Below are 196,371 nucleotides of genomic sequence, written 5' to 3' on the forward strand. Positions count from 1 at the left end.
TTCAAAGACCCTACACATTTGATTCGTCGAAACGTTGTTCAGTTTTCAAAGATCTAACTCGTTGCCTCAAGACAACTTAATTACTATATCACTTGGCTTTGAAATCGTCAAGCTTTTTTATCAGGAAATATTCGATCAATCGCTTGTCGCTCAAGCACTCCCTGACAACATAAGCTATCTTATCAAAGCACCCTAGACCGGTCAAGCACCAATTTGCAAAAAAGCGGCCTTAAAACGAGATTCACATCCGGGATATCCAACAATAATCCGGTTCCAATTGTAAATTTGTTCGCTTTTAAAGTAACTCCACTTCACCGAAGTCGTTATTTCCCGGTAAAATCCCGACCAACCTCATCCACCCACAAAGGATTTCCGAACAAAAAAAAGATTCCACAAATTGTGGAATCTTTTTTTGTTACTTAGTTTTAGCGACTTCAGGTGCATCCGTACTGTAGTCGTTCGTTGTTGTTTTACCGCCATTCTTGGCCTTTGCGCTAGTTGGATTTTCCTTTTGTTCCTTCTTCAGTCGTGCCTTTGTTGCACTTACTGAATAGTCGTAATCGGCCTTATCCACCTTTTTATAGCCCGTTGGCGTGTAAAAACGAAGGAGATCCCCTGTAATGATCTTATCCGACAAGCCCAAAACCTTATTAACGTGAGCCTGATCTGCCGCAACTTCCTTCTTCTGCGCGTCAGTCAACGATAACAGTTTTCCGGTACTTGTATCATAGACCTTGTTTCCGACCTTGGTATACTTCGGCGTTACGAAGTTACCATCTCTAAACGGTACGATTTGGTTCCGCTGTGTCGACAGCATGTCTTGTCCCATCATGATGTAATTGCCAGTCGTCTTAATGCCGAGTAAGTCCATCATGGTTGGCAATGCATCGATCTCACCACCATACGTATGGTTCACGCCGCCCTGCACACCAGGTGCATGAATCATAAATGGCACCTTTTGGAACTGGGCAAGGTCGTAATCCGTAACGGTTTTCTTCCCAAGGAGCTTTGCAATTGCAGGACGGTGGTTATTTGAAATCCCGTAGTGATCACCATACACGACAATCATTGAATTATCGTACATCCCCGCCTTCTTCAGGTAATTAATAAACTCACCAAACGCCTGATCCAGATAATGGGCTGTGACAACGTACCCATCCACAGTGTCATCCCCAGTATTGGTCTTTGGGAAGGAAGCGTCCTTTTTGCCCAACAAATAAGGATAATGGTTCGTGACCGTAATCACCTTAGCATAGAACGGTTGTGGGAGCTGTTCAATATATTTAGAAGAATCATCAAGGAAGATCTTGTCTTTTAACCCATACCCAACGTTATTACTTGGTTTATCCGCATTAGGATAGAAGGCTTTACTAAAGAAGTTCTCGTAGCCCCATGCCTTATATGTGTTTCCACGATTCCAGAAACTTGGGACATCCCCGTGCATTGCGGCCGTTGTATACCCATGCTGGGCCAATATTGATGGTGCAGCTTGGAACGTGTTTGATGACCCATATGTCACCATGGCAGACCCAGTTGGCAGACCATAAAGGGAGTTTTCCATCATCATTTCTGCATCAGAGGTCTTCCCTTGACCAACCTGGTTATAGAAGTTATCAAACGCTGTTGTGTTCTGATCGTGATAGAACGCGTTAATGTTTGGCGTTACTTCCTGGTTCTTCCACTTATAATCAATTAGGAATTGTTGGAAACTTTCCAAATGGAAGACAAACACGTTCTTCCCTTGTTCTTTCCCGAAGTATTGGAAGTTTTCCCCCGCCGGATTTTCCTTCAGGTACGTCTTGACCGCCTGGAGATCGTCCTTTGAGGCTCTTTCCCGGCTGGTCTCTTGTTGGTGCGTTTGATAAATATTAAAGACTGCGTACTCGTTTAACCCTAAGTACTTCACAATGTAGTTATTATCAAATGTCCGGGTCAATAACCCTGACCGGTCGTTTACAGACAATCCGTAATCCGTCATCATCAAGGCCATTGCAAAAACCGTCATGGTCACGGCGAACCGCTTCTTTAAGGGCCGCTTATCTACCTTGATCAGTTTGGTCAATAACATGACAATTAAGAATGCCACATCAAGGAACACAAGGAAGTCCGTCGCGTGAAGAATTCCCGCCAACGACTTCCCAAGGTTATTATCAACCGCACCGGAACCTTTCATGATCCCCATTGACAGGAAATCCGAAAATTCACGGTAGTACAAAATGTTGGAAAATAACCACAAACTTTGAAGGAAGTCGATGATCATCATCAACCAGTAGGCAAGTTTTCCCCGAAAATACAGTGCGATCCCGAACAACAGCAGCGCCGTTGGAATTGGATTCAGCATCAAAATGAACTGCTGAATCGGCGTCGTTGCACCTAATGTAAACTTTGTCCGGTACGCAAGGTATGTTTTCAACCAAAACAACACCGTTGTCAGGATAAAAAAGCCGAGGGTCGTATTTAATTTGGCATACAGGCCCTTGAAGAATTTCGCCATGTGTTAGTCCTCCACGCCCCTCACATAACACCATGTCTAGGGGCTCGTTATCAATTTGATCGCTAAAATTGCTAAAGCGAAGCTTTAATCAAGCTTAAACTCAACAAATCCATATTATAGACAAACCCCGCACAATTTCAAACATTGGCGGGGTTCTTCATAAATTCTTAGTTGTCAGCCGAAATTTAAAAGACGGCTTCAAATTCGTTGAGTGCATCATAGATCGCAACAGCCACCATATCGACATTGTCGTAACTAAAGGCTGGTGTTGTTCGCGCATCCTGAACCTGCCACTCTCCCGTTAGGTGATCCAATGAGACTTTGCAAACGGGAACGCCAAATTGCTCAAAGTATCGTGTTTGAATCGTTTGATGACGATCAAACTGCATGGCCCGAAGCCGTCCTATAATCGTTTCTAGCGGTGTTTTTTCTTCATCATTCATTTGTTTCCCTCTTGTTGTTTCATTAGTTCTTTGCGGTTCGTCGGTCGCTCAGTCACACGATCCGGTTTTAAAGCCATTGCCCACATCCCGGAGAACATTCCCAGGTAATACGTAATGATCCGCCATAAAATCATTGCCAACACCAACTTTGAGCGGCTAGTCACGTAACTTGCAAAGAGTGCTTCGAAACTGAATTCGGCGCCCCCTGCCCCACCAGGAATTGGAAACAGTGAAATCACCATGACAATGAGCACGTGTAGCGCCGTTACCATCAGAATATTAACGTGGCTATACCCCAGCGCCAACATGATGAAGTATGGAATGAGGTAGTAAATTGCCAGCTGAGCCATTGTCAATAACGCCACGTGAACCATGAGGCGCCATTGTGACTTAATGCGGAGACTTTCTAAATAAAAAGAATCAATCTTCTCATCCAGTGTTACCCGCCAACGCTCATATCGTTCTGGCTTAACAAACCACGCCAATGGTTTCATGCAAAGATTCACTAAGCGTTTGGTCATCGAATGCCAGAACATAATCATCAGCAGTCCGAGGATCACAACCAGGTGAATTAAGAAGCCAAAAACCACGAAAAGCGCCAAGTAATGCAGCTTTTCTGCAAGGTATTGAAAGCCAATTGCGAGTGCGATCAAAAAGTTGATCACGATCATGCCCTGATAAACGACAAACTTCATTAACAAGACAGAACTCGCCCGGCCACCATCCACCCCCGTTTGAATCATGGCAATCAGTTGTGCTGGTTGGCCCCCACTAGAAAACGGTGTGATCCCATTAAAGAGTTGTTCGATAAGCGGAATGCGAAGTGCGTCTTTAAACGTAAACCCACTAATTCTGTCATTAACAAACACCTGCATAATTCGCGCTTCAATCAGCAGGTACCCGACCATGCAGAGCACCGCGACCAGGAGCCACCACCCGTTGATGTTCAAAAAATCATGAATAACTTGCGCCAACGCGACGTTGCGAAGTGAATACGCAAAAATCCCAATCCCAATCAACAACATGATCACTAAAACAATGCGATTTCGTCGTGACATTCCTACTTTTCTCCTGCCTGTTCGCGGTAGAACCGGTGCCAGATCTGAGCCAAATGGCTAGCAGAATATTCATCCGCCCCCAATAAGGCCTGATCGTGCAAATGCTTCATCCCCGCTGGATTTGTTTGTAACGCGGTCAGCTTCTGCTGCATCCCGCTCACGTCACTCGCGCTTTCGTAATAGCCATCAATAATGGCACGGTAAAGATCCAGATCACGCAGTAACACTGGTGTTCCACAGCTAAATGCTTCTAACACCGACATTGGAAACAGTTCATTATACGACGGTAATAAAAATAAGTCAGCCATGTTGTAATAATCCACTAGGGCTTCCCGATCCACAATCCCAGGGAATGACAAGTTTGCAGGTGGATTATCCACCACCCGTTTTAAATCAGCATACCCATCTGTGATCCGGCCAAACGAAAATCCGCCAGCCCAGATAAACTGCACATCAGGATTGTTCTTTGCCAACGTAATGAAGTCACGAACACCTTTTCGTTCCTGAATTTGGCCGATTCCCAGCACCGTAAAGCGCTTTTGATCATAGTGATAGCGTTCCCGGGTGGCCACCTTTTCTTCTGGTGTCATTTCATAGAATTCACTCTTGGCCACAAAATTCGGAATGTACGTAATTTTTCCGCGGGGAATATCGTAAGCTTCCAGTTTAGGAATAAACGTGGGGTTCACCACCACAATGTGATCCATCCGCTTATAAAACGAAATCAGGTAGTGATAAAAGATTTGCTTAGCGACCGGTGGCAGTTTAAGACTCCCCTCCATGGTCTCCGGTAAAAAATGCACGTACCCAATTTTTCGTCCGCGACCGGGTAAAAAAGTCGATAAATAGTAGGGAAAATTCACTGTGTGATAGTGTGTGATGTCAGCGCGCCCCCACTTATTGATCCGCACATCAAACTCACCATCAAAATTATCTCTCAATAATTTGACCAGCTCCATGTAAGCACTGCCGACCCCCTGGCCAGGGACAGACGTTGCCGCTGAAAACATGTTAATTCTTAACATTACTGACTCCTCAAACATTCCTTTAGTTTAAAAAACACGTGTTCCCAACTGACTAACCGCCAGCCGGCAACACGTGTTTGACAAAGTTAATCACTCAACTTGGCTGATTTTTCACTATCTTCCTGATAGATTAACTGCGCATCGGCATAGAACTGAATAATTCGTTTTCCAAAGGCATCTGCAGAAATCTCGTACAGGATTCGTTGACGCACCGACCGATCTGACAAATCAACCCGGTTAGCTAGGTAGTCGCACACCGCGTGCACCAATTCATCCTGTTGATGAAAGGTCTGCCCGACTGCTGGAACCGTTAATAGGTCATCCGCGTACGGACTACTCATCACCACAATTGGCGTGTGCGCAGCAATCGCCTCGATGTACGTAAGCCCCTGTGACTCTGAATCACTGGCCGAAACAAAGACGTTTGCCATCTGATAGTATTGGTAAACTTCATCATTAGCAACTTCACCAGTAAACGTGACGTGATCCGCTAACTTCATGGTCTTAACCTGTTCTTCCAGATCTTCACGCGCCGGACCGTCACCAACAATTAACAATTGTGCCGTTGGTTGTTCAGCCAGCACATCTGGTAACGCCATAATGATTTCATGAATATTCTTTTCAAACGCAAGCCGTGATAAGGAAAGCAATACCGGCGTTGTCGCTGAAAAACCGAACTGCTCACGGAGATGATTTTCCTTAACTTGTTCATACTGCGGCAAATTCACACCGGTCGGAATAACCCGGATGGGCGTTTTAACGCCGTAAGCCGTCAAGGTTGTTAGCACCCGTTCAGACGGTGCCACAACCCCCTCAACTCCGCGCAGGTACCCACGTGTCATGGTTTTAACCTGCCGTGGCCGTAATAATTTTCCGTTTGCAATGTAGTGTAGATAATCTTCATACATTGTGTGGTACGTATGGATAACGGGAATTTTTAACGTATGGGCAATGAATTTCCCCATTAAGCCCATCGAAAACTCGGTCTGCGTATGAATAATGTCAAGGTGGAGATCCTTAGCGATTTGCAACGCATGAAACATCCCCCGGACGGCAATGCGCCGATCAGTGAATGAAACGAACGGAACTGATGGAAACCGAAAAATATTCCGTTCATACACGTCCTTATCAACCTTCGGGTCTGTTGACGTAAAGATGTACACTGAGTGACCATTTTGTTCTAATTGGTCACGAAGCGTTTTTATGGAAGTGGCCACACCACTTACCTGCGGAAAATATGTATCAGTAAATATCCCGATATTCACGCTGGTGCCCCCTTCCTCTTCGTCAGTCGTCAAGTTCATTGTTTCATCCATTAAAATAATCAAGTTACATTATACGGATTGGCTGCAAAGATAGCAAATCCGAATGATGTTTATTCCTAATCATTCTAAACTAGTCCACCATGCGATGCCAATCACAACGTTGCCAATCATCCATTTAATGCTAAAAATTAACTTTTCCACAAAAAAGAACCAGCCCATAAATGGACTGGTTCCCCCTAATCGTTCAACTAATCAACAATTTGTTTCATGTAGTCATTAACAAGAGCGGTCACTTCATCGTTTGTTTCCGCATCAAGAGCCTTTTCGACCAAGGATGCTGTTGAAACAGTGTCTAACCGCTTCATTAATGAACGAGTTTGAAGCATTGACGTTGCACTCATTGAGTACTCGTCCAAGCCCATGCCCATTAACAATGGAACGGCAACCTGGTCGCCGGCCATTTCACCACACATCCCTGCCCACTTACCTTCAGCATGAGCCGCGTCAATCACTTGTTTAATTAACCGTAACAACGATGGGTTGAGTGGTTGATACAAGTAAGACACGTGTTCATTACCACGGTCAGCAGCAAAGGTGTATTGAATCAAATCATTGGTTCCAATACTGAAGAAGTCTGCATACTTAGCCAACTTGTCCGCAATTAGGACCGCCGCCGGCACTTCCATCATCATTCCGACGTCCATGTGGTCAGCCACTTTGACGCCATCGTTAATGAGGTTTTGACGTTCTTCATCATAGATTGCTCGTGCACGTTTGAATTCGTCAACCGTTCCGATCATTGGGAACATAATTGCAATGTTCCCAAAGGCAGAGGCACGCAATAATGCCCGCAACTGTGGCCGGAATAAGTCTGGTTGGTTCAAACTGATCCGAATGGCCCGGTAACCCAAGAACGGATTCATTTCTTCAGGCAATGGTAAGTAGTCAAGGTGTTTGTCCCCACCAATATCCATGGTCCGAACAACCACTTGCTTACCGTGCATGTCTTCGGCGGCCTTTTTGTAGGCCTTGAACTGAGTCTCTTCATCGGGTAATTCAGAGCTATCCATGTACAGGAACTCTGAACGGAATAAACCAACTGCTTCCCCACCGTTATCATTAACAGCAGTGATGTCATCGGGAGTCCCAATGTTTGCAGCAATTGTGAATGACTTGCCATCTTTAGAAACAGATGGTTGGTCACGCAATTTATCCCATTCAGCCTTTTGCTTAGTGAAATCATCACCCTTTTTGGTGAAGGTCGCAATGTCATCAGCTGATGGATCAATAACGCCGACACCATCAAGACCATCAACAATCACCTGGTCACCTTGCTTAATGGCCGTTGTGGCAATTTCAGTCCCAACGACAGCAGGAATTTCCAGGGTCCGACTCATAATTGCCGAATGTGATGTCCGCCCACCAAGATCCGTAATGAAGCCCTTAACGTACTTCCGGTCCAGTTGTGCGGTATCACTAGGCGTCAAATCATGAGCCACGATGATTACTTCAGAGTTAATCAAAGCAGGATTGGGTAAATTCTTACCCAGCAAGTGACTCATAACCCGTTTGGTTACGTCACGTACGTCAGCTGCCCGTTCCTGCATATAAGCATTATCGGTCATGCCTTCAAAGATCATGATAAATGAATCCGTGATCTCCTTCAGTGCTTGTTCGGCATTAACCTTATCAGAATCGATCTTACTTTCCATCTGCCCAATCATTTCTGGATCGGTCAGAATCGTGATGTGCGCTTCAAAAACTTCAGCTTCTTCAGCACCCAAATTCTTTTCAGCAACAGCTTTAATCTGTTGCAGTTCTTCAATTGAAGCATCTAAAGCACTGTGCAACCGTGCCTTTTCAGCATCAACATCGGAAATCGTCTTCTTTTCAAACGTTAAGTCCGGATCAACTAACATGTAGGCCGAAGCAACGGCAACACCATTACTTGCGGCAATCCCACTAAGCTTCTGAGTCATTAGTCAGACAAACCTTCTTTTGTCATGGTTTCTGAAATTGCGTTGATGGCGTCTTTTTCGTCAGCACCTTCAGCTGAGATCGTTACATCAGCATCTTTACCAACACCAAGTGACATAACACCCATGATTGACTTCAAGTTAACTGACTTGCCATCGTAAGCCAAGTTAATTTCTGAAGAAAACTTGGAAGCAGTCTGAACCAACAAAGTGGCTGGACGTGCGTGTAAACCTGTGTCTGCAATAACGTGAAAGTCTTTAGATTCCATAATAATTAATCTCCTTAGTTCTCTTAAATTTGTAAGGGATTTCTTTGCCGTGAAAACGGCGATTTACCAATCACCTTCTGTATCATAGTAGCATATGTTTTTTACAAAATACAAGCTTTCGCAAATGAATTTATTTGCACAAAGTAAGCGTTACCATTGTTAACCTTATCACATCAATGGTCTAGACCCTAAAACTTTTTTTAGTCGCAGTGAGCGTCCTTATCATCGCGCTTAAAGACGACCGCAACAGTGTTCCCCCATGACAAGTTAACCCCGTCAAACTGATTACCAACCAGCTTAACGGGGTTAACTTTACTTCACAAACATTTTATTTAGTTGAGGAATCGCCTTTAGTCCATCACTTAATCCGTTTGGTAATGGTACGTTACTTCCCCGCCGCGCGTTGCAGCACCCACAATTCGTTGCCGATACTCCACGTTCATTAACGCCTGTTGAAACGCCATGAACTGATCAGGCGTAACCGTCAATTCATCCAACGTGCCGTCGTGCAATTGTTCCAATTTTGCTGCATAGTCTTCATTCATCTCATTCATTTCCTTTCGATCGACGGTCAATGAGCCGGCTAACAGCCAACCCGCTCGCAAGAAGCCCCAGAAGCACAACCATTACGCCGGTGATCAGTGCGCCCACCGTTAGTCCTGGTGTGTGGTAGGTTAACACCACCTGCTGATGACCGGCTTTTAACAGTTTGATTCCGACAAAGGCTCGGTCTGTTTTGATAATTTTTGCGGGCCGGCCGTTAATCGTTGCAGACCAGCCCTTCGCATACGGAATGGAGGAGGTCAGGACGCCGGCCTGTGTCGTTGTCACATGTCCAGTTACCCGGTTATGACCCACTTTTAATTGTTGCAAGCCGTTTCGTTGAATTTGTTGAACTTGCTTATCATAGGCACTCGCCATTGGTAAGCCCACGAGTTGCAGTTTAAACGTGTATTGGCCTACCTGCCCCAGTTGTAGCTTCATCCCGTTCGTTAGTTGATGTTTACCAACCCAGCCAAGGTTTAAAACCCCGGCCGTTGTTGGTTCAAACTCACTCAAATTGGTTTCAGGAATTTGGGCCAATGAGTTCGTTACATCACCATTATTAATGGTGATCCGCCACGCCTTGTTCGGTGAACCAACGGCAACATCCCGTTTGAAGGCATCCCACGTCCCGTGAACATCCGTTTGATTACTGCCGGAGGACAACACCCCATTTAAGCCACTCGAAGAGAGCTTATCAATGGCAATTCGATCACGCAAACTGGGTTCATTATACGTCACATCCGTGATTAGTGCGCGAACTTCCATTCCCGCGTACTGCTTTGCATGCGGGATATACAGTGTATAGGCATCATTCTTGTTCGTATGTGCCAATCCGCTGGTGCTGACAAGATTTTCCTGACTATCATACAGTTGGTACGGAATGACAACACTCTGTGGCGTCAGTGTCGTTTGCTTCAGTCCACTTGGATCTGCAATCGCCGTCGCTGCCGATAAACTGGCTTCCTTCTCATTGGCGTCCATTGCTGTGTAAGTTTGATTACTAATGACATGCGGTTGAAAATAGACCAGCGGAAAATTAGCCGTCGTTTGATAAACCTGAACATCCCCATTCTGCCCATAGAAACCTTCATTTAAACGAGTTGTTTCGCCGTACGCCGGTTCATAATTCGCCGGAAGGTTTGTTTCAGATGATAACGGTGAATTTGCGTAAAGATCGCGTACGCCCAAGAAGTTTAGGACCCGGGTTCGATCATCAAACTGTTGAATCGGTAAGTTCAATTCCCGCTGGTTGTTCAATAAATCGTGACTAAACTGGGTTAAGGCCCCATTTTGTAACGAATAAAACGAGCTTGTGTTTGGTTGGGTCGTTAAAAAATTGTTCGCGATAATGTTATCTTCGGCCGCCGTGGAATCCCCCGCCGTCACAAAGTTGCTCACATTGCTGGAGCGGTAAAAACTTGGTGCGTTTGGCGTTGTTTCCCCAGCCTGCGCCGCTAACGTTGGTTGTGAAGCAAGCGCACTCGGCGCCGTTCCGTACGGCTCATTAATTAGGGTCGCTGCTTCCCCACGGGGGAGGAATTGATGAATGTCGTACGCCGTATTTTCAAAGTTAAACGCAACAAAGATGTTCACCACCACTAATGACAACAAGACACGCGGTTTCAGTAACGCCGGCCGAACCGTCCCAGCGACAAAAATTCCTGCGTAGACCACCAGAAATAATAATTGTGGTAACAAGGTTGTTGAAGTGCCCTGCATGATGACCGCACTGATCAACACCAGAATCAAGACAACACCCGTCCATTTCAAAATCGGGAGCCAGTCTTCCAGGGTCATTTCCCCTAATTGTTCGCTAAAGGTCGCAATCATTAATGCCATCGGTAATGACATTAAGAACAGCCACCGATTTGAGGGCGACGTCGCCCCGTTTAACGTTGCGGCAAACATTGGCAATAATGCCATGACCGCAGCAAGGATCATCGTGCGACTGACCAATGGAAACTGGCGATGGTGCAGCAACGTCCAAATAACGACCAACAGCAGCATGTTAACGGAAAGTGTGTTTAACCAAAACGGGTCGACATTAACGTTACCCACTAGCGCACTCGGCAAACTCAAATAGTACTGTAAGGAATAAAACTTCATGCCACTGGCAAACGGAACGTCAAAGCGTGGTGATGCTTGCAACGCAGCCAATTCAGGAACAGTAATCCAGGCGGTGGTTACTGCGCCAAGTAATCCGCTCACCGCTAATCGGCCCAAATTTCGCCAATTTCGTTTACTAAAGGGTTGTGGTAGTTCGCACCAGCGAAGCACCAGATACACGATCCCGCCAACGGCTAAAAGTGCGGCCAAATAAAAGTTAACCGCAATCGCAAAGTACACGACAATCCCAAAGCCCCACGCTGACCGTCCTTGAAGCACAGCTTCAATTGCAACAATGAGTAACGGTAGTAAAATCAACGAATTAATAAAGAACGGTTGAAACAGACTGGCGTAGATGGCAAAGCCACTGCTCAGGTACACCAACGCACCCAGCCAAATACTCCAATTTTTCAGACGTAAATGGCTAGCACAATATGTGAAACTTAGTCCCGCACAAAAAACGCGCAGGATGGAAATGATCTGGAACCCCAAGATCAATGAGGATTTTTTTAAAAGGAGACTCAAATAAGCAAACGGATCGCCAATAACATAGTAGGAAAACGTTTGAACGGTATCTGCACCAAGGCCAATGTGCCAGGACCACTGGGTCGGCCCTGCCGCCAAATGATGCAACCAGTCAACCAGTAATTGCCGGTACGACAACATAATCGGGACATGCTGATGAAGGACATCGTGTGTCGAGATTAATGAGTACCCAAACATGAGGTCAACACCGTACGTCACTGCAAAAAAAAGACAGAAAAAGAGCACGTACCCACCATAAAGTTTTCCCTTCGAACGTTGTGCAAATGAAAACTTCATCATGAGTCGTGCTCCTTTAATTATCCACTAGGTTAATGATGGCAACCCATCAATTCTTTCATTATGAACAATCTTAAATCAAGGTGCAACTGAAAGTCTGCGATTAAATTAGCGGGGACTCTCAATCCAGCCCAACGATCAATCAGACCTCTAATCTACTTCATAAAATGCGTCTTTAACGCGTATTGCTTACCAGCCACAATATCGTATTGAATCAACCGGTAGTCATGCAACAACTGCCGCTGATGTTTCGTCAGTGATTCTTCTGAAACGATTCGGCCGCGGTGGTTTACAAACTGTGCACTTCCATTCAAGAAGGAACCTGTATTGTCGACAGAAGTGTTCACCGTTAACGCTGGCAATTGCTGATGAACACGCGTTAATAATGCATAATATGGTGAAACTTTGGTGTTTGCTTGTTCCATGGTCATCGCTGAAAAATCATTTGGGCTAACATATGCATCATTAGATTGTTTATAACCATGTGTTCGCGAGTACTTGTTGGCATAAATAAAATAATCTGTTTCATGCAACCGAAGCCCGTATTTGGTCATTGAATCACCATCGTAAAGGCTAGCCAAGTGATCACCATACCAAACCCAGATAATCGGCTTTTTTATCTTATCGAGCTTCTGCTTAAACGCTTTAACAGCCGTATCAGTATAGGATAACCCCTGTGCGTAAGTCTCGATTTGCTGCTGCCCTTGGTCAGAGGTGAACGCCGTTCCGGAAGCTGTATAATCATGATCCGGATACTTGTCAGTAAACGGATAATGATTTTGCATCGTCACTAGGTTGATAAATTGGCCACCTTTACGTGCATTGATTTGCTTAAGCGTATTTGCATAGGCCGTTTTATCAGACAAATAGTCGCTTGTCCCAATTTTATATTGGTTTTTAATTGGATATTTACTGCCCACGTAAGCAAATTTATTAAAATTAAACTTTTTATAAACAGCAACCCGATTATAGTAAACGCCAATGTAAGGATGAATTGCAGATGAATAGTCAAATTGATTCGTAAGCGCTGGTGCTTGCTTCAAAGTCGTCACTAATTGCGTATATGGTGTTGGTAATGTTGGTGAAAAGTTACTAATTGCCATCCCCGTTAACGCCTGATACTCCATATTAGCCGTTCCACCACCATAACCGGAACTCAACATCAATCCTGAAGTTGTTTGTTTTTTTAACTTTGTAATGTACGGGATTGGGTTCGGCGTCACTGTCAAATTAGGCACTCGATTTGGATTAGAAAAACTTTCGCTGAGGTTCATGATTACCGTTTGGTTTTTCAATGTGCCCGTTCGAGTCCGGTTAATTGTTGTTGCTTCATGCTGATACCGCCGCACAATTCGATCAATCTCAGTCTTAGAATAACCATCTGGTTCAGGCATCACAGATACGTCAACATTATTTAAAAACTGAATAATTGGTCCGTTTTTTTGCGCACCCTCTTCTTGGTTAAAAAATTCTCGCGAATCATCAACAACGTTGGTAACACCCATAAAAACTGAATGATTATGATTCCAAAAAAATGTTGATCCAAAAGTAACAAATGCAACCAACACCAATACCCCACGAGAGCGTAATGATAAGTTTAATTGTTGAGGAACGCGCAACTCCAGCCAGATCATCACAACAGCAAGAACGACGATTAAAACCACACTACTTATAACAACGTCTAGTCCAACCATCTTTAGCAGGCTTCCCAATGCCTTAGCTTCTGCCATATCAGATGGTAAGATTGGTTCTTCCCGCGTCTTGATTTTAAGCACGTTAGCGATGATCACAATGACAACCGCTGTAATCGTGGTCAACAGTGAAACCCAGTATCGCTTCGTTAATGCCAGCAATAACCAAAAGAAAGAAGCAATAAATAAGATGTTAAACCAGAGAACCGGCTCTCTGAATAGCACTGTGTAGAAAAAAAGATTAACGTAACTTCCCGTTGTATTCATTAATGTGATGGACGCTAATGCCAATCCGTAAAATGCCCCTGTTGTCCACAAGCCACGACGGTGTTTAAGGATCCATTCTTTAATTCTTCCGGTCGTAACAGCGCTTGGTTTTGTCCAAACATCATTAATCACCATCACTATTTGATTAACAAGTTGTTGCCACCACTTTGTTTTAACTATCAGTTTCATCATGATTGAAACAACATACGTCACAACCAGGATGCCAACGCACAGTCCTAAAAACAACAATAACTTCTTTCGATAAAGACTCGGAACGGTAAAACCAAACGTCTTATTCAAAAGATCATTAAAGGTCGGGTTCCCTAATAAAACAATCGTTATCACCACTAATAACGAACCGGTCGGCTGCCACACACTTTGGCGATTTTTTTTAACCGATGGATTCAGCTTAATTAAATAAAGAAATGTAGCAACTGATAGCCCTATCGTTAACAATGAATTTTGTGTAACGAACCGATTAACGGTTGAAATGTTTTGGTGTGCAGTGTCTGAGATAGGAATCATCATCAGCATTAATCCACCCGCCAAAATGGTAAAACAACCACTTATCCATAACCACTTTCTGTGCGCTAATTTAATCGGTCTGACCTTTACTAATACCCCAATCATGGTCAATAAAACTGAGTTAATGACGTTAACGCCATTATTAAAACCCCAAAGATCTTGATTCAAAATCATCGGCAATCCAAATGCTAACGCTACGATGAGCCATAGTAATCGTACATAGTGACCGCTGATTTTCGTCAATAATGGTGCTACTAACACACTAATTCCTGCTGCTGTTAGCAACGGATATGAATTTCGCATTATCGGTAAAAATATTTGCCATAATGTTCCAGAACCCATTGACTGGCCAGCAGTCATCCACCCCAAAAGCCCCAAAAAGCCGACAAAAATGGTTGTTAACCAACTGGTCACAACCACTTTTAGCGCCCGCTTTTGGCTGCCTGCTGAGTAGCCAATCCAAATAAATAACATTGCTTGCCCAGCATTTAGCAAATACTTCACCAAGTTGGCTACTAGCCACCGTTTAGAAATTACATTGTTAGCTGGATTCGAAATGTCATTAAGGATCCCTGCTGCCCCGAAAAAAAGTTGATTCAAAATAATTGTCATCCACAAAGCGACAATGAAAATTGCGAAATTATCTACCTTATTTCGTGTTCCCTTGTTCATCCTAAGCTTATCCTACTTCCATTAATTCATTTGTGTAAAGTGATTTTTTAACTCCGTAAAGTTGAAACTAAAAGAAACCGTTTAGCAAATATCTTACCAGTTTTTTAATGACACACTTCTTAAAAAACGGTGACAAATATTAATTCATGAGTGATATACCATGCTGTCAGTTTTCTGATTCCACCAAAGGTTTTGCTCGTATTAGCACTCATTTAGATAAAGTGCTAAAAAAAGAAGCAAACGACTTGCACACTTTTAGTTAGCGTGTATAATACTGGTAAAAGGTCAAGGTTGGTCAAACACGAGTTTGATGTAAACCAACCACCTCAGCACCGTGCGACCACTTGACGTGCCAGCACGTGTCATCTTAAAGGAGTGATTGAATGCTTTGTCAAAATTGTCAACAAAATGAAGCGACCATCCACTTGGGTCTCAATATGAATGGTCAAGAGATGCAAGTTAACCTTTGTCAAGATTGCTATCAAAAACTACAAGACTATCAAAATAATTTAATGAATGGAAACGGAGGAGCAAACATGGCTCAAGATCCATTTGGTTTCGGTAACTTAGACGATTTATTCTCTGCCATGCAAAGTGGCAACGGCGCCCAAAACAATTTCCAACAGGCCCAACAGGGACCTAAAACGCAATCCGGCCGTGGCGGTAATAACGGCGGGCGAAATAAAAACAGTAAACACCCCCTTCTTGATCAATATGGTTTAAACCTAACGGATCAAGCAAAGGCCGGAAAGATTGACCCCGTGATCGGCCGTGATGGCGAAATTGACCGGGTCATCGAAATTCTTAACCGCCGGACGAAAAACAACCCCGTTTTAATTGGTGAAGCTGGGGTTGGGAAGACAGCTGTTGTTGAAGGCTTAGCACAAGCCATTGTTAACGGTAATGTTCCTGAAAAGCTGTTAAACAAGCAAATCATCCGTTTAGACGTTGTTTCACTGGTTCAAGGAACCGGAATCCGCGGTCAATTTGAACAACGGATGCAACAATTGATGAGTGAAGTTTCAAAAAATGACGACATTATCCTCTTCATTGATGAAATTCATGAAGTCGTTGGCGCCGGAAACGCTGAGGGTGGCATGGACGCCGGAAACGTGTTGAAACCTGCCCTTGCTCGTGGTGAGTTCCAACTGGTTGGTGCAACCACCCAAAAGGAATATCGTGACATCGAAAAGGATGCTGCGCTTGCCCGGCGGTTCCAACCAATCGAAGTGGAAGAACCTTCCGTTGAAGACACCATTGCCATTTTAAAGGGAATTCAAAAGCGGTACGAAGACTACCATCACGTTCACTACACGGATGAAGCCATTGATGCAGCTGCTAAGCTTTCCGCACGTTATATTCAAGACCGGTTCCTGCCTGATAAGGCCATTGATTTAATGGATGAAGCCGGTTCAAAGAAGAACTTAACGTTACGTAACGTGGACCCAACGTCATTTGAGGACAAGATTCACACCGCGGAAGCTCACAAGCAGTCTGCCCTAGATAAGGAAGACTACGAAAAGGCCGCCTACTACCGTGATCAAGTTAACCAACTTGAAAAGGCCAAAAAGGAAGCAGACGAAAATCCTCAACCTGATGATGCTGCTACGGTCACCAATCGTGACATTGAACACATCATTGAAGAAAAGACCGACATCCCAGTTAGCGACCTTCAGGCACAAGAAAAGACCCAGCTTAAGGATCTTGATAAACGCCTAGAGGCTCACGTCATTGGTCAGGATCAAGCCGTCAACAAGGTTGCCCGGGCCATTCGCCGGAACCGAATTGGGTTAAACCAAACGGGTCGTCCAATTGGTTCCTTCCTCTTTGTTGGTCCCACTGGTGTCGGAAAGACTGAAACTGCTAAGCAGTTGGCGAATGAACTCTTTGGTTCACGTGACGCCATGATTCGGTTTGACATGAGTGAGTACATGGAACAATACAGTGTTTCTAAATTGATTGGTTCTGCCCCTGGTTACGTGGGGTACGAAGAAGCCGGTCAGTTGACTGAACAAGTTCGTCGGCACCCCTACTCATTGATTCTCCTTGATGAAATTGAAAAGGCGCACCCTGATGTTATGCACATGTTCCTGCAAATTCTGGATGACGGTCGTCTGACAGATTCTCAAGGGCGGACCGTTTCATTCAAAGATACCATTATCATCATGACGTCTAACGCCGGTTCTGGTGATACGGGCGAAAGTAGTGTTGGTTTTGGTGCATCAACGGATTCTCATGCCAGCATGATGGCTAAACTAAGCAATTACTTTAAGCCAGAGTTCTTAAACCGGTTTGATGACATTGTTGAGTTCAATCCACTGAATAAGGAAGCACTGGGCCAGATCATTGAACTTATGTTAAACGACATGAACGATCAGTTAGCCAACCGTGACTTGCACATTCGTGTGACAAAGCCAGTTGAAACAAAGTTAGTTGAACTGGGCTACAATCCAGCAATGGGGGCCCGCCCACTTCGCCGTGTGATTCAGGAACAACTTGAAGATCGGATCGCCGACTTCTTCCTTGATCACCCAGCAGACCATAACTTACTGGCCGTTATGGATGGCGATGACATCAGTGTTCAAGCGGATGACCAAGCTTCTCCTGCACCAGTTGAACAAAGCGAACCTGCTAAAAACAACGATTAACACAACAAAAAAACTGGTCGGCTTCACCATGATGGTGAAGCCGACCAGTTTTTTTGTACTGTTATTTTAAGTTTGCTAAAAGATTTTCCAAGCCTCGAGGATCCAGTCACCTTTCCCAGCTCGATTGCGCTATACTAAAACTATTAATCAAAAAGCGATGGGGTTATTGACTTATGAATGAACAAGTAGTTGAAGGGATTCCAGTATGGGTCTATTACACGGATGTTGATTCCGGTGATACACTGTTAGATCCAAAATTAGTTCGTGGTAATATCGGTGATCATTACACAATTGACATCCCAGAATTTGCTAACTATCGACTATTCCGGCATTCTGGGGATCTAGACGGCGTTTTTTCAACTGATCAACAAGAAGTTCGCCTATTTTTCCGAACGGCTGATTGGGCTGAAGTTGAAAAGGTCCATATGTATGCAACCATTCAAGAAGACCTCCCCACTTACGATCAACCAGATGGTGAACTTCAGGCGCTTGAAATGCCAATTGGTTCCGTTTGGCGGGTCTTTTCACGGATTGCCACAGATAACGGGGAATTTTGGTACAACATGGGGATCAATCAATGGGTGATGTATAAACCAAATGCGTTTACCCTGAGCTCTAAATCAGCCCAGACAGTTGCCCGCGAAGAAGCCCCACTTCCAGAACACGATTGGGACGTTCAACCCATTGCTGCTCGTGGTGCCATCGATTTTGTTGACGGACAGTCAGTCTCCTATTATTCAGAACCATATGGCCGGCCTGCTGGCACCGTTCCAAACCGGAGCGCCGTCATCATCGAAGGTGAAATTAGTGATCCTTCTGGTGTCGTCTGGTTTCAATTACAGGGTCTTGGTTTTATCAATTCAATGTACGTTAAACTAACGGGACCCATTAACATCAGCAATTCATAATCTAACTTAAACCAGCGTGTTTGCTAGAGTTTTTCTAACAAACACGCTGGTTTTTACATTGACTAATTAAGCCGTCTCAACAAAAAAGGGTTCAAGGCCAGCATTATGACCTTGAACCCTTAACTTATTTAGCACAGATTGCTTGCTCAGTGATTAGACACGGACTGATTCTCTGCTTGCGCTGGACCGTTGCATATGGGCATACCAATGATCCCCAATCTGCGTCGTCCCCACGGTTTCAAACCCGTGACGGTGATATAGCGCTTTAGCCCCAGGATTATCGAAATCAACGTTTAATCCAATGACCCGCTTATTATCTGCACGCGCACATGCTGGGATAGCATCCAGTAATTGGCCACCAATCCCCATGCCCTGGTACTCAGGATCAACCACAATGGAATCTAAGTACCACTCATTTTCGAACGCCTCATAATCAGATCCAAATGGATCATCGGCGAATTCATCACTAAACTTGGTTGCGGCTTCCAACACATGGTCCACAACGTCCTCATTTTCATCGGGATAACCAAAGGCAACCCCTACTACTTGACCATCGGCCTCGGCCACTACCGTTGTTGCCACACCAGAGAGATAAGCTTCACTCTGATAGGCAGCGGTAATGGCCTTTAGGACGGCAGGGTCCGAAACGTCTTCTAGTTCTTCTAGTTCCATTTCTTTGAAGATAATGTTGATGAGGGGGGCTATCTGACCGGCGTCATCTTTTTGTGCTTCTCGGATTGTTATGATAAATATTCTCCTCCATTTCGTATGTTGTTATCATAACGAATTTCCGGTCGAAAGGCAAAGTCCTTGCTTAATCCTAAAACGAGCTTAACAATTCGCCCGGACGCCGTTATGTTTGGTAAAATAGACGTTAACAACAAACTTATTTGAAAAGAGGATTTTTAGCCCATGATTACGACATTGATCATTGTTGCTGTCATCGTTATTCTGGTGATTGCGTACATTAGCATCTACAACGGTTTAATTCGCGCGCGTACCTATACAGAAGAATCTTGGAGTCAAATTGACGTTCAACTCAAACGGCGGAATGACTTAATTCCAAACTTAGTTGAAACAGTGAAGGGCTACAGTAATTATGAACAAAGCACGTTAGAAAAAGTGATTGGCTTACGAAACCAGCTGGTAAACACTCCTGCTGATGACCACGCACAAACAATGGCCGTTTCGGATCAATTGAGCAACAGTTTGAAGAGTATTTTTGCCTTATCTGAAGCCTATCCTGATTTAAAGGCGAACGAAGAGTACACAAAATTGATGGAAGAACTCACCAATACGGAAAACAAATTGGCTTATTCCCGTCAACTCTATAATACCAGTGCAGCCAGCCTAAACATGAAACTTCAAACGTTCCCAAGCAACCTTGTTGCCGGGATGCACCATTTCCAAAAAGCGGACTACTTGCAGGTTCCCGAGGAAGAAAAAGCGGCGCCCAAAGTGTCGTTTGATAAGTAAATAAAGGAGTAACCACGTTGTTATACGAACAGATTCGTCAAAACAAACGCCGGACGGTGTATGTCCTAATTGGTTTCATCTTATTAACACTGGCTGTTGGCGCCGCACTTGGTTACGCCATCATCGGGAGTACCATTGCCGGACTATTAATGGCCGCAGTGATTACCGCCTTTTACTGTTTCTTGATGATCAGTAACTCCACGAACGTTGTCATGAGAATGAACCACGCCCGTGAAATTACCAGCGCAGACCAAGCACCTGAACTATGGCACATTGTGGAAGACATGGCGCTTGTCGCCCGGGTGCCAATGCCCAAGGTTTTCATCATTGATGACGACAGTCCCAACGCCTTTGCAACCGGGAATGATCCGGAACATGCTGCTGTCGCTGCAACAACAGGGATTCTGGCCGTCCTTAACCGTGAAGAACTTGAAGGCGTTATTGGCCATGAAATGAGTCACGTTCGCAACTACGACATTCGTTTACAAACCATTGCGCTTGCCCTAGCAGCTGCCATCAGTATGCTCGCCAGCATCGGGGCGCGCTCATTATTTTGGGGTGGTGGCCGGCGTCGTAGCAATGATAACAACAGTAATAATGATTACCTGCAAATCATTTTGTTGGTCGTCTCACTCGTCCTCATTGTGCTCGCCCCCATCGCTGCTTCCATCGCCCAAATGGCACTTTCACGGAACCGTGAGTACCTAGCGGACGCTGGTGCTGTCGAGCTCACCCGTAATCCACATGGGCTCATCTCCGCCTTACAAAAGATTTCAGCGGGCGAACCCATGACGGAGGCAGACCCCAGCAGTGCCGCCCTCTACATTAGTGACCCGCTGAAAAAACGGTCCATGGCACACCTCTTCGATACGCATCCGCCCATGGCTGATCGAATTGCCAGACTGGAAAAGATGTAACCGCTTCTTGACGAACCCGGTTGAAAGGACCCGGATTCGTTTTTTTTATTCATTTGAAGTACGCTATTATGAAACAGATTGTATTACATTCATTAAAGAGGTCTAAACATGCCAACTTTGACAATCGTTCTCCCCTGTTACAATGAGGAAGAAACGTTACCAGACACATTACCAAAACTACAAAAAATTCTTAATGACCTTAAAGACCAGCAAAAAATTGACAACGCTAGTTCCCTTCTATGTGTTGACGACGGCAGTCAGGATAAAACCTGGGCCATCATCACTGACTTTCATGAACGGTATAACGACGTTGCCGGTGTGAAATTCAGTCGGAACTATGGTCATCAAAACGCCCTCATTGCAGGGTTAACCGTTGCTCAGCCCCAATCCGATCTGATGATTACGATCGATGCTGATTTACAGGACGATGAATCCACGATTCCAGAAATGGTTGAAAAAAGTTTAACTGCTGATATTGTCTATGGTGTCCGTAATGACCGGACAACCGACAATGGCTTCAAACGGTTTACTGCCAACAGTTTCTATTGGTTTATGAAACGCCTTGGCGTTGATATGATCCCAAATTCAGCCGACTATCGGTTAATGAGCAAACGGGCCGTTACTGAATTTTTAAAGTATGACGAACGGAACATGTTCATTCGCGGGGTTGTCCCCTTGATCGGTTTCAACCATGATGAGGTCTTTTACGCCCGCAAGGAACGCCAAGCTGGTGAAACAAAGTATCCGCTATCGAAGATGCTTCACTTTGCTTTAGACGGCATTACTTCCTTCTCCATCGCACCAATTCACATCATTATGAACACCGGCTTTTTAGTCGCACTCATCAGCCTCATTAGCATGATTTACTCCTTTGTCCAGCACGGCCTTGGTCACACAACCACCGGCTGGTCATCACTCATTACCTCCATTTGGTTCTTGGGTGGCCTCCAGTTGATTGCCATTAGTGTGATTGGTGAGTACATTGGGAAAATTTTCACTGAGGTCAAACATCGGCCTCGGTTCACCATTGACGTTGATCAATTCTCCACACCAAATTCACAGCGCAATCATTAAATCAACAACGTAAAAGCCCTAACAACATCATGTTGTTAGGGCTTTTACGTTTACCAGAAATTACAAGCGTTTTGATAACGTTACATCTGGATATTTTGAAACGAACCAATTTTCAGCGAATTGGTTTTCAAATAAGAACAACGGCCGCCCCTCACGGTCACGAACCAGTAAGTTCCGACTGGAGGCCATCGATTCATCAAACGTCTCATCTTCGATCCACCGGGCAATTTTATGACCCATGGGTTCCATAATGACGTCCGAATTATATTCATGTTGCATCCGGTATTGGAAAACTTCAAACTGCAATTGGCCAACAGCACCAAGAATGTAGTCATTACTGGTTCCGGCCCGGAACAACTGAATGGCCCCTTCCTGAACCAGTTGCTCAATCCCTTTAGTAAAGGATTTTTGTTTCATAACGTTTTTCGGCGTTACATGAACAAACAACTCAGGGGTAAACGTTGGCAGTGCCTCAAAGACTTCTTCTTGGCTTCCAGCGTAGATCGAATCCCCAATCTGAAAGTTTCCAGTGTCATACAGTCCAACAATGTCACCAGCAACGGCCGTGTTCACGTTCTCACGCTCCTCTGCCATAAACTGGGTGGAATTATTCAACCGCAGCTTTTTGCCTGTCCGCGCCAACGTAACGTCCATCCCCCGTTCAAACATTCCTGAACAGATTCGAACAAATGCAATCCGGTCCCGGTGATTCGGGTTCATATTTGCCTGAATCTTGAAAATAAATCCGGCAAATTGGTCTGTTGTGGCCGACAAGACATCACCATTTTGAAGCTTGTGATCTTCTGGTTGCGGGGCGTACTTCAAAAAGCCCTTCAGTAAATCAGTCACCCCAAAGTTTGTTAACGCTGATCCAAAGAAGACCGGCGTTAACGCCCCAGTTGCAACCTTTTCAGGTGTTAATTCATTCCCAGCGAGTTCAAGTAATTCAATTTGATCCTGCGTATCTTTCCAAATTGAGTCTTGGCCTAAAGCGACGTCAGCAGCTAAGTTGTTATCGTCACTTAACGCCACAACCTGCTCTTCACGGTTTTTTTCAAGCAACGTTGCGTGGTGTGACCGGAAATCAACCAACCCCTTTAGTTCCCGACCCATCCCAACTGGCCAGTTCATTGGATACGTTTCGATTGCCAGTGTATCTTCAATCTCTGACAATAAATCAAGTGGTTCCCGACCATCACGGTCAATCTTATTCATAAAAGTAAAAATCGGAATCCCACGCATCTTACAAATTTGGAATAGCTTTCGCGTTTGTGGTTCGATCCCCTTGGCTGAGTCAATGACCATGATTACTGAGTCAACGGCCATCAGCGTTCGGTACGTATCTTCAGAGAAATCCTCATGTCCTGGGGTATCCAGAATGTTAATCCGACAATCTTCAAAATCAAATTGTAAAACGGAACTGGTTACAGAAATACCACGTTCCTTTTCAATTTCCATCCAGTCAGATGTTGCAAACTTCCCCGTTTTTCTTCCCTTAACGGAACCAGCCTCACGAACAACGCCACCTAACAGTAACATTTGCTCCGTTAACGTTGTTTTCCCGGCATCGGGGTGAGAAATAATGGCAAATGTTCGTCGTTTTGCGATTTCTTTCGTTAATTGATTAACTTCAACCACAACATGACCTCCTTTTAATCTAACTCAAAATTCGTTTTTTTAAGCAAATTGCAAAACTTGCCTAAGCCTTTTTTAATTACGTCCAAACCGTTATTCTAACAGTTTACACCTAATTTTCAATGTTTTGCTCTAAAACGCGAATCCCAACGATATAAAAGAATAATGGCAACAAAATATAGTATTGTGACCACGAAAAAATCAGCGCAGCTAACACCGCAAACATGACCAAGTAAACTTCAAATGCATCAATAATGTATTTTAACAAGTGCTCGTTATCAGTTAACTCGTTTTGGCGCTTTAACGACCGGAGCCGTAAAACAGCGGGCTTCACTTTCCGCCACAGATAAACACCAACAGGCACCGTTCCCAACAAACCAAACTGTGCCAGCCAGCCGCCCCAAACACTTAAAATGGGGTAACCACCTTGTGAATACACGTAAATGTACTCCCAGTTATGCTTGGACCACGCTGGTGAATTTTCCACCAAGTAAGGACTCACCCAACTGTTTCCGACCCCGATAAACGGATGTTGAAAGAACGTCACAAATAAGGCAATCGTCCCCCCAGCACGGTTATCAGTTCCAGACTTGCGGAAGATGTATTGGTTCAGCATGTTCCGAATTGGCCCAACAAAAACGTACGCAAGGATCAAGACAACTAATCCCCCGGCGGCTAGGCCCAGTAAAAAGTGCTTATCGTGTTTGGGTGCTTTCCAGAACAGCAGGCATAACGATAACCCCATCACTAAGAAACCGGTGGATGTTTTGGCAAAGAACAATGTTCCAAGGACAACCACGAACAGCGCAACAAGCCACCAGTAGTGCTGACGGTGTTTTTCTGCGGTCTTACCACTGAACACATCAAAATGATTCGCCAACCCGGCAATCATCAGTGGCATAAACGTCAGTCCAATTTGCCCAGCTAAATACCCGGCTTCGGGTTCAAACCCATTAATCCGGTGGAGTGTCGTTGCATAGCTCCCGTTCGTATAAAAATCACGTCCGTGCCACCGGCTTTCAAACAGCGTGCCCATTAAATTGACCCACCCATGAAAGAAGGACGATGAACTGGCAACAATCTGTGGCATCAATACCACAACTTCCAGAACAATAATTGACCAGATGGTTGCTTTAATGAAGCCCCTAATTTGCGCTTCATTTGTTACCGTCAAAACAACTGCATAATAAGCCAAAACGACAGTCGCAATTATTCCAATAATATTAACAAACGACGTTCCCATTCCAATTGCTTGAACAGAATTGTTAAACTGCATCGATGACCGGGCAATCGCAAAAAATTGCGCTCCCATGAGCGCAAGAACATAAACAACCACCCGGCTTGAAATATGTGGAATGGTTAAGACATCTGTTCGCTGGCTTGCAACAAACAAAATCATGATAAAAAAGAAGATAAATGGTAATTCTGCAATGCTCCCCGGCATCCCGTAAGAAAATACCTTAGTGAATAATGAAACGGGAATTAACAAACTCGACATGATAACCCCTTACTATTTTCGGTTCTTTTTCAAAATGTCAGCTCCAAAAACAACTAATGCTGCCAGGACCAGGCTCCCAGCCGTTGCATAAACTGCCATTTTTTTGGCATTGCTTGTCGTTATTTTATCAACAGGCCGTTCATTAGCATTAGCCAATAAACGAACCTTTGCTGAGGCGCCAATGTATTGTGGCAGCTTTTCCTTTGCAACGACGGCTGATACATTTGCTAATTTAATGGCAACTGCTTTATTCGCTGCTGTCGCATTAACCGTCATAATTGTTGAATTTGGTGCTGCCGTGGCAATCGTCATTCGGTTTACATCGGCTTTTGTTCCAGTAAAGTTTTTAGTTCCCTTCATCTGTTGGTAAATCACGTCACTAATACTAGGATCGTTCATCACTTGTGTGTACGTTCCCATGCCCAACATATCAGATTTCATGATGTCCGTTCGTGAGTAATCTGTTTTCCCATGATAAATGAGCATTGACCGACGGGCCGTGTATTGTGTTGTGACGTGCCGGCGCATAATGGCAAACACACTACCACCAACGACAATGGCAACCACTAAAATAATAAGGATGTTCTTGATGAAAATTTTCCATAAGTCTTGAATTGAATATTCTTGTTGCATGATTATTTTCCCTACTTTCGCTGTGAAAATTGAATTTGTGGTCTAAACGTAAAGCCTGCTAGCATTCCCTTATTAATGCTATGAATTCGCCGCCATTTGTGGTCGGCACTTCGATGTAGAACTTTATGGATCGCGTAAAGGTCCTTTGCAATTTGCGTTAATGCACCCTTCGCGCCATGGTGCTTCCGTTCTGTATAGTAGGCATTACGATAATTATAGAAATACCGACCGATTCGGCCCGGATCATCCGTCACAATATCGACACCATGGTTCGCTGCCATCTTATGAATGGCAATGCTGTCCCCGACACAGTAGCTTTCGTACCGTTCAGAAATCCGCAACGTATATTCATGATCATCGCCCCAGACGAAAAATTCCTTAATCGGCAACCCAATTTCTGCGATGGTGGCGGTTGGCACAAGTAATGAAACAAAGGAGGCCGCGTCAACCTGGACAAGTCCATCTTGGGCAACGCCATTCCAATTCTGGCTCACATACGGAATGTTCATAATGGCAACCGAGTTATCTGTCCACCGAACATTGCTGCAAACAAACCCCTTATTTGAGATCTTTCCTGTTGCGATTGGATCAAGAAGCTTGCTTAAACAATCTTCCGTTGGAATGGTATCATCATCCATGATCCAAACGTAGTCGTAGTCACCCGCTTGCATTGCTTGATCAATCCCCAATTGGAATCCGCCAGCGCCACCAAGGTTAGTCGAAGCTGTTACAACGGTAACACGTGCATCGTCTGCAAACTGGGTTAAGTAGTCCCCTGTTCCATCCGTGCTTTGATTATCAATAATCAGTAACTGCTTAACCGGGACATTTTGTTGCAAGATTGCAGCAATGCTTTCCTTTAATAAGGCTAACCGATTGTAGGTCACTAAGACCGCACATACCTCACTCATCTAAAATCCTCACTTTTACTTGTTTCTAAACCAACTAATTAATGTCGTTTTATTCTCGGTACTTAGCCAATTGAACCATAAACACCATACGCAATTACCGGCCTTGAAACAAGCGTTCCGGTATTAATTACCCAAAATGTAATCTTTCATTAAATCACGTTCCCTTAACGAACTACGCTTAGCCACATTTAAACGCAGACGCCGCAAACTTACCCTTATGAGTAAAGCCACCCATAAATGATCCGTTTACGGCAATCTACTTAACTATCAGTGTGAACGCATTCCGAGAATAAACCTAAACTATTATACCTGACTAGTCAGTGTTCAACCATCAATCATCATTACTAATCTGGGCGTCATTAGTCGCTTCCTGCTGGTCATCCAAGTGGGCAATGCTCCAAACGTATTGAACCACCGTCCGAATAACGGCATAAAACGGAATACATAAGATCATGCCGGGAATACCGGCCAAGTGCCCGGCAGCTAACAACAAGATAATAATGGTCAACGGGTGAATTTTTAATGACCGGCCAATGATGTTTGGGTAGATAATGTTTCCATCCACCTGTTGGACGATGATGACAACAACGACAACCCAGATCAATTTTTGTGGCGCCAAAATGAGTGACACAATGATGGCTGGGGTGATGCCAATGTACGGTCCCACGTAAGGAATAATGTTACAAAAACCAGCAACAATTCCTAATAACAGCCCAACAGGCAGTCCGAGAATCATGTACCCAATACTGGTAAAGACCCCAACGAACAAACATTCAATAACCTGGCCACCAATATATTGAGAAATTGTGTCGCTCATCTTAAACAACAATTCTGTGATCCGTGTTTCCCGTTTTGCCGGTAAGATTCTCATCACGGCTGGAACAAACTTTTCACTGTCCCGAAGCATGTAGAATAAGATAACGGGCACTGTGATTGCGGTGATGGTCACATCCGTTAACGTCCCAACGATTGAACCAAGACTGTTGGTCAGGTTCTTAATGAAGCCCTGAGCCCACGTGGTTAACGACTTTTCTAAGCCCTTAACATAGTGCTGAACATTGCTGTCCTGCATGAAGCGTGAATGACCCATGTACTTCGTGATTTCTTTTTGCGACTGCACAGCGATGTGCGGCACATTTGAAATCAATTGACCAACCTGGTTGGATAATAGCGGAATTAATGATAAAACCCCAATAACAATCAGCAAAACCAGCGTCAGGACAACAATGAACGTCGCCCCGGTCCGGTTGATGTGCACCCGTCCCAGTCGAACCTTCATTAGCAGTTTAACCAGCGGGTTCAACATGTAAAATAAAAATCCTGAAATAATGAGTGGGACAAAGACGACCGAAATGAACGTCCCAATGGGTTGAAAGACAAATCCCAATTGACTACAAATCCAGATAAAGATCGTAATTAACGTGGCAACCGCCGCCCAATATAAGATGTTGGCATGCCTTAGCTTTTCAAGCACTTTAATTTCCTCTTTCCTTACTCGTGACTTTCATGATTACGATTGCCGGTTGTTCTTCAGCAAATTTTGATAGCGTTGCGACCACAAATCAATGTATTCCTTGGAGAACGGTCCCTTGCCTTCATTGATCCAATCAACCAAAACGCGGACATTTGCCTTCAAGATCTGATCCAGTTCGTTTGAATAATGCCATTGATTCCCATGCGCTTGATACTCATCCGCATCTAGCAGCCGTTTTTCCCCGTTTGGAAAAACCTTGACGTCTAAATCATAATCGATGTACTTCAGTGCTTCTTTATCCATTGTGTACGGTGATGCTAAGTTGCAATAATAAGACACGCCGTTATCGCGAATCATGGCCACAATGTTGAACCAAAAATGTTTATGAAAATAAACAATTGCGGGTTCACGAGTCACCCACCGTCGACCGTCATCTTCGGTGACTAGTGTGTGATCGTTTACGCCAATAAATTCATTTTCACTATCCTTCAGGACCATTGTGTCACGCCATGTTCGGTGTAAACTGCCATCGTGCTTATAACTTTTAATTGCTAAATATTCACCTTCGCGTGGCTTACCCATGTTATCCTCCCTTCATTTTTATCAGTCTCTCCCAGTATACCAAACATCTGCTTTTAAAAAGCACAAAAAAACAGCTCTTCGTGCTCTTTGTACATCACAAAAAACCGACTGATGAATTTTCATCAGTCGGTTTTTTGTGTTATTTAAATTCCTGATTCACGGCTGTCAAAGCTGCGTGGATCACCTGGTGCATATCAAAGTACCGGTACATCCCTAAGCGACCGCCAAAGAGAACTTTGGGTTCAGTCTTCGCTAATTCTCGGTACTTCGTGTACAGTTCATTGTTCGTTGCATTGTTCACTGGATAATACGGTTCGTCACCGCGTTTCCAAGTCGCTGGATATTCCCGCGTCACAATGGTCTTGTCTTTATCGCCCTTCCCAAATTCAAAGTGCTTGTGCTCGATGACCCGGGTGTAAGGCGTTTCAGCATCCGTATAGTTAATAACGGCGTTCCCCTGGAAGTTATCCACAGGCAACTCTTCCGTTTCAAACCGCAATGACCGGTACTGCAATTCTCCAAGTTGATAATCGAAAAATTGATCGATCATCCCAGTAAAGATCACCCGTGGGTAATCACGCAGGTAGGCGTCCTTGTTGTCAAAGAAGTTGACCCCTGTTTCAACATCAATTAAGTCGCTAGCCAACATTTTTTCAACAATTTGTGTGTACCCGCCAATGGGAATGCCTTGGTAAGTATCATTGAAGTAGTTGTTATCAAATGTGTACCGGACTGGTAACCGACGGATAATGAACGCTGGCAAATCCGTGGCCTTTTGGCCCCACTGCTTTTCTGTGTAGCCCTTGATCAACTTTGTGTAAATGTCCGTTCCAATCAATGAAATGGCTTGTTCTTCAAGGTTCCGTGGTTCGCCATCACCGAGGTTAGCCGCTGCTTTTTGTTCATCAATTTTGGCTTTTGCCTCAGCTGGCGTCGTGACACCCCAGAGCTTATTAAACGTGTTCATGTTAAACGGCAAGTTATACAACTCACCCTTATAATTGGCTACTGGTGAGTTCGTGTACCGGTTGAACTCAGCAAATTGATTAACGTAATCCCAAATATCCCGATCAGACGTATGGAAGATGTGGGCGCCATATTGATGAACCTGGATGCCATCTTGTTCCTTCGTGTAAATGTTTCCGGCAATGTGATCACGCTGTTCAATGACCTTAACGCGCTTTCCACGTTTTGCGGCCTCATAAGCAAATGTGGCTCCGAACAAACCGGAACCAACAATTAAGTAGTCGTAGTCCATAATGATGTTCCTCCGTTATTTCATTGATGATAATGCGTTCAAAACGTGGGTCATGTAGGCCGGCAAGTAAAACTGGCTCACTGACTGCTGTAATGCATGTTGATCCGGCAATTCAAGGGTGCCGCTGATGACACCAGTCAGTAAGGACGTTAACGTCGCCACGTCACCAAGCTGGTACAGACGGCCATTTTCGCCGTTAATAATGTCACGTGGTCCCGTTGGACAGTCAGACGAAATGACGTAGACCCCTTGTGAAAGTGCCTCAACCAACACCATTGGAAAGCCTTCGTACCGTGAGGTCAATAACAGCGTGTCTGCCTGTTTAATTTGTGCCCACGGTGCTTCTGTAAACCCATGCCAATGGATGTGATCGTTAATGCCTAACTCGGTCGCAAATTCTGGTGCCCGTTCGCGATCAGCACCATCACCGTAAACATCTAGTTGCCACTCGCCACTGACATCAGCAAACGCAAGAAGGAGTTCACGCAGGTTTTTTTGACCATCCAGTAGCGTTCGCCCCATGTACACAAAGCGGCGGGGCGCTTCGCTGGTTCGCGGAATGACCGTTGGTTGCGCCTTAATGGGATTATAGATCAGTTTGACCCGGTCTGGTTGAATCCCAGCATCAATCAACTCTTGCTGGATCCCACTACTAATTGCAAAATACCAGTCAGCACGGCTTAGTAAGGCTGGTCGCACTGGTTTTCTACTTAGTGAATAGTGATACCACGCAACGACCTGGGCCTTTAAATGCCGGTGCGTTGCAACCGTTTTTGCCATGCTCCACATTAACGGATTGGTACTAATCACAAAATCATAGTCATCCGCTTTAATGAGCTTACTAATCCGGCTGTACAACGTTAACGCATACTGGATCGTCCGAACACGTTTGTTCTGAGCCATCGTTACAATTTCAATCGGTCGCCCTGCTGCCCAGTCACCGTTCTCCGTACCACCAAGATCCACTACCTTCAGGTGCATGTCCGCGGTTGCGACCAGTTTAAACGCGTCACAAAAATTGGCGATCACCTGTTCAGTGCCGCCAAAGCCATTCATATAAGGTGTTAAAACCAAAATATTCATGAGTAATCCTATTCCCTAACCTGTGGATGAAGCTTCCGCTGGAGAAAAGCCGTTCCCTTCTTGAGCCAGTGTTCATTTTCCATGTGGACGTAATTCACTTCCACCGTTGTTGGTTTTACTGTATCAAGCCAAACATCCAGTAATAATTCACTCACAAAGCCATAGATCCGTGCTTCGTAGCTGTCATAATCACTAACGTCGACCCGTGATTCAAGCTTCTTCAAAACATCAAATAAAAATGTACAGTATTCGTCCAACTGTTGGCGTTTCATCACAAACATGTTGAACATATGAGCACTCCGCCGCTTCATGACAGCATCAAACGCTGGCAGATACGTTGGGTAATCTTCTTCGATGATTTTTCTTGTTTCGTCTAACGGTGCCTGATGGTGCGCATGGATGTAGTGTGAATAGTTCGATTCAATGACATAATTACGTTTTTTCGGCAAGATGACATCGGCGTTAGTCAGTAACTGATCCACTTGCGCTTGGTTTAAGATCGTCTCGAGTGATTTTTCTTTGTGCTCACTTAGATAGCGCCGGTAGTGAACCAGCCCAATAGCGTCTGCCGAAACGTTCTTCCACGCCCAGTAAACGGCCGTCAGCTCATTATAGCTACTGTTTTTTTCGGACATGTTATCCCCAGTGTTATCCCCCTGGAACGTTTGGTTAACATCTGGGTGCAACGCCTTCCCCACAAAAACAGGCAGATAAAGCTGCTTATCGGCTGGCATTTGATAGTTTTTATGTGTTGCGACAATTATTTTAGTTTCCACACGAATTCTCCAAATTAATGTTAGTAAGCACCATCTGACGTTGCAATGTGCAAAATGTTACGAAAGAAGATTTTAATGTCAAAGCCCAATGACGCGTGATCGACATAGCTTAACTCGATTTCACACCGCTCTGGGTATCCGATGTTACTTCGGCCACTTGCCTGCCAAAGGCCCATTGCGCCTGGCGTAACAGACAACAACTTATCCACTTGATCGCCGTACTCAACCAATTCTTCACGAACAACTGGCCGTGGTCCAACGATGCTCATTTCACCGCGCAAAATGTTGACGAATTGTGGTAATTCATCAACTGATGTTTTCCGCAGCCACTTACCAAACCGAGTAATTCGTGGATCAAGTTCAGGTGGTAGTTTGTAATTATTATCTAAGTACTGTTGATAAAGCTGTGGATCGGCTTTTAACTTTTTATCTGCGTCCACAACCATGGAGCGAAATTTAAAGATATAAAAATCGCGGTTGTTTTTCCCGACCCGCTGCTGTTTATAAATAACGGGTCCACGATTTGAGGCACTAAATTTATAGGTCAACCAAACGGTTAAAAACACCGGACTCAATAAAATTAGCGCAACTAAGGACAGCACAATGTCTAACGTTCGTTTGGAAAAGCGGTAGCCCGCAGATTGTGCTTTACTATGGCTTTCGATGATCAATAATCCCCTTTACACTAAAAAATCACTCATAACAAAGTCAGAGTAGCATGCTCTAAACAAGATGACAATATTGTCCCCCAGAACTTAATGAAATCTAGTCCGAATGAGGCGCCGAACTTCCTCAACAATGTACGCGCGGGTCAACATCACCCCAACAACATACACGACAACCCCAATCGCGACTTCAATACCAAGGTGAATAAACGACATTGAAATCCGTTGGTTAATAAATGAAACGACTGCAAACATCAGCACCCCACTCAGCAGATACTTCCACAAGCCCACAAACATCCGCCGTAGCTCAACAGCGCCACGAATGGCAAACACTTGGTAAGCCGTCACTAACGCTTCTGAAATCACGGTTGCAATCGCTGCCCCACTGGCCCCAATGGTTAAAATCAACGGGACGTTAATGATAATGTTTGCGACCGCACCCAGCGTTACTGAAATCGTGTATGCCCGGATCTGCTTTGTCGGCATTAGATACTGCCGCCCGACAACCGTACTCCACGCAATTAGCAAGATAATTGGTGATTCGAAAAAGATCAGCTCACCAACCGAGGCGTATTGTTGGCCAAAGAACCATGGTGCCAATTTGGTACTTAATGCGGCCAAACCAAATGTCATGGGCACAGAAATGGCGGACACGAAGTTCATGTTCCGGTACAAACTGTTATTAACGGCCCGCATGTCTCCCTGGGCAAACTTATTGGCGATGTGTGGCAACATGACCGTCCCGGTAGCTGTAACTACGGACAGAACCGTTTTGACCAGCGAATCGGAGAAGTTAAAGTACCCTGCTGAGACGGTTGAATCAAACTGTTTCAACATGGTCCGGTTAACCACCGCGTACACTTGAATGGCGATGTTTGGAATGAAGAGAACAAATGCCGGGTATAAATGGGACAACACCGCGTTTAACGATACAGAAACCCGCTCCACAGAGCCCTTTAAGTACGGCCACAAGGAGACACCCCCGATTAACTGGGCGCCCCCTTGAATAACGATGTACTTCCATAAATCGCCTGGTGTATGGATCAGCATGAAAATCAACAGTACGGACACAGCTTTAACCAAGGTGTTTCTTAAAACCGTTTTCTTGAAATCTTCAAGCCCCATAAAGTACCAGGAAATATCGATTCCCTGCGCGATGAGCCAAATGATCTGGAGCAGTTGGAAAAGGTAGTATTGATGGTCAAAATGGAGAAATACAAAGAAAATGACAATGGAAATTGCGGTCGTGCATAACTGTAAAATTTCAATTTCCCAAAAAATCTGTGACCGTTTGTGCTTGTCATTGCGATGATACGCAATCTCCCGATTCCCATAAAGGGTAATCCCCAAATCACCAACCAGAACGAAATACTGGATGATTGACCATGTATACGTATAAATCCCGTTTCCTTCTGGTTGCAAAACCCGTGAAATGTACGGCTGGGTCAGCAACGGAATTAACGTGATTAATAACTGATATGATGCATTATAAAACAAATTACGGATCGTCTTCATGTTATCCTCATTGAAACATTGTGATCACAATGTTGTAATTAATTATCTGACACGCTGTTAACCGCGCCACAGTGATTATCTCCCTTTCACCACGGTCACGATTTAATCGTTATCGATAAGAACATTACGCTAATTTTAGCAGTTCTCTGCGGTTTAACCAAGTTTTGCAGGAATTATCTCCGGTTCAAGGCCGCAACAGTGTGTTATGCTATGGCGTATTGAGCGTTTTTAAACCACTTCGCGACACTTAAATTATTTTATGGAGGTTCATTGACCCATGAACGCAATCGTTATCTATGCCACAATTACGGGTAACAACGAAGATGTTGCTGACATTCTAACTGAAGCATTTGAAGATCAGGACATTGCCGTCAAGGAAGTCGAGATTTCTCAAGTCGATTCAGATACCTTAACGGATTACAACATCATTGTTGTCGTTCCCTACACCTACGATGAAGGGGCCCTTCCTGAAGAGGGCCTTGATTTCTACGACGACTTACAGGATGTTGACTTAACTGGTCATGTCTTTGCCGTTGCTGGTTCCGGCGACGTCTTCTATGGTGATGACTACGGGGTTGCCGTTGATAAGTTTGATACTCGCTTGGCAGCAACCAATGCACAGCGTGGTGCTGACAAACTTAAGATCAACTTGGCCCCAGATGAAACAGACATTGATCGGCTAGATGATATGGCAGCAGCCCTCATCAAAGCGGCTAAATAACACAATAGGGCGGTCGGAGCTGATGGTTATCAGTCCGACCGCCCTATTAACTTAATTGAAACCCATCATTAACGCTATTTGGTTGCCTTAAAGATGTACCATTTACTGAAGAAATAGTTGATGATAATGACAAGCACATTATCGATCACCTTAACCAACATCTCGTTACCGTGCATCACGGTGACCCCGACGTACATGATTAATACATCCAAAATTAGTGTTAACGCCCGGAAGAAGAAGAACGAACTCATTTCTTTCATCAAAGCTTGGAAGCCGTGCGTCTTTGACGAAAAGACCCATAGCTTATTGGTAATGTAAGCAAACAGCACGGATAAGAACCAGGCCATAACGTTTGCAATTTGATAATTCCACGGAATAATTGCCGTAAACAACCAGAACACAACCAGGTTAACAACCGTCGTTAACCCACCAAAAATCATGTATGAAATGATCGACCAGTATTTTTTAACGAGCGTAACACCCGTGTTCCATAAATTCATTAATTATCCACCCTACCTGTTTAGAATACTCATGTATAATACTGCACCAACCTTAAAAAACCTAGTGTTCACTTAAATCAGAGCAAAATTTAATTAATCTAACGGTCAAAACATGCTATATTTAATGTCATCACAATTCAACAGAAAGGCGGTTTCCTCTCCTCATGCGTGACTGGATCAAAACACACCAATCTTTAATTGAATACAGCGTGTGGGGAACCTGTGCCTTTTTAATCAACCTCTCTGTCTTTACGGTTTTAGACGTTTGGACCCCCATGAACTACCAAATTGCAAACGCAATTGGCTGGTTTTTGGCCACTGGGTTTGCCTTTCTAACCAATAAGATGTGGGTTTTCGCCACCCATGCTGAAACGCCACGGGCCTTGATCCGGGAACTTTGGTCGTTCTACTTTTTCCGGGCCTTAACGCTGGGGATGGACATCGTCATTTTGTTTATTGGCATCACCCTTCTGCGTGGTAACGATATTTTTGTTAAGTTAATTGACCAGTGCCTGACTAACATTGCCAACTACTTTTTCTCCAGATGGTACATTTTTAAGGCTGTTAAATAAGCATCCAGAACACCATAAAATTAAAACGCCTAACTTCCCGTAAGAGAAGTTAGGCGTTTTTGTCGTGGCGGCGCCATAAGTGGGCAACCCAGCGTAAAGACTGCCGTTTTTCAATAATCTCACCGTCAAAAAATTCTTGGAGTGTCGCATTCAAGACAGAGCCTGTTAAAATAACGATCCCGGAAAAGTCCAGCCACATCATGATCACAATGACAGACCCAACGGTTTTATACGTCGTGATGGAGCGCGCAAAATACGCAACATACAATGAAAATAATTGCGATAACAATAACCAACTGATGGTCGCCACTACAGCCCCACCACAAACATAACGCCACTTGATCTTAGCGTTCGGCAAAAAGTAATACAGTAACAGCAAAAGAAGAAATAACACCCCCGCAGTTACCGGCCACTTTAAGGAACTAACTAGATCTAAAACGTTTTTGCCAAGGTGAAAGACCGGCGTCAATTGCTTAACGACCACCTGACCAACCGTAAAGAAAATGATGATAATGGCCATGATCAAAATTGTTAAAATCATCCAGAGAAACGAAAAGATCCGGTTTGTGATGGCATTTTGGTTCTCTGCCACCCCGTACACTTGATTCACTGTGCGTTGAAAGGCGGCTACCACTTGACTTGTGGACCACAACGCAACAACGGCTCCGATTGAAATCAAGCCCCCGTTTCCCTGCCGTAAAAACGATGAAATAGTGGGCGCTAACGTTTTATAGACATCAGGCGGCACTGCCCCCTGCAAGTACGTTAAGACCGTGTTTGCATCGATTCCCAAAAAGGGCAACATGTTCCCAACCACAATGACCGCTGGAAAGATCGATAATAATGAGTACCACGCCAGAATCACCGCTGAATTGCTGACCTGCGCACGATTGAACCGTTCAATAAAGATTTTGATAAATGCTTTCACATCACACCACCTACACGCTTCTACTTAGTTATTTCTATTATCCCCGTCTTCGAAAGCTTCTGCAATTCTTACAATTACTTGTGCTATCATGAAAGCATTCTAATAAAACAATGAGGAAGTGTTCGTGATGACCCTTACCAATTTTGAACCACAACTTGATCAATATGCAGATCTCATCATCAAGACCGGGGCCAATGTTCAGCCCGGTCAAACAATCATCATTTACATTAGTGTCGACCAAGCACCCCTTGCCCGTCGTTTGACGGAACGTGCTTACGCTCAGGGTGCCGCCGAGGTCGTCATTGAATGGAACGATCAATTCGTCCAACGGGCTTTTTTACAGCATGCTAGTACGGAGCGCCTTCAACAGCGCCCTGATTACCTGCTTGAGAAAAACACATCGTTAATGGCCCAGCATGCAACCAGAATTAGCGTTATTTCGGAAGACCCAAACGGCTTAGCCGCCGTGCCGTCAGATCGGTTGGCCCTTGCTAACCAAGGAACTGCCCGCATTAGCGCACCCATTCGAACGGCCACAATGAATAACGACATTTCGTGGGTGGTTGTCGCCGCAGCCAGTGTTCCATGGGCAACGCAAGTCTTCCCGGATAAATCTGCCACTGCCGCGCTTGACGCATTGTGGACCGAAATTTTCAAAACGACCCGTGTGGATCAACCAGATCCCGTTTTAGCCTGGCATCACCACGTTGACCTACTAAACGCTAAGGCTGCTTGGCTAAATGAGCACCAGTTTACCGCACTTGAATACAGATCCCCATTAACGCATCTAACCGTTGGTCTCCCAGAACACCATGTGTGGGAAGCCGCTGGTGCGACAGACGCTACGGGTAACTTTTTCGTTCCAAACATGCCCACGGAGGAAGTCTTTACCGCTCCGGATAATCAGCGAATTGACGGCACCGTTGTTTCCACAAAGCCACTGAGTTATGCTGGCACGCTCCTAACGGACATTCACGTAACGTTTTCTCACGGCCGCATCGTCGCGGCAACTGCTGCCACCGGAAATGACGTCCTTCAACAGTTGATCAACACGGATGCCGGCGCACGTTCACTGGGTGAGGTTTCTCTAGTTCCAGATTCATCCCCCATTTCACAATCTGGCATCATTTTTTACAACACCCTTTTTGATGAAAATGCTTCCGATCACCTTGCAATTGGTGCTGCCTATCCGTTTAACGTCGCAGGGGGAACCTCAATGAATACTGACCAGTTAGCCGCCGCTCACCTCAATCAAAGTGACGTTCACGTTGACTTCATGGTTGGTTCTGCTGATCTGGACATTGACGGAGTCACCGCAGATGGAACAGCAATCCCGGTCTTTCGTCAGGGCAACTGGGCCTAACTTGACCAAACACAATCCTTAACCGAAAACGACTGACCACCCAAAGTTTGGGTGGTCAGTCGTTTTATACTTGTTTTAACGCGCTAATATCACACGGTTACCGGTCTATTTGCTTGCCTTAGCACCTTTATTAACGTAACTCAACGTGCCGATCGGGCCAGAAACATGCAGTTTACCATTTTTATAGGTCAGCTTTGTCACCGCAGCATTTTTCAACGGTGTCCCCTTGTAGTCCTTACTCATCGTTGATAGGTATTCATTAATGGACATGCCCGAACTAACCACCAGAACGTTCCCACCACCATCTTTTTCAGTGGTTTTCGCAATGTGATTTAATTCAGATGTCATCCGCTTTTGAACCTGTGCAGAATCTTCCGCCCGGTCACTCTTTGCTAACTTCGTGTCTTGACTATTTTGTTGATCTAATTTGTAATAGGCGTCTTGAAGCTTATTCCAGTAGTCTTTCCCCGTCTTTTGCATGAATTCATCGCCACTTTGGTAGCCATAAACACCAGCAATCTTGTTATTATCAGCAGCAATGTTGTCCCCTTCAAAACTGCCGTAACCACCTTCACGGAGGTCCTTACTCTGCGTCACTTTCACAGACTTATTGTCAGAGTGTTTTAGTACTTCCTGAGCAGTGACCTCTTGCCGGGTCAAGTCCCCCGAATAAGCGGCTTTAAACTTAGTCCCCTTTAACCCAGTTCCCAAATCATCCGCAACCTTGACCCCGTTCTTTGTGAGTGGGAAATTACTCCACCCCTGAACCCGTGTCATGACGTTCCCTGTCGTTTCACCATGACGGGTCAAATAAATCGTCACCGTCTTGTTGCTAGCAGCCTGAACGGGTTGTGACGTTGCGCCCATGCCAAGTGTTAAAGCAACCACCGTTGCCGAACAAAATAGGCCGAGCTTCTTCGTTAGTTTCATGATCAAAATTCCCCCAAGATAGTTTTATGAATCCGCTTACATAAAAATCATATCACTCTCGAAGGGTTCCGCCAATATTTTTCTTAGATACCAGTAGTCCAGCCACCCGTTTGTTCATCCATATCACGTTTACGCATTGCCGAAACGTACGGATTACCAGAAACATAAAATCGGAGCGGCTCATTTTGCCAGTCCCCCGCGCTAACACCGATCCGTGGTGAGGCGATCACCTGCTGCGGGGTGCGCACGGCTTCGTGAAATTCAAAGGGGCTCTCAGCAAACGCAATGTCATTCCACCGCCGATCCGTGATTCCTAAGGCAGCGGTGAGCTTCGCTGGTCCGTTGGTCACCCCATACCCACGCTGAGACCGATTCTGTTGCATGTGGTCTTCACCGACCGTTGGCTGTAAGCCACGAATGAGAATCCCTTGGGGTGTGCCAGCCGGCTGGCACACAAAGTTCATCAAAATCAGCCCACGCATCGTGTAAAAATAAAGGGTTCCCGGTTCATTATAGAGTGCCCGATTGGCTTGGCTTCTGCGGTGTTTAAACGCATGAGCGGCTGAATCTGCATCGCCGAGGTACGCTTCTGTTTCCACGATCAGGCCACCAACTGGCCCCTGACGCCCATGATAAATCACTTCGCACCCTAATAGGGCCCGGGCGTTGACCGTTGTTGCCCGCTTCCCTAAAAATGACGCTAATTCCACGTTGTCCACCTCCAGCAATTCATGTCATTTAGCATACTGCTCTTTCACCAAAAAAGCAGTGCAAAAAACGGGGTGCTGACACCCAGTTGCGTTCAACTGAATCTCATCACCCCGTTACTTTGCCATAATTTAGTTCCACATGCTGTTATGGAACCCGTGACCATCTGGTCTGAAACCGCGCCGATCAAAACCGGCTCCGTCTGGATGGTTAAACCGCCCATGGCCAAAATGACTACGTGCCCCACCAAACTTTGTAAAATCTGGTTCCTCGGGAGCGTCCATGTCCGCTAACCGATCCTTTAGTGACCCATTAACCTTCCCCAGCAGCTGGGTTAGTTGCACTGTTTCTTCATCACTTAACCCGGCGAAAATGGTTGCTAAATAGTCATCAGCAGCGTCCTGGCGTTCTGCAAGAACTGCTTTCCCCTTATCCGTCAAGACAACGTGGGTCACCCGTTTATCATTCTCATCCGTTTGCCGCTCGATCAATTCACGCTCTGCTAACTTACTCAACATCTCGGACAATGAGGAGGGCCGAACATCCATTAACTCTGCCAGTTCACTTTGCGTCACATTGTCGTGATCGGCAATCAGCTTTAGCAACCGGGCCCGACCATAGCTGTGACGGTGCCCATTTTCCGGCTGTTGTGCCCGACTGGCAAAGCCATACCGTTGAACCTGCTTCACAACGTCCATCAGTGTCCGAAATAATTCGTTATTGTCTTTTTCTGTCATCATAAATCTCCTCTTAATTTTAGTTAGGTACCTAATATGTCTCCTATTATATAGGCACCTAAGCTTTTGTCAATCTTTTTGTTTCATCATTTTTTCTGAACAAAAAAAGAGAAATTCAGAAAGACATTTCGTTCAGCAGGCGAATGTGATACGCTTACATCATTGTTAGAGCACACTTTCGTGAAACGGGGTTGATTTCTTTATGGCAAATGAATTTCCTCAAGTCGTTACCATCGCAGGTTCTGATTCTGATGGTAGCGCTGGTTTACAAGCAGATTTAAATACATTCTTCACACGTGATGTTTATGGTATGTCAATTGTAACTGCGTGCGTTGCCGGTAACTCTTACGGAATTCAAGCAGCAACGGCCATGCCAGCAGATTTCGTTGATCAACAATTTACATCACTCAACGATGACTTTAATCTTCGGGCTGCTAAGACCGGAATGTTATCGGATGCTGCCTTAATTAAAAACGTGGTTGCTAACTATAAACGTGTTGATTTTGGACCACTAGTCGTCGACCCCGTTATTGTCACAAAGCACGGAGCCATGCTCTTAGAAACTGACGCGTTCGAAACATTGCGTGAAGAGCTGGTACCGTTAGCGGCCGTGATTACACCGAACTTCTACGAAGCTGAAAAACTGGTTGAAATGAGCATCAATTCGCCAGAAGACATGTTGACGGCAGCAAACAAGCTCCAAGCATTGGGCGCTAAAAACGTCATGATCAAGGGGCAACACAATGATGAAAATCAAACCGAAGTTCGTGATTTAGTTCTGCTCGAATCTGGCGAACACTTCTGGCTTAGCGCACCTTATGTGCACACAGACCGGGTCAACGGAACGGGTGACTCATTGTCTGCCTGCATCACCGCAGAACTTGCCAAGGGTCAGTCTGTTAAGGATGCCATCACCATTGCTAAGCACTACGTTAACACCGCCATTGCAAATGAAATCGCGGTTGGCCATAAATTTGGCCCCATTAACCACTGGGCTTATCAAGACTAAACAAACGAAAAATAGCGACCACGGATTGTTTCAAATCCGTGATCGCTATTTATTTTGAATCAGTTCATTCACTTAATTTAGTATCATCCAACAATTCATGGGCCCGTGGCACCGTCGTCACTAGAACCGGATAGTCTGATTCGTTCCATTCCAACCGTGGTTCAGACCGAACCAACTGAATGACGTTCCCTTGAACTGCCTTCAACACGAGACTGATTACTTGCTGACTGGTAAACGCTGGCGCTGCCATCTTGGCGATGTAGCCAAGTGAACGCGCCTTATTGTTTTTCAAAACACGTTTTGCCCGGCCGTTTTGTGCCGCTGCGTTAATTAAATAGTCAATAATCGTTTCGTTGTTTTCCACAGCAGTTTTCTCCGACCTAATTAGATTTCGTGCCCATTTCATTATCTTATTAAAGCACATTGGTCCCTGAAAGCCCATCAAAAATCGTCGTTCATTCAGCTACCACCACGCCAATAGCTGGTGGATAATTAAGATAATCCCGCCCCACAATAAAATTGCTGGGATGATGGCATTACGCAAACCAACAAAAAAGCGCATTATCTTTGGCCCCCTTTAGATGACACACCATCTCATTCATCATGATTACGCATCCGCAATCCGTTTTAAAAAAATTACTTAGTTAATGATTTTTATTTTATCATTTAATTTAATAAAGTCGACCGCTTTGGCCTTAATCTTAGGGATTTTTATAGATCAATTGATTGTTACACGGGTGACCAAACAAAAAGACCGCCATAACGGCGATCTCGTTGTTTTGCTTTACTTGGATAGGAATGGCCCCACCCAGACTCGAACTGGGAGCAGCCGCTTAGGAGGCGGCGGTTTTATCCAGTTAAACTATAAGGCCAACACAACAGCGCCATTAAGCGCTGTTTTTATCGTGCATTACTTCAAAAACTGGGCAACACCATTGCCAAAGGACCAATCAGGGCTGGCGTTTTCAACCATTGACACCATGACATCATTTGGTTCAATTCCCGCAGTGGCCTGTAATTCAGCCACTAAATCACGATAGAACGCTTGCTTTTGTTCTTCTGTCCGACCACCACGAATGGTGATTTGAATCATGACAAACTTATCGCTGCGTTCGATCCCAAAGCCAGTGTCTTCGATGATCATTTCTTCTGGATCATGTTGGGTCACAATTTGATAGCGATCACGTTCAGGAACCCCAAACGATTGAACAAGAATCTTGTGTTCAGCATCCAGCATTGCTTTAATCTCAGCTTTACTGCGTCCTTTTTGTAAATCAAAACGTACTAATGGCATGTGTCACTAATCCTTTCCTTGTTGCACTTGGCGTTTGTGCCGCATGCCCTTGTTCTTTGAATGTTTTTTATGCGTTCGGACCTTTTTACTTGTCGAAGCCTCTGTTACTGGCCGCGAACGGTCACCATGGGATTGTCGCTTCTCCTGACGATCCTCGTGCGCCGCATGGCTCGTAGCCGGTGTCGCTTTACGCTGAGGCGTGGCAGACTTAGCCGCCGGAATTTTCGGCCCAGTCACATGTTGCTCGCGGGCAGGTCGTTCATCCACAAACGCGTTATGCGCAAAGTACAGCGGTTGAAGCTGATAATCACTTCCCCGCAACGTTTGTTTTAACCGCCGAAGGTCGTGATCATTCCCGAAGTTAACCACTAACCCGGTTGCACCCATCCGGCCGGTCCGACCCACACGGTGCGTATAGGTAATCAAGGAACCAGGTAAGTCATAGTTGATTACCGCTGGTAGGTTCGGGATGTCCAACCCGCGGGCGGCAACGTCCGTGGTCAGTAAGAACTTAACCTTCCCCTTCCGAAAATCACGCATGGCGTCAGCCCGTTGGACTTGGCGTTGCTTCCCAGCAAGTGAAACGGCGTCCACGTGTTCATGACGCATCGCCGCCGCAGCTCGCTCCAGTTCACCAAGCTGGTTGAAAAAGACCAACGCTTGAAACCCTGGCACCCGTGAAAAGCGCCGTAACATTGACGCCCGTTGGTTTGCCGGCAATTCCATCAAACCGTGCTTAACAACCCCTTGTGTTTGGTCCACGTCGCGGACATCAACCGTCGTAACGTCAATGCCGAACTCAGCCGTGACCTGTTCTAACGCTGCTGTCTTTGTGGCCGAGAAGAAACTCAGTTGAACATCGCCCGGTGCTTCACGGATGATGTCTTCCACGTCCTGACGGGTTTCACCAGCTAAAAGTTCATCCGCCTCGTCAATCACGACGCTCACCAGCAAGTGTGGCTTTAGCCGGTGCTCATTCAGCAAGTTTAGGACCCGTCCTGGTGTCCCCACCACGATTTCAGGGTTTTGCTTCAACTTTTCAATCTGACGCTTAACGTTAGCGCCACCCGTCAAGGCTGCCACTTTAAGGCCAACTAACGCGGCCCAATCACGCATGACCGTGGTCGTTTGTTGTGCAAGCTCCTGACTTGGTGCCAATACAAGTAATTGGGTCCCATCACCAGGGAGCACCTTGGCTAAGAGTGGCAGCGTAAACGCGACCGTTTTCCCAGAACCAGTGGGTGCCAACCCAATGACGTTTTCATCAGCCGCTAAGGGTTGATAAACGCCAGTTTGGATGGCAGTTTGTTCTGAATAGCCAAGTTCCTTAAAGTGTGTTTCAAATCGTTTGTCCATTTAAACGCTCATTTCTTATTAATTATCCGCTGGAAAGACAATGCTTGCCTTCCGCCGGAGGTCATACAAAACACCATTAACAATTTCACTCAGATGAAGCCAGGTTTGGTAATGCCGGACGTTATCCGGATTCTCAGGATTGTTTAAAACCTCTGCAAATTCTGTTGCTTCCGCCACCATTGGGTTGTCAGCTGGTGTTTCAGACAACTGGGTCACCGTCCCATCCGCTGCATGGTAAACCACGGATTTCAGTTCTGCGGCGTTGTCCATAACGATGGTGTCCTTGACCCCATAAATTTCTGAAGGCAGGTAGGAATTCGTGTTCTTTCCGATGTTCAACGTGACGTCAAACCCATCGTAACCGAGCACGGCGATTCCCTTTCCATCAGCACCTGTCCGCAGTGGGGTTGCATAGTAATGCACCCGGTTGGGTTTTCCAAACCATGTCACCGCGTCATACACAACGTACACGCCAAGATCCTGTAATGCGCCACCACTATAAGTGGTCGTGAACACATTTGGATCCTTGCCTGCCAAGTAATCGTCATAACGCGACGAATACTTCATGTAGGTCAGTGTGGCCCCACTGATTGTCTCCATTTCTGCCAGTTGTTTCCGAATTGCACGGAAATTTGGTTCATGAATATGCCGTGCTGCTTCAAACACATGACTCTCAGGGTGAGCAGCTAAGGCCGCCTTCACCTGAGCAAATTCCGTTGGGTTCGATGCAAGTGGCTTTTCCACAATGACCTGTTTTCCCGCCTCAAGTGCTTGCAAGGTCTGGGTGACGTGCAAACTGTTTGGCGACGCAATGTAAACCACCGTAAAGTCACCTTCAGCAAAGAAAGTGGTTAAATCAGTATACACCTGACCACCATTCTTAGCCGTAAAATCTTTTCCTGTGTCTTCGTGCCGTGAGTAAACGCTCGTCAATTCGTAAGCCCCACTTGTTGCTGCGGCTTCCACGAATTGTTGCGTAATCCAGTTCGTACCAATGATCCCTAGTTTTAACATGCTATAGAACCTCCGTCGGAAATGAATTTTTTGTGCGTTACCAGGATCCCGATAATGATTTTCATTATCGCCAAACGATTCTGTTAATACCTTTATTTTACCAATTTTAACGTTAAGTTGCAGTATTCAGGTCAGATTGTGTCAAGAATATGTTAATTCGATTACGGCAAGTCTTCCACTATCGAAATTCCCTAAAAACATGCTATATTTATATTTGTAAGAAATTTACACTAGGGGAAGAAAGCGAGGATGATCCAGTGCCTTTAAGACGGAATATTTTATTATTTGGTGTCTCAGTTGTCGCCGGTTTAACAAGTACCTTTACACGCTCTAACAAAAAGCAATCTCATAATCAGACGGCGTTACCAATGTTATATTCTGGCACCTGGAAATATGCCAATCACGATGATCACCGTGTCCATCACTTGCAGATCAACCCGGACCTATCACTTCATATTGATGGGCGGCTTGAAAACGCCACGGTTGAAAGCATTAACGCGCAGGAACTCGTTTACCTTGATAGCTTTGGCTATCACCTGCGCGTTCAAACAACCGAGCAACTCCCGGTTGCCCTCTATGATGAAGCAGACAACGCTACGTATGCATTGGTAAGCGTTCAGACGGGGAAAACACCTGTTGATGGTAACGCCCTTCCGGATTAATCGTTACTTTAATTAATAATTCAAAACGTCCACTTCGATGTCACCATCGTCGTGGACGTTTTTTGTTCGTTGATTACTTTGTTAAATTAAACTTTTCCCGCTGCTCCGGAGTTAACCGCCACGTCAGGTAGTGTTCTAACAACTTCATGTCGGTGGCAAGGTTCTCTGGTGTGCACTCACGTTTATACGCCGCACGTTCCGCCGTTTCTAACAGTGAGTTCAGCGGAACCAGCCGTGGCCCAATTGCCACAAAAATTTTCAAGCGGTTTTTATCCCGTGAATTTTCTGGTGTGACGCCCACCTTTACCGCAACGTCAAAACTCCGAAACGCAATGAAATCAGCACATGCCCAGCCAGCCGTTACCGAGAAATCTGGTAAGGCCGTCTGTGAATCACCAAACTGACGGGTAATGGCGTCTAACATTAACGTCTGTGCCTCATTGATACTTAAATGTTTCTGCTTTGACTTTGCTTTTTCAGGTGTTGCCTTTTTCTTCTTTTTCTTATCAAACATGATTATTTTTTCACCCTATCTTCATTCATTTTCGAACGATTGCTTGGTTCCATTATAGACCATTAATGACAGTGACTGGCGTTTACCCGCCACGACGATGGTTCCAGCATCGTTATACATCATGAACTGAACCTGTTTTGGCGACCGCTTATTAAGCTGATCATCGTCTAACGCAACGTTAGGAAGTACCAAATGGTCCTTTAACGCGGTGTACCCCGCCGGGAAGGTCCAAATGCCGACATCCTGCTGATAATCATCTTCTAACATTTTCATCATCAGTTTGAGCCGCCCGGCCGTTCGTTTAACCGCCTGGTCGGAATCAAAACTTGCGCCTGTATTTGGGACTGCAATCATAATGGGCAAGCTTCCCGTTGATGACCCAACCTGCCGCTCAAAGTAGTCGACCTGGCTCTGAACGCTACTGCTTGGACTATAAATCAGGTAAACGCCAATTTTCAGTGTGCTACCCAGGCTCCGATTGTAGTTGCCGCTGAACGCATCATCTAGGTACCGGTTCCCCACTGTTGTCTTTAGGTAGGCAAACTTTAGGCCTGTTTTGGCAAGCGCCTGAAAATCCAGAAAACCGGCCTCCTGATCAATCGCTGCGCCAGTTATCGGGTAGCGCGCCAGTGTCGCTTGGTGCCGCATTTGCCACGCGTGAACCAGTGCATAGCCGCCACCGCACAATCCGACAACAATGAGGCTCCCAATCAACCAATGTAAAAAACGGTGACCTCGTTGCTGACGGCGGCGTTTCTCATGCAGTTGTCGTCGATCCATCAACCTTTCACCACTCCCCCTGTTTGCGTGCTCGTACACTTTATTTTAGCACGTTAACTGGAAAAGCCAATGTGCCACCACGTTTACAACGAAACTGGCGGCAAAGTGATCCCTGATTATTCGCGTGAAACTTCCATGGCGTGACGCACATCCTTTAACAGCATCTCGCCAGCCGTGGTCTTCGCCCCTTGGGCCCCCACCAATGTAAACAAACTATCCATGATGGTTAGCTGAGCGATCAGCGAGCTCATGGATTCACTCCGATAATTAACTTCTTCGGCAACGGACTGAAAGACAATGTCACTCTTCTTGGCCAGCGGTGAGGCTGGATAACTTGTGATTGCGATCATGGGTACTTGATTAGCGCGTAATTGATCCGCCATCATTAAAGTGTCATGATTCCGCCCTGAATGTGACACTAAGATTGCCACGTCATCCGGTGTCATGTTAACTGCTTGCATCAGTTGAATGTCCACATCTGGATGAAACTGCGCGCGAACCGTGGTCCGTAAAAATTTATGATAGCCGTCCAGCGCCACGATTGAGGAACCGCCGAACCCAAAAAAACTTAATAAATGTGCATTTTTGATCAACTTAATGGCCGCAGCCAAATCATCATCTTTTAGCAGGGCCCGGGTTGCATCCAGCGCATTATCAGCCCCCTGGAAGACCTTATCAACCACAACCGTTGGTGCATCATCCTCTTCAATTTCGCTGAAGAAGCTGTCCGTTTGATTTGCAATTCCGCCAAAGCCCAAGCTAAATTCTCTAAATGAGCGCCACCCAATTCGCTTAACAAACCGGCTTACCGTTGCCGTTGAAACCTTGACGTTCTCAGCCAAGTCCTGAATGGTCATTTCACTGGCTTTCGCTGGATTTCCCAAAATAAAATCCGCAATTTTTTTATCAGCCCCCGTCAGGTGTTGATAGTTTGCCTTGATAGTACTAACGCTGGTGCGTGCGATAATGGTCGCCATCCCTTCTGTGAATGAAAATTATCATTCTAATTTATGTAAAAAATTTTCTAGTTTTATTATGCCGCAAACGCTTTCAGATTGCATCAACTTTCACAAAATATGTATGACTTACTGTTGTTAACGCCGGTGATTTCGCCTATACTAGCATGCGTAGATTTAACTAACGACGCTACTAAAGGAGTTTACAAATATGGACTACATGGTCGGAATGGACATTGGTACAACCAGTACCAAAGCTGTTTTATACGACTTGGACGGGAACGTGTTGGCTTACACCAACAAACTGTATCCGCTCTATCGTGATGCCACTGGGATGGCAGAAGAAGATCCTGAAGAAATCTTAGAAGCCGTTGTAAACGGTTTGCAAGAAATTCTCCGGAAAGCTGATTTAAAGAACGGTAAATTGCACGGTGTTTCCTTCTCAAGTGCGAACCAAAGTTTGATCGCACTGGACAAGAACCACAAGCCACTGACCCGGGTTATTACATGGGCTGATACCCGTGCAACCAAGTACGCGGATCAATTAAAGGCTGATGGCACTGGTAAGACGCTCTATGAGCACACCGGAACGCCAATTCACCCTATGTCCCTTCTATGTAAATTGTTATGGCTGAAAAATGAACAAACTGACGTTTACAACCAGGCCGCTTACTACTGTGGGATTAAGGAATACGTCTTCTACCGCCTGCTTGGCGTTTGGCAAATGGACATTTCCGTTGCTAGTGGAACCGGAATCTTTAACATCTTTGACCTCGATTGGGACAAGGATGCTTTGGCCCTAACTGGTGTGACCACCGACCAACTGCCAGCTATTGTTGATGGTTACGCACAGTCAACCGGCATGCGCGAAGAATACGCAAAGGTCATCGGTTACCCAACTGACGTCCCATTCATTCAGGGTGCTTTTGATGGTGCCCTCTCTAACCTTGGAGTGGATGCCATTGAAAAGGGTGTCGTTGCGGTTACGATCGGAACTTCTGGTGCCGTTCGTGTCGTGACTGACCATCCCGTTATCGATCCTAAGGGCCGGGTCTTCTGTTACGCCTTGACCAAGGACCTCTGGGTTGTTGGTGGTCCCGTGAATAACGGTGGGGTCGTCTTCCGGTGGGCCCGTGACAGTCTCTTTGATGCCGAAAAGAGTACTGCTGCGCTGTTAAATAAAGACTCTTATGACTTACTGACTGACATCGCTAAGGGTGTTCCAGCCGGATCTGACGGGCTCTTATTCCACCCATTCTTAGGTGGCGAACGGGCCCCAATCTGGGACGCTGATGCACGTGGTTCATTCTTTGGTTTGACCCAAATGCACACCCGCGCCCACATGATTCGTGCCGTTCTTGAAGGGATCGTTTACAACCTTTACACGGTGCTGTTAGCCCTTGAAGAAGTTGTTGGTGAACCTAAGTCCATCATGGCGACTGGTGGGTTTGCCCGTTCTGAACTATGGCGTCAAATGTTATCTGATGTCTTCGAACAACCCGTTACCATTCCTGAATCCTTCGAATCCTCATGCTTGGGTGCCGCTGTGATTGGAATGAAGTCACTTGGTTTGATCGATGACTTGAGCGACGTTAAACGCTTCGTTGGTGAAACACACACCTACCAACCAAATTCTGATAACTTTGACGTGTACCGCGAATTGGTTCCCATTTACATTCGCCTAAGCCGTCAGTTACAAACGGAATACACCAACATTGCCAACTTCCAAAAGGAACATGCGCAACATGGTGAAACAACCGAATAAGGTTAAAAAACACGTCGCACCCGCGGCGTGTTTTTTTCGTCTCATCATGAATCGATCCTAAACAGCTGGTTAACCACGTATGCCACTAGCCACACAAGAATTCACTTTTTTTGAAATAAATCTTCACCCACGACTATAATCGCAGACCCTTGTGGTTCTAAGAAAACGGTCTCATTCGCGGTATACCACATTGAAATAAATTTACACGTTGTAAGTGGAAACGCTTTCCAAACGACTAATTTTCTGGTATTGTCTTCCAAGTAAGTCATTATTAAACATTTTTCGTCATTCGAAAGGAGCCATCCATTATGTCTGGAGCTATGCCTTTTGTGGTGTTATTCTTAGGAATCGCATTACTATTAGTTCTTATTATTCGTTTTAAAATCAACACATTTTTAGCCCTTGTCATTACAGCTGTTCTTGTTGCCCTTGGTCTTGGAATGCCAATGGACAAAATTGCTCTATCAGTCCAAACGGGGATCGGAAGCCAACTTGGTGAACTATCCATCGTCTTTGGTTTTGGTGCCATGCTGGGTCGGTTAGTTGCCGACGCCGGTGGTGCATTCCGAATTGCGACAACGTTAATTCACCGGTTTGGTAAAAAACGGCTGCAATTAGCCATTGTGCTTGCTTCGTTCATCATCGGGATCGCCCTTTTCTTCGAAGTTGGGATGGTTCTGTTGATTCCAATCGTCTTCGCCATTGCGGTTGAAGCTGAAGTGCCAATTTTATATCTGGGGATTTCCATGGCAACAGCATTATCTGTTACCCACGGATTCTTACCACCTCATCCAGCGCCAGTTGCCATTTCAGCAGCCTTACATGCTAACGTTGGGAAAGTCCTGTTATTCGGGATCATCATCGCGATTCCAGCCGTTTACATCGCTGGTCCCCTATTTACCCGATTAGCACAACGGTTTGCCCCATCTGCCTTTGAACAAAAAGGAAACTTATCTTCTTTTGGTGAAATCAAACAATTTAAGTTAGAAGAAACACCTAGCTTTGGTCTTGCTGTCCTGACGTCACTGTTCCCAGTGATCTTCATGGCCATCACTACGTTATACCAACTGATCTTCACGAATGGTGAATTACCAAAGAACCCGTCAACCCTTGACCGGTTCATTGCCTTCATCGGAAGTCCAAGTATCGCCATGATCATGTCCCTTTGCTTTGCAATGTGGGCCATGGGTTGGCACCGGAACCGTTCCACGAAGGCCATCATGACCTCCATGGAAAACGCCGTGAAGTCCATTGCAATGCTGCTTCTTGTTATTGGTGGTGGTGGTGCCTTCAAGCAAGTTCTGATTGATGGTGGTGTTGGGAAAGCTGTTGCGAACCTGTTTATCAACACCAACTTCAGTCCCCTTCTCTTGGGCTGGCTGATTGCCGTTATTCTACGGATTGCGCTTGGTTCCGCAACAGTCGCTGCCTTGACTGCTGCCGGGATCGTTGCCCCATTGATGACACAAGCCGGTGTGGATCCATCACTGATGGTCATTGCCATCGGTTCCGGTTCACTGGCTGCTTCACACGTTAACGATGCCGGGTTCTGGATGTTCCGCGAATACTTCGACTTAACGGTCAAGCAAACGTTAAGCATCTGGACCGTTCTTGAAACAGTTATTTCTGTTGTTGGGATTTGTGGCGTTCTGATTCTTAACGTCATCTTCCATTAAAAATTATCTTTGATTAACCTCTACTTGCTGAGCGCAAATAGAGGTTTTTTTATTGCTAAATAACCATTTTCATAACTTGAAAAAAGTTTTCAGAAAATCAAGAAAAACGGTTTCATACTAATTGTAAGTCGAGTACAATGGTGGAGTTGGTTTTCCAAATTGACAACAGGATTTTGCATTCGAGAGGAAAGTTTAGATTATGACGCCATTTATTGTTTTGATTCTTGGAATCGCGTTACTACTGGTACTGATCATTCAGTTCAAGCTGAATACCTTCGTTTCTTTGATCGTGACGTCCATCCTGGTCGCCTTAGGTCTAGGAATGAACCCAGCAGCTATCGCCACATCCATCAAAACCGGGATCGGTGGCTCACTTGGTGAGTTAGCCATTGTCTTCGGTTTTGGTGCCATGATTGGCCGGTTAGTTTCCGATTCTGGTGGTTCTTACCGAATCGCCAAGACACTGATCAACGCCTTTGGTAAAAAGCACCTTCAAGTCGCCATCGTTGTTGCTTCATTTATCATCGGAATGTCCCTCTTCTTCGAAGTTGGATTAGTTCTTTTGACACCAATCGTCTTTGCCGTTGCCCTAGAAGCTGACGTTCCCTTTGTTTATCTGGGAATTTCCATGGCGACCGCACTGTCTGCCACTCAAGGGTTCCTGCCCCCACAGCCTGCACCAACGGCTGTTTCAACCGTTCTCCACGCCAACACGGGAACGGTGCTTCTGTTCGGGATCATTGTGGCCATTCCGTGTGTGATCATCGCCGGACCAATCTTCACAAAGATCGTGCAACGCTTTGAACCAGACGTTTTTGTCGTTAAAAAAGAATTGCCTGCCTTTGGTGAAGTTAAGCAGTACAACCTAGACGACACCCCAAGTTTTGGGATCGCCGCTTTAACCTCACTGTTCCCCGTTATTTTCATGGCCATTTCAACGATCTACACCATGACTGCCTTGCATGGAGTTAAACCCACTCATCCACATGGTTTAGCGTCCGTCATGATTATGCTGGGTGACCCTGTCATTGCCATGGTCATTTCCCTGCTCTTTGCCATCTGGTCCATGGGCTTTAACCGTGGCCGGACGATGAAGGAAATCAGTGGCACGATTGAAGACGCCATCAAGTCCATCGCCATGTTGCTGATGGTTATCGGTGGTGGTGCTGCCTTTAAGCAAGTTCTGATCGATGGTGGTGTTGGGAAAGCCGTTCAACAGTTAATGTCCGGTTCGAGCCTGTCACCGTTCATCCTAGGTTGGTTGATTGCCGTAATTCTCCGTGTTTCACTGGGATCTGCGACTGTTGCCGGGATGACTGCTTCTGGGTTGGTTGTGCCATTGATGCACGCAACTGGTGCTGACCCAGCCTTAATGGTTCTGGCTATTGGCGCCGGTTCATTGGCTGCTTCACACGTTAATGATGCCGGCTTCTGGATGTTCTCAGAATACTTCGACCTGACCGTTAAGCAAACGTTGAGTATTTGGACCGTCCTTGAAACCATTATCTCCGTCGTTGGATTACTGATGGTTCTGCTATTAAACACGGTTATTCATTAATTAACATCAAACGGGCTGCTACGGCAGACCCGTTTTTTGTCGCATAAGACGAGTAATTAACTGTCGACGCTAGTCTAATCCCCTCATTTTGGCTATACTGGTACTATTATTATCTAACCGCCACCAACACGTTTACCGATAGGAGCGACCGCATTCCCATGGAAGAAGCATCAGTCACACAGTCAATTGTCAGCGTTATTGTTCCCTGTTATAACGAGCAGGAGATGGTGCCACTTTTTTACGAAGCCGTAACCGCCGTTGAACCCCAATTAAACGGGGCACGCCTCGAGTTTATCTTTGTTAATGATGGTTCCACAGATAAAACACTGCTTGAATTACAACAGCTTAATCATACGCACCCAGATCAGGTCCATTACATCTCTTTTTCAAGAAACTTTGGGAAAGAGTCAGCCTTGTATGCTGGTCTTGAACATGCAACTGGAGACTATGTGGCCGTTATGGACGTTGATCTTCAGGATCCGCCCGAACAGCTTCCTGAGATGCTCCGGGGCATTCAGGACGAGGGTTACGACGTTGTGGGGACCCGCCGTGTGAACCGCGATGGTGAACCCGTCATTCGGTCGTTTTTTTCCAACCTCTTCTACAAATTGATCAATAAAATTTCGAGTACCGAAATGCTTGACGGCGTCCGTGATTACCGATTGATGACGCGCCAGGTCGTTAATGCCATCTTGTCCATGCCCGAATATAACCGGTTTTCAAAGGGCCTCTTTAGTTGGGTTGGCTTCGAGACGAAATATTTAGCCTACGAAAACCGCGATCGGGTGGCCGGCTCCACCTCGTGGTCCTTCTGGAAACTTTTTCAATACTCACTGGACGGGATCATCAATTTCTCCGATGTCCCCCTCTCCTTTGCGGCTTTTGTCGGGACCTTTTCGTTTATCCTATCGATTATCGGGATGATTTTCATTGTGGTTCGTAAACTGATCTGGAACAGCAGTGTTAACGGCTGGAGCTCATTGGTCATGCTTATCCTGCTCATCGGTGGCCTCCAATTACTGTGCCTTGGTATCGTTGGTAAGTACATTGGAAACCTCTACTTAGAGGCAAAGCACCGCCCTGTTTACATCGTTAAAGAGAAAAAATAAGTCGTAAAAAGGCGCCTCAATTTAAAAATTGAGGCGCCTTTTTGTAAGCTCATTAATCTTTCACTAACGTCAGAACACATTCAACATGCGTTGTTTGTGGGAACTGATCAACAGGTTGCACGTTACCTTCAATGTGGTAACCACGTTCCATAAACAGTTGCACATCACGAACCAACGTTGCTGGATTACAGCTGACGTACACGACCCGTTTTGGTGCAACATCCGCAGCAGCGGTAATGAATTCAGGTGCCAGTCCTTTACGTGGTGGATCAACCATGATGACGTCTGGCTTTAAGCCATCTTCATGCCACTTAGCCATCTGGGTTTCTGCCTTCCCGACCACAAAGTCGACATTGTCGATGTGGTTCAGGTTCGCATTCGTCTTTGCGTCACTAATGGCTGTTTGGACCATTTCAACTCCGTAAACGTGCTTCGCATGGCTTGCGACAGCTAACGAAATGGTTCCGATCCCACAGTAAGCGTCGATAACCGTTTCTTGTCCTGTGAGGGCCGCCTTTTCAATGGCTAACTGGTACAACCGTTCCGTTTGTTGCGGATTGACCTGGTAGAAGGAGTGTGCGGAAATTTCAAACGTTAGGCCCATCAATTGATCATGGATCACTGGACTACCAAAGTGAACCCGATCTGTTTCACCCAGTAACACGTTGGTTGGTTTAGGGTTCACATTTTGAATGATGCTCTTCACTTCTGGCAGTGCCTTCGTGATTTCAGCAACCAGTTCGTTGACCATCGACAACTTATGGGACTTCGTAACGATGACAATCATCATCTCGTGACTGTAGTACCCACGACGAACCATGACCGTCTTGACAACTCCGGTATTGTTTTCTTCATTGTACGCGTCAATGTGGAAGCGCCGTAATAGATCCCGAACGACCACAATGGCTTCATCAATTTTAGGATCCTGAATGTAGTAATCTTCAATTGGCACCACTTGGTGTGAACCACGCTTATAAAAACCCGTTTGAAGCACGCCGTTAATGTTTCTAACCGGCACTTGTGCCTTATTCCGGTAATGGTAAGGTGTGTCCATTCCCAGCGTCTCAGCGACGTCAACGTCCGTTAAGTGGGCCTTTTTAAATAACTGGCTAACTTGATGTTGCTTAAAGGTCAATTGGCCCTCGTAACTCAAGTGTTGTAAGGGGGCAATGCCCGTTTGGGTGTACGCAGCATCCACGTTTTTCACCCGGTCTGGACTTTCTTCAATAAACGTAACGACCCGACCAAAGGCGTATGATTTCGCCACTTTAGTCACAGCCATCACGACCTTTTCCCCAGGTAATGCATTAGCAACAAAGATTGGAAAATCGTCAATCTTTGCGACACCCATCCCCTGGTACGTCAAATCAATAATGTCAGCAGTGTACTGCTCATTTTTTGTTACTGGTGCTGTAAACTTCATTTAAATTTCCTTTCGACAGTTGCAACAGTCACAATGTTTAAAAAACTAACCCGCCTAGTATAGCATGTCCACCTGGATAACAAAAGAAGCGATCACATCGTCCACCACTCGCTAGACAAATGCGCTCGCTTCCTTAATTATTTTTCGGTCTGCTGATCTTCAGGAAGTTTATCCACTTCCTCCACAAATTTTCTGGCATCGGCTTCAATGGCCAGGTCCTCACCGGTGATTTGTTCATCCGGAATGGCATCTAAATCTGCGAACATTTCGATGTGTTGTTTATGGTCGATAAACGTCATCGGTGCGTCACCACCGTATTCACCGTCTAAATTAATCATCAGCCGGTCATCATTTAGTGGCTTTGCAATGACCTTACTGGTCTTTTTATAGATGATATGGGGATCATTGATGTGCCGACCACCGTTTAATACCAGCGTCATCAAACGAAGTAATTGTGCCATGCTGGCCGTCTTCACGATCAACAGGCTAAACTTACCGTCATCAAGTGAGGCATCCGGGACAATCTGTTCGAACCCACCGATCGAGTTGGTTAGCCCTAGTAAAAACATCGAGGCTTCCCCTTCAAACTTGCCGTCGTCGTATTCAATCGACATCTGGATGGGCTTAATTTGTGGCAACAGCTCTGCTCCCCGAACAAGGTACGCCAGGTAACCAAAGATGGTCTTCATGTCAGACGGCACGTCATACGTCAATTCCGTCAGTAAGCCCCCGCCAGCAATGTTGATGAAGTAAGTTTCACCGGCCTGCCCAATGTCCATCTTGATGGTCTGATTTTTCAAAACCACCTTGGCCGCCTCTAACGGTGACTCACGGGGAATCCGCAGCGCCCGGGCGTAATCGTTGGTGGTTCCAGCAGGAATGATTGCCATTTTCGGTCGCTTTTTTAACCCAGCGATTCCGTTAACGACTTCATTGATCGTGCCATCACCACCAGCAGCAACAACTAAATCGAACCCTTCTTCGGCTACTCGCCGTGCTTCGTTCTTAGCAGAATCTGGTTCCGGCGTCGTTGCGTACGCACTGGTCTCATACCCCGCCTGCTCAAAGACGTTTAAAATATCAATTAAATCTCGCTTTAACGCTTCCCGTCCTGAGGTCGGGTTATAAATGACCCGTGCGCGTTGTCCCATGGTCTATCCTCCACACATTCAAATAAATTTAGTTCTATGTATTGAAACGCTCACCGTGTGTGAACGTTTCCTGTAACTGATCTTAACGGGCGTTTAACGAAGCCATCAACAGTTGATTAACCACCTTAGGGTTCGCCTGGCCGTGTGTTTGTTTCATGATTTGACCAACCAAGAAGCCAACCGCACGATCCTTCCCATTTTTAAAGTCTTCAATTGATTGTTCATTGGCGTCCAAAATGCCGTCAATGATTGGTTGTAACTGCGCTGGATCTGATAACTGAACCAACCCATGTTCCTTCACGTAACTTGCTGGATCTTCACCATCAGTAACGGCCTTAAAGACCTTCTTCGCCATCTTCGACGAAATGGCCCCGTCCATCTGTAACTTGATCATTGTTGCCAAGTTTGCTGGGGTCAACTTCGTATTCTGCAAATCAACCTTGTTGTCGTTCAGGTAGGCGTTAACATCCCCTTGCAGGTAGTTAGACGTCAACTTAGCGTCAGCACCAGCAGCCACTGTCGCTTCAAAGAAGTCTGACATTTCCTTGGTCTGAGTCAGCACCATGGCATCATAATCCGTTAAGCCAAGTTCATCAACGTAATGTTCCCGCCGCTTTTCTGGCATTTCTGGCATGGTCTTTTGAATGTCAGCAATCCAATCATCCGCAATTTCAACGTTAGGAATATCTGGTTCTGGGAAGTAACGGTAATCATCCGCCCCTTCCTTAACCCGCATCAAGATCGTTTCATTGGTTGTTTCATCGAAACGCCGCGTTTCTTGCTCGATTTTACCACCAGCAAGTAACACCTGTTGCTGACGTTTCTCTTCAAATTCCAACCCCTTACGGACGTAGTTAAAGGAGTTTAAGTTCTTTAATTCCGTTTTGGTCCCAAACTGATCAGAACCGTAAGGCCGAATTGAGATGTTAACGTCGACCCGCATGGACCCTTCTTCCATCTTCACATCGGAAACACCGGTAAACTGAATCCGTTGCCGTAACGTTTCCAGGTATGCGTAAGCTTCGTCAGGTGACGCAATGTCAGGTTTTGAGACGATTTCAATCAGCGGTGTGCCCTGCCGGTTTAAATCGACGTATGAATACCCATCAGGATTATGCGTGTTCTTCCCCGCATCTTCTTCGATGTGCATTTCTTCGATCCCAATTTTCTTCTTGTTTCCGTCAACCTCAATTTCAATCCAACCGTTTTGCGCCAATGGCACATCAGATTGTGAAACTTGGTAAGCTTTCGGATTATCAGGGTAGAAGTAATTCTTCCGATCAAAGTGAGTGTGCTGGTTGATCTTAGCATGGAGCGCTAAGGCTGCCCGCATCCCGTATTCCACAACCCCTTTGTTTGGCGTTGGCAGAACCCCAGGATACCCCCAGTCGATCACGTTTGTGTTGGCATTAGCTGCATCCCCGAATTCAACGGGCGAAGGACTAAAGATTTTTGAATTTGTTTTTAGTTCAACGTGGACTTCCAGCCCAATTGTCGTTTCAAAGTTCATTAGGCCTGTCCTCCTTTAAACATGGTTGGTTTTGCTTCATGGAAGTTTGTGTGTTGTTCGAACGCATAGGCAGTGTTCAGGACACGTGCTTCATCAAACCGTTGTCCAATAATCTGTAACCCAACGGGCAACCCATCAACGAGCCCTGCTGGTAATGAAACGGCTGGTAACCCGGCTAAGTTTGCGGGGACCGTAAGCATGTCGTTCATGTACATGGTCATGGGATCCTTCGTTTCAGCACCAATGTTAAACGCTGGTGTTGGCGCTGTTGGTCCAACGATCACGTCATAATCTGCAAAGACCCGGTTAAAGTCTTCGATGATCAGCGTGCGAATCTTGGCTGCCTTCATGAAGAACGCATCAAAGGCACCGGCTGACAGGGCAAACGTCCCCAACATGATCCGCCGTTTAACTTCATCACCAAAGCCTTCAGAACGCGTCTTTACGTAGAGTTCTTCAAGGTTCTTGGCGTTTGGCGTCCGGTAACCATACCGAATTCCGTCAAAACGTTGGAGGTTCGATGAGGCTTCAGAAGGTCCTAAAATGTAGTAGGCCTGAATCCCGTGCGTACTGTGTGGCAAGCTCACTTCATCAACCGTTGCGCCCAGTGCTTCCAGCTGCTTTACGGCAGCCTTAATTTGATCACGAACACCAGCATCGATCCCTTCGCCGAAGAATTCCTTTGGCACACCAATTTTTAGGCCCTTAATGTCGCCGGTTAACCCAGCAACATAATCAGGAACCGGCGTAATTGATGACGTTGCGTCACGTTCATCACGACCAGCGATCACGTTCATCATTGCGGCTGCATCCGTTACGTTACTCGTCATTGGCCCAATCTGGTCCAAGGATGACGCAAAGGCAATTAAGCCCCAGCGACTCACCCGCCCGTACGTTGGCTTTAACCCAACGATACCGTTAAAGGCGGCTGGTTGACGAATGGACCCCCCAGTGTCAGAGCCTAAAGCTGCCAAAACGTCGCCTGCAGCTACGGTTGCAGCTGAACCACCGGATGACCCACCAGGAACTTTGGTCGTATCCCACGGGTTATGTGTCGTTCCGTAGTAGGACGTCTCCGTTGAGGCCCCCATGGCAAATTCGTCAAGGTTCGTCTTACCAATGGTAATCGCCCCGTTCGCCTTTAACCGTTCCACAACATCGGCATCGTAAATGGGTGTAAAGTTAGCCAGCATCTTTGATGACGCCGTTGTCAGTAACCCGTTGGTCGTCAAGTTATCTTTATAGGCCACAGGAATTCCAGAGAAGGCGTTGTTTTCGTCAATGCCATCCGCGTCAATGGCGGCTGCTTGTGCCAACGCTTCATCATCGTTTACCGTGACGTACGCGTTCAGCGCGTCTTCGTGATCATGAATGTTCGTTAATGTTTGTTTCGTCAGTTCGGTTGCCGATAACTCTTTGTTGACCAATGCTTGGTGCAAATCAGCAATGTTCTTGTATTGCTCAGTCATTAGGCGTCCTCACTTTCGTCAAGAATTGCTGGGACCCGAATGTAACCGTCCGCAGTATCTGGTGCTTCGTTTAATAAAGCGTCTTTTTGGTGAGCGTTAACCGCTACGTCATCACGCAAGATGGCGGCTGCGTCAACCATGTTCGTTGTCGGTTGAACATCATCGGTATCAACCTCGTTCAAACCATCAATCATGGTAATGATTTCATCTAATTGATTGGTAAACTTAGCGGCCTGTTCGTCGGTCAATGAAAGTTTTGCCAATGCGGCAACGTGCTCAACTTCTGCACGTGAAATTGGTTCTTCTGCCATGCTCATCCCTCTTTCTAAAAAAACTTGTCACTATCTGGTCTATTATACGACAAAGCACCCAGTGTGTGGACGCTTCCGGTAAAAAAATGCGTGAATAAAACGACCGAACACCGCCTTTTCGATGAAAAAGCGAACATTAACACAAATGGTCGGCTCCCATTACGCAGGAAGCCGACCATTTATCTACATTAATCGCTTATCCGTTTACTTGTCTGATTCTGGTCTTTCCGGCCGTTCTGATCGCTTACGGTTATGCTTAACGCGCCGCAAAACCGGCCGACGTTGATGGCCCAAAACAAGCGGAACATTTTCAACAATCACGTCCGCAAACTCCAAACCAAACCACGATGCCGGGGAACTTGTCAAGTTTTGTAAGCCCACCCGTAGTTGAATCATCAACCGGTCAAACGGTTTTAACCGTGATTCCGGCGAAAGTTCTTCCTGCATCAGGACAAAACTAAAGTCACCAACGTTGCGCCCCTTCATCATCGTGTACCGCTGTGGTTGTGCAGGTAAGTCGCCGCTTTTAATCAGCTCCTGAACGATCGCCCGTAGATACACGTTGACCCGTTGCTCCCGCCGAAACCCGAGGTACAGTTGAACGTTAATAACGTTATCTGTCCCCAACATGTCGACGTCGTAATTAGCCGTGTACGGTTCATCCGTTACGTTAACCGTCACAAACCAATACGCCTGGGCCCGTTTTGGCCGTTTATCCAAAATCGAATAAATCATTTCTCGTTTGATGAGGTGCCCTGGCTTAACCTTTGCCATGTACACCAAATTTGTTGCAAACGTAGGGTAATCCGCATCATGACTCAACGCCACCAATTGATCGGTATAGTCATCCAAATCAACGTACGCTGAGCCAAATTCATCACGGTCACGAATCTTATTCCCGTAATACCAAATGTACATGACTAAGAGGATCAGGCCCGCTAAAATGGCCGTCACATACCCACCATGAACAAACTTAACCATCGATGAAACAAAGAACATTGTTTCTAACGTCCCAAAGAAAAGCACCATGAGGCGACTCAAATGGACGTTGATGTGCTGCAACTGCAAGTATTGGAACAGTAGGATCGTGGTCATCAACATTGTGACGGTAATGGCTAATCCGTAAGCTGCTTCCATGTGCGCAGACGTCCGGAAGTACAGAACGATGCCGATACAAGCAACCCACAAAATGCCGTTTACTAGTGGCACGTAGATTTGACCATGTTTAATGGTTGGGTACACGATTTTCAGCCGTGGTAACAGCTTTAATCGAACCGCTTCAGCAACCAACGTATACGATCCCGTAATCAATGCTTGTGACGCAATGATGGCAGCCAAGGTGGCTAAAACGATCCCAATCAAACGCCAATCTCCCGGTAACAACTGGAAGAACGGGTTGAAATCTGCGCCCGCCCCGAGCTTGGCATCATTAGCGTGTTGAATGATCCACACACCCTGACCAAAGTAGTTCAACATGAGGCAGATAAACACGTAGGGCCAACTACAATCAATGTTCCGTTTACCCACGTGACCAATGTCAGAGTACAAGGCTTCCGCACCGGTTGTGGCCAGGAAGACACTCCCGAGGATAAAGATCCCCACGTGGTTATCCGGGCTGAACAGTACGCTGATCGCGTAGTAGGGATTCAGTGCCTTTAAGATGCTAAGATCAGGCAACATGTTCAGTAAACCCACCACACCAATAAACGTAAACCAGAGTGTCATGATCGGACCAAACGCGCGCCCAATGGCCCGGGTCCCAAACCGTTGAATGACAAAGAGGAACGAGAGGATGGCTAGGGTAATGATAATAACGTCCGTTTGATCATGAACGGGCATCCACTGATGAAACGACACACCCTTTAGCCCTTCGATGGAGGTCGTTACGGTCACTGCTGGTGTTAACATCCCATCAGCAAGTAACGCGGCGCCCCCAATCAATGCGGGGAAAATTAACCACTTGGCACGGTGGCGAACCAACGTGTACAGTGCGAAGATTCCTCCTTCACCATGGTTGGTTGCATGAAGCGCAATCAGCACGTACTTCACGGTTGTTAATAACATAACCGTCCAAAAAATTAATGAAATGCTCCCGGTGATCAACTCACGGCTAGCCGTTGTTAGGCCACCGTTATCACCAAGAATCGTTTTCATAACGTATAGTGGTGACGTCCCAATATCACCATACACAATTCCTAGTGTTACCAGTAATCCGGCAGCACTGAGACGGTTGCGTTCCGTTGGCTTCATCCTTCATATCCTCCAATAAATCCCATTTCGTAATGCCCCTATTTTAACGACTTAATCGTTAAAACGCACCCTTTTCCAACTTATTTATTGCTTAAAAAAATTGGTACCCCTGTTGGGCACCAATTTGAGTAATTTAAATGATCAGATTGTTAATAAGAACCAAAAACATGACTCGTAAACTTCGTTGATCCCGAGTCACGACTCAAGAACGCTTGGGTCCCGTTTGTCGACTGAACCGTAATGTCGATTGGCACCCCTGACGGTAGGTACTTCGGTGCGACCTGCGCCAAGTACTGGGTGAAACTAATAATCTCTGTTTCGCTATAAAACTGGGTGGTGATCGTGACATTCATCCCCGTAAGGCTGCCATTTTCGTATTGTCCTTGACCCGTCACACTACTAAGGTTAGGGAAGAAATTTTGAACCTGCGTTTTAAAGTTTTCAAAGTTAGTTTCATCGTTGCTTGTGCTGGATGAACTGGAGCCACCGGCCGTTGGGAAGACAACGTTCTTTTGGCTGATCCCCTTCCACGATCCCAATGAACTACCGTTATTAACACTGTAGGAGAAGAACGTTCCCCCGACCAGACTGTCATCTGGTGCTTGCTTATACAACGCAATCACAATGGGAATGTCCTTACCAACACCTTTTTCGGCACGAACCCGCTTCAGAACTTGGGCCGCAATGGCCTTTCCTTGCGCTTCCATGTCGGCATCAGAAATCTTTGTTGAATACTGGGCACCATATTGTTCCTTAGTGTAGTAGTCAACTGCGTTAAGACCGATCCCAATCGTCATCCCTGACAGTTTCAAGTTACTGCCATCCTGTGTCATGTAATCCTGTTCTTCAATCGCTTGCAGATACATCGGGTTCCGCTTGTCAGGGTCTTTTTTACCATTATCTTCTGGATTCAGCCCCGTCGGATTGCTCTTTGACTTCCGGTCAACCCAATTTTGCACCGTTCCAGTGGATAAATACTGTCCCTCTTGGAAGATGTACTTACTGGTCGAAAATTGCTTTTTAGACACATTCAACAAGCCATTTTCAAAGCTCTTTAAATTCAAAGTGTTGTCGTCTTGGTCATTTGTGACCCCACGTGACTTACTGGTCTGATAATGACCATCTTTGATGACACCCTGGTAACTGCCGCTATTGGCTTCACCCGTCGTCTGTGTCTTTTTTGAGTTCGACGTTGTGGTTGTTCCACTCTGTGTTTTACTAATGTTGCCACATGCGGCTAACATCACCATGGATGACAGCAGGGCCACCCCAATCCAAAACTTCTTCACCTTGATTTAGCTCCTTCTTGGTTAACTGACCGACGTTAACCGTTCATTAGTCAGCGGCCATTGTCTCCGCAAACCGCGTTTCATCCCAAACTTCAATTCCTAATTCCGTTGCCTTTGTTAGTTTGCTACCCGCTGCTTCACCAGCAATCAACAGATCGGTACTCTTTGACACGCTCCCGGTCACCTTGGCACCGTGCGCTGTCAACCAAGTGGTGGCAGCCGACCGTGTCATCTGGGTTAGCTTTCCAGTCAGCACAACCCGTTTGCCACCAAAGAACGGGTCATCCGCGCCTTGGGCAATATCTGGTCCATTATAGCGCATGTTCACGCCGGCCGCTGTTAATTCTTCAACAAGTTGCTGGGCTGCTTCGGTGCCAAAATACTGCGCTACCGCATCCCCGATGACCATACCCATGCCATCAATTGCCGCGATGTCTTCTGCCGTCGCCGTCATCACCGCTTGCATGGTTTGAAAATGAGCAGCAACTTGGCGAGCCGCCTTTGAACCTAGGTGGCGAATCCCCAAGCCGAATAACAAACGTTCCAAAGAATTATTACGGCTATTATCAATCGCTGTCAATAAATTGGCAGCAGATTTCTCACCAAATTTAGTTAAAGTTAACAATTCATCTTTTTTTAGTGAGTACAACCCAGCCACATCTTCTAATAGGTGCCGGTCGTAGAGTTGGTTGACCAACGCCGGGCCCAGTCCGTCGATGTTCATTGCATCTCGTGACGCAAAGTGGGCCAACCCCACCGTTATCTGTGCGGGACACTTCGGATTAATGCACCGTAATGCCACCTCGTCATCCAGATGAACTAACGGGCTCTCACACGATGGACACGACGTTGGAATGACGTAGGCCTCACTGTCGGCGGGCCGTTTACTCAAAACCACTTCACCGATTTCAGGGATGATATCTCCCGCCTTGTGGAGCGTGACAACATCGTTAATCCGAACGCCCTTTTCCATTAAGTAATCAGGATTGTGCAGTGACGCGCGGGCAACTGTCGTGCCGGCAAGTTGAACCGGATCCATCACTGCCGTTGGTGTTACGATCCCCGTCCGGCCGACCGTCCATTCGATCTCACGAACCACTGTTTGCTGTTCATCCGGTGGAAATTTGTACGCAATTTCCCACCGTGGCACTTTAACCGTGTTGCCCAACTCGTCTTGTTGATCAACAGGGTTGACCTTGACCACAATACCGTCAATACCGTAACTTAACGTGTCCCGTTGCGCGGTATATTCATCAATGTACGCCTGAATTTCAGCCATGTTCGTGCAGACACGGCTGTGTGGATTGACCGTAAAGCCAAGTTCTTCATACCGGGCTAAGGCCTCGTGTTGGGTGCTAACCCCAAGCGCGGCAAAGTCTGTGGTGTAATAAATAAACGTTGCTAACTGCCGCTCCGCAGTGACCTGTTTATCTAACTGTCGCAAAGATCCCGCCGCGGCGTTTCTTGGGTTGGCAAACGGTGTCTTTCCGTCTGCTTCCTGACGTTCGTTTAATGCAGCAAACGCCGCCTTAGGCATGTAACACTCCCCGCGAACTTCAATGGAGAGCGGTTCTGTTAACTGCTTAGGGATGGACGCCACGGTTCGAAGATTCTCGGTAATGTCCTCACCAATGTTTCCGTCACCACGGGTTGACCCTTGAACAAAGACCCCATCTTCATAAACGAGCGAAATCGCTAACCCATCAATTTTTAGTTCGCAATTGTAGGCAAGTTCTTCCTGTCCCAAATTTTGCTTAGTTCGAGCGTCAAACTCAGCCAGCTCTTCAACAGAAAATACATCGCCCATTGATAACATTGGCACAGCATGATCGATCTTACTGAACCCCGGCAACGTCACGTCACCAACCTGTTGACTGGGAGAATCTGCCGTTACGAGTGCGGGGAACGCTGCTTCTAACGCAAGTAACCGCTGATACCGTTCGTCATAGACGTGATCCTCCACGGTGGGCGCATCCTGAACATAGTACGCATTCCGCCACTGATTCAACTGATTCCGTAGTGCTGCCAGTTCTGTTTCTGCAGCGTCGTTTGTCATCTCTGTAACTGGTTGATCTGCCATCATCAGGGCCTCCTCTTTAAAATGACTTATACTTTGGTGATTGGTGCAAAGGCCGCCAGCAACCGCTTGATTCCTTGTTCTGGAAAGGCAATGTCGAGTTCGGCGTCTTCACCGCTCCCATTAACCTTCACAACGGTTCCTTCGCCCCACTTTTTGTGCGTGACCTTGTCGCCGGCTGCCCAACCAACCTGTTCGGCACCGGTGCCCTTTGCCCGTTCCACAGTGGATTTTGTTCCCTGCGGTTTAGCTTTATAGGTTGTGGATAACGCTGAGGCAGTGCGCCGATCAAACGGTGTCTTCACGCTACCAGCACTGGCCATTCCACCTGCACTTTGGTTTTCAGAGTGAAGAAGGTCTGGATTAATTTCTTCGACAAATCGTGACGCTGGGTTGTTTTGAACCCGACCGTACAGCAAGCGAGAAAAGGCGTTTGTTAAAAACAGCTTTTCCTTCGCCCGGGTGATTCCAACGTAGGCTAACCGCCGTTCTTCTTCCAGCTCGTCTTCTTCCATAAGGGCCCGTGAAAGTGGGAAAATGCCCTCTTCCATCCCCATTAAAAAGACAACTGGGAATTCTAGTCCCTTGGCCGCATGAAGCGTCATCAACGTCACAGCCTGCCCGTTTTCTTCGTCCACATCATCTAAGTCTGAAACTAATGCTAAATCAGCCAAGAAGTCGACGAATTTATCACCGGACCCATCGGGCACCACCTCGCCGGCTGCTTCTGCATCCGTTGGTAACGGCGTTGATGGCTCATAGTGATCATCAAACTGCTTGGTAACGGACAGAAATTCCTCCAAGTTTTCGATGCGGGTATCGTCTTCCAGTGAATGGGTCGCCTTTAGCGCTGCTAAATAACCAGACTTATCCAGTAATTCTTCCGTTAACTCGGTCACCGTTGCGCTTGAACGGTGGGCACTGATGGTGGCCATCATGTGACCAAAATCATCAAACGAATTCCGTGCCCGTCCAGAAACGTCGTTTGCCATGGCGACGTTTTGGGCCGCCTCCAACAGACTGAAATTATTATAGTTGGCAAATGCCCGGAGCTTTTCCACAGAGCCACTCCCCAACCCACGTTTAGGTTCGTTAATGATCCGTTCAAAACTCATGTCATCTTGCGGGTTCACCAGCAACGTTAAGTAAGCCAACACATCCCGGATTTCTTTACGGTCGTAGAACTTATGACCCCCGACCATGTTATATGGCACATTACTCTTAACCAATGCGTCTTCAATCGATCGTGATTGCGCGTTGGTCCGGTACAAAATGGCGAAGTCGCCGTAATTACGGTGGCCACTTTGCATCTGCTTTTCAATTTGGGCAATCACAAACAACGCTTCGTCACGTTCACTTTGCGCACGGTAATAAGAGATCGGTTCACCAGAACCATTCTCTGTCCATAACTCCTTTTTCCGACGTAAAACGTTATTTTCAATGACCTGGTTGGCCGCAGTCAAAATCGTCTGCGTGGACCGATAGTTTTGGGCCAGCATAACCGTTTGTGCTTCGGGATAATCCTTTTCAAAATCAAGAATGTTGTTCATGTTGGCACCACGCCAACCGTAAATACTCTGATCAGCATCCCCAACAACACACAGGTTGTGCGTCCGGGCAGCTAACAGTGACACCAGCTTATACTGCGCATTATTCGTGTCTTGGTATTCATCCACATGAATGTATTCAAACTTTTTCTGGTAAAACGCTAAGACATCTGGCGCCTTTTCAAATAATTCAATCGTTAACATGATCAAATCATCAAAATCCAACGCCTGGTTCGCCTTTAATTCACGTTGGTACGCTTCATAAACGGTTGCCGTAATTTGTTCAAACGGCGTGTTTGCGTTCGCCGCGTAATCTTCTGCCGTTTGCAGGTCGTTCTTGGCGTTCGAAATCGCACCTAGTAACGACCGGGGATCGTACTTCTTCGGATCGATGTTTTGTTCACGCAAAATCCGCTTCACTAACGTCCGTTGTTCCCCGGTATCCGTGATCGTAAATGCCTTGTTGTACGCCAACCGGTCGATATCGCGCCGCAAAATCCGCACACACAGTGCGTGGAACGTTGATACCCAGACATCTTCACCACTTGTGCCAAGCAGAGCCACTACCCGTTCACGCATTTCGCGGGCCGCTTTATTCGTAAACGTAATTGCTAAAATATGCCATGGCTTTACGTCCTGCTCTTCAATTAAATAGGCCACCCGGTGCGTTAAAACCCGGGTCTTCCCGGAGCCAGCACCAGCCATGATCAATAATGGCCCGGCAGTCGTCTGAACTGCCTCTTGTTGTTTATCGTTTAATCCCTCTAATAATGTGGTCGCACTCACGGAATTATGCCCGCCTCTCGTTAAAATTCAGTAGTTAAAGTATACCAAAATCTGCCCTGACAAACCATCATAGCGAACGTATGTTTTCGTTAAATTTTCCCCAGTCATTTTTCGGGCCGCGACACTGGTTTCTCCCCTAAATGAGGGTGCTCTAAACACAAAATAGCCATGGCGAACAAAAAGGCATCCGTCATGACTATCATCTAAGTGGGCATCATTACAGTCCACGTTTTTCTTGATTTAAAGCGCGCCATTTCGTTCTGACCGACTTGGCGTTGGCTGCACTGGGCGGCGTGGATCCCAAATCGTGGTTGCCGACAGTTGGTTCAACCCATCCTGAACGGTTGGGGCCTGGATCAACACGTGCCCGGCCGCTGGTGAAATTTTTCGGCCGCTTCGGTGATAAAAAACAAACTCCCAGTTTGATTTAATGATCCATTGTGTGCGAATTGCTTCCAATTGGTCATCGTCAAAAGAAGCCAGCACCGTCGCCGTATATTGCACTGGTTCCGCAATCGGTAGACCTGCCACCGCATGCAAATGGGCCTCAAACATGTTGATGTTGGCCGCTTTATCAAAGACCAGCCCGGAGCGATCCATGGCGGGCACAAGGTCCCGTAAGAACAAATTCCCGGTCTCCGTGATCAGGAAACTCACTTGAAAAACACCGCAGTAGTTCAAATGTTGGGCGATTCCTTCTGTGATCCGTTTAATCTCGGTCTCCACCTCGTCCGCCAATCGCGCTGGGGCCACCGCGCGCATTAACCGCCCCCGCTGATAACTGGTCTCAATGATTGGAAATAACCGAATGTGCGCGCCAGAGCCCTGTTCTTTCGAGTCGCCCTTGACCACGAGCACAGAAACTTCCTGTGTATGTGGCACCATCGCCTCTAAAATGTGGGGCCCATTTTGCAACATATCCGCCGCTAACGGTACTTCAGCCTGCGACCGAATCGTGAGCTGCTGTTCGCGTTCGATCCCCTTTTGAAGGGGCTTCAATACCGCGGGGTACCCAATTGACGCTGCGGACGCGTAGATGTCGTCCAATTCAACGATTGTTGCATAGGGGGGAATATTGATGTTCAGTTCTTCAAAAAATGCCCGTTCCAAAGAGCGGTCCTGCATCATCGCCAACGTTTCATAGTTTTGGGGGACCCGGGTAAACTGACTGATAAATTCGATCATGTCACTTGGAACGTGCTCTGATTCATACGTCACCACGTCACAATTTTCAGCAAAGGCCTGCAAGCGTTGTTGATCGGTAAAGGACCCAACAAACACCACGTCAGCCAAACTTGCAATTTCGCTGTCGCCTTCTGATGTGTACGCAGCAACGGTCAGCCCAACTCGCCGGGCCGCGTTAACCAGTAACGGGCCGTTGGAACTATTACCAATAATGCCAATTGTATTTCCAGGGTAAAGTACATTTCCTGCCACGGGGTCAGCCTCCAATAATTAATCGCTTTTCATAATCGTAAGTAAAATATACCGCAATTCACGGCAAAATGTACACTGTGACGGCTTTACGCCCGCCAGTTAGTTGGTCTGATCATACTTGTTGAGGTGGTACTTTTCAACAACTTCGATGATTTTATTCGTGTACGCGGGGTCCGTTGCGTACCCGTCTTTCTGGAGCGCGGCGGCGCCCGCTTTATAATCCGTCGCGGCCAACACATCCGCATACTTATTTGCGTTCCAATCCACGCCGTTCACAAACAACTGCGCATGCGCCGTAAATGATTCCTGCCAATTTGCGTACGTTCGAAACCGCGCGTTCACCGTTTCGTAATGGTCGTTGACATATTCTTGGGTACTTAGAGTCACCCCGGGTTCTGCCGAGCCGGCCTTCACCCCAAAGTAATTATGGTACTTGCTTGCTAACGTTGAGCTCCCCCAGTCTGATTCCAAAATCGCCTGCGCAATTTGGATGCTGGCTAAAACGTGGGTCCGCTGCTGCAATTGTTGCGCATATGGGGCAACCCGTTTAATGAAAGCTTGGTGTTCTTGAGTGACCGAATCGACTTGCGGCGTGGCCTTTTGGGGGGTCAACATTGTCACCCCCACACCACTAATTGCTAGCGCTAAGACAAGGACCGTCGCCATGACAAGTCCAGTATTAAACCATCGTAGTCGACCATGATCGATAAAAAAGTTTTTAATTTGTCGACGAAATCGTTTTAGTCCCGTCCCACGTCGTTTTTTCTTCGCCACACTGTGCCGTCCTTTTTTGTTTGTTAAGGTCATTTAAACACAGATTACACCCGTTCATCCGCTTCTCACGAACGCGCTAACAAAAAATTAAGGATTCAATCATCCATTGGCTAAAGCCCCGTCGTTGACAACGTCCCGGCGCTTTTGTAGCATTAAGGACAACCGAAAGTTTTACTTTAATAAGACCAGCCGTTTTTCATAATGGGTTGTGTCAATCATGGCCGGCATAAACGACAAGCCACCCATTTTTAATTAAGAGAGGATTTCAAAAGACATGGTACACCCACTGTGGCGTCAATTTCCAACCGTTAACCACCAGTTAACGCAACTTACAGCTTACTTACCAACATGTGTCAACACATCAAATGATGCCATCAACGCGCAGGTCACCGCACTCCTAACAAACGGTGGTAAATTTTTACGGCCCGGCTTTTTTTACCTCTTGGCTGGCTTAGGACCTGACCAAAAGCCTTCACGGCTTCAGTCTGGTGCCGCAGCCATTGAACTACTGCATGTTGCAACGCTGATTCATGATGACGTCTTGGACGTTGCCGAAATTCGCCATGGTCAACCAACGCTTCAGGTTCAAAACAGCAATAAAATCGCCATTTACACCGGTGACTTGTTGTTCACTAGTTACTTTGCCGAGATTCTCAAAGCGGCCGAGACGCCCGCCCAAATTCAGGCAGCAAACACCGTCATGCAGGCAATTCTTGGTGGCGAATTAGATCAACTAACGGTCAATTTTGACCCACACGTGACGACTACGGCCTACCTCAACGAAATTCAAGGAAAAACCGCCCGCTTATTTGAATTCGCGGCAACGTTTGCCGTCGAACTCAGTCATGGTCGTGCTGACCTTGCCGCTACTGCCGGTCAGATCGGGTTAGCCATCGGGACGGCCTACCAAATTCGTGACGATATTTTGGACTACGTGGCAGATGCCACTACCGCTACCAAACCCGTGCAACATGATCTCCGGCAGGGTGTTTACACGCTTCCTTTGCTCCTCGCCAGTCAACAAGACCCAGACTGGTTCAAAGCGGCACTTGCTGATCAAAAGCACCTGACAGACGAAGCGGTTGCGACCATTAATAACCGGGTCCAGGCGCTTCATGGTCCTGAACTAGCAGAAACCGTTGCCCGTGAGTACACGGACCACGCCTTGGCCCTGATTGCAACGCTTCCAGCACCCGTTAGTGACCAATTAACGCAGCTGACGACACAATTATTACAACGAAACGCCTAATAAAATAACTGCCCTTATTCTCGGTGCGATGGTAAAAGTCAGTTGTCCACAAACGACTTCAATCATCGCACCGTTTTTTAGTAGCATTCAGTTCACATGATGAGTAGAATGGAATCAATTGGTTCACCCATTATTAATGTTTAAAAGGAGGGGATTCTCATTCAACTTGCATTGCGTCGGACGGTAGCAGCCGTTACTGCCATTATTTTCGGGGTGATTTTTTTCACCGCTCTTGCTCGTCAAACAAGTAGTTTCAGTGATTCCTTATGGCTCCAACCCTCCAGCCTCTTTTTTATGGCGCTGACGGTCGGAGTGTTCATGGTGGTTATCAACATGTGGCTTGGGCGCCTCCCGGATAAGTGGTCGAACTGGGTTAGCGCCGTTGTTTTAGGCCTCGCCATTATTGTCCAACTGTACATTGCTTTCCAGTTCGTTGGGATCGGTAATACGGGCCCTGCGTTAGTTCGCCTTCAGGCCCTAAACCTGGTCCATGGTTCTCACCACTGGTTTAGCTACTTTGCGTGGTACCAGCATGATGTCAACCTCGCAATCATCCTTTCATGGATCATCAAACTGTTTCACGTTCATTCTGCCATCACGACTGGTTATGCCCTTAACCTGCTAAACTTCATTTTGATCGACTTTACGTTGATCATGAGTTGGCGACTGGTGCGCCGGTATGTTGCCGCAAGTTCTTCGGCCATGTTTGCCATTTTAACGGCGATTTTTGCTCCCTTTTATTGGTTTGCCCTGAACTTTTACGTCGACACACTGGCCGTTGTTATTCCCTTGATGCTCGTTGTGTTATTAAACCGCTATTTTTCCCGGCAACAACGCTTAAATAAAGTTGGCTATGCCGCATTACTGGCCGTTGTCTTTACACTCGGTTACCTCATCAAGCCAAACTTGATCATCGTGCCCATCGCCATTTTGATTTACTGGCTTTTGGCGGCGAAAATCAACCGGACGTCCATCATTCGTGGTTTACTGGGGCTCGGCGTCTTTCTTCTCGTTTGGCTCGCCGGGGTTGGCGTCAGCCATGCCATCCAAGGGCACTACGGTTATCGCGTCAATCAAAGTAAGCAACTGCCAACGTCTGCATGGGCCGTTATGGGACTTAACTCAGATAGTAATGGGCGCTTTAATGACGCGGATGCCCGTAAAATGAGTGGTCACGACCAGCATCAAAATAACGTCACCACCCGCCGCTTGCTTAAACAACGGTTCTCAGACCGTGGCATCTGGGGTGTTCTGGGCCAAGGCTATCAAAAGACCATGACCATGTGGTCCACTGGGAGTCTTGACATGTTTGAATCACCGAACCAGTTCTTCAAGCAGCCCACCTTCTATCAAGTTCATAAAAACAAGCTACAATTCTTAATGATCAACCTGACGCAGGTCGTTTATCTGACGGTGCTCGGTGCCATGTTTATTGGCTCTTTATTTGAAATGCTGGCACCACGGCGAAACCAAGTTCTGTTTTATGAATTAATCGTGCTTGGGATTTACGGGATGCACACGTTGCTATGGACGGTAGACGCACACTACGCATACGTCACCTTCCCCATCCTCTTCATGATGGCTGCGACAGGGCTTCACGACATTAGTACCGCCCTTAAAAACTTCTTTGCACATCCTTCTTACGGTGAACGTGGTCGGACATGGACCGGGATCGTTACCCTCCTCGTGTTTGCCATTGGGCTTGGTTACGCAGATCATCATGATCGCCAACCGTTAGTGCAAACTGCGGTCACTCAAACCCAAGTCGTTAGCTCGCAAATGGTTGCTAATTACGCACAGCGTGATTCCCTCACACTAAAGCCGAACCAATCATTGACACAAAAAGTCGTTACGACCCGGCCGTTTAGTCAATTAGAGTTGCCAGATGTGACCACCCGATCGGCAGATCTCCACGTCGACCTTCAGTTGAACAACCAGACCCTCTACAAGTGGTCAGCTGACGACATCAATCATGGAACCGCGGTGACCCTGCAGGATCCTGGCACCTATACGTTTAAAATCACGAACCATACATCGCATAATGTCACGGTTCCGACCACCGCAAGTCCGTACTTAACCTTAGCGGACCATGCGATTGCCGGTCACCCGAACCACTATTTGCGGTATCGGATCCTAAACGTCTTTTCAACACCAATCATTTCTAACAAACAGTACCAATTGCTCTTCATTAGTTTTGCTGTCCTTGCCATTATTAGTGCGCTCGGCCTTGAATACTGGCCAAACCCCAACTGGCACGAACCAGAACTTGATTAAACCAATAAACGCCATTACTGATAACGATTATCAGTAATGGCGTTTATTTTAGTTTCATTCATTGTTGTGAACGGTTCAACCACGTAACGGCATCCGCCGTCAGGTAAGTACTGTAATGACGCCGAACGGTTTGTCGTTGGGCATACGTTGCTAAGGGAAGGCGCACCGGCTCAACAAGGTTATTTGTAACCAGTTGATCCGCATACTTAAGGTCCCCCGCCGTTATCTGGGTAATAAATAGTGGATTATCCATAACAACGTCCTGCCACTGATCCTGAACAATTCCCAACGCCCGGACGGCCCGTGGCGTCCGGTTTAAATAGTCCTGCCAGTCAGTCTCTGTTAATGCCGTCATTAAATTACCTCCATGTCCGTTAACCGCACCACAACACCCGGCGGTGACGTAACGCTCAATGCTTGCGTCCCCGTAAGGACCCAGGCCACCTGATGAAAGCCGTGATCATTGAGCCGACGCTCCCCGGCACCGTCCGTTAAAATGATCACCAGGTCATTTTGCGTTCGCCGCGGGTCATGAACTAAGGTATCAAAAATGGCTTGATAGCGTGTCCCCCCACCCGCTCGCCGGGTTTTCATCACCGCTTGTGCAGCGAGTTTTCCCGCAACAACTCGTACCATGGACCCAACCGCCGCGTCAAAGGTCGTGACAAAAACTGGTTTAGCACTGGCACTCACAATGGCGACCAGTTCATCCAATAGCCGCGCTAGCGTTGACGCATCGATGGACGCCGATTCATCCACAAACACGACCACTTGGCTTGTCAACCGGGTCAGCGTGCCGGGCAGTTCCATTCGCTGTGGCTGGCGGCGGTTAAACCGCGACTGACTGACCTGTTTGCCTTCCGGTAATCGCCCCACTAACCGAGCGAATAACGCGGCCCACGGCAAACTCGTGTGGGGCGACGTCCTCTGCTCCAGCGCCGTTTGAACGGCACTTGGTAACTGCCCACGTTGACGGGCGGTCGTGTGGGCCACGGTTTCTTGAACAAGCTGCGCCAGCTGCCCTTCTGCTTGGTTTGAATCCGTCGCAAGCGTTGCCCAGCTATCATGATTATCCACTAATTGTGGGCGCTTGGTTGGCGACGCCCTCTGCGCCTTCTCATTTTGAGTGGCATGCTCATGACGGTGAAGTGATGGCGCGCCGGCCGTGTTTTGTGCGGCCAGTGCATCCCCACGCTGGGTCTGCTCGTTTAGTGCGTGCAGGTAAACGCTCGAATCCGCGTTTTCCGGGAGTGAATGCCCCACCTGCTGTTCTAACGCAGCAAGCGTCCACGTCCCGGGGAACGCATTTGGTAATGCTTGGTTAACCGTGACGTCGGTCGCAATCGTAACGTTTATGGCAGCCGCCTCGTCTGCGTACCGGATGGGGTGCCCCCACAACAGGTGCAAACTAATGTGGATCAGTTGCTGCATCAAGGCCGTCGCATTCACACTCTGGTCCCAGTTGGCGTCGTTCACGATCAGTCCCAACTGATGATCACGCCACGCAATGGCAAACAGGGTTGAAATCGTCGCCTCGTGCCACCGGGGGAGTTGCACCAACAACTGCCCGTAGACCGGAAATTGCCGGGTCAGGTCCATCAGTGCGGTGCTTAAAACGGATTCGCTATCCGCCGGTGAAACCACCGCCGTTTGGTGAAGGCGGGTTAACGCCTGATCAATATTTATCATTCACTCACCTAACAATTTGTCCGTTTAAAATCTGGACGACATACTGAGCAAGGTCAGGAACACCTGCCGTTTGAATCCCAGCAAGCCAGCCCGGTTGATTACCAAGCGCATGAATCACCGCGTACTGGCCATCTGCCGGAAGCTGTTGTAACAACGTTTGCCACCGCTGGGCATTGGCCGTGACCGTTAACGGATAATCCGCCGCGTTGCCTGCCGCAATCACCAACGCCTGCTGGTCCCCCAACGTCAGCGCCGTAAATTGTTCCGCAATGGCCGGTGGCAGCGCTGGTTCCGACAACTCTGTGTACACCGCCGCCACGGTCAGGCTGTTGTTAAGGAACGCCGTAAACTTTGCGCCAACCGTCAAGCCTAAGTCCCCTGTAAGCAGGTCAAAGCGGAGCGCGGCTTGCTGCGTTTCAGGTAACCTTGCCAACTGCCGCAGGTTATCGGAAACCCGTTGCCATGCCCGCGGCGTTGGGTACAAGTCGGCGTCGTGTTCGGTTGGTCGCAACTCCTCGGGGTGATCCGTCAGGTAGGCCTGCACCTGGGGGACAATGTTCATTAACTCCTGTGCATTAGTCTTCTTCGCCCACGTTAACCAATCCGCCACGGACACCCGCATTTCTAGCCGCGTTGTTCGATCCTTAATGGCGTCATCGCCAGCAGTCACACCGTAAAACGTCTGTTCAAACCCGGCCATTTGGGCGTCCGGATTTTCCGCAAGGATTAGTTGCACCTCATCGGGTAACGTCAGGTCGTTAATTTGCCGTTGGAGCACCAAATTCATTAGCTCACTTTGAACGGCTTGTGTCCCCCGGTTAAATTCGTCCAACAACCAAATGATCGGTTGGCCTGGGTGGGCCTCCGCAAACTTAATGATGGCGATCAACGTGTGCGCATAGCCAAACTGAACATCCGCCAACTGCCCGTACTGCTTGGTCTGGACGTAACTCGCGCTGGTTAACGGCGGGATGGGAATTGCCAAGTCACCCTTTTCCGATAAACTAACAACGGTTGTAAAGAGTTTCGCGTGCAACGTTTCGGCGACCTCAGCCACCACGGCGGATTTTCCGATCCCGGCCTCCCCCACAATGTTTGGGACATGCCCTGCCCGTAACACAACCGGAATGGCGGTCAGTAATTCTTGATATGAAAGCGCCATGTCGTCACCCCTTTCCTTTTTAATCGTTACGTTTAATATACGCCCTTCCCCGGGTAACACAAATCCGGTACCACTTGCCATCAAAATGACAAATCGTACCGGATTATAATCATACTTCAGTTCGACCTTTATCAAGGTTGTACAGTCGTTTAAACCGGGCACTGGTTTTATACAGTTCGTGCGGATCGCCCGCTAGTTCAAACTGACCAGCCTCCACAAACCGAACATCATTGACGTGGGTAATTCCCTCCAAATGGTGGGTCACCCAGATGATCGTTTTGTCATGTAACACCTTAAAAACAGTGTCCAATAACTCGTGTTCAGTAATGGGATCAAGACTCACGGTTGGTTCGTCGAGGATAATGATCGGTGCATCCTGCAAAAGAATCCGAGCGAGTGCAAACCGTTGGCGCTCACCACCCGAGAAGCGGGCCCCGGCTTCATCCACCACCGTATTGTATCCACGGGGGAGACTCGTTACTAGATCAGTCAATTCAACGGCATCGATCGCCGCCTTAACGGCCTCATCCGTTGCCGCCAGGTTCCCTAACCGCACGTTATTCATGATTGTCGTATTAAACAGGTAGGGTTGCTGATCAAGTACACCAAACAGTTGGCCCCGCTCATCTTGTAACTGACTAATGTCGATTCCATTAACCGTGACTGTCCCGCTGGTCGGCGTTTCATCCCCTAAAATCAGCTTCAATAACGTGGACTTCCCGGTTCCTGATGGCCCAAGTAACGCCACCTTGTCACCACGATGAATTGTCCAATCAATGTCCGTTAACACCGGTCGATCCGCGGTGTAGCCAAAGTTCACGTGGCTCAACGCAATGGTTGTGACCGCTTCGGGCGCCAATGATTGCTGAGAAATGACTGGCCCAGTCGTTTGATCGAGCTGATTGACCCGCTTGATGGAGTCTTGGTACACCGGCCATTCTGACACGCCTTGCGGAATCGAGGCAAACGCATCCGTGGATGGGAAGATGGCCAAAACAAACGCTGCGATCCAATCCAACGCCAAGTGCGACGTGTTAAAGTACGCGCCGGCCCAGTAGATCATGCAAATCGCAATCACTAAAACGACCAGTTGAACGCCTAGATCACGCCACCACTGAAAATGATTGTCCTCATCTTGTAGCGTCATCATTTCTTTTAGCGGTGCCGTTTGCCGGTCCATGAAATCATCCTCACGCCCAGAAATCACCCAGTCACTAACACCCAACACGGCATCCGTCATTGATGTATACAGTTTTTGTTGCGTTTGTTTCTGTTTGAACTCCCGCGCCCCGTTTAAGGACACGGAAAGTAACGGCATGATGATGACAATAACACCCAGGAGCAGCGCCATTAAGCCAGCAAATGGCCAACTAAACGTCCCGATGGCAATCACAACAAATAGATACAAGATCCAGCCGACGATCAGTGGAAATACCGTCCGCAAGTAGAGGTTTTCAATGTGGTCAATATCTTCTGCAAGTAACCCGAGGATGTCCCCCGTTTGGTGCCGCTGCCGAATCGCAACCGCGTCACGTTCAACGGATTGATACAGTTTCTTTCGGAAATCAGACACGATCCGCAGCACCCAGTTATGGCTCGTCAGCCGTTCTGCATACTTCAGCGTTGGCCGTGCGATCCCAAACGCCCGCACTAAAACCGTCGTGGCGTAAATGAGCATGATGTTAAACGGGTGCTGAGCGGCCCGACTAATCAAGTAGCCGGAGGTAAACATGAGCGCAGATCCCGTAATGGACGTCAGCGCACCAAGAATGAGGACCAATAAAAGGAGTGGCCGGTACTTTTTCAAGTATGGCATGACCCATGAATCGCTTTGAAATGTGTTGAAGAAGCCCTTCATAGTTCGTCGCCCCCCATCTCGTGGCGCAGTGCCGTATAGGCCCCGTCTAGTCGGGCTGCCAATTCATCCGGCGTCCCCTGCTCCACAATCTTTCCGTGCTCGATCACCAAGAGATAATCCATCTCATTCAACCAATGTAGCCGGTGGGTCGCAAAGAAAACCAAATGGTTGTTAAAGACCGGCTTGATGGTCTCCTTCAGGCCCACTTCCGTTTCGATATCAAGGTGAGCGGTTGGTTCATCAAACAGTAAGATCCGGCGCTCGTCGTCAAGAAAGGCCCGGGCCAGCGCAATTCGTTGTGCCTGACCACCAGAGACACCACGAGCCCCTTCACCAATCTGCGTCGCAAGACCATCGGGCAAACTGGCAACCCAGTCGCTCAATCCCGCTTGGCTCACAGCGCGCTTCACCGCGTCATCATCCGCAGTTGGTGTGTAAAACTTAATGTTTTCCGCCAGACTGGCATGGAACAAATACGGTGCTTGCGGAATGTAAAGGAACCGGTTTTGCCAGTTCTTTTGACTCAAGTGAGGCACTGTCAGGCCGTTCACCTGAATCATGCCATCATCTTCGGTTGGTCGTAAGAACCCACCAAGCAGGTTAATCAGTGTTGATTTTCCTGACCCGGATGGGCCAATGATCCCAATCTTTTGAAACCCGGTTGCCGTGACGTTAATGTCAGTTAGTGACGGCGCATTATCATACGCAAAGTTCACGTGACTGAGCGTCAGTTGACTGTCAGCCGTCCATGTTGGTTGTGCTGTGGGTAAGACTTCTTGATCCGTTGGTTCAGGATAGTCCAGCACCGCTAACACCGCGGTCAACGCATTCTTCCCGTTTAACGTTGCGTGGTAATCATTAGCAAAGTTCCGGATCGGTAAGAAATATTCCGGGGCCAAGATCAATAGCGTTAGTGCCGGAAAAAGTTCAATCTTCCCGGCCACCAAGCCTAAACCCAAGAAGACAGCCACAACCGCAATGGATAACGTGGTGAAGAAATCGAGTGCAAACGTCGATAAAATGGCAATCGTCAGCGTTCCCATTGTTTTCTTACGGTGATCTTCAGACACACTGTAAATGTTATTGGCGTACTTCTTGCTCAACCCCAACTGTTTTAACGTTGGTAACCCACGGAGAGCGTCCACGAAGTTGTTCGATAACTGGGTGTAGCTTTCATATTCCCGATCCGCCTTATCCTGCGCCGCATAACCCAAAATGATCATAAATAAGATAATCAGAGGAAAAATGCAGAGCAAAAACAAAGCTTCCTGCCACCGTAACGTGAACATGTAGACCAGTAAAACAAACGGAATGATCATCATGTCAAACACCTTGATGATGACAAGCATCAGGTACGTGTTGACCTGATTCATCCCCTCAAGTGCCATGGTCACGACGTTTCCTGTTCCTTGTTTTGCGACAATGGCCGGCCCAACGTCGATCAATTTTTGCAATAATTGCTGGCGTAATGCCGCCACCGTTTTATCGACCCACGGTTCCATGACCCGGTTCTTAACCATCACTAATAGTTGTCGTAACGCAAAAGCACCCGCGAATAACACCACGGGTAGCCAAATTTTTGCTTCAGCAACACGGTTCCATAGGTCCGTCAACGTGTGTGACAAGTAGACCCCTTGAAACAGGATACTAAAAGCTTGCAGGACCACAAGCCCTGCAAGCACGATCAGCATTTTAGTGATGCCTGGTAATTTAAAAACACGCTGATCAATCATGTTTTTGACACTCCTCGTTGTTCAGATTTAACTTGCTTTGATCCGCTTGTAAAAGACCCAGTAACTCCAGATCTGGTAGGCCAAAACAAATGGCAAGATGCACAGCGCGATCCACGTCATTAGGTTAAGCGTGTACGGCGAACTGGAAGCATTCTTGATCAGAATACTGTGGGTTGCGTCGTTTGCCACCATAACCCGTGGAAAGAGCCCTACAAATAATAATAGAACAACCGAGGCTAATGTTAAACCACCGCTAATGAAGGCGGTCACTTCATGGCCACGTAAGAGGCCGATGTAGGCCACCAAACTTAATGCAACAATCAGAGCCAAAATCAGTGTTGTGAGCACTGGCTTCTTGTCGAAGAAATCCGTGTACACGTAAACTAAAATTGCAAAAACAACTTCACCGGCAAAGAGCACTGGGTAAAGCACCTTAGCCCACGTTTGCGCCCGGTCATGGAGCGTTCCAAACGTCTTCAACCGAATGAAGTTTAACCCGTGCAGGTAGCACAATAAGGCAACGGCAACCCCACCGACGATGGAGAACCAGTTAACGTAGTCCGTGAAGTGACCAATGACATCACCCTGGGCGTCAATTGGCATCCCTTTAACCATGTCAGTAAAGATCATCCCCAGAAGGAACGGTGCAGCAAATGACGCAATGGTTAACGCCCAATCCCAGAACCGGCGCCAGAAGTTTGTCCGCATTTCCTTTCGAAATTCAAACGAGACCCCACGCATGATCAGGGCAACTAACACCAGTAAGAACATGATGTAGAATCCTGAAAACAGTGATGCATACCACGCACCAAATGACGCAAACATCGCCCCACCAGCCGTGATCAAGTACACTTCGTTACCGTCCCAGTGGGGCCCAATGGTCCGCACCAGTGCGTCGCGTTCATGGTCATTGGCAGCCAAGGTGTGCGCGCTCATGCCGACCCCAAAGTCGAACCCTTCCAAAAAGAAGAAGATGGCAAATAATAATCCGATTAAGATAAACCACAAAATTTGTAGACTAGTCATGGTTGAATGCCCCCTTCGCGTATGGATCAACGGTTGAATCACCGTCATCATCGTCCTTGTTGACCCCGTAACCACTTTGCAGGTCAGCGTCCGGTCCGTCCACTAACACCCGGTGACTTAACACGATCATCACGGCGCCCATGCCGGCAAACAACAGGAAGTAGATGATGTTACTGAACAGCAGTGACCCCGCCGTAACGTGTGGTGACACGGCGTCCGCAATCGTCAGTAACCCGTAAACGACCCATGGATAACGCCCTAATTCTGTAATCAACCATCCACAAGTGTTGGCAATGAATGGTAACCATAATGACAGTCCCAAGATGTACAGGAACCACCGGTACCGCACAATTTGGTCAGAGCCCTTCCGGTTCCAGTACAACCCTAGAATAGCCAACAATCCGAACACCCCAGCAGACATCGCCATGATCCGGAAGCTGTAGAACAAGGTGTGGGTTGGGACGTAGTAGTTCATGTCCTTCCCAAACTTTTTATCGTACTTCTGGTGCAATTCTTTGTTCAACGGGTTGGCCCCGGTCACTGCCCCACTTGTCTTGTGGTAGGATAATAAACTCAGAACGTACGGAATTTCAATGCTCCACGTCGTCTTGTGGTTCTTCGTGTCCATGCCTTCGATCACAGACCACGCCGCGTGCTTATCCGTTGTTTTGTAAATCCCTTCGGTTGCAGCAAATTTCATCGGTTGGTTTTTGATGATGTATTGTGTTTGCAAGTCACCAACGGCAGTCACACCGATGGCAGCAACCAGGCCAACAATCAAGCTGACCTTGATGCTCTTCCGCCAAAAGTCAACGTTCTTCCCCTTCAGTAACCGCCAAGCAGATGAGCCGGCAATTACAAAAGCAGCCGTGATAAAGGCTCCGAACAGAACATGTGGTAATTCTAACCATAATTGCGGATTCTTCACGACGTCCATGAAATTAACCATGACCGCTTTGGTATTCCCGTTGACCGTCTTTAAGGCGTAACCAACGGGATCCTGCATGAATGAGTTGGCCGCTAAGATCCACACAGCTGAAAGCATGGAGCCAAACGCCGTCAACCAAATGAACAAACAGTGCCATGCTGGCTTAAACCGGTCCCAAGTAAACATCCACAGTCCGATGAATGTTGACTCCAGGAAAAAGGCAGCCAGTGCTTCGATGGCTAAGGGAGCCCCGAAAATATCCCCCATAAACCGTGAATATTGTGACCAGTTCATCCCGAATTGGAATTCCTGAATGATCCCGGTCACTACCCCCACTGCGAAGGACAACAGGAAGATTTTTCCCCAAAACTGGGTCATCTTCTTGTAGATTTCCTTCTTTTGGATCACGTAGTTTGTCTCCATGATCGCCACTACTAGGCCCATTCCGATTGAGAACGGGACGAAGAAGAAGTGGAAGATTGTCGTCATCGCGAATTGAAATCGCGCTAATGAAAGAATGCTAAACCCTAAAATTGACATCACACTTCGCTCCTTTGGCATATTGATGTAATGAGTAACGCTGCACAAAGCGATCGGTGCGCCGCCCCCTCACGGACTAATGAGTGACCGAACCCCTCTTCTCATCTGCTTCGTTACCGTTTTAAATTGTGGACAACTTATCACACAAGAAAGTTCGTCCGCTATGTAACCGCTCTCCACAACTTAAATTATATCGAGTGATAAATGAGTTTTCAAATATAATGTCAAATTAATGGCCAATTCTCACAATTCTTTCCTTGATTCAGTCGCCGTAATATAAAGTGAATTAACTATTCGGCCTTTAGAAACCGGACAGCCGCGCCTGTTGAGCCAGATGAGCATTACATTAAATTGCACTTTATTACGAAACTCATCATAATGAACAGTAATCCCACCATCCCATTATTTAACGAAAGAAGGATTGCTTTATGGAACAACTTCTTAGCTTTATGCCACTCACGGACGATGAACGCGCCGTGATTGCCAACAATGATACGAACATCGTCTTACCAGATGACATTACGGCAGGGCGCGTTGACCCAGCCACCATCACCATGATCTACGGTTGGCAACCAGACTTAGGCCGCCAGGTTGTCACCGCCGCTGGCACTAACCTCAAGTGGGTTCAAACAATGTCTGCCGGGGTCGACTACTTGCCACTGACGGAATTAACGAAAAATAACGTCGCGGTAACGAACGCTAGTGGCATCCATGCAGCCGCCATCGCGCAATCCATTTTGGGCTACATCTTCCACTTTACCCGCGGGATTTGGACGGCCGAGCAACGCCGGAGCGCCCACCACTGGGAACAGTCTGCCCCTGACTTACTGGTTGCTGACGAAACATCCGTCCTGATTTTCAGTACCGGCCACATTGCCACTGAAACAGCCCGGCTATTAAAGGAAATGGGCGTTCACGTTGCTGGAATCAACCATACAGGTCATCCAGCGGACCACTTTGACGAAACATTCCCCATCACTGACTACGCGACGGCATTGAAAACGGCTGACGTGATCGTGAACATCATGCCTGGAACGCCAGAAACAGAGGGCTACTTTAATAAGGCCTTCTTTGATCAGCTAACTGACAAATTGTTGTTCATCAACGTTGGCCGAGGCAGTTCTGTTGTTAATGACGACCTCATCGCCGCAATTGATAACGGCAACGTGAAGTACGCAGCCCTGGATGTTGTTGCACCAGAACCACTCCCAACGACTTCACCACTCTGGGATCATGAACGAATCTTACTCACACCGCATATCTCTGGTGTTATGGACCACTTGGGGACCCGTCTGTTCCCAATCTTCTCCACTAACCTAGCAAGTCTTGTGGCTGACGGCCACGTTAGTCGCAATGAAGTCGACTTGAACGCCGGTTATTAATCACATACGTAAAATGAGCCGCCACGATTTTATCGTGACGGCTCATTTTTTGTCTAATTAACAATTCCTAATCGTTCTTGGGTGCGCTCTCGTTATTCAAAGCCTGTCGTGCCCGACTGTGATGGTAGCCGTATGCAGCGTACAGCACCAGCCCAACCGCCTGCCACACTAGAAAGGCAAGCCACGTGAAGCCCTGGAGCATGACCATTAAGCCCACACAGCAGACAAATGATAATAAGGGTAACCACGGAAAGAATGGGACGTGGAACGCCGCCTTCGCGTTTGCAAACTGTGGGTTTCGTCGAAGGAAAACGACCCCAAGTGAGACCAGCGCAAACGCAAACAGCGTACCGATGTTGACCAGTTCAGAAACTAAACTGATCGGAATCAGGGCCGCAAACACGGCGGCCACAAAGCCGAAGATCAGTGTGTTGGCAACCGGGACATGTGTCTTGGGGTGCAATTTGTGCAGCCGTTGTGGCAACAGGCCATCCCGTGAGATCGCAAAGATCAACCGCGTGCCACCATAGGACATTACCAAAAGAACCGTGGTCATCCCCACGATGGCCCCTAGTGAAATAATGCCAGAGAGTGCGTTTAAATGTAATGCTTCTAGCGCATACGCAACTGGATCCGCCACGTTGAGGTGGGTGTACTTCACGACCCCAACCAGCACCGTTGCTAACGCAATGTACAGAATTGACGCAATCAGTAAGGAAAGACTAATTCCGATCGGCATGTCACGCTGTGGGCGTTTAACTTCTTCAGCGGCCGAGGACACAGCGTCAAACCCAACGTACGCATAAAAGGCCAGTGCGGCTCCCTTGAACACCCCACCCACACCAAATGGCATAAACGGATGGTAGTTAGCCGGTTTAACGTAAAAAACGGCGACCCCAATGAAGAGCACGATCACGGCAATCTTCAAGATGACCATCGCTGTGTTGACCTTTGCTGATTCATGCACCCCACCCAGGAGGAGAACCGCAATCAACATGACGATCACAAACGCAATCAGATCAAACCGTCCGCCAGGAACACTCGCCGTCCCTGGTGCCGCACGCAACGCGACCGGAAGTTTAACACCAAAGCCTGCGAGGATGTTTTGAAAGTACGCTGACCAGCTGGTGGCCACTGACGACACGGAGAACATGTACTCAGACACAAGCGACCAGCCCAGAACCCACGCAATCAGCTCACCAAACACCGTATAAACGTATGTATACGCGCTCCCGGCTAACGGGATGGTGGATGAGAACTCGGAGTAACAGAGCGCCGCTAACGCGCACACAATGGCTGCCAGCACAAACGACAGCATGCCGGCTGGTCCTGCATGCAGTGACGCAATCACACCAGGCGTGATAAAAATCCCAGCACCGACGATGGCCCCAACCCCCATTGTGGTTAAGTTTCCCGCCGTTAATGTCTTGGCTAGACCGGACTGTTTAAGAATGTCGCTGGTCGTATCTTTCTTAACAAAAAGCTGTGTGAATGCTGACATCGCGTTTCCTCCTTCATCGTTTTCTAACGATTTTCTTATCTAATTTTCAATCCACTTAGTGTAACAAAGATTGTGACAGATTGAAAATAGAAATAAGGATAAACGTCCACCACATGAATTTTCCAGTTGGCGGTTAAAAATTAATCTCAATGGTCAGTCCCAGCCAACCCGCAATTTTTTGAATTGTCTTGCTAACACCCTTTTTACTCAAGTTAACGTATAAAAAGATGTCAGGTTCAATTTCAAAGGCTGCCTCTTGCCCACTTGGGAATACATTTTGTTGGCGACCAAGGATATTTTTCGATGTTGCTTTATCATCAACAAGAAATTCCAATAGTTGTTCTCGATACTTGGACGATTTTAGTAATCGCCGCACAAATTTAATAAGAACCTGCCGGGAAACTCCGTCGCTAATAGTCTGGTGGTCAAACTGAACAAATAAATGTCCGTTTAACGTTTCATCCACTAGGCCATTATTAACAGATAATAAATCAATGTTAGCAACGTCTTCCAAGATATCAAAGAATGAATTCCACAGCTCATCTGCCTGGATCGTTGATAATCGATCAATATATCCCGAATTCCCCACCGTTCCATTCATTAGTTGAAGATGGTCGTCATCACTATAGTATTGAACAAATCTCTTCTCTAAATATTCCGCCTGAGTTTTGGTCAGATGATTATCCGTTCGTCCAAAAAAGATAATTTTTTTTAACCACGCTTTATCACTATTCTGATTATGCTGAGCCAACCGGCGATTAATGGTTTGTCCTGCTGTTTGACCAACATACCGCATGTTATTACCGATCAGAATATAAACGCCCGAATTATTCGCATATGGCAAACTTTTCAAATATGGTAAGTCAGCCCGGTCACATGTCACAACTACCGCTGGTTCTTGTTCATAAACCGAAACATTGTCTTTTTCTCGGTTTCGTGTAACAAAAATACTTCTCATTTCTGCATACTCCTATTTTCATGAATTAATTTTCCTGTGTAAACATCTCAAAATCTTCATTTGAGGTGGTGGATCAGGTGCACGCTGGTTGACAGCTATTAGGTTATCGAGGTTCTTGAATAGGTCACCAACTTTATCCTGTTCATCCATATTTTTTGGTAAATCAACAATAGTTTGAAAAAAATCATTCGGTGCTATGTTTAATAAACCATGATTCCTTGCACCTTCTGCTGCATTTTTGCTAACTTCCCTGTACCATGCAGACGTATCATAATAACTAACTAAGAATTGTGAATTCACCTGCACTGGTTCAAATACAATATACAATGTCGATAAGACTCCCATGGGATAACGGTCCAAGCGTTTAATTGCTCCCCATGGATAACCATTTGAATAGCTTTTGTTGTATGCAAATTCTCCGTTCTTAACAAGAAAATAATTACTTATATTCTTACTTGCAATTTGTTTATCAAAAAAATCGTTTTGATCCACTAATCCATCCTGAGCAGAGATGGTTAAAGGCAACGTCGATTCCAAATTTTTGTTTTTTCGGGTAACTCGATTTACAAGTGAGGACAACTTTCGCTTTTCCCAGACGAGCTATTTTTACATCAACGTAGTCAAGTAACGCATAATTTTATCCGTATCTTGGTTTTCAAGTTCTTGGATCACATGTAAATAGGTTCGTTGGGTCGTATCCATATTTGAATGCCCTAGCCTTCTGGCGACTGAACCAATGGAAACGCCAGCGTAAAGTAGTAACGAGGCGTGCGTATGCCGTAATCCGTGCACACTAATGGCCGGAATCCCCGCGCTTTTGCAGTAGCGTTCAAGCTTATCATTTACCGTTGTGTTATAAATTTTCTTTCCTTCGGATACAAAGATGGGTTGATCACTTGGCAAATCTTTAACTAATTGTGCAAATTGCATAGCAGTCTGCCAATCTAAAGGTAATTTTCGAATTGAAGCTGTATTTTTAGTTGGCGCAAAACTTCCAGGAAAATCCTTATAGGACCAGGTTTTGCTAACATTTAAGGTTAACCGTGTTAAGTCAAAATCTGCTGGCGTTAGGCCAAGGGCTTCACTAAATCGCAAGCCTGTTTTAGAAATTAGTAAGATGAAATAATCCCACGAAATTGAATCGCCCAACTGTAGCTGTGCCAACAATTTTGTTAGTTGCTGCTGATTAAGGAACTTTATCTTATGATGATGTGTTACTGTTCCTTTAATCACAACGCGCCGTGTCGGGTCCACCTGAATGAGACCCTCTTCAAGTGCGTCTAAAATGGCCGCTTTTACTTGATGGTGGAAGTCCAACGTCGTCTGTTTCTCATGATTTTCGGCATATGAATTAAGCATTTCCTGATATTCACGACGCGTTAAATCGCACAAACGTAACTGTGGCTTTAACATGAGAATATGTTTATACGTCTGAATGTATTTTAAGTATGTAATGTCACGGACCGCATTCTTCTTATACAACTTTACCCATTGCTTGTAATACATATAAAACAACATCTCGCTGCGATCTGACATAATCAATTCCCCCATAAAAAATAGCATCTACATTACTGTAGATACTATCAGTTATAGTTATTAAGCGGTCGCAAAAAATTCCAATAAATCTTTTTCAAAACTGGCCATCTCAAAGAAGTTCATTTCAGCGTTCTTCTCAATGTTGCTCATCTTATCAGATAATTTTGGATTATCATTCAAGTCAACGCCTGGCATATATAGGTCGTAGGCTTCTACAATCTCATTTCCGTTATAGTCATTATCTGCTGACCAGCGCCGCAATTTTAATTCTCGTCGTTCACTACGAATTGATTTTCGTGCTGTTTTCAATGTTTCAGTATCTGTTAAATCATTACCTAATAATTTGGTCTTGTTATTCCGGTTAGGAATTTTGAACCGGCCACAATAAAACTTATCATACTTCACATTTGACAAATCTTTTCTTCAAGCTCAACCCTCATACTTTATTATTTTAATGACAATTTTCCACACACCATTTTCTGCCATTTTATTCTCTTTTCATGATATTGAACCCTTTTATCACCAAAAGTCACACGAACATTGTCTGTAATAATACTTTTTTGGCTCTTTTCAAAACTTCTCCCTTGCGCTGGTTGACAGCTATTAGGTTATCGATTTTCCTAAAAAAAACGCCGATTCGAATTTGCTCATCACTATGCGGTAAATTAACTGTGATATTTGAAAAATCGTTGTAATTTATATTAAGTAGGCCATCCATACGTGCCCCAGAAGAGACTAGCTTACCAAGTTCACGATCTGGCAACTTTGTAGTAAAAAGATAATCAACAAATGCAGCGCCACCCTTTGCAACTTTGAAACTATGGTAAACACGCGGCACTAATGCTTCTTGATATTCTTGAAGTTCGAACACGGCGCCGTACTTTGCTAGTTTGGAGTTTCCATGGTTGTACGAAAGTTCTCCCTTTTTTAACAAAGTATAATTTTTTTGCTCTTTACCTGCGATATTCCCTGAAAACCGATCTTTTTGATTCATCCATCCATTTCCAGCAGAAATCGTTAGAGTCGGCAAATTCATTCTACCGTCATTTCCCTGAACTCGTTCAATAGCTGAACTCAGCTTTCGTTTTTCCCAAACGTCAGTGTAATCCTTGAATCGAATTTCTGGTTTTGCTTCATCGCCAGATACGAACATTTTTTGTAAAAGAGCTTTTTTTAAATTTTGTAGGGCATCATCCTCACGTTGGTTGACAGCTATTAGGTGATCGATATTTCCGAATAAAGAACCGATTTCATCCTGCTCTTTAGTATTCAAAGGTAACACCACAGATATGTTAAGTAAGTCAGACTTTGTTATCCCCTTAATCGATGTTCCTTGACCTTTTTGACCTCTCCCGTTTAATTTTTTATAAAGTAAATAAAGCATAAAATGTGGTGCGCCTATTAAAGAGGCCAGTGAAAGAAAATCTTGACTAGTTGTGAATTGTCTTTCTATCAAAGCTAATTTTCCAACTCCAACACGAGTGACAATAGCAATCGAATCTTTGGGTATTAGCTTAGTTGCAGATTCTTCAATGGCTCTTTCATTAATAAATTTGTCAAATTTAACTATCGAAACATCATCCTGAGTAAGATTGGAACTTTGAATCCAAGGAATATTTCCATTCCAATATTCCTTTATATTTGTTTTAGGAGTTCCTCCACCGTATGTTTCATTGGATAGATCTGAGACCTTTCGCTTTTCCCAAACGTCGGTAAAACCTTTAAAACGAATACGTGGAATTTGCTCTGTTGAATCACGAACGTTCATCATTTTAAAATTCCTCTCAGCAATCCCAAATATTTATTGTTTTCATCGTCACTTCCAACGAGTTCATTTAACTGCGTATTCAATTTTCTTTTTAAATCGGCTTCTTCAGCATTCAATTCTTTCATTTCATCGAAAAGTTTTTGAACATCAACCGGTTCTTCTTCTTCGAACGTGTCTACATATCGTGGAATATTTAAGTTATATTCATTATCACGTACTTCTTCAATCGAAGCTAAGTGTGCATATTTATCTACATCCACACGGTCACGATAAGCCTTCATAATTTTATTAATGTTTTCATTGGTCAATCGGTTCTGGTTTTTGCCCTTTTCAAACTCTTTAGAAGCATCAATGAAAAGAATATCTTTTGTCGTTCGTTTCTTTTTAAATACAATAATGACGGTCGGAATTCCCACACCATAGAACAAGTTTGCAGGTAACCCGATAATGGCATAAATTCGATTGCCACTTGCATGTTCAATTAAATTCTTGCGAATGGTTCCTTCTGCAGCGCCACGGAAAAGAACCCCATGCGGCAACACGATTGCCATAGTTCCCTCTTCGTTTAAATGATAGAGACCATGTAAAACAAACGCGTAATCTGCTTTTGTTCTCGGAGCCAATTTTCCGTAATCTTTAAACCGTGGATCTTTTAATTTTGTTTCATTATTATCCCAATGCGCAGAATATGGTGGGTTTGCTACAACAGCGTCAAAGGAACGCGGTTGATCGATTCCTTTAGCGTCTAAACCATCTGGCCAATCGTTACCTAGAGTGTCTGCATTAGATAAATCCATGTTAGAATACGATACCCCATGCATCATCATGTTCATTCGTGCAAGGTTATAAGTTGTCGTGTTTAACTCTTGACCATAAAATTTAACACCACCTTGTTTATTCCCATTAGTAAGTTCATCTTGAACTGTTAATAAAAGTGATCCAGAGCCACAGGTTGGATCATATACATAAAACGGTTCGCTTGATTCTTTTACATCATTTGTAACAATCTGCGCCAAAACTTTTGATACTTCATGAGGCGTGTAAAACTCACCACCCTTTTTACCGGCTGAGGCTGCAAATTGCCCAATTAGATATTCATAAATTTGTCCCAGAATATCTTTTCCATCTTCTCCTTTATAATTAATGTCATCGACTAATTTCACAATTCGGTTTAATGATTTGGCACGATCATTTGTTGATGAACCAAGCCGTGAATCCCCTAAGTTAATATCATTAAAAACTCCATGAAAATCTTTGACGGCTTCTTCATTTAATTGGGCATTTTTATTAAAATCATCAAAAATGGTTTGATAGTCACTAGGAACAATCTTACCATCCTGAATTTTATTAATTAAAGATTCCCATGTATTAGTCGGCGTAATTGCATAACCGAGGTTAGAAGAAATATCTTCAAGATAATCACTTAATTCTTCATTGTCTGCCTGCATTAGATAGGCTTCATTAACTGATTGCCCTGGTTGAACTTCAATAAGGTTAGTCCGAACCAAGTATTGTTCTTGATGCTCTGACAAATAACGGTAAAACATAAAGGCTAGAATATAATTTTTATATTCTGAAGCGTCCATATTTCCTCGCAATTCATTGGCCATTGCCCATAGTTGTGATGTAATTGCATTTAAATCATTCATTTTATTTCTCCTTTATATACATTAACTTTTAACTAATTTATCAGCTAGTTCATAAACCGCTTCGCGCAACTCATTTCGATACTTAATTTTAGAAAGCTTTTGAACATCCACACTGTGAGCCAAAGTTTTATACTCAACACTTGCGGCTGTAATAACATCTTGAAGTTTTCCAGTATCATTTAAGTCTTGTTTCCCATAGCGATGCGTTTCAAATAGATTCTTCATTTGTGAGCCACTAATAAAATCTGTGATCCCCCAGTTAATTCGAAAATCCAGCAACGTTCGATCGAGACTAACATTATTCGCATCCCGAATAACAGCTTCACTATTTTCCAGTCTTGCCGGATAGGGAAAGTTCATTTCAACTGGCGGAAATTGACCTGTAATAATCATATCAGCAGCATTAATAATTTTCGTTGCATAGCTACGATCATCCAGTCCATTCGCAAACTGATTAATCTTGCCTTGTGTATCTCTAGCTTCAGCTAATTTACCTTCATGTGTTTCATTCAACAACTGCTCAACTAACTCAGTTAAATAATCATAATCGATCTTAACATCCTTAATGTGTGTCATTTGAAGTTCAATTTGCTGAATTGGAACATTTTTTGTCTTAGCCATTTGTGATTTTAATTCATTTGTCAAGACCGTCGTTAACATACTTTCCTGATCAACCGTCATCCCCAAAGCAGCAATTAAATCATCGGGTTTATCATAATTAAAGCCACCTTCTGATTTATCAGAGCCAGGTTTAGGATCATACTGCTTTAGTTTTGCCATTCCAGCATTATATTCATGCATCAGACCTAACATGTTACCCTTTTGTTTTTCAGATGACGGTAGCTGAGTAAATTCATCTGTCAAGTTTGATAAGTCTTTAACCGTTTTTTTAACGTTCTTCAGGGTATCTTTAAACTCTGGTGCCGTAATCCCATCTTGAACATTTTGACGATAGCGTTCTTCATCTGTAAGCACAGCAGAATCTTTATTAGCATAAATTGCCAAGGCTTTGTTCATTAGTTTTTCATTTTGCGTTGGCCAACGGTAGTTCACCACACGCCCCCAGGGTTTTTCTTGCATGTTCGCAATTCTGTTAGTCCTTGAATATGCCTGAATTAGCCCTGCACCTTTTAACGTCCGATCTACATACAATGTATTAAGCTCAGGAGCATCAAAACCTGTTAATAGCTGATCAACAACAATAACCAAATCTAAGAAGTTGTCGTCATCTGTCGATTTAGTTAGTCGTGCCGTAACGTCTTGGGTATAGCCCGAAACGTCATCCATTCCGAATTGAGTACCAAACTCTGCATTATATGCGGAAATTGCTGAAAACAATCCTTCATTCGTTGCCAACATGCTGTCACTGTTAGAGGAATTTTGACTAAAAGTAACTGCTACTTTTAGTGTTTGCTCCCCTGATGCCCTTTGCAACTCATTTACCCGTTGAAATTCATTAAAGTACATCATTGCCATTGGTGTGCTAGGACCACCACCAACATGCGTCGTCAATAATGCATTGTATTTTCCATCATTAGAACGATTTCGCCAATTATTAAAAATATCCTTAACGACTTCTCGCACATGGTCTGGATTTTCATCATAAAAGCTTGGCGCAACTGCATCATCCATATCATCTTGGCTAAGATTAGCAATTCGATCCTGAATTTTTTCATCCGACCACTTTGGATAACGTTGATGATAAAAATTTGGAAGGTATTTTTCCTTCATTGAATCTTCATTAATTGTCGTTTCAAAATCAACTTTAAACCCTAAAACATTGCGATCAACAATTGCTTCACGAATTGTATACGCATGAAGTAACGGTCCAAAAATGTCCTCAGTTCTCAATCCAGATGTCGTTTGGTCAAACATTGGAGTCCCGGTGTATCCCACCCATGCGGCATGTTTAAACGCATGTTGAATACTTTCAAATGATTCACCGCCTGTTGAACGGTGTGCCTCATCCACAATAAAAACAATATGTTTCTTAGGTGCTTTAAACGATTTACGTTTGATCAGTGTGGACAACTTCTGAACCGAGGTAACAACAATATTGTTGTCCTTCGATCTTAACTTACGACTTAGATCTGTTGTATTATCAGTATCTTGAACGCTTCCATCTTCATCATCAGTAGCCTCCGGGTCATAAGCTTTATAATTATCGCTTGTTTGTTTTGTCAACGCAATCCGATCGACCACAAAAACCACTTTATTAATATTCGGCATTCGACTAGCTAACCAAGCAGTTTTAAAGCTTGTAATCGTCTTACCAGACCCTGTCGTATGCCACACGTATCCAATTTTATTTATATTAAGCTCAAAATCTGCCTTCTTTAACCCTTCAATAACCTTCTGTGTGGCGTATACCTGATAAGGACGCATAACTTTTAACATTTGCTTGTTCTTTGTTCCATCCAAAATCATATAATTAGTCGCCATTTGATGAGCCATTGGAATTGATAGCATTGAATCTGCAAATTCTCTCCAATTTCGCACAATCTTATTATCGTCCTGACGTTGCCAATTAAATGCAAAGTCCTTATTAAATTGTCCGATTGTTGTATTTGCCATATACTTAACATTATTAGGCGTAATCGCAACTAGAATTTGTAGCGTTGAATAAATATCGTGGTATTGACCTTCACTAATGTATTGCTTCATTTGGTTTAACGCTTCATTCACATCAATACCATCGCGTTTTTCCTCTATTTGAATAATGGGCAATCCATTAATTAATAAGGTTGTATCAAAACGACGATCCTGTTTTCCCGTGATGATGGCTGGCCGTTCAATTTGGTTTACCACCTGATACACTGTATCCCCTGCACCAATTTGACTTTGATCAAACACTGTTAGAAATACATGTCGACCATCATCTAAATCAATTTCAATCTGTGAAACACCGTTCAGACCGTACAAAAATTGTCCAGCTTGATATGGGGTTTGAAGCTCAGAAATGATTTTTTTAACTTGATTAAATTCTACTGGACTAAGAGGATAATCAAGTGTGTTTTGGTTATGTTGCTCAAGAATCTTTTTAAAGTTCTCCCATAATCCTTCCGTTGTTTTAATAGTCGGCTCATATTTCCATCCTCGCCCTTTAATCACATATTCTGAAGGATCATCATCAATCACACTCCCCTCGTTAATGTGTGTAATATCACCTGACATATAGTCGATCAATTTCTTTTCAAATTTAGATTCATTCATCGATTCTTTCATCATTTTTTACTCCTTTTAGAATTTCAAGCATAGCAGCGTTTTCGATCGTAATTCGTCGTTTCCTTATCGCCTGTAAATGTAAATAATTAAAATAAACTTCTCCGATTAACTCTTGAACTTTTAGTGTCGGCAAATTTGTAAACCTAAGTTCTTTTATTTGTTTAACTGTGTATTTAAATATTATCGACCCTTGCATGCTATCTTGAAACTGGTGCTTAATACTGTTATCCTCGTTAAGTAGATAAGTTAAGTATTTGGCATCAAGCTTCTTACTTGGTTTCAATTTTATATAATTTTGGGTCAACAAATAATCTTGATGCTTTTTTCTAGCTATCGAGGCTCTTCCAGATATGAGGCTAAAAATAGCATCTCCCGAGTGAACAGTTTTAACAGTATTCGCGGTTCGGATTTGCTTCGCGTCACTAGGTGTCAAGTCAATCCCTATCAGATCATTTTCTAGTTCTGCCTGACCATAGTAGAAATAAAGTGGGGCAGTCTTATCTAATGTTTCTTCAATTCTAAATTGTGGGGAACCACTAATCGTTTGCACTAAAGGTTGTGTTTTATCCATTATTTTTATCGTGCCTTTCTTAAATTACATTTTTTATATCACCTATCAGCACGACTAACTATAGCACAAAGATTGCAAAGTGCAGCATGCCTATTTTTGCAATTTCAAAAAGGCACATCTTGATAACAACAAAACACGGACTCTCGTTCTATTTTTTATTGTTATCGTTAGCTTTTTTTATCAAAAACTACTTTTTTCGATGTAATCCTTATGTAGGATTCGTAAAAAAACTTTTTGTTATTTTTCAACATTTTTTATCTACCATAATTAATATGCTAATTATGAGCTTACGCAGTAAAGAAATAGCGTTGCCATTATCGAATCTAAAATTCGATAATGGCAACGCTATTTCTTTACTTCACTTCATTAACCCTGTACTTCGCTTCTTCCCCACTCAGCACCCGCACAATGTCATTCGCAGCGTCAATGGCCATCCGCCGCTTAGTTTCCACTGTATTCGAGGCAATGTGTGGCGTTAACAACGCATTGTCCAATCCAACTAACGGGTTGGTTACAGGTAGTGGTTCCTCCTCAAAGACATCCAGCGCTGCACCAGCGATGTCATGGTTCTTCAATGCAGCGACCAGGTCAGCCTCCACGAGGATGCTCCCCCGCGCCATGTTGATCAGGTATGCATCGTCCTTCATCAACTTAAACTCGGCGGCCCCAATTGAGTGCTCCGTTGTCGGAATTGCTGGCAGGTGGACCATCACGAAGTCAGCTTCCTTAAACAGAGTCTCCCGGTCGACAATCGTTACGGTGTCAGTACTCTTTGCAAACGGATCAACCGCAATGAGCGTAACGCCAAAGCCCTGCAACTTTTCTGCAACGGCCCGACCAATTCGACCAAAGCCCAGAATCCCAACGGTCTTCCCGTAGATATCGTGACCAAGATGGGTCTTCCGATAGTTCCAATTGTCATCATGCAGTGCCTTTGAATCCTGATACAGGTTCTTACTGATGGCAAGTAGTTCTGTCACCGCAGTCTCTGCAACGGCTCCTGACAGCGCTGTAGGGGTGTTAACCACCTGAATTCCACGCTTTGTGGCTGCGTCCACATCCACGGAGTCATAGCCAACTCCGTTACGCGCGATCACCTTTAAGTTTGGCATGCCGGCCATCACTTCGTCGTCGAACGGTTGCGTGCCGATCAACACGGCACTTGCGTCCTTTCCTTCAGTCATCATGACCTGCTTATCACGGCCGGTTCCGACAACAACGTCCAACCCTGCGTTTTCTAAAATTTCTTTTCCTGCTGCTGGAACATCATCTGGTAAAAAGACCATCTGTTTTGTCATGTTATTCTCCTTTACTTGTCGCTAAAAACGTTGCTAATGCTTCCCGAGTTGGGTATCCATCGTTATCCCCTGGTGTTTGAACCTGGAGTGCGCCAACCGCGTTACCACGTTCAACAGCACTTTGAATATCGAGGCCCTCAAGTAACGCGGTAATGACGCCAAGTGCAAAGCCATCGCCGGCTCCAACGGTATCAACCACGTGATCCACATTGAAACCAGGAATTTGAACACCAGTCTCATCGCCACGGTTTTTAATGTAGGCCCCAGCGGCCCCAATCTTAACGATAACGGTCTCTGTGACATCCCCATTGTTTAGGTAGAAGTCGGCAATCTTTTCTGGATCACGTGATCCCATTAAGATCTCCCCTTCATCCACACCAGGTAAAACGATGTTCCCGTACTTGGCCAGCTCATTAATGGTGGTGACCATTTGTTCCGTTGACGCCCATAAAGCAGGCCGCAAGTTTGGATCAAACGTGGTTTGGATGTGGTTGGCCAGCATTCGTTTTGCAAAATAGGTAAACGTTTCCCGGGCCGTCTCCGAAATTGCGGGGAAGATCCCTGAGAGGTGGGCCATCTTGACGCCATTCAAATCAATGGTATCAATAACTGCCTTATCTAAATGAGCAGCTGCTGAATTCCGGCGAAAATTAAACGTCTTCGGATCGCCCTTTGATACCCGTTCTTTCAACTGAAAGGCCGTCCAGTTATTCGCATCTGAGCTGATGTAGTTTGCGCCAACGCCGAATGCCTTAACCCCATTAATGGCGAACGCACCCAAGGGGTCTTCACCAACTTGGGAAATGTACTCCGTTGAGTGTCCCAAACGGGTTGCCCCAATCATGACATTCAGTTCGGCACCGCCAAGTAGTTTGTAATAGTTAATGCTTTCGACCAGGTTCTTATCAACATCCGTCGATGCAAATGTGACAATTGGTTCACCTAGAGTTAATAGTTCAGTCATCATCTTTCTCCCTTAACAATTTAATTAACGACCAAAGAACAGGTAGACAAGCGCAGTATTAACAATACTGATCACCCACATAACGGGAACGCCCATCTTCAGGTACGTCTTTGCCTCTAACTTTGAGTAGGTCAGCGCCCATGTGTTCCATGACTGCGTCAAATCAATGGACACGGCCATAATGCTGACGGTGTAAAACAGTGGTAGCAAAAACATTGGGCTAAACGTATGTGTTGCCGCCAATACGGACGCAGTGGCCGCACCAGCACCCCAAACATGCAACGGTCCACGGAACAACGCTAGTGGTGCTAAAACCCCAAATGCTATCGCAATAACTAACGCGTTGTGCGGTAAAATCACTTCGATCAGGCCCTTAAACCGTGGGACATTAATGGTGGCTGCCCCAACGAACATGATCAATGCCATTAAGAACATGATTAAACCGGAGATATCATTAATGGCCTGGCTGGTGGTTTTATTGACAAACGCCACGAGCTCGGAAAACTTCTTCATTCTGCCCGTCAAGAGTAAAGCAATCAGTGTGGATAGTAATAGTGACGGAATGGCATCCCACTTGAACAACAGGTTAAAGACGACCGGTAGTAACGGAATGATGTACGTTACTGGGTTGACCTGTGTGATATCCTCAGGGGCCTGTTCGCCTTCGATGAAATCGACATGCCCATCCTTAATTTGGCGACTGTTTAAAAGAACGAAGATAATGACACCCACCAATTGGACCGCCATCGCTGTGATCCCAAAGACGAGGTAGCGACCGGAGTAGTTAACTGATGGGAAGAACGCCTTGATTTGGTTAAACAGCACGACATTAATGTACATTGCCGCACCAATGGCCATTGTAAATGCCGGAATGGCCACCCGTTTAGGCACCCCAATCGACAGAAGGATCGGAATGAGAATGACCCCAATGGCCATTACGGACCCCACACCATAAGCTGACGAGAAGATCAACGCCGTTACCAGCACGATCACAATTGTTGCCAGAACCGGTGCCTTTTTCCCCAGCTTTTGTGTTTTGGAAGAAATGGAGCCCGCAATTCCAGTGTCCACCAGAACCCGGCCAAACCACGATCCAAAAACAATGTAAATAATTGTCGGCCCGTACTTTAGCGCTGGCTCAGCAATCACCTTTTGCATTGCCACGTTCACTGGCACAAGGCCAATAACTGCCCATAACACTGCCATCACGAAGAACCCAATCGTGAGGTTCCCGCCCTTCACAATGTAATAAATGAACGCCAAGAACGTTAATAATAGCAGTGAGCTAATCACAATGTTTTCCATGGTTATACCTCACTTAATAAGTGTTCGATCCCGTCGCCAATCTCTTGTTCACTGGTCACCGGATATTCCAACGCAACCGGAACGTCCGTCGGGAGGATGGCTAAAATTGATTGCCACTTAATGTCACCACGCCCCAGTGGAACGGTCTTCGTTTGACTACCAGTTCCAAGATCATCCTTAACGTGAATGTACCGAACATATTTGGTCAGTGCCTTGGCTGCTTCAACTTCATCGTCGTCAACGTAGCGCCAGTTGCCCATGTCGTAGACATAGCCAATGGGTAACTGATACTTTTCCATGACCTTCATAAAGGCCAAAATTGCTTCAATGCTCCCAGTGCTTTTAATTTGATTGTTTTCAACGTTAATCTGATCCACGCGTGCTGCATAGTCAGCCAGTTGTGCGGCTTGTTCCTCAGTCAGTGTCGGATTTTCATTCACGTTAAACTTAATCACTGACACGCCCATCTTTTCGGCTTCGTCAAAGTACATGGCCAGTTTCGGATTCAGTCCCCCATCAACTAACAAGACATCTGGAACCGAGTAAAAGAGTTTTAGATCATGCGCTTCAGCAAACGATTTGATCCCCGCCATTTCAGCATTCAGATCGAAAAAGTATTCCCGGCGAATTTCAGCGTTCGTAATGTTTAAGTCCACCACGCGCTGTAACATTGCCAATTGGGGTTCCCCCGCTTGATGATCTGCATCAAACAATAGATTATTAAGTACGATTTGATTTCGTTTCATTTTCTTTCACCCTAATAGCGATTAAGTTCGCTGACTTTACTGAGTAATTCACCAAACGGCAATTGGTGCCAATCCTGATCTGATTCTGCGTTAAAGTTTTGCGCATCCAACTTATTGAACTTTTCAATTAAGAAATAAGCCGTTAAGTATGCAGCAAGCTCATGCTTGGCCAACCGTTCAATGTCCTTGTCCGAATCATCCGCATGTAAAGTGCTCATAAACGTCATTGCGAAGCGCTCTGGATCAATCTTGACACTGTTGTCTTCCATCAGTTTTTACCCCTTTTATTGGCTTGATTCACCAACTTGCAAGTTTGGTGAACCGTTTTCCGAAACCGGTTTACTAAGACAGTGTAATCGCTTCCAGTTTGCCTGTCAACTTTTTTAATCTTGTTTTTTTGATGTATACTTAATCCACTATGAAAAAAACGACTATTAATGATATAGCCGAGGCCGCTCAGGTTTCAAAAACGACCGTCTCGCGCTTTTTAAACCAGAAGTATGACAACATGTCTGCCGACACTAAAAAGAAGATTGCGCAGACGATTAAAGACCTCAACTACAGTCCAAACCGCCGGGCGCAATCTTTAAAGAACCACCGCTCCCATTTGATCGGGATCTCAGTTGCTGACATTTCGAATCCTTACACATCACGCCTCTTGAAGGGGGTCAACAGCGCCCTGGCCGACACCCCCTATCAGATCATGATTATGGACGCCGATAATTCAATCGAACTGGAAGCCCTCAACATTCAAAAATTGATTGCTGATGAAGTGGACGCCATTATTCTTCAACCACTCACCAACGACTTGCACCAGTATCAAAATCTGATTGACGCCGACATTCCCACGATTCAGGTCGACCGTTATGTTAACCAGGCCATCTGGCCGTCCGTCGTTTCGGATAACTTTGCAAAGTCCTTTGAAGTGGGCGAATTGATCAAGGTGAAGGGCTATCAACACGTTGTTTTGTTGACCAATAGTGCTCAGACCATCAGTAGCCGGAAGAACCGGCTTGATGGCTTAACGGAAAGCATTGCTGGTTCACCCATCTCAACCAAAATTATTGATCTCGACCACACATCAGCTTGGGACAAACTTGCCGTTGACGAATTAACCACCCACCCCGAAACTGTCCTTTACGCTCTTAACGGGGAAATCCTGTGGAAAGTTATCCGGGCCCTCCGAAACCACGGGGTGTCGTTTCCAGAGACCGTGGGGCTCATTGGTTATGATGACGATGGTCTTGCCGATTTAGTGACCCCTGCTGTTTCCGCAATCATCCAAGATCCCCTCGCAATCGGTCAAACCGCCGCAGACAAATTATTGGCAGCATTAACCACCGGCGATAAACTAACGGTGGAAAAAATTCAGATTCCGGCGCTGATTGAACAGCGAGCATCACTGTAGAAGTTTCGTTTTAACATTTACGTTATGCGGGATGACTCCATCGATCTAACAGCTTTATCGACCGGCTGGTTACAGGTCCTGGAGAAATATCATAACGACTATGCGTTGGATAGTGACAAAGCGTTACCTTGGTTCCCTGAGGTAACTGAGTAGTTTTGCTAAAGTGCGGGACAATACAAATAAACCGCGGTGTCGATCCTCTTAATGGGAGAATCGACACCGCGGTTTATTTTCATTTTGCTATCCCCAAACCATTTAATGTCGCACACAAAAACCCCTCGCCATAACAGCGAGGGGTTTTGCATATCCACCAAATCGAAAATCGAAAGATTAACGCTTTGAGAATTGTGAAGCTTTACGGGCCTTTTTAAGACCTGGCTTCTTCCGTTCCTTCATCCGGGCGTCACGAGTTAATAACCCGGCGCTCTTCAATGCGGGACGGAAATCAGGGTCAACCGTCAGTAAAGCACGGGCGATCCCATGACGAGTGGCACCGGCTTGACCGGAGAAGCCACCACCATTGACGTTAACTAAAACATCATAGTTACCAGTCGTTTCTGTTGCAGCAAATGGTTGAACAACCACTTCACGCAAGTTAGCGAAAGGAATGTATTCAGTAATATCCTTACCATTCATGGTAATTTTACCAGTCCCAGGAACTAAACGTACCCGAGCAACTGAGTTTTTCCGACGACCTGTGCCGGCATATTGAACAGTAGCCAATGTGATTTCCTCCTTAGATTAAATTAGTAATATCCAGAACTTCTGGTTGTTGTGCAGCTTGATCGTGTTGATCACCTGCATAAACGTGCAGCTTAAGCAGTTGCTTGTGACCAAGCGTTCCTGCTGGCAACATGCCCTTAACGGAAGTTTCAATCAACCGAATTGGGTTTTCGTCACGTAAGTTTCCTGCAGTACGTGACTTCAAGCCACCTGGGTGGTTTGAGTGATGGTAGTAGATCTTATCAGTTGCTTTGTGACCAGTTAAGGCAACCTTTGACGCGTTCAGAACAATGACAAAGTCACCCGTATCCACATTAGGGGTAAACGTTGGCTTGTTCTTTCCACGAAGGATTGAAGCAACGACGGTGCTTAAACGTCCCAAAGGAACGTCTGTGGCATCAACCACATACCATTTACGGTCTACTTCACCTGGTTTTGCTAAATATGTTGTACGCACGGTATTTTCCTCCAATTTCTTGTCTGTTTGACACTCGATAAAACTTTCCGGGGCTTATCGTGGGGCAAACAATACCAAGTAACAGTGTACTGTCCACACCCCAATAAGTCAATTACAAATTTATGTCAATGGCGGCTTTTCATACACAACTTCCTCAAGGTACAGGCCACTCGCCGGTGCCGTTTCACGGGCTAACTCGCGATCCTTTCCTGCTAGAACAGCCGGTAATGAGTCCACGGCCCGCCGCCCATTCCCCACTTCAAGGAGAACGGCGACCATGATCCGCACCTGATTGTATAGAAACCCACTCCCGTAAAAGTCGAACGTCACTTCATGTTGTGCTTCATCCGCATGAATCGTAATCGCGTAAATTGTCCGGACATTTGACTGAGCCTGACTCCCTGACGCCACGAAACTCGTGAAATCATGCTCTCCAACCAACGCAGGAGCCGCCTGTTGCATTTTGCTAACGTCCAGGGGGTATTTGTAATGTCCGGTGAAATTACGCTTAAACGGGTCCACAAACGCTGTGTTCGACACAATGTACCGATACCGCTTGCCGTGGGTCGAAAACCGGGAATGAAAGTCATCATCCACCAGCTCAACGGACTTCACGGTCATATCCAGTGGAAACATGCTGTTTAACGCCAACTGTAAATTTCTGGCTGGCAGTGGCTTGGGCAGATCAAAGTGGATCACCTGGCCGTGGGCATGCACGCCGGCATCCGTTCGGCCAGAACCGAAAACTTCAATCGCCGGTGTCGGGTTCTTTGCAATCTGATTGACCACCTTGGTCAGCACAGACTCCACGGTGCGACGGTGTGGCTGCCGCTGAAACCCGGAAAAATTGGTGCCGTCATACGCAATGACAACCTTGTAACGTTGGGACATAGATTACTTCTCCATTCTCTACACGTGGCGTAACACGATCAACGCAACGTTAACCATGAGCATCACAACCACAGCAAGCGTATCCGCACCATGCCATTGGAGGACCCGGTATTTGGTTCGGTTGGCGCCGCCCTGATACCCGCGCGCCTCCATGGCTGTTGCCAGATCATCCGCCCGCCCAATTGCTCCCACAAACAGTGGAATCAATAAGGGAACAATGGCGTGCAGTCGTTTTACTAAACCGCCGTTATTAAATTCCACCCCACGGGCCCGTTGCGCATTCATGATCGTTTGCGCCTCATCCAACAATGTTGGAACAAACCGAAGGGCCACGGAGAGCATTAACGCCGTTTGGGCCACAGGAAAGTGAACCACCCGTAGTGGCTGCAACATGGCCTCAACCCCCTCAGCTAACGCGAGTGGCGCCGTCGTTAAGGTCAAGATTGTGGCCATCGTGATGATCAGTAAGAACCGCAAGAAGACAGCAACGGCGAGTTGGATCCCGGTGGACGTCACCATCAAGATCCCCCAGTGCCAGTACACGGTTCCCCCCGGTGTGAATAGCAGCTGTAAAACAGCGGTCAACACAATGAGCCAAATCAGTGGGCCAATGCCCCGAATAAAGTACCCCACGCTCAAACCAGTGAGCATAATCGTCGCACCAACAATCACAAACAATAAAACATAGGTCATCCAGTTACTAGTTAAAAAGGCCAAAATAATGAAGTATAGCGATAAAAGCAGCTTCGCCCGGGGGTCCAAGCGGTGAAGCCACGAATGTCCGGGAATGTACCGGCCAAGTGTCATTTGTTCTAACATCTACTGGCCCCCCTTTGTTGCGGGTAACTGTGGTGCCAACTGAGCCGCTAACTCATCCGCTGTCAGTGGTAATTGATCAAACGTAAAGCCACGGCTCATTAATTGTGTTGCGTACGCTGCCGCTGTTGGTAGCGCCAGTTCCTGATCGGCCAGCCACTGCTGGTCACTGAACACGTCTAGCGGCGTTCCCACCTTCATTAGGTGACTATGAGCCATCACAAGTGCCTGGTCTGCATAATCCGCCACATCGTCCATCTGGTGAGTCACTAAGACCACCGTTAGATGTTGATCCGCCTGTAGTTGCGCAAACATATGCATCATTTCCTGACGGCCCCGCGGATCGAGTCCTGCTGTGGGTTCATCTAAAACGAGCACCTGCGGCTGACTGGCAAGTACGCCAGCAATGGCGACCCGACGCATTTGCCCACCGGATAGTTCAAACGGTGACCGCTCCAATAGGTTATCTGCTAGTCCCACCGCTTTAGCAGCTTCACGCGCCCGGTCAGCCGCTTCATCCTCAGCAGCACCAAAGTTTAGCGGACCAAACGCGATGTCTTTGATCACCGTTTGGTCAAACAACTGACTTTCAGGAAACTGAAACACCATGCCGACATGCTGGTGGAGTGCCTTCAAATGTTTGTTGGTCGTCTCATGGGTCAACGTGAAGTCATCCACCGTTACCTGCCCACTCGTCGGCTTTAACAGACCATTCAGGTGCTGAATCAGGGTGCTTTTTCCACTACCTGTATGACCAATAATGGCCGTTAATGATTCATCTGGAACGGTAAAGTTAATGTCCGTTAAACCAACCGTTTCAAACGGTGTGTTTGGCTGGTACGTGTAGTTTACATGGTCGAATGTGATTGCCATAACCAGTCCTCCATTTCCGCCGCTGATTGATACTGCGTTGGTGCCACCGCACCGTGGGCTGTCAATGCCGCCGCCAGTTTGGTTGTGAACGGTTCGTCTAGTCCCGTCTTTTCCAAGAGTGCCTGGTCGCTAAAAATTGTTGCTGGCTCCCCCGTCGTAACGAGCTGCCCATTATCCATCACAATTAAGCGGTCAGCCTGGGCTGCTTCCGCAAGGTCATGGGTAATCGAGATGACCGTTGGCATGGTCCCCGCTAGCCCCTGGCGTAACTTGGCCATAACGGCAAGAACGGTTTGGCGGCCGAGTGGGTCCAGCATACTTGTTGCTTCGTCCAAAATGATAATTTGTGGATTCATCGCAATTACACCGGCCAACGCAACCCGCTGTTTTTGCCCACCAGATAACCGGCTGGGTTCGCGGTTAGCAAATGACCACATGTCAACGGCCTCAAGGGCCGCCTGAACCCGTTCCTGCATTTCTGCCCGGGGAACGCCGGCGTTTTCTAAACCAAACGCCACGTCATCAGCAACGGTCGCCCCCACAAATTGATTATCGGGGTTCTGAAAAACCATCCCAATTTGACGACGAACATCCCACACAGTGTCGGGGGTTAAGTGAATCCCGCCCACGGTGACGTCCCCCTGTTTAAAGTCTAGCAGGCCGTCAACCGCACGAACCAGGGTGCTTTTGCCACTACCATTATGCCCAACAATGGCAACCCACTCACCCGCATTAACCGTTAACGAAACCTTATTTAGTGCTTGGCCCTCAGCATCTGGGTACTGGTAAGCCAGTTCGTTTACTTCAATAATCGCACTCATCTAGCCAGCTCCTTTTCCCTTCATCACGTAGTTTGTCACGGTGAGGTCGTGTTCTTCACCGGTATGAGCCGCGTGGATCAGCTGACTCATGTACGTTTTATAGGTCATGAACAATGTTTTGTCTGCCGAGCCCTGGGTCAACTTTCCAGTGTTCGGATCCTTCAATAGCGCCGCGTTCCACGTACTAATCGCCGGACCGGTCGCCGGGTCATACAACCCGAAATGGTCCAACCGATTATACTCAACGTGCGTCAGCGTTCCGTTGCTATCAACAACAGCTTGCGCAGTAACCCGGTAACCGTCAACGTAATGCTTTTCCGTTAACGTATATGTCCCTGGTTTAAACGCTTCTTTTGGCAGGACTTTTGCAGCCTTTTCACTCAGACGCCGAAGCTGAGACTCATGGGCCTCATGCTCCCGTTGCGCATTAAGCGTTGTAATGGCTGTTGCGCCAAGTGCCAAGATGGCAAAAAAGACAACTACCAGCCCGGTCATTAACTTTGCATGGCGTTGTTGCACCACTTGTCACCTCACTTTAAAATCACCAATCCCGCATTATTTTAGCGGAGTCTTTGGCCCGGTGCAAGCGTCATTAAACGACGGTTACCCAGCACTGGGCTTATTTCTATGTACAAAAAAATCACTTAGCACCACGGCTCGAGCAAAAGCTCATTCAAGCTAGACTGGGCGAACGCGATCGCCATCATCATAACGCTTTATACCATTGGCACTAGTGATTAATTTGAATATTCAAATACTAAGTCGATCCGTCGATAAACTTAGGGTAGCTATTCAGACTACAGGTGAAGCGAACGTTGATTAGTCAACGAATTCCAAGATAACCATTTGTGCGGCATCGCCACGACGAGGCATCGTCTTGTACATCCGTGTGTAACCACCATTACGTTCAGCAAAACGTGGTGCTAATTCTTCAAACAACTTTTGTAAAGCAGTTTGTGCAGTCACGTTATCGCCATCTTCTTTAACATCAGCAATGACGTTACGTAAGAAAGCTGCTGCTTCACGACGAGCATGCAAGTCGCCTTGCTTACCCCAGGTGATCATTTGATCAGCGGTCTTACGAACTTCCTTGGCGCGTGCTTCAGTCGTTTCGATCCGACCGTTAACGATCAAATTTGTCGTTAAGTCGCGTAACAAGGCTTTACGTTGTGAACTGGTACGTTGTAATTTGCGGTAGCTCATGCTTAACCCTCCTTTTGACGGTAAGTCTGACTAGTCTTCCTGTTTTAAGGACAGACCTAAGCCAGCTAATTTTGCCTTAACTTCTTCAAGTGACTTACGACCAAGGTTGCGAACCTTCATCATGTCGGCTTCAGTCCGATCCGTTAACTCTTGAACCGTGTTGATTCCAGCACGCTTCAAACAGTTATAAGAACGAACAGAAAGATCTAACTCTTCGATGGTCATTTCGAGCATCTTTTCCTTGTGTGTTTCTTCCTTCTCAACCATGATCTCAGCATTCTTCGCTGTATCGGTTAAGTCGACAAACATCGTCAAGTGTTCAGTTAGAATCTTAGCAGCGAGACTAATTGCTTCACTAGGCGTAATTGAACCATCAGTCCAAACGTCTAAGGTCAGCTTATCGTAGTCATCACGTTGGCCAACACGAGTGTTTTCAACTTGGTAGTTAACACGTTCGATTGGGGTATAAATGGAATCGATTGGTAACACACCAATTGGCATATCATCCTGACGAGCTTTGTTTTCATCAGCTGAAACGTATCCACGGCCCTTGTTAGCAGTTAAGTGCATGTGGAAAGTGGCACCATCTGCAACAGTACAGATGTAAAGATCCGGGTTCATGATTTCAACGTCAGCATCCGTTTGAATGTCACCAGCGGTAACAATCGCAGGACCCTTGACGTCGATATCCATTCCCTTTTCTTCGTCGGTGGCCATTTTCAACGAAACCTTTTTCATATTCAAAATGATCTGAGTGACATCTTCAACGACACCCTCAACAGTTGAGAATTCGTGAAGGACGCCATCAATTTGAATACTGGTGACAGCTGCACCAGGCAAAGATGAGAGCAAAATCCGGCGAAGCGAATTACCTAAGGTTGTTCCGTAACCACGTTCAAGTGGCTCCACGATGAACTTCCCATAATGGTTGCTTTCATCAATTTTGTGAATGTTTGGCTTTTCAAATTCGATCATTTGTTAGTTTACCCCTTTCAAAACTCGTCTACATTTAATCAATGACGTCCCATCACTCCAAATAAGTGATGTCATCAATTAAACACGACGACGCTTTGGAGGACGAGACCCGTTATGTGGCACTGGTGTAACGTCACGGATTGAGCTAACTTCAAGACCAGTTGCTTGCAAAGCCCGGATAGCGGCTTCACGACCTGAACCAGGTCCCTTAACAGCAACTTCAACGGTCTTCATACCGTGATCCATTGCACCCTTAGTGGCTGCTTCAGCTGCCATTTGTGCGGCGAATGGTGTTGACTTACGACTACCACGGAAACCAAGTGAACCAGCTGATGACCAAGCAACAGCATTCCCTTGTACGTCGGTAATCATAACCAACGTGTTGTTAAATGTTGAGTGGATGTGTGCTACACCAGACTCAATGTTCTTTTTAACACGACGCTTACGCGATGTTTTTCTACCTGCCATGAGAATGTTAACCTCCTTTATTTATGATTTACTTCTTCTTGCCAGCAATTGCTTTAGCTGGGCCTTTACGAGTCCGCGCGTTGTTCTTAGTGTGTTGTCCACGCACTGGCAAACCACGACGGTGACGCATGCCTCGGTATGAACCAATTTCTTGTAAGTTCTTGATGTTTAAGCTAACTTCACGGCGAAGATCCCCTTCAACCTTGTAGTTATCAACAATCGCGCGGATCTTGTCTTCATCATCTGGAGTCAAGTCCCGTACACGAACGTCTTCACTAACACCAGCTTCAGCCAAAATCTTTTGTGCTGAAGTATTACCGATTCCGAAAATGTAAGTTAAACCGATCACGATCCGTTTGTCCCGTGGAAGGTCAATTCCTGCAATACGAGCCATAACAATTACCTCCTTTTAATTGAATTATTTACCTTGACGTTGCTTGTGCTTAGGGTTTGCTGAGCAAATTACCATAACACGGCCGTTACGTTTGATGACACGGCAGTGTTCGCACATAGGCTTTACTGATGGTCTTACTTTCATGATGTTTCCTCCAAAAATTATGAGGCCTCGGTTACTTGAAACGGTAAGTGATCCGGCCCTTGGTTAAGTCATACGGTGACATTTCAACCGTGACTTTATCACCAGGCAGAATTCGGATGTAATGCATCCGAATCTTTCCAGACACGTGCGCCAAAATTTCGTGGCCGTTTTCAAGTTCTACCTTAAACATTGCGTTAGGCAACGTTTCCTTAACAGTACCTTCGATTTCAATTACGTCGCTAGCCAAACAGGGTTTCCTCCCTTACTTCAATATTTTAGTCTCTCACTAATCCGGTGGCGTCTCATCGACGGAAAAATGGCGAAAACAGCCGTTTCCACCCCTTTTTTGCACAATCACTGCGCAAACCATACCAAGAGATTTTATCACATTCCGTTTGGGACTGCAAACCCCAGGGCTGGCTAGTTATCAACTGATTGTAATACGTCCGCTACGTCTTTGAAAACGTCGTCGATGTCCCGATCACCATCAATGGTGTGCAGAACATCTTGCTTCTTATAGTAATCAACCAGTGGCGTGTTCATCTTAATGTTCACAGCCAAACGATTCTTAACCGTTTCCGGCTTGTCATCGTCACGTTGGTAAAAGTCGTGTGATCCGCAAACATCACAAGTCCCTTCAACCTTCGTCGGATTACTTAACCGGTTGTAGGTTGTCCCACAAACCCGGCAAATGAACCGAGATGAGAGCCGATCTACCAAGACGGCAGGCTCGACGTCGATATTGATCACGGCATCCAGGTGACGATCAGAGTCAGCTAGCATTTGATCCAAGGCCGCAGCCTGATCAAGGTTCCGTGGAAAACCATCCAACATAAACCCGTTTGCCAAGACATCTGGTTGACTTAACCGATCGCGAACAATGCCGTTAGTGACTTCGTCCGGAACCAGTTCACCTTTATCAATGTAAGCTTTGGCAGCCAAACCCATTTCGGTTTCGTTTGCCATTGCTTCACGAAAAATATCCCCCGTCGAAATGTGCGGCACTTGATACTTTTCGTCGATCTTTTGTGCTTGCGTACCTTTACCGGCACCAGGCAAGCCCATCAGAATCAAGTTGAAAGCCATGATTAATCCTCCTGTTTCTCTTCTCGTTGATGCTCATTTAGTTCATCATCACGGATGAACCCAACATACTGCCGTTTCATCATCAGGCCGTCCAGTTGACGAATAATGTCAATGGCAACCCCAACAACGATTAACAGAGATGTTCCTCCAAGACCAACAGATTCATTCAGACCCCAAATATCACTGGCCAGTAATGGAATCAAGGCAACTAAACCAAGGAACAATGAACCCACAGTACTCAAGCGCATCAACAGGTGTGACACGAATTCTTGAGTATCATGACCTGGCCAAACACTCGGAATGTAACTCCCCTGTTTTTGTAAATTCTCTGACAATTTTTCAGGGTTAACCTGAACAAAGGCATAGAAGAACGTGAACAGAACAATCAAAACCGTGTACAGGATGGCCCCCTGTGTGGTTTGCATGCTGAAAATCTTCGACATAACCTGGTACCAGGTATCCTCACCATGATTCTTTTGGAAAGCCATCAGAATCGTTTGTGGTGTGGAAATTAATGAACTGGCAAAGATTACGGGAATCACACCAGCAACGTTCACCTTTAATGGTAGATAACTACCAGAACCTGATGAAGTTGCCCGGCGCGTGTATTGAATTGGAATCCGTCGCTCTGCTTGCTGAACCCAGGTCACAAAGATAACGATGATAATAACTAACACAGCAATTGCTAACATAAAGAGTGCACCCTTCCAGGCCTCACCTTTAGAAGCAGAACTGATGTTTTCCTGCCAGAGTTGTTGAATCCCCGTAGGCATTCGCGCAATGATTCCGGCAAAAATCAACATTGACACCCCGTTACCTAAACCACGCTGTGTGATCATGTCCCCCAACCAAGTGGCGAACATGGTTCCGGCTGTCAATAGAATCCCAATCATGATGAACGTTTTCGCGTTCGGTGTCTTAACTAGGTGCATAGAGCTTAACGCATTAAAACCTGCCGTGATCCCGATCGACTGAACGAACGCCAACACGATGGTTAAGTACCGTGTTGCTTGGTTCAGCTTACGCCGACCAACATCACCTTGCTTACTCCATTCCACAAAACGCGGTACAATATCCATTTGGAGTAATTGCACCACGATTTGGGCTGTCACGAACGGGGAAACCCCCATCGCGAACAAGGAATAGTTTGTTAAACCGCCACCAGAAAAGATGTTCAAGACATTAACAAGCCCGGAGCTAGCAACTGACTGTAAGGCACCTGCGTCGACTCCGGGAACTGTAATGTAACAACCTAATCGGTAGACGATTAAGACGAACAAGGTGAAGAAGATCTTATTTCGGATTTCACGCGTTTTAAAAGCATTTGAAATCGTCGAGATCAACTAGATCACCTCAGTCTTACCGCCGGCTGCTTCAATTGCAGCAACTGCTGCGTTTGAGAATTTGTTTGCATGAACAGTCAACTTCTTAGTAACTTCACCGTTACCAAGAACCTTGATACCGTTCTTGTCGTTCTTCACCAAACCTGCTTCAATTAAGGCAACTGCTGTTACGTCAGCACCGTCATCGAACTTGTTCAGAGAAGCCAAGTTAACAATTGCGTATTCTTTACGGTTAATGTTAGTAAAACCGCGCTTTGGAATACGACGGTACAGAGGCATTTGGCCCCCTTCAAAACCGACACGTGTCTTACTACGAGCCTTTTGACCCTTTTGACCACGACCGGAAGTCTTACCGTTTCCGGCAGACGTACCGCGACCACGACGCATGCGAGCTTTACGTGAACCTTCACTTGGTTGTAATTCGTTCAACTTCATTTGGTTGGCACCTCCTTACACAAGAAATTGTGTTACTTAACTTCTTCAACTGTTACTAAGTGCGCGATCTTCATGATTGCGCCGCGAGTTGCTTCGTTGTTAGGACGAACAACAGAACTGTTGATCCGACCTAAGCCCAAGCTGTACGCAACGTTGCGAACCTTTGGCTTCTGGTGAACGGCACTTTTCACTAAAGTAATCTTTACTTGATTAGCCATGAGTTTCGTCCTCCTATTCAGCTAAGTGTTCTACTGAAACGCCACGTAATGCAGCAACATCTTCAGCACGCTTCAAGTCCTTAAGTCCTTCAAAGGTGGCACGCACAACGTTGATTGGTGTGCTTTCACCAAGAGACTTACTAGTAACGTCAGCGATTCCGGCGAGTTCCATGACGGCACGAACAGCACCACCAGCAGCAACCCCAGAACCTTCAACGGCTGGCTTCAGCATAACCTTTGAGCCTGAGTAGATTCCCAAAACTTCATGAGGCAATGTTGAACCAACAGTAGGAACTTTGATTAAGTTCTTGTGCGCAGCTTCAACAGCCTTACGGATAGCTTCTGGAACTTCTTGAGCTTTACCAGTACCAAAACCAACGTGACCATTGTGGTCACCAACAACAACTAAGGCAGCGAAACGAAGACGACGTCCACCCTTAACAACCTTAGTGATCCGGTTGATTGAAACGACGTTATCTTCTAAATCTAACTTACTTGGGTCGATAAAAGCCATTTGGTTATTCCTCCTTCTCTAGAATTTAAGTCCGTTTTCACGAGCGGCTTCAGCCAAGGCTTCCACGCGTCCATGATATAAGTACCCGCCACGATCGAAGATAACATCAGTAATCTTCTTTTCAGCAGCGCGCTTGGCAACCATTTCACCAACGGAAGCAGCTTTTTCCGTCTTCGTGGTTCCCTTAACATCTTTATCTAATGTTGAGGCACTTGCCAACGTCACACCCGCTACGTCATCAATTACTTGAGCGTAGATGTTTGAATTAGAACGGTAAACGTTCAAGCGTGGGCGTTGCGCAGTACCAGAAATCTTGCCACGAACGCGTGCATGACGACGTTGACGTGTTTTATTCTTATCTGGTTTAGAAATCACAACAATTCACCTCATATTTTATTTGCGGTGTTAACCACCGCAACCAGTAGCAGAAGTCAACCGGTGTAGTCAAAAGACTACTTACCAGTTTTACCTTCCTTACGACGTACGTATTCGCCTTCATAGCGAATCCCTTTGCCCTTGTAAGGCTCTGGTGGACGGATACCACGGATTTCCGCAGCGTAGTCACCAACTTGTTGCTTTGAGATCCCTGATAAAACAACAGTTGTGTTGTCAGGAACTTCAACAGTAACGCCTTCACGGCCGTCGAATTCAACAGGGTTTGAGTAACCAACACTCATGATCAGCTTAGTGCCTTGCATTTGTGCACGGTACCCAACCCCGATTAACTTAAGCGTCTTCTTGAAACCGTCAGTAACACCTTCAACCATGTTGGCGAAGTTGGCACGAGTAGTTCCGTGAATAGCCTTTGTCTTGTTGTTGTCGTTGACACGAGTAAATGAAACTTCTGTGCCATCAACGCTCATAGTGATCAAGTCAGAGAACGTCCGGGTTAATTCACCCTTAGGGCCCTTGACCGTCACATCGTTTCCGTTTTGTGAAACTTCAACCCCTGCGGGAAGAGTCACAATCTTAAAACCAATACGACTCACGATTTACACCTCCGATCGAATTAAAATGATTACCAAACGTAAGCGAGCACTTCGCCGCCGACGTCTTTTTGACGTGCATCTTTATCGGTGATCACACCTTCAGACGTGGAGATGATTGCAATCCCCAAACCGTTCAGAACCTTAGGAACTGAATCAGCCTTCACGTATGAACGTAAACCAGGCTTTGAAATCCGCTTCAAGCCGGAGATGACGCGTTCGCCATCCTTACCGTACTTCAAGAATACGCGGATAATGCCTTGCTTGTCGTCGTCAATGTATTCAACATCGCGAATGAAACCTTCGTTTTTCAAGATTTCTGCCATGTCGCGTTTAATCTTTGATGCAGGCACTTCAACTGAATCGTGGCGAACCATGTTCGCGTTACGAATCCGAGTTAAGAAGTCTGCAATCGGGTCAGTCATAGACATCGATATTTGCCTCCTTTTAGTATCGAGATAAAAATAATGAAACGACTTGAAAGGAATCCAAATCGAATTTCCTCAGTAAAGACCGAAGCCTACCAGCTTGCCTTCTTCATACCAGGAATTTGACCCTTGTGGGCTAAATCCCGCATGCAAAGACGGCAAAGGTGGAATTTACGGTAAACTGAGTGCGGACGTCCACAACGTTCACAACGCGTGTAAGCTTGCGTCGAGAACTTAGCTGGGCGTTGGCTTTTAACAACCATAGATTTCTTAGCCATGTTTGTGGAACCTCCTATTACTTAGTAAATGGCATCCCGATTTGAGCTAAAAGCTCACGGGATTCTTCATCAGTGTTGGCAGTGGTTACGATAACGATATCTAAACCACGAACCCGCTTAACGTTGTCGTAATTGATTTCAGGGAAGATCAGTTGTTCACGAACACCCAATGTGTAGTTTCCGCGACCGTCAAATGAACGGTTAGAAACACCATGGAAGTCACGAACACGTGGTAATGACACATTGATCAACTTGTCTAAAAAGTCATACATCCGTTCACCGCGCAAGGTAACCTTGGCACCAATGGACATGCCTTCACGAAGACGGAAGCCGGCAATTGACTTCTTGGCCTTAGTGATCAGTGGCTTTTGACCAGCGATCAAACCAAGTTCTTCAACAGCTTCGTCTAAGTTTTTTGAGTTAGTGGTTGCATCACCAACCCCCATGTTCAACACGATCTTGTCGATGTGTGGGGCTTGCATGCTTGAACTGTAGTTGAATTTTTCAATCAAGGAAGGTTTAATTTCCTTTTCGTATCGTTCTTTCAAACGGTTAGTCATTCTAAGATAGTCCTCCTTTCCCTAATAATTAAGCGATCGTCTTGCCAGATTTCTTGGCAACGCGAACTTTTTTCCCGTCTTCAACTTTGAAGCCAACACGAGTTGGTTCCTTAGTTGATGGGTCGATTAACATCACGTTAGAAACGTGGATTGGTGCTTCAACATCAACGACGCCACCTTGTGGGAATTCGTTGTTTGGCTTCTGGTGCTTCTTCACCATGTTGATGCCTTCCACGACAACGCGGTCTGACTTAGCTAAGGTTTGCTTGATCGTGCCTTCCTTACCCTTGTCCTTACCGGCGATAACGCGAACTTGGTCTCCAGTCTTTAAGAACATTCTGCTGTGCACCTCCTGTTCAATATATGCATTCAGCTTGATTAATTGATTACAGTACTTCAGGTGCTAATGAAACGATCCGCATGTAGTTACCTTCACGCAGTTCACGAGCAACTGGTCCAAAGATACGCGTGCCACGAGGGCTCTTGTCATCAGAAATGATAACAGCTGCGTTGTCATCAAACTTAATGTATGAACCATCAGTACGGTGCATACCTGATACAGTCCGGACAATAACGGCCTTAACAACGTCACCCTTTTTTACAACGCCACCTGGTGTTGCTTGTTTAACAGTAGCAACGATGATGTCACCGATGTTGGCTGACTTACGAGTTGAGCCACCTAAGATCTTGATAGTTAAGATTTCACGGGCACCTGAGTTATCAGCAACTTTTAAACGACTTTCTTGTTGAATCACGGTTATATCCTCCTTCCGCAACTAATTAGAATACGTAGAAATTAATTGGTCATTACAGGACAACAGCCTTTTCAACGACATTCAACAGGCGGAAGTGCTTAGTCTTAGATAAAGGCCGCGTTTCCATAATCCGTACGACATCGCCAGTCTTGGCTTCGTTGTTGTCATCTTGCGCAACAAATTTCTTGGTGTATTTAACCCGCTTACCATAAACAGGGTGGTTTTTGTAGGTATCAACGGCAACGATAATCGTTTGATCGTTTTTATCTGAAACCACGTGGCCTTGGTAAACCTTACGTGCGTTACGTTCAGTCATAGGTTAAGTTCTCCTTTCGTATAATAATTACTTGCTTTGGCTTAATTCTTGTTGACGGAGAGCCGTCTTCAACCGGGCAATGTTCTTACGAACTTGCTTCAGCCGAGCGGTGTTTTCTAATTGGCCAGTTGCCAATTGGAAACGCAGGTTGAACAATTCGTCCTTGTAGCCCTTTTCTTTTTCAAGCATTTCAGCAGTGGTTAATTTGTTAACATCAGTCATTTTCATAATTATTCGCCACCTACTTCTTCACGTGTTACGATTTTCGTCTTAACGGGAAGTTTGTGACTAGCAAGACGCAATGCTTCGCGAGCGACTTCTTCAGAAACGCCACCGACTTCAAACATTACCTTGCCGCGCTTAACAGGGGATACCCAACCTTCTGGTGTCCCTTTCCCGTTACCCATACGAACACCGACACCTTTAGAGGTGTAGGACTTATGAGGGAAAATCTTGATCCAAACTTTACCACCACGCTTCATGTAACGGTTCATCGCAATACGAGCCGCTTCAATCTGGCGGTTAGAAATCCATGATGAAGTTGTAGCTTGTAAACCAAATTCGCCGAAAGCGACTGACTTACCACCCTTGGCTTCACCACGCATGTGACCGCGGAATTCCCGACGGTGCTTTACACGTTTAGGTACCAGCATGTTTATTTCCCTCCTCGTTGAGTATTTGCTGACTTCTTGGCGGGAAGAACTTCACCACGGTAGATCCAGGTTTTAACACCCAGCATTCCGTAGGTTGTCCGTGCTTCGTCCCAAGAATAGTCAATGTCTGCACGCAGAGTGTGCAATGGAACAGTTCCTTCTGAGTAACGTTCCTTACGGGCGATATCAGCACCGTTCAAACGGCCAGATACCATTGCTTTGATTCCGTGTGCACCAGAACGCATTGAGCGTTGGATAGCACCACGCATAGCGCGACGGAAAGCAACACGTTGCTCTAATTGCTTGGCAATTGAATCCCCTACTAAGTGAGCATCCAAGTCAGGCTTCTTGATTTCAATAATGTTAATGTGTACTTGCTTGCCAGTTAAGTTGTTCAGTTCCTTCCGGAGCTTTTCAACTTCTGACCCACCCTTACCGATGACCATCCCAGGCTTAGCAGTGTGAATTGATAATACCACACGGCCAGCAGCCCGTTCGATTTCAACGGTTGAAACAGATGCGTCGGCAAGTCTTTGATCGATAAACTTACGGATCTTCACGTCTTCGATTAACCAAGTTGAGTAATCTTTATCAGCATACCACTTGGCTTCCCAGTCGCGGATAACACCGACACGGAATCCGTTTGGATTTACTTTTTGACCCACGCTCGTTTCCTCCTACTTTTCAGATACGACTACTGTAATGTGGCTAGTCCGCTTGTTGATTGGTGATGCGGAACCCTTAGCCCGAGGACGGAACCGCTTAAGGGTTGGTCCTTCATTTGCGAACGCTTCAGAAACGACCAGATCAGCGCGATCTAAGTCGAAGTTGTTTTCAGCGTTGGCTACAGCAGACTTCAATACTTTTTCTACGTCTTCGGCAGCGCCGCGTGGCGTGAATTTTAAAATGGCAAATGCTTCGTTAACGCTCTTGCCGCGAATAAGGTCAACAACTAGGCGAACCTTACGAGCAGCGACGCGAACAGTCTTTGCAGTTGCTTTTGCAGATGTAACTTGTTCAGCCAATGTTCAGTCCTCCTAATTATTTACCAGTTACTTTGTCAGAACCGGCGTGTCCGCGGAATGTCCGCGTTGGAACGAATTCGCCGAGCTTATGACCAACCATGTCATCAGAAATGAAAACTGGGACATGCTTCCGTCCGTCATAAACAGCGATTGTGTATCCGATGAAGCTTGGGAAAATCGTTGAGCGACGTGACCAAGTCTTGATCACTGTCTTCTTTTCAGAATCCGCTTGAGCAGCGATTTTCTTCAACAGATGTTCATCGGCGAAAGGTCCTTTTTTAAGACTACGACCCATCGTGTGGCCTCCTCTCATGTTAGCGATTAGCTAACGCGTTCAAGTGTTTTACAACTAAATGTCGTATGTGTATCGAATAAGAAAGATTACTTCTTCCGACGGTCACGCACAATAAGCTTGTTTGAACGAGCACTGTGGTTCCGCGTCTTCTTACCAGCAGTCTTCTTACCCCATGGTGACATTGGCGATGGACGACCAACTGGGGCCTTCCCTTCACCACCACCATGTGGGTGATCGTTAGGGTTCATTACAGAACCACGAACGTGAGGACGTTGGCCAGAGTAACGTTTCCGACCGGCTTTACCTAAGTTGATCAGTTCGTGTTGTTCGTTACCAACTGCACCAACCGTTGCACGGCCTGCAGCCAGAACCATCCGAACTTCACCAGAAGCCAAACGAACTAAGGCGTACTTGCCTTCCTTACCCAACAATTGTGCTGAAGCACCAGCAGAACGGGCGATTTGACCACCCTTACCAGGCTTTAATTCAATGTTATGGATAACAGTCCCAACTGGGATGTTAGTCAATGGCAATGCATTACCAACCTTGATATCTGCATCTGGACCTGATTCAACAACAGTGCCAACTTCCAGACCCTTAGGTGCTAAGATGTATGACTTTGTTCCATCCTCGTAAACCAATAATGCAATGTTAGCAGTCCGGTTTGGATCGTATTCGATTGCCTTAACCGTTGCCTTGTAAGCGTCTTTAATCCGCTTAAAGTCGATAATCCGGTAAGCGCGCTTAGTACCACCACCACGGTGACGCACTGTCATGCGACCTTGGTTGTTACGGCCTGCCCGGTGACTTTGTGATTCCAATAAGGACTTTTCTGGAGTCGTCTTAGTGATTTCACTAAAGTCGGAACCGGTCATGTTACGGCGACCGTTAGTGGTTGGTTTATAACTCTTGATACCCACTATGCTTTCCTCCTAAAATTGTCGTGCCGTGACTGGTTGTCCCTTGTGAGGAGCCATAACATCATCGGCGCATAGATCGAAGAAGACTATTCTTCGTTAAATAACTTGATTTCCTTTGAGTCTGAACTCAAAGTAACAATTGCCTTACGACGTTTCTTTGTGTAACCACTGAAACGTCCTTGGCGCTTAAGGTGGCCCTTAACGTTCATAACGTTAACTTTGACAACCTTAACATCGAAGATTTCTTCGATGGCGCTCTTGATCTGGGTCTTGGTAGCGCGAGTATCAACATCAAACGTGTAACGCTTCATGTCCATGTCGGCCATTGATGACTCAGTAACAACGGGGCGCAAAATCACATCACGTGCTTCCATTATGCGAGCACCTCCTCTACCTGAGAAAGAGCAGATTGGGTAATCACCATCTTGTCGTTGTTAACAACATCTAAAACATTAACGCCCTTAGCAGTCAATACAGTGACATTAGCTAAGTTACGTGCAGACAGAGCTGCGTTTTCGTTGTCATCTTCAACCACAACAAGGGTCTTTTCAGCAACTTTCAGGTTGTTTAAAACCGTGGCAAATTCAGAAGTCTTTGGTGTCTTGAAGTCCAAGACATCAACAACAACTAAGGCTTTGTCCAAAACCTTTTGTGATAATACTGACTTCATAGCTAATTGGCGAACCTTTTGAGGCAGCTTGTAAGCATATGAACGTGGGGTTGGTCCGAAGACGATCCCACCGCCACGCCATTGTGGTGAACGGATTGACCCTTGACGAGCCCGACCGGTACCCTTTTGGCGCCATGGCTTTCTACCACCACCAGAAACGGCACTCCGGTTTTTAACGGCGTGAGTTCCTTGACGTAATGAAGCGCGTTGCATCAATACGGCATCGGTGATGACATTGTTGTTTGGTTCGATTCCGAAAACGGCATCGTTTAATTCAACCGTTCCGGCACTCTTACCATCTTGCTTGAATAAATCAACGCTGGTAGTCATAACTGTTTGTCCTCCCTTCCCTTAAACTATTTTTCGCTATGGCGGTTGTTCTTCTTCAAACCGGCCTTAACAGAATTCTTGATTGTTACGAATGACTTGTTGGCACCAGGAACGTTACCCTTGATCAACAGAACGTTGTTTTCCAAGTCAACGCGAACAACTTTCAGGTTTTGCATGGTTACTTTGTTGTTACCCATGCGGCCTGGCAGCAATTTGCCCTTGAAAACACGGTTGATAACGGCACCCAATGAACCTGGGCGACGGTGGTAACGAGAACCATGCGCCATAGGCCCACGGCTTTGACCATCCTTATGGATGTTACCTTGATACCCATGACCCTTTGTGATTCCCGTGACGTCGACTGCTTCGCCTTCTGCGAAGACGTCTGCTTTAAGCTCGTCACCGACTTTAATGTCTCCAAGCTCAACATCGCGAATTTCACGAACGAAGCGCTTAGGAGCCGTTTTTGCTGCTGCTACATGACCTTGTTCGGGCTTGTTAGACAGTGCTTCACGTTTGTCGCCGAAACCTAACTGGATTGCGTTGTAACTGTCATTTTCAACAGTCTTAACTTGCAACACTACGTTAGGTGTAACGTCGATAACAGTAACGGGAACTAATTCACCGTTTTCCGTGAAGACCTGCGTCATCCCGACCTTTTTCCCTAAGATTCCTTTAGTGGTCATGAATACACCTCCGATATAATGTAATTTTTGTAGTTTAGCGACGATCGCTCGTCGTGGAACAAGATGAAACCAAGAATTAAAGCTTGATTTCGATATCAACACCACTTGGCAATTCAAGCTTAGTCAATGAATCAACTGTTTTAGCAGTTGGGTTCACGATGTCGATTAAACGCTTATGAGTCCGAATTTCGAACTGTTCACGTGACTTCTTAAACTTATGTGGTGAACGTAACACAGTGAAAAGTGTGCGTTCAGTAGGCAATGGAATTGGTCCTGCGATTTCAGCACCAGTCCGTTTTGCCGTTTCCACGATCTTGTCAGCTGACTGATCAAGGATCCGGTGTTCATAAGCCTTTAAGCGAATCCGAATTTTCTTACTTGCCATAATTGTTCCCTCCTAACGTCTATTTTTATTAAATAGGCTAACTCCGTAAAAGTTACCGACGCACCCCCGTGGCAAAGCGGCCGGGTGTGTCGCAATCTTTTACATCAACGCTCGCTTGTTGCCAGGCGTTTCAGGGGTGTTTAACCCCTTCTCTCGCACAAGCACTTACCTACTATACCAGCTGAAACCTTTAATGACAAGGATTTATTTACTTTTCCCGCATTGAAACATATCTGTAACTTTTTGACATTCGGCTAATTTTTTCAATAAAAGTTTTTCGAAGTTTTTTTCTCTCATTGCCGATATAATGAAAGCACATCAACCCAAGGAGGTTTTGCTCATGCGTGCGTTACTCATCATTGATTACACCAACGATTTTGTTGCAACAGACGGGGCCTTAACGACTGGTTCTGTTGGCCAGGCCCTCGAGCACCCCATCATTGACCTTGCAAATTCTTTTTTAGATCATGGTGATGCCGTGATTTTACCAACGGATCTTCACCAAGAAAACGATCCGTATCATCCAGAAACCGCGCTCTATCCACCTCACAACCTTGCCAAGACCTGGGGCCGGGAACTTTACGGCCAGCTTGCTGACTGGTATGCGACCCACCAAAACGATTCACACGTTCACTTTATGGATAAGAATCGGTACAGTGCTTTCGCGAACACCGGATTAGATAGTTACCTTCGTCAACGACAGATCACAGACCTTCATCTAGCCGGCGTTTGCACCGACATCTGTGTCCTGCATACCGCCGTTGATGCCTATGACCTTGATTACGACCTAACCGTTCACCGGACTGCCGTTGCATCGTTTGATCCTACCGGGCACGCCTGGGCACTGAACCACTTTGAACACGCCATGGGTGCGACGATTGTTGACTAGTTTCTTCTATAATATAGGGTTCCTTTACGGTTAACTCGCCAAGCATTGATTAGTGGTACCATGAGGTTAGGTTCGTTACTAGTTACTTAATCTAATTTTGGAGGTTACGTTCATGTCACTATCTGAATTTAGCACCTGTACGACCATTCTAGTTGGGAAAAACGCCAGCTATGACGGTTCGACCTTAATTGCACGTAATGAAGACGCCGGCACGGCAGTTGATCCTAAAAAGTTTATTGTTGTCAAACCGGATGATCAGCCGCGCGACTACCACGCCAAGCTGAGTAAACTCACACTGACACTTCCTGACGATCCCCTTCGCTACACCGCCATTCCAAACGCGGTGCCTGATAGTGGGATCTGGGGTGAAGCCGGGATCAACAGTGAAAACATTGCCATGAGTGCTACCGAAACCATTACGACTAACGAGCGTGTCCTCGGCGCCGATCCACTTGTCGCTGATGGTTTGGGTGAAGAAGACCTTTTGACCATCACCCTCCCCTACATTCACTCTGCTCGTGAAGGGGTAACACGGGTCGGCCAGTTACTAAAGGACCACGGGACCTACGAAACAAACGGCATTATCTTTTCAGATCTTAACGAGATTTGGTACATGGAAACGGCTGGCGGCCATCACTGGGTTGCGCAACGTGTGCCCGATGATGCTTACGTCGTTGCCCCTAACCAAACTGGAATTCAGGAAGTCAACTTTGCCGACACAAGTAACTTTATGTTTGCCGACGATCTTGAAACGTTTGCTGAAGAAAACCACCTCAACCTTGGTGATCACTTTAACTTCCGCGAAATCTTTGGTTCCCACTCACAGTTAGACCATCACTATAACACGCCGCGGGCTTGGTACGCACAACGTTACTTCAGTCCTGACAGTGTCACCGGTAAAACACCAATGAGTGACGACCTCCCGTTTATTTGCCGGGCCGATCGTAAAATCACCATTGAAGACATCAAGTTTGTTTTGAGTTCACATTACCAAGACACACCGTACGATCCGTTTGCTGTGGGTGCCACAAAGGAAACGGCCCCGTTCCGGCCAATCGGCATTAACCGGACCCAAGAACTTTGCGTGCTTCAATTGCGGCCAAACGTTCCAGCTGAACGCTCTGCCATTCAGTGGGTTGCCATGGCTGCCAATCCGTTCAATACGTTGGTGCCATTCTTTACTAACGTCACAGATACCCCGGCAAGCTACCGTGACACCACCGCCGTGCTCGACAGTAACAACGCCTACTGGGCTAACCGGTTGATTTCATTAATTACTGCGGACCATTTCCAAGCTTTAATCAGTGATGTCGAAAGTTACCAAGAAAAGACGTTGGGGTATGGTCACCACCGCGTTAACGAAATTGACGCTGCCATGGCCAATCAGAGCGGAACTACCTTGACCACTGCACTAACAGCTGCTAACCAAGAAACAGCCGATCACATCATGGCTGAAACTGCTAAGCTCCTGGCCACCCTTGTAGGTAAGGGCGGTAACTTGGTGCCTGGTGCTTTCACCCGGGATAATTACTAAGTAGCTCTAAATTTGAGCAACAAAAAACGTGTTGAGAAAATTTCTCAACACGTTTTTATATCGTCGACTAATTAAAATTAGTCTTCGTGGTGGTTACCACCATTTTTCTTAACAATTTCTTCCTGCACAGCCTTAGGAACAGCAGCGTAGTGGTCGAATGTCATTGTGAAAGTCCCACGACCTTGCGTTGATGAACGCAGTGTCGTTGCGTAGCCAAACATTTCTGACAATGGTACGAATGAGTGAACTTCTTGTGAGTTCCCACGTTCTTCCATCCCATCGATTGTTCCACGACGAGCGGTTACGTGACCCATAACATCCCCAAGGTTGTCTTCAGGTGCGACAATGTCGACCTTCATGATTGGTTCAAGGATAACTGGGGCAGCCTTCTTAGCAGCTTCACGTAATGCCAATGAAGCGGCAATCTTAAATGCAGATTCTGATGAATCGACATCATGGTAACTACCATCGTAAAGCTTGGCCTTTACGTCAACAACTGGGTAACCGGCAAGCATCCCGTTAGCCATGGCTTCTTTCAAACCTTGGTCAACTGAAGGGATGTATTCACGAGGAACAACCCCACCGACAATGGCATCTTCGAATTCGTAACCCCCACCCATTTCGTTAGGTGTGAATTCGATCCAAACATCCCCATATTGACCTTTACCACCGGACTGACGGATAAACCGACCTTCAACTTGAACGCTCTTCGTGATCGTTTCACGGTACGCAACTTGAGGTGCACCAACAGTGGCGTCAACCTTAAATTCACGACGCATCCGGTCAACGATGATGTCCAAGTGAAGTTCACCCATCCCAGAGATCAACGTTTCACCTGTTTCAGGGTTCGTTTCAGCACGGAATGAAGGGTCTTCTTCAGAAAGCTTTTGCAAGGCGTTGTTCATCTTGTCTTGGTCAGCCTTCGTCTTAGGTTCAACGGCAACTTGGATAACTGGGTCAGGGAAGACCATTGATTCAAGGTGCAGTGGGTGGTCAACGGCAGTCAAGGAGTCCCCTGTTGTGGTGTTCTTCAAACCGATAACGGCAGCGATATCACCAGAGAAGACTTCAGGAATTTCGTTTTGTTGGTTAGAGTGCATTTGTAACAAACGACCAGCACGTTCACGCTTGTCCTTTGTTGCGTTCAGCACGTAAGAACCTGATTCCAACGTCCCCGTGTAAACACGGATAAACGTTAACCGACCAACGTAAGGGTCAGTGGCAACCTTAAATGCCAAGGCAGCGAAGTCCTTGTCATCACCGGCAACCAAATCTTCTTCTTCGTCAGTTTCAGGATCAATGGCCGTGTAAGGCTTAACATCGATTGGTGATGGTAAGTAGTCAACAACGGCATCCATCAACATCTGAACACCCTTGTTCTTGTAGGCAGAACCGGCAAGAACTGGGAAGAAGTTATTCGTCAACGTTGCGCGACGAATTCCAGCCTTCAGTTCATCCTTGCTGATTTCTTCACCGTTCAAGTACTTTTCCATCACAGCTTCATCGGCTTCAGCAACAGCTTCAACCAATGCGTCACGACGCTTTTGTGCTTCTTCAACGTACTGTTCTGGGATATCAACAGTGTCCCATTCAGTCCCTAAAGCATCTTCATCGTAAAGGTCGGCCTTCATTTCGATCAGGTCGATAACCCCTTCGAAGTCATCTTCGGCACCAATTGGCATTTGAACAGCGTGTGCGTTCGCATCCAAACGGTCGCCTAATGATTCAACAGAAAAGTCGAAGTTGGCACCCAACTTGTCCATCTTGTTAACGAAAACGATACGAGGAACGTCGTAAGTTGATGCTTGACGCCAAACAGTTTCTGTTTGAGGTTCAACACCAGCTTGGGCGTCAAGAACGGCAATGGCACCATCCAACACACGTAGAGAACGTTCAACTTCGATTGTGAAGTCCACGTGTCCTGGTGTATCGATGATGTTAATCCGGTTCTTGTTCCATTCAGCCGTTGTAGCGGCTGATGTAATGGTAATCCCACGTTCTTGTTCTTGGGCCATCCAGTCCATTTGTGAAGCACCATCATGGGTTTCACCAATTTTGTGGATCTTACCAGTATAGTAAAGAATCCGTTCAGTTAACGTTGTTTTACCGGCATCGATATGGGCCATGATCCCGATGTTACGTGTTTTTTCGAGTGGAAATTCACGTTTGTTAGCCATTGTTATCTCCTTTAAAAATTAATTCGCTTGTTTTGCCTAAATCCCAAAAATGACACCGCATTGCAAGATGGGTGTCAAGGGGTGCTGCCAGCCAAACGGCCAGTTTAGTTTACCAACGGTAATGTGCGAAGGCACGGTTGGCTTCTGCCATCCGGTGCGTATCTTCACGCTTCTTAACAGAAGCACCAGTGTTGTTGGCAGCATCCATGATTTCACGTGCTAAACGTTCTGTCATGGTGTGTTCCCCACGTAAACGTGAGTATTGAACTAACCAACGTAAGCCTAATGTGCTCCGACGTTCTGGACGAACTTCGATTGGCACTTGGTAGTTAGAACCACCAACACGGCGGGCCTTAACTTCCATTACAGGCATGATGTTGTTCATTGCTTCTTCAAATACTTCTAACGGTTCGTTACCAGTTTGTTCTTTGATTTGATCAAAGGCACTGTATAAAATCGTTGAAGCAGTTCCCCGCTTACCGTCTAACATCAAGCGGTTGATTAAACGGGTAACCAGTTTTGAGTTATAAATTGGGTCTGGCAACACTTCACGTGCTGGAATATGTCCTTTACGAGCCATCGTTTATCTTCCTTTCTTGATTAAGCCTTAGGCTTCTTAGTACCGTACTTAGAACGGCTTTGTTTCCGGTCAGTAACACCGGCAGTATCCAGAGCACCACGGATAATGTGGTAACGAACCCCAGGTAAATCCTTAACACGGCCACCACGGATAAGAACAACACTATGTTCTTGCAGGTTATGACCGATACCAGGAATGTAAGCCGTAACTTCAATCAAGTTAGACAAACGAACACGGGCGTACTTCCGCAAAGCTGAGTTAGGCTTCTTTGGTGTCATGGTTCCGACACGAGTGGCAACCCCACGCTTTTGAGGAGCAGCGTTGTTAGTTTGTTCCTTCTTGTAGCTGTTATACCCGAAGTTTAATGCTGGGGCATCTGATTTTGACGTTTTAGATTTACGACCACTACGAACGAGTTGGTTAATCGTTGGCATCTAAAAGTCCTCCTTCCAATTTTTGGTTTAAGTTTAAGTCCACACATCCAGGCGGTTCTTTTTTTGGTATTAAAAAAAGAAAACCCAAATCTGTTTTCCAGTATGATTGCTGTTTTAGCTCCAGCCGCCATGGATGGCAGACACTTTCACAAAAAAGCACCTTTAACAGAATATCATCCTCACCTACTGGCGTCAAGCGCTCCGGCGGAAAAAACGGCGAAATAACAGCAAATTTGTTCATTAAAAACGACTTTATTACCGTATGTCGTTACTAACACCACCGGAACCCCTACGAAAGGGAGCATGACGCTTATGATATCAGCTTTTATCCCGCTTGTCACCTTTATTTACGGCACGATCTTTGCGTCTGGGATCGTTTGCACCACGCAGCGTTGCCTCACTAACCGCCCCTTACTGGTCGCCCGTTCTTGTTGTGATCACTGCCATCATCCCCTAACTTGGTGGCAATTGTGGCCCTGCATTGGGTGGCTTATTCAGCACGGACGGTGCCACTTTTGTCATCACCCTATCAGTGAACACTACCTACTCGTTGAAATTCTCGCTGGCAGCACACTTGCAATGACCGTCACTCGTCAGTCACTGCCGCAAACCATCCTAACCGCATGTTTTTGTCTTGCTTTATTAGCGCTCAGTGTTCAAGACCACCGCACCCAAACTGTCAGTGCTAGTGGGCTGACTCAATTAGCTGGTCTATCAATGACACACTATCTTTGGGCCCAGCGCTCGTGGTGGCCCCTTATGCTTGTTATCCTTGGTTATTTACTTCTACAAGCATGTTGTCGGTATTGGCCTGTGATCGGTGCTGGCGACCTCGACCTTATGGTGATCCTTTGGCTGTGGTTCGACACAACGCGGACGTTAGTAATCATTTTTCTAGCCTGCTGGGTCTTTCTGCTATTCGCTTGGAGAACGGCTTCCAGGCAGCGTCTGCCATTCTTCCCGGCCCTCTGGATCGGTAGTTGTTTAACGTTAATGATTCTCCCCTAGCACCCATTCGGCAGGCAAGTGTAAACGGTTGCAAAAATGATTCAACGGCCGTACCATATTCATGTAGTTAAATATATTAATGGAGAGGCGGTGGTTTTGTGGTTGAGTCACAGTTAACGGCTGGCCAACAGCGGGCACTGGACGAGTTCATTGCCAACCTGGACCTCTTAAACACCTTGGCGGATTCAAACCGGCAACGGCTAATTATCCTGCTGGGGGCCCATTTAAAAAATGGGTTGACGGTGACAGAACTCACCGCACAGATGAACCTGTCACAACCTGCCGTGTCACACCATTTAAAGATCTTGCGTCAAGCTGGACTTGTTGAACCGACTCGCGATGGTCTTCACCACCGTTACCGGTTAACTGTCACTGCTGCGCTGGATCAAGTCGAACACCTTTTAACTACGATTCGAAACGGAAATCACGCGCCACAACAATCAAAGGAGTGAGTGAAGATATGGCACAACATGCTTATATGATTGGAACTGGGATCGGGAACCTTGCCGCAGGACTCTATTTAATTCGCGATGGTGGCTGGAATAGTGACCAAATCACCATGTACGGCCTTGAAACGCACGGTGCAAACGATGGTGCGCCAACCGCAGATTACACTAATGAATACAGTAACCAGGCCCTCGCTAACACCAAGGGGTACCTTGCTAAGGGTGGCCGGATGCTGAATGAAGAGACGTATGAAAATCTCTGGGATCTCATGCGGTTTGTCCCATCCTTAGACCATCCTGAAAAATCTGTCACTGAAGAAATCCTTGATTTTGATCATGCGCACCCAACCCACGACGTTGCCCGTTTAATGGACAAGGTTAACGGGATTCGTAATAAGGGCGACCAAAATGATTATTCACACATGCAGTTTAACAACCTCGACCGAGTCTTGCTCACCAAGTTGATGATGATGCCAGAAAGTAAGGAAGCTAAGCTAAATGATATCGGGATCGACGATTGGTTTGCTGACTCCCCACACTTCTTTACCACAAACTTCTGGTACATGTGGCAAACAACGTTCGCGTTCAAACGTCAAAGTTCAGCAATGGAACTCCGCCGGTATATGAACCGGATGATCCTTGAATTTAGCCGCATCAACACACTGGAGGGTGTCACGCGGACACCGTACAATCAGTACGAAAGCTTAATTCTACCAATGCGGAAATTCTTGAGTGATCATGGTGTTACGTTTGTTAATAATCGTAAAATCACCGCGTTAACCTTTAAGGACACACCGTTACGTGACGACATCATTGTGACTGGTTTTGATTACGAAGAAGTCGATAACGCCAACAAGCCTGGCCATCAAGATGTTGATGAACATGACTTTGTGTTTGATACAAATGGTTCCATCACGGACAGTTCTTCTTACGGGGACATGGATACGCCACTGGTTGAAAACCATGAATATGCGCCAAGTGCTCAACTCTGGAAGCAAGCTGCCGGTCACTTCTATGACCTGGGTCATCCAGATAAATTCTTCAATGATCGTCAACAAAGTGAATGGATGAGTTTCACCGTCACCAATGACAACCATGACCTTCTAAACGAAATTACCCGGATTACACAACAACAACCTGGTAACGCCCTCAACACCTGGGTCGATAGTACTGGGCTGATGTCCATCGTGGTGCATCACCAACCACACTTCCACGCCCAAAAGGAAAACGAAACGGTCTTCTGGGGCTACGTCATGTACCCACGGCGCCATGGTGATTATGTGGACAAGGAATACATCAAGATGACTGGTCGAGAGATCTTAACGGAAGTTCTTGGCCACCTAAACGAAGTGGACGATAGCCGTGATAGCATTGCTAATCGGACCGATGAATTAATGGCAACCACTGTCAATGTCATCCCTGTTTACATGCCTTACGCAAGCGCCCTCTTTAACCGGCGTGCAGTCGGTGACAGACCGTTAGTTGTTCCAAAGCACAGCCACAACCTGGCCTTTATCAGTCAGTTTGCGGAAATGCCGTTTGACATGGTCTTCACTGAACAGTATTCGTTCCGTTGTGCGCAGCTGGCTGTGTACACGTTCTTAGGAATTCCAGAAACCGAAATGACACCAATGCACCACTACGAGAAGAGCCCGAAGGTAATGGCGCGGGCAACAAAGACAATGTTTAGATAGAAAGCGCGAGCCAAACCACGGTTAGGCCTACTCAGGTAACGTAAAAATGCACTTATGGACGGTTCATGTCCGTAAGTGCATTTTTTCGTTAGATGAGAAAGAGGCCTGTGGTTTGGCTCGCGTTTTCGGCAGTTAGAACTAGCATTTGGACGGTTCCATGTCCATAAGTGCATTTTTATGTTAGATGAGACAGAGGTCTGTAGTTTGGCCCGCGTTTTCGGCAGCTAGAACTAGGCATTTGAACGGTTCATGTCCATAAGTGCATTTTTTCGTTAGATGAGAAAGAGGCCTGTGGTTTGGCTCGCGTTTTCGGCAGAAAAAACCAACACAGCCCTCACTATACAGACGTTTCTAGTCCATGAGTTCGGTGTTTACGTCACCTGAAAAAAGTCTGTGGTCTGGCTCGCGTTTTCGGTCGACAGAGCTTACCCATTATTCACCCCACAAAAAAACGGGACTCAACCGTAATGGTCGAGTCCCGTTTTCGTTAACACATGAAGTCACATGTACCTCACTAATGGTCACCCATTAGTTTCTGGCGTCTTCTTCACGCATCTTCTTTTCTAAATCACTGATGGAGTAAACGCCTTCCGTTCCGGTCACTTCAGCTTCTTTAGGCTGAATCTTCCGGTAATCTGGCATCCCAGTCCCGGCAGGAATGATCTTCCCGATAATAACGTTTTCCTTCAACCCAACTAATGGGTCGTTCTTTCCACGAATTGCGGCGTCCGTTAAGACACGCGTTGTTTCTTGGAAGGAAGCGGCTGATAAGAAACTGTTTGTTTCCAGGGCAGCCTTGGTAATCCCAAGGATCACTGGCCGACTAGTAGCAGGAATCCCACCAGCAATCAGCGTCTTCGTGTTGGCATTCTTGAAGTCAGCAATATCCATCAACGTTCCTGGTAACATATCAGTGTCACCTGGGTCCATAACACGGAGCTTCCGCATCATTTGACGAACCATGATTTCAATATGCTTATCGGCGATCCCAACCCCTTGCATCCGGTAAACCCGTTGGACTTCACGGAGTAAGTAGTTTTCGGTCGATAACACATCACGAACCTTCAGTAATTCCTTAGGGTCAATGGCCCCTTCGTTTAAGGCTGAACCACGGTGGATAAAGTCACCTTCAGCAACCCGCATACGGGCCCGTAATGGTAACGTGTATGACCGTGTTTCGGCTTCACCCTTAACCGTAACTTCTTTCGTCCGTTCAGCTGGGTTTTCTTCGATTGAAACAATCGTCCCAGTAACTTCGGAAATTTCTGACTTACCCTTAGGGTTCCGCGCTTCAATAATTTCTTGAACACGAGGAAGCCCTTGAGTGATATCATCCCCGGCAACACCACCGGTATGGAAGTTACGCATTGTTAATTGCGTCCCTGGTTCACCGATTGATTGAGCGGCAACTGTCCCAACAGCTTCCCCAACTTCAACACGGTCACCAGTTGCCATGTTCCGTCCATAACAACGTTCACAAACCCCGTGCTGGGTGTTACAAGTGAAGGCTGAACGAATCACAACTTCCGTCACGCCGGCGTCAACAACTGCTTGCGCAGCGTCTTCATCCAGCATTTGGTTAGCATTAACAATGATTTCACCCGTTTCTGGGTGGTAGATTGTCTTCATTGCGTAACGACCGAGCATCCGTTCGTACAATGATTCAATCATTTCATTACCGTTCGTGATGGCGTGAATGGTCAGACCACGGTCTGTACCACAATCCTTTTCACGAATAATAACGTCTTGCGCAACGTCAACCAAACGACGAGTCAGGTACCCAGATTGGGCAGTCTTCAAGGCCGTATCGGTCATCCCTTTACGAGCACCATGGGTGGAAATAAACATTTCCAAGACAGAGAGCCCTTCACGGAAGTTTGAGACGATTGGCAGTTCCATCGTTTGACCATTAGGCGCAGCCATCAAACCACGCATTCCGGCAAGTTGCGTAAAGTTAGAAATGTTACCACGGGCACCAGAATCACTCATCATGAAGATTGGGTTATTCCATTCCATTGAGTCAACCAGTTGCTCTTGGATGTCATCCTTGGCAGTGTTCCAAACGTCGATCACACGTTGGTAACGTTCGTCATCGGTAATCAACCCACGACGGAACTGCTTTGAAATCGTTGAAACTTGTTTACGTGCGTCAAGCACGATGTCATTCTTTGTCTTCAACGTTGAGATATCAGCAATCCCAACGGTCAGACCGGAGTTCGTGGATTCGTAGTACCCTAGGTCCTTCATCCGGTCCAACAGAAGTGACGTTGCTGTTACCTTGTAACGCTTGTAAACTTCGGCAATGATGTCGGCCAAGAAGCCCTTCTTAAACGGATCGTTCAGTGGTTGATTGCTCAACACAGCCTTCAAATCAGCGCCTGGTTCCAAGAAGAACCGGTCGTCCACACCATCCGTCAGGTTTGCTGACGTTGGTTCGTTCAAGTATGGGAATTCTTCTGGCAAGATGGCGTTAAAGATCATCTTCCCAACGGTCGTAATCAAGATGTGCTGACGTTCGTCATCTGTAAATGGCTTGTTCGTCATGGATGACGTTTGCACACCAATCCGGCTGTGCAAGTGCACGTAACCGTTTTGGTAAGCAACGCGGGCTTCGTTCAGATCCTTAAAGATCATCCCTTCACCTTCACGGCCAGCTTCTTCAGTTGTCAGGTAGTAGTTCCCGATAACCATATCTTGTGATGGTGTAACCACTGGACGACCATTGGCAGGTGCCAAGATGTGACCAGCAGCTAACATCAATAACCGTGCTTCAGCTTGCGCTTCGTCAGACAACGGTACGTGGATGGCCATTTGGTCACCATCAAAGTCGGCGTTGTAGGCTTCACACACCAGTGGGTGAACCCGCATGGCCTTCCCTGACACCAGCACGGGTTCAAATGCTTGAATCCCAAGTCTGTGCAAGGTAGGGGCCCGGTTCAGTAACACTGGATGTTCCTTGATAACGTCTTCTAAGACATCGTAAACATCGTTATCTTGACGATCAATCTTCCGCCGCGCGTTCTTGATGTTTGAAGCGAGTTCACGCTTAACCAATTCTTTCATGATGAATGGCTTGAAGAGTTCCATGGCCATTGGCACAGGAAGTCCCATTTGGTTCATCTTCAGCGTTGGTCCAACATCGATAACAGAACGGCCGGAGTAGTCAACACGTTTCCCAAGTAAGTTTTGACGGAACCGTCCTTGCTTACCCTTCAACATGTGTGACAGTGACTTCAATGGCCGGTTACCAGGACCAGCAACAGGACGGCCGCGACGACCGTTATCGATCAAGGCGTCAACGGCTTCTTGTAACATCCGCTTTTCGTTTTGAACGATAATTCCTGGTGCGTTTAAGTCCAATAACCGCTTCAACCGGTTGTTACGGTTGATAACCCGACGGTACAAATCATTCAGGTCAGAAGTGGCGAACCGGCCACCTTCCAACTGAACCATTGGCCGTAAGTCAGGCGGAATAACCGGAACAACATCCATAACCATCCAGTCAGGACGGTTACCGGATTGCAGGAAGGCTTCCAAAATGTCCAAACGTCGAACGGCACGCGTCCGCTTTTGACCAGAAGCTTCCTTCAGTTCTTCCTTCAAAGTAACGGCTTCCTTGTCTAAGTCAACGGTCGCTAACAGCTTCCGAATGGCTTCGGCACCCATTTCAGCCTGGAATTCATTCCCGTATTGGGCTTTCTTTTCACGGTATTCACGTTCGGACAGCAATTGCTTGCGTTCTAATGGTGTGTTCCCTGATTCCAAGACAACGTAAGAAGCGAAGTAGATCACTTCTTCCAAAGCCCGTGGGCTCATGTCAAGAACTAAGCCCATCCGGCTTGGGATTCCCTTGAAGTACCAGATGTGGGTTACTGGGGCAGCTAATTCGATATGGCCCATGCGTTCACGACGAACCTTAGAACGCGTAACTTCAACACCACAACGGTCACAAACAACACCCTTATAACGGATCCGTTTGTACTTACCACAGGCACATTCCCAGTCCTTCGTGGGTCCAAAAATCCGTTCATCGAACAGCCCGTCACGTTCAGGCTTTAATGTCCGGTAATTGATGGTCTCTGGCTTCTTAACTTCACCATATGACCAGCTGCGGATTTTGTCGGGCGATGCAAGCCCAATCTGCATGCTTTCAAATTTGTTGACATCAATCAAAGGATTGACCTCCCTCTCATTTTCAATGGTGACAGATCACACTATTCGTTTGTTGTGTGTTCAGATTTTTCAACAGGTGCTGGTTGTTCCGTTGCGTTTGTCGCTGGGTGTTGATCATCCGTCTTTTCGTCAACGGGATGTTCAGCAGCGTACTTACTCAACGCATCAACGTTGACAACATCGTCTTCGTCTTCATCCATGTCACGCAGTTCGATCTCTTGTTTGTTGCTGTCCAGCACCGTCATGTCCAGACCTAAGGCTTGTAATTCCTTGACCAACACACGGAATGATTCTGGCACACCAGGCTTTGGAATTGGATCGCCCTTAACGATGGCTTCATAGGTCTTTACACGACCAACAACGTCATCTGACTTGTACGTTAAAATTTCTTGTAACGTGTAAGCGGCACCGTAAGCTTCCAAGGCCCAAACTTCCATTTCACCAAACCGTTGGCCCCCAAATTGCGCTTTCCCACCAAGTGGTTGTTGCGTAACTAATGAGTAAGGTCCGATTGAACGGGCGTGGATCTTGTCGTCGACCATGTGGGCCAACTTCAGGTAGTGCATCACACCAACGGCAATCCGGTTATCAAAGGCTTCACCAGTCCGCCCATCGTACAGAATGTACTTAGCGTCATCAGGCATTCCGGCTTCCTTAACGGCTGACCAGATATCCTCGTCTTGCGCACCATCAAAGACAGGCGTTGCAACATGAATACCTAACTTACGAGCAGCCATTCCCAAATGCAATTCAAGCACTTGCCCGATGTTCATCCGGGAAGGCACACCCATTGGTGACAGCATGATGTCGATTGGTGTTCCGTCTGGCATGTATGGCATGTCTTCTTCAGGGATCACGATTGAAACGGTCCCCTTGTTCCCATGACGACCAGACATCTTGTCACCGACCTGAATCTTACGTTTCTGGGCGATGTAGACCCGAACCATCATGTTAACACCAGGAGACAGTTCATCACCGTTTTCACGGGTAAAGATTTTAACATCCTGGATAATTCCGCCACCACCATGAGGAACACGAAGTGACGTATCACGAACTTCGCGTGCCTTTTCACCGAAGATGGCGTGTAACAGCCGTTCTTCCGCAGAGAGTTCAGTAACACCCTTTGGTGTAACCTTACCAACCAAGATGTCACCATCTTGAACTTCAGCACCGACCCGGATAATCCCCTGTTCGTCAAGATCCTTCAAGGAATCTTCACCAACGTTAGGAATTTCACGCGTCATTTCTTCAGGTCCGAGCTTTGTGTCACGTGCTTCTGATTCATATTCTTCAATATGGATCGACGTGTACACATCGTCCTTAACCAACCGTTCTGAAATGGCGATGGCATCTTCGAAGTTGTAACCATTCCACGTCATGAAGGCGATCAATGGGTTTTGCCCAAGGGCTAATTCCCCACCTTCCATGGAAGGCCCATCAGCTAAGATTTCATCAGCATCAACTGAGTCACCCACGCTAACAATTGGCCGTTGGTTGTAGTTCTTACCACCATTTGAACGGCGGAACTTCATCAACTTGTAAGTGTCGAGCGTGCTGTCTTCACGACGAACACGAATTTGCCGTGCGTCAACGAATTCAACTGTTCCGGCAGCCTTACTGATCAATGCAACTCCAGAGTCATGCGCAGCCTTGTATTCAATCCCAGTCCCAACGAGTGGTGCGTGGGGGTTCAACAATGGCACAGCTTGACGTTGCATGTTGGCACCCATCAGGGCACGGTTGGAGTCATCGTTTTCCAAGAAAGGAATACATGCTGTGGCAACCGCAACGACCTGCTTAGGCGAAACGTCCATGTAGTCGACGCTGTCTAATGATGTTTCAATATTTTCATCTTTTGAACGAGCCAACACTGTGTCGTCAACGAATGAACCGTCGTCGTTCAGTGGTGAGTTGGCTTGGGCAATAACAAAGTTATCTTCTTCGTCGGCCGTTAAGTAGTCGATTCGGTCAGTAACCTTGTGTGTGTCCCATGAGACACGCCGGTATGGTGTTTCGATGAATCCGTAACGGTTAACCTTCGCGTAACTGGACAGTGAGTTGATCAACCCAATGTTCGGTCCTTCAGGTGTTTCGATGGGACACATCCGACCATAGTGGGTGTAGTGAACATCCCGGACTTCATAACCGGCACGGTCACGGGTCAAACCACCAGGTCCAAGAGCAGATAAACGCCGCTTATGCGTTAATTCACCCAGTGGGTTGGTTTGATCCATGAATTGTGACAGTTGGGAACTTCCGAAGAATTCCTTGATTGAAGCCACAACAGGACGAATGTTGATCAATTGTTGCGGCGTTACTGTAGCGGCATCCTGAATGGACATCCGTTCACGAACCACACGTTCCATCCGGGATAACCCGATCCGGAATTGGTTTTGTAACAGTTCACCCACGGAACGAATCCGCCGGTTACCCAAGTGATCGATATCATCCGTTGAGCCAATGCCTTCTTGTAAGTTCAAGAAGTAGTTGGTTGAAGCCACGATATCAGCTGGTTGAATGGTGTGGTTCTTTAAGTCAATGTGACCGTTACCGATCATGTTCAAAACTTGTTCAGGGTCGTTCTTTGAGAAGACCTTGATCACTTGAACAGTCATTGGTTCTGTCACAACGGCTTCATCAGAAGGTGTGTACGTTACAGCCTTAAAGTCTTCCTGATCCAGATATGGTGATAATTCGGCCATTACAGTCTTATCGATCACAGTACCCTTTTCAGCAATAACTTCACCAGACTCAGGGTCAGCCAATGTTTCAGCTAACGTTAAGCCCAGCAAACGGGTGTGTAAGTCCAACTTCTTGTTTAATTTGTAACGACCAACAGGGGCTGTGTCGTAACGCTTTGGATCGAAGAACCGCGCCGTCAACAAGCTCCGTGATGAGTCAGCCGTCTTTGGTTCACCAGGCCGCAACCGTTCGTAGATATCCTTCAAGGATTCTTCAACACGTGAGTCCTCAGAATTCTTGTGGATATCCTTTTCAAGGGTGTTCATCAATGCATCACTTTCACCTAAGATGTCAATGATTTCATCGTCAGAACCATAGCCCAGTGCACGAACAAGTTCCGTCATTGGGATCTTCCGTGTCCGGTCGATCCGAACGTAAGAAATTTGCTTTGCATCCGTTTCATATTCTAACCATGCACCACGGTTAGGAATAACGGTTGCGCCAAAGACTTCACGGCCGTTCTTGTCTTCATCTTCGTTGTAGTAGACACCAGGTGAACGCACTAATTGTGATACGATAACCCGTTCTGCTCCGTTGATGATAAACGTCCCCTGATCAGTCATCAGCGGGAAGTCACCGAAGAACACGTCCTGGCTCTTGATTTCACCAGTTTCGTGGTTCGTTAACCGCAACGTCACGTGCAATGGTGCAGAGTAGTTTGCATCATGTTCACGTGCTTCATCCACAGTGTATTTTGGTTCGAGTAACTGGTAGTCAACGAATTCCAATGACAAGTTTCCTTGGAAGTCATCAATTGGCATGATGTCGTCGAACATGTCACGCAGTCCCTCGTCTAGGAACCATTGGTAAGAATCCGTTTGGATTTCAATCAAGTTCGGCAGATCAAGAACTTCCTTGATGCGTGCGTAACTTCTACGGGTCCGGTGTTTACCGTATTTAACTAAATGCCCTGCCAAGTTCTTCACTCCTTCGATTGAGGTTTTCCGGTGAATAAGCCCGTCCAATCAATGTTACAAGTTGATTACAAATCACCTGTAAATCGATTTTTGAGCATAAAAAAGGCAAAAGAAGCTCTTCCATAATGAAACAGTTAAAGGCTACTTTTGCTTTTCTATAAGGGGGTTAGCGGACAATAGATCGTCAACCCGATTTTTATTCACAGTAATATACAAGTAGTAATATACGCTGATTTGTTAATGTTGTCAATGGTTTTACTCAGGGCTACTGGTATCGCTCACACCATCCGCAACACCAAATAAAATTAGTTTCAGCAAGAATTGAATTTGCTCGCGTTCCGACAGTTCTGGATCACCCAGCCGGTGAAATTGAGCAAATAACGGCGCCAAACTGGTCATGTAAAAACTGGCCGCCGTTTGCGGATCAAGGCCTGGCTTCAGGGTGACTTTGTTTGAACCAAAGAATTGGGCCAATGGTCGCACGTAGTCCATGCCGAATAGCTGCCCCAAACGGCGTTTATTTTCCGGCTTTAGGTAGCGGAAACTGCCGTGAATCAGTGAAAACGCATCTCGCGGGTGCACCGCAAGCATGGCCGCTGTGAGATCCGTCAGCACGTCTAACCCGCTTCCCTGGTCTGCCGTGATGATGGTCGTCATCGTGGTGGCCAGTTCACCGCCAACCTCTTCAATTACCTCTAAAAAGATAAGTTCTTTATCGCTAAAGTGATGATACAGTGCTGGTTGTGAGATACCAACAATCCCGGCAATATCTCGGGTCGAGGTCTCAGCATAGCCCTTTGTCAAAAACAGTTCACGGGCAGCATCCAAAATGCGTCGCCGGGTGTGCGCCAGCTGTTCTTCGCGACTCATTTAAACGCCTCCTTATTAATAGATTCAATTTAGTTCACAGATTACCTTTAGTTTCTGCTTTCCCTAAGGAAAAAGCAATTACGAACGACTGACCCTCATAAAACTTTAATCGCAGGCGTAATCTTTCAACTGACACAAACAGCCACCCATGGCAATTATCCATAAGTGACTGTTTGTGGGTGCGTATTAACCATGGCGAAACGTCATGGTTAATACGCTGTTATTTTGAAGAAACTGGCTCTTTTTGTGTCGGCTGTTCTTTGGTGGTGATCGTAATCTTGCCACCCTTGGCACCAACCGTCACCACATCGTTTGTTTTAATTTGTCCAGCAATCAAGGCTTCACTCAACTGGTCTTCCACCTGAGTCTGAAGGGCCCGCCGGATTGGCCGTGCCCCATATTCAGGATCAAAACCAGCATCTGCGACAACATCAATGGCTGCCGGGGTAATCTTAACCTTGATGCCCTGTTCCGCGACCCGATTCAAGACCGTTGTGGCCATGATTTTAACAATGTCGTGTAGTTCTGGCTTTGTCAGGGAGTGGAAGATCACCGTTTCATCGATCCGGTTTAAGAATTCAGGCCGGAATGTTTGCCGTAACGCCTGACGAATTTTCGCAGACATGGCGTTATAACTATCCGTTGCACTAACCGCGCCAAACCCAACTTCCTTATCGTCACGAACTGCGGTCGCCCCAAGGTTCGAGGTCATGATCAAAATCGTGTTTCTAAAGTCCACTTTCCGGCCCTTAGAATCCGTCAAAAAGCCATCGTCCAGAACCTGCAATAACAAATTAAAGACTTCTGTATCAGCTTTTTCCGCTTCATCCAGGAGCACAACGGAATATGGTTTGTTCCGAACCTGTTCGGTCAGCTGACCACCCTCATCGTAACCAACATATCCTGGTGCTGCCCCAATCAACCGACTGGAACTGTACCGTTCTTGATATTCAGACATGTCGACCCGAATCATGTTGTCTTCAGAACCAAACATTGCTTCGGCTAATGCCTTGGCTAATTCCGTCTTTCCGACACCAGTTGGGCCAAGGAACATAAACGACCCAATTGGCCGGTTTGGATCTTTCAACCCTGACCGTGCCCGCCGGATGGCCCGTGAAACCGCGGAAATGGCTTCATCTTGCCCGACGACCCGTTTGTGAAGCACCTTTTCAAGGTTCAACAACCGGGCTTCTTCATTTTTCTGTAACTGTGTTAACGGAACACCCGTCCACTCAGAAACAACCTCGGCGACATCTTCACCGGTCACCTTCAAGTCATACTGATGCTTACCAGCAAGCTTGTCAGCATCAGCTTCATCAACCAATTTGTCGACCCGTTTCCGTAACGCCATTTCCTTTTCTCGAAGTGCTGCCGCACCCTCAAAGTCCTGGTTTTCAATGGCCGCTTCCTTTTGTTGCTGTAACTCAGCCAACTTATCTTCTTGCTTTGCAAGCTTCGTTGGGTGACCCGCGTCATCAATGCGAACCTTGGCTGCCGCCTCGTCCATCAAATCAATGGCCTTATCCGGTAAGAACCGCTGGGTGATGTACCGTGAAGATAGTTTAACGGCTTCAGTTACCGCGTCATCCGTGATTTCAACTTGGTGGTGGTCTTCATAACGACCCTTCAACCCCATCAAAATCTCGGTTGCTTCGGCTTCCGTTGGTTCGTCCACTTGCACGGTCGCAAACCGCCGTTCCAACGCAGCGTCAGTCTCAATGTACTTTTGATATTCATTGAGTGTCGTTGCCCCGATGGTTTGGAGTTCACCACGTGCTAGGGCTGGCTTCAAAATGTTCGAGGCATCAATTGCCCCTTCTGCACCACCAGCACCAATAAGGGTGTGAAGTTCGTCGATAAACAAGATCACGTGACCATCGTTGTAAATTTCTTCGATGACTTTCTTGAGCCGGTCTTCGAATTCACCACGGTACTTGGTCCCGGCAACCAGTGATCCCATGTCTAACATCATCAACCGTTTGTCAGCAAGGTTATCTGGCACATCACCGGCGACGATCTTTTGGGCAAGGCCCTCAGCAATGGCAGTCTTCCCGACACCAGGTTCCCCAATCAACACGGGGTTATTTTTCGTCCGACGACTCAAAATTTGAATCACCCGTTTAACCTCTTTAGCACGGCCAACCACAGGATCCATTTGTTTTTCAACCGCCAGGGCCGTTAAGTCACGTGCCAGTGAGTCTAAGGTTGGCGTGCCTTCCTTTGGCTGCTTAGCCGCGTTCGCTTTGGCGATTTGTTGACGCCGCCGCGGTGAATCGTTAACGCCCAGCTTGTGTAGAATGATCTTTCGCGTTTGCGCTAGATCCAGGTTCAACGTCATCAAGATCCGGGATGACAGAATTGTTTCGTCTGATAACAACGCCAACAATAGGTGTTCCGTTCCGATCTTAGTGGCACCCAACCGTTTTGCTTCGTCACCGGCCAATGTCAACATGTCCTTGGCTTTTGGTGAATATGGTAAATAGGTATCTTTTGTTGTGTTAGTCATGGTTCCGTAGCCGGTAAACCGTTCGATTTCTTCACGAACGTCTTCTTCGGTCACGTTGAACTGATCCAGGACTTTGCTAGCAATCCCATTTTGTTCAATGGTTAAGGCTAGCAATAAGTGTTCAGTACCCACAGCCTGGTGTTTGAAATATTTAGCTTGTTCCTGTGCCAGCACTAAAACGTCCTTGGCACTCGGTGTGAATAAATTATCCATCTCTGTCCTGCCTTTCATTAATGACCCGTGTTTGTCGTTTGTGCAAACGTGTGGTCCACCAACCTAATTCTCTAATCGAAGGCGGTTCAACACCCCAATTAGAATCCGGGCGCGTAGCGTACATTCAACATCATGATCACCCACGTTCAGCGTATCCTTATCAATGGCCGATAAAATGATGTTCGCTTCACGTTCCTTAAGCACCCCATCGTTAAACAGAGAGTTAATAATCGCATACGCATCGTGCTGGTTAATTGAATCCCCCACGACATCATTCAACAAGTTATCAAGGATGTCTGCGTCCGCAAAAAGGTCAACCTTTTCAATCCGGATATAGCCACCGCCGCCCCGCTTACTTTCGACAATGTAGCCGTTCTGCATGTTAAACCGTGTCTTAATGACATAGTTGATTTGTGATGGGACAACATTAAACTGATCAGCAATGTCTGACCGGCGAATTTCCACCTGGTCAGCGCCTTCCAAAATGCTCTTTAAGTACTTCTCAATCACATCAGAAATGTTCGTTGAGCCTTCCATCCTCGCTCACCCCAATCTTTGACTAATATTGACTTTATTATACGAAGAATCGCGGCTTTTGCAATGAAAAAGTTTCCCCAACGTTGTCATAATAAAGTTTCTGGTCTTCATGGGAAGACTACTATACACGTTTTTTTGATGAAGTGACAGAAAAAAGATCCTAAACTGCTAACTTTTAGTTAGCAGTTCGGGATCATCTAAAACATTATGCCCACGTTTCTTGATCGAGGGCCATTTGCCAAAATGAACATTCGTAAAACGTGCTCCGTTTAAAGGCGGCGTTCATGGCTTGCTGCGTTTGCTCGTCAGCATGCGCTGCCACTCGATCCGTCAACGCTAATTGCGTCGCCACCGCATCCATGTAGCTCGCAGCTTGATAGCTGTCTAACCAGGCCTGATAGATTGGGACTGGTGACTGTTTACCAGTCAGCGTTTCCCCGATGTCGGCGTATAACCATGCACATGGCAATAATCCGGCAATGGCCGCTTCCGGGCCTTGTTCCGTCAACGTCCGGTACATATGGGACGTGTACGCATACGTCGTTGGTGCCAGCGGCGTCGTAGCGACTTCATCATCCGTGATTTTCAGTGTCTTAAAGTACGTCGCCCGCGTCGCCATTTCACCGGCCCGTAAATCAGCGGCGAGTTCCAACAGCAATGCCGTCACTTTCGGATCGGTCGTTGCCGCCGCGGTCAATTCATGTAGCTTCGCGAAGTCGCGTAAATAATGATGATCCTGAATCAAATAGTACCGAAACACGGCTTCCGGTAACGTCCCCGCACTTAACTGTTCAATAAACGGATGGTCTAAACTTGCCTGCCATAACGGCAACGCCGCTGCCTTAGCTTGAGTACTAAACACCATTAATAACATCCCCTGATTTTGATTCGTTTAACAACCATTATAGCAAACCGTCCGCAGACTTTAACCGCCGCAAACGCGAAACCTAATGCAAGCCTCGTTTCATCTAACAGAAAACCCGCACCATGGACAAAGTTCAGTCCATCTTGTCTTAGGTGGATCAGTTTCTTTCTTTTGCTTCGCAAACGCGAAACCTAATGCAAGCCTCGTCTCATCTAACAGAAAACCCGCACCATGGACAAAGTTCAGTCCATGGTGCGGGTTTTCTGTTAGATGAGCAGGCCTAATCGCATTAGGTTTCGCTCTCTTCTACTTAAACGACACCAAGTTTTCGGCAGTGTCTGTTTCAATTAATTGGCGGTTGTTGTTCAATGCAAATTGCACCATGTTCCGCACCGCTGTCTTCGTGTAGAAGGCAATGTGTGGGCTAACCAACACATTTTCACGGCTCATCAAGTTCTTCAACCGTTCGTCAGGAATGGCATCGAAACTACCAAAGTCTTCGTTGAAAATCCCGACTTCGTTTTCGTAAACGTCAAGGGCTGCACCAGCAACCTTGCCGTCGTCCAAGGCCTTGATCAAGTCGTCAGTGTCGATCAAATCCCCACGAGCTGGGTTCAAGATGTACACGTTGTCCTTCATCTTGCCAAAGGCTTCCGCATTCAGCATGTGGAAGTTTTCCTTCGTTGCTGGGGCGTGCAGTGAGATCACGTCAGCTTGGGCATACAATTCATCCAAAGTGTCGACGTAGATGCCATCTTTTTCTAATTCTGGGTTGTGGAAGACATCATAAGCAACGATCTTCGCACCAAAACCACGGTAGATTTGGATGGCTGCGCGGCCGATCCGGCCAGTCGCAATCACACCAACTGTCAACTGGTTCAATTCAGTGGCAATGTCTGGTGCCCACCGTAAATCACCCGTTGCTTGGCGATGTGCGTATTGTGGTGTCCGCCGTAACAACCGCATTAATTCAGTTACTGTGAATTCAGCAATGGCTGCTGGTGAATAAGCTGGGACATTTGTGATCTTCATGTCGTTACGCTTAACAGCATCGGCGTCGACATTATCAACCCCAACGTTCCGTAATGACATGTACTTTACACCAAGTTCAGCCAACCGGTCCAAAATTGCACCAGTATATGGCTTTTGTTGGTACACAACGGCGCCGTCAAATCCAGCGGCTTGTTCAACCGTTTGTTCCGTTAATAGATCCTTAACGGCCTTTACTTCAATTCCTTGTTCTTTGGCCCATTCTTCGACGTAAGGTTCTTCGTCATCGCGGATGCCGTAAGCAATAATCTTCACTGTGTGTTACCCCCAACAATTTTTAATATCAATGTTAATTATATCACTAATATGGGAATTTTGAAGTCGGTTCCACGTGACGCCCTCACAATCGACTAACCTGCCTTTTTCGGCGTTCGATAGCCTAGTGATAGCATCACAACCGCTAAAATAATCAGCAATCCCCCAACACCATCTGCCCAAACAAACGGAATGTGGAGCACTGTAATCGAAATGACGGTTGCTGCGAGTGGTTCGAACGCATCCAGCAAACTTGCTGTGGTTGGCGAAATGTACATCAAGCTAACTGAGTACATAACAAACGCAATTAGCGTTCCAAATAAAACCACTGCACTAACGGACAGAACGGTTTTCGTCGTTAACGGCGGCACGCCGACCCAAATGGGTTGAATGAAATTCATGGCAATCCCACCAATGAGTAAGCCCCACCCATTAACATTAACGGACCCGTACGTCGGTAACAACGGACGCGGCAGTAACGTACTCGTCGCTACGGCAACTGCTGACATCAATCCCCAAAAGAGCAAAGCTGGCGAAACAGCTAAATGATTCAGCTGCCCATGTGTCACGACAAAAAAGGCCCCCAGCAACGCTAACACCATGCCAATTGCTTCTGCGCGCGACGGCAATTCCCGGTGAAACACGACGTAGTACAACGCGATAACGATTGGACCCAAAAATTGCAGAATTGTTGCAACTGCCGCATTTCCATACCGAATTGCCAAAAAGTAAAAGAATTGGATGGGAATCAGTCCTAGTAACCCAAATAAAACTTGCTGCCCTGCTGCCCGTGGTGTCTTCCATACGGCAAACGGATGCTTGCCTGTCACCACGCTATAAGTAAGGAGTAGTAAGCCTGCAAACGTCATCCGAACCGCCGTCAACCATGCTGGTGTCACTGGATGAGCACCTGTAAATAACACTTGGGCAAAAACGCCAGAGATTCCCCACAGCATGGCGCCACCACTTGCCAATAAAATTCCGACCAAGACGTGGCCGTTTCGCTCCCTCATTTGTAACACCCCACAACACATTTCTTCATTAATTAATCCGTTTTATCAAACGGAAACTGTTTTACTAGGCGATTACGCCGTTCATAAACCGTTCCGTACCACCAAATGTCACAACTAATCCCCAATAGCGCAAGCAAGCCAACCGCGTACCGTGTTAGCCCCGTTTCTGAAAATAGGCCGACCAAAAGTGTAAACAGGCTAAACAGCACGGCCACCGCAATCGACAACGACAAAATAACCAAGCCCCGCCGTTGTTTTTTCCACCAAATTCCGAGTAACAAGCTCAGCGTCAAACACCCTAACGCGAGCCACCAGCCCCAGAGATTTTGTTGCGTGATGTAATGCGCCGCTGGCCACATGGTGAGTAACACCATTTCTACGATCATAATTCCCCAGGCCAGGACCGTTAACCGTAATCCTTTTTTTGACATATTTTCACCCTTTCGCACCGTTAAAAGAACCCGTCAGAACGAGATGTTCACGACAGGTCAGTTAATCACCTATTTTAGCCAACGTTAATGATAACGGCGACCACCCATTTGGCGCACTGGCGAGTGCACCGGGTCATCAAGACTCCCAGCCAATTCAGCAAAAACCGTGAGGAGCTGGGCATTCGATAATTTTGCTAAACTAGTCGCCGTCTTAATGGTTGCGTCGTCCCACTGTGCCACTGAATGATTATCCTCTTGATCTAGCACGATTTCGAGTAATAATCCCACGTTGCTAAACACATGACTGTGGGCCGTAGCCAACGATTGGTGCAACCATTCAAGCACCCGTTTTCCAGACGAGGTCAACGCCTGCTGGCGGAACGGTAATTTAAGTAGACACTTCAAAAATTCATGATTACTTAAGCGACTGGCCGCCTGAGCAGCTGCCTGGTCGGCAACGGTTGGTGCAATTTGATCACCCGTCATGATGGCGTCTAACCGGGCCAAATGACGGACCAATTCAAATTCGCGGGTCACTTTGTGTTCACGTATTAACCAGTTTTCAAAAACCTCAACGGCATGTTCACGTTGTGTCAGCATGGCGTCACTCCCTTAAACGTTCGTTACCGTCAATGTAACATTACTAGGAACCATTAACCAAGTGAAACGCTTGCATTACTGATTAGCACGCCAATTTTGAACAAGGTTCGCAAGTTCCGTCTTCATTACCATTAATTCATTTTGATCAGCTGCATTCGCACCACTTGCTAAATCGTGTCCGCCACCATGGTGACCCTTCGCCAATCCGTTGATCACTGGGCCCTTTGACCGCAAGTGGACCCGGAACGTTCCGTCGGCGTTTTCAACAACAAGGAGCCACGCAATGACATCCTCTAACCGACCGGGTGTTGAAACCACCGCGTGTGCTTCACTCGTTGTTACGTTTAACGCCGTCAATCGTTCTTGAGTTGCCACAAAATAAGCCGCTCCGTTTGCATCAATTTCAAGATCAGTCAGAACATCACCCATCAACCGACCAACACCGCGGGAGAGTTCAGTTTCGTGGCGACTCACTTCCGCAGCATCAATCCCCGTTGCCAGGAGTTGACTCGCAATCTGCAACGTGTGAGCACTCGTGGCTGGGTACAAGAACCGCCCGGTATCCCCAACAATTCCGGCATATAACAGCCGCGCTGCTTTTGCCGTCAGCGGCAATTGACCGTTACTAGCATTGACCAAATCCATAATAAGTTCCGACGTACTGGAAGCTTCTGGTAACACCCATTGTGGATCGCCAAATGCGTCATCATTCGGATGGTGATCGATCTTAATCAACTCGCGGCCCTGTAAGTAGCGACCGTCATCGATGCGTTCCGTGTTCGCCGTATCGACAACAATCACTAAAGCATTGGCAAACGTCGCGTCAGCAACTTGGTCTGGCAAGCCGAGCCACGCCAAATCCGTTGGAACATCACCAACGGCGTACACTTTTTTGGTGGGGAACGCCGCCTTGATCAACGTTCGAAGCCCAAATTGTGAACCAAGTGCATCTGGATCAGGCCGTTGGTGCCGATGAATGATGATCGTGTCGGCTGCTTGAATTGCCGCTAAAATTACTGAAGTCGTTTCCATATTTTCTGCCATCCTCATTTTAAATGTTACGTTCATCATGCCATAAAAGTTCGTGGAGAGCCAATCCTTTAACGCAAGTCAGGTTTCCCCCAATCATTTTCATCATGGACTCCGTTCAGCTACCCATAAGAAACAAAAAAAGCCACCACCGTAACCGGTGATGGCTAGTAATCGGGACAACAAGATTTGAACTTGCGACCCCTGCGTCCCGAACGCAGTGCTCTACCAAGCTGAGCTATATCCCGAAAAAAATCGCCGCCACCAGGATTGGTGGTGGCGATTAATGATGCACCCAGTAGGAGTCGAACCTACAACCTTCTGATTCGTAGTCAGACACTCTATCCAGTTGCGCTATGGGTGCATTTTCATAACAAGGTTACGAAAAGCGGAAGACGGGATTCGAACCCGCGACCCCCACCATGGCAAGGTGATGTTCTACCACTGAACTACTTCCGCATATTAACTTGGAACAATGCCGACTAGAGGATTCGAACCTCCGACCCCCGCTTTACTAGAGCGGTGCTCTGACCAGCTGAGCTAAGTCGGCAAATACTGATGCGGATGAAGGGATTCGAACCCCCACATCAAAAGATACTAGAACCTAAATCTAGCGCGTCTGCCAGTTCCGCCACATCCGCAGCATCTGACTCTCTTCCTCATCAGACAACTATTAGATAATATCATTTTCAATGAAAAACTGTCAATACTGTTCCATTTATTTCTTCAACTTTTTTCGTTTTCATGAGCCCCTTGCGCTTCCCCATCCGCCCATCATTGTTTAGCAATCAGTTCACCGTATTAACGGACTACATAATCACTGTTTGCCATAATAAAAAGGCGAGCTCCCAAAACGGAAACTCACCTTTATGATGTGCACTTTAAACGTCAGTTAAACCCTAGTTCATCCGTGCGTTTTCTTTAGTGATCTTTGTTACACCGTGCATGTAAGGAACCAGTGCTTCTGGAATGGTGACAGAACCGTCTTCGTTTTGGTAGTTTTCCAAAATGGCGGCAACGGTCCGACCAACGGCAAGACCAGAACCATTCAACGTGTGAACCAAGTGAACCTTGCCGTCGTGGTCACGGTAACGAATTTGTGCGCGCCGTGCCTGGAAGTCTTCACAGTTAGAACAACTTGAAATTTCCCGATAAGCTTCTTGATGCGGAATCCATACCTCTAAGTCATGGGTCTCGGCTGCCGTAAAGCTCATGTCGCCGGTCGCTAACGTAATGACATGGTAGGCCAAACCCAATTTTTGTAAGATATCCTCAGCGTCCGTCGTCATCTTTTCCAATTCATTGTAAGATTCTTCTGGTTTCACGTACTTCACCATTTCAACCTTATTAAACTGGTGCATCCGGATTAAGCCCCGTGTGTCACGTCCAGCAGAACCGGCTTCTGACCGGAAACTTGGTGACAAGGCTGTCAGGTACACCGGTAATTGGGCTTCGTCCAGCACTTCAGCGCGGTAGTAGTTTGTCAATGGCACTTCGGCCGTTGGAATCATCGTTAAATCTTCATCGGCCAGTTGGTACACGTCTTCCTTAAACTTGGGAAATTGGCCCGTCCCATACATTGAGTCGCTGTTGACCATGTAAGGTGGAATAACTTCCTCATAGCCTTCCTCGGCATGTTGATCCAACATAAAGTTATAAATGGCGCGTTCTAGCTTCGCACCCATCCCCATGTAGTAAACGAACCGGGCACCAGAGACCTTTGCAGCCCGTTTAAAGTCCAAGATTCCAAGGTCTTCACCAATGTCCCAGTGCGCTTTAGGTTCAAAGTCAAAGTGTGGAATGACCCCCACCTTTCGTTCTTCACGGGCGTAGTTTTCATCTGGGCCAACAGGGTCCGTGTCATTGGGGAAGTTTGGCAAGTGCGCCATCTTGTCGTTAAACGTCGTGAGCACTTCATCCAGTTCAACGTCTAGCGCCTTAATTTGGCTTCCCACTTCTCGCATTTCAGCAATTTGGGCCGTTGCGTCTTCCTTGTTCCGTTTAGCAACACTGATGGCATCTGACACAGTGTTCCGTTTTGCTTTTAATTGTTCTGTTTGTTGAAGTAGTTCACGCCGCTTCTCATCCAGCGCTAACACGTCATCAATTTGTTCCGGCTTCACAGCCCGGGTTGCTAACTGCGCCTTTGCTTCATCCGGATTTGTCCGGATTCGTTTAATGTCTAGCATATGCTTGACCTCCATTTTATGCGGTTAATGAGTCAAAAAAGACGCCACTCATCCCAATCAATTGGGACGAATGACGTCAATTCGCGGTACCACCCAAGTTCACCATCGCTGGTGCGCTCAAACAAGATAACGACTTTCGCCGTGCGGGAGTTACCCGCCCACGTGATTCGTTGCTGGAAGCGCGATGATCCGGTTTTCATCAACCACCGGCTTTCTAAGTCATCGCATAAAACAACTGTGTTTATTTATGTCATTAATTGGCTTTAGTGTAAGCCATTCACGCCATTCCTGCAAGCATCAGCTTCAAAAAATTATGCCGTTGCAACTTGCAGTTCGGCTAACTTCGCGTCAATCTGGGCCAACACTGCCTGGGCCGCCGTTGGATCTTCAACGAAGTCAAATTGATCACCATCGATCTTCATCTTTGGACCATGGTTATACTGTTCATACCAGTCCGTATAACGTGCATTCAACTGTTTGTAGTATTCGTACAGGTCTGGATCTGTATCGATCTGTTCGTATTCACGCCCACGTTTTTTAATTCGTTCTAACATTGTGTCAAACGAAATATCAATGTGAATCAGTAAGTCGGGGTTCTTCGCATGTGGTGCATCTGGCAATTCTTGCATCATGTTTGTCATGAGGGAGTCGTAAATGTCCACTTCTGTCTCCGTTGACCGGCCTAAGTCGGCGTTTAAATGAAACAACAGTGAGTCTTCATAAATTGACCGGTCCATCACACTGGCATCATCAGCAAATGACGCCTTGATGGAATCCATGCGTTTGTTCAAAAAGTAAATCTGCAGTAAGAACGCATACTTTTTAGGATCTTTATAGAACAACGGCAAAATGGGGTTGTCCTCCACTGATTCATAAAATGCCTGCGTGTTCAAATGAGTGGCCAGAAGATCCGTTAAACTCGTCTTTCCTGCACCAATCGTTCCTGCTAAAACAATCATGTCTTGTCTCCCCTAAGTTCTGTCCTAAGCTGCCAATTTGTCTACCCTACATGCTAATGGCGCACTAAACGGCTCACCACCACGACACCACGCAACGTGAGCTAGCGCAATCATTATTTGCCTTAAATATCTGCTACATATTGTAGCACGTCTAAAAATCAGTGGCATATCTTGTAGCCAAAAAAATAAATCGTAATCGTTCTGTCATAACCGTGTTTAACCGAAGAAGCCCCGGCATGAAGCGCAGGGGAGTGCTTACATTGTTTGCAACCTTTCCATGAATATATTTATTTCATGACAAAAAGGTGAGAACGCCTCATGCCATCATCATCCATTAAAAAACGACCGTTGTGAATGGTTCCCCCTCACAGCGGCCGCTTTAATTACTTTATCTTGAAACCTTAACAATGACCATCATGCGCATTGCAGCTTAATCAGTATGTGTGTTCGTATCCGTTGATGACCCAGCAACCTCTGAATCAGCAGTAACGGTCGAATAGCTTTCAGACCGTGTCTTCGGCGACAGATCCACCTGATCCAGTGGAATCATGTGCGTCTTATGCCGAATCTTGTAGTAACCCCACAAAATCAAGAACAGTGGCACACTCATGTACGTGATCAGGATCGCCTGCAAATCAAAGTTTGCAAATGACTTTATGTCCTGGCCTGCAATCACGATGATTCCAAGGCCAAACGCGAGTAACGGGCCAACCGGGAACCACTTTGCGTGATAGCGCAATTCGCTCACCTTGTGCCCCTGCTTAACGAATGCCCGCCGGAACCGATAATGACTGATGGCGATCCCGAGCCAGGCAATAAAGCCAGTCAACCCAGACGCCGCCACCAAGTACAAGTACAACTGGGGCCCAAAGATACTGGTTAAGAACGTTAGTAATCCAATGATCATGGTTCCGATCAGTGCAGCCATTGGGATGCCACGCTTGTTCGTCTTCCCGAAGAAGTCTGGCGCGTACCCTTCGTTTGCAAGTGAATACAGCATCCGCGTTGAGGCGTATAACCCCGAATTAGCGGATGAAATCACGGACGTCAAGATGACGGCGTTCATGACACTAGCCGCAGCAGCCAACCCGGCACGGCGGAAGACTAACGTAAACGGACTGATGGCGATATCCGTTGCGCTTGATCCCAAAAGATCCTTACTGGTATAGGGAATGATGCAGGCAATAACAAAAATGGCTAAAATATAGAATAATAAAATCCGCCAGAACACCTGCCGGATCGCCTTTGGAATACTCGTTTCTGGTGTTTCGCTTTCACCAGCTTCGATTCCGATCAGCTCCGTCCCTTGGAACGAGAACCCAGCGACAACGAAGACGGACAGTAACGCCGGAATCCCACCAACAAATGGCGCATGCTTGTACGTCAGGTTAGAAAAGCCGGTTGCATGGCCGCCCATGATTCCTAGGATGGTGAAGACCCCAACCACTAAGAAAATAAGAACGGTGACCACCTTAACGATGGACATCCAGTATTCCGTTTCACCAAAGGAGCGAACGGATAATGCGTTGATCGTAAAAATGATGGCTAACGCAATGATACTAAAAATCCACGCCGGAACATGTGGGAGCCAAAACTGCATAACTAACGCCGCCGTGGAAACATCAACGGCCAACGTAATGGCCCAGTTGAACCAGTAGTTCCACCCCATGGCAAATCCTAATGCGGGATCAACAAACTTCGTTGAATACGCCGCAAATGACCCGGTCAGTGGCATGTACGTCGCCATTTCACCAAGACTTGTCATCAAGAAGTAAACCATTAGCCCAATGGCAATGTACGCCACTAATGCCCCACCAGGCCCGGCTGTCGAGATCGCCGACCCGGAGGCCACAAACAACCCTGTTCCAATACTACCACCCAGCGCGATCATCGAAAGATGCCGCGTCTTTAACGTCCGGTTAACCGCACGATTTTCATTTTCTGCCATATCGAGTTCCTCCCATTTTTTGCAAAGAGAAGCACCGGATGTAATCTGAACAAACAAAAAGGTCGGCTTGCTTAACAAAGTGTCAATTCGACACGCTAAACAATCCGACCACCTTTAATCTATCCTGGTCAATCGTTGATAGCGCTCCGTGGCGTTTCTATTTGCCACGACAGTCCGTTAGCTATTAACCAACGGCCCAACCACTAGATTGAAACAGCAACCTGTGATTTCGGCGACGCACCCTTTTACTGAAAGTCAGTGGACCTGTTCGTCCTCGTCTCAGCGACTCGTGATTGCCGCAACCTCTTCATTCGATATAACGACAGTATAAAAAGAAGACTTGCAAATTGCAAGTCTTCTTTTAGTCGATTAACGATTTATCGCTTTCATTAACGGTTCTTTTGCTTTCCCTACACCATGTGGCCACCACGAAGTAACCGTTTAAGCTGCTCCGTAAAACGAGTTGCGTTCTCAACGCTATCGTTCCAATCCACCGTCGGGATAATTGTTGACTGAAAGATTTTGACCAACACTTGGTGTACCGACACTGCTTGAAGTGCGGAGGCATACCGCCGATCAGCCTCAGCAAATAAATCTGTCAATACTTGTGAACCCCGGTTGGCCAGTGGTTCTAAGTCGTCAAAAACTTGATCAATTAGCCCGTTATTTGGATATGAATCAATGATCTCGGTTGCCACAACAGCGTCCCAAACACTAATTTCATCCGCTGGCCGCCCCAGTGTAAAGCCGCCTTGGTTGCCAGAAACAGATTGAATCAGCCCCGCCACAACCAGTTTACGCATAATTTTACGCAGGTACGTTTGTGAGCCCCCTAACCGTGTGTGGATCACAACGGACGTCAAGGGGACATTTTGTTTTTGGGTGGCAAGCAATGCCAAAATGCAGGCTGCCTGCTCGAAGCCCTTTGTTAATTGCATATGTTCACCTGGCCATCATGGCCTCATCAAATTAATTATTTTTCAACTTTTTTCGCTCAGTTTGTCTTTTTATCATAGCACATCACACAGTCACGACAACCCCTGAAACTACTGGTCATTCGCCGAATCCTGTGGGCCCGTTGCGCGCCAAAAATCAAGCGGGGTCAGCTTGTAAAAGCGCTCCACTTTTCCGGGGGCAAAAAAGTCCGTTTCGTCGTGCTGAAGCTGATGTGTGAACTGAAAACCACACTTTGTAAAAATCCCGGCTGACCGCGCATTATCCGCAAAATACGAGCCCAAAATCGCCTGTAACCCGTGATCAAAACCGTAATTCAACACCGCAACGACTGCTTCACTCATGTAGCCCCGTCCCCAAAATGCTTCGTTCAACATGTAGCCCAAGTCCCGTTCCCCCCGGGCAAGGCGACCATTTTCATCGCTTCGACCATACAGCCCGATCGTCCCAATCAACTGGTGTGTTTCCGCTAATTCAATTCCCCAGATCCATCGCTGGTGCAAGGTTTGTTGTAGCAAAAAATGCGTTTCAAATTCGGTCCTGGTTGCTTGAAACCCCGCTGGTTGTGCCACGTTCACATTTTCAACGATCGCCGTAAAGTCGGCTAAGTCCGTCTCACTCATGGAGCGAATTACCAAGCGGTCTGTTTCTATCCTAGTTGCCATTTCGTCCCTCCAGCGGTTTGTTACCAAACACCGCTCTATTTGATGCTAGTTTAATCCAGGCGCCAGACAAACACAATCCGCCTCCCTCGCCACGCATCATCATTTGAGCTATCATACCTAGTGAGGTGAATGCCATGCAAACAATCAAACACATGATCAACGATCACAGTTATTTTCGCGGCTTTATGCACGATGCCCCTGGTCAAAACGGGCAAACGACCTTCCCCACCATGGTCATCGTCCCCGGCGGCTCTTACACGCATATTCCAGAAGCACAGGCTGAAAGTGTCGCACTTGCTTTCTTCGCTCAGGGTTACAACGCCGTGTACCTGCGTTATTCCTTCATCGGCGAAGTCGTTCCGCTCCTTCCTGCGCCACTGATCGAACTGGCCCAGACGGTTCATCAGCTAAAGACCACGCCGGCGTGGCCCGTTGCTAACGACCAGGTCGTTATCTTCGGGATGTCCGTCGGTGGTCACTTGGCTAGTCTATATAATGATTACTGGCACACTGACTGGCTAACAACGGCTTCAGCATCCACGCCAGACCAGTTGGAACCGGCTGGTGTTATCCTTGGGTATCCCGTTATCAGTCCCAACCTTGGCTTTCCAAAGGACGCACACACACTGGCTCAGTGGACTGATGACCCCGCTCGGTTTGCCGCTGAACAACACGTTTCGGTGCATAATAAACCGACGTTTGCCTGGGTCACCGCAGAAGATCAGGCAGTCCCAGTAAAAAACACGCTTCAGTATGTGCAAGCCATGACCGATCATCACCAGCCGGTAGAATTACACCTTTTCAATCACGGACCACACGGATTGGCCCTTGCCAATCAGGTGACCGAATGGAAACCGGGAACAAACCTCCCGCACGTTGCCCACTGGTTTACCCTGGCCCAGGAGTGGCTGACCGATTTATTTACCAAGCCAACCGCCTAACCCAATTTAGTTTTTGTTAATGACACACTGACGGACGTCATGATGGTCTTGTCAGCGTGTTTTTTGATTGATCGGACGATCAATTGTTTCCACTGGCGACAATTGTACGTTCCCAAAAGTGGCAGTTTTCTAAGAAACCATGTGAACATTACACAACCGGCATTAACGCCATGTTTCAATCACCATTATTTGCCGTGTTTATGAGAGAAAAATTAATGTTGAAAAGAGTAGCCATTTTCATTTAAACCGTGTAGAATGCTCTCACGTGGTCAACAACTGACCTTTTCATCAGGCAGTGACCAGCCAATGAAAAGTGTAACTGATGAGGAGTTACCCACCCATAATATGGTCACTGTCATGATTCCTCGTGAATCAACCTGGCCGCAATCGCGGCACATTGTGTGAGGGCCATGGCAGTTAACGTTTGGACCGATCATCCTTACGTAACAGTTCAACTAATCTGATTAACCCGGTAGAGCATACTAGTTCGTTTCCACCGGGTCATCCTGAACGTGCCATGACTCAATCGAAAAAGGAGCGAGTCTCATGACATCATCAACTTTAAACGTTACATTACACTTCGCAGAAATGACTGATTTACCAGCCATCAAGGAAATCATTACGGATGCCCGCGGCTTTTTAGCCGACCAAGGCATTGACCAATGGCAAAACGGTTATCCAGAGGATGCCGTTATCGCCGCCGACATTGCCCGTGGTGAAACGGTTGCCTTAAAGGATGACGAAGGCACAATTCTTGCCATTGCTTCCCTAGTTAAGGGCATCGACGACGCTTACGAAGGCATCGTTGACGGTAAGTGGCGGGTCCCTGCAACACCAACAAATTACGTTTCCATTCATCGTGTTGCAATGGCGAAAGCCTCCCGTGGCCATCACCTAACCCACGATTTCTTCGACCTCATGCTTGAACAAATTCGACAGGATTCAGACGTCGAAAGCGTCCGCATCGATACACATCCCGAAAACTTTGGCATGCAACATGTCATTGAAACAAACGGATTTGATTACATCGGCTTGGTCCCAGTTGTCGGGGGTCGGCCTGATGAGACCAACGTCGCCTACGACATGGTCCTCAACTAAATAAGCTCAACAAATTAGCGGCCATCACCTTGATGAAGCCGTTTTTTTATTGCATTCATTCATAAACGGGTGATCGCCACTTTCTAATCAACTTCTAATGCAGTATACTAACTCCATGTAAAAGAAAAGGAGTGAGTCATTTGACTACTGAAATTACCCCTGATCAAATTCACCGCTACCAAGATGAATTATCAGAACGCAAAGACGCTGCCATTTTAGAACGCGCCATTAAAAAGAACGGGATTCTTGCCACCGCGCAGGATAACGCTGCTAACGTTGACATGACCCCCGTATTTTCGATTGATTTAGACACTGGCCACGTGGCCAACCAAAAGCAAAGTGGGCGTTGTTGGATGTTTGCAGCATTGAACACCATGCGTCACGCCATGAAGGATACCTTTAACCTTCCTGGTGACTTCGAACTTTCCCAAACGTACACTTACTTCTGGGATAAGTTTGAAAAGGCCAATTACTTCTATGAAAACGTCATCGCAACCGGTGATCAACCATTAACGGATCGTAAAGTTGCCTTCCTTATGACGACACCACAACAGGATGGTGGTCAGTGGGACATGATCTGTGCCATCATTGAAAAATATGGTGTTGTGCCCCAGTCTGTTATGCCAGAAACTTACAGTGCCACCAGTTCCAGTGACTTCAACAGGTTGTTGAACCTGAAATTACGGAAAGACGCCGTTGAATTCCGGGAACTCGTTGCTGCACATGCAAGTCGTGCCGAACTGGATGAATTAAAAGATCGCAAACTTCAAGAAGTGTACCGGATGCTGGCTTACAGTTTCGGTGAACCCGTTCAACACTTCGACTTTGAGTATCGTGACGAGAAAAAGGCTTACCACCTTGACCGTGATCTGACACCGAAGTCCTTCTATGACAAATACGTTGGCTGGGACCTTTCTCAGTACGTTTCCATCATCAACGCCCCAACCGCTGATAAGGCCTACAACAAGACCTACTCCGTTGAAATGCTCGGAAACGTTGTAAACGGCCGGGAAGTTAAACACTTAAACGTTACTATGGCTGACTTCAAGAAACTTGCCATTGCGCAGCTTGAAGCTGGTCAAAGTGTCTGGTTTGGTTGTGACGTTGGCCAAAGTTCTGATCGGAAGGCCGGCATCATGGACACCAAGGTGTACGCCAAGGACGAACTGTTTGACGTCGACTTCTCCATGAGTAAGGCAGAACGCCTCGACTACGGTGAAAGTCTCATGACGCACGCCATGGTGCTTACTGGTGTCGACTTGGTCGATGGCAAACCCACTAAGTGGAAGGTCGAAAATTCCTGGGGTGACAAGGTCGGCGATCACGGTTACTTTGTTATGAGTGACGCGTGGATGGACCAATACTGCTACCAAGTTGTCGTCAATAAAGCCTTCATGGCTGACGACCTCAAGGCAGCACAGGAACAAGCACCCGAACAATTACAACCATGGGACCCAATGGGCGCCCTTGCTTAACGTGTTTGTTCTGAGTAATCCGTTTATTGATCAATAAACACACGCCACTAAAAAGGCCCCACAACCGCGCAGCGTAATCTGCACAGTTGTGGGGCCTTTTGTTAAACGCAAAAATACCCACATTCATTCATTTAATCGACGTTATTCGCATAAAAGTCCGCCCAGACACGCATTGCTTCGTGCACTGCCAGTAGATGTTGTCCCACCTCGGTCAATGAGTACTCAACGTGTGGCGGTACCTCGGCAAATACATGCCGATTAATAATTTGGTGTGCCTCTAACCATTTCAGGTGACTTGTTAACACTTTTTGGGTAATCTGTAGTTCCCTCTGGATTTCGCCAAACCGCAACGTCCCCTTTTCTAACAGCAAATTGACGATTTCGGGCCGCCATTTATTTCGGTGCAACTCATTTAAAATGGTAAGCTTTTCCTCAATTTGTGGATTCATTTCAATACTAAACGTCATGTCGTCTCCTCCAATCTACTTGCTGGGCCACAGTTTCCCTAGCGAAACTATCCCACTCTAAAGTGCCTACTTTTATGTTTGTTCAGTTGATTGTATTATATCTATCATTAATAAAATAATCTTTAGCAAACACTTTCGGAGGCCATGACATGACAAATACAGACATTGCACTTTCATTAATTAATTTATTTGCAACAGGCGAGACGAAAATCGCTGAGGCGCACCTCGCCAAAGATTACATTCAGCATAATTTGAATTTTGGGACCGGTCGCGATCAGTTTATCGAAGCTGTCACCGGACTTCAACAAGCACCAACCAAGACAACCGTTGAAACCATCCGGTCCTTCTCAGATGGGCCATACGTTGTTTTGCACAGTCGATATAATTTTGCCGGCGCTGGCGATCAAATCGGGATTGATGTCTTTCGTTTTGAAGACAACATGATTGCTGAACATTGGGATAACCTTTCAAAGCTCACCGGGCCAACGCCTTCTGGTCATACTCAATACGACGGAACAACGAAAATCTCAGATTTGGACAACACAGCATCCAACAAACAGCTTGTCGCCAACTTTGTCCGTGACGTGTTACGAGGAGAAAATCCAAGCGCCTTACCAACTTACTTCGATGGCGATCACTACATTCAACATAACAGTGGCATTGCTGACGGCTTAAGTGGTCTTAGCACGGCGTTAAGTGCGATGGCCGAGCAGGACATTACTATGACATACGACAGAACCTTCCGGGTATTAGGCCATGGAAACTTTGTTCTCGCCATGAGTGAAGGTACTTTTGGCGTTGACCACGTCGCCTTTTACGACTTATTCAGTGTCCTTGATGGCAAGATCGCTGAACATTGGGACATCATTGAAACAATTCCTGAAAAAACGACCTGGGCAAATCAGAACGGTAAGTTTTAACCCATTCGCCACTCAATGCCATTTTTTATCTAAAAAGTAGTGAGGCCCGCTGAATTAGCGTGTTTCACTGCTTTTTTTGTGCCCTTTTATTCAGACAGCGTTAAAATTAACCCAACTTAACTCAAACCAGATTAGCCAACTTTTCGACATCGCTACACTTTCTTTGAACGTTTTTAAGTTCGCTTTATGTTGGTTTCTTTATGATAATCATTGTTCAAAACGAACAGAATTTTAGTTTGATAATCTGAATGGAGTGACCATTATGTTAAAAGATACGAGTAATTTGATTTCCGCTAAGGTTGTTGCTGCACATTGCCCCACAGTTGTTGCTGAAACTGAATCGGGCCAGCAATTTGAAGTCAATGTCACACGTGAACAAAAGCGTGACCCGTTATTTTGGGCAACCATTACTGATATTCTTCGGGAAGGAATTTGGATTCCCGTCACCAAACGCTACCACCAGCTTTCTGCTGACGGCTGGTTGTTAAGTCAACCGGCACTCGCACCGGCTGTCGCATCTGACGGCGTTTTCGATTACAATTATTAATAAACAATTCATTTCTAGGGGGAACTACTTATGCAACAACTCGCACGGGGCCTTATCATTGAGGACGATCACTCAGTGTCAGATGGCATTAAGGAACTATTAACGGACATTGTCGCCTGTGACCAAGCGTTTGACGGCGAAGATGGTGAATTCATGGCCAGTCAGGGCATTTATGACCTGATTATTCTGGACTGGATGTTACCACTTGAAAGCGGTCTTGACGTGCTAAAGGCCATTCGCGAACAGCATCTCGACGTTCCCGTTTTATTCCTGACGGCGAAGGATGGCTTAGACGATAAAATTCGGGGCTTCAATTTAGGTGCTGATGACTATCTCACCAAACCCTTCCACCGTGAAGAACTCCTGTTGCGGGTTCGTGCCTTGCTCAAACGAAGCGGAACGTTCTTAAATGAAAACATTTTGACGATGGGTGATATTAACGTCAATTTACAAAACCACGCTGTGACGGTTGGCGATACGTCCGTTCAACTGAACGGAAAGGAGTTTGACCTCCTCGTTTACTTTATCCAAAACCAGGGCACCATTGTTACTAAGGATCAAATTTTCGACCGCTTGTGGGGCTTTGATTCTGAAACCTCCATCACGGTCGTTGAAGTCTACGTTTCTAACTTACGAAAGAAACTCAAGCCAGTCGGCGCAGACAAGACAATTAAAACGTTGCGAAACGCCGGCTATCTTGTCGGAGCAGAACAGTGAAATCAAAACGAACTGAACAATCATTTGGCAAGCAGCAGTGGGGCCTTTTCATCAGTGAACTTGTCAGCTTTGCCCTGATTTTCCTAACGCTGGGCGTCATTTTATGGCGGGTGTTTGAACCGTCGATTTATCAGGATGTTAACCGTGGCATCAAAGTCCAACGTCAGGTCATCCTAAATAAAAAAATCACCGGTGGTCCTGCCAGCCAGGACGCGTTTCGCTCCATTGCCTTTCGGACCTCCCTGTTGATCTATAACAAAAAGGGCCAGTTACTGAACGGCACCACGACAAGCGGGTTCTTTGGTGGTGCGCCGACAAACGACAACACCAATAATTCGACGGCAAATGGCACTACAACCCCTAAGAAAAAGACGACCGACTCTGCTCGTGAAGATTACCTGAATGCGCTCGAGGCCATTAAGCTTAATAAAACTCGGCAAAATGTGCTCCGTGACATCGTCGTGAACGGGCAAAACAACTTCCGAACCATGACTTTTTACGTGCCAGCAAGCAGTAATTCGGCTTACGCCGGCTGCTACGTCATGGTGGTCACCAACACCGACTCAGAGCATGGTTCCATCGTCGTGTTCCGAAAAGTTTTGACCTGGACCATGCTCATCTTTTGGTTGATTTCCATTCTTCTGAGTTATGTCCTTGCTCGGCTCAACATGCGGCCCATTCTTCGCTCCTGGCAACGTCAGCGTGAATTTGTGGCTAATGCAGCCCATGAGTTACGGACGCCGCTCACAGTCATCCAAAACAAGCTAGAGTTGATGCTTACCCACCCCACCGACCAAGTCATGGATCAAACTGAGCAAATCACCATGTCGCTGTCTGAGGTCCGCCGATTAAACTCACTCACGAGTGATTTATTGTTACTGGCGCGCTCTGATTCCGATATGACCCAGATTCGGACAGAACCGGTGGCCATGAAGCAATTTCTCGAAACGGTGATCCTCCCCTATTCCGAAATTGCGGACAGCCAGCATAAACACTTTACGGATGAAATCGATCTTGATCGTTCACTCGTTATTGACAAGGAACGGATTCACCAGCTCATTGTCATCTTTCTCGACAACGCGCTCAAGTATACTGAATCTGGTGATAGTGTCGCCTTTACAGCTAAAATGAGTGGTAACCGCTGGCTGCTCCAGGTTAAGGATACCGGGATCGGCATTAGTGACGCAGATAAAAATCACGTCTTTGATCGTTTCTACCGGGTTGAAAAATCACGAAGCCGGGCCACCGGCGGAAACGGTTTGGGCCTCTCCATCGCTAAATGGATCATTGATAGCCATAAGGGCCGCGTTTCCATCACGGATAACACCCCCCACGGCACCATCTTCACCATTAGCTTCCCCGTTGCTAAGCAAAAGAAATAACCCATAAAAATAAACCCCACCGACTCATATTCTTGTCGGTGGGGTTATTTGATTCTTTTCATAAAAACGTCGCGGCGCTAATCTGCCAGCATAACTTTCTTCACGATCCGTAACTGTGAATCAAACGTATAGTGAATTGGCTGGGCGTTTGGCACCTCCACGCGACTGATGTCTTCATCACTTACGTTCTCAAGGTATTTAATGAGCGCCCGCAGTGTGCTCCCGTGTGCCACGATCAGCTGATTGTGCCCCGCCAGAAGCGCTGGCGCGATGGTATCGATCCAAACGGGTAATAACCTCGCAGAAGCCATTTTAAGGCTCTCGCCCCGTGTCATTGCGCTCTGCGGTAGCGACGCATACTTGCGATCACCAATATGTTCAGGATGCGCCAGCAGTGGTGGAACCTCTGTATAACTCCGCCGCCACAACGCCACCTGATCGACACCAAACTCCTGACGCGTTTGTTCCTTATTTCGACCGCGTAAAGCACCGTAATGGCGTTCATTTAACCGCCAATCCTTGTGTTCAGGCACCCATAACTGGTGACACTCATCAAGGACAATGTGGGTCGTTTCAATGGCCCGCTTCAAAACGGACGTGTGCACATCCGTAAACGCCACGCCAGTCTTGGCAACCAACTGGCCCGCTTCATGAGCCTGCTCACGGCCAGTGGCTGTTAACTCAACATCCGTCCATCCCGTGTAGATTTGATCACGATTAGCCGTACTTTCACCATGCCGAACAATTACCAACTCTGCCATGTCTGCCCTTCTCTCTTTGACCTTACACAGTCATGGTACCATTTTCATTCCTGGTTTCAAACTAACAAAAAAGCGGCTCACCACTGAGGCGAACCGCTTCGTTAATTAACATAAATTAGAAGACAATGTAACCAGCAGCTTCGCTAGCTGAGATTGTCCGGGCGTGGTAGGCCAAACCTTCGAAGTTACCTTCGATGATGTTAACCGTCCCGTTACCGTTAACGCTCGTTACGTAAGCAACGTGCATGTAACCAAAGTAAGCAACAGAACCGGCAGTTGGTGTTGTGCTTACAGATAAACCACGGTTAGCAGCGCTGGCACCCCAGGCGTTACCGTTACCTAAGTAAGCCCATTCTGAGCTTGAAATACCGCGTGCTTGTAAGATCCCAGCAACGAATGCAGTACATTGACCAGCAGGGTAACCATTGACACCTGTGTTGAAGCCATTGATTCCGGCTTGAGCATAGTCACCTGAAACAGAACTAGCTGATGATGAAGGTGTGTTTGTGTTCGTTGTGTCATCAGTGTTAGTTGCAGGTGCTTGTGAAGCTTGGCTAACTGGTGCTTGGCTAGCAGGAGCAGCCGTGCTGGTTGCTTCAGAAGCTTCTGAGGCAGGTGCTTGGCTAGCAACAGATGCTGGAGCCTGTGAAGCAGCCTGACTAGCAACTGAAGTAGGCGCTTGTGATAATGCTTGGCTAGCAACAGGCGCCTGTGAAGCGGCACTTGCTTGGCTTGCTTGTGAAGCTTGGCTAGTCGTTGATGTTTGAGAAGCTTGTGAAGCAGCGCTTGTACTTGCTGCTGAACCAGTCGTTGTATGTAATACTTGACCGACCATCAACACGTTAATGTTAGCGATGTTGTTTTTTGAAGCTAAGTCTGAAACGCTGATGCCACTCTTTGCGCTAATGGCGTACAGTGTGTCACCACTCTTAACAGTGTAATCACCACTAATTGATGATGACGTCGCTGTCTTATCTGTTGAAGCTTGGCTAGTTGTGTTCGTTGTGCTTGTGTTGTTTGACGAATTAGTGGTCGTCGTGTTAGCTAATGTAGTTGCATCAGGAATCACCAATGATTGGCCAACGTAAATTAAGTTAGCGTTTGACAGGTGGTTGGCCTGAACAATGGCGTCTACTGTTGTATGGTTCTTTTGTGCAAAGTTCCACACCGTGTCACCCTTGATTGATTTAACCGTTGAAGCGTTAGCAGCAACAGAAACCCCAGCAAGAACACTGGCGGCACCAGCAGTTGTTAATAAAGCATTTTTAATCGATTTTTTCACGTTAGTCACTTCTCCTAAGTTAATTCATCCCGCGTAACAAGCCTATGTGTGTTACCTACTAGCCTTAGTCTAAGCCATTCGTGTAACAGGGCTATACCAACAATATGACAATTGATTACAATTATTACATTAAGATTACGTTAAGCGTTTTTTGCCTAGTAAACCTTTTCACCCGTCTATTATTAGGCTTTCTCGCACTGAACGCAAGCAATCAGCCTTCATACTTTCTTAAACTTTTTAACCGAAACTATACCATTTTTAAAATGAAACTCATCATCACGGGGACCACCACCAGAGATAAAAGTGTCGTTTCTGTCACCATCACCGCCGCAAAATCCGCGTCGGCATGGTAAAGTTTGGCCACGACTGGTGCATTCGTCATCACCGGCATGCACGATTGAAGGACGAAGACTTGTTTCATCATCACGGGCATACCACTTCGCTGAACAAGTAGTAACATTAATGTTGGCGCCGCGATAAACCGCCCAAAAAGAACCCCAGCACTGCTTAAATCAAAGCGCATGTTCTTCAAGCCTGCTTGGTAAATGGAGATTCCAATAAAGATCATCGACAACGGGACGGTAAGTCCACCAAGGTACCCAAACGTTTGATTTAAGAAATACGGGAGGTGCACATTCCATAGAACCAGGAGAACGCCGAACATGAAGCCTAACAGCGGTGCCGAGAAGACCTTTTTCAACACCGTTTTGACGTTTAACCGTTCGTGAATTTGGCCGTCTCGTTGAATGAAGTAAACCCCAATGGTCCAAAAAATCGTCGTGTTGGCCATGTAGTACACCAGGACATACGGTAAGCTTTTACTTCCAAAAATTGCCATGTTGATCGGCAGACCCACAAAAACCGTATTTGAGTTGAAGAACATGGAGGTAAAAAGCCCCCGGCGCCCTGGCTCAATGTGTAACAGGCCGACCATCCCCCACGCAATCACCATGAGCAAAAGCATTGAGATGACCGGATAGCGTAAATCAGGCAGGAGGGCCACCAGTTCACGTTTAGAAAAATCTTTTGTCACCGAAACAATCATGTACGGTGGTAACGCGACTTGTGTGACCAGCTTGGCCACTAATTTTGTGCTGTCTTCATTAAACCAGCCCTTAGCGGCCAAAACATAGCCCACGGCCACCATGATGATGATCATGAGGACGCCCGTTGTACTTGCCAATAATCCTGCCATTATGCCATCCCTTTACCCAACGTTATTCTTTCAGTATATCACGTCATTTTGACGTCGCCCTGAATGCAAAAATAAACCGGTTGAGTCCCCATCACGGGAAATCAACCGGTTTATTTTTAACTGTCATTTACTTTGCTTGGTTTCGCTTCGTGCTTCGTTTGGCTGCAAGCCCACGGAAATCACGCAGAATCATTTGACCAAAGGACAGCGCCTTAACCACATGATCTGGCCCAACGTAATTACGGATGGCCCGCAAAATTACCTTTGGCTTTCGTGCGGAGAACCGGTACGCCCCGTTATGTTTCGTTTGGATCGTAAACCGTGGGATCCATTTCCCCCGAAACATGACAGAAGCAACCACGTTGTCCACTTCTTCCCAGGGAATTTGAACAAACTTATTGGTATCACGATCGTTATAAAATTCAAACGCCTTATCGCCCACCATCAGTTTACCGTACTCGCTCATTCCCATGTACGATGTCCCTTCAGTAACTAAGTCGACCTTTGTATTTAATGATTCTGCCATGTCTTTTCTCCCTACTCTGTAAGCCCACGTTGCACTACGAACTGCGCCATAAACAACAATAGCGGTTGCTGCCCACACGTGGGTACAAGCCGCCATTGCCAATAATATCTAATTTTACAACCAACCAATCACGTGGAGCAAGATCCCAACAACGAAGATCCCAAGAATGATAACGATTGGTGAAACTTTCTTCTTCAGTAACCACATGCACAAGAAGGTTAACAGTAATGCAGCCAACCCAGGAATCAATTGATTCAAGTTGTCTTGCAACGTTGTTACCTTAACGTTTGACAGGGATAAGCCCTTGCCCAAGTTGTATTGTGTTAAGGCTTCCTGAATCCCTTTAGAACCCTTTGGTAACTTACTCCATTCGATGTAAGAACCCTTTTGTTGTTGAATCGTTGAAACAACTGGCAGGAATTTAATTGAAACCCACCGTTGAATCAAGGCCCCAATAACAAACATCCCCATCATGGAAGCACCACGGGTAACCTTTTGCAGCAACCCACCAGAAAGGTCTTCACTGATTCGTGAACCAGCACGGTAACCAAATTCTTGGGTGTACCACATGAAACTCCAACGGATCAAGTTCCATAAGACGAAGAACAAGATTGGTCCAAGAATGTTACCACCAATGGCAAGTGAGGCACCAAGGGCACCAACAATTGGCCGAACGGTGAACCAGAAGACAGGGTCACCGACACCAGCCAGTGGTCCCATCATCCCAACTTTAACCCCTTGGATCGCAACGTCGTCAACGGCAGCACCGTTAGCACGGTCTTCTTCCAGGGCTAAGGTAACACCAAGAATTGGTGAAGCCAAGTATGGATGAGTGTTAAAGAATTCCATGTGTCGCTTGTAGGCGGCGATCCGGTCTTCTTTTTTTGTGTATAACTTATTGATAGCAGGCATTAATGAGAATAACCAACCACCATTTTGCATCCGTTCATAGTTCCATGAACCTTGGATGAACGTTGACCGCCAAGCAACCTTTAACCGATCACTTTTTGTTAATGTAATCTTTTTATTATCAGCCATTATCGTTTCTCCTTCCCTCGGTTTAATAGTCGTCTAAGATGTCGCCGAGTGGATCACCACTAGTGCGACCACCGCCGTTACCACCACCGTTACCACCTTCATCAAGCTTCAGGTAGATCAGGGCAAGTGATAAACCAATGGTCCCAATTGCGATCAATGTCAATTCTGACAAAGCGGCAAGGGCAAAACCAATGGCAAAGAAAGGCCAAACTTCGCTAGAAGCCATCATGTTAATAACCATGGCATAACCAACGGCAACGACCATCCCACCACCGATGGCCATCCCATCGGATAACCATGCAGGCATTGCTTCAAGCATTGCCCGAACTTGTGCAGCAGGGATAATTAACAGTAAGGCAGCTGGGATCGCGATCCGCAACCCTTGTAAACAGATACAAATGATCTGCCACATGTTGATAGAACGGTAATTCCCCTTTTCTGCAGCCGCGTCCATAATGTGGATGATGGCAACAGTAATGGTCCGAACGATCATGGTTAAGAATAAACCGGCAACGGCCAGTGGGATCGCAATCGCAATCGCTGAACCGATTCCCTTAGTTCCTTGACCACCTTGGACCAAAATAATAGCAGATGCAACGGATGCCAAAGCGGCATCAGGAGCGACGGCGGCACCAATGTTGGCCCACCCTAAGGCGATCATTTGTAATGACCCACCTAAAATTAATCCGGTGGTTAATTGGCCTGAAACCAGTCCAATCAACGTACATGCAATCAGGGGTTGATGAAATTCAAATTCATCCAAAATCCCTTCCATGCCGGCAAAAAACGCAACGATCACGACTAAAATCATTGAAATAGCAGACATCTGACGTTCCTCCTACGTATTGTGAGATTACTTAACTAGGCTTGTAATTCTTTACGGGCCTTGTTAATGATATCGTCCATGTTAGCACCTGAATCATCAGGAACCTTACGAACATCGAACTTAACGCCAGCGGCCTTCAAATCATCAAAGGTCTTCACGTCCTCTTTCCCTAAGGAAAGCACTTTACTTACGGCAACTTTCCCAGCTGAGTGAGCCATTGAGCCAATGTTCAATGTCTTAATGTCCACCCCACCCTGAATGGCACGAAGCGCATCCTCTGGTGTTTCAAATAAGACAAGGGCCTTTGTGGCACCAAAACGAGGATCTTTGGCAATTTCAATCATTTTATCAACTGGAATGACGTTGGCCTTAACACCAGGTGGTGTTGCTTCCACAATCATGTTCTTCCGTAACGCGTCTTTGGCCACGTTATCAGAAACAACGATAATCCGATCTGGGTTGGTTGAACGCGTCCATGCAGTGGCAACTTGACCATGCAATAACCGTGAGTCAACACGTGCTAACACAAACTTAATGTGACCGTCCCCAAGAACCGTCCCAGGTGCAATAGCTTCCTGTTGTTGTTCTTCAGCAGCTGCCTTTGGTGCTTCGGCAGGTTGAAGTGTTTCAGGTTTAACCCGAACCCCTTCCTTACCAGTCTCAACGATGTGAGTCGCAATTTCTTGCGCTGAATCCATCGTCATCCGTGAACCATAAGCTTCGATGACCATTGGTAAGTTCATACCAGTGACCATTGCCCATGTGTCCTTATGTCCCTCAAAGAGGCTGCTGGCCTGATTGAATGGTGTTCCACCCCAAAGGTCGATCAGAATCAACACTTGATCAGGATCGTCAAACGTTGCAACTGCTTTTTCAAACTTGGCGTGAACATCATCTGGGCCTTCGCTTGGCAACAAGGTGACTGTTTGAACGTTCTCTTGCTTACCGAAGATCATTTCACCAGATTGGTAAATGCCTTCTGCAAAGCCACCATGACTTGCTAAGATAATACCTACCATGAGTGTCCCTCCTAAAATAAATATTTGAAACCAAAATTAGTGTCAGCGATTTGTTGCTCGCTGAAAAACAGGTGCTACAGACCATGCTCGGTCAACAACGCCATTAGATCTAGTTGCTGATCTGTTGGGGTCTTTTGCACTTCAAGCTTGACCCCGGCGCCGGAAAGTTCGCGGAAGATGGTTGCATCTTCTTTGCTCACCGCCACGGCGTCCGTGATCATCGTCTTACCATCGGTGTAGCTTAAGCTACCCACATTGACAGACGTTAACGTGACACCCCCGACAACTGCTCGTTGAACATCCGCTGGTGTTTCAAACAACAGCAATGCGTCGAGATCATCGAAATGGGCATCTTGATAAATGTCAATCAACCGCTGAATGGTAATGGCACTGACCGTCACACCGGCAGGCGCTGCCTTAATGATCAGGTCTTTACGCAAGGCATCTCCTGCTGCACCATCGGAAACAACCAAAATCTGCTGAGGGCGTAACGCCCGGGTCCAAATCGTGGCCACCTGGCCATGCAATAACCGTGAGTCAATTCGTGCTAAGCGAATCTTCATTGTCATGCTTGTCCTCCCTTAGTTGCAACTAAACCTCGAGATGCTTGATTCCAGCCTTTGCAATTACCTCTAGATGGGCAATAACATCAGCTAGTGGTTGGCGACGAACCGTATAGGCTTCCACTAACATCGGGAGATTAACTCCCGTCAGTAGTCCCATTCGCACAGAATGTTCTGCAACGAGTTGACTTGCAACGTTGAAGGCTGGTCCACCCCAGACATCAACCAAAAACAACACTTCGTCATCCGCGGCAAATGTCGCAAGAATCTGGTCGTATCGTTTTCGAAGTTGATCTGGGTCGTCGTCTTGAGTGACACCCACGGCAACAACCTTCTCTTGGTTACCAAAAATCATGGCTGATGATTGCGTGATTCCTTCTGAAAAAGTCCCATGACTGGCAACGATAATTGCGATCATTTCGTCTTCGTTTCCTTCCCAAATGCCCTTAATCAATAAAATCGTTTAATACATCGAGAAATATTGGACCGTTTCTCCGTATATGTATTATAACCATTAACTACCGTTTAGCAAAGCGCTTACAATCGGTTCGGCAAAAAAATGTCGATTACCCTTACGTACGCTAATGCTACCCAGTGGTTTACAAATCTTGAGCACGGGACTAGCATACCGTAGTGAAGCGCTTACATCAAGCACAAATCAACGCTAAACTGTCCGACAAGTTACCAAATGGACTAGACAAGTTGTTAGACCGGCGTTTGCCAATTCTTAAGTTTCTTAAACTTTTTTCAACGCGCCCAGAATCGTCGTCAACAAATGCCAATGAAGCGGCGAAATCACTTGTGTAAGTCCTTTACATCAGCATCGCCAATTGGTCGGCATCACGGACAATAATTTGGTTTCCTGGACGTTTTTCGATCCATCCAGACCGTTGAAACGCCAGTAACTTTCGGCTGACCGTTTCCGGCGTGGTTCCTAAATACACCGCAATTTCCTTTTTAGGCATGGGCAACGTAAACGATTGTTGGGCCGGAAAGCTGGCCGCCGTTTCTACCAAGTACCCAGCCAGCCGTCCCTCGATCGAGGTTGTGCTCACTGCCGTCGTCTTCGTTTCCAATTGGCTGATCCGTTGACCAAACGCATTCACGAGGTTTAAGGCTAATTGTGGTGCGGTTTGCAATAACTGCTGAAAGTCAGCTCTCGCAATCGTGCACACCCGTGATTCCACAAGCGTTTCTGCAAAGCTTGTCCGCGTACTCTGGTTAAACAGCGCTGCCTCTCCATCAAAATCCCCAGATTGTAAGAGGTACAGTAACTGTTCACGGCCATTAGCCGCTAACTGATAAACCTTTGCTTGACCGGAAGCGATAATCGTTAACGCCGTCGCGGCTTCTCCTGCCGCAAAAAGCGTTGTTCCTTTGGGATATGTCACCTCATGGACCAGCTGGCTCACTTGCGCCAATGCGTCCGGTGCCAGTGTCTTAAAGATGGGCACCAGCTTCAAACAGTCCTCACCGTGATCGCCATGTCCCGTCTGGGTCTTCGTCATTATGTGTTCCCCCAACCGTTTATTAATTCCGTCTTTTAAAAAAAGCGTAAACACTTTGTTTTAATAAGTGAATCTGTTATATTAAATAGTAACTGTTACTGTTATAAAGTGCAATTGAGTTTTGTTGCCCGTTTCTATTAACATTGTTGATCACGGAGGATCATCGCTCAATGGCAAAAAAGTCAAAAATCATTAAAGAACAACGCATCGAAGCCACGGTGGCTAAGTATGCCGCGCGCCGTGCACAATTAAAGGCAGACCACGATTACGCTGGTCTTGCGAGTTTACCAAAAAATGCATCACCCGTTCGAATTCACCGGCGGGATCAAATTGACGGCCGGCCGCACGCCTACCTGCGTCAGTTTGGCTTGTCACGGCTCAATTTTCGCCAATTAGCACTCCAGGGGAAAATTCCTGGCGTTCGTAAGGCGAGCTGGTAATTTACGGTACAAAAGAAAGATCTGACGATGGCCTCTCGCCGTTGTCAGATTTTTTTCTAATCACATCAATACTGATGACCCCGGGCAAGGCGCACCTGTGGCAGTTGAATGACATACCCGACTATGCCAACCAGTAGCCACCCGCCCGTTATCATCAGACTAATCCACAGAGAACCGGTGCCCGTTTCAATTCGTGTCACAGGTTCTGAAAACGGAAATAGGGTTGCAAACAGACGTAGCCATTCCGGATACTTCGTCACGAGGACCAAACACCCAGCCACCAAAATTGTCACCGAAGCAAAAAAATTGGGAAAGAAGTACGGATTTTTCATTTGCCACGACAGGCTCCAACCGGTAAAGCCAACCACCACCCCGGCACCAAGCAGTCCCGGTAACACCATGATCCCGCTCATGACCACGCCCACGGGTGCCCCCAAAATAAGCGCCCCCACTAAATTTACCGCGGCTAAAGCTGCGCCCGCCAGTAGTGCGGTCGCAACTTTAGTGGCCCAGTAATAGGCATTGGCGGGGGCTTTGGTAATTAATTCCACATCAATCCCTAAGCGTGCATCCGTTACTAATAGCTGCGCCATGGCTTGCAGCGTCAGTGTGGTCGCGTCAATGCACACGGTCGCAATCACGATTTGCCACTGAAACCCAGTACCATATTGATCATTGATCAAAAGGAGTAACGCTAAGTTAGTAACCGGTAGCAGAATAAAGTAAATGAGCCGGGTGCGCCAATTTGCAAAGTAGGCCAACGTTGAAAACTGTGTCATCATTTTAAATTACCTTGAGCGTCCCCTTCTTTTTAGCTAAGACCATGATATGTTTGGTTATCCCTGCCGTTAAACCAACCCACAACGTTATGCTCACAATATAGGCGTCCCAGTGTAAGTGTCCGTTACCAGTTAGCGCTGAAATTGGTGCGGTGATGGGAAAAAGCCACTGTGAGACCGCCATTACTGGTCGTGTCAGTGCTTTACCCCCAAACAACCCCGTCAGTAACACAATTGGCACATCAATCAAACTTTCATAAACCAGTGCGTTAGGCGTGAGTGTGAAAAACGCGGCCAGTAAGAGACCCATCAATGCCGCACCACCCCACAGACAGATAACCCAAAATAACCAGTTTAACGAAAGCGAACCAACCATCACGCCCGTCACTTTAGCAAGGCCATACGCAAGCGGAAAGGCCAACAATCCGTAGCTAGATGCTGGCAGCAATAACGCAATTAACGAGCCACGCTCATCATAGCGGGTGTTAACAATGTAGGGCAGTGTGCCCTGAAACCGTTGAAAACCAATGCTTCCAGCGGCCGTTGCGGTTGAGGCCCAGAGACCCACAACACCACTATTGATCCAAAGCTGCGGATTGGCTAACCCGTCATTGGCATAGGCAACGACGTACTGAAGCAGAAAAATGCTTGCTGTACTGGTGACCGTCAGCCAGAAAAAGTACTGATTTGATCCATATTGTTTAAAGTGAAACCAAAATAATCGTAAAAAGCGCACGCTACCGTCTCCTTAACTGTGGTGCCAACGCTAAGTAGGATTCTTCCAATGTCGCCGGTCGATCAATACGCTGAACCTTCGATTGCGCGACAATCTCGGCCACCGTTCCCGTCGTGAAGACCTTCCCAGCCCCTAATAACACAACCTTGTCTGCTAATGTTTCAACTTCCGTCATCGTGTGACTTGTTAACAGGACACTCGTCCCCGCGTTAACCAAGTCCGCAACCGTGGCCCGAATTCTAGCAGCGATCTCAACATCAAGCCCACTAGTCGGCTCATCCAGCAACAATAACTTTGGGTCTCCCAGTAGTGCCCGGGCAATGTGCAACCGCTGGGTCATCCCCTTCGAAAAGGATTGCACCCGCTTATCGGCCACATCACTCAGCTTAACAATGTCTAAGACACGCGCAATTTCTTCTTTTTGGGCACGGTGTGAGACCTTCGCCAAATCCGCAAACAACCGTAAATTTTGTCGGGCAGTTGCCCGGCCGTAGAAGCCCAGTTCGCCACCAAACGACACGCCAATGTTGGGGCGGCGTGTTCGCTTGGTCAACTGCTGCCCATCAAAAATAATTGTTCCTGTCGTTGGCAAAAGATAGCCGCCAATAATGCTGACCGTTGTCGTCTTCCCCGCCCCGTTTGGCCCCAGTAAGGCCACAACTTCCCCAGCACCGATCTGAAATGAAACGTCCGTCAGTGCGGCAAAGGTCTGGCCATGACTGCGATAGCTCTTTGCCAGGTGCTCAACACTTAGAATGTGATCCATCATGTCCCCCTCAAGGTAACCCCGCGTTTCTAGTTTTCCACCACAAGTATTCACATTGTAATTTAATCTTTTTATCACATTTTAGCAACTTTATTATCATTTTTCGCGCAAAAAAAGCGTGTTGATTGCCATGACACTGGCATCAACACGCTTTGTTTTTTTCTGATAATGAACAAGGTTAGTCATCCGTTTTAGCAGATAAGTCCAAACTCTTCCGCAGTTCGTTTGTAACCCGTTGTTTTTCTGAATGACTGACCACTTCAAACGATTGACCGTCAATCATCTGACCAGTTCCCTGCATGTGGTCTGTTGTCATATCTTTTGTTGCTGACCGGTAATTTTGGGCCAGTTTGACAAGGTCTGAGCTCGTCAAGTCCGTTTGTGATTCACCAGAAATTGATTCTAAGAACGATGAATTCAACACCGTCTTCACGTCAATTGATTTCTTAAATAATGCTTGAACCACCAACCGTTGTCGACTTTGACGGCCATAATCCCCTTGAGGATCATCGTAACGCATCCGTGAGAAGCGGAGGGCCGTTGTCCCGTCCATATGGTAGGACTGCCCCTTTGTAAAGCTTGAGCCTTCGTAGCTAAATGTTAGTGGTGACGTTACCGTTACCCCACCAACTTCATCGATGGCTTTCTTTAATCCACCCATGTTTAACAACGCGTAGTAATCAATTGGCACGTTTAACAAGTTTTGGACCGTTTTAATGGTTGTCCCAACACCACCATACGTGTAGGCCGCATTGATCTTTGCTGGTGAATACTGGGGATAACCAGCAATATCCGTCATCGTATCACGGGGTAAGCTCACTAACGTCATCTTTTTGGTCGATGGGTTAATTGTGGCAATCATGATGGTATCCGTCCGCCCCTTGTAATCACGGCCAAGGGCTCCAGTATCCGTTCCTAAGAACATGATGGAAATCGGTTTTTTGTTGTTTAAGAGATCCTTTGTGTCCCGCTGTTTCGTAATTCCCGCAGATTTGTAGGCCTTGTTTGCCGCTGAATTAATGTTATGGTACGCAACGGCACCAAACCCAACGATGACCAATAAGAGCACAACAATGATGCCCCAAAACCATCGCCACGGATGGAAACGGCGTGGCTGTTTCCCGCCCTGACGGCGTTGTGCCCGTGATGATGTCTGTTCTTGATTCGGTTCGTTATTCATGAATGCTCTCCCCAAAATAGTCTGATAAGATTGCTATTTACTGATTGTAAACCATGTCATTCGTCGGTAGCTTAAAAAACTTAAAATAATTACTTTTTCACAAATATTTTAAAATTTTCTTAGACTAAAATAATGGTTAATCCACTAAAAAAGACATTCAGCAATCGCCGAATGTCTTCATTATGCGGCCACCGAGACTTGAACTCGGATGATCAAAAAGATCACAAGATCCTTAATCTTGCGCGTCTGCCAATTCCGCCATGGCCGCATCAACAAGAATAATAGTACCAAATAATTAAACCTTTGGCAATCATCCTTTTGATTTTTCCCTCATTAATTTAATCGCCAACATCGTTTTGCAACTGCTGGAGAACTGGTCCGTCATTGGGCTGTGGGTGAACCCCCACGATATCTAAGAAGAAGGCCACAATCGGTAAGCCAACAATCAGGCCCCAGGTTCCAAATAATTGTTCACTGATAATTAACGTCATGAATGTCACAAAAATTGGCAGATCCGTTGCGGTTGCCATTAACCGGGGGTGCAGGAAGTACGATTCAAAGAAGTGGATCACAACCACTAAAATGATGACCTCAACGGCCTTCCAAAGACCTCCACTTGCAAACGCAATCAGTGTTAGTGGAATCATGGAGATCAAAACGCCGGCCACGGGAATCAGCCCAAGAATAAACACGATGACTGATAAGACCATTAAGCTCGGCATTTGCAGAATAAACAAGCCGATCGCCATTAACACGGTGTTGATGGTACAAATGATCAGTTGCGTTTCCACGACTGTGCCCAAAATGAGGACAAACTTATGGGCAAGGTAATAGACAATCGTAAATAACCGTTTAAACCGGCTGTGTAAGAAGCCTCGGCCAAAGCGACTCATTCGCCCATAAGACGCCGTGAAAATCAAACTGAGAAACATGGCGATCCCAACATGAGAAAAGGCCGTTCCGACGGTTTCCAGGCCCTTCAGCCCCGTCATCAACGCCGTTTGTCCGTGCTTCATTAACTCACTACTATTAAACGCCGTGTTGACCCATTGATCCAGTTGCTTGTCCCACACCGGATGATTTTCAATTGCCTTACTAATCATGCTGGGAATGCCGCTAAATTGCTTCGCAAGTGACGGTGCAGCATACGAAATGGCTGCCGTTAGGAGGCCTAATACCACCACGTACACGATCAACGTTGCCAGAATCTGTCCGACCGGAAGCCACCGGCGCAGATGGGTGGTCGCAACCACCGCCAAGTACGAAAAAATCGTAATCAGTAAAATGATCGACAGAAACTGGCGAAGACAAAAGAGCACCACAATGAGGCCCGCCAATGTTAGGTAAACCTGAACATCCTCCTGCTTAAACCATCGATAAACTCGTTCCATCCCCTATTTACTCCCGTCTTGACGTTTTATCATCTTACGCACTACTTTAACACTCTTTCCCCAGATTTCTAATGACTACCCCCCGGTTTAGCGCCACCACTTTCCGTCACCAACCGTAAGTGCCCACCACAGACCCCGCAAACATACCGGGCCGTGTTGACCCGCCGGCGTCGGTGAAAATGGCGCCCACAATCACGACACACATAATCATACTCATGCGGTGGCCGGCGCTTAGCTGGTGCACTCACTGGTGCCGGCGCATATCGGCTTCCACCAACCGCTGCTAATAACTGGCGAAACTCCCGACTCCGGTGATCATAAGGGTGGCCTGTCATGGCCAGATGATAGTGAACAAGCTCATGTTTGATCACCCCAACCAACGTTTCCTCATCAAAGTCTTCAATCATTTTTGGATTAATGTCAATGTGGTGATCCTTCAAATGGTATCGTCCACCCGTTGTTTTTAAGCGCCGGTTAAACACCGCCTGATGCCTAAACGGTCGGTCAAACGACGTTAACGAAATATGTTCTACCAAGTGCTGCAATTGCTCGTTTGTCATCTGCTTCCCCCTTAAATCATCAAAAAAAGCGAAAACCAGTCATGATTTTCGCTCCCATTATTAAAGACATACGTGTTCAGCGCAATCTTTATTTTAGTGTTTACCCGTTTGCCATCAAGATGCTTTGGATCAAACGAATAATGCGATCCATCGCCTCATTTTGGTCGGTCTCAGACTGGTCAAACTTCGCCTGATCCACACTGCTTGTCTCCAGTACCAGGCTGTCCGTCATTGCCTGGCAACCAGCGGTATATGCTTCATACGCTGCCTTTAAACTCTGTTGCTTACCCATGAACCGGGCCGGCGCCTGCATTCTTTTCAATTTTTCGTTGTAGGCCTTGTAACGATCCGTTCCATCCTGGAATTCAGCCTTAATGTCTGCTAGTTCAGTCGATGACAAATCAATTAGCTGTCCGCCAACCGTTCCTTGCTTCAGCTTTGAGTAGTAGGGTTCCAAGTCTTTTTGGACATCCTCTGTATCTGTAATTAACTGGGACAGGGTCCGGCCGTACACCATCATCAAGTTCTTTTTCACAATGAGACTCCTTTAGTGTGCCACTCATTCATGGCTTAGTTACGCTGTAATGAACGCTGAATTAATTTTACCACTTCTACGATCAAAATCATTGTCATCCCTGCACCAATCACAATTAACCATTGGAACCAGTCCAACGTCGTTACATGGAACAGACTGTTAAAGCCAGGGACTAAAATGGTTGCCGCAAGTAACACAAAGGCCGTCAGAATGGCCCAGTTAAAGGCCTTATTCTTAAACAGCTGTTTGGTAAAGAGCGTCCCATGGATCGACTTGGAGTTAAAGGCATGGAACAATTGAATCAACCCTAACGTCGCAAAGGCCATGGTCAACGCATCCGCATGAATTTGGGCACTGCCAGCATGCACTGGGAACGTTAACGCCAACCAGTACACAAGAAGTGTCAGGCCACCCTCCAGTAGTCCCTGGTAGATGATGTTCCCAAACACACCACCCGATAAGAAGTTTGATGTGCGGCCCCGTGGCTTCTGCGCCATGATGTTCTTTTCCGCTGGTTCCAGCCCTAACGCAATCGCTGGGAATGTATCCGTCACCAAATTGATCCACAAAATGTGGACGGGCGCCAGGATCTGCCACCCCATCATGGTCATCACAAACAGTGTGAGCACCTCACCAAGGTTCGCCGAAAGCAGGTATTGGATGGCCTTTTGAATGTTTGCAAACACCTTCCGCCCTTCACGCACAGCCACCACGATGGTTGAGAAGTTATCGTCAGCCAACACCATGTCAGAGGCGCCCTTAGACACCTCGGTCCCGGTGATTCCCATTCCGACCCCAATGTCGGCCGCCTTCAGTGCTGGGGCATCATTGACCCCATCCCCTGTCATGGCAACGACCTTTCCCAGTTGTTGCCAGGCGTTAACGATCCGAACTTTATGCTCGGGTGCGACCCGGGCATATACGGAATACTGCTGGACCTGCTTGGCAAACGCTTCGTCGCTCAAGTCGTCTAATTGCGCTCCGGTGATTACCCCAGCTGAGTCATCCGCAGCAATAATCCCTAACCGAACGGCAATCGCGCGGGCAGTATCCGCATGGTCCCCGGTAATCATCAACGGACGAATCCCAGCTGCTTTGGCTTCCGCCACGGCACCGGCAACTTCTGGCCGTTCTGGGTCGATCATACCGACGAATCCAGCAAAAATCAGATCCTGCTCAACGGCTGCGGAGGTGAGTGTCGTTGGCACTGTTGCCACTGGTCGGTACGCAAACGCCAGCACCCGCAGTGCCTGAACGGCTAACTGGTGGTTAATGGTCAATAATTGTTGACGGTTATCTTCACTTAACTCAACGACCTGACCGTTTGATTGAACATGAGTCACCCGTTTTAACAGCTCATCAGGCGCCCCCTTAACCGTTACCCAGTACCCACTGTCCGGGCCCATTTGGTTCACGGTCGTCATCAGCTTTCGTTCTGAATCAAACGGAATTTCGGCAACCCGTGGATGAGCTGCCAAGAACGGTTCTGGTTCAACACCATGATCGATGTTGTATTGGATCAACGCCGTTTCCGTTGGATCACCGATCAGGCCCTCCGCCGTTTCCTTGGTGTCATTATTCAACATCAGCAGTGTGGCTAACAGCCCCTGGTCATTTTCCGCCGTGGCACCAGCCGCCTCTTTTGCCGGCAGTTGTTTTCCATCGACAATGACAGCTTCGACCGTCATCTTGTTTTGGGTCAACGTCCCCGTCTTATCAGAGGCAATAATGTCCGTGCTTCCTAACGTTTCAACCGCTGGTAACCGCCGCACCAGCGCATTTAACTTCGCCATTCGCGTCGTTCCCAACGCAAGTGTAATTGTGACGATGGCTGGCAAACCTTCTGGAATGGCTGCAACAGCCAGTGAAATGGCCGTTAGAAGCATGTTGATCAGTGATTCGTTGCCCCGTAACATCCCCACACCGAAGACAACCACGGCCACCACTAAGATCAACCCGGTCAGAACTTTCCCTAGGTGGGCAAGGTTTTCCTGGAGTGGTGTTTTGTGTTCTTTGGTGTTATCCAGCATCCCAGCGATCCGACCAACCTGCGTCTGCATCCCGGTTTCTGTGACGATCCCCACACCACGACCATATGTCACGTTACTATTCATGAAGGCTAAGTCTTGTAGATCCCCTAGCCCCGCCTGACTATCCGTCACAGGCGCCAACTGCTTGTTGACCGGCACTGATTCACCAGTCAACGCAGATTCCTCAATCTGTAACGAGGCCACCTCGATCAGCCGCATGTCGGCCGGTACGATGTCCCCTGCCTCAAGTAACACAACGTCACCCGGCACAAGGTCATCACTTTTGACCGTCACCGTTTCACCATCACGCCGAACGTGTGCATTCGGGGCCGCCATTTCCTGAAGTGCATTAATTGCTTGCTCTGCTTTGGCCTCCTGAAACACACCGAAGACCGCGTTTAAGATCACCACAAGTAAAATGATGATGGCGTCAACGACTTCACCCGTCAGTGCGGCCACCACCGCGGCCACAATCAACACGATGATCATTAGATCCTTAAACTGGGCTAGAAACTTTTCAACAAGTGTTGTTTGCCGTTTACTAGCCAGTTCATTTTTACCCACGTCAGCTTGTCGTTGTGTGACTTCCGCGGAGGTTAACCCCGCAGCTTGCCCCTTAACCTGCGTAAACGTCTCCTCAACCGTCCATTGTGCTGCCTGCGGTAATTGTGTTTGTTTCATTCCAATTCCTCCCGTGTCCGTGCGTCACGTTGGTACAAAAAAAGACCCATGAACGCACACTTAAAAGTGTCGAACATGAGTCTCACTATTTAAGACAAAACCAGAACAAGTCTTGTTGGTGGCGTTGTCACGGTCTACCGGTGGACCGAACGTCCAGCCAGTAAGCCATTAGTTACTCCCTCATTTATCGTAAGCCAAATTATACAGAGGTCGACTGGAAAACGCAAGTTAAACGCCCCTACTTTGTTGGCTTCCAAAAATCATCAAAAATGCTGATTGGCAAATGACGTTTATGCTGCGTCTTTTGGTACCAAGCCTCAATCTTGTCAGCGCTCGCGTCACTAATGGTCTTACCTTCAAGGTAGTCATCGATCTCATCGTACGTCACGCCCAACGCAACTTCGTCAGGCAATGCCGGCCGGTCATCTTCAAGATCTGCCGTTGGCACCTTTAAGTACAAATGTTCTGGGGCTTTAAGAACGGCCAGCATGGCTTTCCCCTGGCGCTTATCCAAGCGGTACAGTGGTGTAATGTCCGTCCCACCGTCACCGTACTTCGTGTAAAAGCCGGTCACCGCTTCCGCTGCATGATCCGTCCCGACAACGGCACCACTCAGTTCACCGGCAATGGTGTACTGGGCGATCATCCGCTCACGCGCCTTGATGTTCCCCTTGTTAAAGTCAGCCACCGTCAGATCGTTTGCTTCAACGGCGGCAACCCCAGCATCCACTGCGGGTTGCACGTTCACCCGCATCACTTGGTCGGCCGCCATAAACGCAATGGCGGCCATTGCGTCCTGTTCATCCGCCTGCTCACCATACGGGAGCCGCACGGCCACAAATTGGTACGCTGTGTCACCTGTTTCCTCACGCAGTTCACTAATGGCCATTTGTGACAGCTTACCAGCCAGTGTCGAATCCTGACCGCCAGAAATCCCCAAAACCAACGTTTTTAAAAATTGATTGGCCGTTAAGTAGGCCTTCAAAAAGTCGACACTTTTCCGAATTTCTGTCTGTGCATCAAAATCCGCGCTAACACCCAGTGCCTTAATAATTTCTGCTTGTTTTGCTCTCATTTTACGGCCTCCTAGTTATCAAACTTCAAGGAACTCACGTAGTCATGAACTTCTTTAATAATGCTTTGCTTGTGATCCCACAACCGTTGTGATAAATCGACCGGGTAAATTTGTGGGTTGAGGTCCCGCTTGTATTCATCCCACAGTGACGCCAGTTGTTCTGCGGCAAACGTTCTGGTTTCCTGTAATGTCGGCACTTCGTATACTTGCTGACCATCACGGAAAATATCCACCAGCACAGGCCGTGCATCAAAATCCGTCACGTCTTTATTAATGTATGTGTAGCTTGGATGGAACATGTGTAGCCGTTTCGTTTGATCCGGGCGTTCATCCGTGAGCGCCATGTAGTCACCCTCGGACTTACCATCCGCCTTCTTGGTAATTCGCCACACCTGCTTTTTCCCGGGTGTCGAAACCTTCTCTGCGTTGCTGGATAGTTTGATCGTATCAACCATCGTGCCCCGTTCATTTTCAACGGAGACCAGCTTGTAAACGGCGCCGAGGGCTGGCTGATCAAACGCGGTGATGAGCTTAGTGCCCACGCCCCACACGTCGATTTTGGCGCCCTGCATCTTCAGGTTTGTGATCGTCTTTTCATCCAGATCATTAGACGCGTAGATTTTTGCGTTCGGGAAGCCCGCCTCATCCAGCTGTTCACGTACCCGTTTTGAAATGTACGCCATGTCACCAGAATCGATTCGCACACCCAAAAAGTTGATCTTGTCGCCAAGTTCACGGGCGACCCGAATGGCATTTGGGACACCAGAACGCAACGTGTCATACGTGTCGACCAAGAACACACAGTCCTGGTGTGATTTCGCGTATGCCATGAACGCTGTGTAATCATCCCGGTACGTTTGCACCAAGCTATGGGCGTGTGTTCCGCTCACAGGAATTCCGAAAATCTTTCCCGCACGCATGTTACTGGTGGCGTCAAACCCACCGATGTACGCAGCCCGGGTACCCCACAGTGCGGCATCCATTTCCTGCGCCCGCCGTGTTCCAAATTCCAAGATGCCATCGTTACCCGCCACGGACCGAATCCGCGCCGCCTTGGTCGCAATTAACGTCTGGTAGTTCACGATGTTTAGGAGCGCCGTCTCAACAATCTGGCAATCAGCCAGCGTGCCTTCGACCTGAACGAGCGGTTCATTATTGAAAACCAGGTCCCCTTCTTTAGCCGCCCGAATGGTTCCCGTAAACTGGAAGTCCCGCAGGTAGTTTAGAAAATCTTCGGGGTACTGGTTTGTTGACTTCAAATAGGCCAAATCAGTGTCCGTAAACCGTAACTGGTTAATGTAGTTTACAATTCGTTCTAGTCCGGCAAACACCGCATAACCGTTGTGAAACGGTAAATCACGAAAGTACAGTTCAAAGACAGCGTGACGATCAGCCACCCCATCTTCAAAATACGTTTGGACCATGTTAACTTCGTAAGCGTCCGTGTGCAGCGTCGAACTATCATCTGGATACCGCATTACCATCCTAATCTAAGTCCCTTCTCTTGTCCCTTGTAAGTTATTCATCATTTTACCATAACCGACCCAAAGCGACGTGCTTTCACGTCATTTGTTTTAAACCAAACGTAAAAAAACGACCGGACACATGTCCAGCCGTTCGCCATTCATATTAACGTTCCAGGTAGAACTCAAAGCGATTTCCGACATACTGTGTCCGAACATATTCAAACGGTGTTCCATCGTCTAAAAATGACACCTGCCGCAATCGTAACAACGGATCATTCCGTTTTACATTCAAATATTCTGCAACCCGTTCACTGGCTGTCATCGCAGAAACTGTTTGCTGGGCATGACCGACCGTTAAACCAGCCTCGTCCTCCAGGACATGATACAGCGAGTTGGTAACGTCTTCTTTCGAAAATTTCTGAATCAGCCGTTCAGGAACCGTTGCCACTTCAAAACAAATCGGTTCATCATTACCATAACGAATCCGTTCCATTCGGAGGACCTGTTCATCTGGCGCCAGCTGCAACTTTTCACTTTCCGAAAGTGATGGCGTTGTGATGTGGTAGGAAACCGTGCGTGATGACGGTACTTTCCCTGCCTGTTCCATGAGTTCAGTAAAACTCGTCACCCCAGACATCCGTTCCTGAACCTTTCGATTCGCAACGTACGTCCCGGCACCAACACGGCGTTCAAGCAAGCCTTCTTCCACCAGTGTTTGCACCGCTTGACGTAACGTCATCCGGCTCACGCCAAACTGAATGGCGAGTTCACGCTCAGAGGGGATCTTATCCCCAACCTGCCACTGACCGTCTTCAACAGCCTTTCGCAACTGATTATGAATTTGAATGTAAATGGGTGAGGCCATGTTGTTCATCCCTTAACTTTAATGAATTTATTTAAGTCCGTAATTAATCGTCAAACCGCCGTCCGTAACTGTAAGTCCGTTCAAGGTTTTGCGTCCGGTCCATCAGGTTAAAATCAGCGTCCTTACCGGCTGCCAAAACCCCTTTTGTGGTGAGACCAAATTCTTCCGCTTGGTTAACAGACGACATTTGAACGGCTTCTTCAATTCCACACCCAGTAAAGTACTGGATGTTTCTAAAGGCGTCATCATACCGCAAAACAGAGCCAGCCAAGTTACCGGATTCCAACCGTGCCTGCTTGTCCTTAACGATCACCTTTTGGCCGCCAAGTTCGCTAACTCCCTCTGGCATCCCTTTAGCCCGCATGGAATCTGTCACAAGATCAATGCGTTCAGGCCCCTTTTGGTCATAAGCCAACTTGATCATGTCAGGGACAATGTGGAACCCATCACAGATCAGCTCACAGTACATGTTATTTTCAAGCATGGCGTGTCCCGTAACCCCTGGTTCACGGTGCTTGAATTCACGTTGCGCATTGTACAAGTGCGTCACGTGTGTTGCTTTGGAAGCCAACAATTGTTCACGCGTTGCGTTACTGTGACCCACGGATGGCACAATGTTGTGACTCAAGCAGTACTTTTCAAAGTCACGTGAACCAGGATCTTCTGGCGCATACGTGATCAACCGAACCCGGTTACCGGATAACTTGTTCCAATTATCCAACAGGTCAACGTTTGGATCAGTGATGTATTGTTCCGGTTGGGCACCCTTAAACGTTGCTGAGATAAAGGGCCCTTCCAAATGAACCCCTTTGATGACGGGATTCTTTTCCGCAGCGGCCGCAATCCCTTTCATCGCACCGTCCAATTGTTCTGTTGATTGCGTCATGGTCGTTGGGAATAACGTTGTTACCCCTTCATGGATCATGTCGTTTGTCATTTCATCAATTTGGTCGGCATCCCCATCCATTGCATCGAAGCTGTAGCCCCCATGACAGTGAACGTCGATGAATCCAGGAACGATCATCTTACCAGAAACAAATTCAACTTCGTCATCAGGTTCGGCAACGTAGTCACTCATCGCGCCAACCGCCTCAACCTTATCGCTAAAGCGGATGTAGCCGTCGTTAATTTTTTCCTCACCTGTATAAATGATCGCATGCTTTAAAACCGTACTCATTGAATCTTCCTCCTCAATTGAAAAAGCTCATTTGGTTACGCTTCCAGTATAGCTGGTATAGACCATTTTGACAACGACGTTATTCTTGATCCCGTTTGATGGTGGCGTCGATTCCCTTAACCACCGCCGTCATTAACCCGGCTTCTTCCATTGCAAGTAATCCTGCCACCGTTGAGCCACCCGGTGAAGACACCTGGTCAATGAGCCCAAACGGGTTTTCGGAGGATTGAAGGACCATCTTTGCGGAACCCTCCGTAACAGCGGCCGCGATCCGCGTTGCTTCAGCCTTTGTTAACCCATGTTTAACACCAGCTCGTGACAAGGCGTCAATGAAGAAATAGATGAAGGCCGGTGAGCTACCTGCTAACGCTGAAAAGGTACTAAAGTCACGTTCTGCTAATGCAGCCGTACTACCCACAGCATCGAAGAGCCCCTTTGCATCCGCTAACTTTGCACCCGTCAAGTTTTCATTAGCAGCCACCGCTGTCATTCCCGCACCGATGGCGACATTGACGTTTGGTAACGTCCGCAAAATGGGCAGATCAAAACCAGCTAACTCCTCCATCTTTTGAAGGCTCAAGCCAGCCACGATGGAAATGAGGACCTTTTGGCCAGAGTTTAACTGTTCACGGATTTCTTTAAGCACGTCTGCGGCCATAATCGGGGTAACCGCAAGCACAACGAAATCACTATTCTTGGCCACTTCGGCATTTGTTGCCGCCGTTTGAACCCCCGTCGTCTCTGCAAACTGTTGATAATGGGCTGGATGGGCACTATGAACAATAATGTCAGCAGGTGCAAGTGCATCCGCGTCTAACAACCCGTTGATAATTGCTTGTGCCATTCCGCCAACACCAATAAAACCTAATCGCATGTCTGATCATCCCTTCATTTTCCGTTCAATTACCGTTTCGCCGTTAAACAGGTCGACCACTAAATTATGTATCCGGTTTAAAGACTTATCTGATTAGAATGTAACCGATATAGACCACTAATGCAACCGCCTGCACTTACTTTCTAAAAAAACAACCCGTTCCAAGCGTGACGCCATGGTTCGTTTGCTAAACCATTACCGCAGCAAACGACCAATCAGGTCACCAATCAGAACGGGCTTCTTCATTATTTTTAACGCTTACTGGTGCGGATCATGAGCTGCATGCCATGCCTTGATCTGGGCCAAACGCTCCCCAATTCGCCGCTCCGATCCCTGCGTCGTTGGTTCGTAATACGTGTGACCAACCAAATTATCTGGCATGGTTTGGAGCGTCGTCAGTTTGTCCGCCGCGTCATGGGCATATTGATAATCCTCCCCGTAGTGAAGATCTGCCATCAACTTGGTGGGGGCATTGCGAATTTGCAATGGCACCGGTTCTGCCAAGGAATCCAGTGCGTCCGTCTTCGCTGCCGCATACGCGGTGTAAATGGCGTTTGATTTTGGTGCTAACGCCAAATACGTGACCGCCTGTGCCAGGTTAACGGTACACTCCGGCATGCCGATCAAATGGGCGGCTTGATAGGCAGCAACGGTGATTTCTAACGCCCGTGAATCTGCCAAACCGACGTCCTCACTAGCAAACCGAATCAACCGGCGGGCAACGTATAACGGATCTTCGCCACCTTCAAGCATCCGGGACAGCCAGTACAACGCCGCATCCACATCCGAATTGCGCATGGATTTATGCAAAGCCGAAATGATGTTGTAATGCTCATCCCCCTTTTTATCGTACATGAGCGATTTCCGGGAAACGAGCTGGGCCACATCCGCTTGATCAACTGCCGTCACCCCATTGATCTGCTGACCATTCAGCACGGCCATTTCCAGGGTGTTGAGCGCCACTCGTGCATCCCCGTTGGCAAAATCTGCAATGGCTGCCACGGTGGCCGGGTCGATCTGAATCGTTTGCTTACCAAAGCCACGCGGATCAGTCAGCGCTTGCTGAAGTAACCGCTCTAAGTCATCGTGTGTCAGCTGGTGAAGCACAAACACCTTCGTTCGTGACAGCAAGGCCGAATTAATTTCAAACGAGGGGTTCTCCGTCGTGGCCCCAATCAGCGTAATGCTCCCCTTTTCCACAAACGGTAAAAAAGCGTCCTGCTGGGCCTTATTAAACCGGTGAATTTCATCCACAAAAACGATTGTTCGTTCACCAAGTTGCCGGTTTTCCTCGGCGTCCGTCATGACCTGCCGGATCTCTTTGATGCCACTGGTCACCGCACTGAAGTTAATGAAGCGCGCTTGCGTCTGGTTAGCAATGATTCTTGCTAATGTTGTCTTTCCCACTCCGGGTGGACCCCAAAAGATGAGTGACGACAACACATCACTATCAATCAGCTGGCGAAGCACTTTACCAGGCCCGATTAAATGCTGCTGCCCCGCAAACTCGGCCAACGTTTGCGGGCGCATCCGGCTTGCTAACGGTTGATTAACTTCATCAGCTTGTTCAAATAATGATGTCTCTTCTGCCATTTGTTTACCCCTCCGTCAAACATGCGTTCGTATACTAATTATAGCACGGTGCCGCTTTAAAAAACAAAAAAGACTACTAATATATAGCAGTCTTTCAACACAAATAATTACTTTTCTTTGTGACTGTCGCTATCGTAATGCCACTTGTTCTTCAAATAATAGTAGAACGGAATGCCCAGTGCCGTCACGACAATCCCAATTGCTGTTGTCACAAACTGTGTGAACAACGTGTTAATTAAAATGAACAAACCACCAATTAACGCAATGATCGGAATCCACGGGTACAACGGAACCTTGTACGGCCGGTTTAACTCCGGTTGTTTTCGCCGAAGAACGATGACAGCCACAAACGCCATACAATAGAAGACCCAGATCACAAAGATCAACATATTGGTAATTGCGTCAAATTGACCGGAAAGCATCATCACAAAGGCAATCACATACTGAATTAATCCTGCGGCCCACGGAATGCCCGCCTTGTTCAGTTTAGAAAAAACATCGCCAAATGGCAGCTTGTGTTCAACACCCATTACATACGGAATCCGCATCCCGGTCATGGTGTAGCCGTTGAGCCCACCATAAACCGAAATCAAAATTCCAATGGTGACAAACTTGCCACCCATGCCACCAAACAAAACCTTGGCAACATCAGAAGCCACGTTAAGGTTTCCGGCCACATGACTCACTGGTTCAACGGATAAGAACACTGCGTTGACCAGTAAATAGACAAGCATAATGCACCCAATTCCAAGGGCGATTGCGCGGGGAAGATCCTTTTTCGGATTCTTCATTTCACCAGCGATATTCCCAACGTGGATCCACCCATCGTAAGCAAACATGGTCGCTAACAAGGCGTTCCCCAGCGCCGTCCAAAAGGCGCGGTGCGGACCGGCAACCACTGGAAAGAGTGAAAAGTTGACCCCACCGGAATGAAAGAAGCCTAAAACAACGATCAAGACTAACGGAATTAATTTAACAACCAACGTGACAGAGGTCACCCAGCCGCCCGCTTTGGCACTGATCCAGTTGATCAAAACCAGTGACAATGCTGTAATCATCGCAACCGGGACGATCCAACTTTGCTTAAGTCCAAACAGATTAGCGAATTGTGTCCCAAACGCAATTGCAATTGCGGCCACATTCGCCGGAAAGTAAATAATGGCTTGCGCCCAGCCAGCTAGAAACCCCCAGAACCCACCATACGTGTGTTCAATGTATCGGGTCAGGCCACCAGTTTCTGGAAATGCGGCGGCCAATTCGGCCCCCGTCAGCCCGGCACAGATGGTGATGACACCACCCAAGAACCACGCTAGCATCGCTAGACTGGCAGTGCCGGTTGATTCAGTCACTGCGGCGGCCTTGAAGAAAACCCCCGTTCCAATGACAGTCCCCATAACGGTCGATAATGCCGGGAAAAAGCCAATCGTCTTCTTTAAGCCAGTATTGGTGTTGGAATCCCCTTTATTTTCCATGTTCTTCACCTCTAATTAAACTGTTTATGTTTCTGATAGAACTCAAACACGGCGAACATTATGACGAACCACGCAGCGGAAATCATAATCGAAACACGCGTGCTTTTTTCAAACAATAGAACGATTAAAACGCCGAAAAAGAACGTCAACGTTAGATAATTCGAGTACGGGAAAAACGGCATTGTAAATGACGCCGGTTGTTCATGCTTTTCTAACAACCGTTTACGATACGCAAGGTGTGCAATGATGAGGACAGACCAAACGAAGATAAAATTCATGGTGGCAACACCCGACACCAGGTTAAAGACGCCTTTTGGAATGAGATAGTTTAAAATAACGACCACAAAGAGCACGAGCGACGAGAATTGCAACGCGTTATTTGGCACATGACGTTTATTCAGTTTCGCAAAAAAGCGTGGGGCGTTGCCGCCAACAGCCAAGGATCTTAGCGTGCGACTCGTACTAAAAATGGCGCTATTGCAAGCAGACATTGCTGCCGTCAGGACAACAAAATTAATGATTGCTGCTGCCGACTGAATGCCAATATCAGAGAAGACCTGAACAAACGGGCTTTGATTGGCCATCAGTTTATTCCACGGATAAATCGCCATCGTGATGACCATTGAGCCGATGTAAAACAGGCCAATCCGAATTGGCAGGTTGTTAATGGCTTTAGGTAAATTTTTCTCTGGATCTTCCGTTTCACCAGCGGTCAGGCCCACCATTTCGATGCCGACAAAAGCAAAAATAACCATCTGGAAGGCGTTTAAAAATCCCGTTACTCCGGTTGGGAAAAAGCCGCCGTGTGCCACTAAATTTTTAAAACTTGCCGTTGACGTTGGCGTTTTATAGCCAATCATCACTAAGTACAAACCGCCGGCAATCATTGCCAAAATGGCCACCACTTTAATCATGGCAAACCAGGATTCCATTTCACCAAATAAACCAACGTCTGCAAGGTTAACCATCATCAAAAGCAGGATGATGATCAGTGGTGTTGCCCACTGTGGGAAATGCGGGAACCAAAACCTCATGTAGATTCCCGAGGCCGTTAAATCGGCCATTGCGATGGTGATCCAGCAAAACCAATAGGTCCATCCGGTCACAAACTCAAAGCGATTTCCCAGATAGCGTTTAATGAAATCAATAAACGAGTGCAAATTTGTGTCTGATAGCAGCAGTTCACCGATTGATCTCATCAAAAAGAAGCAAAAACTTCCTGCAATAAAATACGCCAAGATGATCGATGGCCCTGCTTCACGAATGGCGGTTCCAGACCCAAGAAACAGTCCGGTTCCAATGGCGCCCCCAATCGCAATCATCTGAATATGCCGACTTTTCAAAGACCGTGATAACTGCTGGTCTTCCTTATCCATACAAAATCATCCTTTTTTACGTTTAAAGAAAAAGGATGTTGCATCAAAAGGTGCAACATCCTCGATGCTCTGCATCAGTGGGTTAGGTCACTAAATGAGCAACTGCTCAACAACTGGTGCTAACCAATTCCCCCATCAGCAGCAACTGGTGAGAAGAAGTGATCAATGATGTTTGACACACGGGCCAGGTCAACGTTCCCCCCGGAAACAAGCGCGACAACCTTCTTATCCTTTAACCACTTATCGTCAATTTTGTGTGCTTCCAATGCAGCAGTTGGCAGTGCCCCAGCACCTTCCGCAACAACCTTTGTCCGTTGAAGCAGATCCTTCATTGCCGTTGCGATTTCTTCTTCGCTAACCAGGACAATTTCATCCACAAGGTTCTGAACGATTGGGAAGGTAACGTCCCCTGGCGTTGCAACATCAGTTCCATCAGCAAGTGTGAAATCTGTGTGATGTGACACGATGTGGCCGGCCTCAACGGAAGCTTCCATCCCGTGAACATTTTCGGATTGAACACCAACAATGTGAATGGATGGGTTAAATGACTTCAATGCAGTGGCAACCCCAGCAATCAGTCCGCCACCACCGACAGGAACGACAACGGTGTCGACATCCCAAAGGTCATCAAGAATTTCCAACCCAATGGTTCCTTGCCCGGCAACCACGTACTTATCGTTAAACGGATCAACGATTGTCTTGCCTTCCTTTTCTGCACGTTCATGCATCCACGCATGTGCGTCATCAAACGTTGCCCCGTGCATATCAACGGAGGCCCCGTATCCAGCGGTTGCATCACGCTTCATTTGTGGTGCTTCATCTGGCATAACAACCGTCGTGTCGACGCCCAGCAACTTTCCACTCAATGCGACCCCTTGGGCATGGTTCCCTGCTGAAGCGGTAATCACACCACGTTTCTTTTCTTCAGCAGTTAAATGATTCATTTTATTATTGGCACCGCGGAACTTAAATGAACCGGTCAACTGCATGTTTTCCAACTTAAGATAAACGTCTCCGCCAACCACATTGCGGCTTAAAAACATTGATTTTACTAAAGGTGTCCGCCGTGCATTTTTACTTACAATTGATTTTGCTTCTTCAATATCTTGGATATTTACTAAGTCAAAAGTCTTTGCAACTAATTCATTTGCAGCCATTTTATTCACTCCTAGAAGTTGAAAGTTTAGTGTACGGTAATTTATTCACAAGTCTGTGTAAAAGAAAGGGCTGGCCCCTCCTCTGTCCAACTAGCGAACATCCTTAAACATCAAGTTTTGTGTATGGTTCATCTAACGATTTGGCGAGGCCTTCATTTGTGACCTTGCCTTCATACAGATTGACACCTGAAGCCAATGCGTCATTGGTCTTGATGGCATCAACAATGCCCTTTTCGGCAATTTCCAACAGGTACGGTAAGTTTCCGGCAGCCAATGCCATCGTTGAGGTACGTGGGACAGCACCCGGTTGATTTGGCACAGCGTAGTGCACAACACCGTCTTTAACGAAGACAGGATCATCAATCGTCGTTGGATGGTCGATCGTTTCAACGGTTCCACCCTGATCAATTGCCACGTCAACGATCACGCTGCCCTTCTTCATGGACTTAACCATAGCTTCTTTCACGAGCTTCGGTGGCTTAGAACCCGGAATCAAAATTGTCGAAACGAAGATGTCCGCATCCTTGATTTCCTTAGCCAAGTTCTCTTCGTTTGATTTCACAACACGAAGATTCTTGCCTTCATAATGGTTTTTAATTTCAGCAATCTTGTCATCGTTTAATTCAATGATGACCACTGAACAGCCCATGCCGAGCGCCATGTCAGCAGCTCCTTCAGCAGCGTTCCCACCACCAAAGATGACCACGTTCCCAGCATGAATCCCTGGGAAATTAATCCCTGGAAGTAAGATGCCTTCACCCTGGTGTTGGGCTTCAAGATAATAAGCGCCCATGATAATTGACCGCCGCCCAGCGATTTGACTAACGGGTGCTAACAATTCGAGCTTGCCATCTTTCACGATGGTCTCGGCACCAATTGCGGTGGTTCCAGCTTTCATCATTGCTTCAACGGTTAGCTTAGATGAAGCCAGGTGTTGAAAGCCCCAGACGATTTTTCCTTTGGAGAAATATTTATATTCCTCGGCATCTGGTTCCTTAACCTTGATGATTAATTCTGCCTTCCAACCCTCTTCATGACTGACAATCTTGCCACCAGCCTCGGCATATTCATCATTAGCAAAACCAGCACCAACGCCGGCATTTTTTTCAACAAGTACTTCATTGCCTGCTTCCACCATTTTGCGAACATTTTCAGGAGTTGCGGCGACACGCCCTTCCCCTTCTTTTTGCTCTTTAATAACGGCAATCTGCATGAGAACACTTCCTTGTGATTTTTTTCGTTTTATTTTCGAATTAACTTTAATTAACGAAAACTGGCCAGTTTTCAAAAAAAGTGCAACATCGGAAACTGAAATGACAGCTTACTTCAACTGATTTAACAATTTCGCTGTAAGCGTATTCATTTTCCACGAACAATGTTACACTTTTTATATAAAAGAACAAGCATCTATTTCCATTCTTTTTATTTTAGATTTAAAGAAAAAGCATCTCTTTCCATACGTATCACAGCGTCAGCAATTTAATTCATGTCGTTATTTTCACAAGATTTTTTCTTGACTGACGTCTTCTTAGCATCAATATCGACGCTTTTTTTGCTCATCAGTCACTCAAATCTCTCAAAGGACGGTAACCAGATCATGCCAACCATTCCGGTTCATCTCAGCACCCAAGAATTTGATTTATTGAACCACTTCGCTTCAACAACTAACCAGCCACTGCCAGATCTTCTCCGGACTGCTGCACTCGCAAACGTTCAAAACAAACTGGATACAGCAATTTACGAAACGGCCTATGCCCAGTATCGGAAAAATCCGCAGTTGATGAAAACTGAGACGCTAGCAAGTCAGTTAGACAAAGGACACTAGCCTTATGGAATACAACTTGGGGTACACGTTAACCGCAGTCAATCAACTTATGGCGCTCCCAAAAAAGGAGGCTGTCATTCTTATTTCGTGGCTCAAAAAAAACGCTGGGTTCAATCCACTTGCTCATGGTCACACCATTGAGCAGATCGAAGCACCAGCGCAGGCAATTAAATTTAATCTTGGTCAGTACACAATGATTGCCCATGTCACCTATAACCAGGTCATTATTTTGGCGGTGATCAAATACTGACCGCGTTATCATTTGCAAAGGAGTGAAACGACCTTGGAGCATTTCTTTGGTGTTCTTGGCGGTATGGAGACAGCCGCCACAGACACTTATTTAGCACGATTGCGACGTCTTAGCACTCATGATGCACTTAATTACGTGCTTTTAAACGATGCGGTCCCGGTAACTCAGTCACCCATCCAAACAGCACACTATCTCCGATTGAACGAAAGCTTCCATCAGCTGTTGGCACTAGCACCCGACTTTCTGGTGATTCCAAGCCACTTCGCCTACTTTTGGCTGGATGACTTACAACGGCAAACCACGATTCCCATTCTTAACATGCCACGGGATAGTATCGCCGCAATCAATCAGCTAACTCCTGGCGCTCAGCGCATTGGGCTCCTCGGACCCCAGGACGTTGCCTTACAAAGCATTTATGACCAGGAGCTCCTTACTGCTGGCTACCAGCCCGTTCACCCATCGGCTGAAATTATCGAAGAAACGACAACGTTGCTTGTTCAGGACATCAGAGCACGGCACTTTGTTGATCGAACGCTTTTTCATAAACTGATTACCGACATGCTTCGGCTGGGTGCTGATGCTGTTATTTTAGGGTGCTCCGAATTATCGCTGGCTAATTTACGCGAACCCGCGCCGCATTTACCTGTTATTGACCCCCAGGCGGTGCTAGTGGCACACACACTAGCGGACGCATTGGGAACCGCTAACTTTGCTACATCATCGAGGTAATTATGACAAAACAGTGGTACCAATCCATTTCATACACTAACGACTCCCTTTCAACCACAATTTCATGTTTAACACCGTTACTAACCGACCCACTATGGGCAAATGAAGATTGTCAGTTGATCATCTTTCAACGAAAAAAGTATAATCCGTTCGTTCATTGGGTGGCCGTCATCGTCTTTCGCCACCGCATCATTAAAGTTGCGGTGCTCACCGGCCGAACAAACGCCCAGTATGCCATCATGGAAAGCGTCAACATCAATTCAATTGTTCAACTAAACCTTGGGAACCCCCGCCAGTTATTAAACGTCGTCAACGCTCACATTGAATCTCTTTCCGGTGGCGATCAGACGACGGTTGATTTGTGGCTACCTGCGAACACGATTGCACCACAAAGTTTCATGAGGACCGTTCATGGGCTTCAACAACTGCATTATCGTGACGCATAAGCCCCGTCAGTTTAGTGATCAGCGCACAAAAAAACGACCACCGTAATTGACGGTGATCGTTAAAAGACTGGGATAGCTGGATTCGAACCAGCGCATGACGGAGTCAAAGTCCGTTGCCTTACCACTTGGCTATATCCCAAAAATAAATGGCGGAAGTTGGATTCGAACCAACGAACCTTTCGGGGCGGTTTTACAGACCGCTGCGTTTAGCCACTTCGCTATTCCGCCATAATTTAACAACTTTCTTATTTTAACGAAGACCGCTGTTAAATTCAAGTGTTTCTAACAATTATTCAAGATCAAGAATCCGTAACCGGGTAAGCCACTCACTCATAAAATCCTGGTGGCCCCATTCGTTTGCCCGGTGTGTATGGTACCCAACCGCTTGGTCAAAATACATCACCCCGCCCAGTTCACGTGGTGCCGGTTTGATGTGTAAATGACCAAACTGTGCGTAGTTTACCTGCCCCTTTGTGAGCACCTCGCCCAATCGCCGACTACCCAATAAGGCGTTTGCCATGTTCCAAAACCGGTTGTCCGTCGTCACCCGGATGTACTCGGCCCGGGGCACAAAATGAGTGACGTACAAAATCTGCCGGTGCGCCTCATTAGCGGCTAATAACTGGTTGGCCGTCTGCGTTAAAACAATGTCTTCCCGTTCAGGATCTGTCATCGGTTGTTCAATGATCCCATCGTACCAAAACGCCCGTTTCCACTGCGCAAAGTCCTCTTGGGCACGTTCATTGAAGAGCTGTTCAGCAAACGTATAATCGTACCACCCGTTATTCCCAATCAGACGCCAGTTCGTGTTGGGAAGGTCAATAAATTGATTATGCAGGTAATGCGCATTGATCCGTGTTTCCAGTTCAGAGTACGTCACCCCGTGCCCCATGTCGTGATTGCCCGCTAAAAAGACAACCTCCGTCTGACTCCCCAATTCGTGCTGAAGGCGATCAACATAACGAACCGTTTGGGTAAAGTCATTAAACGTATCACCGGCAATGACGTAATAATCAATGTGGCGATCTGAAAGGACGACCGCCTGGTGTTTTAGCAATTCATCGCTGTCTAATTGATTAACATCAAAGTGATTGTCACTCGTGATTGCAACCCGTACCATTTGTACGCCTCCCAAAATAAAAAGGTGTAACCAACGTTTTGTCGGTTACACCTCATCATACAGTAATGTTCAATTGAGTGAAAGAACGACCTTAGTCAGCCGCAATTTCAACGTCCTTCATTAAGCCAAAGATTGGTTTTCTGAAGATGAATAAGATGATTCCTAAGATCACACTAACGGCTCCAATAGCGACGAAGTAAGCAACTTCTGTCTTTGCCGTGTAGAATTGAACGATTTGTGCGTTCACCGCTTGTCCAGCAGCGTCGGCTAAGAACCACATACTCATCATTTGTGAACGGAACGCTTTTGGCGCTAACCGCGTTGTCACAGACAACCCGATTGGTGAAATCAGCAGTTCAGCCACTTCAATGATGGCCCAGCTTCCGATCAACCAAAGCATGGAAACCCGTCCGGCAGTTCCGAATAACCACCCAGGAATTGCCATGAACAGGTAGGAAACACCCGCAATGATCAATCCGTAAGCAAACTTCGCAGTCGTACTTGGCTGACGTTTACCAAGACGCGTCCAGAGAATGGCGAAAATTGGTGTGTACAGCATGATGAACATTGGGTTCAGTGATTGGAAGTAAGCTGCTGGCATCGTCCATGAACCAATGGTCAAAACGGTCCGTTGTTGTGCAAACAAGGCCAACACAACGGAACCTTGTTCTTCAATTGCCCAGAATAACATGGCAGCGATAAATAACGGAATGTACGCAATCACGTGATGGCGTTCGTTTGTCGTCACCTTTTTACTGGATAACATCAAGATAAAGTAAACAACTGGTGTTGCGATGGCAATGATACTGATCATTAAGATGATGTTCTTAAGCGTTAAGGCACCCATTAAGGCCATCAAGATAACAACGAGCACAACGGCAACGATACCTAAGCCCCAACGAATCACCAGTGGCAGAACTTCGTCACTTTCGATTGGGTCAGATGGGTATAATCCATCCTTGCTTAAGTACTTGCGACCATCGATCCAGTACTGGAGAAGACCAAAGAACATCCCAACAGCGGCCAATGAGAACCCGAGGTGGAAGTTAACTTCTTCCCCTAATGTCCCAACGATGTAAGGGGCAAACAAGCTCCCCATGTTGATCCCAAAGACGAAGATGTTAAACCCGGCGTCACGCCGGCGGTCTTCTGGGCTATATAAGGCCCCAACCATTTCGGAAACGTTGGGCTTCAACAACCCGGTCCCAATAACGATTAAGCCAATGGAAGCAAACAGTGCAGAGGCACCAGCAGGGATTGCTAAGGCAATGTGCCCAAACATGATCAGGATCCCACCCATAAAGACGGTCCGCCGTGGTCCAAAGACACGGTCACTCAAGAACCCACCAAGAACACTGGATAAGTAAACCAGTGATCCGTAAATCGCCATAATGGATGTTGCGGTTGCCTGGCTAAAGCCCAGACCACCCTTATCAATTGCAAAGTACATGTAGAACAACAGAATGGCACGCATCCCGTAGTAACTGAAACGTTCCCACATTTCGGTGAAGAACAGCGTTGCCAGCCCTCGTGGCTGACCAAAGAACGCTGTATCATATTTCTTATTTTCCAAAAGAATCCTCCTAATTGATCCCCAATGGTAATCGTTATGATTACGTCTTTCGGGCATTCTCAATAATGTCAAACGCATGGTTATGACAACCGTTAAAAAAACGATAAAACAAGTATAGCTGTTTTAAATGGCGATAGTCAAACCTTCTTTTAATTTATTCGCCATTTTCTCGTGTTTTTTTTAATCTTATCGCCATTTCTACAACGACCAACTAGGGCGACCATAAGAAGCCGCCACACGCCTGCTCTGCCATTCAATGAAACGTTTTGGGCCACGTTACCATTCTTTGCAACAAATCACCTAAGCCCCTGCTAAGCCCGTTTATTTACCTGATCATTTTTATTTAAAAAAATTTCGTTTATACAATTGATTTCATTAATGAACCATTACCTTGACTCACAAAAAAACGCTGCTCCACGGTGATCAATCCGTGAAACAACGCTTTACCATTGATGCCGGATAGGTGACTCGAACACCTGACCCTCGGTTTACGATACCGATGCTCTACCAACTGAGCTAATCCGGC

Annotated in this window: 188 protein-coding genes, 10 tRNA genes and 1 riboswitch; of the genes, 35 read left to right on the plus strand and 163 right to left on the minus strand. The window is 46.7% G+C overall.

All coding sequences use genetic code 11. From position 1 onward, the window contains the following. Window positions 1–415 precede the first annotated feature (415 nt). The 10 genes from ACRYI5_RS09725 to ACRYI5_RS09770 all read right to left on the minus strand — a co-directional run bounded on the left by ACRYI5_RS09725 (window position 416) and on the right by ACRYI5_RS09770 (window position 15,159). Window positions 416–2,494: an LTA synthase family protein gene (locus tag ACRYI5_RS09725; RefSeq protein ID WP_448225123.1), complete on the minus strand. Its 2,079-nt coding sequence runs from the start codon at window positions 2,492–2,494 to the stop codon at window positions 416–418. Window positions 2,495–2,679: 185 nt separating this feature from the next. Beyond that, entirely contained in the window at window positions 2,680–2,937 is a 258-nt protein-coding gene (locus ACRYI5_RS09730) for a DUF1797 family protein (RefSeq protein ID WP_448225124.1), read from the minus strand. After that, window positions 2,934–3,995 carry a lysylphosphatidylglycerol synthase transmembrane domain-containing protein gene (locus ACRYI5_RS09735; protein WP_448225125.1) on the minus strand — a complete coding sequence of 354 codons (1,062 nt, stop codon included), beginning with the start codon at window positions 3,993–3,995 and terminating at the stop codon, window positions 2,934–2,936. The genes ACRYI5_RS09730 and ACRYI5_RS09735 overlap by 4 nt, the downstream gene beginning before the upstream one ends. Before the next feature lie 2 nt (window positions 3,996–3,997). Beyond that, window positions 3,998–5,020: a glycosyltransferase family 4 protein gene (locus tag ACRYI5_RS09740; protein ID WP_448225126.1), complete on the minus strand. Its 1,023-nt coding sequence runs from the start codon at window positions 5,018–5,020 to the stop codon at window positions 3,998–4,000. 86 nt (window positions 5,021–5,106) lie between these two features. After that, the gene (locus tag ACRYI5_RS09745) at window positions 5,107–6,285 is read right to left on the minus strand and encodes a glycosyltransferase family 4 protein (RefSeq protein ID WP_448225232.1); all 1,179 of its coding nucleotides are present in this window, start codon (window positions 6,283–6,285) and stop codon (window positions 5,107–5,109) included. Between the two features lie 248 nt (window positions 6,286–6,533). Beyond that, on the minus strand, window positions 6,534–8,264 hold the full coding sequence (gene ptsP, locus ACRYI5_RS09750) for a phosphoenolpyruvate--protein phosphotransferase (RefSeq protein ID WP_448225127.1): 1,731 nt from the start codon (window positions 8,262–8,264) through the stop codon (window positions 6,534–6,536). After that, window positions 8,264–8,530, minus strand: coding sequence for a phosphocarrier protein HPr (locus tag ACRYI5_RS09755; RefSeq protein ID WP_407881027.1), 267 nt, complete (start codon window positions 8,528–8,530; stop codon window positions 8,264–8,266). The genes ptsP and ACRYI5_RS09755 overlap by 1 nt, the downstream gene beginning before the upstream one ends. Window positions 8,531–8,892: 362 nt before the next feature. Then, on the minus strand, window positions 8,893–9,075 hold the full coding sequence (locus ACRYI5_RS09760) for a hypothetical protein (protein ID WP_407881025.1): 183 nt from the start codon (window positions 9,073–9,075) through the stop codon (window positions 8,893–8,895). Window position 9,076: 1 nt separating this feature from the next. Then, a complete protein-coding gene (locus ACRYI5_RS09765) occupies window positions 9,077–12,007 on the minus strand; it encodes a YfhO family protein (protein WP_448225128.1) in 2,931 nt (976 codons plus the stop codon). 152 nt (window positions 12,008–12,159) lie between these two features. Then, window positions 12,160–15,159, minus strand: coding sequence for an LTA synthase family protein (locus tag ACRYI5_RS09770; protein ID WP_448225129.1), 3,000 nt, complete (start codon window positions 15,157–15,159; stop codon window positions 12,160–12,162). A gap of 383 nt (window positions 15,160–15,542) precedes the next feature. Between ACRYI5_RS09770 and ACRYI5_RS09775 the strand changes: the two genes are divergently transcribed. Together ACRYI5_RS09775 and ACRYI5_RS09780 are read left to right on the plus strand one after the other, a co-directional pair. Next, entirely contained in the window at window positions 15,543–17,807 is a 2,265-nt protein-coding gene (locus ACRYI5_RS09775; RefSeq protein ID WP_448225130.1) for an AAA family ATPase, read from the plus strand. A 173-nt stretch (window positions 17,808–17,980) separates the two neighbouring features. Beyond that, window positions 17,981–18,715 (plus strand): MucBP domain-containing protein, encoded by a 735-nt coding sequence (locus ACRYI5_RS09780; protein ID WP_407881019.1) that lies wholly within the window; start codon window positions 17,981–17,983, stop codon window positions 18,713–18,715. A 153-nt stretch (window positions 18,716–18,868) separates the two neighbouring features. Here ACRYI5_RS09780 and ACRYI5_RS09785 read toward each other — a convergent pair whose 3' ends face one another. Further along, window positions 18,869–19,462 (minus strand): N-acetyltransferase family protein, encoded by a 594-nt coding sequence (locus tag ACRYI5_RS09785; RefSeq protein WP_448225233.1) that lies wholly within the window; start codon window positions 19,460–19,462, stop codon window positions 18,869–18,871. Between the two features lie 168 nt (window positions 19,463–19,630). Between ACRYI5_RS09785 and ACRYI5_RS09790 the strand changes: the two genes are divergently transcribed. From ACRYI5_RS09790 to ACRYI5_RS09800, 3 genes are all read left to right on the plus strand, one after another. Then, on the plus strand, window positions 19,631–20,191 hold the full coding sequence (locus ACRYI5_RS09790; RefSeq protein WP_407881038.1) for a LemA family protein: 561 nt from the start codon (window positions 19,631–19,633) through the stop codon (window positions 20,189–20,191). Window positions 20,192–20,208: 17 nt separating this feature from the next. Next, entirely contained in the window at window positions 20,209–21,108 is a 900-nt protein-coding gene (gene htpX, locus ACRYI5_RS09795; RefSeq protein ID WP_448225131.1) for a zinc metalloprotease HtpX, read from the plus strand. 108 nt (window positions 21,109–21,216) lie between these two features. Next, complete coding sequence (locus tag ACRYI5_RS09800; protein WP_448225132.1) at window positions 21,217–22,182, plus strand: glycosyltransferase family 2 protein; 966 nt, start codon at window positions 21,217–21,219, stop codon at window positions 22,180–22,182. A gap of 60 nt (window positions 22,183–22,242) precedes the next feature. On the opposite strand, the gene ACRYI5_RS09805 is transcribed toward ACRYI5_RS09800, so the two are convergent. The 11 genes from ACRYI5_RS09805 to ACRYI5_RS09855 all read right to left on the minus strand — a co-directional run bounded on the left by ACRYI5_RS09805 (window position 22,243) and on the right by ACRYI5_RS09855 (window position 34,212). Continuing rightward, a complete protein-coding gene (locus ACRYI5_RS09805; RefSeq protein ID WP_407881014.1) occupies window positions 22,243–23,820 on the minus strand; it encodes a peptide chain release factor 3 in 1,578 nt (525 codons plus the stop codon). 109 nt (window positions 23,821–23,929) lie between these two features. After that, a complete protein-coding gene (locus ACRYI5_RS09810; RefSeq protein WP_448225133.1) occupies window positions 23,930–25,315 on the minus strand; it encodes a hypothetical protein in 1,386 nt (461 codons plus the stop codon). 12 nt (window positions 25,316–25,327) lie between these two features. Further along, window positions 25,328–25,948: a hypothetical protein gene (locus tag ACRYI5_RS09815; protein WP_448225134.1), complete on the minus strand. Its 621-nt coding sequence runs from the start codon at window positions 25,946–25,948 to the stop codon at window positions 25,328–25,330. Between the two features lie 11 nt (window positions 25,949–25,959). After that, a complete protein-coding gene (locus tag ACRYI5_RS09820; protein ID WP_407881009.1) occupies window positions 25,960–26,859 on the minus strand; it encodes a glycosyltransferase family 2 protein in 900 nt (299 codons plus the stop codon). A gap of 331 nt (window positions 26,860–27,190) precedes the next feature. After that, on the minus strand, window positions 27,191–28,333 hold the full coding sequence (locus tag ACRYI5_RS09825) for an AI-2E family transporter (RefSeq protein WP_448225135.1): 1,143 nt from the start codon (window positions 28,331–28,333) through the stop codon (window positions 27,191–27,193). 36 nt (window positions 28,334–28,369) lie between these two features. Further along, window positions 28,370–28,915 carry a DUF402 domain-containing protein gene (locus ACRYI5_RS09830; RefSeq protein WP_407881006.1) on the minus strand — a complete coding sequence of 182 codons (546 nt, stop codon included), beginning with the start codon at window positions 28,913–28,915 and terminating at the stop codon, window positions 28,370–28,372. 139 nt (window positions 28,916–29,054) lie between these two features. Beyond that, window positions 29,055–30,173 (minus strand): UDP-galactopyranose mutase, encoded by a 1,119-nt coding sequence (glf, locus tag ACRYI5_RS09835; protein WP_407881005.1) that lies wholly within the window; start codon window positions 30,171–30,173, stop codon window positions 29,055–29,057. A gap of 15 nt (window positions 30,174–30,188) precedes the next feature. Next, on the minus strand, window positions 30,189–31,256 hold the full coding sequence (locus tag ACRYI5_RS09840; RefSeq protein ID WP_448225136.1) for a glycosyltransferase: 1,068 nt from the start codon (window positions 31,254–31,256) through the stop codon (window positions 30,189–30,191). An 8-nt stretch (window positions 31,257–31,264) separates the two neighbouring features. Then, on the minus strand, window positions 31,265–32,032 hold the full coding sequence (locus ACRYI5_RS09845; protein ID WP_448225137.1) for a DUF4422 domain-containing protein: 768 nt from the start codon (window positions 32,030–32,032) through the stop codon (window positions 31,265–31,267). Between the two features lie 20 nt (window positions 32,033–32,052). Beyond that, window positions 32,053–32,697, minus strand: coding sequence for a sugar transferase (locus ACRYI5_RS09850; RefSeq protein ID WP_448225234.1), 645 nt, complete (start codon window positions 32,695–32,697; stop codon window positions 32,053–32,055). Between the two features lie 90 nt (window positions 32,698–32,787). Continuing rightward, window positions 32,788–34,212, minus strand: coding sequence for a flippase (locus ACRYI5_RS09855; RefSeq protein ID WP_407881001.1), 1,425 nt, complete (start codon window positions 34,210–34,212; stop codon window positions 32,788–32,790). A 277-nt stretch (window positions 34,213–34,489) separates the two neighbouring features. Between ACRYI5_RS09855 and ACRYI5_RS09860 the strand changes: the two genes are divergently transcribed. Further along, window positions 34,490–34,933, plus strand: a complete 444-nt coding sequence (locus tag ACRYI5_RS09860) for a flavodoxin domain-containing protein (RefSeq protein WP_407881000.1) — start codon at window positions 34,490–34,492, stop codon at window positions 34,931–34,933. A 74-nt stretch (window positions 34,934–35,007) separates the two neighbouring features. Here the strand turns inward: ACRYI5_RS09860 and ACRYI5_RS09865 are convergent, their stop codons facing one another. Further along, window positions 35,008–35,433, minus strand: coding sequence for a GtrA family protein (locus ACRYI5_RS09865; RefSeq protein WP_448225138.1), 426 nt, complete (start codon window positions 35,431–35,433; stop codon window positions 35,008–35,010). Window positions 35,434–35,597: 164 nt separating this feature from the next. Between ACRYI5_RS09865 and ACRYI5_RS09870 the strand changes: the two genes are divergently transcribed. Next, window positions 35,598–36,005 (plus strand): GtrA family protein, encoded by a 408-nt coding sequence (locus ACRYI5_RS09870; RefSeq protein ID WP_407880997.1) that lies wholly within the window; start codon window positions 35,598–35,600, stop codon window positions 36,003–36,005. A gap of 49 nt (window positions 36,006–36,054) precedes the next feature. Here ACRYI5_RS09870 and ACRYI5_RS09875 read toward each other — a convergent pair whose 3' ends face one another. Continuing rightward, window positions 36,055–36,933, minus strand: coding sequence for a YihY/virulence factor BrkB family protein (locus ACRYI5_RS09875; protein ID WP_448225139.1), 879 nt, complete (start codon window positions 36,931–36,933; stop codon window positions 36,055–36,057). Between the two features lie 127 nt (window positions 36,934–37,060). Between ACRYI5_RS09875 and ACRYI5_RS09880 the strand changes: the two genes are divergently transcribed. After that, window positions 37,061–38,296 carry an aminopeptidase gene (locus ACRYI5_RS09880; RefSeq protein WP_448225140.1) on the plus strand — a complete coding sequence of 412 codons (1,236 nt, stop codon included), beginning with the start codon at window positions 37,061–37,063 and terminating at the stop codon, window positions 38,294–38,296. Window positions 38,297–38,401: 105 nt separating this feature from the next. Here ACRYI5_RS09880 and ACRYI5_RS09885 read toward each other — a convergent pair whose 3' ends face one another. The 3 genes from ACRYI5_RS09885 to ACRYI5_RS09895 all read right to left on the minus strand — a co-directional run bounded on the left by ACRYI5_RS09885 (window position 38,402) and on the right by ACRYI5_RS09895 (window position 40,674). Beyond that, window positions 38,402–39,226: a histidine phosphatase family protein gene (locus tag ACRYI5_RS09885; RefSeq protein WP_407879162.1), complete on the minus strand. Its 825-nt coding sequence runs from the start codon at window positions 39,224–39,226 to the stop codon at window positions 38,402–38,404. Between the two features lie 83 nt (window positions 39,227–39,309). Continuing rightward, complete coding sequence (locus ACRYI5_RS09890) at window positions 39,310–39,936, minus strand: DNA-3-methyladenine glycosylase (RefSeq protein ID WP_448225141.1); 627 nt, start codon at window positions 39,934–39,936, stop codon at window positions 39,310–39,312. 129 nt (window positions 39,937–40,065) lie between these two features. Beyond that, on the minus strand, window positions 40,066–40,674 hold the full coding sequence (locus ACRYI5_RS09895; RefSeq protein ID WP_407879164.1) for a MarR family winged helix-turn-helix transcriptional regulator: 609 nt from the start codon (window positions 40,672–40,674) through the stop codon (window positions 40,066–40,068). Window positions 40,675–40,873: 199 nt separating this feature from the next. Between ACRYI5_RS09895 and thiD the strand changes: the two genes are divergently transcribed. Then, window positions 40,874–41,680, plus strand: coding sequence for a bifunctional hydroxymethylpyrimidine kinase/phosphomethylpyrimidine kinase (gene thiD / locus ACRYI5_RS09900; RefSeq protein ID WP_448225142.1), 807 nt, complete (start codon window positions 40,874–40,876; stop codon window positions 41,678–41,680). A 64-nt stretch (window positions 41,681–41,744) separates the two neighbouring features. On the opposite strand, the gene ACRYI5_RS09905 is transcribed toward thiD, so the two are convergent. From ACRYI5_RS09905 to ACRYI5_RS09925, 5 genes are all read right to left on the minus strand, one after another. Further along, window positions 41,745–42,044: a hypothetical protein gene (locus ACRYI5_RS09905; protein ID WP_407879167.1), complete on the minus strand. Its 300-nt coding sequence runs from the start codon at window positions 42,042–42,044 to the stop codon at window positions 41,745–41,747. Between the two features lie 435 nt (window positions 42,045–42,479). Further along, window positions 42,480–42,552: transfer RNA gene (locus ACRYI5_RS09910), tRNA-Arg, on the minus strand. A gap of 38 nt (window positions 42,553–42,590) precedes the next feature. Beyond that, complete coding sequence (locus ACRYI5_RS09915) at window positions 42,591–42,974, minus strand: tautomerase family protein (RefSeq protein WP_407879168.1); 384 nt, start codon at window positions 42,972–42,974, stop codon at window positions 42,591–42,593. Window positions 42,975–42,980: 6 nt separating this feature from the next. Then, window positions 42,981–44,330, minus strand: a complete 1,350-nt coding sequence (locus tag ACRYI5_RS09920; protein WP_448225143.1) for a DEAD/DEAH box helicase — start codon at window positions 44,328–44,330, stop codon at window positions 42,981–42,983. Between the two features lie 18 nt (window positions 44,331–44,348). Then, window positions 44,349–45,344 (minus strand): Gfo/Idh/MocA family protein, encoded by a 996-nt coding sequence (locus tag ACRYI5_RS09925; protein WP_407879171.1) that lies wholly within the window; start codon window positions 45,342–45,344, stop codon window positions 44,349–44,351. A gap of 257 nt (window positions 45,345–45,601) precedes the next feature. On the opposite strand from ACRYI5_RS09925, the gene ACRYI5_RS09930 reads away from it, so the two are divergent. Beyond that, the gene (locus ACRYI5_RS09930; RefSeq protein ID WP_407879172.1) at window positions 45,602–46,006 is read left to right on the plus strand and encodes a DUF4828 domain-containing protein; all 405 of its coding nucleotides are present in this window, start codon (window positions 45,602–45,604) and stop codon (window positions 46,004–46,006) included. Window positions 46,007–46,079: 73 nt separating this feature from the next. Here the strand turns inward: ACRYI5_RS09930 and ACRYI5_RS09935 are convergent, their stop codons facing one another. From ACRYI5_RS09935 to ACRYI5_RS09945, 3 genes are all read right to left on the minus strand, one after another. Then, window positions 46,080–46,520, minus strand: coding sequence for a hypothetical protein (locus ACRYI5_RS09935; protein ID WP_407879174.1), 441 nt, complete (start codon window positions 46,518–46,520; stop codon window positions 46,080–46,082). A 21-nt stretch (window positions 46,521–46,541) separates the two neighbouring features. Continuing rightward, window positions 46,542–47,300: a GH25 family lysozyme gene (locus tag ACRYI5_RS09940; protein WP_448225144.1), complete on the minus strand. Its 759-nt coding sequence runs from the start codon at window positions 47,298–47,300 to the stop codon at window positions 46,542–46,544. Between the two features lie 116 nt (window positions 47,301–47,416). Continuing rightward, window positions 47,417–48,277, minus strand: a complete 861-nt coding sequence (locus tag ACRYI5_RS09945) for a MurR/RpiR family transcriptional regulator (protein WP_407879178.1) — start codon at window positions 48,275–48,277, stop codon at window positions 47,417–47,419. Window positions 48,278–48,467: 190 nt separating this feature from the next. Between ACRYI5_RS09945 and gntK the strand changes: the two genes are divergently transcribed. The 4 genes from gntK to ACRYI5_RS09965 all read left to right on the plus strand — a co-directional run bounded on the left by gntK (window position 48,468) and on the right by ACRYI5_RS09965 (window position 54,364). Continuing rightward, window positions 48,468–50,021 (plus strand): gluconokinase, encoded by a 1,554-nt coding sequence (gntK, locus tag ACRYI5_RS09950; RefSeq protein WP_407879180.1) that lies wholly within the window; start codon window positions 48,468–48,470, stop codon window positions 50,019–50,021. Between the two features lie 320 nt (window positions 50,022–50,341). Then, the gene (locus ACRYI5_RS09955) at window positions 50,342–51,697 is read left to right on the plus strand and encodes a gluconate:H+ symporter (RefSeq protein ID WP_407879347.1); all 1,356 of its coding nucleotides are present in this window, start codon (window positions 50,342–50,344) and stop codon (window positions 51,695–51,697) included. Window positions 51,698–51,896: 199 nt separating this feature from the next. After that, complete coding sequence (locus ACRYI5_RS09960; RefSeq protein ID WP_448225145.1) at window positions 51,897–53,255, plus strand: gluconate:H+ symporter; 1,359 nt, start codon at window positions 51,897–51,899, stop codon at window positions 53,253–53,255. Window positions 53,256–53,413: 158 nt separating this feature from the next. After that, on the plus strand, window positions 53,414–54,364 hold the full coding sequence (locus ACRYI5_RS09965) for a glycosyltransferase family 2 protein (RefSeq protein WP_448225146.1): 951 nt from the start codon (window positions 53,414–53,416) through the stop codon (window positions 54,362–54,364). A 52-nt stretch (window positions 54,365–54,416) separates the two neighbouring features. Here the strand turns inward: ACRYI5_RS09965 and rlmD are convergent, their stop codons facing one another. From rlmD to ACRYI5_RS10020, 11 genes are all read right to left on the minus strand, one after another. Continuing rightward, window positions 54,417–55,787 carry a 23S rRNA (uracil(1939)-C(5))-methyltransferase RlmD gene (gene rlmD / locus ACRYI5_RS09970; RefSeq protein WP_448225147.1) on the minus strand — a complete coding sequence of 457 codons (1,371 nt, stop codon included), beginning with the start codon at window positions 55,785–55,787 and terminating at the stop codon, window positions 54,417–54,419. A gap of 137 nt (window positions 55,788–55,924) precedes the next feature. Further along, entirely contained in the window at window positions 55,925–56,938 is a 1,014-nt protein-coding gene (locus ACRYI5_RS09975) for a diacylglycerol kinase (RefSeq protein ID WP_448225148.1), read from the minus strand. An 82-nt stretch (window positions 56,939–57,020) separates the two neighbouring features. Further along, complete coding sequence (gene gatB / locus ACRYI5_RS09980) at window positions 57,021–58,448, minus strand: Asp-tRNA(Asn)/Glu-tRNA(Gln) amidotransferase subunit GatB (RefSeq protein ID WP_448225149.1); 1,428 nt, start codon at window positions 58,446–58,448, stop codon at window positions 57,021–57,023. Next, the gene (gene gatA / locus ACRYI5_RS09985; RefSeq protein ID WP_448225150.1) at window positions 58,448–59,917 is read right to left on the minus strand and encodes an Asp-tRNA(Asn)/Glu-tRNA(Gln) amidotransferase subunit GatA; all 1,470 of its coding nucleotides are present in this window, start codon (window positions 59,915–59,917) and stop codon (window positions 58,448–58,450) included. Before gatA ends, gatB begins: the two co-directional genes overlap by 1 nt. After that, the gene (gatC, locus tag ACRYI5_RS09990) at window positions 59,917–60,228 is read right to left on the minus strand and encodes an Asp-tRNA(Asn)/Glu-tRNA(Gln) amidotransferase subunit GatC (RefSeq protein WP_407879191.1); all 312 of its coding nucleotides are present in this window, start codon (window positions 60,226–60,228) and stop codon (window positions 59,917–59,919) included. Before gatC ends, gatA begins: the two co-directional genes overlap by 1 nt. A 204-nt stretch (window positions 60,229–60,432) precedes the next feature. After that, entirely contained in the window at window positions 60,433–62,478 is a 2,046-nt protein-coding gene (locus ACRYI5_RS09995; protein WP_407879192.1) for a KUP/HAK/KT family potassium transporter, read from the minus strand. A 149-nt stretch (window positions 62,479–62,627) separates the two neighbouring features. Next, window positions 62,628–63,767 (minus strand): CamS family sex pheromone protein, encoded by a 1,140-nt coding sequence (locus ACRYI5_RS10000; protein ID WP_448225151.1) that lies wholly within the window; start codon window positions 63,765–63,767, stop codon window positions 62,628–62,630. 46 nt (window positions 63,768–63,813) lie between these two features. After that, entirely contained in the window at window positions 63,814–65,847 is a 2,034-nt protein-coding gene (gene ligA, locus ACRYI5_RS10005) for an NAD-dependent DNA ligase LigA (protein WP_448225152.1), read from the minus strand. A 26-nt stretch (window positions 65,848–65,873) separates the two neighbouring features. Then, a complete protein-coding gene (pcrA, locus tag ACRYI5_RS10010; RefSeq protein ID WP_448225153.1) occupies window positions 65,874–68,177 on the minus strand; it encodes a DNA helicase PcrA in 2,304 nt (767 codons plus the stop codon). A gap of 240 nt (window positions 68,178–68,417) precedes the next feature. Continuing rightward, entirely contained in the window at window positions 68,418–69,614 is a 1,197-nt protein-coding gene (locus ACRYI5_RS10015; RefSeq protein ID WP_407879200.1) for an ATP-grasp domain-containing protein, read from the minus strand. A gap of 99 nt (window positions 69,615–69,713) precedes the next feature. After that, window positions 69,714–70,388, minus strand: a complete 675-nt coding sequence (locus tag ACRYI5_RS10020) for a glycoside hydrolase family 73 protein (RefSeq protein WP_448225154.1) — start codon at window positions 70,386–70,388, stop codon at window positions 69,714–69,716. Between the two features lie 274 nt (window positions 70,389–70,662). On the opposite strand from ACRYI5_RS10020, the gene ACRYI5_RS10025 reads away from it, so the two are divergent. Continuing rightward, window positions 70,663–71,637, plus strand: coding sequence for a polyprenyl synthetase family protein (locus ACRYI5_RS10025; protein ID WP_448225155.1), 975 nt, complete (start codon window positions 70,663–70,665; stop codon window positions 71,635–71,637). A 318-nt stretch (window positions 71,638–71,955) separates the two neighbouring features. Continuing rightward, window positions 71,956–73,911, plus strand: a complete 1,956-nt coding sequence (locus ACRYI5_RS10030) for a glycosyltransferase family 39 protein (RefSeq protein ID WP_448225156.1) — start codon at window positions 71,956–71,958, stop codon at window positions 73,909–73,911. A 58-nt stretch (window positions 73,912–73,969) separates the two neighbouring features. Here ACRYI5_RS10030 and ACRYI5_RS10035 read toward each other — a convergent pair whose 3' ends face one another. From ACRYI5_RS10035 to ACRYI5_RS10065, 7 genes are all read right to left on the minus strand, one after another. Next, window positions 73,970–74,266, minus strand: a complete 297-nt coding sequence (locus ACRYI5_RS10035; protein WP_448225157.1) for a hypothetical protein — start codon at window positions 74,264–74,266, stop codon at window positions 73,970–73,972. Next, entirely contained in the window at window positions 74,266–75,600 is a 1,335-nt protein-coding gene (locus ACRYI5_RS10040) for a VWA-like domain-containing protein (protein WP_448225158.1), read from the minus strand. The genes ACRYI5_RS10035 and ACRYI5_RS10040 overlap by 1 nt, the downstream gene beginning before the upstream one ends. 4 nt (window positions 75,601–75,604) lie before the next feature. Continuing rightward, window positions 75,605–76,762, minus strand: a complete 1,158-nt coding sequence (locus ACRYI5_RS10045; RefSeq protein WP_448225159.1) for an ATP-binding protein — start codon at window positions 76,760–76,762, stop codon at window positions 75,605–75,607. Between the two features lie 109 nt (window positions 76,763–76,871). Next, window positions 76,872–78,620 carry a thiol reductant ABC exporter subunit CydC gene (gene cydC / locus ACRYI5_RS10050; RefSeq protein ID WP_448225160.1) on the minus strand — a complete coding sequence of 583 codons (1,749 nt, stop codon included), beginning with the start codon at window positions 78,618–78,620 and terminating at the stop codon, window positions 76,872–76,874. Further along, on the minus strand, window positions 78,617–80,353 hold the full coding sequence (gene cydD, locus ACRYI5_RS10055) for a thiol reductant ABC exporter subunit CydD (RefSeq protein WP_448225161.1): 1,737 nt from the start codon (window positions 80,351–80,353) through the stop codon (window positions 78,617–78,619). Before cydD ends, cydC begins: the two co-directional genes overlap by 4 nt. Before the next feature lie 27 nt (window positions 80,354–80,380). After that, on the minus strand, window positions 80,381–81,379 hold the full coding sequence (cydB, locus tag ACRYI5_RS10060; RefSeq protein WP_448225162.1) for a cytochrome d ubiquinol oxidase subunit II: 999 nt from the start codon (window positions 81,377–81,379) through the stop codon (window positions 80,381–80,383). Further along, window positions 81,372–82,847 carry a cytochrome ubiquinol oxidase subunit I gene (locus ACRYI5_RS10065; RefSeq protein WP_448225163.1) on the minus strand — a complete coding sequence of 492 codons (1,476 nt, stop codon included), beginning with the start codon at window positions 82,845–82,847 and terminating at the stop codon, window positions 81,372–81,374. Before ACRYI5_RS10065 ends, cydB begins: the two co-directional genes overlap by 8 nt. 428 nt (window positions 82,848–83,275) lie before the next feature. Between ACRYI5_RS10065 and ACRYI5_RS10070 the strand changes: the two genes are divergently transcribed. After that, a complete protein-coding gene (locus ACRYI5_RS10070) occupies window positions 83,276–84,229 on the plus strand; it encodes an NAD(P)-dependent oxidoreductase (protein ID WP_448225164.1) in 954 nt (317 codons plus the stop codon). 67 nt (window positions 84,230–84,296) lie between these two features. On the opposite strand, the gene ACRYI5_RS10075 is transcribed toward ACRYI5_RS10070, so the two are convergent. The 14 genes from ACRYI5_RS10075 to ACRYI5_RS10140 all read right to left on the minus strand — a co-directional run bounded on the left by ACRYI5_RS10075 (window position 84,297) and on the right by ACRYI5_RS10140 (window position 100,019). After that, window positions 84,297–85,730, minus strand: coding sequence for an amino acid permease (locus ACRYI5_RS10075; RefSeq protein WP_448225165.1), 1,434 nt, complete (start codon window positions 85,728–85,730; stop codon window positions 84,297–84,299). 133 nt (window positions 85,731–85,863) lie between these two features. Then, a complete protein-coding gene (locus ACRYI5_RS10080) occupies window positions 85,864–86,688 on the minus strand; it encodes a GIY-YIG nuclease family protein (protein WP_448225166.1) in 825 nt (274 codons plus the stop codon). 18 nt (window positions 86,689–86,706) lie between these two features. Further along, entirely contained in the window at window positions 86,707–87,180 is a 474-nt protein-coding gene (locus tag ACRYI5_RS10085; RefSeq protein ID WP_448225167.1) for a restriction endonuclease subunit S, read from the minus strand. Window positions 87,181–87,294: 114 nt separating this feature from the next. Then, window positions 87,295–88,224, minus strand: coding sequence for a tyrosine-type recombinase/integrase (locus tag ACRYI5_RS10090; protein ID WP_448225168.1), 930 nt, complete (start codon window positions 88,222–88,224; stop codon window positions 87,295–87,297). 60 nt (window positions 88,225–88,284) lie between these two features. Further along, window positions 88,285–88,629: a hypothetical protein gene (locus ACRYI5_RS10095; RefSeq protein ID WP_448225169.1), complete on the minus strand. Its 345-nt coding sequence runs from the start codon at window positions 88,627–88,629 to the stop codon at window positions 88,285–88,287. Window positions 88,630–88,753: 124 nt separating this feature from the next. Then, window positions 88,754–89,995, minus strand: coding sequence for a restriction endonuclease subunit S (locus ACRYI5_RS10100; RefSeq protein WP_448225170.1), 1,242 nt, complete (start codon window positions 89,993–89,995; stop codon window positions 88,754–88,756). After that, window positions 89,992–91,641 carry a type I restriction-modification system subunit M gene (locus tag ACRYI5_RS10105; protein ID WP_448225171.1) on the minus strand — a complete coding sequence of 550 codons (1,650 nt, stop codon included), beginning with the start codon at window positions 91,639–91,641 and terminating at the stop codon, window positions 89,992–89,994. The genes ACRYI5_RS10100 and ACRYI5_RS10105 overlap by 4 nt, the downstream gene beginning before the upstream one ends. A gap of 21 nt (window positions 91,642–91,662) precedes the next feature. Next, on the minus strand, window positions 91,663–94,854 hold the full coding sequence (locus ACRYI5_RS10110; RefSeq protein WP_448225235.1) for a type I restriction endonuclease subunit R: 3,192 nt from the start codon (window positions 94,852–94,854) through the stop codon (window positions 91,663–91,665). Beyond that, window positions 94,847–95,437 (minus strand): restriction endonuclease subunit M, encoded by a 591-nt coding sequence (locus ACRYI5_RS10115; RefSeq protein ID WP_448225172.1) that lies wholly within the window; start codon window positions 95,435–95,437, stop codon window positions 94,847–94,849. The genes ACRYI5_RS10110 and ACRYI5_RS10115 overlap by 8 nt, the downstream gene beginning before the upstream one ends. A gap of 353 nt (window positions 95,438–95,790) precedes the next feature. After that, entirely contained in the window at window positions 95,791–96,735 is a 945-nt protein-coding gene (locus ACRYI5_RS10120; RefSeq protein WP_448225173.1) for a phosphoglycerate dehydrogenase, read from the minus strand. A 1-nt stretch (window position 96,736) separates the two neighbouring features. Further along, window positions 96,737–97,699 carry a sugar kinase gene (locus ACRYI5_RS10125; RefSeq protein WP_448225174.1) on the minus strand — a complete coding sequence of 321 codons (963 nt, stop codon included), beginning with the start codon at window positions 97,697–97,699 and terminating at the stop codon, window positions 96,737–96,739. A gap of 24 nt (window positions 97,700–97,723) precedes the next feature. Next, entirely contained in the window at window positions 97,724–99,004 is a 1,281-nt protein-coding gene (locus ACRYI5_RS10130) for a gluconate:proton symporter (protein ID WP_448225175.1), read from the minus strand. A gap of 2 nt (window positions 99,005–99,006) precedes the next feature. Further along, a complete protein-coding gene (locus tag ACRYI5_RS10135) occupies window positions 99,007–99,750 on the minus strand; it encodes a sugar phosphate isomerase/epimerase family protein (RefSeq protein ID WP_448225176.1) in 744 nt (247 codons plus the stop codon). Between the two features lie 11 nt (window positions 99,751–99,761). After that, the gene (locus tag ACRYI5_RS10140; RefSeq protein ID WP_448225177.1) at window positions 99,762–100,019 is read right to left on the minus strand and encodes a hypothetical protein; all 258 of its coding nucleotides are present in this window, start codon (window positions 100,017–100,019) and stop codon (window positions 99,762–99,764) included. A gap of 149 nt (window positions 100,020–100,168) precedes the next feature. On the opposite strand from ACRYI5_RS10140, the gene ACRYI5_RS10145 reads away from it, so the two are divergent. Continuing rightward, the gene (locus ACRYI5_RS10145) at window positions 100,169–101,158 is read left to right on the plus strand and encodes a LacI family DNA-binding transcriptional regulator (protein WP_448225178.1); all 990 of its coding nucleotides are present in this window, start codon (window positions 100,169–100,171) and stop codon (window positions 101,156–101,158) included. A 330-nt stretch (window positions 101,159–101,488) separates the two neighbouring features. Here ACRYI5_RS10145 and rpsI read toward each other — a convergent pair whose 3' ends face one another. The 36 genes from rpsI to rpsJ all read right to left on the minus strand — a co-directional run bounded on the left by rpsI (window position 101,489) and on the right by rpsJ (window position 120,806). After that, the gene (rpsI, locus tag ACRYI5_RS10150; protein ID WP_407879237.1) at window positions 101,489–101,881 is read right to left on the minus strand and encodes a 30S ribosomal protein S9; all 393 of its coding nucleotides are present in this window, start codon (window positions 101,879–101,881) and stop codon (window positions 101,489–101,491) included. A gap of 13 nt (window positions 101,882–101,894) precedes the next feature. After that, a complete protein-coding gene (gene rplM, locus ACRYI5_RS10155) occupies window positions 101,895–102,338 on the minus strand; it encodes a 50S ribosomal protein L13 (RefSeq protein WP_407879239.1) in 444 nt (147 codons plus the stop codon). A gap of 120 nt (window positions 102,339–102,458) precedes the next feature. Further along, window positions 102,459–103,229, minus strand: coding sequence for a tRNA pseudouridine(38-40) synthase TruA (gene truA / locus ACRYI5_RS10160; RefSeq protein ID WP_407879241.1), 771 nt, complete (start codon window positions 103,227–103,229; stop codon window positions 102,459–102,461). Window positions 103,230–103,247: 18 nt separating this feature from the next. Continuing rightward, the gene (locus tag ACRYI5_RS10165; RefSeq protein ID WP_448225179.1) at window positions 103,248–104,048 is read right to left on the minus strand and encodes an energy-coupling factor transporter transmembrane component T family protein; all 801 of its coding nucleotides are present in this window, start codon (window positions 104,046–104,048) and stop codon (window positions 103,248–103,250) included. Further along, complete coding sequence (locus ACRYI5_RS10170) at window positions 104,049–104,918, minus strand: energy-coupling factor ABC transporter ATP-binding protein (protein WP_448225180.1); 870 nt, start codon at window positions 104,916–104,918, stop codon at window positions 104,049–104,051. Then, entirely contained in the window at window positions 104,894–105,739 is an 846-nt protein-coding gene (locus ACRYI5_RS10175; protein WP_448225181.1) for an energy-coupling factor ABC transporter ATP-binding protein, read from the minus strand. The genes ACRYI5_RS10170 and ACRYI5_RS10175 overlap by 25 nt, the downstream gene beginning before the upstream one ends. Beyond that, window positions 105,740–106,258: a hypothetical protein gene (locus ACRYI5_RS10180; RefSeq protein WP_448225182.1), complete on the minus strand. Its 519-nt coding sequence runs from the start codon at window positions 106,256–106,258 to the stop codon at window positions 105,740–105,742. A 300-nt stretch (window positions 106,259–106,558) separates the two neighbouring features. Next, window positions 106,559–106,942, minus strand: a complete 384-nt coding sequence (rplQ, locus tag ACRYI5_RS10185; protein ID WP_407879250.1) for a 50S ribosomal protein L17 — start codon at window positions 106,940–106,942, stop codon at window positions 106,559–106,561. Between the two features lie 30 nt (window positions 106,943–106,972). Next, window positions 106,973–107,917: a DNA-directed RNA polymerase subunit alpha gene (locus tag ACRYI5_RS10190; RefSeq protein ID WP_407879251.1), complete on the minus strand. Its 945-nt coding sequence runs from the start codon at window positions 107,915–107,917 to the stop codon at window positions 106,973–106,975. Window positions 107,918–107,995: 78 nt separating this feature from the next. Then, entirely contained in the window at window positions 107,996–108,385 is a 390-nt protein-coding gene (rpsK, locus tag ACRYI5_RS10195) for a 30S ribosomal protein S11 (RefSeq protein WP_407879253.1), read from the minus strand. Between the two features lie 28 nt (window positions 108,386–108,413). Continuing rightward, window positions 108,414–108,779 carry a 30S ribosomal protein S13 gene (rpsM, locus tag ACRYI5_RS10200; protein ID WP_407879254.1) on the minus strand — a complete coding sequence of 122 codons (366 nt, stop codon included), beginning with the start codon at window positions 108,777–108,779 and terminating at the stop codon, window positions 108,414–108,416. Window positions 108,780–108,803: 24 nt separating this feature from the next. After that, on the minus strand, window positions 108,804–108,923 hold the full coding sequence (gene rpmJ, locus ACRYI5_RS10205) for a 50S ribosomal protein L36 (RefSeq protein ID WP_081495882.1): 120 nt from the start codon (window positions 108,921–108,923) through the stop codon (window positions 108,804–108,806). Between the two features lie 31 nt (window positions 108,924–108,954). Beyond that, window positions 108,955–109,170 carry a translation initiation factor IF-1 gene (infA, locus tag ACRYI5_RS10210; protein ID WP_017262672.1) on the minus strand — a complete coding sequence of 72 codons (216 nt, stop codon included), beginning with the start codon at window positions 109,168–109,170 and terminating at the stop codon, window positions 108,955–108,957. A 173-nt stretch (window positions 109,171–109,343) separates the two neighbouring features. After that, the gene (locus ACRYI5_RS10215) at window positions 109,344–110,009 is read right to left on the minus strand and encodes an adenylate kinase (protein WP_407879257.1); all 666 of its coding nucleotides are present in this window, start codon (window positions 110,007–110,009) and stop codon (window positions 109,344–109,346) included. A 2-nt stretch (window positions 110,010–110,011) separates the two neighbouring features. Beyond that, entirely contained in the window at window positions 110,012–111,352 is a 1,341-nt protein-coding gene (secY, locus tag ACRYI5_RS10220; protein WP_407879259.1) for a preprotein translocase subunit SecY, read from the minus strand. Continuing rightward, on the minus strand, window positions 111,353–111,787 hold the full coding sequence (rplO, locus tag ACRYI5_RS10225; protein ID WP_407879261.1) for a 50S ribosomal protein L15: 435 nt from the start codon (window positions 111,785–111,787) through the stop codon (window positions 111,353–111,355). It abuts the gene before it with no gap. A gap of 32 nt (window positions 111,788–111,819) precedes the next feature. Next, window positions 111,820–112,005, minus strand: coding sequence for a 50S ribosomal protein L30 (gene rpmD / locus ACRYI5_RS10230; RefSeq protein WP_407879263.1), 186 nt, complete (start codon window positions 112,003–112,005; stop codon window positions 111,820–111,822). A gap of 13 nt (window positions 112,006–112,018) precedes the next feature. After that, a complete protein-coding gene (gene rpsE / locus ACRYI5_RS10235) occupies window positions 112,019–112,519 on the minus strand; it encodes a 30S ribosomal protein S5 (RefSeq protein ID WP_407879265.1) in 501 nt (166 codons plus the stop codon). A gap of 18 nt (window positions 112,520–112,537) precedes the next feature. Next, window positions 112,538–112,894, minus strand: a complete 357-nt coding sequence (gene rplR / locus ACRYI5_RS10240; protein ID WP_407879267.1) for a 50S ribosomal protein L18 — start codon at window positions 112,892–112,894, stop codon at window positions 112,538–112,540. Window positions 112,895–112,971: 77 nt separating this feature from the next. Next, complete coding sequence (gene rplF, locus ACRYI5_RS10245; RefSeq protein ID WP_448225183.1) at window positions 112,972–113,508, minus strand: 50S ribosomal protein L6; 537 nt, start codon at window positions 113,506–113,508, stop codon at window positions 112,972–112,974. A gap of 29 nt (window positions 113,509–113,537) precedes the next feature. Continuing rightward, window positions 113,538–113,936 carry a 30S ribosomal protein S8 gene (gene rpsH, locus ACRYI5_RS10250; RefSeq protein WP_407879270.1) on the minus strand — a complete coding sequence of 133 codons (399 nt, stop codon included), beginning with the start codon at window positions 113,934–113,936 and terminating at the stop codon, window positions 113,538–113,540. A gap of 89 nt (window positions 113,937–114,025) precedes the next feature. Then, a complete protein-coding gene (locus ACRYI5_RS10255; protein ID WP_407879272.1) occupies window positions 114,026–114,211 on the minus strand; it encodes a type Z 30S ribosomal protein S14 in 186 nt (61 codons plus the stop codon). A gap of 17 nt (window positions 114,212–114,228) precedes the next feature. Continuing rightward, the gene (rplE, locus tag ACRYI5_RS10260) at window positions 114,229–114,771 is read right to left on the minus strand and encodes a 50S ribosomal protein L5 (RefSeq protein ID WP_407879274.1); all 543 of its coding nucleotides are present in this window, start codon (window positions 114,769–114,771) and stop codon (window positions 114,229–114,231) included. 28 nt (window positions 114,772–114,799) lie between these two features. Continuing rightward, on the minus strand, window positions 114,800–115,108 hold the full coding sequence (gene rplX, locus ACRYI5_RS10265) for a 50S ribosomal protein L24 (RefSeq protein ID WP_407879276.1): 309 nt from the start codon (window positions 115,106–115,108) through the stop codon (window positions 114,800–114,802). Window positions 115,109–115,157: 49 nt separating this feature from the next. Further along, window positions 115,158–115,526, minus strand: a complete 369-nt coding sequence (gene rplN / locus ACRYI5_RS10270) for a 50S ribosomal protein L14 (RefSeq protein ID WP_407879278.1) — start codon at window positions 115,524–115,526, stop codon at window positions 115,158–115,160. Between the two features lie 52 nt (window positions 115,527–115,578). Then, window positions 115,579–115,842 carry a 30S ribosomal protein S17 gene (gene rpsQ, locus ACRYI5_RS10275; RefSeq protein ID WP_407879280.1) on the minus strand — a complete coding sequence of 88 codons (264 nt, stop codon included), beginning with the start codon at window positions 115,840–115,842 and terminating at the stop codon, window positions 115,579–115,581. A 27-nt stretch (window positions 115,843–115,869) separates the two neighbouring features. Further along, on the minus strand, window positions 115,870–116,070 hold the full coding sequence (gene rpmC / locus ACRYI5_RS10280; RefSeq protein WP_057810414.1) for a 50S ribosomal protein L29: 201 nt from the start codon (window positions 116,068–116,070) through the stop codon (window positions 115,870–115,872). A 2-nt stretch (window positions 116,071–116,072) separates the two neighbouring features. Continuing rightward, the gene (gene rplP, locus ACRYI5_RS10285) at window positions 116,073–116,495 is read right to left on the minus strand and encodes a 50S ribosomal protein L16 (protein WP_407879282.1); all 423 of its coding nucleotides are present in this window, start codon (window positions 116,493–116,495) and stop codon (window positions 116,073–116,075) included. A gap of 2 nt (window positions 116,496–116,497) precedes the next feature. Next, window positions 116,498–117,160: a 30S ribosomal protein S3 gene (gene rpsC, locus ACRYI5_RS10290; protein WP_407879284.1), complete on the minus strand. Its 663-nt coding sequence runs from the start codon at window positions 117,158–117,160 to the stop codon at window positions 116,498–116,500. 12 nt (window positions 117,161–117,172) lie between these two features. Next, entirely contained in the window at window positions 117,173–117,520 is a 348-nt protein-coding gene (rplV, locus tag ACRYI5_RS10295) for a 50S ribosomal protein L22 (RefSeq protein WP_017262655.1), read from the minus strand. A 16-nt stretch (window positions 117,521–117,536) separates the two neighbouring features. Beyond that, window positions 117,537–117,815, minus strand: a complete 279-nt coding sequence (gene rpsS / locus ACRYI5_RS10300) for a 30S ribosomal protein S19 (RefSeq protein ID WP_407879286.1) — start codon at window positions 117,813–117,815, stop codon at window positions 117,537–117,539. An 86-nt stretch (window positions 117,816–117,901) separates the two neighbouring features. After that, window positions 117,902–118,735, minus strand: a complete 834-nt coding sequence (gene rplB / locus ACRYI5_RS10305; RefSeq protein ID WP_407879288.1) for a 50S ribosomal protein L2 — start codon at window positions 118,733–118,735, stop codon at window positions 117,902–117,904. Between the two features lie 86 nt (window positions 118,736–118,821). Then, entirely contained in the window at window positions 118,822–119,109 is a 288-nt protein-coding gene (rplW, locus tag ACRYI5_RS10310; protein WP_407879290.1) for a 50S ribosomal protein L23, read from the minus strand. Further along, a complete protein-coding gene (rplD, locus tag ACRYI5_RS10315; protein ID WP_407879292.1) occupies window positions 119,109–119,735 on the minus strand; it encodes a 50S ribosomal protein L4 in 627 nt (208 codons plus the stop codon). The genes rplW and rplD overlap by 1 nt, the downstream gene beginning before the upstream one ends. A gap of 26 nt (window positions 119,736–119,761) precedes the next feature. Further along, window positions 119,762–120,421 (minus strand): 50S ribosomal protein L3, encoded by a 660-nt coding sequence (gene rplC, locus ACRYI5_RS10320; protein ID WP_407879293.1) that lies wholly within the window; start codon window positions 120,419–120,421, stop codon window positions 119,762–119,764. A 76-nt stretch (window positions 120,422–120,497) separates the two neighbouring features. Then, on the minus strand, window positions 120,498–120,806 hold the full coding sequence (gene rpsJ / locus ACRYI5_RS10325) for a 30S ribosomal protein S10 (RefSeq protein WP_407879295.1): 309 nt from the start codon (window positions 120,804–120,806) through the stop codon (window positions 120,498–120,500). Between the two features lie 340 nt (window positions 120,807–121,146). On the opposite strand from rpsJ, the gene ACRYI5_RS10330 reads away from it, so the two are divergent. After that, window positions 121,147–121,695: a cysteine hydrolase family protein gene (locus tag ACRYI5_RS10330; protein ID WP_448225184.1), complete on the plus strand. Its 549-nt coding sequence runs from the start codon at window positions 121,147–121,149 to the stop codon at window positions 121,693–121,695. A 112-nt stretch (window positions 121,696–121,807) separates the two neighbouring features. Beyond that, window positions 121,808–123,229: a C69 family dipeptidase gene (locus tag ACRYI5_RS10335; RefSeq protein ID WP_448225185.1), complete on the plus strand. Its 1,422-nt coding sequence runs from the start codon at window positions 121,808–121,810 to the stop codon at window positions 123,227–123,229. Between the two features lie 77 nt (window positions 123,230–123,306). On the opposite strand, the gene fusA is transcribed toward ACRYI5_RS10335, so the two are convergent. The 4 genes from fusA to ACRYI5_RS10355 all read right to left on the minus strand — a co-directional run bounded on the left by fusA (window position 123,307) and on the right by ACRYI5_RS10355 (window position 126,661). Next, window positions 123,307–125,406: an elongation factor G gene (gene fusA / locus ACRYI5_RS10340; RefSeq protein ID WP_407879301.1), complete on the minus strand. Its 2,100-nt coding sequence runs from the start codon at window positions 125,404–125,406 to the stop codon at window positions 123,307–123,309. A 109-nt stretch (window positions 125,407–125,515) separates the two neighbouring features. Beyond that, on the minus strand, window positions 125,516–125,986 hold the full coding sequence (rpsG, locus tag ACRYI5_RS10345) for a 30S ribosomal protein S7 (RefSeq protein ID WP_407879303.1): 471 nt from the start codon (window positions 125,984–125,986) through the stop codon (window positions 125,516–125,518). A gap of 20 nt (window positions 125,987–126,006) precedes the next feature. Beyond that, complete coding sequence (gene rpsL, locus ACRYI5_RS10350) at window positions 126,007–126,420, minus strand: 30S ribosomal protein S12 (protein ID WP_017262644.1); 414 nt, start codon at window positions 126,418–126,420, stop codon at window positions 126,007–126,009. Next, a complete protein-coding gene (locus tag ACRYI5_RS10355; protein WP_448225186.1) occupies window positions 126,407–126,661 on the minus strand; it encodes a hypothetical protein in 255 nt (84 codons plus the stop codon). Before ACRYI5_RS10355 ends, rpsL begins: the two co-directional genes overlap by 14 nt. 71 nt (window positions 126,662–126,732) lie before the next feature. Between ACRYI5_RS10355 and ACRYI5_RS10360 the strand changes: the two genes are divergently transcribed. From ACRYI5_RS10360 to ACRYI5_RS10370, 3 genes are all read left to right on the plus strand, one after another. Then, the gene (locus tag ACRYI5_RS10360) at window positions 126,733–127,428 is read left to right on the plus strand and encodes a prepilin peptidase (RefSeq protein WP_448225187.1); all 696 of its coding nucleotides are present in this window, start codon (window positions 126,733–126,735) and stop codon (window positions 127,426–127,428) included. 98 nt (window positions 127,429–127,526) lie between these two features. After that, complete coding sequence (locus ACRYI5_RS10365) at window positions 127,527–127,880, plus strand: ArsR/SmtB family transcription factor (RefSeq protein ID WP_407879308.1); 354 nt, start codon at window positions 127,527–127,529, stop codon at window positions 127,878–127,880. Between the two features lie 8 nt (window positions 127,881–127,888). Further along, complete coding sequence (locus tag ACRYI5_RS10370; RefSeq protein ID WP_448225188.1) at window positions 127,889–129,568, plus strand: oleate hydratase; 1,680 nt, start codon at window positions 127,889–127,891, stop codon at window positions 129,566–129,568. A gap of 528 nt (window positions 129,569–130,096) precedes the next feature. On the opposite strand, the gene rpoC is transcribed toward ACRYI5_RS10370, so the two are convergent. From rpoC to ACRYI5_RS10475, 21 genes are all read right to left on the minus strand, one after another. Beyond that, window positions 130,097–133,741, minus strand: coding sequence for a DNA-directed RNA polymerase subunit beta' (gene rpoC, locus ACRYI5_RS10375; RefSeq protein ID WP_407879311.1), 3,645 nt, complete (start codon window positions 133,739–133,741; stop codon window positions 130,097–130,099). 41 nt (window positions 133,742–133,782) lie between these two features. Further along, window positions 133,783–137,409 carry a DNA-directed RNA polymerase subunit beta gene (gene rpoB, locus ACRYI5_RS10380; protein WP_448225189.1) on the minus strand — a complete coding sequence of 1,209 codons (3,627 nt, stop codon included), beginning with the start codon at window positions 137,407–137,409 and terminating at the stop codon, window positions 133,783–133,785. 246 nt (window positions 137,410–137,655) lie between these two features. Continuing rightward, window positions 137,656–138,270: a TetR/AcrR family transcriptional regulator gene (locus ACRYI5_RS10385; RefSeq protein ID WP_407879315.1), complete on the minus strand. Its 615-nt coding sequence runs from the start codon at window positions 138,268–138,270 to the stop codon at window positions 137,656–137,658. Window positions 138,271–138,490: 220 nt separating this feature from the next. Continuing rightward, window positions 138,491–140,989: an ATP-dependent Clp protease ATP-binding subunit gene (locus ACRYI5_RS10390; RefSeq protein ID WP_448225190.1), complete on the minus strand. Its 2,499-nt coding sequence runs from the start codon at window positions 140,987–140,989 to the stop codon at window positions 138,491–138,493. Window positions 140,990–141,052: 63 nt separating this feature from the next. Continuing rightward, complete coding sequence (locus ACRYI5_RS10395; protein ID WP_407879319.1) at window positions 141,053–141,526, minus strand: CtsR family transcriptional regulator; 474 nt, start codon at window positions 141,524–141,526, stop codon at window positions 141,053–141,055. A 205-nt stretch (window positions 141,527–141,731) separates the two neighbouring features. Then, window positions 141,732–142,391 (minus strand): thiaminase II, encoded by a 660-nt coding sequence (gene tenA, locus ACRYI5_RS10400; protein ID WP_448225191.1) that lies wholly within the window; start codon window positions 142,389–142,391, stop codon window positions 141,732–141,734. Window positions 142,392–142,697: 306 nt separating this feature from the next. Then, entirely contained in the window at window positions 142,698–143,696 is a 999-nt protein-coding gene (locus tag ACRYI5_RS10405) for a D-2-hydroxyacid dehydrogenase (RefSeq protein WP_448225192.1), read from the minus strand. 95 nt (window positions 143,697–143,791) lie between these two features. Continuing rightward, on the minus strand, window positions 143,792–144,709 hold the full coding sequence (locus ACRYI5_RS10410) for a DMT family transporter (RefSeq protein WP_448225193.1): 918 nt from the start codon (window positions 144,707–144,709) through the stop codon (window positions 143,792–143,794). 32 nt (window positions 144,710–144,741) lie between these two features. Further along, window positions 144,742–145,140 (minus strand): hypothetical protein, encoded by a 399-nt coding sequence (locus ACRYI5_RS10415; RefSeq protein WP_448225194.1) that lies wholly within the window; start codon window positions 145,138–145,140, stop codon window positions 144,742–144,744. Between the two features lie 84 nt (window positions 145,141–145,224). Continuing rightward, window positions 145,225–145,740, minus strand: a complete 516-nt coding sequence (locus ACRYI5_RS10420) for a hypothetical protein (protein ID WP_448225195.1) — start codon at window positions 145,738–145,740, stop codon at window positions 145,225–145,227. A 75-nt stretch (window positions 145,741–145,815) separates the two neighbouring features. Next, window positions 145,816–146,772 (minus strand): DHH family phosphoesterase, encoded by a 957-nt coding sequence (locus ACRYI5_RS10425; protein WP_448225196.1) that lies wholly within the window; start codon window positions 146,770–146,772, stop codon window positions 145,816–145,818. A gap of 171 nt (window positions 146,773–146,943) precedes the next feature. Beyond that, window positions 146,944–147,017, minus strand: a tRNA-Pro gene (locus tag ACRYI5_RS10430). Between the two features lie 42 nt (window positions 147,018–147,059). Then, window positions 147,060–147,133, minus strand: a tRNA-Arg gene (locus tag ACRYI5_RS10435). Window positions 147,134–147,156: 23 nt separating this feature from the next. Then, window positions 147,157–147,228, minus strand: a tRNA-Gly gene (locus tag ACRYI5_RS10440). Between the two features lie 17 nt (window positions 147,229–147,245). Continuing rightward, window positions 147,246–147,319: transfer RNA gene (locus tag ACRYI5_RS10445), tRNA-Thr, on the minus strand. A gap of 9 nt (window positions 147,320–147,328) precedes the next feature. Continuing rightward, window positions 147,329–147,410 (minus strand) — tRNA-Leu (locus ACRYI5_RS10450). Between the two features lie 258 nt (window positions 147,411–147,668). Continuing rightward, the gene (gene serS / locus ACRYI5_RS10455) at window positions 147,669–148,958 is read right to left on the minus strand and encodes a serine--tRNA ligase (RefSeq protein ID WP_448225197.1); all 1,290 of its coding nucleotides are present in this window, start codon (window positions 148,956–148,958) and stop codon (window positions 147,669–147,671) included. 311 nt (window positions 148,959–149,269) lie between these two features. Further along, entirely contained in the window at window positions 149,270–149,917 is a 648-nt protein-coding gene (locus ACRYI5_RS10460; protein WP_407879334.1) for a deoxynucleoside kinase, read from the minus strand. A gap of 430 nt (window positions 149,918–150,347) precedes the next feature. After that, the gene (locus tag ACRYI5_RS10465) at window positions 150,348–151,865 is read right to left on the minus strand and encodes an amino acid permease (RefSeq protein WP_448225198.1); all 1,518 of its coding nucleotides are present in this window, start codon (window positions 151,863–151,865) and stop codon (window positions 150,348–150,350) included. 130 nt (window positions 151,866–151,995) lie between these two features. Continuing rightward, window positions 151,996–152,181: riboswitch (Lysine riboswitch) on the minus strand. A 94-nt stretch (window positions 152,182–152,275) separates the two neighbouring features. Beyond that, window positions 152,276–152,803 carry an Rrf2 family transcriptional regulator gene (locus ACRYI5_RS10470; RefSeq protein ID WP_407879338.1) on the minus strand — a complete coding sequence of 176 codons (528 nt, stop codon included), beginning with the start codon at window positions 152,801–152,803 and terminating at the stop codon, window positions 152,276–152,278. A 108-nt stretch (window positions 152,804–152,911) separates the two neighbouring features. Then, on the minus strand, window positions 152,912–153,484 hold the full coding sequence (locus ACRYI5_RS10475) for a GNAT family N-acetyltransferase (protein WP_448225199.1): 573 nt from the start codon (window positions 153,482–153,484) through the stop codon (window positions 152,912–152,914). A gap of 134 nt (window positions 153,485–153,618) precedes the next feature. On the opposite strand from ACRYI5_RS10475, the gene ACRYI5_RS10480 reads away from it, so the two are divergent. From ACRYI5_RS10480 to ACRYI5_RS10490, 3 genes are all read left to right on the plus strand, one after another. Beyond that, window positions 153,619–154,425 (plus strand): alpha/beta hydrolase, encoded by an 807-nt coding sequence (locus tag ACRYI5_RS10480; protein WP_448225200.1) that lies wholly within the window; start codon window positions 153,619–153,621, stop codon window positions 154,423–154,425. A 546-nt stretch (window positions 154,426–154,971) separates the two neighbouring features. Continuing rightward, a complete protein-coding gene (locus ACRYI5_RS10485; RefSeq protein WP_448225201.1) occupies window positions 154,972–155,523 on the plus strand; it encodes a GNAT family N-acetyltransferase in 552 nt (183 codons plus the stop codon). Window positions 155,524–155,663: 140 nt separating this feature from the next. After that, window positions 155,664–156,998 (plus strand): C1 family peptidase, encoded by a 1,335-nt coding sequence (locus ACRYI5_RS10490; RefSeq protein ID WP_448225202.1) that lies wholly within the window; start codon window positions 155,664–155,666, stop codon window positions 156,996–156,998. Between the two features lie 131 nt (window positions 156,999–157,129). Here the strand turns inward: ACRYI5_RS10490 and ACRYI5_RS10495 are convergent, their stop codons facing one another. Further along, a complete protein-coding gene (locus tag ACRYI5_RS10495; RefSeq protein WP_448225203.1) occupies window positions 157,130–157,465 on the minus strand; it encodes a winged helix-turn-helix transcriptional regulator in 336 nt (111 codons plus the stop codon). 149 nt (window positions 157,466–157,614) lie between these two features. Here ACRYI5_RS10495 and ACRYI5_RS10500 point away from each other — a divergent pair, with 149 nt between their 5' ends. The 4 genes from ACRYI5_RS10500 (at window position 157,615) to ACRYI5_RS10515 (ending at window position 161,031) form a co-directional block, all read left to right on the plus strand. Beyond that, window positions 157,615–158,385: a nuclear transport factor 2 family protein gene (locus tag ACRYI5_RS10500; RefSeq protein ID WP_448225204.1), complete on the plus strand. Its 771-nt coding sequence runs from the start codon at window positions 157,615–157,617 to the stop codon at window positions 158,383–158,385. Window positions 158,386–158,647: 262 nt separating this feature from the next. After that, window positions 158,648–158,932, plus strand: a complete 285-nt coding sequence (locus ACRYI5_RS10505) for a hypothetical protein (protein ID WP_407880988.1) — start codon at window positions 158,648–158,650, stop codon at window positions 158,930–158,932. A 30-nt stretch (window positions 158,933–158,962) separates the two neighbouring features. Then, entirely contained in the window at window positions 158,963–159,649 is a 687-nt protein-coding gene (locus tag ACRYI5_RS10510) for a response regulator transcription factor (RefSeq protein ID WP_448225205.1), read from the plus strand. Next, window positions 159,646–161,031 (plus strand): sensor histidine kinase, encoded by a 1,386-nt coding sequence (locus ACRYI5_RS10515; RefSeq protein ID WP_407880986.1) that lies wholly within the window; start codon window positions 159,646–159,648, stop codon window positions 161,029–161,031. The genes ACRYI5_RS10510 and ACRYI5_RS10515 overlap by 4 nt, the downstream gene beginning before the upstream one ends. Before the next feature lie 77 nt (window positions 161,032–161,108). Here the strand turns inward: ACRYI5_RS10515 and ACRYI5_RS10520 are convergent, their stop codons facing one another. The 10 genes from ACRYI5_RS10520 to ACRYI5_RS10565 form a co-directional block, all read right to left on the minus strand. Beyond that, window positions 161,109–161,792, minus strand: coding sequence for a 2,3-bisphosphoglycerate-dependent phosphoglycerate mutase (locus tag ACRYI5_RS10520; protein ID WP_448225206.1), 684 nt, complete (start codon window positions 161,790–161,792; stop codon window positions 161,109–161,111). 115 nt (window positions 161,793–161,907) lie between these two features. Continuing rightward, entirely contained in the window at window positions 161,908–163,074 is a 1,167-nt protein-coding gene (locus ACRYI5_RS10525; protein ID WP_448225207.1) for a LysM peptidoglycan-binding domain-containing protein, read from the minus strand. A 247-nt stretch (window positions 163,075–163,321) separates the two neighbouring features. Next, the gene (locus ACRYI5_RS10530; protein ID WP_448225208.1) at window positions 163,322–164,269 is read right to left on the minus strand and encodes an AEC family transporter; all 948 of its coding nucleotides are present in this window, start codon (window positions 164,267–164,269) and stop codon (window positions 163,322–163,324) included. Between the two features lie 127 nt (window positions 164,270–164,396). Further along, window positions 164,397–164,795 carry a DUF956 family protein gene (locus tag ACRYI5_RS10535; RefSeq protein ID WP_448225209.1) on the minus strand — a complete coding sequence of 133 codons (399 nt, stop codon included), beginning with the start codon at window positions 164,793–164,795 and terminating at the stop codon, window positions 164,397–164,399. A gap of 114 nt (window positions 164,796–164,909) precedes the next feature. Continuing rightward, window positions 164,910–165,833, minus strand: a complete 924-nt coding sequence (locus ACRYI5_RS10540) for a PTS system mannose/fructose/sorbose family transporter subunit IID (protein WP_407880979.1) — start codon at window positions 165,831–165,833, stop codon at window positions 164,910–164,912. 22 nt (window positions 165,834–165,855) lie between these two features. Further along, window positions 165,856–166,659 (minus strand): PTS mannose/fructose/sorbose transporter subunit IIC, encoded by an 804-nt coding sequence (locus tag ACRYI5_RS10545; protein ID WP_407880978.1) that lies wholly within the window; start codon window positions 166,657–166,659, stop codon window positions 165,856–165,858. A 35-nt stretch (window positions 166,660–166,694) separates the two neighbouring features. After that, window positions 166,695–167,678 carry a PTS sugar transporter subunit IIB gene (locus ACRYI5_RS10550; RefSeq protein ID WP_407880976.1) on the minus strand — a complete coding sequence of 328 codons (984 nt, stop codon included), beginning with the start codon at window positions 167,676–167,678 and terminating at the stop codon, window positions 166,695–166,697. A 74-nt stretch (window positions 167,679–167,752) separates the two neighbouring features. Next, on the minus strand, window positions 167,753–168,247 hold the full coding sequence (locus tag ACRYI5_RS10555; RefSeq protein WP_448225210.1) for a PTS system mannose/fructose/N-acetylgalactosamine-transporter subunit IIB: 495 nt from the start codon (window positions 168,245–168,247) through the stop codon (window positions 167,753–167,755). A gap of 22 nt (window positions 168,248–168,269) precedes the next feature. Beyond that, on the minus strand, window positions 168,270–168,659 hold the full coding sequence (locus ACRYI5_RS10560; RefSeq protein ID WP_448225211.1) for a PTS sugar transporter subunit IIA: 390 nt from the start codon (window positions 168,657–168,659) through the stop codon (window positions 168,270–168,272). 394 nt (window positions 168,660–169,053) lie between these two features. Next, on the minus strand, window positions 169,054–169,749 hold the full coding sequence (locus tag ACRYI5_RS10565) for a Crp/Fnr family transcriptional regulator (protein WP_448225212.1): 696 nt from the start codon (window positions 169,747–169,749) through the stop codon (window positions 169,054–169,056). A gap of 170 nt (window positions 169,750–169,919) precedes the next feature. On the opposite strand from ACRYI5_RS10565, the gene rpsN reads away from it, so the two are divergent. Then, a complete protein-coding gene (gene rpsN, locus ACRYI5_RS10570; RefSeq protein WP_407880972.1) occupies window positions 169,920–170,189 on the plus strand; it encodes a 30S ribosomal protein S14 in 270 nt (89 codons plus the stop codon). Window positions 170,190–170,254: 65 nt separating this feature from the next. Here rpsN and ACRYI5_RS10575 read toward each other — a convergent pair whose 3' ends face one another. The 19 genes from ACRYI5_RS10575 to ACRYI5_RS10665 form a co-directional block, all read right to left on the minus strand. Next, window positions 170,255–170,971, minus strand: a complete 717-nt coding sequence (locus ACRYI5_RS10575) for an antibiotic transporter permease (RefSeq protein ID WP_448225213.1) — start codon at window positions 170,969–170,971, stop codon at window positions 170,255–170,257. Between the two features lies 1 nt (window position 170,972). Further along, complete coding sequence (locus ACRYI5_RS10580) at window positions 170,973–171,704, minus strand: multidrug ABC transporter permease (RefSeq protein ID WP_448225214.1); 732 nt, start codon at window positions 171,702–171,704, stop codon at window positions 170,973–170,975. A gap of 1 nt (window position 171,705) precedes the next feature. Continuing rightward, a complete protein-coding gene (locus ACRYI5_RS10585; protein WP_448225215.1) occupies window positions 171,706–172,473 on the minus strand; it encodes an ABC transporter ATP-binding protein in 768 nt (255 codons plus the stop codon). A 175-nt stretch (window positions 172,474–172,648) separates the two neighbouring features. Further along, window positions 172,649–173,650, minus strand: coding sequence for an LCP family protein (locus ACRYI5_RS10590; protein ID WP_407880965.1), 1,002 nt, complete (start codon window positions 173,648–173,650; stop codon window positions 172,649–172,651). A 183-nt stretch (window positions 173,651–173,833) separates the two neighbouring features. After that, a tRNA-Leu gene (locus ACRYI5_RS10595) sits at window positions 173,834–173,918 on the minus strand. 70 nt (window positions 173,919–173,988) lie between these two features. Continuing rightward, a complete protein-coding gene (locus tag ACRYI5_RS10600) occupies window positions 173,989–175,041 on the minus strand; it encodes an AI-2E family transporter (protein WP_448225216.1) in 1,053 nt (350 codons plus the stop codon). Window positions 175,042–175,109: 68 nt separating this feature from the next. Beyond that, on the minus strand, window positions 175,110–175,601 hold the full coding sequence (locus ACRYI5_RS10605) for a SprT family protein (protein WP_448225217.1): 492 nt from the start codon (window positions 175,599–175,601) through the stop codon (window positions 175,110–175,112). A gap of 100 nt (window positions 175,602–175,701) precedes the next feature. Next, on the minus strand, window positions 175,702–176,136 hold the full coding sequence (locus ACRYI5_RS10610; protein ID WP_407880962.1) for a hypothetical protein: 435 nt from the start codon (window positions 176,134–176,136) through the stop codon (window positions 175,702–175,704). Between the two features lie 35 nt (window positions 176,137–176,171). Further along, window positions 176,172–178,847: a cation-translocating P-type ATPase gene (locus ACRYI5_RS10615; RefSeq protein WP_448225218.1), complete on the minus strand. Its 2,676-nt coding sequence runs from the start codon at window positions 178,845–178,847 to the stop codon at window positions 176,172–176,174. 238 nt (window positions 178,848–179,085) lie between these two features. Next, the gene (gene nadE / locus ACRYI5_RS10620; protein ID WP_448225219.1) at window positions 179,086–179,922 is read right to left on the minus strand and encodes an ammonia-dependent NAD(+) synthetase; all 837 of its coding nucleotides are present in this window, start codon (window positions 179,920–179,922) and stop codon (window positions 179,086–179,088) included. An 11-nt stretch (window positions 179,923–179,933) separates the two neighbouring features. Beyond that, complete coding sequence (locus tag ACRYI5_RS10625; RefSeq protein WP_448225220.1) at window positions 179,934–181,406, minus strand: nicotinate phosphoribosyltransferase; 1,473 nt, start codon at window positions 181,404–181,406, stop codon at window positions 179,934–179,936. A 145-nt stretch (window positions 181,407–181,551) separates the two neighbouring features. After that, window positions 181,552–182,253 (minus strand): GntR family transcriptional regulator, encoded by a 702-nt coding sequence (locus tag ACRYI5_RS10630; RefSeq protein WP_407880956.1) that lies wholly within the window; start codon window positions 182,251–182,253, stop codon window positions 181,552–181,554. A 43-nt stretch (window positions 182,254–182,296) separates the two neighbouring features. Further along, window positions 182,297–183,430, minus strand: coding sequence for an N-acetylglucosamine-6-phosphate deacetylase (gene nagA / locus ACRYI5_RS10635; protein ID WP_407880954.1), 1,134 nt, complete (start codon window positions 183,428–183,430; stop codon window positions 182,297–182,299). 79 nt (window positions 183,431–183,509) lie between these two features. Then, window positions 183,510–184,304 carry a pyrroline-5-carboxylate reductase gene (gene proC, locus ACRYI5_RS10640; RefSeq protein ID WP_407880953.1) on the minus strand — a complete coding sequence of 265 codons (795 nt, stop codon included), beginning with the start codon at window positions 184,302–184,304 and terminating at the stop codon, window positions 183,510–183,512. A 258-nt stretch (window positions 184,305–184,562) separates the two neighbouring features. Then, complete coding sequence (locus tag ACRYI5_RS10645) at window positions 184,563–185,897, minus strand: replication-associated recombination protein A (RefSeq protein WP_448225221.1); 1,335 nt, start codon at window positions 185,895–185,897, stop codon at window positions 184,563–184,565. 107 nt (window positions 185,898–186,004) lie between these two features. Further along, entirely contained in the window at window positions 186,005–187,369 is a 1,365-nt protein-coding gene (locus tag ACRYI5_RS10650; protein ID WP_448225222.1) for an APC family permease, read from the minus strand. Window positions 187,370–187,380: 11 nt separating this feature from the next. Next, window positions 187,381–188,745, minus strand: coding sequence for an amino acid permease (locus tag ACRYI5_RS10655; RefSeq protein ID WP_448225223.1), 1,365 nt, complete (start codon window positions 188,743–188,745; stop codon window positions 187,381–187,383). Between the two features lie 119 nt (window positions 188,746–188,864). Beyond that, window positions 188,865–189,902, minus strand: a complete 1,038-nt coding sequence (gene tdcB, locus ACRYI5_RS10660) for a bifunctional threonine ammonia-lyase/L-serine ammonia-lyase TdcB (protein WP_448225224.1) — start codon at window positions 189,900–189,902, stop codon at window positions 188,865–188,867. 103 nt (window positions 189,903–190,005) lie between these two features. Next, window positions 190,006–191,115 (minus strand): alanine dehydrogenase, encoded by a 1,110-nt coding sequence (locus ACRYI5_RS10665; protein ID WP_448225225.1) that lies wholly within the window; start codon window positions 191,113–191,115, stop codon window positions 190,006–190,008. A 384-nt stretch (window positions 191,116–191,499) separates the two neighbouring features. Between ACRYI5_RS10665 and ACRYI5_RS10670 the strand changes: the two genes are divergently transcribed. The 4 genes from ACRYI5_RS10670 to ACRYI5_RS10685 are packed head-to-tail and all read left to right on the plus strand — an operon-like array spanning window position 191,500 to window position 193,152. Continuing rightward, window positions 191,500–191,727 (plus strand): DUF6290 family protein, encoded by a 228-nt coding sequence (locus ACRYI5_RS10670; RefSeq protein WP_448225226.1) that lies wholly within the window; start codon window positions 191,500–191,502, stop codon window positions 191,725–191,727. Window positions 191,728–191,731: 4 nt separating this feature from the next. Further along, window positions 191,732–191,977 (plus strand): hypothetical protein, encoded by a 246-nt coding sequence (locus ACRYI5_RS10675; protein ID WP_448225227.1) that lies wholly within the window; start codon window positions 191,732–191,734, stop codon window positions 191,975–191,977. A 33-nt stretch (window positions 191,978–192,010) separates the two neighbouring features. Next, on the plus strand, window positions 192,011–192,706 hold the full coding sequence (locus ACRYI5_RS10680; protein ID WP_448225228.1) for an aspartate/glutamate racemase family protein: 696 nt from the start codon (window positions 192,011–192,013) through the stop codon (window positions 192,704–192,706). A 2-nt stretch (window positions 192,707–192,708) separates the two neighbouring features. Next, window positions 192,709–193,152: a hypothetical protein gene (locus ACRYI5_RS10685; RefSeq protein WP_448225229.1), complete on the plus strand. Its 444-nt coding sequence runs from the start codon at window positions 192,709–192,711 to the stop codon at window positions 193,150–193,152. Window positions 193,153–193,219: 67 nt separating this feature from the next. On the opposite strand, the gene ACRYI5_RS10690 is transcribed toward ACRYI5_RS10685, so the two are convergent. From ACRYI5_RS10690 to ACRYI5_RS10710, 5 genes are all read right to left on the minus strand, one after another. Continuing rightward, window positions 193,220–193,291, minus strand: a tRNA-Gln gene (locus tag ACRYI5_RS10690). Window positions 193,292–193,299: 8 nt separating this feature from the next. Then, window positions 193,300–193,380: transfer RNA gene (locus tag ACRYI5_RS10695), tRNA-Tyr, on the minus strand. A 61-nt stretch (window positions 193,381–193,441) separates the two neighbouring features. Next, window positions 193,442–194,272, minus strand: a complete 831-nt coding sequence (locus ACRYI5_RS10700; protein WP_448225230.1) for a metallophosphoesterase — start codon at window positions 194,270–194,272, stop codon at window positions 193,442–193,444. 91 nt (window positions 194,273–194,363) lie between these two features. Further along, window positions 194,364–195,845, minus strand: coding sequence for a peptide MFS transporter (locus ACRYI5_RS10705; protein ID WP_448225231.1), 1,482 nt, complete (start codon window positions 195,843–195,845; stop codon window positions 194,364–194,366). A 453-nt stretch (window positions 195,846–196,298) separates the two neighbouring features. Then, a tRNA-Thr gene (locus ACRYI5_RS10710) sits at window positions 196,299–196,371 on the minus strand.

This window comes from Furfurilactobacillus sp. WILCCON 0119 (assembly GCF_053471565.1).

Bases quoted from the DNA above. Each gene is read 5' to 3' on its own strand.
- ACRYI5_RS09725 (WP_448225123.1), bottom strand. From the start codon at position 2,494: ATGGCGAAATTCTTCAAGGGCCTGTATGCCAAATTAAATACGACCCTC.
- ACRYI5_RS09730 (WP_448225124.1), bottom strand. From the start codon at position 2,937: ATGAATGATGAAGAAAAAACACCGCTAGAAACGATTATAGGACGGCTT.
- ACRYI5_RS09735 (WP_448225125.1), bottom strand. From the start codon at position 3,995: ATGTCACGACGAAATCGCATTGTTTTAGTGATCATGTTGTTGATTGGG.
- ACRYI5_RS09740 (WP_448225126.1), bottom strand. From the start codon at position 5,020: ATGTTAAGAATTAACATGTTTTCAGCGGCAACGTCTGTCCCTGGCCAG.
- ptsP (WP_448225127.1), bottom strand. From the start codon at position 8,264: ATGACTCAGAAGCTTAGTGGGATTGCCGCAAGTAATGGTGTTGCCGTT.
- ACRYI5_RS09755 (WP_407881027.1), bottom strand. From the start codon at position 8,530: ATGGAATCTAAAGACTTTCACGTTATTGCAGACACAGGTTTACACGCA.
- ACRYI5_RS09760 (WP_407881025.1), bottom strand. From the start codon at position 9,075: ATGAATGAAGACTATGCAGCAAAATTGGAACAATTGCACGACGGCACG.
- ACRYI5_RS09765 (WP_448225128.1), bottom strand. From the start codon at position 12,007: ATGATGAAGTTTTCATTTGCACAACGTTCGAAGGGAAAACTTTATGGT.
- ACRYI5_RS09770 (WP_448225129.1), bottom strand. From the start codon at position 15,159: ATGAACAAGGGAACACGAAATAAGGTAGATAATTTCGCAATTTTCATT.
- ACRYI5_RS09775 (WP_448225130.1), top strand. From the start codon at position 15,543: ATGCTTTGTCAAAATTGTCAACAAAATGAAGCGACCATCCACTTGGGT.
- ACRYI5_RS09780 (WP_407881019.1), top strand. From the start codon at position 17,981: ATGAATGAACAAGTAGTTGAAGGGATTCCAGTATGGGTCTATTACACG.
- ACRYI5_RS09800 (WP_448225132.1), top strand. From the start codon at position 21,217: ATGCCAACTTTGACAATCGTTCTCCCCTGTTACAATGAGGAAGAAACG.
- ACRYI5_RS09810 (WP_448225133.1), bottom strand. From the start codon at position 25,315: ATGTCGAGTTTGTTAATTCCCGTTTCATTATTCACTAAGGTATTTTCT.
- ACRYI5_RS09815 (WP_448225134.1), bottom strand. From the start codon at position 25,948: ATGCAACAAGAATATTCAATTCAAGACTTATGGAAAATTTTCATCAAG.
- ACRYI5_RS09820 (WP_407881009.1), bottom strand. From the start codon at position 26,859: ATGAGTGAGGTATGTGCGGTCTTAGTGACCTACAATCGGTTAGCCTTA.
- ACRYI5_RS09830 (WP_407881006.1), bottom strand. From the start codon at position 28,915: ATGGGTAAGCCACGCGAAGGTGAATATTTAGCAATTAAAAGTTATAAG.
- glf (WP_407881005.1), bottom strand. From the start codon at position 30,173: ATGGACTACGACTACTTAATTGTTGGTTCCGGTTTGTTCGGAGCCACA.
- ACRYI5_RS09840 (WP_448225136.1), bottom strand. From the start codon at position 31,256: ATGAATATTTTGGTTTTAACACCTTATATGAATGGCTTTGGCGGCACT.
- ACRYI5_RS09855 (WP_407881001.1), bottom strand. From the start codon at position 34,212: ATGAAGACGATCCGTAATTTGTTTTATAATGCATCATATCAGTTATTA.
- ACRYI5_RS09860 (WP_407881000.1), top strand. From the start codon at position 34,490: ATGAACGCAATCGTTATCTATGCCACAATTACGGGTAACAACGAAGAT.
- ACRYI5_RS09865 (WP_448225138.1), bottom strand. From the start codon at position 35,433: ATGAATTTATGGAACACGGGTGTTACGCTCGTTAAAAAATACTGGTCG.
- ACRYI5_RS09870 (WP_407880997.1), top strand. From the start codon at position 35,598: ATGCGTGACTGGATCAAAACACACCAATCTTTAATTGAATACAGCGTG.
- ACRYI5_RS09880 (WP_448225140.1), top strand. From the start codon at position 37,061: ATGACCCTTACCAATTTTGAACCACAACTTGATCAATATGCAGATCTC.
- ACRYI5_RS09885 (WP_407879162.1), bottom strand. From the start codon at position 39,226: ATGAAACTAACGAAGAAGCTCGGCCTATTTTGTTCGGCAACGGTGGTT.
- ACRYI5_RS09895 (WP_407879164.1), bottom strand. From the start codon at position 40,674: ATGATGACAGAAAAAGACAATAACGAATTATTTCGGACACTGATGGAC.
- thiD (WP_448225142.1), top strand. From the start codon at position 40,874: ATGGCAAATGAATTTCCTCAAGTCGTTACCATCGCAGGTTCTGATTCT.
- ACRYI5_RS09915 (WP_407879168.1), bottom strand. From the start codon at position 42,974: ATGCCATTAGTACGTTTTGATTTACAAAAAGGACGCAGTAAAGCTGAG.
- ACRYI5_RS09920 (WP_448225143.1), bottom strand. From the start codon at position 44,330: ATGGACAAACGATTTGAAACACACTTTAAGGAACTTGGCTATTCAGAA.
- ACRYI5_RS09925 (WP_407879171.1), bottom strand. From the start codon at position 45,344: ATGTTAAAACTAGGGATCATTGGTACGAACTGGATTACGCAACAATTC.
- ACRYI5_RS09935 (WP_407879174.1), bottom strand. From the start codon at position 46,520: ATGTTTGATAAGAAAAAGAAGAAAAAGGCAACACCTGAAAAAGCAAAG.
- ACRYI5_RS09940 (WP_448225144.1), bottom strand. From the start codon at position 47,300: ATGGATCGACGACAACTGCATGAGAAACGCCGCCGTCAGCAACGAGGT.
- ACRYI5_RS09945 (WP_407879178.1), bottom strand. From the start codon at position 48,277: ATGGCGACCATTATCGCACGCACCAGCGTTAGTACTATCAAGGCAAAC.
- gntK (WP_407879180.1), top strand. From the start codon at position 48,468: ATGGACTACATGGTCGGAATGGACATTGGTACAACCAGTACCAAAGCT.
- ACRYI5_RS09955 (WP_407879347.1), top strand. From the start codon at position 50,342: ATGCCTTTTGTGGTGTTATTCTTAGGAATCGCATTACTATTAGTTCTT.
- ACRYI5_RS09960 (WP_448225145.1), top strand. From the start codon at position 51,897: ATGACGCCATTTATTGTTTTGATTCTTGGAATCGCGTTACTACTGGTA.
- ACRYI5_RS09965 (WP_448225146.1), top strand. From the start codon at position 53,414: ATGGAAGAAGCATCAGTCACACAGTCAATTGTCAGCGTTATTGTTCCC.
- rlmD (WP_448225147.1), bottom strand. From the start codon at position 55,787: ATGAAGTTTACAGCACCAGTAACAAAAAATGAGCAGTACACTGCTGAC.
- ACRYI5_RS09975 (WP_448225148.1), bottom strand. From the start codon at position 56,938: ATGGGACAACGCGCACGGGTCATTTATAACCCGACCTCAGGACGGGAA.
- gatB (WP_448225149.1), bottom strand. From the start codon at position 58,448: ATGAACTTTGAAACGACAATTGGGCTGGAAGTCCACGTTGAACTAAAA.
- gatA (WP_448225150.1), bottom strand. From the start codon at position 59,917: ATGACTGAGCAATACAAGAACATTGCTGATTTGCACCAAGCATTGGTC.
- gatC (WP_407879191.1), bottom strand. From the start codon at position 60,228: ATGGCAGAAGAACCAATTTCACGTGCAGAAGTTGAGCACGTTGCCGCA.
- ACRYI5_RS09995 (WP_407879192.1), bottom strand. From the start codon at position 62,478: ATGAAGCCAACGGAACGCAACCGTCTCAGTGCTGCCGGATTACTGGTA.
- ligA (WP_448225152.1), bottom strand. From the start codon at position 65,847: ATGGCAGATCAACCAGTTACAGAGATGACAAACGACGCTGCAGAAACA.
- ACRYI5_RS10025 (WP_448225155.1), top strand. From the start codon at position 70,663: ATGGTACACCCACTGTGGCGTCAATTTCCAACCGTTAACCACCAGTTA.
- ACRYI5_RS10030 (WP_448225156.1), top strand. From the start codon at position 71,956: ATGGTGGTTATCAACATGTGGCTTGGGCGCCTCCCGGATAAGTGGTCG.
- ACRYI5_RS10035 (WP_448225157.1), bottom strand. From the start codon at position 74,266: ATGACGGCATTAACAGAGACTGACTGGCAGGACTATTTAAACCGGACG.
- ACRYI5_RS10040 (WP_448225158.1), bottom strand. From the start codon at position 75,600: ATGATAAATATTGATCAGGCGTTAACCCGCCTTCACCAAACGGCGGTG.
- ACRYI5_RS10045 (WP_448225159.1), bottom strand. From the start codon at position 76,762: ATGGCGCTTTCATATCAAGAATTACTGACCGCCATTCCGGTTGTGTTA.
- cydC (WP_448225160.1), bottom strand. From the start codon at position 78,620: ATGAAGGGCTTCTTCAACACATTTCAAAGCGATTCATGGGTCATGCCA.
- cydD (WP_448225161.1), bottom strand. From the start codon at position 80,353: ATGATTGATCAGCGTGTTTTTAAATTACCAGGCATCACTAAAATGCTG.
- cydB (WP_448225162.1), bottom strand. From the start codon at position 81,379: ATGACTAGTCTACAAATTTTGTGGTTTATCTTAATCGGATTATTATTT.
- ACRYI5_RS10065 (WP_448225163.1), bottom strand. From the start codon at position 82,847: ATGTCAATTTTAGGGTTTAGCATTCTTTCATTAGCGCGATTTCAATTC.
- ACRYI5_RS10070 (WP_448225164.1), top strand. From the start codon at position 83,276: ATGGAACAACTTCTTAGCTTTATGCCACTCACGGACGATGAACGCGCC.
- ACRYI5_RS10075 (WP_448225165.1), bottom strand. From the start codon at position 85,730: ATGTCAGCATTCACACAGCTTTTTGTTAAGAAAGATACGACCAGCGAC.
- ACRYI5_RS10080 (WP_448225166.1), bottom strand. From the start codon at position 86,688: ATGAGAAGTATTTTTGTTACACGAAACCGAGAAAAAGACAATGTTTCG.
- ACRYI5_RS10090 (WP_448225168.1), bottom strand. From the start codon at position 88,224: ATGTCAGATCGCAGCGAGATGTTGTTTTATATGTATTACAAGCAATGG.
- ACRYI5_RS10100 (WP_448225170.1), bottom strand. From the start codon at position 89,995: ATGATGAACGTTCGTGATTCAACAGAGCAAATTCCACGTATTCGTTTT.
- ACRYI5_RS10105 (WP_448225171.1), bottom strand. From the start codon at position 91,641: ATGAATGATTTAAATGCAATTACATCACAACTATGGGCAATGGCCAAT.
- ACRYI5_RS10110 (WP_448225235.1), bottom strand. From the start codon at position 94,854: ATGAATGAATCTAAATTTGAAAAGAAATTGATCGACTATATGTCAGGT.
- ACRYI5_RS10115 (WP_448225172.1), bottom strand. From the start codon at position 95,437: ATGGATAAAACACAACCTTTAGTGCAAACGATTAGTGGTTCCCCACAA.
- ACRYI5_RS10120 (WP_448225173.1), bottom strand. From the start codon at position 96,735: ATGACAAAACAGATGGTCTTTTTACCAGATGATGTTCCAGCAGCAGGA.
- ACRYI5_RS10125 (WP_448225174.1), bottom strand. From the start codon at position 97,699: ATGACTGAACTATTAACTCTAGGTGAACCAATTGTCACATTTGCATCG.
- ACRYI5_RS10130 (WP_448225175.1), bottom strand. From the start codon at position 99,004: ATGGAAAACATTGTGATTAGCTCACTGCTATTATTAACGTTCTTGGCG.
- ACRYI5_RS10135 (WP_448225176.1), bottom strand. From the start codon at position 99,750: ATGAAACGAAATCAAATCGTACTTAATAATCTATTGTTTGATGCAGAT.
- ACRYI5_RS10140 (WP_448225177.1), bottom strand. From the start codon at position 100,019: ATGGAAGACAACAGTGTCAAGATTGATCCAGAGCGCTTCGCAATGACG.
- ACRYI5_RS10145 (WP_448225178.1), top strand. From the start codon at position 100,169: ATGAAAAAAACGACTATTAATGATATAGCCGAGGCCGCTCAGGTTTCA.
- truA (WP_407879241.1), bottom strand. From the start codon at position 103,229: ATGTCCCAACGTTACAAGGTTGTCATTGCGTATGACGGCACCAATTTT.
- ACRYI5_RS10165 (WP_448225179.1), bottom strand. From the start codon at position 104,048: ATGTTAGAACAAATGACACTTGGCCGGTACATTCCCGGACATTCGTGG.
- ACRYI5_RS10170 (WP_448225180.1), bottom strand. From the start codon at position 104,918: ATGGCAATCACATTCGACCATGTAAACTACACGTACCAGCCAAACACA.
- ACRYI5_RS10175 (WP_448225181.1), bottom strand. From the start codon at position 105,739: ATGAGTGCGATTATTGAAGTAAACGAACTGGCTTACCAGTACCCAGAT.
- rplQ (WP_407879250.1), bottom strand. From the start codon at position 106,942: ATGAGCTACCGCAAATTACAACGTACCAGTTCACAACGTAAAGCCTTG.
- ACRYI5_RS10190 (WP_407879251.1), bottom strand. From the start codon at position 107,917: ATGATCGAATTTGAAAAGCCAAACATTCACAAAATTGATGAAAGCAAC.
- rpsK (WP_407879253.1), bottom strand. From the start codon at position 108,385: ATGGCAGGTAGAAAAACATCGCGTAAGCGTCGTGTTAAAAAGAACATT.
- rpsM (WP_407879254.1), bottom strand. From the start codon at position 108,779: ATGGCTCGTATTGCAGGAATTGACCTTCCACGGGACAAACGGATCGTG.
- rpmJ (WP_081495882.1), bottom strand. From the start codon at position 108,923: ATGAAAGTAAGACCATCAGTAAAGCCTATGTGCGAACACTGCCGTGTC.
- ACRYI5_RS10215 (WP_407879257.1), bottom strand. From the start codon at position 110,009: ATGGCTTTCAACTTGATTCTGATGGGCTTGCCTGGTGCCGGTAAAGGT.
- rplO (WP_407879261.1), bottom strand. From the start codon at position 111,787: ATGAAGTTGAACGAATTACAACCAAGTGAAGGTTCACGTAAAGCTCGC.
- rpmD (WP_407879263.1), bottom strand. From the start codon at position 112,005: ATGGCTAATCAAGTAAAGATTACTTTAGTGAAAAGTGCCGTTCACCAG.
- rpsE (WP_407879265.1), bottom strand. From the start codon at position 112,519: ATGGCTTTTATCGACCCAAGTAAGTTAGATTTAGAAGATAACGTCGTT.
- rpsH (WP_407879270.1), bottom strand. From the start codon at position 113,936: ATGTCTATGACTGACCCGATTGCAGACTTCTTAACTCGGATTCGTAAC.
- ACRYI5_RS10255 (WP_407879272.1), bottom strand. From the start codon at position 114,211: ATGGCTAAGAAATCTATGGTTGTTAAAAGCCAACGCCCAGCTAAGTTC.
- rplE (WP_407879274.1), bottom strand. From the start codon at position 114,771: ATGACTAACCGTTTGAAAGAACGATACGAAAAGGAAATTAAACCTTCC.
- rplX (WP_407879276.1), bottom strand. From the start codon at position 115,108: ATGTTCTTAAAGACTGGAGACCAAGTTCGCGTTATCGCCGGTAAGGAC.
- rpsQ (WP_407879280.1), bottom strand. From the start codon at position 115,842: ATGACTGAACGTAACGCACGTAAGGTTTACCAAGGCCACGTGGTTTCA.
- rpmC (WP_057810414.1), bottom strand. From the start codon at position 116,070: ATGAAAATGACTGATGTTAACAAATTAACCACTGCTGAAATGCTTGAA.
- rplP (WP_407879282.1), bottom strand. From the start codon at position 116,495: ATGCTGGTACCTAAACGTGTAAAGCACCGTCGGGAATTCCGCGGTCAC.
- rpsS (WP_407879286.1), bottom strand. From the start codon at position 117,815: ATGGGTCGTAGTCTTAAAAAAGGACCTTTCGCCGATGAACATCTGTTG.
- rplW (WP_407879290.1), bottom strand. From the start codon at position 119,109: ATGGAAGCACGTGATGTGATTTTGCGCCCCGTTGTTACTGAGTCATCA.
- rplD (WP_407879292.1), bottom strand. From the start codon at position 119,735: ATGACTACCAGCGTTGATTTATTCAAGCAAGATGGTAAGAGTGCCGGA.
- rplC (WP_407879293.1), bottom strand. From the start codon at position 120,421: ATGACCACTAAAGGAATCTTAGGGAAAAAGGTCGGGATGACGCAGGTC.
- rpsJ (WP_407879295.1), bottom strand. From the start codon at position 120,806: ATGGCAAGTAAGAAAATTCGGATTCGCTTAAAGGCTTATGAACACCGG.
- ACRYI5_RS10330 (WP_448225184.1), top strand. From the start codon at position 121,147: ATGCGTGCGTTACTCATCATTGATTACACCAACGATTTTGTTGCAACA.
- ACRYI5_RS10335 (WP_448225185.1), top strand. From the start codon at position 121,808: ATGTCACTATCTGAATTTAGCACCTGTACGACCATTCTAGTTGGGAAA.
- fusA (WP_407879301.1), bottom strand. From the start codon at position 125,406: ATGGCTAACAAACGTGAATTTCCACTCGAAAAAACACGTAACATCGGG.
- rpsG (WP_407879303.1), bottom strand. From the start codon at position 125,986: ATGGCTCGTAAAGGACATATTCCAGCACGTGAAGTGTTGCCAGACCCA.
- rpsL (WP_017262644.1), bottom strand. From the start codon at position 126,420: ATGCCAACGATTAACCAACTCGTTCGTAGTGGTCGTAAATCTAAAACG.
- ACRYI5_RS10355 (WP_448225186.1), bottom strand. From the start codon at position 126,661: ATGAACAAATTTGCTGTTATTTCGCCGTTTTTTCCGCCGGAGCGCTTG.
- ACRYI5_RS10360 (WP_448225187.1), top strand. From the start codon at position 126,733: ATGATATCAGCTTTTATCCCGCTTGTCACCTTTATTTACGGCACGATC.
- ACRYI5_RS10370 (WP_448225188.1), top strand. From the start codon at position 127,889: ATGGCACAACATGCTTATATGATTGGAACTGGGATCGGGAACCTTGCC.
- ACRYI5_RS10385 (WP_407879315.1), bottom strand. From the start codon at position 138,270: ATGAGTCGCGAAGAACAGCTGGCGCACACCCGGCGACGCATTTTGGAT.
- ACRYI5_RS10390 (WP_448225190.1), bottom strand. From the start codon at position 140,989: ATGGATAATTTATTCACACCGAGTGCCAAGGACGTTTTAGTGCTGGCA.
- ACRYI5_RS10395 (WP_407879319.1), bottom strand. From the start codon at position 141,526: ATGGAAGGCTCAACGAACATTTCTGATGTGATTGAGAAGTACTTAAAG.
- tenA (WP_448225191.1), bottom strand. From the start codon at position 142,391: ATGGTGTTTAGTACTCAAGCTAAGGCAGCGGCGTTGCCGTTATGGCAG.
- ACRYI5_RS10410 (WP_448225193.1), bottom strand. From the start codon at position 144,709: ATGAGGGAGCGAAACGGCCACGTCTTGGTCGGAATTTTATTGGCAAGT.
- ACRYI5_RS10415 (WP_448225194.1), bottom strand. From the start codon at position 145,140: ATGTCAAAAAAAGGATTACGGTTAACGGTCCTGGCCTGGGGAATTATG.
- ACRYI5_RS10420 (WP_448225195.1), bottom strand. From the start codon at position 145,740: ATGCTGACACAACGTGAACATGCCGTTGAGGTTTTTGAAAACTGGTTA.
- ACRYI5_RS10425 (WP_448225196.1), bottom strand. From the start codon at position 146,772: ATGGAAACGACTTCAGTAATTTTAGCGGCAATTCAAGCAGCCGACACG.
- serS (WP_448225197.1), bottom strand. From the start codon at position 148,958: ATGCTAGACATTAAACGAATCCGGACAAATCCGGATGAAGCAAAGGCG.
- ACRYI5_RS10460 (WP_407879334.1), bottom strand. From the start codon at position 149,917: ATGATTGTTTTAGCAGGAACGATTGGTGCAGGAAAGACGAGTTTAACG.
- ACRYI5_RS10465 (WP_448225198.1), bottom strand. From the start codon at position 151,865: ATGGCAGAAAATGAAAATCGTGCGGTTAACCGGACGTTAAAGACGCGG.
- ACRYI5_RS10470 (WP_407879338.1), bottom strand. From the start codon at position 152,803: ATGCAATTAACAAAGGGCTTCGAGCAGGCAGCCTGCATTTTGGCATTG.
- ACRYI5_RS10475 (WP_448225199.1), bottom strand. From the start codon at position 153,484: ATGGCAACTAGGATAGAAACAGACCGCTTGGTAATTCGCTCCATGAGT.
- ACRYI5_RS10480 (WP_448225200.1), top strand. From the start codon at position 153,619: ATGCAAACAATCAAACACATGATCAACGATCACAGTTATTTTCGCGGC.
- ACRYI5_RS10485 (WP_448225201.1), top strand. From the start codon at position 154,972: ATGACATCATCAACTTTAAACGTTACATTACACTTCGCAGAAATGACT.
- ACRYI5_RS10495 (WP_448225203.1), bottom strand. From the start codon at position 157,465: ATGACGTTTAGTATTGAAATGAATCCACAAATTGAGGAAAAGCTTACC.
- ACRYI5_RS10500 (WP_448225204.1), top strand. From the start codon at position 157,615: ATGACAAATACAGACATTGCACTTTCATTAATTAATTTATTTGCAACA.
- ACRYI5_RS10505 (WP_407880988.1), top strand. From the start codon at position 158,648: ATGTTAAAAGATACGAGTAATTTGATTTCCGCTAAGGTTGTTGCTGCA.
- ACRYI5_RS10510 (WP_448225205.1), top strand. From the start codon at position 158,963: ATGCAACAACTCGCACGGGGCCTTATCATTGAGGACGATCACTCAGTG.
- ACRYI5_RS10520 (WP_448225206.1), bottom strand. From the start codon at position 161,792: ATGGCAGAGTTGGTAATTGTTCGGCATGGTGAAAGTACGGCTAATCGT.
- ACRYI5_RS10530 (WP_448225208.1), bottom strand. From the start codon at position 164,269: ATGGCAGGATTATTGGCAAGTACAACGGGCGTCCTCATGATCATCATC.
- ACRYI5_RS10535 (WP_448225209.1), bottom strand. From the start codon at position 164,795: ATGGCAGAATCATTAAATACAAAGGTCGACTTAGTTACTGAAGGGACA.
- ACRYI5_RS10540 (WP_407880979.1), bottom strand. From the start codon at position 165,833: ATGGCTGATAATAAAAAGATTACATTAACAAAAAGTGATCGGTTAAAG.
- ACRYI5_RS10545 (WP_407880978.1), bottom strand. From the start codon at position 166,659: ATGTCTGCTATTTCAATGATTTTAGTCGTGATCGTTGCGTTTTTTGCC.
- ACRYI5_RS10550 (WP_407880976.1), bottom strand. From the start codon at position 167,678: ATGGTAGGTATTATCTTAGCAAGTCATGGTGGCTTTGCAGAAGGCATT.
- ACRYI5_RS10555 (WP_448225210.1), bottom strand. From the start codon at position 168,247: ATGACAATGAAGATTCGCTTAGCACGAATTGACTCACGGTTATTGCAT.
- ACRYI5_RS10560 (WP_448225211.1), bottom strand. From the start codon at position 168,659: ATGATCGCAATTATCGTTGCCAGTCATGGGACTTTTTCAGAAGGAATC.
- ACRYI5_RS10565 (WP_448225212.1), bottom strand. From the start codon at position 169,749: ATGACGAAGACCCAGACGGGACATGGCGATCACGGTGAGGACTGTTTG.
- rpsN (WP_407880972.1), top strand. From the start codon at position 169,920: ATGGCAAAAAAGTCAAAAATCATTAAAGAACAACGCATCGAAGCCACG.
- ACRYI5_RS10575 (WP_448225213.1), bottom strand. From the start codon at position 170,971: ATGATGACACAGTTTTCAACGTTGGCCTACTTTGCAAATTGGCGCACC.
- ACRYI5_RS10585 (WP_448225215.1), bottom strand. From the start codon at position 172,473: ATGATGGATCACATTCTAAGTGTTGAGCACCTGGCAAAGAGCTATCGC.
- ACRYI5_RS10590 (WP_407880965.1), bottom strand. From the start codon at position 173,650: ATGAATAACGAACCGAATCAAGAACAGACATCATCACGGGCACAACGC.
- ACRYI5_RS10600 (WP_448225216.1), bottom strand. From the start codon at position 175,041: ATGGAACGAGTTTATCGATGGTTTAAGCAGGAGGATGTTCAGGTTTAC.
- ACRYI5_RS10605 (WP_448225217.1), bottom strand. From the start codon at position 175,601: ATGACAAACGAGCAATTGCAGCACTTGGTAGAACATATTTCGTTAACG.
- ACRYI5_RS10615 (WP_448225218.1), bottom strand. From the start codon at position 178,847: ATGAAACAAACACAATTACCGCAGGCAGCACAATGGACGGTTGAGGAG.
- nadE (WP_448225219.1), bottom strand. From the start codon at position 179,922: ATGAGAGCAAAACAAGCAGAAATTATTAAGGCACTGGGTGTTAGCGCG.
- ACRYI5_RS10625 (WP_448225220.1), bottom strand. From the start codon at position 181,406: ATGGTAATGCGGTATCCAGATGATAGTTCGACGCTGCACACGGACGCT.
- ACRYI5_RS10630 (WP_407880956.1), bottom strand. From the start codon at position 182,253: ATGGCCTCACCCATTTACATTCAAATTCATAATCAGTTGCGAAAGGCT.
- nagA (WP_407880954.1), bottom strand. From the start codon at position 183,430: ATGAGTACGGTTTTAAAGCATGCGATCATTTATACAGGTGAGGAAAAA.
- proC (WP_407880953.1), bottom strand. From the start codon at position 184,304: ATGCGATTAGGTTTTATTGGTGTTGGCGGAATGGCACAAGCAATTATC.
- ACRYI5_RS10645 (WP_448225221.1), bottom strand. From the start codon at position 185,897: ATGGCAGAAGAGACATCATTATTTGAACAAGCTGATGAAGTTAATCAA.
- ACRYI5_RS10650 (WP_448225222.1), bottom strand. From the start codon at position 187,369: ATGGAAAATAAAGGGGATTCCAACACCAATACTGGCTTAAAGAAGACG.
- ACRYI5_RS10655 (WP_448225223.1), bottom strand. From the start codon at position 188,745: ATGGATAAGGAAGACCAGCAGTTATCACGGTCTTTGAAAAGTCGGCAT.
- tdcB (WP_448225224.1), bottom strand. From the start codon at position 189,902: ATGGCTGCAAATGAATTAGTTGCAAAGACTTTTGACTTAGTAAATATC.
- ACRYI5_RS10665 (WP_448225225.1), bottom strand. From the start codon at position 191,115: ATGCAGATTGCCGTTATTAAAGAGCAAAAAGAAGGGGAAGGGCGTGTC.
- ACRYI5_RS10670 (WP_448225226.1), top strand. From the start codon at position 191,500: ATGCCAACCATTCCGGTTCATCTCAGCACCCAAGAATTTGATTTATTG.
- ACRYI5_RS10675 (WP_448225227.1), top strand. From the start codon at position 191,732: ATGGAATACAACTTGGGGTACACGTTAACCGCAGTCAATCAACTTATG.
- ACRYI5_RS10685 (WP_448225229.1), top strand. From the start codon at position 192,709: ATGACAAAACAGTGGTACCAATCCATTTCATACACTAACGACTCCCTT.
- ACRYI5_RS10700 (WP_448225230.1), bottom strand. From the start codon at position 194,272: ATGGTACGGGTTGCAATCACGAGTGACAATCACTTTGATGTTAATCAA.